The following is a 230,686-nucleotide window of genomic DNA, read 5'->3' as shown; positions in this document are numbered from 1 at the left end:
CGCAAGCTACAAAGGCCGTCCGGTCGGTAGCTTCGGCCGTGTCAGTGCCACCAGTTTTTATCCCACCAAAAACCTGGGAGCGTTGGGTGACGGTGGGGCAGTAGTTACTTCTGATCCTGAGCTGGCAGCCTATGCCCGCATGTACCGCAACTACGGACAGCAACAGAAATACCACAACCAAATCATAGGTGTCAACTCCCGCCTCGACACACTGCAGGCGGCCGTGCTGCGCACCAAGCTGCACCACCTCGATGCACTGAACAGCGAGCGGCAACGACTGGCGCAGGTATACCTGACGGCCTTGCAAGGTATAGGCGACCTGGTGCTGCCTGTCACAGCGCCGGGCTGTACGCACGTTTACCACATCTTCAACATCTGCACCAGGCAGCGCGATGCTTTGCAGCTATACCTGTCTGCGCAAGGTATACAGACGGCCATACATTACCCGGTTCCCGTGCATTTGCAGGAGGCCTATACCTGGCTGGGGTATAGCAAAGGAAGCTTTCCGGTGGCTGAAGAACTGGCCGCAACAAGCCTGAGTCTGCCGCTTTTTCCCGGTATGACGGAGGCGGAGCAGGAAGCAGTTATCACGTCTATACACACTTTCTTTGAGCGCCATGACTGATGCTTCTTCACTGCCGCTGGTATCGGTCATCTGCCTGTGCTACAACCACGAGCGCTTCATTGCCGAGGCGCTGGACTCAGTGCTGGCCCAGACCTACCCCAACCTGGAGATCATCATCATGAACGATTGCAGCACCGACAACAGTGTGGCCATCATCCAGGAATATGTCCGGCAATATCCGCAGCTCACTTTCATGAGCACCGGTACGAATCTGGGCAACACGAGGGCCTTCAACATGGCCTGGCGGGCCTCCAAAGGCGACTACATCATCGACTTTGCCACCGACGATGTGCTACTGCCCGAGCGGGTGGCGCAGCAGGTGGCGGCATTCGAAAAGCTGGACGATAGTTATGGGGTTGTTTACTCGGATGCAGAGTATATTGACGACAATGGCAGGCATGTTAAGTTTCACTGCCAGCGCAACAAGGCTGGTGAGGTAGTTTCCTTCGTACCGTCCGGCGACATCTTTGAGCACCTGCTGAGCCGCTATTTTATCTGTCCGCCTACCATGATGATGAAGCGGCAGGTATTTGAAGACCTGCAGGGCTATGACGAAGCGCTGGCCTACGAGGACTTTGATTTCTGGGTGCGCTCTTCCCGCAGGTATAAGTACTTCTTTCTGGATGCCATCACAACGAGGCGCCGCTTGCACGCCCATTCGCTTTCGAAGCAATTGTATAAGCCGGGTGACAGGCAGCTGAACTCTACCGTGCTTGTCTGCGAGAAAGCGGCTAAACTGGTTCAAAATTCTGAAGAGCGTCAGGCACTGAGCCGCCGCCTGCAGTATGAGGCACGCCATGCTTACCTGACCGGTCACTACCGGCAGGCGGAGCAGTTTTTGGACCTCCTGCGGCAGCATGCCGGACTAGGACCGGTTTATCACACCATTCATTTCCTTAGTAAACTTAAAGTAGACCTTCGCTTCATCAGAGCGCTGTATCAGAAGCTTTTAAATCGCTGAAATTGCACTCTGTCAGGGACTTACTACATATTGGGGGTGAAAATGAAAACCGTTTTGTCTTTCTACGTAAGTATTAATTATCCCAGGCGTGTTTTGTGGTTTGTGCAAATGAAGAGCTGGCAGGTTAGAGTCTAAACACGCTTCCGAGTCCGATTTCCTTTTTTAGCAGTGCATGAACTTAATATGACGCTGCGGATTACTATTTTAGTATAAATGCCTATATTTGAAATTCAATCGCCTAAAACAACACCATGATTACAGCCATTGCCTCCCGTGTAGAAGTCATGAAATGGATGGAAGACTTTGTCCAGGAAAAGATGACAGAGTTTCTCAAGTCTGTTGAAGACAGCTGGCAGCCCGCTGACTTGCTGCCTGACGCCCGTATGGAAAATTTCTTTGAAGAAATTAAAAACCTGCAGGAGCGTGCCCGTGACCTGAGTTATGACCTGCTGGCCGTGCTGGTAGGAGATACCATCACGGAAGAAGCGCTGCCAACTTACGAAAGCTGGCTGATGTCTATCAAGGATGTGCCAAGCAACGAGGATAGCCCCTGGATGAAGTGGAACCGCGCCTGGACTGCTGAGGAAAACCGTCACGGTGACCTGCTGAATAAGTACCTCTACCTGACCGGTCGCATCAACATGCGTGAAATGGAGGCCTCCACGCAGTACCTGATCGCCGATGGTTTTGACCTTCAGACAGACAATGACCCTTACCGTGCTTTTGTCTATACCTCATTCCAGGAAACAGCAACCAACCTGTCGCACCGCCGCGTAGCCCAGATTGCCAAGAAACAGGGCGATGGCATGCTGGCAAAGCTTTGCGGCTATGTTGCTTCTGACGAGGCCCGTCACGCCAAAGCGTACAAGGCTTTTGTAGGCAAAATATTTGAGGCCGATCCGAACGAGATGATGCTGGCCTTTGAAGACATGATGCGCAAGAAGATTGTAATGCCTGCACACTACATGCGTGAACTGGGTGTGGACATGGGCAAGACCTTTGGACACTTTACCGATGCCGCCCAGCGCATCAATGTATACACGGCGCTTGACTATACCGATATTCTGAAAGACCTCGTGAAAGAGTGGAAGCTTGAAACAGTGACTGGTCTGAACGACGCAGGCGAGCGTGCCCGCGATTATCTGATTGCCTTGCCAGATCGTCTGCGCAGAGTAGCTGAGCGTATGAGATCGCCACAACTGGAATATAAGTTCCGCTGGATCGATTAATCCGGTGTGATAAAATTATAAAAAGAGCGGGGCCTGTCAGTTTTTTGACAGGCCCCGCTCTTTTTATTAACTTTCGTTAGTCCTTCAGTTCCACCGCATCAGTAAAGGCAATATAGCTTCTTACTTCTTCTGCCTTCTTCTCGGGGTTCGGGTAAGTCCAGGCTGCATCCAGCTTCACCTCTCCATTTACTTTCACATGGTAGAAGGATGCCTCGCCCATACCTTCCTGCGTAGTGTGCGTTCTGCTTTCTTCCAGATACTGGTGGTTTACTTCATTTGATGGGAAATAATGGTTGCCGCCTACTTTAACAGTTCGTTCGCTTTCCGCTATTACGATATCGTTGAATATTGCTTTCATTGTGATAAAGTTTAGTTAGTTTCTGTATATATGGTACTGCAGCATTGGGCTTATTGTTACCATACCTGTGCTTGTGCGATATTGTACGTATAAGAACCGGTGTGCAAGAACATTCGGCTGCGTAGCGTTGTTAGAGTATAAATCAGGAGAGAGCATATGAGTATAGGGTATAGATTTGCAGAGTATATACCACCGCAGGATGATAAGCAGGGCTTCGAGTCGCTGCTCAAAATCTTTTTGCAGCTGGTGATGATCACTTCCGGCGATGTGGCTGAGGCGCTGTCGTGGCTTAGTTCGTTGGATAAGCAGTACGGCCTGACGGGCGATGATTACGGCATTGGCGACTTTATCGAGGACCTCAAAAAGAAGGGCTACATCGACGAAAACCCACAAGAGGAGGGCGTGTTGAAATTGACGGCCAAGAGTGAGCAGAACATTCGTAAGAGTGCGCTGGAGGAAATTTTTGGCAAGTTGAAGAAAGGTGGCAAAGGCAGCCATGCCACACCGCAGACAGGTATAGGCGACGAAGCCAGCACCGACCGCCGTGAGTATCGCTTTGGCGATGCGCTGGAGCAGATTTCCATGACGGACTCGATCCGAAATGCCCAGATCAACCACGGCCTTTCTGACTTTCGGCTGACTGAGCAGGACCTCGAGATTACCGAGACGGAGCACAAAACACAATCGTCCACAGTGCTGATGATCGACATTTCGCACTCCATGATCCTGTATGGCGAGGACCGCATTACCCCAGCTAAGAAGGTTGCCATGGCGCTTGCCGAACTCGTGAAGCAGAAGTACCCGAAAGACACGCTGGATGTGATCGTGTTCGGCAACGACGCCTGGCAGATCGAGATCAAGGATTTGCCTTACCTGGAAGTGGGGCCGTACCATACCAATACCGTGGCCGGGCTCGAGTTGGCGATGGATATCCTGCGTAAGCGTAAGACGCCGAACAAGCAGATCTTCATGATCACGGACGGCAAACCGACCTGCCTGAAAGAAGGGGTGCATTACTACAAAAACAGTTTCGGCCTGGATCGCAAAGTGGTGAACAAGACGCTGAACCTCGCCGCCCAATGCCGCCGCATCAAAATCCCGATCACTACCTTCATGATCGCATCGGACCCATACCTGCAGCAGTTCGTAGACGAGTTTACGAAAGTAAATAATGGCCAGGCTTACTACAGTTCGCTGAAAGGCTTAGGACACCTGGTGTTCCGGGACTATGGCCGCAACCGAAAGAAGAGTTTTTAGCATATAACGATTCATCTTAGCAGTTAATATTTCAACAGCCATTCAACCAAAAAAGAATGCAATACAAAGACATACCAGCAGAGAACTTACTTAAGATAAAAACGCTCGGGCAGCTACGTGCCGCCGGGTACGAACCGCAAACCGTAAAGAAGGAGCTGCGCCATAACCTGATCCGCAAACTGCAGCGCAAAGAGGAAGTATTTCCAGGTATCTGGGGCTACGAAGAGACTGTTTTGCCGGATTTACAACGGGCTATCCTGTCGATGCACCACATTAACCTGCTGGGCTTGCGTGGGCAGGCCAAGACCCGGATCGCCCGCCTGATGGTAGACTTGCTGGACGAGTACATACCTGTAGTGCAGGGGGCCGAACTAAACGATGATCCGCTGCAACCGCTCTCTCGTTTTGCCAAAGACCTGGTGCACGAGCACGGCGATGACACGCCCATCAGTTGGATGCACCGCTCTGACAGGTATACCGAGAAGCTGGCCACTCCCGACGTATCGGTAGCTGACCTGATCGGTGATGCAGATCCTATCAAAGCTGCTACGCTCAAGTTGCCTTACTCTGATGAGCGGGTGATTCATTTCGGGTTGATTCCACGGTCTCACCGCGGCATCTTTGTCATCAACGAACTGCCCGATCTGCAGGCCCGCATCCAGGTGGCCTTGTTCAACATTCTGCAGGAGGGCGATATTCAGATACGTGGTTTCAAAGTACGTCTGCCGCTCGATATCCAGTTTGTGTTCACGGCCAACCCTGAGGATTACACCAACCGTGGCTCCATTGTGACGCCGCTTAAAGACCGTATCGACTCCCAGATAATCACGCACTATCCGAAGTCCATCGAGATTGGTAAGAAGATCACACGGCAGGAAGCGCATATCAAAGAGGAGCAGGAACAGCTGGTGACCACCAACGACATCATCAGCGACCTGATAGAGCAGGTGGCCTTTGAGGCCCGCGAGAGTGAGTACGTCGATGCCAAGAGTGGCGTGTCGGCTCGTCTGACGATATCGGCTTTTGAAAATTTGCTGAGTGCTGCTGAGCGCCGGGCCTTGCTGAACGGCGAAAGCAAAACCTATGTGCGCTTGTCAGACTTCCTGAACACCATACCTGCCGTAACGGGCAAAGTAGAGCTGGTATACGAAGGCGAGCAGGAAGGCGCAGGGCATGTAGCGCAGGTGCTTATGGGCAAAGCTATCCGCACGCAGTTCCTCCAATACTTTCCCGACCCCGACAAGGCTAAGAAGTCAAAGGAAGGAAATCCGTACAAGAAAATAACCGATTGGTTTGGTGACGGCAACACAGTGGATATCCTGAATGATGCGCCTGCCTCGGAATACAAGAAAGCTTTGCAGGCTATACCTGGCCTGAGCGAACTGGTAGAAAAGCACCGCTCAGAAGCAAAAGGAGAAGAGAAGCTATTCATGATGGAATTTGCCCTGCATGGTTTAGCAGAGCACAGTCAACTCAGCAAAAACCGCCTCAGCACCGGCCTGCAGTTCAAGGACCTGCTTAGTGGCATGTTCACTATGCCGAGCTTCGGTGAGGAAGAAGACGAAGATGACTTTTAAGAAGTTTAGGAGTTAGAGTGTTTTGGAGTTAGATAATAGAAAAAAGGCAGCAGCGGTACTGGTACCGCTGCTGCCTTTTTTCTATTATCTAGTGAATAATCTCGGTCTTAAAGAGAAAAGGAATTTATACCTGAAGCAAGTCGGAGACGATACTTTCCCATTCTTCCTGAAGGGAGGTGTTGGGCCTTTTACGACCAGCCCGGCTATACCAATAGTCTGCATTCCAGGTGTCGCCCTCTTTGCGGTGCAGGTAAGCATGAATCCAGGCAGCAGTTTTGTCTGGCAGGTCCTGGATCAAAACATGCGCCTTGTCCCAATCACCCTTCGCCTCATACCACAGCGCCTGCAGGTATACCGATACCTCCGAAGGTGGGGCGAGAGCGGATAAGCTGGCTTTGAAGGCGTGTAGGTTCATTTCTTAATTTGACACCAAGGTTAATGAAATAGGCTTCTCCCGTTTCCAGGCAACTACAATCCCAAGCACAATAATCAACCTGAGTAAAGTAAAAACCACTTCCCCAGTCAGATCCAGGTTAGTTGGGTAAGCTATGTTTGCCATCAGGTGGAGCAGGATAGCGCCCAGTATACTGCGGTGGGTGTGGTTGTATACCCACGTGAAGACAAAAGAAAGCATGATCAGTTGGAAAGACCAGGACCAGAACTGAAAGCCAAAGCCTTTGGCGTGCTGTGAGGTGCCTTCGATGAAGAAAAGCGGCAGGTGCCAGGCTATCCAAAAGAGGCCTAGTATTAAACTGCCTGCAATAGCACCATACTTTTCCTGCAGTGGGTCCAGTACGTAACCACGCCAGCCCAGTTCTTCTGAAACAGGACCTGCGAACAGTATGATCAGCGCAAAAATAAGTATAGACGAAGGTGAGTCGAGACCGCTGAACAAACTCGCTACCGGCGGCTGTGTGCCACCGAAAAAAGAGTAGATGTAATAACCCAGAAAGTAGATCGCCGGAAAGATAAGCATAATGACCAGGTACCATGCCCAACCAATTCGACTGAAACTGAAAACCCGGCTCCAGAAGTCACGCTTCTCTGCTGCCTGACCATAGCGCTGCACCAGGTAAATCGCTGCGAACGAAGGCCCGAAAGCACCCAGAATAATACAAGGCAGCAGCAGGTCGTCAGGAAGCGGCAGCGCCAGGATAGCGCCCCAGACCAACCACGAAAATGCAAAACTTAAGGCAAAGAATCCCCAAATGCTGGCGACTGCTGGTTTTGAAGCAGGTAGGCGAGTCATCGTAATAAGCTTAAGGTGAGAAAACTTTATACAATATAGCAAAGTTTACATACTAGCCAAACAAGGTATAGCACTCCCAAGCCTAGCTAAATAAAGCCGGCAACTGCTTCACCAGGGTGTAACCACCCATCCAGGCCATCACCAACACAACCAGTACCCCAAAAATGGTCAACCACAGCGGGTGCTTATACCTGCCGATAACCTTCACTTTGTGAGCAGCGATCAAAATAGTGCCAAGCGTAAGGGGTAAGATAAGGCCGTTGAGGGCGCCAGCCAGGATCAGCAGGTGCACCGGACGGCCGATAGTGACGAAGATAGCAGTGGAAATAGCGATAAAGCCGATGATGAACCAGTTCTCGTTCCGCTCGATGCTCCGGTGGAAGGACTTGATGAAAGACACAGAGGTATAGGCCGAGCCGATCACAGAGGTAATAGCCGCCGAGACCATCACTATGCCGAAAAGCTTATAGCCAACATTGCCAGCCGCCAACTGAAACACGGAGGCCGGCGGGTTGCTTTCGTCGAACACAAGGCCTTTGCTTACTACTCCCAATGCTGCCAGAAACAGGAAAATCCGAATGATGGAAGCTACTGTTATACCTGACACAGCACTGGTGTTTACCTCTGGCAGGGCATCTTCGCCTTTCACGCCGGCATCGAGCAGACGGTGACCGCCTGCAAACGTAATGTAGCCGCCTACTGTGCCACCTACCAGCGTGATGATCGAGATAAAATCGATCTGATCAGGTATGAAAGTTTTGGTCACGGCTTCGGCCACAGGTGGGGCAGAGGTGATGGCCACGTACACAATCAGCAGGATCATCAGCAGGCCCATAAACTGGGCAAAGCGGTCCATCATTTTTTTGGCTTCGCGCACCAGGAAGATCCCAATGGCTATACCTGCGGCAATGATGGCACCCAACTCAGGAGAGATGCCGAACAGCACGTTGAAGCCTAGTCCGGCACCGCCTACGTTGCCGATGTTGAAAGCAAAGCCACCAAGTACAATCAGCACCGCCACAAAAAGTCCCAGGCCTGGCAGCACCAGGTTGGCAATGTCCTGCGCCCGCTTCTCCGACACGGCAATTACACGCCATACGTTGAGCTGCACCCCGATATCTAGGATAATGGAGGCCAGGATCACAAAGCCAAAGCTGGCGGCGAGTGATTGCGTGAAAACAGTGGTCTGGGTAAGGAAGCCGGGTCCGACCGCAGAAGTTGCCATCAGGAAAGCGGCACCGAGCAGTACGCTCCAGTTGCGTTTCTGCTTCATGGGCGCTGCACTTTTGGTGTGGCAAGCGCTATACCTTCGCGCTGCAGGGTTTCTTGTATATGGCGGGCAAACTCCAGGGCATGCGGGCCATCGCCGTGTATGCAAATCGTGTCGGCCTGTATATTTATGTCGGTGCCTTGCTGCGACTGTACTTTACCTTCCTGCACCATCAGCAGTACCTGGCTGGCAGCTTTGTCAGGGTCGGTGATGAATGCGTCGGGCTGACGACGGGAGGTAAGGGTGCCGTCCTGCTGGTAGGTACGGTCGGCAAACACTTCGTTAGCAGCAACCAGATTGAGCCGGTTGGCGGCTTTTATCAGCTCACTTCCGGCCAGCCCGTAAAGCAGTGCCTCGGGCTTTACCTTGTAAACGGCTTCGGCAATGGCCTCGGCCAGTTTGACATCGGTTGCGGCCATGTTATAGAGGGCACCGTGCGGTTTCACGTGGTGAAGGGTGCCGCCCTCGGCCTGCACAAAAGCCTGCAACGCGCCAATCTGGTAAATGACCATGTCGTATACCTCCTCTGCCGAAACAGCCATATTGCGCCTTCCAAAGCCCACCAGGTCGGGCAGGCCGGGATGGGCACCGATGGCAACATTGTGCTGCAGACAAAGTTGCACGGTTTTACGCATCACGCCAGGGTCGCCGGCATGAAAGCCACAGGCAATGTTGGCCGAAGTGACATAGGGAAGTATTTGATCGTCATTCCCTATACGGTAGGCGCCAAAACTCTCGCCCAGGTCGCAGTTCAGGTCAACGGAGAGGGGTGTGTTCATTTGCTGTGTTTTAGGTGGATGGCGTGTGCCAGCTGTGTCAGGTTCTGCTCCTGCCGGATGTAAAGCTGCTGGGCTTCTTCCAGCGATACTTCCTCAAACGCAATGGTCTGACCCGGCGCAACCTGGGCTAATATAGGCAAATCGACGCTAATCACCTGCAGGATGCGCGGGTAACCGCCTGTTGTCTGGTGGTCGGCCATCAGCACAATTGGCTTGCCCTCAGGCGGCACCTGTACCGTGCCAAAAGTCACAGCAGTGGAGATAAGCTCCGTCGCTTCGTTCAGGTATAATGATACGCCCTGCAACCGGTAGCCCATCCGATCAGACTGGCTTGATACCTGAAAGCGCTCCACCCAGATCTGCTCCTGGCTGGTGTCAGAGAAGAGCTCAAATTCAGGACCTTTAATAGCCCGAAGGGTCGGGTTAGGCTTGTAGTTGGGGTAGAACTGCGGGTCGGGTGTCCAGGTGGCGGCTAGGTAATCGTGGCCGTCTGTAGTACCTGTTGCCTGTGAAAACAGCGCTATACCTGTAGCGGTGGGGCTGTTGCAAGGTATAAAGTCGCTGGCTTGCAGTGCCCGTCCCTGGTACCCGCCTATACCTGCCTGCAGGTAGGTGGCGTAGCTGCCCATCACTTGTGGTATATCAAAACCACCCGACACGGCCATATAAGCCCTGCAGCCGGATTGGGGTGCTCCAAAAGACAAAATGCTGCCGCTCTTCACAAAATAAGGACGCCACAGACGCAGCTTCTCCCCGTTAAGCTCAGCTGACAGGTCAGCGCCGGTCAGGGCGATCAGTTGGTCCTCGGTAAAGCGTATCGTAGGTCCGATCAGCGTTATTTCCAGCACGGCTTCGTGCTCCGGGTTGCCAGCCAGCATATTGGCTACCCGGGAGGCGAAGGTATCCATGGCACCGCTTGTGATGATGCCCTCTTTCTGGTGTCCATACCTGCCCTTATCCTGCAGTGTGGTGAGCAGGCCTGGCTTTATGATCTCAAGCCCCATGCGATTTCTCCTTTCGCTGCCAGTATTCTTTTTCAGAGATAGCCACAAATTTCACCTGATCACCGGCCTGCAGCAGACTGGGCTGCTCCCGGTCGGGGTCAAAAAGCCGGAGTGGCGTACGGCCGATCAGTTGCCAGCCACCCGGTGTCTCGATGGGGTAGATGCCTGTCTGGCCGCCCGCTATACCTACCGATCCGGCAGGGATGCGCGGTCTGGGGTTTTGCTTGCGGGGAGTAGCCAGCTTTTTCGCCATGCCGCCCAGGTAGGGGAAGCCAGGCGCAAAGCCGATCATGTATACCTGGTACTTGCCGCGTACGTGGCTGGCGATGACTTCCTGAGGGGTAAGTTTGGTATGCCGGGCTACATACTCCAGGTCAGGGCCGAAGGAGCCATTGTAACACACCGGAATCTCCACTACACGGGGCTTAGTACCTTTACCATTTTCGCGGGCCACTTTAAGCATGTGCTGTAGCTGGTCCGTCACGCGGGTGTAGGGGTTGTAAAAACCTCGCTCACTTGCCTGCCAGGGGTCATAGTACACCGTGACAGTGTTAAAAGCAGGCACCTGTTCTCTGAAGCCAGTAAAAGGATGCCGGTCCAGATAGGTACTGAAGGCGCGCACCTTGGTGTGAGTGGCTTCATCAATGCTATCGCCAAACTGCACCGTAATGGCGCTGTCGCCAAGTGGGTATAGCCGGAATAGCTGCATGTCTTTCTGCTTCATGCCTAGGCTGTTTAATGTGCCTTTGTATACCTGTTGGAGTACGGTATAGTTAACCAAGGTACATAAAAAAACACAAGACCGCAGGGGGCAGCCTTGTGTTCCAAAAGGATATTCTGAATTTATTAGTCGTGCAGGCCCACGTCTTCCAGTGAAGGAGGGTGTAACTGACCTTCTGTTTGGGCGATCACCATGGCTACCGTTGCATCGCCGGTTACGTTCACGGTGGTACGGAGCATATCCAGAATACGGTCAGGGGCCAGGATCAGGGCGATACCTTCGATCGGGATGCCTGCCTGCTGCAGCACGATCACAAGCATCACCACACCAGCACCCGGCACGGCGGCGGCACCAATGGAGGCCAGCGTCGCTGTCATCACAATGCCCAGCTGCGTCATCAGGTCGAGGTCCATTCCATAAGCCTGCGCTATAAACACAGCAGCTACAGACTGGTAAAGGCTGGTACCGTCCATGTTGATAGTAGCACCCAGCGGCAGCACAAAGCTGGTGATCTCACGGTTGATGCCCAGTCGCTCCTCGCAGCGCTCCATGGTAACAGGAAGCGTAGCCGCGCTGGAAGAAGTGGAAAGCGCCAGCATCTGCGCCGGGAAAATGCCTTTAAAGAAGTCTGTGTATTTTGTTTTGCCGATGGTCACGACAAGTGTTGGGTATACCAAAAGCATCATGATGGCAAGGCCTGCAATCACGACCAGGCCATAATAGCCCAGCACCAGCAACAGCTCAACGGCAGCCGCCGGATCGTCTCCTGCAAAATCCACTACCAGTCCGGCCAGCAGGGCAAATACGCCATAAGGAGCCGCCATCATGATGATGTCTACCATCTTGAGTATAACCAGGTTGACACCGTCGAAAAAGGCATTGATGGGGGCAGACTTATCTTTGGGAATCATGATAAGTGCGATGCCAAAAAGCAGTGCGAAGAAGATCACCTGCAGCATGCTGCTGTTGTTGGTCATCGCCCCGAAAATATTGTCCGGCACAATATCGACCAGCGCCTGCAAAGGACCCTGTTGCTCTACTGCGGCTGCATCGGATGATCGCTGCTCGGTGGTAGCTGCAAACTGCGATTTAAACTCTTCCCGCTTCTCAGGTGAGAAAGCCTTGCCCGGCTCCACCAGGTTCACAATAATCAAGCCCAGCACTACCGCCACGATAGTGGTCATAATGTACATGCCGATGGTTTTGGTACCAATGCGCGAGAGCTTGCTCACATCACTCAGACTGGCCACCCCTGTTATCAGCGACACGAGTACCAATGGCACCGCGATCAGCTTGAGCAGGTTGATAAAGATGGTGCCAAAGGGTTTGATAAAGTCGGCAGTGAACTCGATAAGGCCGAAGGAGCTGGCAGAGATTCCCCATGCTACCCCGAGGGCCATACCAATAAGAATCTGCCAGTGCAGGGCTAACTTCTTCATAAACAGGATGGTGGCGGGCAATGTAAACGAGCCCACCCATGTTTGGTGTAAGGTTCAGATTAATGCGTGCAGGCAAAATATCAGGTATGGCGCCGCCAAAGAGCCTGTAAAGTATGCCCGCGTCAGGTAAAATTAAGCAAAATCCTTCAGAAAAGGCCGGAATATCTCAATTCCGGAATTTAATGCTCAGTGGGGCCCGATAGAGCGGTTTTATAAAAGAAAAAGACCGCAACTGGTGCGGTCTTTTTGGTTAGATGATCTAGTGTCGATAAGCTTATGCCTCCTCGCTCACCACGATCTTTTCAATTTTGTCATTGGCTTTGATCTGGTCGATCACGTCCAGGCCTTCTACCACTTTGCCGAAGCAGGTATGGTTACGGTCGAGGTGTGCTGTATTCTTACGGCTATGGCAGATGAAGAACTGCGACCCACCGGTGTTGCGGCCGGCATGGGCCATGCTCAGCACGCCACGGTCATGGTACTGGTTTTCGCCAGTCAGTTCGCAATCGATTTTGTAGCCCGGGCCACCTGTGCCTGGTACACCCTTAGCGCCTTCACGTGAGTTAGGGCAACCGCCCTGAATCACGAAGTCAGGAATTACACGGTGGAATGTCAAGCCATCATAAAAGCCTTTCTTGGCCAGGTCTTTAAAATTCTGAACCGTTTTAGGGGCGTCTTTATCGTAAAATTCTACTTTCATGACGCCTTTGGCGGTATGGATTTCTGCAGTGCTCATAATTCTATTCGTTTGAGGTAATGTAATACTATCAACTACAAAAGTACGCAAAATATCCATTGGCAGCCAGTCGACCAACAGGCCGATTTGGCTGAAGAGGCTACTGGCTTGGTATTTGCTAAAACTTGAAGCGCCTTAAAACAGTAATTGTACTATAGCGCGACCCGTGAATTAGACTAAAACCTGAGCCTCCTATGAAAGCAAATTCCTACATATTAACCCTGTTTGGGCTCGCCATGCTGCTGCTTACTGCCTGTGATCAGCCCAAGGATACCCAAACCGGAAACGAAGCCGACCTACAGGAAAGCTCCAATGCCCTGCAGACGAATGGGCCTGTGGAGCCGCAAGCCAGCACTGCACGCCAGATTCCGGGCGGCACCGAGGCTGCCCGTGTATCTGCACGCAGTTTACTCGATAATGTAGCAGCAAACAATGACCTGAGTACTTTCAGCTCGCTTTTGCGCACGGCTAGCGTTGCAAAAAGTCTGAGTGGAACGGGCCCCTATACCGTATTTGCTCCCACCGAGGCAGCCTTTCAGGCCTTGCCTGATAGTTTGCGTGAGAACCTGAATAGCCCAGATCACCGGGAACTGCTACAGCAAGTACTCAACAATCACATTATAGCAGGCAAGCTGACCACAAGCGACTTGCAGGACGGCGCCATCCTGAAAACAGCGGCAGGACGGCAACTGAAAGTCACAAAGCACAAAAGTAACGTGCGCATTGACAGTGCTGTGATTGAGGATCCTGATGGAATGAGTAGCAATGGTGTGCTGCATACGATAGACAAGGTACTCGTGCCAGTGGAAGAAACTATCCTGTAAGCTTAGCTTAGAAAGGATTTGTCGCCCAGACGGCCATCTCAGGTATAAAGCCCCTGTCATCGAGTTCCAGCGCTCCTTTGATCGCCCGCGCAATCTCGCGACCGCGTAGTTTGTTTGGCTGGCTGTCGCGCTCTTCCCGTTCTTCACGCCCAAATGCCGTGGTAACCTCGCTCGGATTCAGCAACATAACCCGCACATTGTAGGGGCGTAGTTCCATCTGCCAGCACTGTGTCATGCCGCGTAAGGCAAATTTAGAAGAAGCGTATACCGTACCGCCCTCATAGCCTTTAGTAGCAGCTGTAGAGCCAATGTTGATGATGTTGCCGTAGTTCTGTTTTTTGAAGATCTCAGCCGCCCGCTTTCCCATCATGGCTGCTCCGAACACGTTCACGCTATAGATTTGCTGAAAGTCTTCCAGCGATACATCCTCTAATCTTTTGGAGTAGCCGATGCCTGCATTGTTGATCAGTGCATCTAACCTGCCGTATTCATTCATGAAGGTTTTAAAAGTCTGCTTCACGTCATCCGGATTCGCCACATCAGCTGTGATCGGCATGGCGCCGAGTTCCCTGGCTGCTTTGTGCGTGCGTTTCTCGTCACGACCTGTAATGGCTACGTTTGCGCCGTGTTCGATGAGTAGTCTGGCCGTGGCATAGCCGATGCCGAGTGTGCCGCCTGTGATCAGGATATTCGCGTTTTCAATTTTCATAACAGTACAGGTATGGTTAGGCTTTCTGTAACGTTATGGAGGGGGGATGGTTAAATAAGTTGGGTGTGATTTACTTTCTGTTATCCTCTCCCTGTAGCATACTCAGGTAACTCTCATACCTGGTCAGGGCAATTTCGTTTTTGCGGACGGCTTCTACGATGGCGCAGCCGGGTTCGTTGAAGTGGGTGCAGTTGTTGAAGCGGCACTGGTTGAGGCGCTCGCGCATTTCGGGGAAGAAGTGGCCGAGCTCTTGTTTGGGGATGTCGACGATGCCGAGCTCTTTAATGCCGGGCGTGTCGATGATGAAGGTTTCGGGGTCTATTTCGAACATCTCGGCGAAAGTAGTCGTGTGCACGCCTTTGTCGGAGAAGCCGGAGATTTCGGAGGTTTTCAGGTCGAGGTCAGGTACGATCAGATTGATAAGTGTGGACTTGCCTACGCCTGAGTGGCCGGAGAAGAGGGAAGTTTTGCCGTGCAGCAGCTCTTTGAGCTCGTCTATACCTTCGTTGGTATGTGCCGATACAGCCATCACCTTATAGCCGATGCGCTCGTACAGGTAGGCGATCTGCCGCTGGTACTCCTGCATGTCCTCGTCGTAGAGGTCGGTTTTGTTGTAGACAATCACGGTAGGTATACCATAGGCCTCAGCCGTGACCAGAAAGCGGTCGATGAAGCCGAAAGAAGTGCGCGGCGACACCAAAGTGGCAATGAGCAGGGCCTGGTCGAGGTTGGCGGCGATGATGTGCGCGTGCTCGGCCTTGTGCGTGGATTTACGGATAATGTAGTTTTCGCGGTCTTCGATTTTGTGGATCACAGCGGTGTCTTCGCCCGTAGTCTCCACATCGAACTCCACACGGTCGCCCACGGCCAGCGGATTGCTCACCTTCATGCCCTTGAGCTTGAACTTGCCGCGCAGACGCGCCCGGTGCAGCTTGCCCTCCTCGTCACGCACCAGATACCATGACCCCGTCGATTTTACTACAACTCCTTTCATTCGTTTTATTTCAACAGCTGACGCACATCGGCCATAATTTTGGCTGTGGCGCCCGCCTGTTCGTGTACGTAAGTTTTTTCTTTGTCGGTTATACCTTGGCGCAGTCCGGGCGTGTTATGCACCCGCTCAAATGCCTGCATCAGCTCCTCTGCATTGTTTATCGGGAAGGCGCAACCCAACTGTACCAGATCCTTCGCTTCCTGAAACTTCTCAAACTTCGGCCCGAAGAACAGCGGCAGCCCAAACACCGCTGCCTCTAATGTGTTGTGCAGCCCCTTGCCGAAAGCCCCGCCAATGTAGGCATATGTGCCGTAGCTGTAGAGCGACGAAAGCATGCCGATGTTGTCAATCACCAGCACGTTATACCTGCCAGCGTCCGCCTCTTTGGCCTGCGAAAAACGCACGGCACTCTCACCGAGCTGTTGCATGAGTTGACTGATGCCGCTTTCGTGAATCTCGTGCGGGGCGATGATGAACTGTATACCTTGCCGGTGCTTTTGAATCAGCGGCAAGAGCACCTCGATATCCGCTGGCCAGCTACTGCCCACCATAAACACCTCCTTGCCCTGCGCAAAAGCCTCCACCTCAGGTATAGTCTTCACGCTGGCCGCCGTTTGCAGCACCCGGTCGAAACGGGTGTCGCCGGCAACGCTGGCTTTGGCTATGCCTATACCTTGCAGGAGTTTCAGTGAGGCCTCGTTTTGGGTATAAATATGCGTGAAGCGCTGCAGCATGCTGCGGTTGAAACCGCCGTAAGGTTTGAAGAACACCTGGTCGGGACGGAAGATAGCTGAAATGGACAGCACAGGTATAGCCCGCTCCTGCATCGTCTGCAAGTAGTAGTGCCAGAACTCGTACTTCACGAACACGGCCAGCTTCGGCTGCACGATGTCCAGAAAACGTTTGGCGTTGCTTTGGCTATCGAGCGGCAGGTAGAAGATGTAGTCGGCGCCCGCGTAGTTTTTGCGCACCTCGTAGCCAGAAGGGGAGAAGAAGGTCAGCACCACCTTATATCCTGGAAACTCCTCCCGAAATGCCTCGATGACTGGCCGCCCTTGCTCAAATTCCCCTAGCGACGCGCAATGAAACCACACCACCGGCACCGTGTTCCCCTGCAGCTTCTGCGCCATCCGCTCAAACTGCTCCGCACGTCCCGTCTGCATCAGCTTTGCCTTTTGGTGAAAAGGGGCTGCCAACGCGATAGCCGCCTGGTAAGCTTTCAGTCCGATGTCGTAGAGTAGTTTCAAATATGTTTTGAGCTATAGCATGACAGCGTCGCGATTTGTACGCTGTCTTCAAGCTGCAAATATAAGGTATTCTGAAGCGATAGTGGTAAGGAGGCTTTAGTTTATAGGAGGGGAGGGAAGAATGATAACTAAGTTACTGATATCTGCTATATTTGGTAGGATAAACGTAGGTAATTGCGTTTATCTACAAGTTGCACGACATTTCAAGAAGAGTAAGATGATACAATTAATTCAAAAAAGTTGGGCTTCTAAAAAAGAAGTTACCATTGAGGATGATGGTTTGCTCATAAAAACAAAGGATATTAGGGAAGACCTTGAGTACAGAATCAGGTTTGAAGAACTTGGTTTTGATATAATCAAAAAGAGGGTTAAATCAGCAAACATTCCTTTTTACATCTTTTTAGTATTCGACTTACTTTACATTGGACTGATAATAAGTTCTATCATCGATAAAGAGCCATTTTCGCAGCAACTGTTTTGGGTTGGAGCTTTGGGATTCTTTTCAATTATGACTGTTATGTCTTTTTATAGTAGAAACAAAGATGTTATCTACTTGACGGGTGGTCAAAAGGCTTTGGAATTATTAGCAGTGAAGCCCGATAAAGAATCAGTATCCTCTTTCATCGAGGCGATTCACAATGCTATGCGACTTCATTATAAAAATAAATACACAAGTTTTGACACAGATACACCTTACGAGGTAAAGCAAGGTCACCTAAGCTGGCTCAAAGAAATCAAAGCTATTAATAGTACTGAGTATGAAGAACTATTAAAAGAATCAAAGACAGAGAATATAATCGGTTATAAAAGGCCTAACTGGGATGAATAAAAGCGACGTGCAACAAAGTTTATACACTATGCTTCGGCTGATGGCCTCTCACAAGGTATACACGAACACCGTTACCTGCTAAAAACACTATTTATAAAAAGATAACAATCTTACTCCACTCAACCCCAACTCCCTTGGAAGGACTCTTCATCACCGCCATCGACCTCACCGGAACTTTCGCCTTTGCCATAAGCGGCATCAGGCTGGCTTCGGGTAAGAACATCGACTGGTTCGGGGCGTACATCATCGGTTTGGTTACAGCCATTGGCGGTGGCACCACCCGTGATTTGCTGCTGGGTGTGACGCCTTTCTGGATGCTGGACGGTATGTATTTCCTCACAACCGGCATCGCCCTTTTGGCGGCTCTGCTGTTTCAAGACAGAATTTTTAGACTGGCAGGAACCCTGTTTCTCTTCGACGCCATCGGACTTGGGTTGTTCACGGTGGTGGGCATCAGCAAAAGCCTGGATGCGCAACTGCCGTTCTGGGTGGCGATCGTAATGGGGACCATCACAGGCTCTGTTGGAGGTTTGATCCGGGATGTGCTGTTAAACGAAGTGCCGCTTCTGTTACGCAGAAATATTTATGCGCTGGCCTGTGTGGCGGGTGGACTTGTTTATTTCCTGTGCACTCAGCTCAACCTTTCCACGAGCGTAACTGAACTGATGGCTGCATCGGTTGTGATACTGGTGCGTGTAGTAGCCGAGAAGTTTAAGATCCATTTGCCGGTGATGAGCCCTGTAAAAGACGAGGACAGAAACGAACCCGATAAACCTTAATACCAAGCATGTCCCTTACTATTCGCCCCATTCAGCCATCCAACAATGCGCTGCTGGCCACTTTGATCCGAAAGGTTTTCCGTGAGTTTAAGATCGACAAGCCCGGCACGGTGTATACTGACCCGACCACCGACGCCTTGTACGAACTGTTTCAGCAACCCGGCAGCGCCTACTTTGTGGCAGAAGAAAATGGCGTCATCATCGGTGGCTGCGGCGTATACCCTACCGAGGGCCTGCCAGCGGGCTGTGCCGAGCTGGTGAAGTTTTACCTCGCCGCCGAAGCCAGAGGGAAGGGCATTGGTAACCGACTCATGCAGCAAAGTATAGCAGCCGCACGGGAGCTTGGCTATACCCAGCTATACCTGGAATCTTTCCCCGAACTGGCCAAAGCCGTATCTATGTATGAGAAAGCAGGCTTCAGGCCCATCGCACATGCCTTGGGTAACTCGGGCCACTACGCCTGCAACATCTGGATGCTGAAAGACCTATGAACGTAGAACAAGCCTACAACAGTTGGGCCGCGCAGTACGACACCAACAAGAACCGAACCCGCGATCTGGAGGCCGTGGGCTTACGGGCTACACTGGCTGATGTGCTCTTTGAGGCATGCCTTGAAATAGGCTGCGGCACAGGCAAAAATACGGAGTGGCTGGTGCGCAAGGCCATGCACGTTACGGCAGTGGATCTATCCTCTGAAATGCTGGAACGGGCCCGAAAGAAAGTGAGCTCCAACAAGGTTGTGTTCCAACAAGCCGATATCACTCAGCCCTGGCAATTCGCCACGCAGGTATACGACCTTGTTACTTTCAGCCTTGTGCTGGAACATATCTTAAAACTGGATTTTATCTTCGAGCAAACGGCAGCTGCCCTTAAGCCTGGAGGCTATGTCTACATCGGCGAACTGCATCCTTTCAAGCAATACACCGGCACCAGGGCCCGCTTCGACACAGATGAAGGGCGGCAGGAGGTGGCATGCTATACCCACCACATATCGGAGTTTACGCAGATCGCAAAAAAGCATGGCTTGAAGCTGATCGATCTGAACGAATATTTTGACGACGGCGACCGCACAGGTATACCACGTATCCTGACTCTCCTTTTGCAGAAGGTATAGAAAACCCTACTTTTATACACTCAGAACCTGTCATCGATACATGAAAATACTTTTAGCCATAGGAGCAGGGAGTTTTATTGGGGGCATACTACGCTACCTGCTCACCCTGTTTGTTCAAACCCGTGCTACCATTGCTTTTCCGTTTGGGACCCTGGCCGTAAACCTGGTTGGCTGCTTTTTGATGGGATTACTCTTTGCGCTGCTTTCCAAAAGCTCGGTGGGTCCTGAGTGGCGCCTTTTCCTGGTGACTGGCGTGTTGGGTGGTTTTACTACTTTCTCCGCTTTTTCACTGGAGTCTGTTCACATGCTGCAGGCAGCGCAGTACGGGCATGCGATAGCATATATTCTGGCAAGTGTGCTACTGGGATTGCTGGCTACCTTTGCAGGTATAGGCCTGGTCAAGTTGTTGTAGCAGACTAACCTAGCAGGCCTTCCATACTTCTGAAGACCGATACCATCGCCGTTCCTCTTTCCGACAGGGTATACTCGATATGCAGTGGCTTTTCCTGTACCACGGTTTTCACCAGAATATCCGCTTCCTCCATTTCTTTCAGTGCCGTAGCCACCGACTGCTTGTTAGAGCCTGGCAGCTGGCGCAGCAGCCTGTTAAAGCGCACCGGCTCATCCAGAGCCAGTCTGAAAATCTGTGGCTTCCACTTACCCGACAACTGCTTTAAAATGTTTTCGGCAGGGCAGCTCGCCTCCTCCTGTGGTAAATTGTTGGTAGTCATGTTTTCTTGACTAATTGACTCTTCTGAATTATAGGCTGACCTTTGTAAAGGTAGTTAAATCAGGACTGGTAGATAAGGCTAACAGGCCTGCATTTACAAAGTTTAACGAAAATGGATAGACCATGGAGACAAAACCGATGCATTGTGATATAGAAACCGGCATTTGTGAAATTCCGGTGACACGAGAAAACTCAGAAGATACAAATATTGCGGCGACCAGGAAACCGATCAAACTGCTGTACTTCACCGACCCGATCTGCTCCTCGTGCTGGGGCATCGATCCGCAACTGAAGAAAATGGCACTGGAATATGGGGCCTACTTTGAAGTAGAGTACCGCATGGGAGGTTTGTTGCAGAGTTGGGAAACCTACGGCGGTCGCGACGTGAACGGACCGAAGAGTGTAGCCAGACACTGGGAAGAAGCCGGTGCTCACTATGAAATGCCTATAGACGGTGACCTGTGGCTGGAAGACCCGCTGCCATCGTCTTATCCACCTTCCATCGCCTTCAAAGCGGCCCAACTGCAAGGTCAAGAAAAAGCCGGCAAGTTTTTAAGAAGAATTAAGGAGATGGTTTTTCTGGAAAAGAAGAACATCGCCCGATGGGAAAACCTGGCGCTTGCAGCTGAGCAAGCTGGTCTGAATGTGGTGCAGTTTAAAGCTGATTCTGAGGGCAAGGCAGTCGCGCTGTTTCAAAAGGATCTGGCGCTGGCGCGTCAGCTGGGGGTGAGAGGCTTTCCAACCATCTTTGTGACTGATGCAGAGGACAACCGCATTCTGGTGTACGGCTCCCGCCCTTACGAGTACTACGAACAGGCGTTGCTTCAGCTACATCCCAAAGCAAAAAAGCAGGAATACGATAAGGTCTATACCTCACTCTTTGGTAAGTATAGCACCCTTACAACCAGGGAGTATGCCGTGGTCGCAGGTATGAAAACTACGGAGGCTGAAGCACATCTGCAGGAGCTACACGCAGCAGGCAAGATCGGGAAGTACGCTTCTAAGAATGGCGCTTTGTGGATGAAACTGTAAGCTGGTTTTGTCCAGGTATGAACCCCACAGCCCTGGCACTTGCCGGGACTTCGTGTTTTACTAGAGTAGGTATACCTTCACTACTTAGGCCGTTCCAGCAAAAGGTATAGCCCTGCCTGTTCGTTTTCCGTAAACCCCATACCTGCCCCGGCAGGTATAAACTCACCTTAGTATGACGGAAAAACAGCAAAACGAGATAAAAGTCGTGGTATTCGACCTGAACGGCACCTTCTATAACAAGAGCTCCAAAGAAGAGTTCTTCAAGTTCATCAGCAAGAAGAAGCCACACAAACTGGCCTATTATTTCCAGATGATCTATTACAAAGTGCTTCTCAAGCTGCACCAGATCCGGATGACGGAGTTCAAAGAAAACTTCTTCAACTACCTCGACAACATCCCTCCCAAACAGGTAGAGCAGTACGCCCGTGAGTTCTGGCAACAAGAGTTTCCCGACGAGTTCAATGAAGAGATAAAAGCCAAACTGGACAGGTACAAGAAGGAAGGTATTCAGGTCATCTGCGCCACCGGAGCATTGGAGGTATACGTGAAGCCATTGTTCGAGCTATACCCGGTTGATCTTTTTTTCGGAACACAAACCAGGTATAACGGAGAAACCTATATAGTGGAGGGGAAAGCCTGCAAGGACGAAGAAAAGATCAAGCGTCTGGATAAGCACTTCAATGGGAAGCCTTACAGAATTGTGGAAGCCTATTCCGATAATAAAGAAAATATACTGGACGAGGCTGATCGGGCCTGGCTTGTGAAAGATGATGGAAAACTTGTGCGCCTTTGACCTGCTCCAAAACAAAAAGCCCCGGCTACTGCCAGGGCTTTTCTATAATCAGGTTATTTAAAGCTTAGTGCTTTGCAAGGTAGTTAGATACGCCTTCTTTTGTAGCGCTCATGGCTTCTTTACCTTCAGACCAGTTGGCTGGGCAAACTTCGCCTTTCTGCTCAAAATACTGCAGGGCATCTACCATACGCAGGGCCTCGTTGATAGAACGGCCAAGCGGAAGGTCGTTTACCACCTGGTGACGAACAACACCTTCTTTGTCGATCAGGAACAGACCGCGGTAAGCAACCGGCTCGCCTACGAAGATAGCTTCGCCTTCTTCGTTGTAGTCGTAGTGACCAGCCAGCACGTCGAAGTTCTGAGCGATCGTCTTAGCAGCGTCAGCTACCAGCGGGTACTCAACACCCTCGATACCACCTTGGTTACGTGGCGTGTTCAACCATGCGAAGTGAGAAAAATGCGTGTCGGTAGAGCAACCCACTACGGCTACGTTCTTACGCTCGAACTCTTCCATTCTGTCCTGGAACGCGATGATCTCGGTAGGGCAAACGAAAGTAAAGTCCATTGGGTAGAAATAGAAAACAACGTGCTTCTTACCGATGTACTGGTCAAGAGAGAAGTCTTCTACGAACTCGCCGTTAACTACTGCTGTAGCTTTGAAAGAAGGTGCTTTTTTACCTACTAATACTGCCATTTTGTTTTGTTTTATTGGGTTTTGAAATAATCTATTTAGGTACTCGTGTAATACTAATCTTTTTGTCGGGCTCCACTTTGCATCCTGTCAACTGCACCGAAAAGCCTTTGATTTCGAAGTTCTCGAGCTTTCGCTCACTGAAGAATTTGAGCAGCAACTGCTCCAACTCTTCGTCCTCAAAATCGACGATCTCCTTGGTCTTGCTACAGTAGATGTGGCTGTGCGTCATCGTATTGGAGTCATAACGCTTGCTGCCCTGTTCTGACACCACCCGTCGCAACATACCTGTCTCGGTAAAGGTATCCAGTGTTTTATAAACCGTGCCCAGCGAAATCGTCGGGTTAGCCGGTCGTAGCCGCTGAAAGATATCCTCTGCCGTCGGGTGCGACCCGTGCAACTCTGTTACCGCTTCGAGCACAACAATGCGCTGGTGCGTGGCCTTTAGGCCGCACTCAATCAGGCTTTGTCGTATTTCGTCTCGGGTCAGGTGTTGCATACTGCAGATAAGAATGATTCTTAACTAGGAATAGTTCCGCAAAGGTATAGCTTCTCTTTAAGAATTAAAAGTGAACAGTTAAAAGTTGTTTGTGAATGGGGGAACTTTGAGAGTTAAAGAAGTTTGGGAGTTGAGGAGTTTAAGAATTGCATGAGTGTTAATTATCAGGTACTTGTAGGCACAGGTCGCGACCTGTCCGAATCGTGTGCTGGCTATACCTGTTGTGCCCTCGCTCGCGTCCCGCGAGTGTGAGCTGTATAGCGGACTCTGCTACTGGTGTTCGTACCACCGGCGCGCCACCAAATCACTCATCCTTCCAGGACGCGAGCGAGGGCAATGAAATTGTCATTTCGAACGCAATGAGAAATCTGAAGTGTGCCGATGCTTTATCAGATTTCTCACTGTGTTCGAAATGACAAGTGGAGTTTAGATCCTAAACTCTCAAACTTATAAACTCCTAAACTTAAATTACCGTCCTTTAAATTCCGGCTTGCGCTTCTCTACAAAGGCGTTCATGCCTTCGGTTTGGTCTTCGGAGGCGAAGCAGAGGTAGAAGTTCTTGCGCTCGAAGTGCAGGCCTTCGTCGAGGTTGGTTTCGAAAGAGCGGTTCACAGATTCCTTCGCAAGCTTGGCAGCTACCGGCGACATCTGGGCAACCTCACCAGCAAGTTTAAAAGCTTCTTCCAGGTATAGCTCCACCGGCACCACACGGTTGATTAAGCCATGCTTCTCAGCTTCGTCGGCACTCATGAACTTGCCGGTTAGTACCATTTCCATAGCTTTGGCTTTGCCGATGGCTTTGGTTAGGCGCTGTGTACCGCCTGCGCCCGGCATTACCCCGATCTTGATCTCTGGTTGTCCAAACTGCGCTGTTTCCGAAGCCACGATCATGTCGCAGGTCATGGCCAGTTCGCAGCCACCACCCAGTGCAAAACCGGATACTGCCGCAATGATGGGCTTCTTGGTTTTGCGAATCTGATCCCAGGTGGAGAACTGGTCGATGTTGAGCATGTCGATCGCCGTTTTACCAGCCATTTGCTTGATGTCAGCGCCGGCGGCAAAAGCACGTTCGTTTCCTGTAATGATGATGGCACGCACGTCGTCGTTATCGTCCAGTTCTTTCAGGGCATCCCGCAGTTCGCCCATCAGTTGCAGGTTCAGGGCATTGAGTTCTTTGGGGCGGTTCAGCTGGATAAGGGCCACGTGCGGACGGGCCTGTGGGGTAACAAGTATAAATTCCATAGTTTAGTCGTATTAGTTTCGGACTAAGTTACGGCTTTTAAGGAAATCGGGAAAAGGGCAGGGAGCAGTTACCTGCACACTACCTGAAACGTCGTACGGGTGCGCTGTTCTAACAGTACCTCCTTGCCTTTGGTAATTTCCTGTATACTATCGTTGTCGTAATTCTTGACCGTAAAGAGCTGCAGCCCTGTATTGTAATGGATCGTGAACTGATCTTTCAAAGTATCCAGTAGCTTCTGGAGACGCTCATCGTTATAATCAGTACAGATTGAAAACGAAATGGCCGAGTTCTGCATCAGGTTGATCTTGAGGCGCAGCTCCGAAAGGGCATTGAAAATAGTGCCCAGGTTTTTCTCGCTGATAAAAGTAAAATCCTTGGCGCTGAACGACACAAGGCACTGGTCGTCTTTCACAATAAATGCCGGAGCCAGTTTCTCGAAACGGCAATCGCAGATCTTGGTACCTTCCGCTGTGGGGTCCAGAAAAGACTTCACGTAAAGCGGGATTGACTTATTGGCCAGTGGCTTGATCGTCTTCGGGTGAATCACGGAAGCACCGTAGTATGCCATTTCGACTGTCTCCTGGTAGTCCAACTCGCGGTAGCGCACGGTATTCGCAAAACGCTTTGGATCAGCGTTGAGTAGACCGGCTACGTCTTTCCAGATATAAAGTCCTGCTGCATCGAGGCAGTAAGCAAAGATAGCACCGCTGAAGTCGGATCCCTCGCGGCCAAGGGTAGTGGTGAGGCCGTTGTTGGTGCCGCCCAGGAAGCCCTGCGTCACGATAATTTGTTGCGCCAGTATACCTGGCAAATCACGCTTGATCACGCGCTCCGTCCAAGGCCAGTCCACGCGGGCTTCACGCCAGGTGTTGTCTGTCTGAATATATTTCCGGCTGTCCACCCAGGTGCTGGCTATACCTTGTTCCTGCAAAAAATAATGTACTATAACAGAAGATATTAGCTCGCCAAAACTCACTACCTGGTCATAGCCTTTGTCGTAATCAGAGGCTGACTGGCCTTTGGCAGACTGCAGTACCTGCTGCAATTGAGCGAACAGATGTTCGAGTCGTTCGTATACAGGGTGTTCCCGGTTCGGAAAAAGCTCATGAACAATAGATAGATGGTATTGGCGGCTCTGGTGCAGCGCGTCATGGAAGTCCTGCCCCGCAGCGGCCAGGCCATATACCTGTTCCAGGGCATTGGTCGTTTTGCCCATAGCGGACACGACCAGAAGCAGTTCTTTTTCGCCGCCCTGCGCAGATACAATGTGAGCCAGATTTTGCAGTGCAACGGCATCTTTTACAGAAGCGCCACCAAACTTAAATACTTTCATCAATTGAGACTATTGCTGCGTAAATGTAAGTATCCTTCGGTTATGTTTCAAAATATCATATTTTTGTAGCTATATATTTAAATTTCACCATAATGAATGACAAACTAGCGCTTCCTGTCGGCACCACGCTTGACAGGTTTATCATGAGAAAGCAGGAGGACTTCCCTTTTGCGACCGGAGAACTTTCGCAGTTGCTACGCGACATCGCCCTGGCAGCCAAGATTGTGAACCGTGAAATTAACCGTGCCGGCCTGATCGATGTGACAGGTGCCTACGGTCAGCAGAATGTGCAGGGAGAAGAACAACAGAAACTCGACGTGATCGCCAACATCCGCTTCATACGCGCCCTTCGTAACGGAGGCGAGGTGTGTGCGATCATTTCAGAAGAAGAGGACGAAATCATTCATACAGGCAACCTCAAAGGCAAGTATATTGTGGCCATCGACCCGTTGGACGGCTCTTCCAACATCGACGTGAACGTGTCTATCGGTACCATCTTCTCGATTTACCGCCGTGTGTCTGAGGTAGGCACAGAAGGTACAATGGAAGACTGCATGCAGAACGGCACACACCAGATCGCAGCTGGCTATGTAGTGTATGGCTCGTCTACGATGCTGGTATACACGACAGGTCATGGCGTGAACGGCTTTACGTATGAGCCATCGTTGGGTGAGTTTTTCCTGTCGCACCCAAACATGTGCACCCCAAAAACAGGCACGATCTACTCTTGCAACGAGGGTGGCTACAACAGCTTTCCGGAAGGCATCAAAAACTACCTGAGCTATTGCAAAGAAAATGGTTATTCAGGCCGCTACATCGGTTCGCTGGTGTCTGACTTCCACCGTAACCTGATCAAGGGCGGAGTATACATTTATCCTTCTACAGCAAAAGCGCCTAATGGCAAGTTACGCCTGCTGTACGAGTGCAACGCCCTGGCTTTCATTGCAGAGCAGGCAGGTGGCAAAGCTTCTAACGGTAAAGGCCGCATCATGGAGATGGAGCCAACTGAGCTGCACCAGCGCTCTCCACTGATCATCGGATCTGCCGAAATGGTGGACAAGGTGGAGGAGTTTATGAAAGCGGAGGTAAAAAAAACTGAAGCGGTAACAGCTAACTAATTCTGACTATAGCGGAAGCGGATCTGCGCTTTAAGCAGCTCCCGCTCCACAATCAAACGGGCTATGTTTTCGGCTACTTCATCTTCGGAGGCCGCGAGCATAGCCTGTTTTACTTTACGCTCCTCCACATCGATGCGGTAAAGTATATGCAGGAGTTGGTTCAGGTTATGCCGGAGCAGGTATAGCACCATGCGGGACACCTCCTGTATTAAGTCGTTTTCCTGGGTAGGCAGCCGGTGCTCTGATTCAAACACCCGTTGCAGCTGTCGTGCGGCACTTGCAAGTAGGGCAGGAGAGTAAGTCATAGCTGTAAGCGTAAGGTATAGTGACCTGTCCTAAAATAGGTTGACAGGTTTTACAATGATTTTAGAGAACCTGTGAGCAGCTGCTCACAGGTTTTTTCATGTACCTGCTGTGGAGTGAGCATTTTCAGGCTCAGGTGAGGCCTTCGGGTATTGTAGCTTTCCACAGCCTGCTTTACGAGCAACTCCAGTTCCTGTCTGGTATTGCAGGGGTAAATCAAGAATTCTTCTTTGAGTATGCCGTTCATGCGCTCGGCCAATGCATTCTGGTAGCAGTCATAGCCATCGGTCATCGAGCAGCTCACCTGATGTTTCCTCAGGATCTGCTGGTAGTGCTCAGAGCAGTACTGCAGCCCGCGATCCGAATGGTGGATGAGTGGCAGGCTCGTTGAGCGCCCCTTGATGGCCATCTTCAGGGCCCTGCCCACACTCTCGGCGCTCAGGTCATCGCTTAGGGCGTAGCCCATGATGCGGCGGCTGAAGGCATCGGTGACCAGCGACAGGTAATGGGTGCGCTGCCGGCTTTTGACATACGTGATGTCGGAGACAAAGACCTGCTCTGAGCGCTCCACGGCCAGCTGCTTTACCAGGTTGGGATACTTTCTAAGCCAGTGTTTGGAGTTGGTGGTCCTGGTGTAGCAGCGGCGGGGGGAGATCAGCAGGTTCTCGGCCCGCAGATAGGCAAACAGGCCATCCCGGCCCAGCTTGATGCCCTGCTCCTGCAACCTGCCCGAGAGCAGGTAGTGCAGCTTGCGGGCACCCACACGGGGCAGCTGCCGGCGCACCTGTTGCACCAGCTCCCGCACAGGAGCCAGCTGGGCTGCCCGCCTCTTCTGCCGCGCTCTTAGCTGGTAGAGCGACTGCCTGCTGCACCCGAACAAAGAAGAGAGACGCGCCAGGCTCACGCCCCTCTCTTGCTGGAAGATCCACATTGTCCGGGTAAGGGCTTTTTTGCCAGCCTGTGGCCTACCTGTTGCTCGATGGTTTGAATGGTCTTCTCCAGCACCTGGTTCTTGAGGCGCTCATCGGAGAGCTCGCGCTCCAGGCGCTTGATCTTCTGGGCTGGGGTTTCGGCTTTCATCATGCGAGTGTGTATACCGGGATAACGCCAATCCAGCCGGCCGTGTTTTCTGAGCCACACCAAAACCGTTGAGCGCCCCTGGATTCCGTAATGGCGCTGGGCCTGCTTGTAAGTCATCTCGCCTTCTTCAACCTGCCTTACAACGGCCAGTTTAAAGCCTAGCGGGTAGTCCCGACTCGTACGCCTGCTGCCCCCTGCTGCTTCTTTTCCTTTCATAAGTCTAAATAGTGTCAACTTATTTCAGGACGAGTCATAGCGATAAAAAAAAGCCCTCCTGTCCGGAGGGCTTTTCTATGGCTAGGATTTTACTTCTTGGTTTTCTTTGCCTTTGATTCAGCCTTTTCTTCTGTTTCAGCTTCTTCGCCGCTTTCGGCTGAGGCAGCTTCTCCGTCTGCTGTAAAACCAATGTGCTGGTTCACAATGCTATACCAGGCCGCGAGCTTTTTCATGTCAGATATATACACGCGGTCTTCGTCATAGTCAGGCAGTACGTCCGACATAAAGCTCTTCAACTCCTCGTCAGAAGGCTTGTCGCCGAAAGGCAGCTCCCCGTTGTATTTCTGGTGGATGCGGTCCATCACATCAGCCAGGGGCACGGTTGCTTCCTCGTCGTTGGTGTAGATCGAGATTTCGTCCAGCAGCGACATGCGGTGACGCGCCTGGGCTACCATGCGGGTAGGCTTGTCAGAAAGGCTCTCTACGATTACGCCATTGCGTGTTGGCTTTACGATGCGGTAAAGTCCGCTCATGCCGGCAATGGCTGCAACTTGTCTTAAATCAATAGGCATAATCAGGTATAAAAACTGTTGGTTATAGTTTAAACATTATGGGCACACTGGCCACCATGCCGAAGCCGGGGCCGGGTGCCTTGAATTTCAGCATCTTGGCAATGCGCATGGCTTCCTCTCCGGTGCCTGCGCCTGCATTTTTCAGCACTCTGAAGCCTGAGGTGGAGCCGTCTTCATTCAGAGTGAAGCCGATGATGCACTCGCCCTGCACCCGATTTTTGCGGGCCAACGCCGGGTACTGTATCTGCTTGTCGATGAACTTGTACATGGCCTCCTGGCCACCTTTGTAGTACTCCGCCACAGGTATAGACTTGGACGGCATCCATACTTCCTTCTCCGTTGCCGTGTCGGCTGATTGAGCAGAAGCGGCAAAGGTCATAAAGGCAAATAAAAGAAACAAAATTGAGATTCTACTTTTCATAAGGGTAAAGAATTTAAGTTTGAGTTGGTGCACACCTGGCAAGTCTTCCCCCAAACCGCATACCCTGTGGCAATTAGTATTGCACCTGTGCGTTTACCTCTTCTATAAATTGAAGGATCTCTTCGCGACCTGTTCTTTTTTCAGCAGAGGTTTTGAACATGCGGGGAAGTTCATCCCAGGTTTCCTGCATCTTACGGGCATACGCGGCTATGGTTGAGTCGGTCTTGGTGGCTGACTGCTTGTCGGTTTTGGTGAACACGATCACAAAAGGAACGCCGAGTTCGCCCAGATGTTGCATAAAGTCGAGGTCAACCTTCATGGGCTCATGACGCGAGTCTATAAGCACAAACACACAGGTAAGGTTTTCCCGCTTCTGCATGTAGTAGTTGATCATCTTTCGCCATTGCTCCCGCGACTCCTTGCTCACTTTGGCATAGCCGTAGCCTGGCAAATCGACCAGGTACCACTGGTCATTGATCAGAAAATGGTTTATGAGCTGTGTTTTGCCCGGAGACTGGGAGGTCTTGGCCAACCCTTTTTGCTCGGTAAGCATGTTGATGAGCGAGGACTTGCCCACATTGGAGCGGCCGATAAAGGCATACTCCGGTTTGTTAGGTTCCGGGCATAAGTCAACCCGGGTATTACTTATTAAAAATTTTGCTTCTTTGATAACCATGCAGTTGCTAGCTTAAGTCACCAAGCCTATAGTTGACTTGCTGATGTGGCAATTATAATTTACGATGTGCGGAGTGCCCGGGATATGAGCACATAGCTTATTTGTCAAAATTACTATTATTTTGGCAAACTTAATTTGAGTCAGCCTGTAGCGCGGGCTTCACAGATGGGGAGAGGGTATCTAAGTTAGATGAAAACTAAAATCGTTTTAATAAATAATCAAGAAAGCTATATAGTTTATATGTATATTTTAATATATTTGCTCTCTGTTCTTGAATTGGGTTACTGTGTCAGTATATAAAAATAGATATTAGTGTATCTATTATAGCGATAGTAGCGTAAGGGGGAAGTTGTTGGGATGTGGGAAGGAAAGAAAATAACACAATAGAATAAAGGAAGTAAACCGCCGGTATTCCAAATCAATTGGGCGGAGAGACCTTTACTACGTTTTTCAAGAAAAGATTAACACATATTTCCATACAATCAATAAGTATAACAAACCCTTTACAGCATGAATAATTTAGCCAAATTATTTTCACGGCTTTCATTAGCGCTGGCGGTTACCTGTGTGAGTGCTTACACAGTAGATGCCCAGAGCAACAGAAAGCTGGTACGGACTGGAAACAAATTTTTTGACCGTGAAAACTACCGCGCTGCCCTGCCATATTATGAGCAAGTGCTGGCCAATGATCCAAACAACGCTGAAGCCCTCTACTTTGCGGGTATCAGCTACATGACTTTCGATAAGGAGAAAGCAGCAGAATACATCAACAAAGCACAGTCTGTAAAGCCTAACGTTGATCGTGATATTGAATACTGGCTGGGCCGTATCAACCACATCAACTACCGTTTCGACGATGCCATCAAGCATTACCAGGCGTATATCCCGAATATTCGTAAGCGTGATGACTGGCGTCGTGAGGAAGTGTCCATGCTGATCCAGCAGAGCCGCAACGCACAGAAAGAGGTTGCTAACCCGAAAGACATCTTTGTGAAGAACCTGGGTGGGGTGGTGAACTCTGAGTTTTCTGAGCACAGCCCGGTGATCTCTTCTGACGACAATTACCTGCTTTTCACTTCACGCAGTGCCGGTAACAACCAGAGTGGCTCCAAAGCTTCTGATGGTGAGTATTTTGAGGATATCTACGAAACACGCCGTATCCAGGGTGACGAGTGGGAGCAACCACGCTCTATCGCTGGTAACCTGAAGAGCTCAGGCCACGACGCATCTATCCAGCTGTTCGACAACGATACCAAAATGCTGCTGTATCGTTCTGTGAACAACGGTGATATCATGTACTCGGAGCGTCAGGCGGATGGTTCATGGGGCGATGCCAAGAGCATTGGTTCTAACATCAACACAGCCGACTTTGAGTCTGATGCTTTCATTACACCAGACAACCAGCGCCTGTATTTCTCAACCAGCCATTACTCTGAAGACGGTGACCTGGACATTTACGTGTCGCAGCGTCAGCGCAACGGTGAGTGGGGCAAGCCACGCAGCGTAGGTGCCGCTATCAACACCAAGTTTGACGACGACAGCCCGTATATGGCTGCTGACGGTTCGTTATACTTCGCTTCACGCGGTCACAACTCAATGGGTGGCTATGACATCTTTGTGGCCCGTTATGACTCAGTTGCGAAGCGTTTTGCCCGTCCTGAGAACCTGGGCTACCCGGTAAACACACCAGACGATGACACATACTATCGCTTGAGCCCAGACGGAAGCTATGCTTACCTGTCTTCTTACCGCATCGGTGGTTACGGTGAAAAGGATATCTACACCATCAACTACATCCGTGCTGCCCGTGTGACGGGTCGTGTGTATGCTTCTAACGACAGCCTGGCTATACCTGGCCTGGAGCTTGTGTTCAACGGTCAGCAGGCTGACAAGCGTCCGATCTCTTACCGTGACGTAACCAAGCAGGAAGATGGTCTGTACGACCTGCGTGTTCTCTCTGGTCGTACGTATCAGGTAGAGATCACTAAAGATGGTGAAGTATTAACGACAGAGTCTTTCGAAATGCCAATGGTGCTGAACGATACGACTACGATCGAGCAGAACTTCTACATCGACTTCGGTGATGACACTACGCGTGTAACTTCAGCACCTACGTTGGCAGATAGAGGCACATCTACAGACAAGGCTGCTAGCATGGAGTTCAAGAACATCTACTACGACACCGACAAGTACGAACTGCGTGCTGAGTCTATTCGTGAGCTGGATGCCGTGGCAGCCTTCATGAAAGCCAACCCTAATGTGAATGTAAGCATCGAAGGTCATACTGACTCACGTGCAAGTGAACAATATAACATGACTCTCGGTGAAAACCGTGCTAACGCTGCCTTCGATTACCTGGTGCAGCAGGGCATCTCTCCACGCAGACTGGTAACAGTAAGCTACGGCGAACGCCGTCCTACAGCGCCAAACAACTCTTCTGCTAACATGCAGCTGAACAGAAGAACTGAGTTCAGAATCATCCAGCGCCAGGATACACAGCAGGAAGTGCCTGTAAACTAAGCTGAGCGAACATGCTGAATAAATAAAAAAACAGGCTGGGCACACGCTCAGCCTGTTTTTTTATAATAATGGAACATATACTGTGCATAATAGTTACAGTTACAGTATTTTTGTTCTTTTATTACATAAGCATAACCCATGGCGGTAGTACCCTACAAAGACCAGAATAACGACAAGAAATCGCAGGTTGCGCAGATGTTTGACAACATTGCGGGCAAATACGATTTTCTGAACCACTTCCTGAGTGCTGGCATCGACATCGTTTGGCGCAAAAAGGCCGTGAGCCTGCTCAAAGCCGAGAAGCCGAAGCAAATGCTGGACATAGCCACTGGCACAGCTGACTTTGCGATCGAAGCGCTGAACCTCAATCCTGATAAAATAACAGGAGTTGACATTTCGGAAGGGATGCTGGCTGTGGGACGTGAAAAGCTGAAGCGCAAGGGGCTGACAAATAAGATCGAGCTACGGTATGGTGACTCTGAGAACCTGCCGTTTGAGGATAACAGTTTCGATGCGATCACGGTAGCGTTTGGGGTGCGTAACTTCGAAAACCTGAAGCAGGGCCTGTCAGAGATGCGACGTGTGCTCAAGCCGGGCGGTACAGCCGTGGTGCTGGAGTTTTCCAAGCCACAGAGCTTCCCGATGAAACAGCTGTATCAATTTTATTTTAAGAATATACTACCGATGGTAGGTAAATTCGTTTCTAAGGACCGTGCCGCCTATACCTACCTGCCCGAGTCGGTGCAGGCTTTCCCGGACGGCAGGGAATTCCTGAGTATCTTTGAAGAAGTTGGCTTTAAACAAACAAAATGGCATTCACTCACATTTGGCATCAGCTCCATCTACACCGGCAAAAAATAAGTTTTGCGGTACTTCTTTTTGTTTTGATGGCAGGTACCACGCAGGTACAGGCTCAGAACCAGAAAGTAATGGGCGAAAACAAACCAGGCTATGACGAAAAGCGCATACATTACGGATTTTACCTGGGTATGTCTTATTCGAAGTATTACATTGAGCACTCGCAGGCTTATGTGGATCAGATTACGAACGGCACGAAAGTAAACACGATGAACAGCCTGGGCTTCTATCCTGGCCTGGTGTTGAACGTGCGCCTGTTTGAGTACCTGGATGCCCGTTTCGTGCCTGGTGTGGGCTTCTATGGCCGCAGCATCGATTTTGAAAGAAACGTGGAAGGCGAAGAAGGCGGAAACTTCGATAACACTACGTTTGCCTCCCCGGTGATCGAGCTGCCCTTGTTGCTCAAATACAGAGCGAAACGTCGTGGCAATTTCAGGATGTACATGGTGGGTGGTGTAAAAGCCAGCCGTATGCTGGGGAATACGACCCATACCCAGAATGGTAACCTGCTGCAGGTTAACCGTAATGACTTATCTATTGAGTATGGCGTGGGGCTGGATATCTTTTATCCATTCTTCAAGTTTGCACCTGAACTGCGCTACTCTCACGGACTCATGGACCAGAAAAGTACTGCTGGTGGAGAGTACAGTCCGCTTATAGACAGAATGACTACCCGAAACGTTTCCTTAATCTTCCACTTCGAATAACATGGCACGTATTGCACTTGTAACAGGAGCTACATCAGGTATAGGCCGCGCTACGGCATTTGCTCTGGCCAAAGCAGGCTACCACATCATCGCGACTGGTCGCAGAACAGAGCGCCTGCAAGAGCTAAAAGAGCAGATCACGGAAGTGCCCGTTTATACCCTAGCTTTTGATGTGCGTGATCGTGAGGCCGTGCAAGAGGCTATCAGTAGTCTGCCTGCCGACTGGAAAGGTATAGACGTGCTGGTAAACAACGCTGGCAATGCCCACGGCCTGGCGCCGGTGCAGAGCGGCAACATAGCCGACTGGGACGCCATGCTTGATATCAATGTGAAAGGACTGCTCTACGTAACACACGCTGTGCTTCCACTGATGCTCAACCGCAAGAAGGGCCACATCATCAACATTGGTTCTATTGCCGGCAAAGAGGTGTATGCCAATGGCAATGTGTACTGCGCCTCCAAGTTTGCGGTAGACGCCATCTCCAAAGGAATGCGCATTGACCTGATACAGGAAGGTATAAAAGTATCGGAAGTGAACCCGGGCCTGGTAGAGACGGAGTTCTCGGAGGTGCGCTTCAAAGGCGACAGAGAACGTGCTGCCGGTGTATACCAGGGCTATGAGCCGCTTCGTGCAGATGATATTGCTGACCTGATCACCTTTATGGTGACGCGCCCTGCCCATGTGAACATCGCTGAAGTGCTGATCTTGCCGGCTGCACAGGCATCTGCTACGGTATTGAACAAGCAGCTGTAGCCCTCTTCTTCGACAACCCACCCTTGCGGCCCACCGTACCTACAAGGGAGACGTCCGTAAGAGTTACGGACCTGAGTTGAAGAAAAATAGAAGAGATATGGCTAATAACAAAGATAACCAGAACAGACAGAAACCTGACAGTAACGCGAACTCGCAGCCAATGCCAGACGAGTTTTCAAATGAGGCAAACCACAAAGGAGCTGTAGACCTGGGCACGGATGGCACAAAGGCCACGGCCAGCCAGCAGCAGGGCCAGGGAGCCTGGGGAGCCAAAGACAAAGATAACCGTACAGGTAGCCGAAGTGGCAGTGGCGGCGGAGGCCAGGGAGCCCAAAACAAAACAGGTAAAGAAGATTAATCTACAAGACACAAAAAAAGGAGCCGGCTAGGTATAGCCGGCTCCTTTTTTTGTGCCCGGTTGTCCGCTAGTCAAGGTAATAGCGCAATAGCCAACCCTCTGCGTCAAACTGATTAGCGGCAGGGCTTTGCTCTGTTTTTTGGCGGGTACCTTTGCTCAGGTCATAAGTATTGCGGTATTCAGTATCTTCTATCCAAATGCGACGGGCCATGGGTTTGCTTCCTTTTACGGTATAGCTGTCCTCGCCTGCACCGCCCCACATTCTGATTTTTATCTTCGGCCGGACGTCACCCTTCACTACAAATTCGTCATCGCCGTTGAGGCCGTACAGGTGTATCTCTTTTGTGTCGTTGGCCTGAAATACCCGGTCAAAGAGCTGCCTTCTTTCTTCGCCATCTTTCTTAATCTTGTATACCTGTACCCGTACCTCGTTTGCAGACAGCACCTCTACTTCAAATCGCTCATGCTTGTCTGAACCTACGACAATTGCCTCCCGCATTAAACTTTTGTAATACTTTTGGACAGATTTACCCAGCTTGTCCCGGCGGGACTTTAGCTGGTTCATGATGGGAGAAGCCGTGAGTTGGTAAATGGTATCGGGCATTTGCCGGAAAGACTTCTCGATCACCTCATTTGTTAGCGCACTACTGACGCTGTCGGCTACTTCTATCCAGTCCTGGTAAGTGAGGCCGGCGAGTATGGTTTCATCCAGGTTGCGCCCGCTTCTGTTCAGGTCATCCAGGTTTGAAAGGTTATTGCTGTAAGTCTGAAAGTGCTTCTTAAGGCCAGTGCGCATAAAGAGCCAGGGAATGATCGCATCATTGAGCTTGTAAAACACATTATCACGATCACGGGGCACGGCCTGATATACCTTTACACCGTCCTGTTTATACTGTGCCCAGCGCCAGTTATCTTCATGTCGGCTCCAGTCACCGATCAGCATGTCGAAGAGGCGGGCCCGCAGGTAGTAACGTGCGTCTATGTCGCTGTTGTTTTCAAAAAAGTGGTCCTTGAGCATGGCCCTGGTGCTCTTGATATTTTCAGAGTTTCCCATACCTGGTTCATCTGACAGGTCATCATCAGGCCTGATCTCAAGCAGGGCGACCATGCCACCGAAGTTTTCCTGGTACTCACCTAGCCTGGGGTCGTGCGGTATGTAGACCAGTTCTGGCTTAGTGTGGTGTATGCCGATTGCCTCGGCCATGGGTGGCAGCACGAGAGCAGCATAAGGATGTGTAGCTGAGGTGGCATCGCGTATGATGTTGGCAGCATAGCTTTGCTGCCACCTTTCGGGCAGGGCAGTGGCGGGGTCTTTGTCAACAGAGCGGAGCACATACTCTTTACCCTCCGGATTTTTGAGACGAAGGTTCAAGGTCTGTCTGCTACCACCTTGCTGCGTCGGTGTCAGGCCACCCTTTTCAGTGCCCAGGTCGAGCACCCGGAAAGAGACAGGAGTAGTCCAGGCGGGGCGGTAATGCTTGCCATAGAAGAACGTGTGCAGTCGGCCGCGACCGTAGTGTTCGCCAACAGCTACTGTCACGGTGCTATCACTGTACTCATGTATACCTGCTGTTGATTGAGCTGGGGGTGGAACCTGCTGCAGGCTATGGGTATACTTGTTGCCGATGCAGCTACTCACAAGCATCACCGGTAATAGGCTGATCAGGAATGGTAATCGGTAGTAGGAGGGGCGCATGGGTGTTGGTAGGTTCGTTGGTTGGTGGTGCGGGTTTACTTATTTGTTCCCTTCCCTGTCAAAAGCGTGCACTCTTACATCGCGGGTGGTTTTGTCTACTGTCTCAGGTCCAAATTCAAATTCGTTGCCACGCTTGGTGTCATATACAATCGTCTTCCGACGCCAACTGTTCACCCGCGATTTGTCCTTTATTTCGTCCTCACCGCGGCCACCCACGATCACTACGCGGATACCCTTACTGACTTCGCCACTCACCTCAAACTCATCATCCTCAGCCAGACCGTACAGGGTGATCTGCTTTGTTTCACTGCGCTTGAATATTCGGTGGTATACCTGCTTGTCATCTGATAAGCGTGTCACTTTTACAGATGTTTCCTCGTCGTTGAGGCGCTCCACTTCGAAGCGTTCCTCCTTATCAGTGCCTATCACAAGCGGATCTTTGGCCAGGTGCATGTAAAACTCCTGCGCAGCCTGAGGTAGCAGATCGCGGCGACTCTTCAGGGTTCGTATGGTTTGCTCTCCGATCTGTGCGTATACCTGAGGCGGGAATTGCCTGATAGCACTTTCGATTACTTCATCCGTTAATGCAGCCTGCAGCTCAGCAGCCAGGTCCTGGTAGTCCTGTAGGGTGAGTTCGTTCAGACCGCGGCTGTCGATGAAGGTGGCATTCATCATCAGGGCATACACATCCTTGTACTTTGGGTCGAAGGATTCGAACTTGCGTATGGCCCACTTGCGGCTAAACAGCCAGGTGATAATACCGTCATCAAACTTAAAGAAGGCATTGTCGCGGTCTTTCGGAATAGCCCGGTAGTGCTTGTTATTGCCATCGTCATATACTGCCCACTCCCACTGCCCTACGTGGCGGTCCCAGTCATTGATGAACAAGTCGAAGAGGCGGGCACGGGCAAACGCTCGCTGATCGATAAAGTGATCATCGTCGCCGAACCGCTTTCTCAGCATCTTTTTGGAGCCGGCAATATCTGTGGCTCCTTCAATCAGGGGCGTAATAGTGCGGTCGCTATCATACTTCTCCTCGATCATAAACACTCCGTCCTGAAACCTGTCGCTGTACTCGCCGAAAGTAGTGTCGTTGGGGAGCACATAAACCAATTCGGGTTTGGAGTGTGGTATACCAGCAGCCTCTGCCATGGTGGGCAGCACGATAGCGGCATAGGGGTTGATGGCTGAGGTCTGGTCGCGGAGCACGTCAGCGACAAAGGTGTTTCGCCAGAACTTGGGCAGTATACCGGCCGGGTCTTTGTCCAGTGAACGCAGGGCGTAGGTAAAGCCACTGTCATCTATCAGGGTGAGGCTGGTGGTCTGCATACCACCCCCTAACTTTTCGATGGAGAGCCCGCCCTTGGCTGTTTTCATATCAAACACCTTGACAGTAACGGGAGTGGCCCATACGTCGCGGTAATGCTTGCCCCAGAAGAAATTGTGAAATCCAGTTCGCTTGTAATGCTGGCCAGCCATCACGGTTACACTGTCTACATCAGTAGGGGAAGCAGTTTTCAGCTGCTGATAGCGATCCTGGTCAACGACGGGTGTTTTAGCGAAGAAATTCTTGCGGGCACAACCCGAAGAAAATAGAATAATGCACGTGAGTGACAAAACGTGCAGGTAGTAGCTTTTCATGCAAAGTATGTTATCAAATTTATCTGCCTATCTAACGTAATTCAGCGTTAATGTTTACAGGCAGAGGATTGATATAGTGCATAAACCAAATTTACAGCACAAAAGCACGCCATTCAGGTGACATTTCTCCGTCGCTTTCTAAGAGCGCTTAGTCCGATCAGCAGCAGGAGCCCGAGCAGGATAAAGGGCCAGATATTGGTGAGAAACACAAGGAACCAGATCAGGTTGTCCCAGCCATTCCGGAAGCTGTCTTTAAACTCTTCTGAAAATTCGGTATGAACAGGAGTGCTCTCATAAAATGTCATGGAGAGGGTGGAGAGGGAAACTTGGTTCTCTAGATACTTTAGCCGTCCTTCTATCGACTCGATGTCGGAGCGCAGGGCGGCTATTTGCTTTTCAATTTCCAATACTTCGGTCACTGTATTAGCCTGTTTCAATAGCTCCAGGAACCTGGCTTCGAGTTCCTTTTTAGTTTTAAGGCGGGCCTGTATGTCCAGAAATTCTTCAGTGACATCTTTCACATTTATTTCCCTGATGTCAAATTTCCTGACGCCTGTAGTGGCTTCCTTTAGCAGGTTATCAAAGTTCTCTGCCGGTACTCTGATCACAAGGGTGTTGCTGGTTCTTCCCGGAGATTTGTGTTCCTCGTCAGAAGAAACATAGCCCCTATATCGCTTTATCGCGGCAAATACTTGCTGGCGTGTAGCGCTGATATCATCAGTTTCATATTCCACCCTTCCCTCTTTTATCAGCTTTCTTTGCAGCTCTATTGTAGGTGCCTCAGGAGGGGGAGGTGCCATCGTCATCTCGACAGATTCGTATTCAGGGCTTTCTTCCTGTGACTGGCAACCGGTGGCAGCCAATAGCAGTGTGAGCAGGATCAGCCTCGTGATGAAAAGCAAGCTGGGTTTAGGACGATTGATTGCACTCCTGTGAAAGGCGCAGGTGATAGAATGCAATTCAGCTATAGAAAAGTGTCTTCGGAGCATGATGAATTTATAAGGTGATAATCATATACCAACTTATAGATTCAGTTGACCCTGAAATTCCACACGGACTTCTATGAAATTTTAATAATTTGATGTTTTGATTCTTGATAGCCGGTAAATGGATGCTGGAGAGCAGGAAAGTATGATGTTAGCTGACACAGACCTTATTCGACCTTCACAATAAACATCTGTTTGCTGTCAATTTTACTTTCTGTAGTCCCTTTAGGGCTTTCTCCCCTCGAAATGGGCGGAATGCTAAGGTATACATCCTTGTTGCCATCTGCTACATTGAATTTATAGGCTATGGTTGATAAGGGGAAGGCAGCCGGTTGACCGGTGCAGCTTACTACCCTACTGACAGGGCTGTACTGGTAAAGACTTAGCTTATAGATTCCCCCTCTGCTTTAAGACTACTCCTGCTTCAAAACTTTGGGTGTTAGCGCACCCATATATCAATCTTAAGGCCGCTGTGGACTCGCCTGATCTGCTCGAAGCCTGGTCTATGTTTCGGTCGGAGGTTATGAATTCACAATGCCCTCCCGGTGGGTATAACAGGGAATAATAAGTGCCTTCAAACGACATATTAAATCCTAAAGATACTGAGTCGGTGAGGATGTCTTGCTTCGTAATGGCGTCATGAAGCCGTTTGTCACTATTCTGATACTTTATCCAGATGGTATCACCTAGCTTGTAGCTCTTTTTCACAGGCAGGATATCCACAGTCTCCTCAAAGTTGTATTTGAATTCTTCCAGCGGGTAGTCATCATCACATTTCAGGGCCATAACCAACAGCGCTAACAGTAAAAAGGTAGTGGTGATCTTTAATTGATTTACCATGGGGAGAACTGCTAGCTGATGTAGTGGTACTTGTTTAGTAGAAGTTATACTCCAGGTGTAGTTTTTAGATTGCTTTACCATGATCAATATGCCTCAACCATAGCACTTTACAAATTATCCAAACAAAAAGCCCCGACTGAACTTAATCAGCCGGGGCTTTATAATTGAGAGCAGACTATACCTACGCTACTTCTTCTTTCTTGCCCATGCGGTTACGCTCGTTCTCGTCGAGGTAGATCTTACGCATACGCAGGCTCTTTGGCGTCACTTCCAGGTACTCATCCTTCTGGATGTATTCCATGGCTTCTTCCAGTGAGAAGTTCTTGGCCGGAGCGATCTTAGTGTTGTCATCAGAACCGGAAGCACGCATGTTTGTCAGCTTCTTGCCCTTCTGGATGTTCACCGTGATATCGTTCTGGCGGTTGTGCTCACCAATTACCTGGCCCATGTATACATCTACACCCGGATCAACGAAGAACACACCACGATCCTGCAGCTTGTCGATAGAGTAAGCTGTACCCGGGCCTGTTTCCATCGAAATGATAGAACCGTTGTTACGGCCAGGTATAGCGCCTTTGTAAGGCTCGTACGCCAGGAAGCGGTGGTTCATGATCGCCTCACCAGCAGTGGCAGTCAGTACGTTGTTACGCAGACCGATCAGACCACGCGCCGGAATATTGAACTCCAGGTGCTGCAGGTCGCCCTTCGGCTCCATGATCGTCAGTTCACCTTTGCGCATCGATACCAGCTCGATTACCTTACCGGCAGTCTCTTCCGGAACGTCTACTACCAGGTGCTCAATTGGCTCGTGGCGCTGGCCGTCAATTTCTTTATAGATAACCTGTGGCTGACCAACCTGCAGTTCGTAACCTTCACGACGCATCGTTTCGATCAGTACTGACAAGTGAAGGATACCGCGACCGAATACCAGGAAGGTATCTTCGCGGTCGGTTTCCTGTACGCGCAGGGCCAGGTTTTTCTCAGTTTCTTTGAACAGGCGGTCACGCAGGTGGCGCGACGTCACGAACTTACCCTCTTTACCAAAGAAAGGAGAGTTGTTGATCGTGAAGAGCATGTTCATGGTTGGCTCGTCAATCGAGATACGGGCCAAAGCCTCAGGGTTCTCAGCATCAGCAATCGTATCGCCAATGTCGAAGCCCTCTATACCTGTAATGGCGCAAATTTCGCCGGCAGTTACTTCCTGTACAGACTTTCTGCCAAGACCTTCAAAAACCTGAAGCTCCTTGATACGACCTTTCTTAATTGAACCGTCGGCTTTCATCAAGCTGATTGGCATACCTTCTTTCAACGTACCACGGTGCACACGACCAATGGCGATACGACCCACGAAAGAAGAGTAGTCAAGCGAAGTGATCTGCATTTGCGGCGTACCTTCACGGTAAGGAGCAGGAGGGATCACATCGATGATGGCATCCAGCAGTGGCGTGATGTTATCAGTTGGCTGTGTCCAGTCAGTACTCATCCAGCCCTGCTTGGAAGAACCGTAAAGCGTTGTGAAGTCCAACTGGTCTTCAGTAGCCTCGAGGTTGAACATCAGGTCGAACACTTGCTCGTGCACTTCATCAGGACGGCAGTTTTCTTTGTCTACTTTGTTTACTACTACGATCGGCTTCAGGCCAAGCTGAATCGCTTTGCCCAGTACGAAACGTGTCTGTGGCATGGCACCTTCGAAGGCATCCACCAAAAGGAGTACACCGTCAGCCATCTTGAGTACACGCTCTACCTCACCGCCGAAGTCGGCGTGACCAGGTGTGTCGATGATGTTGATCTTAACATCCTTGTAACGAACCGATACGTTCTTGGAAACGATCGTGATACCGCGCTCGCGCTCCAGGTCATTGTTGTCCAGAATGAGGTCGTCAAAGTGCTGGTGGTCAGCAAATAGCTTTGAAGCGTGGATGATTTTGTCCACGAGCGTTGTCTTGCCGTGGTCTACGTGTGCGATAATCGCGATATTTCGAATATTTTGCATTGAATTGATTTTTCGAGGTGCAAAGGTATAAAAAAGCCTTCGCATTTACAGTAGTCCGCTCGAAATAAACAGGTTAGGTAATTATTAAATCTTCTCTCTCAGCACGATGACTAAGGTTATGGAGCAAACATTATGTGTGCTGGCTTTGTTCAATTAGGTATAAAATAATCAAAAGAGGCCTGTTTTTTGCTCTTGTACTTCGTAAACAACTGTATGAAAATGTTTTATATCTATACCTTGCTGTTGCTCCTGAGCTTGCCCGCCTGCGGACAGCAGGATCAGCCCATTACCGATTCTGAGGCCATTGTGGCAGGATCGGGGGATGTAAGTGCCACCCAAAACGACAACTCAAAGAAATCAAAGCAAACTTACGAGATCAACAAAACCGAAGCGGAGTGGAAAAAGCAACTTACGCCGGCTCAGTATTATGTGCTGCGGCAAAAAGGAACAGAGCGGGCCTTCAGTGGCAAGTACAATGATCACAAAGAAAAAGGCGTCTATACCTGCGCCGCCTGCGGAAATGAAGTATTCACCTCTGACACGAAGTTCGACTCCGGCACAGGCTGGCCGAGTTTTTTCAGACCGATTTCGTCTAAGAACGTGCGTGAAGTAGCTGACCGTAGCATGGGCATGGTGCGCACCGAAGTAGTCTGCGGTCGCTGCGGCGGACACCTGGGCCACGTATTCGACGACGGACCCAAGCCCACCGGCCTGCGCTACTGCCTCAACTCGGTAGCACTTGGGTTCATAAAAGCGGAGTAGGGTTTTACTCTTGAGTCTTAACTTTCAACTCTTGACTCACATACCCCGTATTTTCTATCCAACACTAACGAGACAACAGACATGAACAAACTACACTCCGAAGCGGATAATATAGAAAATGTGGCGCAGTGCATCATGGGTGCCTTCAGGGAACATAACATAGAGGCTGGCAGCGTGCTGTCGTACCAGGAGCTATACCCATACCTGCAGGAACGCTACCCTAAATACAAAGATGTGCAGAAAGAGGCTGAGCACCACCTGGCCAAACTGGCCTGGGTAACGCCGGCACCCGAGGGGCTAATGCTCACACAGGTTGGTCAGCAGAACCTGAAGGATAATAATTAAGAGTACGTTCTTTTATACTTTTTCATCCGTATACATAGTATAGGGTGTTTTAATCGACATCTTTATTTTACTATTTTAAGATGAAACAAGATGAAAAGGTATAGAAGCTGGATAGGGGGCATCGTGCTGCTGGGGGCCATGAGCTGTACGTCGCTATCGGAAGGAGGGAGAGGTACTTTACCTCCTGATCCTGGTCATACGCAGCGGGTCAGAGTTAGCGAAGGTGATCCGGTACGTAGGCAAATGTATGAGCAGGCAAGCGATATAAATCGCAAGCGCAATATTGAAGAGTACGATCGGAATGCACCAGTTAACCTGCCTCCCGAAGTAAGACCGCTGCAACTGCCCCATGCCCCAGTGGATTCCACACGGCACCGAGTCCTGCGTATACTTCCTACCAGGCCGCCGGTTGGCAATAATAACTAAGGTATAAACAAGAAGCGCTGCCCTTTCAGGCAGCGCTTCTTGTTTATTTTTTCTTTTTGTCTTTATCCTTGTCTTTGCTGCGCAGGTCGCTCACGTCTTCCACTTCATCTTCCTCATCGGCCAGGTGCAATTCGTCTGGCTCCAGGTCTACATAAACTTCATTACCGGGTGGTGTGTTCTCTGACTCACGGTCAGTGCCTTTGGGAGCAAGGTTCTTGCTTACTTTATTTCTGTCCTTGTCCTCGCCCAGATGGCCGCTGTCATTTTTCTTTTCGTGAAAATTATCTTTGTTCTTCATATACTTCAGGTGATTGAGTTCTTGATGATACAGGTATAGCCGGTCTACCGTTTACGTAAAAGTGACGGGCTAGTCAGTTTACACCTGCCATTTTTTTGGAATAGGGACAGTGTAGCCTATCAATCCAACGGGTATTTGTATATTTGCGTTTTTACAAAGACTATGGCTGAAAACTATAAACGATATACTGTAACGGCAGCGTTGCCTTACGCCAATGGTCCGGTGCATATCGGGCACCTGGCGGGCGTATACCTGCCGGCTGACATCTATGTGCGCTACCTGCGTTCGCAGGGCCGAGACGTGAAATTCATCTGCGGCTCCGACGAGCACGGGGTGCCGATCACTATCCGCGCCAAGAAAGAGGGCATCACACCGCAACAGGCCGTGGACAAGTACCACGAACTGATCAAGAAGTCGTTCGAGGATTTTAACGTGTCCTTTGACATCTACTCCCGCACCTCCTCTAAAACGCACCACGAAACGGCTTCTGATTTTTTCCTGAAGCTGTACAATGACGGGAAGTTCATCGAGCAGACCACGCAGCAGTACTACGACGAGAAAGCCCAGCAATTCCTGGCTGACCGCTACATCGTGGGCACTTGCCCGAAATGTGGCAACGAGAACGCCTATGGCGACCAGTGCGAAAGCTGCGGTACTTCCCTTAATGCGACTGACCTGATCAACCCGAAAAGCACGCTGAGCGGCGCTGTGCCGGTAATGCGTGAGACCAAGCACTGGTATCTGCCGCTGAACGAGTACGAGCCCTGGCTGCGCGAGTGGATCGTGGAAGGCCACAAAGGCGACTGGAAGCCCAACGTTTACGGCCAGTGTAAGAGCTGGATCGACCAGGGCTTGCAGCCGCGTGCCGTTACCCGCGACCTTGACTGGGGCGTGCCGGTACCGGTAGAAGGGGCAGAAGGCAAGGTGCTTTATGTGTGGTTCGATGCGCCGATCGGCTATATCTCGGCTACTAAAGACCTCACCCCGGACTGGGAAACCTACTGGAAAGATCCGGAGTCGAAGCTGGTGCACTTCATCGGCAAAGATAACATCGTGTTCCACTGCATCATCTTCCCGAGCATGCTTAAGGCACACGGCGACTATGTGCTGCCAGACAATGTGCCGGCCAATGAGTTCCTGAACCTGGAGGGCGACAAGATCTCCACTTCCCGCAACTGGGCGGTGTGGCTGCACGAGTACCTCGAGGAGTTCCCGGGCAAAGGCGATGTGCTGCGCTATACCTTGTGCGCGAACGCACCGGAGAGCAAAGACAACGATTTCACGTGGAAAGACTACCAGGCCCGCAACAACAACGAGTTATTAGCCATCCTGGGTAACTTTATCAACCGTGCTGTAGTGCTTACCCAAAAGTACTACAACGGCGAGGTACCGGCCCGTGGTGAGCTGCAGGACTATGACAAAGAAGTGCTGGGTGTACTGGAAGGCATGCCGATGGTGATTGCCACCTATATCGAGCGCTACCGCTTCCGCGATGCCCTGAGCGAACTCATGAACCTAGCCCGTCTGGGTAACAAGTACCTGGCCGACACCGAGCCCTGGAAACTGATCAAGACGGACGAGGAGCGCGTGAAAACCATCATGAACATCGCACTGCAGATCTCAGGCAGTCTGAGCATCCTGATGGAGCCTTTCCTCCCAGAGTCTGCTGCTAAACTGCGCTCTATGCTGAGCATGAACCAAGGCAAATGGGCTGATGCCGGTGCCGCTGAGCTGCTGCCAGCCGGCCACGTGATCGGTACGCCGGAGCTGATGTTCGAGAAAATCGAAGACGCCGCCGTAGAAGCGCAGGTACAGAAACTGCTCGACACCAAGAAAGCTAACGAAGCGGCCAATGCCGTTGTCGAGCCAGCCAAGGAGAACATCAACTTTGAGGACTTCACCAAGATGGACATCCGTATCGGTACGATCATAGAAGCGGAGAAAGTGGCCAAGACCAAGAAACTCCTGAAGCTGAAGATCGACACAGGTATAGACCAGCGCACCGTGGTGAGCGGAATAGCCGAGTTCTTCAATCCAGAGGAGATCATCGGGCAGCAGGTGAGCATCCTCGTGAACCTGGCGCCGCGCGAGATCAAAGGCATCACCAGTCAGGGTATGATCCTGATGGCCGAAAATGCAGATGGTTCGCTAGCCTTTGTACAACCAAGCAAAGAGGTCAAGAATGGTGGTACGGTAAGCTAAGCTATACCTGCCCGACACATAAAAAGCCCTTGCCTATTGAAACAGGCAAGGGCTTTTGCTTTATACAAGTACCAGGGTGTTTTATCCTACCATCACACCTGCTTCTCCGGAAGCCACAATTGGTTGTTTGCGAAGCCGCTCCCGCTCCATGTACTGCACAACGAAGTAGAAGCCTACTGCCGTGATAACAGCCAATCCGCCCACATTCCACCAAAGGGTGTCAAAGCCGTACTTCGAGGCAATAGTGGTGCCCAGGTATGGTGCTACCACATGCGCAGCAGCGTACGAGATGGTATACAGCCCCATATAAGATCCCCGATTATTCTCCGTAGAGCGCTCCACCGTGATAGTGGCCATAAATGGCATCGCCAGTATCTCGGACAGGCTCAATAAGAACATAGCCACGTACAGCGTGCTTACTTCCATGTTCATATTCAGCAGTATAAACGAGAAACCCAGCATCAGCATACCAGTCACGATCAGCACTGATTTGCGGACTTTGTCGCCAATCAGGTATACGGCAATCATCTCCAGCATAAATACGATGAAGCCGTTGAACGCCAGCAAACTGCCTATGCCTGTTTCAGATAATTGGTATACCTGCCGGTAGTAAAGGGGCAGGGTAGTAATAAACTGAAAGAAGATGGCGGCGAAGCTACAGCACAAAACTGTGAACAGCAGGAAAGGCACGTCCCGGTAAGGCGAGCGTTCGGCAGGTATAGCCTTTTCGGTTTGTTCAGCCTTTTTCTGCTTCGGCTGCGGACGATGACCCTGCTGGTTCCGGAAGTAGAAAAAGAAGAAGATGCCCGCCGAAATACACGTGATGCCATCCGCTATAAACAGCCACCGATAGGAGATAGCCGCCAGAAAACCTCCCAAGGCCGGACCAATGGAAAAGCCCAGGTTAAGGGCCATCCGGTTGAGCGAGAAAGCTCGTGTTACATTCTCAGGTCGGGCGTAATAGGAGATAGAAACTGAGTTCGCCGGGCGCAGGGTGTCGTTTACCAGACTCAGTATGAACACTCCGGCCGCCATGTACTCAAACTGCCTCAGGTTAAGCAACAGGAAGTATAAGCTGCCCCCAACCGTCAGGCTCAGAAACTGTACCTTGAAGTGACCCACCCGATCTGTGAGCCAGCCGCCCAGGAAGGAACCGCACACTGAGCCAAGCCCATAGATACTCAGTATCATACCGGCCTCTTTGAGCGAATAGTCCAGCACCTCGGTCAGGTATACAGCCAGGAATGGCGTTACCATGGCCCCGCTCCGGTTGATGAACATCACCAGCGACATCATCCAGGCAGGGCGGGAGAGGCCTCCGAAAGCATTGCGGTATAAGAGGAACAGGCGTTTCATAGTTGTGGCCGCTGTGCGCGGGTTGCTAAGTATTTCTGTCAGGTATAGGATGGCCCCGTCAGGAGCCTGTTCTTACTTTGTATTAAACTGGTTCATGGTACGCTCCAGTCCGATGCTGCCAAAAGCGATCACGGACTCAGCTGCTTTTTCAATAATGCCCGGCAGGTCGATCTTTTCGTCTTCGCTGAAGTTGCTGAGCACATAGTCTACCTGCTTGCCTTTGTGGAAGGTATCGCCAACGCCGAAGCGCAGGCGCGGGTAGTTGTTGTGGCCCAGGGTCTGCTCAATGTGCTTCAAGCCATTGTGCCCGCCTGCACTGCCTTTGGCGCGGATGCGCAGCTTCCCAAAGGGCAGGGCAATATCGTCGGTGATCACCATCATCTGATCCGGTGTCAATTTCAGGCTGCTGAGCCAGTGGCTTACGGCTTTGCCGCTCAGGTTCATGTAAGTAGTGGGTTTCACCAGCACATAGGTGCGGCCCTTGCTCTTGATCTCAGTCACGAATGAGTGGCGACCTGTGTCAAACTTTGCATCAAATTTCTGCGCCAGGTAGTCCAGCACCATAAAACCGATATTGTGACGCGTCTCCGCGTATTCCGGGCCGATATTGCCAAGGCCCACGATCAGGTATTTCATACTTGTATCTTCAATGCTCGCTGCCGCCTCTTGTTTAAGGCCCAGCCATTGTTTTAGCTTTGTAATAGGTGAATTGCTCAATGGTTAAATTGTTAAATGCTACAGTTTTAAATTCTGGAAACCCAATTTACGCCTGTGCACCAAGGTGATAGGATATGAACCGTATTTCTGATGTAGCGGGCGACAATTTAGCAATTAAACCATTTAGCCATTTAGGAGAAACAAAAAATCCTGCCCTGCTCGGAGCAGGACAGGATCTTGAATGCTTTTGAAGCAACAGTAATTATTTCTTACCGCCGCGAGCCTCTTCAGCCTGTGCGCTCTTAAGAGCACGTGGAATCGTAACAGTTGCTACCGGAGCAAGTGGGTTGGTCAGGATCTCGTAGTCACCTTTCGCAATCTTGCTTACTTTGATAGACTTGCCAAGCTCCAGGTCAGAGATGTTCACCTCGATATAATCCGGAAGGTTAGCTGGAAGCGCCTTGATTTTCAGCTTACGCAGTTTAGTCACAAGCTTACCACCTACCATTACACCAGGAGAGTTACCAACGAACTTAACAGGAACGTCGATTTTTACTTCTTTGTCTTCTTGCAGTTGCAGGAAGTCAACGTGAAGCAGCATTTCGTTTACTGGGTGGAACTGTACGTCCTGAAGGATCGCTCTGTAGTGCGTGCCTTCGATATTCAGATCAACTTCGTATACTTCTGGAGAATAAACTAAGTCTCTGAACAGGATAGCTGGGGCGTAGAAGTGAACTTGCTCAGTGCCGCCATACAATACACCTGGTACATAAGACTCATTGCGCAGCTCTTTCGTCTGTGCTTTACCGAGATTTGCTCTTTTAAACCCTATAATCTCTAAAGTTTTCATAAAAATGAATTTGTTAAATTTTTGAAGGCACAAAGGTATGGATTTAATTGCTGATTGTTAAATTGTTAATTGTTTTTTTCTTGAATTGTACAATTAACCTAACAAGCAGGCATTCAGTCACCTTTGCAGACTACTTTATTATTATGATCAACGCTGGTCATCAATTGATGAGAAACAATAATTAACAACCAGCAATTAAAAATTCAACTTATATAAACAGCGAGCTGATAGACTCGTGTGTCACTACGTTGTTGATGGCGCGGGCAAACAGCTCAGAGAACGAAAGCACTTTGATCTTGGAGCAATCCTGGCGCAATGGAATGGTATCGGAAACCACAAGTTCTTCCAGTACGGAGTTCTCGATACGCTCGTAAGCCGGTCCTGACAGTACCGGGTGCGTGGCGATAGCACGAACCGTCTTGGCACCTTTGTCTTTCAGGAGTTTAGCTGCCTGTGTGATCGTGCCGGCAGTGTCTACCATGTCATCCACCAGTACCACGTCCATACCTTCCACGTCACCGATCACCTGCATCGAGGCGATCTCGTTAGCGCGTTTGCGGTGTTTGTCGCAGACAACCATTTCAGCACCGAAGTTTTTGGCAAAGGCTCTTGTTCTTACCACACCCCCCACGTCAGGAGAAGCGAAGATTAGGTCGTTGCCCAGGTTGAGGCTGCGCAGGTAAGGCACGAAGATGGCAGAACCATCCAGATGATCTACCGGAATATCGAAGAAGCCCTGGATCTGGCCGGCGTGCAGGTCGCATGTCATCAGGCGGTCAGCACCTACTGACTGGATGGCGTTGGCCAGCACTTTTGAGCCGATAGAAACACGGGGCTTGTCTTTGCGATCCTGGCGGGCATAACCGTAGTAAGGCATCACCACGATCACTTTGTGGGCTGAGGCACGCTTGGCGGCATCTACCATCAGCATAAGCTCCATCAGGTTGTCGGCTGGCGGAAACGTGGACTGCACCAGAAATACTTCTGCACCGCGAACGGATTCATTGAAGTGTGGTGCCATCTCCCCGTCACTAAAACGTAAAAGCTCAAGGTCGCCGAGTTGCGTACCGTAAGCGGCTGCGATTTTTTCAGCTAAGTACTTGGAGGCGGAGCCAGCAAAAATTTTTACCTGTGGCATAATAATGCTAAATGTTTGAAGGGTTTGGTTTAGGTTATTATGCCTGCAAAGCTACGAAATTCCGCAGATATGCTACCTGATATTTCTGATTTTTAATTAGTTAGGCAGGAGGGTGTAAAGCAAAAAAGGCAACCCGCATCGCTGTGGGTTGCCTTTTTAAGTTGTCCGACCAGGTTTCGAACCTGGACTCTTCTGAACCAAAATCAGACGTGTTGCCAGTTACACCATCGGACAAGCTACCTACTAGATTTCAGGGTGGAAGCCCCTTCGTCGTTCAGTGATGCAAAGATAGGCAGGCTATTTTAAACTGCAAACATTTGCCTCAAATTTTTTTGAAAAATATAGTCCAAAATCTGCTTTAGCGCCTTGTCCTAGTACTTTTTGGCTACGCTTTTGCCATCCAAAAGTTCGCTTTGGCAGGAGCGAACAGGAGCTGATTCGGTGCTTAATTGAGTGAAATTCACAGTCTTATTCTGTGGCTCTTTGCCAGATTTGACCAACTTCTTTGCCCGGTCCTGAGCTGTGGGGCAGCGCTGGCGCAAGCTAAAAAAAATTTCAGGAGCTGATGTTTTTTAGTCCCATTGCCGGATTCAGGACTTAAGGTATAGCAGATGCAGGGCGATACAAGCAAAGCAGCGCCCTGAGATGCGGCAGATACTTTATTAAGTTGAAGCACTCCTTGTCATGACAAATAAGGTATAGCTTAAAGCGACGGGTGTCAATGTGGATAAATATAACTGATTTTATGGTCCTTGCGTGTCACCAACTGGCAAGTCCTGCGTAAAGAACCTTGCTAAATCTTCCAATTATGTATTCATCTACCATGACGGTCAATACTGACATCATTACCACTACCTGCGGACGTGAGCTTGACCTTAGCCGTACTGAGCTGATCATTGAGCGTTCCAACAGCCTTTTCAGTTATAATATCCATAAACTGAATTCGGGCGAATATGTGATAGCAGAGAAGTTCTTTGCCAACCCTTTTAACAACCGCTACATCCTGCTCAATGACGAGCAGATCGAGATGCTGAAACATTTGTAGTGCTTTTGACGAATAAGGAGTTTGTCTTTAGAACAATTAAACAAGATTACGCTTACAATTATGTTTAAATTTTTAGCCTTCCGCTTATTCCGGGCCATCTGGGCTCAGATTCTTTAAAATTTAAGAAACACTCTAAAAATACCAGGCCATCTCCGCCATGCACTGTTTGTTAGCAAGCTGCGCATGGCGGAGATGGCTTTTTAGGGGCGTTTGCAACAGGTATACCTCCGTCTGCTAAATAATGACCTTACTTATTGGTAATGATGCGTTTAAGTATTATGTTCACAGTTATTGACAGTGGTTCATTTTAAGTCATTGCTATGAAACAGGTTTATCTTTTACCCATGTTACTATGTGCCGCTATAGGTATGGAAGCCGTACGTGGTGCCGGACCTGCTCCGATTAAGGGAGAGGGTGCTTCTTTTAATGTTTCTGAATTGATGGTCTCCTCTCAGGATACCATTGTGAAAGGGCAAGACTCTACGAAGGTGGCCTATGTGCGGGAGGATGACCCAAAAATGAAAAAAAAAGCCCCGACTGTTAAAAAGACCAGGATCTCTTACAAACGGGATGTACAGCGGGCCTCATTGTCTAAGCAAAGCGCGGAGGGCAATATGATTGATGTCATTGTAATGCAGTCAGGCCGTGTGTTGCGTAACCTCGAAGACGTGCAATTAGCTGGCAGCAGCGGAAATCAATTGGCTTCACAGAATTTTGTAGGTTTCGAAAACATGGTGATTCCCTTCGAAGGCACCGTCCGGTTCAGGGCATCTAATCAAATGGGTACTGCCACCTACGACCGCGAAGTGCGCTTTACTATTATGGAACAGGGGCGCTGGGTGTTGAGGATCGATCTTTAGTCAGGTATAAGGCTGTACCTGTCGCAGGTATAGCTTTATAAAGAAACAGCCGCAGTGAGAATCATCTCGCTGCGGCTGTTCTGTGTTTCAGGGTTTGTGCTCTACTCTTCGTCAGGGGCTGCTAGAAATCCATTTCGTCGCTTGTTGCCCACGTTTTCAATCTCACGGTTAATCTCCTTGATATCTACTGGCTGCGAGAAGTCGCCTAACAGGTGCTTGGTGAAGTAGTCTCCCATCATCCAGAAGAAATACTCGGTCATGTCGCCGAAGCCGTGGCGTTGGCCTGGCAGCAGCACAAAATCGAAGCGCTTGTTGGCTTTGATCAGCGCATTGGCCATACGGATGGTGCCTGCAGGGTGCACATTGTTGTCCACGTCGCCAGTTGCCAGCATCAGGTGTCCCTTCAGGTTTTGAGCCAGGTCCGGGTTTTTCTCGATGGCATACACGAAGGTCGTGTCACCTTTAGGCGAAACCACCTCTTTCACGCCGTGGTGCTTTTCACTCCACCAGCGGTTGTAGATGTTGTTTTCGTGGTTACCTGCTCCCGATACCGCTACTTTAAAGAAGTCAGGGTATACCAGCATAGCCGCCGTAGACATAAAGCCACCACCGGAGTGACCAGTTATACCTACACGGTCGATGTCGATGAAACGGTGGCGGTCGCCCAACTGCTCAATAGCGGCTTTCTTGTCAGCCAGACCGTAGTCACGCAGGTTGCCGTAGCCGAAGGTGTGGTACCACTTAGAGCGGGCCGGATGACCACCGCGGTTACCTACAGTGACTACCACAAAGCCCAGCTGCGCCAGGCGGTCGATGCGGTCCATGCTGCGGCCGAATGACTTGTTCACGGCCTCTGTCTGCGGGCCTGGGTATACGTAAGCGATAATCGGGTAGGTCTTGGTTGAGTCAAAGTCAAATGGCTTGTACATCACACCATAAATGTCGGTAATGCCATCATCTGCCTTCACCATGAACGGCTCCGGGAATTTGTAGCCAGTTGTCATCAGGCGGCTCAGGTCGGCTTTCTCCAGATCCATCACCTTGCGGCCTTTCGTGTCGTACAGCGCTGATACAGGTACGGTATTCACGCGCGAAGCCGTGTTCACAAAATAGGTGTTGTCGTCGTTCAGACTGATGCTGTTGTCAAAGTTGCCTTTGTTGAGAAGTGTCATGCCGCTGCCGTCGAAATTGATGCGGTAGAGGTGCATCAGGTAAGGGTCTTCGCCGTTTTCACGACCATTGGCTGTGAAGTAAAGCACGCGGTTTTTCTCGTCTATACCTACCAGGTCCTCTGCATGGAAAGAACCGCTCGTGATGCGGTTTTTCAGGTTGCCTTTGCCATCATAAAGATAGAAGTGTCCCCAGCCATCACGCTCAGACCAATGGATGATCTCGTTGCCACCCTTTACCAAGCCGATGCGGTTCATGTCGATGTAAGTATTGAAGCGCTCTTCGATAACAGGCGTTACCTTGCCTGAAGCGATGTCCAGCTCACATACGTCGATCTTTTTCAGGTCGCGGCTGGTTCTAGTAAAGTATAGCTTGTCTTTGGTGCCGTGCCACAGGTTGGGGCGGTGCTCATCGTCACGCTGCTTCTGCAGGGCAGGAGCAGGCCACAGCGACAATTCCTGGTCTTTGAAGGCTGCCGTGTTGATGCGTTTCTGCGTTTTGTTGGCAAAGTCGAAGATCAGCAGCTCTCTTTTAGGTGCTTCTTTCTCGCCTGGCATCTGGTACTTGTAGGTTTCCAGTGCAGGGCGACCATTAGCGGTGTGGTGCAGTACCCACAGGTCTTTCACCTTGCGCTCGTCTGTGCGAACCATGGCAAACTGCTTCGAGTCCGGTGACCACAGGATGAAGGCTGGCTTGCGGTTCTTCTTGTTCTTCTCGCGCTCCACGTTCGTTTCGCCACGAGAGTCGCCATAGGTATAGTACTCCACGCCGTCTTTGGTGAGCTGGTGCTCTACAATGGTGGAGTCTTTCTCGTTCTTCAGCGCCTTTTCATAGTTCGCTTTATCCATCCAGTAGAGGTTGTGCTCTTTGGCGTAAACCACTACTTGCTGGTCAGGGGAGATAGAGGCCCAACGTGGCTTAGACTTCGGCTTTTCAAAGTCTTTCAGCTCCACCACCTGCCCGGTAGCCAGGTTATAGCGGAAGTAAAAAGTCTTTTTCTCCAGCGAGTCAGCGGCTTTTTTGTCGAGGCGGTCTTTCTTCACCTGGTCGATCGAACTCTTGATCTCAAACTGTACACTCTTTTCATCTTCAGTGAACTTCAGGTTTTTAATAGGCAGGTGCTGCGCATCAAAAGGGTCCTGCACGATCATGGTCACGGCAGAGGCTACTTTAGCATTGTCGAAAAGCAGTTTTTTAGACTTGGCGGCAGGATCTACGATGTACCAGTTCTTGCCATTGCTGGTTTCGTACTCATACCAGAAGCGGTCGGAGTTCTTGAGCCAGTGCGGGTCGAGGTTAGTGGTGAAAATAAGTTTCTCCAGCTTTTTGGGTGAGAAGCGGGAAGCAAGCTGGTAATTCCCCTTAGTCGGCGTACCAGACGGCTGTGCCTGTACACTGATGCCCGCTATCAGCAGCATAGCGAGAAGGTAAATTTTCTTCATGAAAAGGTTGGTTTGGTTGAATAGATCAGGTGAACAGGTATAAGCCGCTCGGTAGGTATAGACTAAGGCTTAGCCAGGAAGTTTAAAGGCCTGGTATAAAATATTGCGAGGAGGCGGTAGTTCACTGACACGCGGTCAGCTATGTTTTGTACCCAGGCTGCTACCATTTGATTTTGAGTAAGTTAAAACTTTTTGGGGTGTTGTGTGGAATTGTCCCTTTTATACATTAGTTTTGCGCCTTGAAATAACTCCGTTATACAGTTAATCAATATAAAAAGTCAAATGGCGAATATTGGCAGAATTACCCAGGTTATCGGTCCGGTTGTGGACGTTAGCTTTGCGGGTGAAAACGCAAAATTACCAAACATCCTCGATGCGCTTGAGGTAATTAAAGAAAACGGCCAACGTATCGTGCTAGAGGTGCAGCAGCACCTTGGCGAAGATCGTGTACGTACCATTGCGATGGACTCCAGCGAAGGCCTTACCCGTGGTGCACAGGTAACTGACCTGGGTGGCCCAATCACGATGCCTACTGGCGATGCTATCAATGGTCGTCTGTTCAACGTAATTGGCGAGGCGATCGATGGTATTCCTCAGCCTGCTACTACTACCCGTCTGCCAATTCACCGCGCTGCGCCGCGTTTCGAAGAACTGGCAACGTCTTCTGAAATCCTTTATACTGGTATCAAAGTAATTGACCTGCTGGCCCCTTATGTAAAAGGTGGTAAAATTGGTCTGTTTGGTGGTGCCGGTGTAGGTAAAACGGTATTGATCATGGAGCTGGTAAACAACATTGCCAAGGCCTACTCAGGTCTGTCTGTGTTTGCCGGTGTAGGTGAGCGTACCCGCGAAGGAAATGACTTGCTTCGTGAATTCCTGGAGTCAGACATTATCCGTTACGGTGCAGAGTTTAAGCACTCAATGGAAGCTGGCGGATGGGACCTGTCTAAAGTGGACATGGCGGAACTGGAGAAATCGCAGGCGACGCTGGTGTTCGGTCAGATGAACGAGCCTCCTGGGGCGCGTGCACGTGTGGCCCTGTCAGGTCTTACAATCGCTGAAAACTTCCGTGATGGTGATGGCACTGGTGCTGGTCGCGATATCCTTTTCTTCATCGACAACATCTTCCGCTTCACGCAGGCGGGCTCTGAGGTGTCGGCCCTTCTTGGTCGTATGCCATCAGCGGTAGGTTACCAGCCAACGCTGGCAACGGAGATGGGTGCCATGCAGGAGCGTATCACGTCAACTAAGCGTGGTTCCATTACATCTGTACAGGCCGTTTACGTACCTGCGGATGACTTGACTGACCCGGCTCCAGCGACAACGTTCGCTCACCTGGACGCTACAACAGTACTTTCCCGTAAGATCGCCGAGCTTGGTATCTACCCAGCTGTGGATCCATTGGACTCTACTTCACGCATTCTTTCTGCCGACGTATTGGGTGATGACCACTACGGTACAGCACAGCGCGTTAAGGAGATTCTGCAGCGTTACAAAGAACTTCAGGACATCATCGCCATCCTTGGTATGGACGAACTTTCTGAAGAAGATAAGCAGGTGGTACACAGAGCGCGCCGTGTGCAGCGTTTCCTGTCTCAGCCTTTCCACGTAGCCGAGCAGTTCACTGGCCTTGCCGGTGTACTTGTAGACATCAAAGACACCATCCGTGGCTTCAACGAGATCATGGACGGTAAATACGATCACCTGCCTGAGGCAGCCTTCAACCTGGTAGGTACCATTGAAGACGCCGTAGCGAAAGGTGAGAAGATGATGGCCGAAGCTAAGTAATTTATAATTAGTTAAAAGTTAAGAGTTGAAAGTTAAGGGTTGGTTTTCCAGCAGTGACTTTTAACTCTTAACTCTAAACTCTTAACTAATAAAGATGTATTTAGAGATAATCACACCAGATAAGAAGGTTTTTGCCGGTGAGGTAGAGGCTGCTCAGTTTCCAGGCACCAACGGCTCGTTCGAAGTGCTGGACTCGCACGCTCCCCTTATCAGCACCCTCGAAAATGGCAGAATCCGTATCACTACCGCGCAAGGACAAACGTTCTACAACGTGGATGGTGGTGTGGTAGAAGTGCTGAACAACAAGATCATTGTACTGGCTGAGTCAGTAAGCGAATAGTACAGCACCCGCTAAAACATAAAGAAGCCCCTTCTGTTCGACAAGAGCAGAAGGGGCTTTTGGTTTCTTCGGGGCACAGTAGAGATATTGCCCGCTTAATCAAAAAGCTGTACCTATTCCAAGGTATAAGGTTTCAGGATAGCCGGCGCCACACCGGAACAGGAAGCGGCTGGCAGGCTTTTGGAACCTGTAACCCGCTGTGCCAATAGCCCTGATATGGATGTAATTTGATTTTGGTGGCTGCGGCTCGCCAAGGTATTCGTTTATGTCTCTTGCATTGTCATAGGCACTTTCATCGACCATGCGGGCTAGCCCGAAATTGAGCTCAAAATGGCTATTCTTCTTTCCTGTCATGGTACCAAGCATCAGCGACTGGTAGGGTCCTCCCGATGACCAGACACCCCAGCCACCAATTCCAGCTTTTGCCCACAAACCCTGTAGCGAACTCTTCTTGCTTGACAGTAGCATCCGTTCGTAGTGCAGGTTGTAAGCACCCATCAGTCCAACAGTACCAACAGTCGCAAGTATAGCGTTCTTCCGGAAGCTTTCTGGGGCTTCAGTGATAGCCTGCTCTTGTGCATAGGTATGGGAGCAAAGCAGGAAGGCAGCTCCAATGGTCAGGTAAACACTTTTTCCGGTCATGGTGATAGCTGGTATAAGGTATAGCTGCCCCTATTTTTTTACTGGAGCTGCTGAGCTTTGCGGCACAACCTGTACTCTTTTGAAGTCCAGGTCGTGGAAGTCATAGCTGAAGTCGGTGAGCGGAGAGACGGCTTTCATATTAATGCCAGAGAGCTTGCCTTCCTGGTCGGGCACATACACCACAAAGGCATCGGCCTCGAAGCTACGGTCTGTCCATTTCACGACAAAAGTGTTGTCTTTGTAGTAGAGCATTTCACCCTGCAGCCTCGGCGATCGGAGTGATTTGAAGTACAGCTTGTTCTTTTGCTTGTAGATTTCCACATGGCCGAACCACTTGTCTTCGAAAGTGCCTACGTAGCTGTCAAAAGCTACTTTTGATTTCTTCTCTTTCAGCACCTTGTTTACATCTCCCCAGATCTTGTCGGTGTATGCAGTCGCTTCCGCCATGTACTCATCCTCTTCTTGCTTCAGCTCCGCTACCCAATCATGTGCTTCCATACCCAGGTAAGCCTGCTTGATGGTGTTAGTGATGGAGCGGAAAGCCTGCCCGTTTTGCTGGTTGGTGAGTACGATGATGCCCACATTGAGCTCCGGCAGCATGGTTACCTGGCTCACCATACCTGGCAGACCGCCTGTGTGGCTTACCTCTTTGTGTCCTTTAACATCGCTCAGGAACCAGCCCAGGCCGTAAGAGCGGAAGTGGGTGTTAAAAGGGCTTTTGCCATGGTAAGGTATAATGGTTTGCGGCGTCCACTGCTCCCGGATTACCTTTTGTGTGAGCAGTCGCTGCTTGAGGTCGTTACCATACCTGCCATCGTTCATCAGCATGATCAGCCACTTGCTCAGGTCATGCACGCTGGTGTACATACCCCCGGCAGCGGCACCAAAGGGCAGGTTGTAGCGGTCAATTATTTTTAACTTACCTTCCACCACAGCATGGGCTTCGATGGTATTGCTCAGGCCGAGGAGCCTTTCGTAGCTGGCTGCACTGCGGGCCATACCTAGTGGCTGCAATATGCGCTTCTCCGTAAACTCTGACCAGCTGTTGCCTGTCACGCGAGCCACTACCTCTCCGGCTATGATGTAAAGCAGGTTGTCATAGTCATACTTTGACCTGAAATCGGATACCGGTCTCAGGTATTGTATGTTGCGGATCAGGTCGTTCACGGTGAAGTCGTTGCCGTCGGGGAACATCATCAGGTCGCCAGCTCCAAGGCCCAGTCCGCTGCGGTGGGTGAGGAGGTCCCGGATGGTAAACTCCTCTGTCACGTAGTCGTTGTAAAGTCGGAACTCTGGTATATACTTCACCACTTTATCGTCCCATTTGATCTTGCCTTCTTCGACCAGCAAACCCAGTGATGCCGCCGTGAAGGCCTTAGTGTTGGATGCTACACCGAACAAGGTATGCTCGTTTGTTTTTTCGCCGGTGCTGATCGAGTTTACGCCGTAGCCCTTCATGTGCACTACTTTGCCATCCTTTACCACAGCTACGGCTATACCTGGCACCCGAAAGGCGGTCATGGCCCGTTCCACCACCTGATCGATGTCCTGTGAAGAAATAGACTGTGCGCGGAGGGGAAGAACTGAGCTCAGCCAAAGGAGCGCAAAGACAAAAAGTATCGGTGTAGATTTTTTCATGATCATCAAAGTCGGCTAATGTAGTTATGGTTTTCTGACAGGCATCGGGAAGGCTACCGTGGAGTCGGGTTTCAGGGCCAGTATATGAAACTGAATAGTGGAGTCAGGCACCAGAATAGGCATGGTGAACTGTGGGGCACTGTCTTTTGCTGTGGCAGCGCTTTGGGGAGTAGACTTTGGAAACAGGCTATACCTGCTGCCTGGCTTCTCAAGTGAATTGAGCTTGCTCGTGGAGGAGTCTTTACCCAGGTAATCTAACTCAAGTTGGTTATTGAGTGGTTTCAAGCGGAGCTGTGGACGGTTTAAATCCTGTGCCTGTGCTGACAAGGATAAGAGCACCAGGCCGGCAATAGCGGTGATTGTTTTCATTATTTGTGCAGTTGTTTGATGCTGTTTTGAGAATAAACCAGCCTGTGATGCCTATTTGCCAGGTTTTTTTACCTAATGATGTTTCAGGTTCTGAATCGAAAGCAGTATAAGGCAAGCAGACTAAGCCTGTCTAAATATAGTTAAATCTTAATTCGATTTATGAAACAAACTACACTTTTTAGAAGATATTGTAGAATTCAGGAAAGTTTAGCTACATGATTTCCAGCTCTACATCTCCGCCTACCGGAAAGGCTACACAAGTGAGTGTCATTCCTTTTTCGATGTCCCGCTCCGTGAGTACCTCGTTGTACGACATCCATACCTTGCCCTTCAGCACCCTGGCCAGGCAACTACCGCACTTTCCGGTTTCGCAGCTGTAGGGCATGGGAATGCCAGCCTGACGGGCACTCTGGAGGATGTTGTTAGGATAGCGCGAAATGATCTGGTGCGTGCCGCCGCCGATATGCAGGGTGACATTATGGGCAGCCGTGTCAGGTGGCATCAGTTTGGCAGGTTTTCGGATGTCAGTGTTGAAAATCTCTTTGCGGATGTTGCTCTCCGGTATGCCGAACTGACGCAGCGCAAAAGACATCAGGCGCATGTAGTTGTCGGGTCCACAGATGTAGAAAAGCAGCTCACCATGCGGCACCCTGGAAAGTGAGCTTATAAAACGCTGAAGCAGGTCTTTGTGCAATCGTGCCCGGCTCAGGTCTGGGGAATTGCTGAACAGAAACTCCGTATGAAACCTGTCCGGGAAGTCAGTAGTCAACTGCTGGAGAGGCTTCAGGAACATGGCTTTCTCCGGGAAGCTATTGCTGTAAAACAGCACAGCCGAGAGATCCGGGCGGGCGTGCAGCAGCGTCTTGAGCAGTGAATAAATGGGTGTGATGCCGCTGCCGGCTGCCAGGAAGAAAAGCTGCTTATACTCTGTGCTCTCTTCGGGCAAGGTAAACAGACCAGCTGCCCCAGTTGTGATCAACTTATCGCCGACACGGGCATTGTCGATGAGCATACGCGAGAACAGGCCGTTCTCAATGCGCTTGACGCCGATGGTAAGCGGCTCCTGCAGCGCAGGGGAGGAGGTGATGGAGTAGGAGCGACGGACTTCACCGTGCGTGCTGTGGTGCACCAGGGTGAGGTATTGGCCGGCTTTGTAAGGAAGAGGCTTGCCATCCTCAGGCTCCAGCACAAAGGTCTTCACGCCGGGCACCTCCTCCTGTATATGGCGGATGATCAGGCTGCGGTAATGTCTGTTATCGTCAGGTACAGGGTGTGTCATTTTTGTTCTCGAAACTTATTGGCTATACGGGACCGACAGCCTTGGGTGAAAGTAAACACGTTGTCTCACCTCAAAAATAAACAGGTTTGCCGGTCTATTTCCAAAACCTGCCTATCTTTAACGAAGAAATACGCTATACCTGACCATGGCACAGATTCACCCCAAAACCACGCCCATCTACCAGACTTCGGTCTTCACGTTTGAAGACTTGAACGACCTGGAGCTATACTTTGAGCAGCCGGACCAAAAGTATATGTACTCCCGGTACGGGAACCCCAACTCTGATGAACTGGCCGAGGAGGTGAACAAACTGGAAGAAGGGGAGGGCGCAGTAGCTACATCCTCAGGTATGTCAGCTATACTTACGGCAGTACTTACGTATTGTCAGTCAGGCGACCACCTGCTGTGCGCAGAGGAGATCTACGGCGGTTCAGCGGCCCTGCTGTCGCAGGAACTGACCCGCATGGGGATAGCAGTAAGTTATGTGCCGAGCCAGGAGCTCTACACCTTGGATGGGCATGTAAAGGAAAATACAAAGCTGTTGTTAGCTGAGACTATGAGCAATCCGCTTCTACAGGTGGTAGACCTGCAGCGCCTCTCAGCCGAAACCAAACGCACCGGTATCAAGCTGCTAATCGACAATACTTTCGCCACTCCGGTCATCACCAAGCCCCTGCACCTCGGTGCTGACATGGTGATTCATAGCGTGACCAAATACCTGTCAGGACACAGCGACGTGACAGCGGGCACTGTGGTAGCAGCCAAAGCAGAAGACATGGAGCGCAGTAAACAGATCATGCGGGTGTACGGCCTTAACCTAAGCCCTTTTGAGAGCTGGCTGGCTGCACGTGGTCTTAAAACGCTGCAGGTGCGCATGAAACAGCACTGCTTCAATGCGCTGGCAGTAGCCGAGTTTTTGAGCCGCCACCCTAAGGTGAAACAGGTATGGTATCCGGGGCTACCGCAGCACCCGCAACACAAACTGTCCAAGGCGCAGGGGTGCGGTATGTTCGGAGGAATGCTTTCTTTCCGCCTCGAAGATGATCTGGAAACAGTTAACAGTTTCATGAAGGCGCTGCAGCATATTCCGTTTGCCCCATCGCTGGCAGGTGTGAGCAGCTCCATATCCCACCCACTCCGTACCTCACACCGCAGCCTCAACCCAGAGCAACAGCAGAAACTGGGCATCACGCTTGGGGTTATTCGTCTGTCGGTAGGTATAGAGGAAACCGTAGAATTGCTGGCTGACCTGGCGCAGGCGCTGGAGAAAACGAAATGAGTTTGGGAGCTTAAGAGTCAGAAAGTCTGGAAGGAAGTATACCTGAGCCTAAAAGCACAAGTATATCCTGAGACGAGCTCCTTACATGATCAAGACCATATCTATGCTGGATTTTCCGAATGCTAAAATAAACCTGGGCTTGCTGGTCACGGAGAAGCGCCCTGACGGATTTCATAACCTGGAGTCGTGCTTCTACCCTATGGGATGGTGCGATGCACTGGAGATTGTACAGGCAGACGAACTGACGTTCACCATGAGCGGACTGCCTGTGCCTGGCAATCCCGACAGCAATCTGTGTCTGAAGGCCTATAAACTGCTGCAGCAGGGCTTTCAGTTACCACCGGTGCACATGCACCTGCACAAGGTCATTCCGATGGGAGCGGGCCTTGGAGGCGGCTCCTCCGATGCGGCCTTTACCCTGAAGCAGCTCAATTCCCTTTTCGAACTTAACCTGACTCCTGAAAAGCTGGAAGATTACGCTCGCCAACTTGGGAGCGACTGTGCCTTCTTTATCCGGAACGAGCCTGTAGTGGCAGTAGAGAAAGGGGATGTGTTTAAGCCGACATCCGTAAACCTGGATGGCTATACCTGTGTGTTGGTCTACCCTGGTATACACATTACTACTGCCGAGGCTTACGGCAACATCGTCCCGAAAAAGCCGAGCTGCGGCATAGAGATGTTCCTGAAGCAGGATGTGGGGGTATGGAAAGAAGTACTCAAAAATGATTTTGAAGAAGCGCTTTTCCCAAGCTATCCGGAGTTGGCAGGTATAAAGCAACAACTGTACAACGCAGGCGCAGACTATGCTTCCATGACTGGCTCAGGATCGACGATTTATGGTCTTTTCAAGAAGGAGCCAGCCAACCTAGTCTTTCCCGGCCACTACCTTCTCTGGAAAGGCCTGCTTTAACTTTTTGCGGCGCTCGGTATACGTGTCCAGCACAGGGTGGATGAAGACACTGAGCAGGATGATGGTAGCTCCAATGTAAAAGTTGGAGGTCACCTGTTCATTCTCGTTGAAAATGATCCACGCCAGCAGGATGCCGTAAATCGGCTCCATGTTCACAGTAAGGTTTACGGTGTAGGCCGAAATCTTCTGCATCAGCCTAACTGATGCGGTGTAGGCATACACCGTACACACCACTGCCAGCAGCAGGAGGTATACCCAGTCCATGCTGTTCATAGCAAAGTTTAGCGTACCTGTCTCTGTGAACAGATCGGCATAGAATGGAAAGAACAGTGCTGTGCCAATGCAAGCGCCTGCCATTTCGTAAGCCGTGATGGTAGTGGAAGGATGCTTCTTGGCCAAACGGGCATTGATGATGGTAAAAATAGCGCCCAGTAGTGCAGAACCCACTGCCATACCTATCCCCAGCATGTTGTCAAATTCTGTTTCGGCCTGGAAGATGATGTAAAGCCCCATCAGGATGATGAGTCCCAGCAGGATTTCATGCACTTTGAGTTTTTTGCTAGTGAAGGCAGGTTCCAGCAGGGCAGTCCAAAGGCTACAGGTGGCCATACCTACCAGGCAAAGTGAAACGGAGGAGATACGTGCAGAGGCAAAAAACAGGATCCAATGCGCGGAGATCATCAGCCCGACTCCCATGATAATAAATAGGTTATTGCGCCCCAGCCAGAACTGCGTCTTACGACGGTAAATGATAGCGCCCAGTGCCAGTGCTGCAATCAGTGTGCGGAGGAACACCAATTCCACTGCCGGAATGGTGATCAGTTTACCAAGTATGGCCGTGAAGCCCCATAACAATACGATGAAATGGAGCTCAATAAAATCCTTCAGACGCGGCATTAGCGTGGAATATAACGATAGAGTAGAAAGCCTATACCTGTAAAAATAATGCTCGGCACCCAGGCCGCATACATCGGTTCGAGGTCACCGACCTGCGCCAGACTGCGACTCGTGATCACAAAGATGATAAACACGAAGGCCAGGAAGAAACCCAGTGCAATCTGCATACCGACGCCACCGCGTGCCTTGCGGGCACTCACAATCACCCCAATTACCGTCAGGATAATGATAGCGAAAGGATAGCTGTAGCGTTCGTATTTCTCGATCAGGTAAGTCTCGATATCATCAGCTCCCCGGCTGATCTTTTCATCTATAAAGCGGTTCAACTCGGGCAAGGTCATAGTCTGCTCCAGCTTGTAGGTACTCTCAAAGTCTTTGGGCAGCATGTTGAGTGTCGTATCCAGGGCCCCACCGTGGTAGATGCTTTCGTTCTCGCCATCAAAAGTGCGCAAGGTATAGCGGTCCACTCGCCACTTCTGAATCTCCGGATTCCACTGTACGCTGCTGGCTGTTAGCTTTTTACTCAGGTTGGTGCCTTTTATTTCCTCAATGGCGAAGTTATAGCCAACGTGCGCCGTGTTGTTATAGCTTTCCATGTACACATAGGTGTCAGGCGCTATTTTGAGGTGGATATTGCGGCTGTCGTAGGTAAACGGGCTTTTCACATATTTCACCTGAAAGGCCACACTCTCTTTGTTTGAGTTCGGGATAACCCAACCGATCAGACCAAAGATCAAGGCACCAATGATGGTAGCCCCGATCAGGTATGGCACCAGGAAACGCTTGAAGCTCACTCCACCGCTCAGGATTGCTACGATCTCGGTATGCGAGGCCATTTTGGAGGTTACAAACACCGTCGCGATGAAAACCGTGATCGGGCTCAGCATGTTCGCATAGAATGGGATCAGGTGGATGTAATAGTCGAAGATGATCTCTGAAATGGGCACATTGTGCTTGATGAAGTCGTCGTTCTTCTCCGTGAAGTCAATCACCAGAATCACCGCGACCATGATCAGCACCGTGAACACATAGGTGGTCAGGAACTTCTTCAGTATGTATTTGTCAATTAGCTTCAAGCTTATCTAGTTTTTTACAATCTCGTCATTAGTTTTTTCACCATCACGTCTTTCCAATCGCGGAAAGTGCCGTCAATGATGTGCTGGCGTGCCTGTTTCACCAACCAGAGGTAGAACGTCAGGTTATGCACGCTAGCGATCTGTCCGGCCAGGTACTCGCCGCTGTGAACGAGGTGGCGCAGGTAAGCCTTGCTGTAGAACGTGCTTACATAGCCGCCTAGTTCCGCATCGATCGGGCTGTGGTCGGTGGACCACTTCTGGTTGCGTATGTTAATGATGCCCTGCGTCGTGAACAGCATGCCGTTTCGGGCATTGCGGGTCGGCAGTACACAGTCAAACATATCCACACCTAAGGCAATATTCTCCAGTATGTTAGCCGGTGTACCTACTCCCATCAGGTAGCGCGGCTTATCGGCCGGCAGGATGTCACACACGATCTCGGTCATCTCGTACATCATCTCGGCTGGCTCGCCCACTGACAGGCCTCCTATGGCATTGCCTTCGCGGCCAAAGCTGGCGATGGTCTCAGCGGACTGCACACGCAGGTCCTTGTAGGTACTGCCCTGCACGATCGGGAAGAGCGTCTGGTCGTAGCCATACTTCGGCTCCGTGCTGTCGAAACGGTCGACGCAGCGCTGCAGCCAGCGGTGCGTGCGCTCCATCGAATTTTTGGCGTAGGTATAGTCGCAAGGGTAGGGCGTACACTCGTCAAAAGCCATGATGATGTCGGCGCCGATTGTGCGCTGCGTATCCATCACGTTCTCGGGCGTGAAGTCCAGCGCCGAGCCATCGATATGGGATTTGAACTTGACGCCTTCCTCTTTGATCTTGCGCGTACCGGCCAGCGAAAACACCTGATAGCCGCCGCTGTCGGTCAGGATCGGGCGGTCCCAGCCGTTGAACTTGTGCAAGCCACCGGCCTGCTCGAGTATGTTGAGGCCTGGCCTCAGGTATAGGTGGTAAGTATTGCCCAGGATGATCTCGGCCTTAATGTCTTCCTTCAGTTCGCGCTGGTGAACCGCTTTCACGGTGCCTGCCGTACCTACGGGCATGAAAATCGGGGTTTCGATGGCACCATGGGCTGTTTGTACTACGCCGGCACGGGCCTTTGACTGTATATCTTTTGCTACTAATGAAAACTCCATGGTCTGTGATTGTCAGCGCGGTATGCTACAAGAAGCACGCCAACTAGTTCAGCGGCACGGATGCCGCTCGTTATTGCTAAATGGTTATCGGAATAATCTGCAAAGATACAAAGCGTGAGAGCACAAACATAAACAATTATTAAATCGCACAAATGTTCCTAAATGGCTTAATTATACCTATTTTTGATTGGTTAAACCGGTTGTAGCGGTGTGTACGGTCTGGTGTGTTGTGCTGTCAACGATTTAACCATTAACAATTCAACGATTAGCAAGATTTGATTCCACTTATACTCCTGGCAGTGCTGGCTTTTTGCGTGCTGGTGCAGCTATACTATGCTTTGTTCTACTTCCTGCCCCTAAGCAGGTATACCGACCCGGAGCCAGACACCCAGCGGCCTGTGTCAGTGATCGTGGCGGCTCACAATGAGCAGGACAATCTGTTTGAGCTCCTGCCCATGCTGCTCGACCAGCAGTACCCTGAGTTTGAGGTTATCCTGGTAAACGATCGCTCTGACGACGACACCGAGTTTTATGTGTATGAGCTCGAGCGCCAGTTCCCTAACTTCAGGGTAGTCACCATCAAGAAGACCCCGGAATACCTGAATCCGAAGAAATATGCCTTAGCGCTGGGTATACGCGCCGCCAGGTACGAACACATGCTGTTCACGGATGCAGACTGCCGCCCTTGCAGCGAACACTGGATAGAGAAAATGCAAAGTGGCTATCAGGCTGGTGCTGATTTGGTTATAGGTTATTCTCCCTACAAAAAGTTAAGCGGTTTTCTCAATCATCTTATCCGATATGAAACCTTACTGACCGCAATTCAGTATCTGTCTCATGCAAACAAAGGACACGCTTACATGGGCGTTGGCCGAAACTTATCGTATACTAAGTCATGTTTCTTTAGGAACAAGGGGTTTGCATCTCATATCAAGACTACTGGCGGCGACGATGATCTTTTTGTCAGAGATGCCGTCAACAATAGTAAAGCAAGCATTGTTATCAGCAAGGAAGGGCAAACAATCAGTATTCCCAAAAAGACGTTTCGGGAATGGCTGATACAAAAAAGAAGGCACATGGCCGCCGGCAGGCAGTACAATGCGGCAGACAAAGGAAGGATAGGAACTTTTATTTCATCCAATATTCTTTTTTACACGCTAGTAATTATTCTTCTTGTTCTAAATAGCCATTTGACTATATTGGCTGCGCTCATTGGGATTCGCTATCTGATAGTGTTCCCGATCTACGTAAGCGTAGCTCGCAGACTTGACGAAGAGGTATCTTTGCCGTTGTTGCCGCTGCTCGATATTGCCTATTTTTTTAGTTACCTGCTCCTTGGGGTATCCGTAGTATTGAACAAACGAATCAGATGGAAGTAAACAAACAATTCTCCGCAAAAGCGAAACACGATTTCAAACTGATACAGGCGGCTGTTGAAGAAAACGATGAGAAAGCTTATGCTGAGTTGATGAGCATCTATAAGAAGCCGGTATATCACGTGGTACTCAAAATGGTTCGCAACGCCGACGATGCGGAGGACCTGACCATAGAGGCTTTTGCCAAAGCTTTTCGCAACCTGCATAAGTTTAACCCGGAGTATGCCTTCAGTACCTGGCTGTTCCGTATCGCCACCAACAACTGCATCGACTTTATCCGTAAGAACCGCATCAAGACGATGAGCATCGACTCAGCGATCAAGATCGACAACGGCGACGAGATCACGATCGATTTCAAAGATAAGAACCTCAACCCGCAGGAAGAGGCCATTAAGAACCAGAAAATCGAGATCATGCAGTACGTGGTGGCCAAACTGCCCGAAAAGTACCAGCGCCTCGTGACACTGCGTTACTTCAACGAACTGTCATACGAAGAGATCGCCACTGAACTGAACGCTCCACTTGGCACCGTAAAAGCCCAGCTGCACCGCGCCCGCGAGTTGCTTTATGACATGGTGAAGAATAAGAAGCACTTGATTTAATTGTTTATTGTTTTTCAATACAATCGTGTTGTGATCCAACAATTAACAATCATAAAATATTGATTACGTTTTTAGAGCTCCTGTTGCTTTGTGCGGCAGGGGCTTTATTTTTAGGCTGATTCCGTACATATTTCCTATTTTTGCGATGCCTGAGGCGAATGCAGGGCAAAAAAGAATAGAAGCTATACCTTGCCATAACAGACGATGCGTAACCTGAGCGAAGCCATACTGGAACGAATGGGCCGTTTTCATCTATACTTGCGATACAGGGGAAGGGGTGAGCAAGAGCTACATCGCAAATACGAAGGCCAATACCGTAACGCCGGTCTGGTGCTGCTCTTTGATCTCTTTATGGCCCTGGCCGTAGTGGTAGTTGTAGCCGTATTGGCAGGTATAGTATACCTTGTAGCGGGTTAGAAAGCGAATGAGCTGTATGATTAACTCTCAGCTTTTGAACTCTTAAACTCTCAAATTCCTAAACTCTTAAACTCAACCATGTCTATTTCCATCCGCATCCTTTTGTCAGGTTATTTTCCGGAGCTTACCGAAGATCAGCTCGAAAAATATGAGCGCATGGCCGAGCTGTACCGGGAGTGGAATGAGAAGATCAATGTGATCTCGCGCAAAGACATGGAGCACATCGGGGAGCACCATATCCTGCACTCGTTAGGTATAGCCAAGGTGATACAGTTTCCGGCGCAGGCGCATGTGCTGGACGTAGGCACCGGCGGCGGACTGCCCGGACTGCCGTTGGCGGTCATGTTTCCGGAAGTGAAGTTCCACCTTGTAGATTCGATTGGTAAGAAGATACACGTGGTACAGGAGATAGCCCGCGAACTGCATTTGCAAAACGTAACCGCTACCCATACCCGCGCCGAGCAGGTACGCGAGAAATTCGATTTTGTGGTGAGTCGCGCCGTCACCCGTCTGGCCAACTTCTACCCTTGGGTGATGAACAGCTTCAAGAAAGAGGCTATACCTCATAAAGGCATTTATTACCTCAAAGGCGGCGACCTGGAGGAAGAAATAGCTGAATCAGGCCTGATCACAAAGGTATACGACCTGAAAGACTACTTCACAGAAGAGTTTTTTGAGACGAAGAAAGTTGTGGTTGTGCCAATGCCGTAGCGGCTACTCTCCCTCTAGCAGGAATTTCACAGCTCTTGCCTCTGAGTAGTAAACATCATTCCTGAAATCTTCCGCAAAACCTACATGGCCGCCTCCTTCAGGTGTCTCCAGGTACAAGTATGGGTTTTCGTCTGCCTCTTCAAATGGGAAGCAGGACTTTGTGAGGAACGGATCGTTCTGAGCATTTACCAGTAGCGTTGGTACCTGTATATTTCTCAGAAACTGCTTGCTGCTGGAGCGTTTGTAGTAATCCTCAGCATTTTTGAATCCATGGAGTGGTGCCGTATACTTGTCGTCAAACTCGGGGAAGGACCAGAACAAACTGTAGTTGCTGAGATCAAGGGCATCCGGGTACATTTCCTTTTTCTGTTCCAGTTTCTGCCCCAGAGACTTTAAGAAACGTTGGGTATAGATCTTGGAGATGCGCTTTGCAGAGCTCTTGAGATCGATAGGCACCGAAAAGACGGATGCCCGCTTTACTTCAGATGGCACTTGTGCCGGATCTTCGCCCAGGTACTTGAGACTGATGTTGCCTCCAGCACTAAAACCGATCAGGTATACGGTTTCGTAATTGCCCATATTTAAGGCATGCCGCACCACAAAGTCAAGATCGTCGGAAGCACCTAAATGATAGGAGCGGAGCAGCTTATTAGGCTCGCCACTACAGCTGCGGTAGTTCCAGGCGAGCGCATCCACTCCGCATTCATTCAGCGCCTTTACCATGCCCATAATGTAAGGCCGGTGTGAGTCGCCTTCCAGGCCATGTGAGAGCACAGCCAGTGACCGGGACTTAACCCGTGACCAATCCGCATCTATAAAGTCATCATCAGGGGTGATAAGTCGTTCGCGGAGGTAAGTCACTCCTTCCACTTGCCTGAACAAGCTGGGCACAATGGTTTGGATGTGCCCGTTGAAGAGGTAGAATGGGGGTTTATGCTGTGACGGTAAGATTGGCATTAAGTATATGGGTATTTTGTAATCTGTACGAAAACGCTAAAATTACAGCCTTTCTATATGTAGCGCCATATAAGCGATCCGTTTTTACGTATTCTTTACTATAAAACCAACAGAACATAAGACGATGAAGTTTAATAAAAATATAAAAACATGGCTACTGGTCTGCCTGCTGGCAGGCTTTGTGATGGCTTGTTCCTCCGAAACGCGGCACAGTGCCAATCGGGATGTAGAAGAGTTTTCGGCCTGGGTAGATGAAAACAGTACACGCGCTGAAACAGCCACCGAAGAAGAGTGGAATGAAATGGAAGCAGAGTATAACCGCAGAGCTACCGAAATAGAAAAGCGTAGCGCCGACTGGGATGATCAAACCAAAGCGGAATGGGAAAAAGTACAAACCCAATGGCAGGAAACGGTCGGACGATCCGAGACACGCTTCAGAGCATCAGAGGTAGAGCCAGAGTTTGATACAGAGCGGGGAGACACTATACAATAGACTCCTATATATAGAAACGATATACATTTATATGCATTGCTTTGAATATTTATATTCTTTGTGTTGCGCAGCTCGTATAAGGCTCTATAAACAACGATAATTATAAAATGAATATAAAATTGAATCTCAAAACACTAGGTATGGCGCTAACAGTTAGTGCATTTACCTTTGCTTGCAACTCTGAAACACGCACTGAAACGAACAGTGAAATTGATGAAGCACAGGTGGAAATGAATGAAACCGGTGTGGAAACTGAGCGTGAGTACAACGACATGGCCGTGTGGGTAGATGAAAACTCAACACGTGCAGAAAATGCCTCTGAGGAGGAATGGCGTGAAATGAGAGCTGAGTATAGCAGACGCGAAGCTGAGCTTGACGCCAGGAGCGAAACTTGGGACGATGAAGCCAAGAGAGAGTGGGAAGAAGTGAAAGCCAGTTGGAAGCGTACCGAAGACAAAGTGCAGAAGCGCCTTGGCGATGTGGACGTTGATGTAGACGTGGATAGAAATAATAACTAAGCTGAGTTTAGTTAAAGAGCAAGCCTGGGGCTGCAGCGTATAGCTGTGGACTCAGGCTTTTTTATTTATTGGGGGCCACGGGTTGCCTTCCTGTAGTGAACTAAAGCGACTGTCGTGCATATAGGATGCTGTGAGCGCCATGCCTTCTATGATCACTGGGTTATGGAGGTGTAACAAAGTTTCTTGCTAGCGTAGCAGGTATAGCCAGTTCTTCAGGATTGGGTTTGCCTGGTGTTGGCGCGGTCTGTTCGTCTTCTTTGTTACAGGAGCAAGAGAAAAAAAGAGATCAGCAGAAAGAAACGCAGGGATGCCATGGTTTTCAGGCGAATAAAGTGTAATTTTGAAGCATCTTACTTTAGGTAATTGAGCTGAATTATTCCCGGTACAGGGATAAATACCCTACCAGACTTTTTTTATAGCGAGGAGGTTTTGGAATTTAATTTCTAAGATTATATCTTTGCAAACTCATTTAGGATACGCAACGAAATTTTAATTAGTATAAAATAACATGGCTAATCACAAGTCGGCATTAAAGAGAATCAGATCTAACGACGCGAAACGTCTTCGTAACAGATATCAGGCGAAAACTACTCGTACTTTCATCAAAAGGCTGAAAGGCACTACTGACCAGGCCGAGGCGCAAGAACTGTACAAGACAGTTTCGTCTATGCTTGACCGTCTGGCAAAGAAAAACATCATCCACAAAAACAAAGCTGCTAACAACAAGTCAAAACTAGCTAAGTTCGTTAACGGCCTGGCTGCAGCCTAAGTTTTTGCTGGAATACCAGTCTTTAAGCCTTACACATCCGTGTAAGGCTTTTTGTGTTTTCTAAGAACGCTGTTTGGAGGTTAGTTTTTACCTTCAGGCAGCGTTTTTTAATGAATGTATTTTCGTCTTAGTGAGTTGAGTAATGGGGTCGGGTAGGGGGTACTGTAGCTTTCGCCAGGGTATTGCTGCTATTATCATATCTAAGATATAAGCCCTGCAGTGACGTAATACTGGTGCGCATCAAAAACTAGCTCGCGCGCTGGCTATGAAATAAATCAGTTTGCTATACCTCAACTGCCGACGCTATACATAGGCCAGAGGCCCACAATACCCGTCACGAGCGAGGACGCTCGCGCCATGCCAACTAGCCCTGCCGGTTAGGCGAAAACTGTTCCAGGTAAACCTACCCTGCCAAACACCACTCCCTAAAAACAAAAAAATCCTGAAGTTGATGCCAACCTCAGGATTCTGAAAATGAAATCTTACTCCCACTAAGCGATACTCAACTTGATCATGTTAGTACGCTTCTGCTCGTATATCGGCATACTCGCCGTGTTGATGAATACGTCTCCCTTGTTGAGGTAACCAGCCTTCAGGAGCATCTGCTTGATATCCTCAATGGTGGCGTCAGTCGACTCGAACTTGTCGTAGTAGAAGCCACGAACCCCCCACACCAGGTTTAGCGTGTTCAGCAGGCGCTCATTCTCTGTGAAGATGAAAATATCAGCTCTGGTGCGGTACTTAGCCAGTTGGAAAGCTGTGTAACCAGACTTGGTCATGCCGATGACGGCACGTGCGTTCGTGTCGCGGGCAAGGTTACAGGCATTGGCTACAAGGCTGTCGTTGTAAAAAGTCTCGGAGTGCGGGTTCAATATGTAGGTCTTGTTGAAGATCTCAGCCTGGCGCTCCACCTCACTGATCGTTAAGTTCATAGAGCGAATCGTCTCAACCGGATAAGCACCAACTGCTGTCTCAGCACTCAGCATCAGCGTGTCGGCTCCGTCGATCACGGCGTTGGCTACGTCGTTCGTCTCGGCGCGGGTCGGCTTCGGGTTTACGATCATACTTTCCATCATCTGGGTGGCAATGATCACGGGCTTGGCTGACTTGTTGCACTTCTCCACAATCATCTTCTGCAGCATCGGAACACGCTCCATACCTGTTTCCACACCCAGGTCACCGCGGGCTACCATCAGGGCGTCAGATTCGGCAATGATCGCATCAATATTTTTAATCGCCTCAGGCTTCTCAATTTTAGCAATTACGCGGGTATCCTTTCCTCGCTCCTGAATAATGCGCTTGATCTCAAGCACATCTTCTACGCGTCGCACAAACGAGAGGGCAACCCACTCTACATCGTGGTCGAGGCCGAAATGCAGGTCGCGCAGGTCTTTTTCGGTCAGCGAAGGGGCTGAAACAGAAGAGTCCGGCAGGTTGATGCCTTTGCGAGGTTTTACTACGCCACCATATTTCACATCCGCTTCCACCAGGCAGTCTTTGTCAGTGGTGATTACTTTCAACTCGAGTTTGCCATCGTCGAGCAGGATGGTATCGCCAGGGTTTACGTCTTTGGCCAGAGCGGTGTAGCTGGTGCCAAGATGCTCATGGTTGCTGATGGAGCCATCGCAGCGAAGCACTATGCGTTGGCCTTCCTTTATTTCTACGCCGCCGTTCTCTACTTCACCGATGCGGATCTTAGGGCCCTGTAGGTCCTGTACGATGCAGATATTGGTGTTGAAGCGGCGGTTGATTTCGCGAATGTGCTGTATTACCTGTAAATGTTCTTCATGCTCACCGTGCGAAAAGTTAAGGCGGAAAGCATCTACGCCCTCCTGCACGAGTGCCAACAGGCGCTCAAAGGTATTGCTGGCAGGGCCAACAGTGGCCAGTACTTTTGTCTTGTTGAAGAGTATCTTCATAAATCAGAATAATAAGTGTTCCTTGTACTTAAGTGTAAGTGGATCAAATTGTTTCGTGTACTGAATAATGGGGAGGTTGTGAAGCCTCCGTAGCAGCTCCTGGGGATGAAGGTAGTGCTGCAGCGCACCTGATATTTGTAGAATATAGTCATACTCTTTCACATCAGGCAGCATAAAAGGCTTTTTAGTGGTAAGGGTGCCCAGCGCTTTGTTACGGAAAAGGCGCACAGTGCTATGGGTATCATTGTGCTCAAAATGAGAGATGTACATTTTGTGCCTGTCTGTCATTTCGTAGCATAAGTCCGGCTGTCGGGTGAGATTAAGACCCAAAAGGCGATTAAGCGACCAGGCCATCTTGTAATCGCGGCACGAGGCAACCACGCCGAAAAGGGCGAAGCTAAAATCATACTCAATGTCCAGGTGCAATGTTTTCATGGGCTAACAATCAGCGTAATTGCAAATTTATAAACATGAAAGTCTAAAACGACCTTTAAGGCAAAAACTTTTATCACTTACCGAATACCACAATTTTTTTTGACATTGTCTGCCTAATTACATTTCTTTGCACAGTGTTTTAATAAACTATAAGAAAAAATGTCAGAAATCGCAGAAAAAGTAAAGGCTATCATCATCGATAAGCTTGGTGTTGAAGAGTCAGAAGTTACTCCAGAGGCTAGCTTCACAAACGACCTTGGCGCTGATTCATTGGATACAGTAGAGCTTATCATGGAATTCGAGAAAGAATTCAACGTTTCTATTCCAGATGACCAGGCTGAAAACATCGCCACTGTAGGTCAGGCTATCAGCTACCTGGAAGAGCACGCAAAGTAATATAACCCCGATTACCTTATTGTATTAAGTAATTTTTACTATCTATCCTCTACTAACAGCTTATGGAGCTTAAGAGAGTTGTAGTTACAGGGCTTGGCGCACTCACCCCACTTGGAAACAACGTTGCAGAATACTGGAACGGACTGGCCAATGGTGTGAGTGGAGCTGCGCCTATTACACGCTTTGATGCGAGTAAGTTTAAGACCCAGTTTGCCTGTGAAGTAAAAGGATATGTTCCTGAAAATTACTTCGACCGTAAGGAAGCGCGTAAGATGGACCTGTTCTCTCAGTTCGCCATGGTGGTGGCTGACGAGGCGGTTCAGGACGCGAACCTGGTGGAAGGGAACTATAACCCCGACCGCGTAGGTGTGATCTGGGGATCTGGTATTGGCGGTCTGCGCACCTTCCAGGAGGAGTGCGTAAACTTCGCCAACGGTGACGGTACCCCGCGATTCAACCCATTCTTCATCCCGAAGATGATCGCCGACATCAGTGCCGGCCACATTTCAATTAAGTACGGCTTCCGAGGACCAAACTTCGTAACGGTTTCTGCCTGTGCATCTGCTACCAATGCTATCATTGACTCTTTCAACTATATCCGTTTAGGTATGGCTGACGTGGTGGTAACAGGTGGTTCAGAGGCTGCTGTAACCGAAGCAGGTATAGGAGGTTTCAACGCCCTCAAGGCCCTTTCAGAGCGTAACGACTCTCCGGAAACAGCCTCCCGTCCATTCGACAAAGACCGCGATGGTTTTGTGTTGGGTGAAGGTGCGGGGGCTCTTATACTGGAAGAGTACGAACATGCCAAAGCCCGTGGCGCCAAAATCTATGCCGAGGTGATCGGTGGCGGTATGTCTGCAGACGCGTATCACATTACAGCTCCGCATCCGGATGGATTGGGCGCGCTGAACGTGATGAAGAACGTGCTGCGCGATGCCAACATCAAGCCAGAGGAGGTAGACTACATCAACGTACATGGTACATCCACACCGCTTGGAGACATCAGCGAAGTGAAAGCCATTGAAACTGTGTTTGGTGACCACGCCTATAAGCTCAATATCAGCTCTACCAAATCCATGACAGGTCACCTGTTGGGCGCGGCTGGTGCTATTGAGGCGATCGCGGCTATCATGTCTATCAAGAACAGCCTGGTGCCACCTACCATCAACCACTTTACGGATGATGAAAGCTTCGACAACCGTCTGAACTTTACCTTTAACAAAGCGCAGGAGCGTGAAGTGAGGGTAGCGCTCAGCAACACGTTCGGCTTCGGTGGACACAATACTTCCGTTTTATTCCGTCAATTTATCGACTAAGTGTTTGGTCCTATAAAACCGGTACGGCGCTTCTATCACAGCCTATTTACCAAGGATAGAGAGTTAGTGCGCGCCATCTCCGGGATTATTGGCAGCACGCCGGATAACATACGCCTGTACAAACTGGCGCTCACACACACGTCCTTTGCGCGGCAGAACCTGGCTAGCAAGCACGATACGAATGAGCGACTGGAGTTTTTGGGCGATGCGGTACTCGGAACGGTAGTGGCAGAACTGCTATTCAAGAAATTTCCTTACGAAGACGAAGGCTTTATGACAGAGATGCGCTCACGGATTGTCAACCGTGAGTCACTCAATCATATTGCCATCAAAATTGGGTTGAACCTGCTCGTGAAAGTAGACACTTCAGGTGGGCAGACTTCACGTCATAAATCAGTACACGGCAATGCGCTGGAGGCACTGGTAGGCGCCATATACCTGGACAAGGGCTATAGTACGACCCGTCAGTTTATATTGGGGAAACTCATTAAACCACATGTAGACCTGCACAAACTGGTCAACACTACCTCCAACTTCAAGAGTAAGCTCATCGAGTGGGCGCAAAGCCAGAATGCTGATATCCGGTTTGAGATCGTCAACCGCAAAAACCAGGGCAATACGACTGAGTTTACATGCGAGATCTTCCTTAATGACAAACCGGTAGCCGTGGGCGTAGGGCTCTCCAAAAAGAAAGCTGACCAGGCTGCTGCCGAAAAGGCGTTGGAAGTCCTCAATATCAGCTGAGGCTGGTTTCTATCAGTGAAAATATCGGGGCAGCCAATTAATGCGATCATTTTAGCCCCTCCTTCTCTAACCCGGCTTTCACTTTAACTCTGTTGCTCAAACAGAAACTGCCCATCTTCGCATCATTCCCAGTTCTGGGCTTCTGATATTTGTTCCAGCACTGTGCCATACCTATACCTGAACTGGCTCTACAGGCCACAGGCTATACCTGTTCAGAGTATAACGGTTCTTTATTTGGCTGCCAAAGCTTAACTTGCTTCCGTATTGTTGCGTTAGAGAACACACTATGGAAGAAACTAGACTGATACTGGCTGGGGCTGCCCTTAATCAGACCCCACTCGACTGGGAAGCCAACCTCCTTAATATACGATCAGCTATTATCGAAGCAAGCACCCGAAACGTGGATATCCTGCTGCTGCCCGAGCTTTGCATTACTGGTTACGGCTGTGAGGATATGTTCCTGCACCCCTGGTTTGCTGAAGAAACATTCGAAAAGCTGCTCCAGGTAAAAGAGTGGTGCGATAACATGACCGTTTGCCTGGGTGTGCATGTGATCATCGGGCAGGATGTTTTCAACACAGCCTGCGTTATCAAAAACAAAGAGATCCTAGGCTTTACGGCTAAGCAGTTTTTGGCCCGCGATGGCATACACTACGAGCCGCGGTGGTTTACGCCATGGCCGGCAAACGTGGTAGAAGAATTTGAAGTGAAAGGAAAGCGCTACCCGATTGGCGATATCGTGTACGAAGAGAAAGGCGTGAAATATGCCTTTGAAATATGCGAGGACGCCTGGCGAACTAACCGCCCAGCCGAGCGCCACATGCCGAAGGGTGTGCAACTGATTCTGAACCCAAGCGCGAGTCATTTTGCCCTGAGCAAGACTGACCTGCGTCACCGCCTTGTAGTAGAAGCCTCTCAAAAATATCAATGTGCCTACCTGTACGCTAACCTGCTCGGGAACGAGTCAGGCCGTGTGATTTTTGATGGGGAGGTGCTCATAGCCCAAAACGGTAAGTTGATTCGACGCAACGAGCTGCTATGCTTCAAAGACGTGGACCTGGAATGCGCAGAGGTATGCTTCGGGCCTAACCCGGAAATAACTGAAACGATCGAGTACCTGCCACCCATTGATGAGAATGCCGAACTGATTGCTGCATTGAGCCTAGCGCTGTTTGACTACATGCGCAAGAGTCGCAGTCGGGGCTTTGTGCTGTCGCTGAGCGGCGGTGCTGACTCGTCGTGCTGTGCGGTGGCCGTGGCCGAAATGGTGCGCCGGGGTGTTGACAGTCTGGGAGTGACTGGTTTTGTTACCAAAGCCCGCATGTTCTCGCTGCAGGATGCCGAGTATTTTGAATCACTGCCACAGGAGCATGTAGTAAAAGAGCTGGTAGGACGTATGCTTACCTGTGCGTATCAGGGCACCGTCAATTCCTCTGATGCCACCTATACCAGTGCCAAGGAACTGGCGGAGTCGGTCGGGGCAGTGTTTTACGACTGGACCATCGATGATGAAGTGCGCGGCTATACCTCAAAAATAGAAGGTGCCCTGAAGCGGGAGCTGACCTGGGAGCAGGATGATGTGACCTTGCAGAACATACAGGCACGGGTGCGTGCCCCTGCCATCTGGATGCTGGCGAATATTAAAAACGCCTTGCTACTGGCAACCTCCAACCGAAGCGAAGCCGCGGTAGGCTACGCTACCATGGATGGCGACACGGCCGGTAGTATCTCCCCAATCGCAGGTATAGACAAAGCTTTTATCCGTCAGTTCCTGATCTGGATGCAGGAGGAACTCGGCTACCTCGGACTGGACTATGTGAATAACCTGCAGCCTACGGCCGAACTGCGCCCTTCGTCTGAGAATCAGACGGATGAAAAGGACCTGATGCCATACGAAATCCTGAACATGATCGAGCGCCTGGCCTGGTACGACCGTCTGTCACCACAGCAGGTAATCGATCAACTGGAGAAAGAGAAGGTAGCGCCAGTAAAATCAATCAAGGGATATGTGCACAAGTTCTATACCTTGTGGTCACGCAATCAGTGGAAACGTGAGCGCTACGCCCCAGGCTTCCACCTTGACGACTACAACCTGGACCCTCGCAGCTGGCTGCGCTATCCGATCCTGAGCGGCGGCTTTAGGGAGGAGCTTGGCAAATTGAAATAGGTCGAACATTAACATCAATACAAGGCATCATCTTATACCTGAAAGACCGGGGTGGGATGATGCCTTTTCCTTTTGTGGCTATACCTGTGGATAAATATCCCTGTACCTGTCTGGTGCCGGTTTTTTAGCATTGCGAATTATTGTAACTTTGGCAGAACCATACCTTTGTATATGAGCATTCTGAACTATATCACATGGGATGTAAGTCCTTCCATCTTTTCTATCGGCTCCTTTGAAGTGCGCTGGTACGGACTCCTGTTCGCACTGGCTTTTGTGTTCGGACAACGCATCCTGACCAAAATCTATGTAGCCGAGGGCCGCACAGAAGGCGATGTGGACGTGATCACCCTTTACATGATCATTGGCACCGTAGTCGGTGCACGCCTGGGCCATACCCTGTTTTACCAGCCTGAGTATTACCTGAGCAACCCGATCGAGATCCTGAAGATATGGGAAGGCGGATTGGCCAGTCATGGCGCAACCATCGGTATTTTGCTGGCCTTGTGGCTATTCAGCCGCAAGCACAATTTCGATTACATGTGGGTTTTGGATCGGATCGTGATCGTAGTGGCGCTAGGTGGCGCACTTATCCGACTGGGTAACCTGATGAACTCTGAGATTTTTGGTCGTCCAACGGATCTGCCGTGGGGCTTTATTTTTGTGCGTCAGAGCGAATACTCGCATGTACCACGCCACCCTACGCAGCTTTACGAGTCGTTCAGCGTATTCCTGCTGTTTGTGCTTCTCTACTGGCTCTGGAAGAAATACAAAGAGGCCCTTCCGAAAGGTTTGCTATTCGGTATTTTCGTAACTGCCCTTTTCACTTTCCGCTTCCTGGTAGAGTTTCTGAAAGAAGTACAGGTAGAAAAAGAGGCGACGATGGTGCTGAACATCGGGCAGCAGTTGAGCATCCCGCTGATCATTATCGGTCTGTTCATACTTTTCAGAGTATGGCGTAACCCGAAACCTGCCTTACCTGGCGGGAAGCCAGCAAGAGAAGCAGTTCGCAAATAAGTTTTATTCAAGATACCGAAACGGCCAGCATCACTGCTGGCCGTTTTGTTTTACAAGTATATAGCGGCTTAGTTAAGGCTATACCTGAACAAGCCCCCGTCTTCACTGGTAATAACCAGCGTGCTTTCGTTTTCAAATGCCACAGCCTCAGTTTGCCCGGCTTCCTTGATGCTCACTTTCTGATAATCTCCTTCATAAAAGGCACCTGGATTGCTGACGTTGCGGAAGATGTGCAGTCCTCCTTCGCTTACGAGTGCCACGGTACTGCCATCAGCGCTGCTGGCTGCGCCGGTCACAGGCACACCAAGCTTGTGACTGCCCAGCAGTCTGGCTTTGTACTGTCCGCCGCTGTCAGGAAGCTCGTATACCTTAGCTGTTTGTTTTCTACCTCTGTCCTTTGATACCAGGTATAGCCTGCCGCCTTGCCAGAAAATAGCTTCCACATCGTAGTTCATGTCTTTCTTAGATGGCGGGAAATCCTTCTGGTCCTCGTAGGTGAAGCGAATGGCCTCAATCTGATCAGGCTTGTCGAGCTGTAGCTTGTAGATGGCCAGTTCCTTTCGCTTGTTATTGTTGTTGCCTGTGTCGGCTATGTAGATATTCCCTTCGCTGTCACGTGCCAGGTCTTCCCAATCCACATTGGGGAGCTTCAGTTTGATGGTCTCTACTAATTTGCCTTGCTGATCTACCACATAGAGGTGGGGTTTGTTGCCTGCATCATTGTGTGTGATGTAAGCTTTCCGCTCAGGTATAAATTCGACGCCAGAGCTTTCATTAATAGGGGAAGGGAGTTTGGCCAGCCTGACCAGTTTGCCGGAAGTAGCTGTGGAATTAGTGTCTGTGTCGGAAGGCTGACCTAAAAAGTAAAAAAGGGCGACCATGACAGGTATAAAAAAGGCGAGTATTTTCAACATAAGCTTCATAGGCTTCTTTTAGAGAGTAGGCGCGTTATGGTATAACGGAAAGCAAAAGCACTGTGGTTGCGTACAAACTGTAAATACCCGTTTTTTAACCGGATTATTGTTTTTAAAGCCAACCGATGAAAATTAAGAAGATAAAAGAAACCTGCCTGTATGTAGCTGATCTGGAGAGCAGTCGCCAGTTTTATACTGAAAAGCTGGGGCTGGCTGTGATCGGAGAGGTGAAAGACCGTCATATATTTTTCAGAGCAGGAGAGTCGGTATTACTCTGCTTTCTGCCAGAGGCATCAAAGCTCGGTGGTACATTGCCTCCACACTTCGGATCTGGTCAGTTGCACCTGGCTTTCGAGGTAAGCCGGGGAGAATATGAAAGCTGGAAAAGCAAAATTAAGGATGCAGGTATAGCAATAGAGCAAGAGTATGACTGGGGGCGTGGTTACCTTTCGTTCTACTTCCGAGATCCCGACCAGCACCTGCTCGAAGTGGTGATGGAAGGGATGTGGGAAAAGGATTAACAGTAGGATGCTCATTCGTGATAACACACATTTAATTGCTTACGAGTTGCTCTTTCTCTTTGATTTTCTCCGCATGCAAGCCTGCAGGATATTGTGTTTCTCTTTGGATTGTCTTCATGCCAAACGGTAGTCGGAGCCAATTTAAAGGCATGATCAGATACTTGATTAGCAGAAAGCAAATGATAAAAGTGCTTAAGCTGATAACTGAAAACTTGAGACCGATGCTCCAGTCTGCTTGCAGCAGGTAATATCCCAATGCCACAATGACGGTCTGGTGCAGTATATAGAACGGGTATACCATCTCATTAGCTTGTGCCAGAAACTTATGTTTCAAGTTAAGGTGCTGCATCGCAAAACCCAGTATGACCATCAGCCAGAACCAACGGTTACTTTGCTTCAGGGCATAGTATAGCGATAATTCTATACCATTCAGATCAATATCTTTAAACCAGTAGAAAGTATACAGGATTGTAAGGGTTGAGGCCGCGAGGCCCAGGCTGAACCAGCGCAGTTTTCTTACTTTTTCCTGCAATTGAGGAAACTTCATCAATATAAAACCAATTAAGAAAACCGTGATGTAGAGAAAGTGGTTGGCCCAGTCATCTATAAGGGCATTCGTAGCCGGAAATCGTTCGTTGAGCAGAATGCCACCTGTACTCAACCACAGCGCGGGTACAGCCAGTAATACCCAGTTAGGTATACCGACTGCCTGTATGCTGACACGGCGCAGGTATACGAGTAGCGGCAAAAGCAGCAGGCTGTAGCAGAAAATATAAGTCAGGTACCAGAGATGGTGCCAGCTAAAGTTGCCTTCCGGGTATGGCTCAAACTCGAACACAGAGGGATAGAAGCTCAAATAATCTGTGGCCGTTCCCTGTACTACCCGCTCAAAGTATATCTGTGGTGGCACTACCAGCAGCATAGCTATGACCAATGGGAGCAGAATGCGCTTAAGTCTGTCTTTGGCGAAAGTGCCGGCACTCCGGAATCCCAGAGCAAAGTACACGCCTACACCAGACACCAGAAAAATAAGCGACATGCGCCACTGACTCATAAAGATCATCGGCACTTCCAGTGTTTGGCTGAGTACCGGGTTTTTAACGTGCCAGTCCCAACTGACAAAGTACATGCCGGTGTGGTAAAAGATGAGTAGCGAGAAGGCCAGTACCCGCAGCCAGTCGAACTCGTAACGTCTGATTTTAATCTGGTTTTCCATAGCGTTTCGTTTTGATGCAAACATCGCTAAAGAAGGTTAAATCAGAAGAATCTGCCGATAAGTGCGAGGTGCTAACTTATAGGGAAGTACTTAAACTGAACCGGAAACGGCATTTTTTCGGTATTGCCCGGGTGTCAGGCCCGTATGCTTTTTGAAGACACTGCTAAAAGCCGATTTTGATAAATAGCCTACCTGCTCGGCCACTTCTTCCACCTTGAGATGCTGCTGAGTTGGGTCTGCCAGTATGGCTCTGGCCTCTTGTATGCGGAGCTCAGCCAGATACTCAAAAAAACTCTTGCCCAGGCGCTCGTTCAGGCTTTGCGAAAGGTAGTGGGGAGAAGTATGCAGTTGTTTGGCCAGCGTCGGGAGGGAGGCCGATGGTTGAATGTAAAATTTTTCCTCTTCAGCCGCTTTCAATTTCCGGATCAGGTCCTGCTTGGCCTCCTCGCTTAAGGCAGACTTCTCATACTTCAGTTGCACTACGGGCTGGAAGAAAGCAGAATCTGTGATGATCTTATAGCTGGCAAAGAAGAGCTGTACTACTAGAAACATGGCCAGGAAGTGGTCACCCAGATCACGCTCATAGCTTAGCTTCACGATCACGATCAGTACCAGTGTAGCGACGAAAAAGAACAGCAGAAACTTTGCCCAGGTATAGAAATAGGGGTTAGGAGACTCGGTTGAGCGCTGTTTTCTTAAAAGTAAAAAGCAAAGCACGATGTAGAGGAGGATGTGGAGCATCGTCAGCTCGTTTACATACCTTGTCCAGCGCAGCGGGTCCCAGAAAAGCTCAATGGTGACTGGCAAACGCTCCATCTCCGGGAAATAGGCTCCAATATAAGCGTTGTATTTAACCTCCTCTGGCTGTATGTAAAAAAGAATGTGGTAGAGAAAATACACCACGAAGGGGAGGAAATGCAGCCATTGCTTTCGGGTCCAATTGTTGCCGTTCAGACTCCGGAAAAGCAGGTAGGTAAGCGGACCAACTGCAAAATTTGCCGGCTCCGAGAAGTCAACCAGGTCGAGAACACGGAACATCAGGCCGCTGTAGCACAGAAATACTTCCAGGACCATGCTGGCAAAAGTGAAGACCAGTGCCGCCAGTAGCAGGTGATGATAGGGCTGCCGGTGTGGGCGCTTAGCCAGAAACAGCAGGCTCATGAAGTAGCCCTGCACCACGCCCACCAGGAGGATGGCCGCGAACCAATCGAATCGGAAGAAGGGCTCTATTTGTGGCATCGGCAAGTATGATTGTCTACTGACGGTTCATAAACTAAAGCTAAAACTAAATTTTAACTTACGTTTAAGTACACCTGAAAATTCTATGCTCATACTTTAGAGAGGTCTTTTTAATAACAAAGCCCCAACCTATTGGCCGGGGCTTTATCTTATCTCAATATTTGGAAATGCTTACTGCAGTCGCGCCTGGATCTCTTCGATCAGACCATCATAGCGCTTCAGCAGACGGCCCCAGTCTTTGAAGTCCTCATCGTCTTTCACACTGATGTTGCGCGATGTGTTGTTTTCGCGCTCGTGACGCTGGCTTACGATCTTCACCACGTAAGTCAGGTCGTTGGAGTTACCGCCGCTGCTCACGATCACACGTGTGCGGATCATGTTGGCACCGTTGAAGTTCTGCACCTGCCAGGCACTTGTCAGATAGCCTGTGTTGTAGTCTACTGTTTCGAGCACATCAAAGCGCTTGGTTATAATTGAGCTCAGGATTCTCCAGGCATCAGCAGGGTCTACGGTTTTGTTTACAGGTATGGTAATGCGCACATTGGCCATGTCTGAGGAAATAGATGAGGAATAAGCCTCGTCCACGGCAAGCTCCACAAACTCAGTTGGCTCCGGAGCCTGCATGTTTTCCTGGTTGCAGTAGTTCTTGATATAGCGCAGGAAACCGTCTTTGGTCACGCGCACTTCTACGCAGCCGTTCTTTGGAACTTTCAGGTCGTATTTGCCTACGCCTACTACTTTGCCAGCCACCTCAATGTTGGCATCGGCAGGGGAGGATGTGATTTTCACTAAGCGATCTTCAAGCATGGCACGGCTGCGAAGCGGAGGAAGCGGGTCAGTAGATGGCTTATTGCAGAACACCTGTACTACTTCGGCAAATCCGTCCTTTGTTACAGTCACTGTTACGCAAGTACCAAATGGTACGCTTACGTCTGTATTGCCACGACCGCTTACCACACCATTCAGTGATACAGAGGCGTCAGCCGGAATCACTTCCAGGCGCACCTGGCGGTCTTTCAATTCAAAAAAGTCTTTAACAGGAGGAGCTTCACGGTCTTTCTGGTTGTAGTATACCTTGGTTTGTGGTGCAAAGCCTGGTTTCTTCACCTCAACGTTCAGGAACTTGTCTTTCTCCACAATCAGGTTGATACGCTTTGTACCAGCCAGGCGACCGTCAATGTAGATCTCCGCATCATAAGGCTCCACACTGATGTCAACAAGGCGGTTTACGAGATCCACCTTCTGGACTTTGTCCCACTTCATGGTGCGTGGAAACTCACGAATCACAGGTTCATAACCTTCTTTTACAATGGCAATGCGATTGCGGGAGTCTTTATTCAGCTTCAACTCAATGCTTCCGACACCCAGTTCAGTCACTCGGGTATTGTCAGCATCGTTTAGCAAAAAGAATTTTGCGTCCGGAAAATTAGAGGCAACATTGATTTTGCTTTGTGCGAAAGCAGAGAATGCCAGAAAGCAGAAAAAGAAGGATAAGTAGAAAATTCTCCTCATAGGACTAAAATAAAGTAAGTAAAAAATATAAAGTGAGTTGGTTGATTGCAGTTCTATCCCCACAAATTTAAATCAAATTTCTGTAAATTTATATATAACAATTTGTGCATCAATAAAAATACCCAAAAGTGGGTACCAGATAATTGCTATAAAATAAAATGTAGCAGATGTTATGAGCCGATTCAGCCGCGCAAAAACAGATAAATTTTTGTACAGATTAGCGTAAAATTGTAGTTGCTGCTCTAATGTTTTAACCTGTCCAGTATTTCCGGAGCAATCGTATGGCCGCCTTCGAAGGTATGGACTTGTGGTGAAATGCCGAGGCGTTGCATAATTTCCAGCTGATGCTGCAGTTTTTCGGACGTGATAAACTCGTCATGTGTGCCGTACACCAGATCTACCGGTATACCTACAAAAGCCGCTTTGCCCGATTCAAAATCGATATCCTCCGGAAAAGAGGCGGCCCAAAGTACGAGGTGCTGGCAAGGCACTCGTTCAGTTGCCAGCCAGCGGCAAACTGTAGCACCGCCCTGTGAGAAGCCCAGCACGTGCACCCGTACATCAGAAGGTACTTGTTGCAAAAGTTGTTGCAACAGCAGGTTGAGGTAAGCGGACTGATCCTCTATCTCAGAAAGACGATCTTCTTTTGTCATCCAGGTGGCGCCCACGCGACCCGAAAAACCATCCAGGTAAAAGCGGGAGAGTCCCTCCGGAGCCACTACCACAGTAGTCCCATCATCCAGCACAGCGAAGTGTCGCAAAAAATAACGGGCCAGCTGACCATAGCCATGGCATACTACCCACAGGTCGCGCGTCTGTTCTGAAGGCGTTCCCAAGGTATAGTAGCGTGCCGTTCGCGGCACTGTCAGCTGGTGTGTGTGCATAACTTACAAATGTTCTTTGTTGAACTGGAAAGGCAGCAGGTCGCTTACGCTGCGGAGGCGGTAGAATTTGCCTTCTGGTCCCTGCAGGAGCACAGGTATAGGCTCTCCTTGCTTGTGTTCGTACTCAGCCATTACCTGGCGACAGGCGCCACAGGGCATAGCCGGAAGATAATGTTGTTCGCTTCGTCGGCGTGCAGTCACAGCGATCATCCTGATTTTGGTGTTTGGGTGATGGGCACTCATGGCAAACAGGGCAGTACGCTCTGCACAGAGGCCGGAAGGGTAGGCGGCGTTTTCCTGATTGCTGCCTTTGAACATGGTGCCGTCTTCAAGTACCAGGGCGGCGCCTACCAAAAAGTTGGAATAAGGAGCATAGGCGTCGTTAGCAGCTTGTTGGGCCAGCTCCATCGCTTCGCGTTCCTGTGGTGTTAATTCTTCTGCCGAGTCCAGTACGTCGATGCAGATATTTATATTCAGCTCACTTGCCATTTAAGACCTTGTAGGTATAAAAATTAGAAAAGGGCTATAAATTTAACGGAATATTCTGATAAAACAATGCGAAAGGTTGGCCTTGCAGGTGGTTATTGCTAAATTCATGCGCAACGACACAATCGCTATGAAAAAAATACTCCTCCTCGGGGCTGGCCGCTCCGCCTCCTCGCTTATTCAATACCTGTTACAGCACGCGACTTCCGAAAACTGGCACATCACCATCGGCGACATCAACGTGGACCATCTGCAGGACAAAATCGTGCAGCTGGACTTTGCCGAAGCCATCGTATTCAATGTGCACGATGACGCACAGCGGGCTGCAGAGGTAAGCAAGGCCGATCTGGTGATCTCGCTTTTACCAGCGATCTTTCACATAGAGGTGGCACGGGAGTGTATGAAGCAGGGGAAGCACCTGATCACCGCATCGTACGTTTCGCCCGAGTTCAGAGAGCTGCACGAAGAGGCCAAGCAGAAAAACCTGACCATAATTATGGAGTCAGGCCTTGACCCGGGTATAGACCACATGTCAGCCATGGCGGTCATTCAGCGTGTGCAGGGTATGGGCGGTCGTATCACGTTATTCAAGTCCTATACGGGCGGACTGGTAGCACCGGAGTCGGATAATAACCCCTGGAATTACAAGTTTAGCTGGAACCCACGCAACGTGGTGCTGGCAGGACAGGGGACGGCCAAGTATATTAAGAACGGCGAGTACAAGTATATACCTTACCACCAATTATTTAAGCGCACCGACGAACTGTTTGTAGAGGGCTACGGTCATTTCGACGGTTACGCAAACCGCGATTCGCTCAGCTATCGGGAGCATTACGGTCTAAAGGATATCCCTACCATGCTACGTGGTACACTGCGTCGCATTGGTTACTGCGCCGCCTGGGACGTTTTTGTGCAACTGGGTCTCACCGACGACAGCTATGATCTGGAAGGTGTGGGCGGCATGACGCATCACAGTTACCTGGAAGCCTTCCTGCCACCAGCCGCCTCCACCGGCGAATCGCTGCAGCAACGCCTGTGCCGCTACCTGGATATCGCGCCCGAAGGTGAGATCATGGAAAAGCTGGAGTGGCTTGGGCTGTTTAAAGATATACCACTCGACATGCAGGTTGCCACACCGGCACAGGTGCTCGAAAAGATACTGGTAGGCAGATGGAAGCTGGAGCCCGGCGACAAAGACATGATCGTGATGCAGCACCTGTTTGAGTACGAGCTGAACGGCGAGCAGCACGAGCTCACCTCCTCACTGGTAGTGTTGGGCGATGATGCCGTGCAGACAGCTATGGCTAAGACTGTGGGATTACCGGTTGGTATACTGGCAAAGCTTCTGCTGCAAGGTAAGATCGACCGCCGTGGAGTAGTTATACCTATCTACCCGGACCTGTATGAACCTGTGCTGGAAGAACTCAAAGGGTATGGAATTGACTTTGTGGAAGACGAAAAAGTGAAGGTTGTTCACTAGCAGGTATGGCCTTTGGGCAATCTTTAGAAGATCAGGTAGTAATCGCGCAGCAATTCTGAAAAGTCAGGAGTATAGGTCGTGCCGTCTTCTTTGCGGATGTATAAGGTCTTAGTAAGAGTATTCGTTTTCGGATTGCAGGTATAGGTTTGCACATGGCGAATGCACTTGCCTCCGATGCGGGTAAAAATCTCCATGGTTTCGGTCAGGTATAAGGCATGCGTTTGGGCAAGTTCTGCAAAGTGGTTTGCCTCAGCTGGCGGCAGGAGCAAGTATAGTTTACCATCCTGAGTAAGGTGCTTCTGTGCAAAAGTCAGGATGTCTTCAAAAAGCAGATCGCCTGTATGCTTAGCTGTATTTTTAGCGGCATTGTCAGACTTGAGTGATGCCAGAAAAAATGGCGGGTTAGAGAGAATGACGTCGTACTGCTGCGTACAGGTTTCCGCAAATTCCTGCAAGGGCATCGGGTGTAGTTTCAGTCGGTCTGCCCACGGGCTTTCGACAAAGTTCTGCAAAGCCTGCACCTGCGCCTCCGGATTGATTTCTACTGCTTCCACTTCCGCCTCCGAGCGTTGCGCCACCATCAGGGCCAGCAAACCTGTTCCAGTTCCGATATCCAGTACCCGCTTCGCTTGACGCACCTCCAGATAGGCTCCGAATACACAGGAGTCTGTGCATACCTTCATAGCACATTGGTCCTGGTTGATGCGGAACTGCTTGAATTGGAAGTATGTGTTAGGCAAGAGAATTAAGAATTAGGAATGTTGGCTAAGTTATGGAGAGTGAGGATGGGTAAGTTTGAATTATTCATTATTCATCACTTCGAATTAAACTGCCCCGACTCAAAGCCCTCGTCAATTAACAGATTCGGTGACAGTGCACTGGCAACCGCCAATTCATCGCAGCGTTCATTCTCCGGGTGGCCTGCATGACCTCTGATCCAGACGAATTTTACGTTATGTTTGGCATATACCCTTAGGAAACGGGCCCAAAGGTCACCGTTGGCTTTGCCGGCGAAGCCTTTCTTCTGCCAACCAAATACCCAGCGCTTTTCTACTGCATCTACCACATACTTGGAGTCCGAGTAGACCGTGACAGGTATACCAGGCTTGGTGATCGCCTCGAGCCCCACGATCACGGCGAGCAACTCCATGCGGTTATTGGTGGTCTTGCGGTAACCGGCAGTCAGTTCTTTTTCGTGGTTTTTCCAGCGCAATATAGTGCCATACCCTCCCGGACCCGGATTTCCTCGTGATGCACCATCTGTAAAAAGCTCGATCATATTGTAATTGAGTGAATGAGTGATTTAGCGATTGAGTGAGTTTTTGATTTAGCGCATGTGTGAATGAGTGAGTTATTGGTCGTGAAAAAAATAATAAACCACTCCGTCACTCAATCGCTAACTCACTCAATTTAAATAGGTAGATTCGTTTTGAACAGCTTAATGGCAATGGCCAGCAGGATAACGCCAAAAACTTTGCGGAGCACGTTGGCGCCAGCTTTGCCGAGTTTACGCTCCAGCCAGGCCGAAGCCTTGAGAACGATGTAAACGAACATCAGGTTCAGGACTATACCGACCAGCACGTTTGGCAGAGAGTAAGCAGCACGCAGCGAGAGCAGGGTTGTCATGGTACCGGCTCCAACGATAAGCGGGAAGGCCAGCGGCACAATGGAACCACTTTTTACTTCCGGGTCGGAGTGGAAAAGGTCTTTGCCCAAGATCATCTCCAAACCAATCAGGAAAATGATAATGGCACCCGCCATGGCAAAAGACTCGAAATCGATGCCGAACAGTTTCAGGATACCATCCCCCACGAACAGAAACACGATCATTAGGATACCTGAAATAATGGTCGCTTTTTCTGATTCGATCTTGCCCTCCCGTTTGCGCAGGTCAATGATGATGGGAATAGAACCCAGAATGTCAATCACCGCAAACAGGATAAGTGTGACAGACGCGATTTCCTTAAAACTGAACAGCTCCTGAAGCATGGGTTGAGTGGTTGTTAAAATGTTAAAGCCAGCAAATAGGGTATAGCTATACCTGCAAGCGCTGACGCAATTTAATAACAAGCCGCAAAGGTAGGATTCTTAGGCGTAATAATGCAGGAAAAAGCGCTTTAGCTCTTCGTACTCTTCGTTGGCAATGGCCGGGAAGTTGGCCACCCGAAACGTGTTGCGCTGCCATGGTCCGTAGCCGTTGCCCAGCCGGATATTGTGGTGCAGCGCCCGTTTCTTGATGTCCTCCACCAACCGCTCGTTCGCCTCCAATACCAGTACTGTTTTAGAGCGCACTTCTTCGTTTTCAATCAGCAGTTTAAAGTCGGTGAACTGTCCGAAGAACTCGTACAGCTCGTTGGCCCGATCCGTCAGGTCGATGTCGAGTTGTTTGATAAAAGGCCGGTCTTCGAGCATACGCTTGAGCAGGTAGATGTTGAGCGTGTTCGGCGTGTGCACGGTCTGGTAGTTGAGCATCTTCTCGTAGAGCGACACTAGGCTGTTGTAGTGGCTGCGCTCGTTCATTTGCTTGGCCCGGAAGATGGCACGCGGCGAGCAAACAAGTATACCCAGACCCGGCGGCAGACCGAAGCACTTCTGCACGGAGGCAAACCAGATATCAGCTTTAATGTGTTTCAGGTTGAGGCCGGCCATCGAGGAAGTTGCATCCACGGCTGTGAGCGTGTCCCGGAAGCGGTTGTGCAGGTTCAGGATGGTACTGGCTGTGACCTGTGTTCCGTTGGAGGTTTCATTTTGAGTGAAGCAGATCAGCTCAGTATCGACACTGATGTCGAGTTCCTCCACCGGCATGGCCTCGTTGATGTCGAAGCGAATACCCTCGGCATTGGGGCGTAGCTTTTTGGCATACTCGTACCATTTCTCCCCAAAAGAACCATTGTAAATGTGGAAGCTCTTCTTTTTGGTGAGGCTTTGGGTCAGGATCTCCCAGCACTCGGTGGCGGAGGAGGTAAAAAAAATAGAGTAATCCTGCGGAATGTTGAGGCGCCGCTTGAGCGAGCCCACCACCGTGCGTGATAGCTGTACAAACTGTTCTCCGCGGTGCGGAGCTCCCAATATACCTTCGTCATACGCATCCATAAGATAGTTGCGCACTTCCGGATATATTTTAGACGGTCCTGGATAGAAATTCAACATGGAGGGTAATATAAAAAAATATAGTATTGCTACTATAGTAAAAAGCAAATATTTAGTGAACGGAATCCCAGTGTTACCACGCTATTTTTTGGATCCAAAACCGATCTGCTTCGGCTTCATGCGCTCGAAGTACTGCAGTGCCAGCCGGTAGCTCTCCATCCCGAAACCTGTGATTACTCCTTTGCAGAAAGGAGCCAGCATGCTTTTGTGACGGAAGGCGTCGCGGGCATAAACATTGGAGATGTGCACCTCGATTACAGGCGTTTCGATGGCCTTGATAGCGTCAGAGAGGGCCACGGAGGTATGGGTATAGGCGCCACCGTTGAACACGATGCCTTTGTAGCTGAAACCCACCTCGTGCAGCTTGTCGATCAGTACCCCTTCGGTGTTTGACTGAAAATAGGATAACTCCATGGCTGGAAACGCTTCCTTCAGCTCTTCAAAATATGATTCGAATGACTCGGAGCCGTAGACAGACTTCTCGCGAATACCGAGCAGGTTAAGATTTGGGCCGTTCAGGATGAGGATTTTCATAGTTTAGGGGTGTTTTGTGATTTCAGCTCAATTAAGCGGATGCAATTTAAGTATTAACTATCTTTGCTTTGATTTTTTTGACAAAAGAAAGTTTTGTCAGCTCCTCTTTTGCCCAAATTCTACCTTATGAAGTGGTCCATCTGCATTACCCAGTTCGAGCAATACCTGCGTCTCGAAAAGTCCCTTTCCGGTAACTCCGTGGAGGCATACCTGCGCGATATCCGCAAGCTGACCGATTTTCTGGAGATCAAAGGTATAAACGTGCAGCCAGAGCAGATGACCCCGCCTATACTACGGGAATTTCTGGAGTGGGTAGCTGAGTTAGGTATGACGCCGCATTCGCAGGCACGCACACTGTCAGGTATACGGGCTTTCTACAAGTTCCTGATTATGGAAGACATGCTCACCGCGGACCCGACTGAGACCATCGAAGCCCCGAAGCTGAGCCGCAAGCTGCCGGATACGCTGCACTTCCATGAAATAGAGCAGTTGCTGGCCGCCATCGACCTTTCTACGCCAGAAGGGACCCGTAACAGGGCTATGCTGGAGACGCTTTACAGCTCCGGACTGCGTGTGTCGGAGTTACTGGAGCTGAAGCTGAGTAACCTTTACGAGGATATGGGCTTCCTGAAAGTGGCCGGTAAAGGCGACAAAGAGCGACTGGTGCCGATCGGACGCGACGCACTCAAGCACATCCAACTATACCGCGAAGGGGTGCGCTGCCATCTGACTATCAAAAAAGGCCACGAAGACTTTGTGTTTCTGAACCGTCGTGGCGCTAAACTCACACGGGTGATGGTGTTCACGATCATCAAAGACCTGGCCGCCAAAGCAGGTATACAGAAAACGGTAAGCCCCCATACCTTCCGCCACTCCTTCGCCACGCACCTGATCGAGGGCGGCGCCGATCTGCGTGCCGTGCAGGAAATGCTGGGCCATGAGTCCATCACTACCACCGAGATCTATACCCACCTCGACAGGGATTACCTGAAGCAGGTGATCAAGGATTATCACCCGAGAAGCTGATTTAAGTTTAGGAGTTTGGGATTTTGGGAGAGTAGGAGGTATAGCCTGTAGGGACAGGATGCGACCTGTCCGGATCCTGCACTGGATTCATATACCAGACATCAACACTTGACGGGCGGTACTCTTAGAAAATGTGAAATTTACAGTGCCATGCCATTTGTAGAAGGCATCCTGGCAATCCCGTTAAACCAATCGTTTTTCCAGAAGTCAATAAGCAACACAATTTCAAAATACCCGCATGCGATCTACTTTCATCCGAATATTCACCACTGCCCTGCTTTCTTTAGCTATACCTTTTCTCACCACCGCTCAGTCTGTGGATGACATTACACCGCGACCTGTGGAGGTGATCAAGGAGGCCAGAGGGCATGTAACCATCGACGGAAAAGCCCACATCGTGTTTGACAAGCAGTTCGGAGCGCAAGCTGATTTTCTGAAAGAAATGCTGTCCGCTCAAACCGGACTGAACCTGCCGGCATACCCAAACACACCTGATAAGCCCAAAGCCAGTCATCACATCCGACTGGTTTTCGACAACAAGACCATCGACAAAGCCGAGATGTATACCTTGACCGTGTCAGGTAAGGACGTGACCATACGCGCCAAGGACACAGGCGGTATGGTATATGGCATTCAGACATTGCTGCAACTGTTCCCGCTGAAGCAGGTAAGGGAAGTGAAGATCCCGGATGTGCATATCAAAGACTATCCTCGCTTTTCTTACCGCGGCATGCACCTGGACGTGGTGCGGCACATGTTCCCCGTGGAGTTCATCAAGAAGTACATCGACTACCTGGCTTTCCATAAGTTCAACACCTTTCACTGGCACCTGACCGACGATCAGGGCTGGCGCATCGAGATCGAGTCTTACCCGAAACTGAACACGATCAGCTCTTGGCGAAAGGAAACCCTGATCGGGCACTTCAAAGACGAACCGGCCAGGTATGACGGCACCCGTTACGGCGGCTATTATACCAAAGACGAAATACTGGAAGTAATTAACTATGCTTCGGTGCGCGGCATCAACATTATACCTGAAATCGATATACCTGGCCACAGCCGCGCTACCATTGCGGCTTACCCCGAACTGAGCACCCGCCCTGACACTACCTGGAATGTAGCTACTACCTGGGGCATGTATAACCGCCAGAACAATGTGTTGCAGCCGAATCCGGCAACGTTCCAATTTCTGGAGACGGTGTTTAAGGAAGTAGCCGACCTGTTCCCATATGAATACTTCCATCTGGGCGGCGACGAGACCAGTAAAAAATGGTGGAAAGCTGATCCGGTTTCGCAGCAATTCATCAAAGACCACAACCTGAAAGACGAGAAAGGACTGCAGACTTATTTTGTAGAGCAGGTGGCAGGTTATCTGGCTGCCAAAGGCAAGAAAGTGATCGGGTGGCACGAGATTCTGGAAGGTGACCTGAGCACATCGACACTGATCATGAACTGGGGAGGAGAGAAAGAGGGGATAACTGCCGCTACCCGTGGCCACCAGGTGATCATGGCGCCAGGCAAGCCGCTATACTTCGACCACTACCAGTCCAAAGACCCTAACGACAGCTTGGCCATACACGGCTACAACCCGCTCGATGCTGTGTATAATTTTGAACCTATACCTGCGGCATTGCGCGAGCGCAAACTGGACCACTATATTATCGGGGCGCAGGCCAACTTATGGACGGAGTACATCGGCAGCGAAGCCAAAGTAGAGTACATGGTTTTCCCGCGCATGACCGCCTTGAGCGAGGTGCTGTGGTCACCAGCCGAAAAGAAGAACTTCACCGATTTCAAACGCCGACTTAACACGGCCATCATTCCGCGCTATACCTTCTGGAAGGCCAAATACTTCCCCAACTTTGAGCAGTGGACGGCGGATAAATAATTTTTCAGCTTTCTGTTTCTAAGAGGCAGACCTCACAGATGTCAGAAACACTGTGAGGTCTGCCTCTTAGTATTTATCTTTGCGGGCAGCTAACCAAACCCAAAAACCGCTGCCGTGTATAAGAGCCTCCTTCGTCCGCTACTTTTCAAATTAGATCCCGAGAAAGTTCACTACCTTACTACCGATGCCTTACGCACGGCATTTGGCCTTCCTTTTACTAAAAGCATCAGCCGCAGCATGTTCCGGGTGGAGGACAAGCGACTGGAGCGGGAACTCTTCGGATTGAAATTCCCCAATCCGGTTGGATTAGCCGCTGGCTTTGATAAAGATGCTAAGTTAGTGGATGAGCTTGGGGAGCTTGGATTTGGCTTCATTGAGATCGGGACACTCACCCCAAAACCACAGGAGGGTAACCCGAAGCCGCGCCTTTTCCGTCTTCCGGAAGATCAGGCCATCATCAACCGCATGGGCTTTAACAACGAAGGCGTGGAAGCAGCCGTGGAGCGATTACGAAAGCGCAAAAGCAACATCATTGTGGGTGGCAACATCGGCAAAAACAAAATAACACCAAACGAGGAGGCGCTCAACGACTACCTGTACTGTTTCAAAGCACTTTATGATGTCGTCGATTATTTTGTCGTAAACGTAAGCTCTCCCAACACCCCCGACCTGCGTGCCTTGCAGGAAAAAGAGCCGCTGCAGCAACTGCTGATGGCCCTGCAAGAGCTAAACAATTCCATGCCAAAGGCCAAACCCCTGCTTTTGAAGATTGCCCCAGACCTGAACGAGGCTCAGTTAAATGATATAATCGAGATTGCCGTGGCTGCCAAGCTGAGTGGTATTATTGCCACCAACACCACCATCAGCCGCGAAGACTTGCACACCCCTGGAAGCCGCGTAACCGAAATCGGAGCAGGAGGCCTCAGTGGCAAACCGCTTACAAAACATGCTACCGAGATCATTCGTTACCTGCGTCAACACTTGCCTGCGGAAATCAAAATTATCGGCGTGGGCGGTATTATGACGGCAGAGGATGCTGTGGAGAAGTTAGAGGCCGGTGCTGACCTGGTGCAGCTATATACCGGTTTTATTTATGAAGGACCGGCGCTGGTTGCTAATATTAATAAGAGGTTGTTGAAATAAATCGTCCTACCGAGGGAGTAGAGGAGCCTTTGCTGGTGTAGCAGTGGCTGTAGGTATAGCAAATTGGATTGTTTTATAGCTTCGCCTGTGCGGCGGGCACTTACTTTTTTCCTTGATGAAAAAATCGAGGGGCCCTACTCCCAGTAAGCAAAAAAATCAAGACGATTTTGAACTCGCTGACCACTCAAACAAAAAATCGTCATTGGTGCACCTGGCTCAGGTGAGCCTGTTTCATAGCTTAAGTGGTAAGTTACCTTTTCAATGCGTGCCAGTGGACTGTAAGAGGTGTAACAAAGCTTATACCTGTGGAGGGGCAGTGGCAGAAAGCTCCCACACCTTTGCCAAGGAGGAACTAGAGGTGATTTGCCCCGACACCTGTGAAAATCCTGTTTATCCTTAAATCCTGTGAATCCTTGGGGGTAGGGCCCCTATGTGAAGATTCAGACAGTTGAGAAAGTCGAAGCCAAGTCTATTTCAATTTTTTAGCACATTTCCTGAAAAGCCTTCGGATTTGCTGAGCGGCGTGTGCCGAAAAAATGTAAATTTGAAATCTTAATTAGTCGAAGGGTATGGCAAAGAACACTTACAGAAACGATGCAGTGAGCACGGGAAGGGCGAGAAATGAGGTGCGTGGACGTAATGAACCACGCGGCAGCGCCTCTACCAGTGAAAAGCCCAAGCAGAAGAAAGCTAAAAAACCATTTTTTAAGATGCCGTCTTTCAGGCTGAACCTGAAAGCGCCCGCTTTTTTGTCTGATCGCCGCTTCAAGCTGTTCATTGGCTTCTCATTACTGCTGATCTCCTTTTTTATGACCATCGCGTTTGTGTCTTACCTGTTCACAGGGGCCGCCGACCAGAGTGTGGTGCAGTCTGTACAAGGCACGGGGCTGAAAGAGTCAGGGCAGGAGGCTGAGAACTGGCTGGGCCTGTTCGGTGCCTGGGTTTCCCACTATTTTATTTATGACTTATTAGGTATAGGAGCCTTTTTCCTGATACCGATCTCCTTCTTCGCTGGCAGCCGCATTGTGTTCCGCTGGAAAACTGTTTCTATGTCGTATGTGCTCGGGCTTTGTACGTTCAGTATGCTATGGCTGAGCCTGACTTTGGGGTATATCGTGCTCACAACGGGTACGGTAAGTGAATACGGCTTCATGGGCGGAGGTATAGGTATAGAAACGGCCATTTGGCTGAGTAGCCTGATCGGCTGGGGTAGTGGTTTGCTGCTCGGCTTCCTGTTATTGATTTTCCTGGTCTTCTTCTTCAATATCACGAGCATCAACTGGAGCAAACCAGCAACTGAGGACGAAGAGGGTGAAGTGGCAATTGACAGAGGAAGTGCTTCGTCGCTGCGCGATGTGGTGCACGGTTATGCCCGTAACATCAACCACAACGCCGACCCGACTGCTTCTTTGGATGCCGAGGAAGAAGAGGAGATTGAATTCGATGAAGATGAGGAAGAAGCGATCAACCGTGCCTTGGAGATGGAGCTGAGTTCGCTCAAGCCAGAGCCCCCAAAGCCTGCTGCACCTGCACCAACGCCTACGCTGGAGCTCGATATTGAAACTGAATTTGAAGAAGAATTAGCAGAGGCTGAGTTTGATACGGCCGAGGGTGAAGAAGATGACCTAGATCTGCAAATCGAAAAGACACCGGAAGAAGAAGCAGCCGACGTGCTGGCCACCGAAAACTACGACCCGACACTGGATCTGGCCCGCTACCAGTACCCGACTGTCGACCTGCTCAATGACTATGGCAGCAGCAAGATTCAGGTAACCAAGGAGGAACTTGAAGCTAACAAAGACAAGATCGTGGCCACACTTGGCCACTATAATATAGGTATAGCCAGCATCAAAGCGACCATCGGCCCGACGGTGACACTTTATGAAATCGTGCCGGATGCCGGGGTGCGTATCTCTAAGATCAAGAACCTGGAAGATGATATCGCCCTGAGCTTAGCGGCTTTGGGTATACGAATTATCGCGCCTATACCTGGCAAAGGTACCATCGGTATAGAGGTGCCGAATACGAAGAAGGAGATGGTGTCGATCAAGTCGATTCTGTCGACGGAGAAGTTTATGAAGAGCGAGATGGACCTGCCAATCGCCTTTGGTAAGACCATTACCAACGAAGTGTTCATCACCGACCTGGCCAAAATGCCGCACTTGCTGATGGCAGGTGCTACTGGTCAGGGTAAGTCAGTTGGTCTGAACGCTATTCTGACCTCGCTCCTGTACAAGCGCCACCCTTCGCAGCTCAAGTTCGTGCTGGTCGATCCGAAAAAGGTGGAACTCTCGCTGTTCAATAAGATAGAGCGTCACTTCCTGGCCAAGCTGCCGGACACAGAGGAGGCGATCATCACCGACACCAAAAAGGTGGTGAACACGCTCAACTCGCTCTGTATGGAGATGGACATGCGCTATGACTTGCTGAAAGATGCTGGCTGCCGTAACCTGAAAGAGTATAACAAGAAGTTTGTGGAGCGTAAGCTAAACCCGAAAAAGGGACACAAGTTTATGCCCTATATTGTGCTGGTAATAGACGAGTTGGCAGACTTGATGATGACAGCCGGCAAAGAGGTGGAAACGCCAATTGCCCGTCTGGCGCAGCTGGCCCGAGCCATTGGTATACACCTGGTAGTAGCCACACAGCGACCGTCGGTGAACGTTATCACGGGTATCATCAAAGCAAACTTCCCGGCGCGTATCTCTTTTAAAGTAACCTCCAAAATCGACTCCCGCACCATTCTGGATGCAGGTGGCGCTGACCAATTGATCGGTCAGGGTGACATGCTCTTCTCGATTGGTTCAGATATGATTCGTATTCAGTGCGCCTTTGTAGACACGCCGGAAGTGGATCGTATTTGCGACTTCATTGGCGAGCAACAGGGGTATAACGATGCCTACCTGTTGCCGGAGTTTGTGGGTGACGAGAGCGGCTCCGAAAAAGCAGACTTCGACTCAAGCTCCAAGGATCCAATGTTTGAGGAAGCCGCCCGCATTATCGTACAGCACCAGCAGGGCAGCACTTCGCTTTTACAGCGTCGCCTTAAGTTGGGTTATAACCGTGCCGGCCGCCTGATCGATCAGTTAGAGGCTGCAGGTATAGTGGGGCCCTTTGAAGGAAGTAAGGCCCGTGAAGTTTTAATTCCGGACGAGTACAGTTTGGAACAGTTATTGAATACGCTGTAGGAAAGAATAAAACACGACACTCAAATAACATCATGAAAAGAGTATTATCCCTTTTGCTGGCAGTATTTATGTTTGTGAACCTGGCGAATGCGCAGCAGGACCCGAAGGCAGGCAAGATACTGGACCAGATGAGCCAGAAGTACAGAAGTATGAAAGCTTTCAAAGCTACTTTTGCACAGACACTGGAGAACCCTTCTGCCAAGGTAAAAGAAACGATGGAAGGAGATATTTTGGTAAGCGGTCCGAAATACAGACTAGCCGTGAGCGGACAGGAGATTATCAGCGATGGTAAACTGATGTGGACTTACCTGAAAGAGGTAAACGAAGTGACCATCACAGAAACCGACGCGGAAGCAGAGGCCATGGCGCCGAGCAAGATTTTCGACATGTATAAGAAAGGCTACAAGTATGCCTATGCTGGTACCGAAAAGCAGGGTGCTGACACTTATGACGTGATTGAGCTGGCTCCTGAGGACCGTAGCAATCCGATCTTTAAGGTGCGCCTGCACATCAACCAGAAAGACAAGTCGCTGAAGAGCTGGCAGATGTTCCGTAATAACGGCAATCGCTATACCTATACCATCAAAAACTTCCAGGCAAACCCTGAGCTGGCTTCTGACGCCTTCAGCTTTAACAAGGCCAAATACAAAGGCGTGCAGGTGGTAGACTTACGATAACCCAACCGATTTATGATAAAAGAAAAGAGTTGCTCTATTAGGGCAGCTCTTTTTTTGTATCATAAATTTAAAAGTCCCCGACGTCTATCGTTGCAACAATAAACCCCACTTGAGGAGTGGAACGGAATTTCAAGGTATAGATGCCTGCCTCTGTCGGTCGGAAGGTATAGGGAGCCGTACGGATCGGCAGATCATCGGTGCAAACGTTCCCTTGATACTTCGCCACCACCCTTATGACCGTCTCCTTGCCAGAAGAGCTGACATTAAACGAGCCGAACTGACCACAACCTCCGCTAACCTGAAAGTGAACATCCACTGTCACGGTTTCACCTACTTGTGCAGTTGCAGGGGCTTCTACGCGAACAATGGGAGCAGGGCGCTCTTGTGCCGGAGGTTCGGAATCTTCTTTGGAGCATCCGGTGGCAATCAGAAGAATAAAGGCGAGGGTGCACAGGTGTCGTATCATAGTTTTTTGGTTTAAGGTGCTACTTACTATTTCGATTCCTTTTGTGCGGATAAGGTTGCAAGACCTAACAGATCTAGCGTAACAGTATCAATTAGTGGCCTGTGCAGGTATAAAAAATTTGTAGCTGCCCTTAAATAAACTAGCTTTGCTATACCTGAACTTTAGCTCCTATACCTATCATGACCAGAGAAAAGCTGTTTGAGCAGATCCTCCAGAAAAAATCATACCTGTGCATTGGTCTCGACACCGATCCCAAACGTTTGCCCGAGCACCTGCTCGACCACGAAGACCCGGTATTTGAGTTTAACCGCCAGATCGTGGAAGCCACTGCTGACCTGTGTGTAGCCTATAAGCCGAATATCGCCTTTTATGAAGCGCAGGGTCCGAAGGGTTGGGTAAGCCTGGAGAAAACGCTGGAAGTGATACCGGAAGAGATCTTCACGATAGCGGACGCCAAGCGTGGCGACATTGGCAATACCTCGGAGCTTTACGCCAGGGCCTTTTTTGAGACGATGAACTTCAATGCTGTGACCGTGGCACCTTACATGGGCTCCGATTCTGTGAAGCCATTTCTGGTGCAGCCGGGCCGCTGGGTGATTTTGCTGGCACTCACGTCTAACCCGGGCAGTAAGGATTTTCAGATGCTCAAATTGTCGGATGGTAACGAAGAGTACCTCTTTGAGCAGGTCCTGCGTGAAAGTGCCAACTGGGCCAGCGTAGGACAAATGATGTACGTCGTGGGTGCCACGCAAGGCGAGTATATTGAACGGGTGCGTGCCATCGTACCAAATCACTTTTTGCTGGTGCCGGGAGTTGGCGCACAAGGCGGTAGCCTCGAAGAAATCTCCCGACTTGGCATGAACCAGCAGTGCGGCCTTTTGGTAAACTCGTCCCGCGCCATCATCTACGCTTCCTCCGGTCGCGATTTTGCTGACCGTGCCCGAGAAGCAGCTTTGGAAGTGCAGAAGGAGATGGAGCAGTACTTAGATCAGTATGTAACGCATTTGTAGAGATACAGAATTAAGTTCTTTTGAAATAACATAAACGCCATACCAAAGCTAAGCATCCAGGTATGGCGTTTATGTTTTATATTGTGGTAGGTATAGATAAGAAGACAATAGCATGAGCAATCAGTTTTCAGAGATCATCAGTACGGTAGAAGATTTACAGGCTTTGCTGGGTACACCGAGCGATTTGGTCAACAACAAGTCGATAGACTACTTAGATTCACATTGCCGTGACTTTATATCGAAGGCATCTATGCTGTTTGTAAGTACAAGTGACGCAGCAGGTAACTGCGATGTGTCTCCTAGGGGTGATGCGGCTGGCTTTGTGCTGGCCTTGGACGAGAAGCGACTGGTTATACCTGAGCGGCCCGGCAACAAACGATGCGACACGCTTCGGAATATTCTGGAGAACCCAAAGGTTGGCCTGATCTTCATTATTCCGGGTCTGGAAGAAACGCTTCGTGTAAATGGCAAGGCTTGTATCATTAAAGACGAAATCATCCTGACGCAACTTGCGGCGCAAGGCAAAGTGCCCGTTGTAGGTATAGGGGTGGAGGTAGAGGAATGCTACATCCATTGCGCAAAAGCATTTAAGCGGTCAAGTCTTTGGCAGCCCGAGCAGTGGCCTGCGCAGGAAACCCTGCCCCGTCCTGCCGCTATCCTGGCAGATCATATTAAAAAGCCTGACTATAGCGAAGAGCACATCAAAACGGTACTTAAAGAAAGCTACGAGAAGCGCCTGTACTAGACCTTACATCCAGGCTGCTGTTACAAGATAGCAATCCATGTCTTTCTGAGCTGTATCTTTAAATGCTTCAGGTATAGCTACTAATAAAAAAGGCCCCATCACAGGGGCCTTTTGTTATTTTGCTACGGTGCGTTCTATCTCCCGCAAGTTCTCCATTTTCTTATTTCTTAGGAAGCCATTGATGTCTTCGAAGTGCTCACGCACACGCTTGTTGCCAAACTCAAATACTTTATCTGCCAATCCGTCGAGGAAGTCACGGTCGTGCGATACCAGAATGATGGTACCTTCGAAAGCCTTGAGCGCGTCTTTCAGAATGTCTTTGGTCTTGATGTCGAGGTGGTTGGTCGGTTCGTCAAGGATGAGCAGATTTACCGGCTGTAACAACAGCTTGATCATTGCTAATCGCGTTTTCTCGCCACCTGACAGCACTTTCACCTTCTTCTCGATGGTGTCGCCGCTGAACATGAAGGCACCCAAGAGGTCCTTCACACGGGTACGGGCATCGCCTACGGCAATCTCGTCGATGGTTTGGAAAATGGTCAGTTCGCCATCGAGCAGGGCAGCCTGATTTTGGGCAAAGTAACCGATCATGCAGTTATGACCTAGTTGCAGCTTGCCTTCAAAATCGATCTCACCCATAATGGCTTTCACCATCGTCGACTTACCCTCACCGTTCTTGCCCACAAATGCCACTTTCTCACCACGGTTGATGGTCATGGAAGCGTCTTTGAATACGGTATGGTCACCGTACTTTTTGGTCAGTTCCTCCACAATAACAGGGTAATTTCCAGAGCGCGGTGCCGGCGGGAATTTAACATTCAAAGCAGAGGTGTCCACTTCGTCTACTTCCACAATCTCCATCTTCTCGAGCATCTTCACGCGCGACTGTACCTGCAGTGTCTTAGAATAAGTACCCTTGAAGCGATCAATGAAAGTTTGGATATCGGCAATCTCTTTCTGCTGGTCGTCGAATTGCTTCTGTTGTTGCTCGCGGCGCTCTTTGCGCAGTTGTAGGTATTGGCTGTAGGTAACTTTATAATCGTAGATGCGGCCCATCGTCACTTCGATGGTGCGGTTGGTGATGTTGTCCACGAAGGTCTTGTCGTGTGAGATCACGATTACAGCCTTGGCATTGTTTACCAGGAAATCCTCGAGCCACTGGATGGACTCAATGTCGAGGTGGTTGGTCGGTTCGTCCAGCAGGATCAGGTCTGGCTTTTGAAGCAGGATCTTGGCCAGCTCGATACGCATGCGCCAGCCGCCGCTGAACTCGTTGGTAGAACGCGTGAAGTCTTCGCGGGAGAAGCCCAAGCCTTTTAGTGTTTGCTCTACCTCGGCGTCGAAGTTAATCTCCTCGATGGAATAGTACTTTTCACCTAGCTCCGATACCTGCTCGATGATCTTGTAATACTCATCGGAGTCGTAGTCGGTGCGGGTTTCCAGTTGTGCGTTGAGCTCGTCCATCTGCTTTTTCATGTCGAGCACTTTGGCGAATGCCTTAGACGCTTCTTCGAACACGGTACAGTTGTCATCGGTGAGCAGGTGCTGCGGCAAGTAGGCGATTACGGCATCCTTCGGCGCCGACACCTTGCCACGGGTGGGCTTGCTGGCGCCCGCTATAATTTTGAGCAGCGTAGATTTGCCTGCACCGTTTTTTCCCATCAGGGCGATGCGGTCGTTTTCGTTGATGTTGAAAGAAACATTGCTGAAAAGGGCCGCACCATTGAACTCCACGCTCACCGCGTCAACTGAAATCATAATCGTTTAATTTTAAGGGGGCAAAGATAGGAAAGTTTAGGAGTTAACTCCCAAACTCTTCACTCGTAAACTATTCCCAACTCACAACCAAGACACATGAAAGAAGAGTTCCTGCACTACATCTGGCAACATCAGTATTTCGGAAAAACGGATTTATACACGGTGGAGGGGGAGCCAGTGCAGGTGCTGCGGGTGGGAATGTACAACACGGATGCAGGGCCGGATTTCAAAGAGGCCATCATTAGAGTAGGAGAGGTGGAGTGGTCGGGGAGTGTGGAGATTCACCTGCGTGGCTCCGACTGGCGACGGCACCAGCACCAACTCGACTTCAAGTATAACCAGGTGGTGCTGCATGTGGTATGGGAAGCTGACGAGGCGGTAAAACGTACTGATGGCACTTTTATACCTACGCTCGAACTGAAAGACCGCGTAAATACTGCCCTGCTGCAAACCTATGAGCAACTGCGGCGGGCACCCTTTGCTATACCTTGCGCCGGCTTTTGGCCACAGGTGCCTGACATCACCAAAACCATGATGCTGGGGCGTGCCCTTACAGAGCGACTGGAGCTAAAAGGGGAGGAGGTGCTGCAGGTATACCATCAGCTTGGCAATGACTGGGAAGCCACCGCTTTTCAGGTGCTGTGCAAGGCCTTTGGCTTTAAGATCAATCAGGATCCTTTTGAGCGGCTGGCCCGGGCACTGCCGATGCAGGTGGTGCGCAAGCATCAGCACGACTTGTTCCAACTGGAGGCACTGCTGTTCGGGCAAGCTGGTTTTTTGGAGGAACCAACATACGAATACAGCACCAAACTTGCCAAAGAACATACCTACCTGAGCCGTAAGTATAACCTGCATGAGCAGGCGATGCAGCGGCACCACTGGAACTTCCTGCGCATGCGGCCTGCCAATTTCCCGACCGTGCGATTGGCGCAACTCGCTGCACTGCTTCATAAATACAAAAGTCTGTTTTCCACGATCATCCGAACCGAGGGCGTCAGGAACTACGATGCACTGTGGCAGGCGCCGGTATCAGCTTATTGGCAAAAACATTATACCTTTGGGGCAGAGTCGAAGGCGGTGCAGGTGCAGCTGGGCAAATCGAGTGCGCAGAATTTGACCATCAATGTGGCAGCACCCTTGTTAGCAGCCTATGCCATGTATACCGACCAGTTGGAGCACCTCGACAAGGCCGTGGACTTACTTGAAAAGGTGAAAGAAGCCAGCAACCGTATCACACGGCAGTATGAGGAGCTGGGCTGGAAAGCTGCTTCCGCCGCTGATAACCAGGCTGCCCTCGGACTCTACAAACGCTACTGCCAGCCAGTCAACTGCCTGCGCTGCGCCATTGGCAACAAGATTATGAAGCAAAATCTACCAACTACGTGAGTATACTGATTTACGGCCTGAACCTGCTGGTGCTGGCTGGGCTAGTTTGGTGGCTCTGGAAACAGAACTGGAACACCGGATTGCGTCCATACTTTTTCCCGACGCTGCTACTCAAGCTTGCCTGCGGACTGCTGATTGGGGTATTGAGTTTTTATGTATTCGACAAAGGCGATACGCAGCTCTATTACAAGCGTGCCCTTATGATGACTGACCTGGCGCATGAGCAAGGGGTAGGCAGTTATCTGCATTATCTCTTCTTTAATGACCCAAGTGGCACACCGCTACAGGGGCTGCAAAAGCCGTTCTATGAAAGCGCCTGGAACATGCCCCGGCTGCTTAGCGTGCCCATGCTGCTGACCAATGACAATTACTATCTCAGTTCGATCTACCTGTCTCTGTTCAGTTTTGCCGGGTTGTGGTTTTTTGTAAATGCGCTGGCCCGGTATTTTTCAACAACAGCTATACCTGCCGTAGTGGCTTTTCTGGTTTTCCCTTCGGTCGTGTACTGGTCGTCAGGGGTGCTGAAAGAAAGCGTGTTGATGGGTGGGATGGGGCTGCTGCTGGGCAGCACGCTATACCTGCTGTTCGGGAAGCTGGAGCGCAAGCCCGTGCTATACCTGTTGCTGGCGGCGCTGGGCTTATACCTGATCTGGCTTGTGAAATACTTTGTGGCGGTGGCCCTTGCGTTGACGGTGGCTTTAGCTTTACTCTTAAAGCTGATTTTTTATAGCCCAAAACTGGCGCATATCCACTGGCTGCTGAAAGGTCTTGCGTTGCTGGTGCTATTCTCAGGTATAGCCTGGCTGGGTACGCAGCTGAATCCGAATCTGAACCTGGAAGGCCTGCCGGATGTGGTTTATGGAAATTACCAGGTCAGTTTGCTGGCCTCGCAGGGCAAACCCCGCATCGACTTTCCTTTCCTGGAGCCGACCTACCTGAGTTTTGCGCTGCACTCACAATTGGCATTTATCGGGATGCTGTTCCGACCTTTTATCTGGGAGGTGTACAATGTGCGCACCTTTGCAGCGGCTCTGGAAAATACCCTGTTGCTAGTGCTGGCCTTCGGCTTCCTGCGCGACCTGTTTGAGTCGGGACGTGTAAAGTGGCGCTATGGCTACCTGCTCACGGCGGTGCTCGTTTATGTATTTGTGATGGGCGTATTGCTGGCGTACAGTATGCCGAATCTGGGCACACTCAACAGGTATAGAGTAGTCGTGCTGCCCTTTGTTGTATACCTGCTGCTGCTCTGTAAAACCAATAGCGAGCTGCTCCGCTACCTGCTGCCTGTTCGTCAGCCGCAGCATGAAGAAGACGAGCCTGCACAAATCGCTGCAGATTAGCACTAATCTTCGTACCTTTGCACCTTATTTGAAATAGGCTATGCAAAATCCGGTAATTATACTTGGTGCCCAAAAACTGGGTACGGCAGCTCTCGATATATTCAACAGCAACAATGTGGTCGTGTATTGCTTCCTCGACGACAGCAAGGACCTGCAGCAGCAGGAACTCAATAACGTGTCGGTGATGAGCAGCACAGAAGACAGCGAGTTCCTGAAACTGATCGGCAAAAAATGCGACGTGTTTGTGGCCGTAGAGGATTCCGCCGCCCGCAAAGGTCTCATCAAAATGCTCAAAGATGAGTACAAGGTAGTACCTGTCAACGCCATCCATAAATTCAGCGCAGTATCAGAATTTGCCTGGCTGGGCCATGGCAACATGATCGGGGCTGGAGCCATCGTGAATAACAATGCCAAAGTAGGCAACTACAATGTGATCGAGTCGCGTGCGCTGGTTGATACCAAAGCCGAGATCGGTGACAATGTGCAAATCGGTGCAGGTGCAGTGATTAACTCTGAAGTAATAATAGAAGACGGTGCCTTCATTGGTACAGGCGCGGTGATCGTGTCAGGTGTGAAAATCGGCAAGAATGCCCGTGTAGGTGCGGGTTCTGTAGTAGTAGCCAACGTGCCTGCCAAAGCCACCGTGTTCGGCAACCCAGCTGCGCCGGTTAAGTAAACTTTTTTGCCGGCATCTGCTGTTGCAAAACTGACATAGGTCATTTTTAGGTATAGCAGCAGGTTTTACCTTTGCTTTTAAATCTTTGAATGAGTGAATTCGTGATGGAGTAATTGGGAAGTATAATCCTGTTAATCTTTCCTGAAAATCCTTGGGGTAGGGGTCCTATATAAAGATTCAGACAATAAATAATCAATTTTAACACTTAGCTGAAACTAAGCAGTTATGAACAAGCCATACAGCATACTACTGTACTACTGCTACACACCGATAGCAGATCCTGAGGGGTTCCGGGAGGAGCACCATTTACTTTGCCTGGAGCTGAATCTGCTCGGCCGTATCATCATTTCCAAAGAGGGCCTCAACGGCACCGTGTCTGGTCTGAAAGAAGACTGCGACAAGTATATGGAGATCGTGAAAGCCGACCCACGCTTCGCTAAGGTGGACTTTAAGGTAGACGAGTCAGACAAGCACGCATTTGCCAAGTTGCACGTGCGCACCAAAGCTGAGATCGTGCACTCTGGTCTGTTACACATCGACCCGAACGTGCGCACAGGTATACACTTGGAGCCAAAAGAGTTCAAGGAGATGAAAGACCGCGACGACGTGGTAGTGATGGACATGCGCTCGGATTACGAGTACAGCGTGGGCCGTTTCAAAAACGCCGTTACCCTGGATATCGAGAACTTCCGTGAGTTTCCGGAGAAGATCGATGCCTTGAAAGAAGAGTTGAAAGGCAAGAAAATCCTGACCTACTGCACAGGCGGCATCAAGTGCGAAAAAGCCAGTGCCTTCTTACTGGAGCAAGGTTTTGAAGATGTATACCAACTGCATGGCGGTATCATCAAGTACGGCAAAGAGGCCGGCGGTGAAGATTTTGAGGGCAAATGCTATGTGTTCGACAACCGTGTAGCGGTGGATGTGAACTCTGTGAACCCTACGGTGATCTCCAAATGCCACGTATGTGGTACTGTAGAAGACCGCATGGTGAACTGCGCTAACCCAGTGTGCAACCTGCACGTGCCGATCTGCGAAAAGTGTGGCTGGGAACTGGAAGGCGCCTGCTCCACGGAGTGCAGAGAGCACCCGGAAAAGCGTCCGTACGACGGCACAGGCTACTACCAGAAGAACCTGAATGGCTACAATCCATTAAAAGGATTCAACCGTCGCAAGACTTCTATCGTATCTAAATAAGTATTCTCTAAAGCTCAGAAAAGCGTGCGCCCTACAGCCACGCTTTTCTTTGTTTCTAACGTAACCAATCCTATGGCAATTCCAGAATCAGAACTGATCATCAATAAGAACGGCACTATTTATCACCTAAACCTGCAGCCAGAACATATTTCAGATACCATCATTACGGTTGGTGACCCTGATCGTGTGTCTATGGTGAGTAAGTATTTTGACGAGATAGAGGTGCAGATTACCAAACGGGAGTTTGTAACGCATACTGGTTACTATAAGGGTAAGCGTATTACGGTCATCTCGACAGGTATGGGAACGGATAACATCGATATTCTGATGAATGAACTGGATGCACTGGTGAACATCGATTTTCAGTCACGTGAGCCGAATGAGGAGAAGATCTCGTTGAAGATCGTTCGCATCGGCACTTCTGGTTCGTTGCAGTCTGATATCCCGCTGGGTAGTCACCTGGCGTCTCATCATGGTATTGGCCTGGACTCGCTGATGGAATTCTACCCGCTGGAGCAGGACGAAAATGAGCAAAGCATTACCAAAGCGCTGCAGGAGCAATTAGGTGTGGGTTTCCGTCCATACTGCGTAAATGGCTCCAAAAGCCTGATCGAGAAAATTGCATTTGATATGATTCCTGGAAACACGCTAACTTGCCCGGGCTTCTACGCCCCGCAGGGACGCGTGCTGCGTGGCGGATTGCGCAATCCTGACCTGCTGAAGGTCTACCAGGATTTCAAGGTATGCGACTTCCGTATCACCAACTTCGAAATGGAGACGGCCGGCTATTATGCCATGGGCCGTCTGTTGGGCCACGAAATGTTATCGCTCAACGCCATCGTGGCTAACCGCATTTCGCAGGAGTTCGCTACGAATGCCGAAGAAGTGATTGACAGCCTGATTGTGAAGGTGCTAGAAAGGATTTAAGATAACTAAAAAGCAGTACAATTAAACAGCCCGCAACGGAGTATTAACTTCGTGTGCGGGCTGTCATGCTTTTGCTGGACTAGGGTTACAGGTATAACAGTAAGTCAGGTGAGTAAGTTTTTGTACCATTAGCTGTTCTCAATCTTAAGGATGGATTTTAGCGGCAGAAACGTTCCTGATTTCAAAAGCACAAACTTATCGTCGTAGCACCAAACGGTGGTTTCTACTTTCTTTACATCGCCATCCTCGGTGCAGAACGTAATAATGGCTTTGTTGCGATAGGCATTGCCCAAAATAGTGGCGCGGTTGGCCTCGTAGTTGCGTATGCTACGGGCATCGGGGTCTTTCAGCACATCCTCAGTGCTAAAGTGGAGCATCGGGATTCGCTCCTTCTCAATCAGACTGGCTCTCTTCTCGGTCCTCTTCATAGTCGTAAAATTTTAGTGTTGGCAGGTGTATAACCACAAAACATGCCACACTAATATTTTGGTTCTAGGAAGGAGGCGATTTTAATAGCTTAATGCTATACCTACAGCTTCTGTAAAAACGCCATCGTATCAACACCATCAGCATAATCCCACGGCATCGGGCACTGGGCATCACCGAACGGTATAGAACCCTCTAACCAGCCGTGGGCAGATACCACGCATTGGGTTTTATCCTTTACGGCAGCCAGTTTGTGGCGCAGGTCAGGCAGGGACGTGAAAGTCTCGTAAAACAGCACCGAGATAGGCGATACCAAGTTCTCGCTAGGCTGAATCAATAGGAAACCGTTGTCGAAGTGCGGTACGCGGTTAACCAACAAAATCGACTTGTTATAGTCGTAGTTGTTCTGGTACTTGTGGTGGTCCAGAATGGTTTTATGGTGCTCATTAGCTTCGTACAGTTTGTCGAAGGTATAGCCTACCGGTACGTATACCTTGGAGACGTTGCGGCAGCCCAGCCCATAGTACTGGAAAATATCGTTGCCCAGGGCATGTAGCTCTTCGGTCTCTTCGTAGCCTGTCAGCACGCCGATGCTGGTGCGGTTCTTCCGGATGATGTGCGGGCGCTTGGCAAAATAGTATTCAAAGTAGCGGGCCGTATTATCGGAGCCAGTCGCAATAATAGCATCAGCTTCCTTGAGCATGTCCACGAACTCGAACTGGTTGGCAAAAGCAGGTTCTATACCTACCAGCATGCTGGCGAGGCGGCGCATTAGCACATCGTCATCCGAACTCAGCTTAGCCAGCAGGAAGTGCCCGCTCAGCAGCACCGACATAAAATCGTGGAAACCGACCATCGGAATATTGCCGGCCATGACGACGCCAACCTTTTTCGGTGTAACCTGTTTGAGGTGGTAAGGGTAAAGCCATTCACGGAGGTATTGCTCATTGAGCAGGGTGATTACACCCTGAAGAGCGGCAGAAACGCTGGCCTCGTCGAACCAAGGGTTTTTAGCTTGTGCAACAAAAGACAGGGCCTTGCGCTCATCAGGCGTCATATCCTGCAGTTGCTTCCCCAACTTCACGAAAGCTTCGATTCTGTTCTCTAATGTCATGGCAAACCGCTGTGTTAAAATTTATTTGATACGGATACTTAATGTTCCTAATTTTGTTCGGTAAATAAAGCGATACAAAAGTACTAAAAATATACAGGAGATACGATTATGGCGATAATGATCACTGATGAATGTATAAACTGTGGCGCCTGCGAACCAGAATGTCCGAACACTGCCATATACGAAGGCGGAGCGGAATGGACCTGGGGCGGTGGCACGGAGCTCAAAGAAGTAGAGATCGATGGTGGTGAAATCATCCCCGGCGATGCGGCACAGCCTCCTATTTCGGACGAGTTCTATTACATTGTATCAGATAAGTGTACAGAGTGCATGGGCTTCCACGAGGAACCTCAGTGTGCCGCTGTCTGCCCGGTGGACTGCTGCGTCGACGACCCAGACTACCGCGAGACAGAAGAAGAGCTATTGGCGAAAAAAGACTGGCTGCACCAGGCCAGCTAGGTATAGCCAACACCAACAGCACAAAAAACCTGTCTTTCACGGCAGGTTTTTTTATTTCATCTTTACAAGCTATACCTATGGAAGAGCAACTACATCAGGATAAAACGTTCGAAAAAATCACATACCCAGGCAAAGCCATCAAAGGGCGTGAGTTCGAGGACTGTGTGTTCAAAAACTGCGATTTCTCTAACAGTGATTTCTCCAACAATCGCTTTACTGACTGCCAGTTTATAGGCTGTAACCTGGCCATGCTGAAGCTGAGCAACTCAACGCTGAACAACGTCACGTTCAAAGAGTGCAAGCTCACAGGCATCAACTTCAACGAGTGCGAGGAGTTTCTGTTTACGGTTGGTTTTGAGAGTTGCCTGATGGACTATACCTCTTTTCTGCGCCGAAAAATGCCCAAGACCCACTTTATCGATTGCTCTCTCAAAAATGCGGTATTCGAGCAAGCCAATTTAACCAAGGCCAGGTTTGATAACGCAGATTTAGCGGGTGCCATGTTTGAGCGAACTAACCTTAACGAAGCTGATCTGGTCACAGCCTACAACTACACGATCGATCCCGAAGTCAATAACATCAAGAAGGCAAAGTTCTCACAAAGTGGTCTGATTGGTTTACTGACAAGGTATGATATCCGGGTTGAGTAGGGTGTGGAGAAAGCCTCATATGTTGTTATATAAGAATTAAAGTATATCACTGTCATTGCGAACTTTCGTGAGGAACCTGGATTCTTGAAGTGGTAGGAATCTTTTAGATTTATCCCGATGGCCGAAAAGTCATAAAAGGTTTAAATCGGCAAAATCAGGTATAGCACACAACAATCCACAATTAGCAATCAACAATTAACGTAAAATCGCTAATTTTGCCTTTTAGCGCTAATAGCAGAAAAAACTAGTTTACGATGTCGATTTCAACAAAATATAATCCCAGAGAAGTAGAAGAGAAGTGGTACAGCAGCTGGATGCAGCGCGGCTTCTTCCGTTCTACACCTAACCCGAAAAAGGAACCTTACACCATCGTGATTCCGCCGCCAAACGTAACGGGCGTATTACATATGGGCCACATGCTCAATAACACGATTCAGGATGTGCTGATTCGTCGTGCGCGCATGAAGGGCAAGGAGGCTTGCTGGGTACCGGGCACTGACCACGCATCTATCGCCACTGAGGCTAAAGTGGTGGCTATGCTCAAGGAAAAAGGCATTAATAAAGCAGACCTGACCCGCGAGGAGTTTCTGAAGTATGCTTGGGAGTGGAAAGAGAAATACGGCGGCATCATTCTGGAGCAGCTGAAAAAACTGGGCGCCTCCTGCGACTGGGACCGTACCCGCTTCACAATGGAAGACGACATGAGCGCGGCCGTAATCGAAGTGTTTGTGGACCTGTACCGCAAAGGCCAGATCTACCGCGGTGTGCGCATGGTAAATTGGGACCCACAGGGTAAAACCGCTCTTTCTGACGAAGAGGTGGTTCCGAAAGACACCATGGCCAAGATGTACCACCTGAACTATGAAGTAGTAGGTGCTGCAGAGCCAACCTATATCACCGTGGCGACTTCACGTCCTGAAACGATCATGGCAGACGTGGCCGTGGCTGTGAACCCAAATGACGAGCGCTATACCCACCTGCACGGCAAGTCTGTGCATATTCCTTTGCTGGGAAAAGAGATTCCGGTGATTCTGGATGAGTACGTGTCGATTGAGTTCGGTACGGGTGCCTTGAAGGTAACTCCTGCGCATGATCTGAACGACTACGAACTGGGCCAGAAGCACCAGCTGCCGACCATCGACATCCTGAATGATGACGGTACGCTGAACGAAAAGGCGCAGCTATACGTGGGGCAGGACCGTTTCGCGGCCCGTCGCAACATCGTAAAGGACCTGCAGGAAGCTGGTTTGCTGGTGAAGATAGAAGAGTATGCGAGCGTACTGCAGACTTCTGAGCGTACAGGTGCTGTAATTGAGCCGCGCTTGTCGATGCAGTGGTGGTGCAAAATGGACAAAATGGCCAAGCCGGCCCTCGATGCTGTGATGAATGATGAGATTCGTCTGCACCCGCCGAAGTTCAAGAACATGTACCGCTCCTGGATGGAGAACGTACACGACTGGTGTATTTCACGTCAACTGTGGTGGGGACAGCAGATCCCTGCTTACTACCTGCCGGATGGCTCGTTTGTAGTGGCAACTTCAGCTGAAGAGGCGCTTGAACTGGCACGCAAGCAGAGCGGCAACGACAACCTGCAAGCTGAAGACCTGCGTCAGGACGAGGACGTGCTGGATACCTGGTTCTCTTCCTGGCTGTGGCCAATCTCGGTGTTCGACGGATTTAAAGATCCGGATAACAAGGACATCCTCTACTACTATCCGACCAACGATCTGGTAACAGCTCCGGAGATTCTCTTCTTCTGGGTAGCCCGTATGATCATGGCCGGATTTGAGTTCCGCAATGAGCCGCCGTTCCGCAATGTATACCTGACCGGTATCGTGCGTGATACGCAGGGTCGTAAGATGTCGAAGCAGTTAGGCAACTCGCCAGATCCGCTCGACCTGATCGACCAGTACGGCGCTGATGGTGTACGTGCCGGTATGTTGTTCAGCTCACCAGCTGGCAATGACCTGCTGTTCGATGAGAAACTAGTGGAGCAGGGACGTAACTTCAGCAACAAAATCTGGAACGCATACCGTTTGATCAAAGGGTGGGAAGTAGACGAGAGCCTGCCATGCCCGAACGAAACGGCCATGGCTTGGTTCGACTCCCGCTTCAACGAGGCATTCGTACAGATCGAGGATCACTTCACGAAGTTCCGTATTTCGGACGCCCTGCTGGCGGTTTACAAACTGGTATGGGACGACTTCTGCTCGAGCTACCTCGAAATGATCAAGCCTGCCTACCAGCAGCCGATCGACAAGCAGACGCTGGATACAACCATTGTATACCTGGAGAAGGTGCTGAAAGTGCTGCATCCGTTTATGCCGTTTATTACAGAGGAGATCTGGCACGACCTGAAAGAGCGTAAAGAGAAGGAATACCTGATCGTTTCTGCCTGGCCGAAGCAGGACAAGTTTGATAAACAGCTCAACGAGAAAATGGAGAGCGTGCTTAAAATCGTGGCTGCTATCCGCAACATCCGCAACTCGAAGAACATATCGCCTAACAAGTCGCTTGATCTGGCCATTAAAGTGATGAACCAGGATGGCTACGAGGACTTCATCAGCATCATCCGCAAGCTGGCGAACATAAACGAAATTTCGCTCGTGCAGGAGAACGTAGAAGGCGCCATCAGCTTCGTAGAGGCTGGCGACGAGTTCTTCATCCCAATGGAGGGCAATATTGACGTGGAAGCTGAGCGGGAACGTCTGCAGAAGGAGCTGGAGTACACCAGAGGCTTCCTCAACTCAGTTGTGAAGAAGTTGAGCAACGAGCGTTTCGTAAGCGGTGCCCCGGAAGCGGTAATCGCCAACGAGCGCAAGAAGCAAGCCGATGCCGAAGCCAAGATTCACGCCATTGAGCAGAGCCTGGCCTCACTTTAAGGTATAAGCTTTGATAAATATGGCAGCGGCCGTTCTCGTGAGGGAACGGCCGCTGTTGTTTACTCCTTACTCAACCCTACCACTAACTGATCCAATTCATCCTTTACTTTCGGCATGATATCACTCAGTCCCAGTTTTTTCTTCGGGTACATAAGTTCCACGTGGCGGTCATCGATTTTATATTCGAGTAAGCCTTGCTCATCCTCCGTGAGATAGTAGAGTTTGATCAGTGCATCTGCGGTAGAAACAGCGTAGGTACGAAACTTGAAATTGTTTTGGATGCGCTGTTGGGTAGGGGCTCTGTCTTCCAGATAGCGTTGCGTTACGACTGTGTCAAGTGCTATGGTGGTTTCGATCTGGTGTATGGCTTTGATGTTACCCTCGCTGAAACGCCAGGTCTGCACATGGTGCTTACCTTGCTGCCGGGCGCTGTATTTGCTTTGCGAAAGGTTGATACTTGCCATGACATAGAACAGTTCCAGGTCGCTTTCGACGGTCCGCATGGAGGGGCTCAGCGTAGCATTGTCGCTGATGAAGACGGAGGTGTTGGCAAGAATCCTGGCATCTTTGCTAAGGTCCTGGCTCAACTGCAAATTGCTGTCCTGACTGAAGATCAAAGAAAAGAGTATAGGAAACAGGAGCGTAAGTGGCGTCATAGTGCTTTGGGTTTATACCTGTTTTCCTATACTCAAATATCGTGCAGAAGGCTACAATGCCGAGCTATCCACTACACGCCACGTGATATTTCCGTTGTTTACTTCGTAGCGTAAGATCATGTAACCGCCAATGTGCCCGTCTTCATAATAAGCCATGGCATAGCGGTCGTTCAGGATGCGGCTGTCGCGAATGGTCATCGTGCCGCCTACTACGCCTTCTTTAGGTATAAGCTGACCTTGCTTGCGGCTCAGGTCGTTCATCAGGTCTACTTCGGGGTTGCGCAGGCCTTTTTTACGCAGCTTCTGGATGTCGCTTTCACTCAGGCTGCCCATTTCGTCCACAAACTCCACACCGCTCGGAGGAACTACACTCATGGTATCAGGCGGCAGCATCATGTCTTCCAGCGAATCCGCTTCAGCTTCTTCCTGCTCCAGTTGCTGACCGGTTTCAGCTAATTTGTTGTCGGCTATGCGCAAGCGGCTTTCCGCGTCATTTTTCTTCCAGTAGAAATAAACAGCTGCAAAAAGAAAAATGGCAGCCAGAATCCAGGCAATGGCAACTCTCATAGTTTTGGAAATGGTTTATACTTCCACATAAACGGAAGCGGGATAAAACAGATGTATCAATATTAGTAAAAAGGTATGTTTAATGCTATACCCACAAAAAAGCCCGCCCCAATTTCTGAGGCAGGCTTTCTGTTTATATCGGAAGTCTTCTGTCCTTTGTCAAAGAAGCTCCTTTGTCGTGATACGTATTAGATCGTCTGGTTCACATCGAAGTTCTCGAGGTAATCAGCCACACGGCGCACGAACATGCCACCCAGTGAACCGTCTACTACGCGGTGGTCGTAGGAGTGCGACAGGAACATGAAGTGACGGATGCCGATCAGGTCGCCCTCTGGCGTCTCGATTACGGCAGGCTTCTTCTTGATAGCGCCTACGGCCATAATGGCCACTTGCGGCTGCATGATGATTGGGGTGCCCATCACGTTGCCAAAAGAGCCTACATTTGACACGGTATAAGTGCCGCCTGCCAGGTCGTCTGGCGTCAGCTTGTTCATACGGCCACGGTTGGCGAGGTCGTTTACTTTCTTCGTCAGGCCGTTCAGGTTGAGTTGGTCGGCGTTCTTTATGTTCGGCACGATCAGGTTACCGCTTGGCAGAGCCACAGCCATACCGATGTTGATGTCTTTGTGGCGGATAATGTTGCCACCGTCCACAGACACGTTGATCATCGGGAAGTCTTTAATCGCTTTGGCAATCGCGTCGATGAAGATCGGGGTGAAGGTCAGGTTCTCGCCTTCGCGCTTCTTATAGTCGTTCTTCCACTTGTTTCTCCAGTTCACGATGTTGGTCACGTCGGCCTCTACGAAAGAAGTCACGTGTGGCGATACGCGCTTGCTGTCCAACATGCGGTCGGCAATCATTTTGCGCATACGGTCCATTTCGATGATCTCCACGTTGCCGCTGTAAGAAGCAGCTGGCTTGGAGGCGGCAGGAGCGGCTTGAGCCTGTGGCTGAGCAGCCGGTGCCGAAGCGGCCTGCTGTTGTGGAGCTGCGGCAGGAGCTTGTGCTTGGGGCTGGGCTTGTGGAGCGGCAGCTTGCTGCGGTGCGTTTTTGCGGCTCTCTACGTATGTCAGGATGTCTTTTTTAGACACACGGCCTTCTTTGCCGGTACCTGGAACGTACTCCAGTTCCTGCATCGAGATGCCTTCTTCGCGGGCAATATTAAGCACAAGCGGAGAGTAGAAACGGCCAGAAGCTGGCTGGTCGAGTTTGGCTACAGCAGCGTCAGAAGAAGCGGCTGCAGGCTGCGCAATTGCCTGAGCAGCTGGTGCAGCAACTGGTGCTTCAGCAGCGGCCGGAGCAGCAGGAGCGGCAGTATCTTCGCCGTTGGTAGAAATGATGGCAATTGGGGCGCCTACGGCTACCACATCACCTTCCTGTACCAGTATCTCCTTCAGCACGCCGCCCTGGATGGCAGGTACTTCCGTATCCACTTTGTCTGTAGCTACTTCCAGCACCGATTCGTCTTGCTCGATGGAGTCACCCACGTTTTTGAGCCATTTCAGAACGGTACCTTCCATGATACTCTCGCCCATTTTGGGCATAACCATTTCTACAAGTGCCATATTTTATTTATTCGTTGTTCTATTAAGGGACAGTTTTTTGGGCCGAAAGACACAGAACAGCAAAGCCACGCTATACCTGGCGACCCGAATTTGCAAACAAAGTTAATGATTTTAGCCTATTCCTCAACCGCTATATTCAAACTTTGGCGTACGAGGTTGAGCACAGCCAAGGCAGTATACTCAATATTGAGCTGACGGTTTTTGTTGTATTGCAAAAGTTTTGCTTTGGCGCCGTGCTGGTCGGCATAGGCAATCCAGATCGTGCCGACGGGCTTTTCGGCTGTGCCGCCGTCGGGCCCGGCTATACCACTGGTGGCTACTCCAATGTCGGTATTGAGCTTCTGGCGCACGTTTTGGGCCATCTCCAGTACAGTGGCTTCGCTCACAGCACCATGCTGTTGCAGGGTTTCGGACTTCACACCGAGCAGCTGCATTTTCACGCTGTTGTCGTAAGCCACCACACTGCCCATAAAATAAGCAGAACTGCCAGGCACACTCGTGATGCGGTGCGCCAGATAACCGCCGGTGCAGCTTTCGGCGGCGGCGATAGTCAGACCCCGTTCTTTCAGCAAAGAGCCTAAAGCTTCTTCAAGAGGCACTTCACCATAGGCAAAAATGTGTTTGGGTACAAGAGCCGATAGTTTGCTTACTTCCGTTTCCAGCTCAGTTTCCAGTAGTTCAGCATTGTCGCCAGTGCCAGTCAGGCGCAGACGCACGCCGCCGAGGTGGGGCAGATAGGCCAGCCGGATATGCGGGGATAAGCTTGTTTCCCAGTCTTCCAACTTCTCAGCCAGCATTGACTCGGGTATACCTACTGTCTGGATGACCTTATGGATGATGTGCGGGGTTTTGAAATAAGCCTTGAATTGTGGCAGCACCGTGTCCTCCATCATGCGCTTCATCTCAAACGGCACCCCAGGCATCGACACAAACACTTTGCCTTTGTCCTCGAACCACATACCTGGTGCGGTGCCCAGCACATTACGCACCGGAGTGCATGAAGCCGGCAAAAAAGCCTGCTGCCTGTTCAGCTCCGTGAGAGCATAACCCCGGCTTTTGAACAGCTCTGTCACATCAGCCAGCGATTGCTCGTCCAGTTTGAGTTCGGTGTGGAAGTAGTCGGCCAGCACGTTTTTAGTGATGTCGTCCTTGGTGGGACCGAGGCCACCGGTGATCAGGATGATCTCAGCGCGGCTGCGGGCATCGTCCAGTGCCTGCACGATGTGGCTTGCTTCGTCTGAAACAGAGGTAATCTGCTTCACCCGTATCCCTATTTTGGTGAGCTCCGTTCCCATCCAAGCAGAGTTGGTGTCCACTATCTGCCCGTACAGGATCTCGTCACCTACCGTAATAATTTCTGCATATACCGCTTTCATAAAATTAATTTTGGTCTGATTTGTGCGTTGCCAAGTAAAACTCATTCAAGTTAAAGATGTTCGGGCGATTTGGCGCAGGACAAGCATTATTTTCCGTAATTTTAGCCAATGCGCAGGTATAGCCTGACAAACAAAAAGCACAATCCATGAAAAAATTACTCTACACCTCACTCGTAGCCCTCACCCTGGGTGCCTCAGCCTGTACAGTGGCCGACATTCAACGAACCGTAGATGGCGTAATGGCCGGAACCGGTGGTGCCGTTACCCGCGAAGAAGTGGCTTCCGGCTTGAAGCAGGCGCTGGAAGTAGGCATTACCAAAGGCTCGAACCAAGCCTCACAAATAGACGGTTATTACAAGAACTCCCTGATTCGTATACCTTTTCCACCGGATGTGCAAAAGGTTGAGAACACGCTTCGTCAGGTGGGACTGGGCAAAGAGGTGGATCGCTTCGTGATGACCCTGAACCGGGGAGCTGAAGACGCGGCAAAGAGTGCTGTGCCGATCTTCGTGAACGCCATCAAACAGATGTCCATTGCCGATGCATGGGGCATCCTGAAAGGCGACAAAGACGCAGCCACACAGTATCTCAAGCGCACGACTTCTAGCCAGTTGCAGGCTGCCTTCATGCCTGTGATTCAGCAATCACTGGAAAAGACCAATGCTACCCGCTACTATACCGACCTTGTTACCCAGTATAACCAGATTCCATTGGTGCAGAAGGTAAACCCGAACCTGGACGAGTACGCCACACAGAAAGCTATGGACGGACTGTTCCTGCTGATTGCACAGGAAGAAGCGAACATACGCGAGAACCCGATCGCCCGCACGACTGAGTTGCTGCGCAGGGTGTTTGCCAAAGAAAATCAGTCCTAAGCTATACCTGTTATACCGCTTCAGAAAGCCCGCTGTATCGTTTGGTACGGCGGGCTTTCTTTTTTGCAAAACATTAAAACCAGATTGAAAGTACAATACACAAAATTTTAAGTATGAGTTAGCTACGCTTATAATAGCCCCCTGATACCTATGGAAAACAAACGCTTCAAATACAGCCCTATCACCAAAGAGAAGGACCTTGACGAGCTTATAGAAGAAATTGGTGGCGCCAGGGTAGTGATGCTGGGAGAGGCATCGCACGGTACTTCTGAATACTATACCTGGCGTACGGCTATTTCAAAGCGGCTTATCGAAGACAAGGGCTTTACTTTCATAGCCGTGGAGGGTGATTGGCCGGAGTGCTATACCGTGAACCGCTTTGTGAAGGGCTACCAGAACTCGGGCCGCAAGATAGCGGATGTGCTGGGCGTATACCGACGCTGGCCTACCTGGATGTGGGCGAACTGGGAAGTGGCCGCATTGGTCGAGTGGATCCGGGACTTCAACCACATCCGCAATGCACAGCATAAAATAGGGTTCTATGGGCTGGATGTGTACAGTTTATGGGAATCTCTGGATCAGGTGCTTAAATATATGGAGCAACATGATGGCAAAGCCGCAGAGGCTGCGCGAGTCGCCGTACAATGCTTCGAACCCTTTCACCGCGATCCGCAGACCTATGCACAGGCAACAGCCTTTGTGCCTACCGACTGTGAAAATGAAGTGATTCAGATGTTGGAGCAAGTAGCAAAGCGCGTCGTATACCCGGACGATCCGGAACACGAGTTCAATACTACTCAAAATGCGTTGGTGGCGGTGAATGCCGAAAAATATTACCGAGCGATGATCCGGGGAGGAGTTGGCTCCTGGAACGTGCGCGACTCACACATGATGGAGACGCTGGACCGTTTGCTGGAATTTCACGGGCCAAATGCCAAAGCCATCGTTTGGGAGCATAACACGCACATCGGCGATGCCCAATACACCGATATGGCGGATGACGGCATGTTTAACATCGGGCAGCTGGCCCGCGAAAGGTATGGCCGTGATCGGGTGAAACTAGTAGGCTTCGGAACATACCAGGGTAACGTGATTGCCAGCCGATCCTGGGGAGCGCCGATGCAAAAAATGGACGTGCCGCCTGCGAAAGAGGGAAGCTGGGAACACATGCTGCACGAAATGAGCACCGATGATAAAATCATTCTTTCGAAGGATCTAAAAGAAGTGCCGGAGCTGCAGCGCCGCATCCCGCACCGTGCCATCGGCGTGGTCTATGACCCTAAAGTGGAACACCTCGGCAACTATGTGCCTACTCTTATACCTGATCGCTACGATGCTTTCCTTTACTTCGATGAGACGGAAGGTGTGCACCCGCTCCATATGAAAACCCGTGGCGCCAAGGAACCGGAACTATACCCTTGGAACTACTAGGAGTTTGAGAAGTAAGAGTTGGATAGTTTGGAAGTTACTCTTTAACTCCCTTACCCCCTCTGTATCAGAAACACAATGTAGGCAACGTAGATAGCTAAAAAGAAAATACCGTTCCACCGGTCGATCGTGTTCTTTTTGCCAATAGGTATAACCACCACCAGCAGCGTACTGGCAAAGATCATCACCATGATATCGGAGTTACTTACTACATTGAAAGGAAGCGGGTTGATAACGGCGCTTATACCTAGGATCCAGAGTAGGTTGAAGATGTTGGAGCCAATCACGTTACCGATCGCGATGTCGATGTTTCTGCGGAAGGCGGCCATGGCGGAAGTAACGAGCTCAGGAAGGGACGTGCCTATCGCTACGATAGTCAAGCCAATAAAGGATTCGCTCAGGCCAAATGACTGTGCAATGGAAACGGCACCGTCCACTACCCACTTCCCTCCTAAGAATAAACCCACGCCACCAAGCACCATGTACAGCACCGACTTCGGTATACTCATCATCGGCTCATCGTCTTCCTCAATCACTTCATCCTTGTTGGTTTTGGCAATGTTGTAGATATAAGCCATAAAGAGCACAAAGAAGAAGAGCAGGATGCCGCCATCGACTCTGCTTATGAAGAGGGAGGTTTTGTCTCCAAACAGCACCGCATTGGCCAGAAAACCTACCAGTAAAGTGGCAATGAGGGAAAAAGGAATTTCAGTGAGGATGGTATTGCGCTGAATGGGCAGTGGGCAAATGATGGCCGTGACCCCGATGATCAACAGCAGATTAGCCACATTACTACCAAACACATTGCCTATCGCCAGCTCTGACTGCCCCTGCATACTAGACATGATGTTAATGATCAGTTCCGGGAGAGAGGTGCCAAACGAAACAATCGTCAAGCCGACAACCATGTCCGAAATATTAAAGCGCTTGGCTACAGACGAGGCACCTGACACCAGCATGTCAGCCCCTTTAATCAAAAACACGAAACCAAGTGCGAATAGTATGTATAATAGCATAGGCAGGTAGCAGTATCACAAAAAGAAAGGCTGTCTATACAACGACAGACAGCCTTCCACTATACTTTAAAGCGCAGCGAGGGGTTATGCCATGTTGTGGTAAACCGCCTGCACGTCGTCATCCTCTTCAATCTTCTCCACCAGGTTTTCAATCTCCTCGGCTTGCTCGTCGGTCAGTTCCATGCGGGTATTCGGTACGCGTTGCAGTTCAGCACTGATCACATTCAAGCCTTTCTCTTCCAATGCTTTCTGCATGGCGCCAAAATCCGTGAAGGCTGTCTCCACAATGATCTCGCCTTCGTGCTCGTAAATATCTTCTGCACCGGCGTCGATCAGTTCCAGCTCCAGTTCCTCGATATCAAGGCCCTCAGCGGCAATCTTAAAAATACCTTTGCGGGTGAAGATAAAGTCCAGGGAACCCGTTTTGCCCACAGCACCACCTGCACGTGAGAAGTATACACGCATGTTGGCAATGGTACGATTGAGGTTATCAGTTGCCGTTTCTACCAGAATGGCGATACCGTGCGGACCGTAGCCCTCGTATACTACTTCTTCGTAATCTTTTTCTTCTTTGGATGAGGCACGCTTAATGGCCGCTTCTACACGGTCTTTCGGCATGTTCACACCTTTGGCGTTATTGATGGCCGTGCGCAGGCGGGAGTTGGTTTCCGGGTTAGGACCAGCTTCCTTCACTGCCATTACGATCTCTTTGCCGAGGCGTGTAAAGGCCTTCGACATCTTGTCCCAACGCTTGAACTTACGGGCTTTTCTAAATTCAAATGCTCTTCCCATGGTATCTGGCTAAGTATTATGTCTTACAAATTTAGGGAGCTTAACTGTAAATTGGTAGAGCTACCTGAAAAACCTTGCACTATTTACCAGCTTGGCTATACCTATACCTTCAGCGGTGCTACTGCCTCGCTGGTTTCGGCTGCCTGGCTGGAGCATGATAGTCTGTTATATAAAGGTGCTGGTCGCAGAAACTGTACTCGTGCACAATGTTGGAGCCCACGATGATCAGCCTTCCTTCCTTGTTCGCTGCCACGTGCTCCTGGTACCAGCTCACGCCTTCCTGATCAAGATTGGTGGTAGGCTCGTCGAGTACTAAAAGCTTGGTGTCAGAGTAAATGGCCAGTCCCAGTTTCAGGCGCTGCTTCATACCTGATGAGAAGTCCTTCACATACTTGTTGCGTGATTTCTGCAGACCCATACGCTCTACCAGTTCTTCGTGCGAAAGGTTGTTGCGCAGCGGCTTAAAGCGGGTATGGAAGGCAATCATTTCAAGAAGCGTCAACTCTTCTACCAACTCCAGGTAAGGAGCTGTAAGTGAGAGCTCACGATAAGCTTTGTCCGGGGCTACCGCCTTCCCATCCAGCAGGTAGGTGATCTCGCCTTCGGAGTGCAGGTTGTGACCGGCTATAACAGTAAGAAGAGTGGATTTACCGGACCCGTTATGCCCTAGTATGGCATAAGAGGTGCCTGACTCCAGGGTATAGGTCAGGTTCCGGAAAATCCACTCGTAATTGTAGCGTTTACCTAAGTTGCTTAGGTTAATTTGCATCTTTAGAGAAATAACTCTTAATAATACCGCGACCGGAGTTACGAACAAAATTGATGATTTCGTCGCGTTCACGGCTAGGGGCCATCTCCAGTTCAATCTTGTCCAGTGCCTCTGTGGTATTGTTGCCGCTCATGAACAGGATGCGGTAGATTTGCTGCACCTCGTTAATCTGTTCGCTGTTAAAGCCTCTGCGACGCAGGCCGATAGAGTTGATACCGGCATAGGTTAGCGGCTCACGTGCTGCCTTTACAAAAGGAGGCACGTCTTTGCGAACCAGTGAACCGCCCGAAACCATGGCATGCGCTCCGATCTTTACGAACTGGTGCACAGCGCTCGAGCCACCGATGATAGCGTAATCGCCCATCTCCACGTGACCAGCCATCTGCACGGCGTTCACCACAATGCAATTGTTGCCCACGATGCAGTCGTGTGCAATATGCGCGTAGGACATGATCAGGCAGTTGCTGCCAATCACGGTCTTCATCTTATCGATGGTGCCACGGCTCACCGTCACGCACTCTCTGATAACCGTGTTGTCACCGATGATGGCAATGGTATCTTCGCCGGCGAACTTCAGGTCCTGGGGCACCGAAGAAATAACGGCACCAGGGTATATTTTGCAATTCTTGCCAATGCGGGCGCCTTCCATGATGGTCACATTGGGACCAATCCAGGTGCCTTCTCCGATCTCTACGTTTTTGTAAATAGTGGAAAAAGGCTCTACGACCACATTCTGGGCAATTTTAGCCTCTGGGTGGATGTATGCTAACGGCTGATTCATGCGTCTTTCTTTACTATACTTGCCGACATCTCTGCCTCCATTACCAGTTGGCCGCCCACGAAGGCCTGACCAGACATCTTGGCAATACCCCGCTTTACAGGGGCAAGCAATTCACATTTAAATATTATGGTATCGCCCGGAATCACCTTGCGCTTAAAGCGGCAACGGTCTATACCCAGGAAATAAGTCCAGTAGTCTTCCGGATTCTCCACGGTGTTTAGCACCAGGATGCCGCCTGTCTGAGCCATTGCCTCTATCTGGATCACACCTGGCAGCACGGGGTTGCCGGGGAAGTGGCCCTGGAAGAATGGCTCGTTCATGGTCACGTTCTTAACGCCCGTTACCGTAGTTTCGTCTAGGTGGATGATCTTATCGATAAGCAGGAAGGGGTAACGGTGCGGCAAGGTGGCCGAGATCTGGTTGATATCCATTACCGGTGGCTTCTTCGGGTCGTAGGTTGGTACGGTTTTGATAGAAGCTTCCTGTATCAGTTTCTTTACACGGCGTGCAAAAGCAATGTTGGCGGCGTGTCCCGGTCTTGCGGCCAGGATCTGTCCCTTTATTGGACGACCGATCAGGGCAAGGTCACCCATCAGGTCCAACAGCTTGTGGCGGGCCATCTCGTTCTTGAAGCGGAGTTCTGTGTTGTTCAGAATGCCCTCCTCTTCCACGGTTACTTTTTTCTTGCCCAGCAAGTCTGCCAGGTAGGACAGCTCACCGTCTTCTACCACGCGATCCACGATCACAATGGCATTATCCAGGTCGCCGCCTTTGATCAGGTTTTGCTTGTAAAGCGCCTCCAGTTCGTGCAGGAAACAGAAGGTGCGGCAAGGCGCAATCTCTTCTTCAAATTGGCTCATGTCCGTAATAGAGGCGTGCTGGCTGCCCAGTACAGGCGAATTATAGTCCACCATTACGGTCAGGCGGTAATCGTCAAGCGGCAGGGCGGCGATCTCTACACCACGGCTGTCGTCTTTGTAGCTTACCCCTTCAGTTATTTCGAAGTAGTTGCGCAGGGCATTCTGCTCCTGAACACCCACTGAAAGAAGCGCCTTTACGAATTCAATGGAAGAGCCGTCCATGATCGGAGGTTCCGGGCCATCAAGTTCTATCAGCACATTGTCAATCTGCAGGCCTACCAGCGCTGCCAGCGTATGCTCCACTGTGTTCACACGAGCGCCATTTTGCTCGATGGTAGTGCCACGTGAAAGGTCCACCACATTGTCCACGTCTACGTTCACAGTCGGCTGACCTTCGAGGTCAATGCGCTGAAACTTGTAGCCATGGTTTGCAGGGGCGGGCTTAAAGGTCATATTCGATACAACGCCCGTATGCAATCCAATGCCCGATACAGTTACCGGAGCCTTGATAGTGTGCTGTTTATAATTCATTTAATGTTTCGTTGTTAACTTATTGCGATACTTTCGCTGCTGTAGCGCACAGAGTATGAGCGGGCTTACAGCGGAGGGAGCATTGCGACTGCAAACTTAAGATTTTATATACTGCCTGCCAATTTTAATTGATAGCACAGGGCAGCAGAGGCATAAAACCTTAATTCTTCTCTTTTAATTCGTCTAATACGCGCTGTAATTCCGGCAATTTGCGGAATACGGTAATGGCCTTGAGGTTTTGCTTGTAGTCGAAGGCAGGGGAGCCCTGGATGATGGTGCCTGACTCTTTTACGGACTTAGACACGCCTGACTGCGCACCGATAGTGGTTTTGTCGGCTATGCTGATATGGCCCACGATGCCCACCTGCCCGGCAATCACACAGTTATTTCCGACTTTGGTAGATCCGGATATGCCTGTTTGTGAGGCAATAACAGTATGTTGCCCGATCTCCACATTATGAGCCACCTGCACGAGGTTGTCTATTTTAGTGCCCTTACGGACGATGGTAGAACCCATGGTGGCGCAGTCGATGGTAGTATTGGCACCGATGTTCACGTCATCCTCTAACACCACATTGCCGATCTGCGGCACATTTTTGTAAGTGCCGTCAGGCTGAGGGGCAAAGCCGAAGCCGTCGCTGCCCAGCACCACACCAGCATGCAGGGTGCAATTGGCGCCCACTACTGTGTTGGCGTATAGTTTCACTCCTGCGAAAAGGGTGGTATTGTCACCAATGGTTACATTGTCGCCGATGTATACCTGCGGGTAGATGCGCACATTCTGGCCGATCTTGCAGTTGTTGCCGATATAGGAGAAAGCGCCACGGTAATGGCCTTCGCCTATTTCGCTGCCAACGCCGATGAAGCAAGGCTCCTCTACACCCACCTTGGAGGCGAGCACGGCCTGCTGGTAATAAGCTAGTAGAGTAGAAAAACTGGAGTAAGGATCGGATACACGAATTAGAGAAGCGGAAACGGGCTTTTTAAGCTCCAGTTTGTCCGACACGATCACCGCGCTTGCTCCGGTAGTATAAAGATATGGTTCATATTTTAGATTAGACAAAAAAGCAAGCGCTCCGGTCTGGGCCTCTTCAATTTTGGCTAATGTGCTGACCTTTACTGTACTGTCTCCTTCAACTTCTCCCTTCAAAAGGTCCGCAATCTGTTGAATAGTGAATTCCATCTTGTAAAATTAGAGCAAAAAATAAAATGTGCTACCCATTGGGGGGGCAAACTTAATAAAAACTTTACGCTGCACCGCCACATTCTGCAGCAGATTATGGACAGGTCAAGCAAATCCCGTGCAAATCCTATAGCCGGTTTTATAAGGTTGCGACTTCCTTCGGGTAGCAGACAAAGTATTTCTCTACCTTATTGCTCAGTGCCTGTATGTTGGGCAGGTCCGAAGCATTAGCCACGTTCACCACATAGCCAGTTTTGGTGAGCACGTCTATTGACTGCCCCTCGGCCATGTAAGCACTGTTGCTGATGCGGCCCGAGATCATGAGATATTTTACCTCGTCAGGATGCACCTGGAAGCGTTCCTGCACCAGTTCGCTTATACCCAGCATCATCTCTTCGTCTATCGGTTTGCTTGAGATGTATACCTTAAACAGCTTGCGGTTAAGGATGCTTTTGGAAAGATAGGAGATAACAGGGTCAGGGTGCATTGCCCATTCTTTAATGCCGCTCCATACGTCATGGTCGTCCAGCGAAACAAAGCGCTCTAAAATAGAATTATCTCTCTGGAAGTCCTCCATGGTGAGGTTGGAGGAAAGGAAGAACTTGAGGCAAGGGCTGGCCGGTACGTCTATACCCTGCTGAATCAGCTCGCGGGCACGCTGAACGGTACGCAACACCATGTGCTCGGCGCTGATCACAGTTTTGTGCAGGTATACCTGCCAGTACATCAGGCGGCGGCTCACCAGAAAGTTCTCGATGCTGTAAATCGCCTTTTCCTCCACTACCAATTTGTCGTTGGCCACGTCTAACATCTTAATCAGACGGTCGGCACCGATCTTTCCCTCGTATACACCAGTATAGAAACTGTCGCGGTTGAGGTAGTCGAGGCGGTCTACGTCCAGCTGGCTTGACACCAGTTGGTGAAAAAAGCGACGCTCGTAGGTATCAGTGAAGATTTGGATGGCGAGGCTCAATCTGCCTCCGAACTCTTCGTTGAGCAAGTGCATGATGTGCAACGAAAGGTGCTCGTGGTGCACTTCCTGGAAAATGGCCGTTTCCAGCGCGTGTGAGAAAGGTCCATGACCGACATCGTGCAGGAGAATGGCAATGAGGGAAGCCTCAAACTCAGCATCCGAGATCTCGTTATTCTTACCGCGCAGCGTGTTCAGGGCCAGGTTCATGAGGTGCATGGCTCCCAAAGCGTGGTGAAAGCGGGTATGCAGGGCACCCGGGTATACCATCTCGGTCAGTCCCAATTGCTTAATCCGGCGCAGTCGCTGAAAGTAAGGATGGTCGATGATATCGAACAGCAACTCAGACGGCACCGTGATAAAACCGTATACAGGGTCGTTTAATATTTTTTTCTTATTCACAAAAACCGAGGTTTTTAATTGTTAAATTGCTAATCGTTAATCATTTGCTCTGCAAGGAAGCAAATTAGCCCGCAGAGGTAACCGCAATCTGCAAGCCAATGTTTGCGTTGAGGTATAGTAATTGATTAACAATGAAGCCATTTAGAACAGCGCGCAACAAATAAAACTATGCAAAGATATACGATTTTATGGGCCGATGACGAAATCGACCTGCTCAAGCCACACATTCTTTTCCTCGAAGAGAGAGGCTACGACATTACCCCGGTAAACAGTGGGGCCGACGCCATTGAGAAGGTGCAGGAACAGGCATTTGATGTCGTGTTCCTCGACGAAAATATGCCCGGTATCAGCGGATTGGAGGCTCTTAATGAGATCAAAACCATCCGTCCGGCCATGCCCGTGATCATGATCACCAAGAGTGAGGAGGAGCATATCATGGAGGAGGCCATTGGATCCAAAATATCCGATTACCTGATCAAGCCACTCAATCCAAGCCAGATACTGCTTTCTGTGAAAAAGACGCTGGAGAACAAGCGTCTGGTTTCGGAAAAGACCAACATGAGTTACCAGCGCGACTTCCGCCAGCTGGGTATGGCCTTTGGAGAACGCCTGAGCCCGGGAGAGTGGGCTGATATCTATAAGAAGCTTGTCTACTGGGAGCTCGAGATCGACGAAACGGAGAACAAGAGCATGGCTGACGTAATCAACATGCAGAAAGACGAGGCCAACTCCAACTTCGCCAAGTTCATCATGGACAACTACGAAGACTGGATAAACAAGGAGTCGGATGATGCACCGCTGATGTCGCACCAACTTTTCAGGGAGCGGGTAATTCCGATGATGAAGGAGTCTGACAAGCCCGTGTACTTTGTGCTGATCGACAACCTGCGCTACGACCAGTGGAAGGTGCTTGAGCCGCTTATTTCTGAATACTTCACTGTAGATACAGAGGAGATGTTCTATTCCATCCTGCCTACTACCACTGCCTATGCCCGTAATGCGATCTTCTCAGGTATGATGCCAACCGAGATTATCAAAAAATATCCGAATTTGTGGGTGAGCGACGATGAAGAAGAGGGCAAGAACCTGCACGAACAGGATTTCCTGGAAATTCAGCTGCAGCAAAACCGCATTACGGATAAGCACAGCTATCATAAGATCACCAACCCGGCTGCCGGCAAAGACCTGAACGGTAAGTTCAACAACCTCGACAACAACAAGCTGAACGTGATCGTGTACAACTTCGTGGATATGCTCTCGCATGCCCGCACGGACAGCAACATGGTACGCGAACTGGCCCCAGATGAATCGGCTTACCGTTCTATCACACGTTCCTGGTTCATCCACTCGCCGCTGTTCGAGATGCTGAAGCTGATCGCCGACCGCAAAGCCCGCCTGATCATCACAACCGACCACGGCACGATCCGGGTGAAGCGTCCGTTCAAGATTATCGGCGACCGCCAGACGAACACCAACCTCAGGTATAAGCACGGTAAGAACCTCGGTTACACCGACAAAGATGTATTCACGGTGCGCAAGCCCGAACGATTTTTCTTGCCAAAGGCCAACGTTTCCACTACGTTTGTATTCGCGATTGAAGACTACTTCTTCGCATACCCGAACAACTATAACTACTATGTGAACTACTACAAGGACACCTTCCAGCACGGAGGCGTGTCGCTGGAGGAGTGCATTATACCGTTTGTGACACTGACGCCTAAGAATGTATAATACAGGAGTTGAGAAGAGAAGTATAAAGATGTCGTCGTTGGCTGACCTGCCGGCGGCGGCTTCTGTGCTTTTGGAGGAGGCCCGTGAGGAGCCTATTATCTTGTTTGAAGGCCCGATGGGGGCCGGAAAGACAACGCTTATAAAGGAGCTCTGCCACCAGATGGGGGTGAAGGAGAATGTCAGCAGCCCTACTTTTGCCCTCGTAAATGAGTATGAAGCGGCCGACGGGAACCTAATTTATCATTTTGACTTTTATAGGATAAATGATGAGCGTGAGGCGCTCGGCATTGGAGCACTGGAGTATTTCGACTCCGGCCGTACCTGCCTGATCGAGTGGCCGTCCATGATCCCGAACCTGTTGCCGGAGCATTACCTGTTGGTAAAGCTGCAGCCCGCCGCTGAAGGCGAGGAGCGCACCATGACTATAAACCGTGTATGAGCATGACGGAGAGATTCGCCGTTGAATTAGGAAAGCTGGCGGCCAGTCAGGCCCTTTACCCAAAGGAGTCCATGCTGGCTGTGGAGGAGCGTTACAAAAGCCTGTTTATCGGGCTTCCTAAAGAGTCATCGTTTCAGGAAAACCGCATTGGCCTCACCCCGGATGCCGTGAAGCAACTCACCGATCAAGGCCATGAAATATGGGTCGAGACCGGAGCTGGCGGCCCGTCCAAGTATTCTGACAACGACTATTCTGAGGCAGGAGCCCGTATTGTATACTCTACCAAAGAGGTATACGAAGCGGGGATCATCCTTAAAATCGCACCACCCACCTATGACGAAATTGAGTATCTGCGCCCCGGCCAGACGCTGATCTCCGCTCTGCACTTTGGCAACCTGACTTCCGACTACGTCAATGCCCTTCAGCGCAAAAAAATCAACGCTATTTCCTTCGAGCTGATTCGCGACAAGTCGGAGTCCAAGCCAGTAGTGCGTGCCATGAGCGAGATTGCCGGCAGTTCCGTAATGCTGATCGCGGCGGAGTACCTGAGCAGCAGCAACGATGGCAAAGGCGTCATATTAGGAGGTATAACTGGAGTAGCACCATCTAAAGTAGTGATCATGGGAGCTGGTACTGTGGCAGAGTTTGCAGCCCGTGCCGCCTTAGGGCTTGGGGCTGAGGTGAAGGTATTCGATAACCACATATACAAACTGCGTCGCCTGAAGCATAACATCGGGCAACAGATTTTTACCTCTACGCTGGACAAAACCATTCTGTACAACGAGCTCAAAAATGCCGATGTCGTGATTGGTGCTTTAGTGGCTGAGGAAGGGCGCATGGCCTGCATGGTAGAGGAGGGCGTTGTCGGGCAGATGAACCCTGGCTCCATTATCATCGACGTGTGTATCGACCAGGGAGGTTGTTTTGAAACGTCAGAACTCACTTCGCACAGTCGTCCGATCTACCGCAAATACGACATCATCCATTACTGTGTGCCAAACATCGCCTCACGTGTACCCCGCACGGCTTCTACGGCGCTCAGCAATATCTTTACACCCATCTTCACGGAAATCTCCAAGTTCGGAGGCATCAATGAGGTGCTGTTTATGAACGAGCACTACCGCAGCGGCGTGTACATCTACAAAGGCAGCCTGACGAATTCGCAGATAGCGAAGAAGTTCGGGATGCGGTATAAAGAGTTGGGGTTGATGATTGCAGTGAGGAATTAAGAAATGTAGCTTAATAAGGTATAAAGCAAAGGCCCCGCTTAAATTTAAGCAGGGCCTTTGCTTTATCTACGTTTTAAGGACTGACTTGTTTACCTCACCAACGCTTTATCAACCCGCATTGGGGTATCCTCACCCGTTACAACCCCCTGCGCGGCAAGTGCAATCGCTCGGATCATGCTGGTAAAGTGTGGCATGTCGAGTAGCTCAAACTCGTCTTTCACGGTGTGGTAGGTCTTATCCTGATCGATTTGCACCGACGAAATGGTATGTGCCGGTACACCCAGACGGGCCAGCGTAGCATTGTCAGAGCGGTAAAAGAGGTTTTGCTCCGGGTATGGGTCGGGGTGGATGCTGTAGGTGGTGCCCTCGAGGCGCTTCTGCATCATTTTGCCCAGATCAGACTTCTCGTAACCAGTGAGGTAGGCGCTGTTCGGGCCGAACTTAGAGGGCTTGCCCACCATCTCGATGTTGAACATGGCCACGATCTGGTCGGGGTTAAGTTGCTCGGAGAAGTAGCGGGAGCCGTGGCCGCCAATCTCTTCGGCTGTGAAAGCAGCGAAGATCAGGGTGCGCTCCGGTTGAGGCTGCTCCTTGTAGTAGCGGGCCAGCATCATCATGGCGGTAGTGCCGGAGGCATCGTCGTCGGCGCCATTGGCGATGCTGTCGCCGTCAATGGTTTTATGGAAGCCAATGTGGTCGTAGTGGCCGGAGAATACCACAAACTCGTTTTTGCGCTTGCCCTCGATCATGCCAACTACATTGGAGAGCGACAACTTTTCAACCTGATTGGTGAACTTCACTTCATACTTCTTTGGCGCAGCCTGTTCGGTGAGCACGTATACCTTGCTTGGACCGGTGCCTACCTCTTTCTTTACGCCGCCTCTTGAGAAATAGCCTCTGTAAGAGTTGAAGGCTTCGGCATGGTTTGGATGAATCAGCACGATCGCGTCCTGTTCAAGCGAGTTGGCTTTCATAAAGGCATTCCGAAAGTTCTCGCCTTCAGGTATAGTGATAATATTGATCTTGTTTTTGTGTTTCCACTCAAGTTTCTCCTGTGCTGTGTTGACGAACAGGTGCTCCGAAGCTATTTTCTTTTTGCCCAGCGTTACCTCCGTTTGGCTGGGAGTGAGACGGTGCACATAGAAGGTCTGTCGGTAAGAAGGAGCCTGGCTCGAGCTGTTGCCGTTGAGTGGCACAAGGCCTGCAGCATGAAATTCTGCTTCAATAAAGTCAGCGGCTTTCTCTATACCTGCCGAGAAGGCGGCGCGTCCCTGCATGTCGTCGTGGCTCAGGGTCTGCAGGAGGCGGGTGGCTTCCTGCTGGTTGATCACTGAAAGGTCCTGTGCTGAGAGCGAAGCGCCGAAAAGGAGAGAAAAGGCAGTAGCAAATAGCTTATGGCGTGTCATAGGTATAGCGGTGTATACGATTAGGAAATTGATGTAATATTTGGGAATATTGTTGAGGTAATTGCTGCCCTGAAGTGCATCAGCACGAACGGCAACCCAATATAGTGAAATATGGAAAAGAGCTCCAAAGTTAACTGGTTAAAGTTACTGCAATACATCTTGCTGGTGGCGGCTTTGCTATACTTTGGGCGTACGCTTTTCATTCCGCTCAGCTTCTCGCTTCTGATCAGTTTTGTGCTATACCCTGTGGTAAAGTGGATGGAAGATCGGGATTGGAGCCGCTGGAGTGCCATTTTACTTTGCCTCTTAACACTTGTTCTGCTGGTAGGGGCGCTGAGCTGGCTGCTGGTACGGCAAATGATCAGTTTTGGGCAGGAATGGCCCGTGCTGCAGGAAAAGCTGCTGCAGGCATGGTACCAGTTCGGGCTATACCTGGAGCAGCAGTTTGGCGTGAACGATGTGCAACGCAGCAGTTGGATGGAAGGGCTTGTAAAGGACGCTGCCTCCACTGTGCTGAACGTGGTGCAAGGCGTGCTATATGCCTCGGTAACGACGGTGGTACTCGTTCTGTTGATTCCCCTTTACGCTGCCCTCATTCTTTACAACCGGGAGCAACTGGCGGCAGCGCTTTTCTCCATGTTCCCAAAAGCAGAACACAGCAAGATCCGCAGCATTCTGCACGAAACCATTACGACCTACTACAACTTCATCAAGGGAATGATCATCGTGTATGCGGTAGTGGGCTTGCTCAACAGTGTCGGGCTTTTGCTACTAGGTATACCGCATGCTATTTTCTTTGGCATTGTGGCCTCTATTCTCACATTTATACCTTATGTAGGCATCACGATTGGGGCGATTTTGCCGATGGCCGTGGCCTGGATCACTTACGACTCTGTGTGGTACCCTGTCGGAGTGATCATTGTATTTTCGGTAGTGCAGTACCTGGAGGCCAACCTGATCTTCCCACTGGCCGTGAGCTTCCGTTTGCAAGTTAATATGCTCTTTACACTGCTGGCCATTGTGGCGGGAGGCATACTTTGGGGAGCATCCGGCATGATACTGTTCGTGCCTTTTGTGGCTATTCTGAAACTGATCGCCGATAAGCACGAAGAGCTGCGGCCTGTATCGCTCCTGCTGGGTACAGGTATGGCGTCAACTAAGTCTACACCTAAGCCTGGCATCAGGATCGGTCGCTTCCGCCGGAAGCAAAGCTAACAGGGTTCTCCTGCCATTCCCGCTTCAGTAAACTGTATACCTCCAGGTCGATAAACCGGCCGCGCAGCCACTCTCCATCCCGCTCTATACCTTCCAGCTTAAAGCCTAGCTTTTGCGGAATGCGACTACTCTTACTGTTACCTACGCCCACTTTTATCTGGATGCGGTTCATGCGCATCTGCTCAAAGGCGTTTGCAACCAAAGCAGCGCAGCTACGGATCATGATGCCTTTGCCCTGGAATTCCTCTCCCAGCCAATAGCCGATCTCCAGCTTGCTGTTTACCCTGTCAATGGCTTTGTAACCAATAATACCCGCTTCTTTTTCCTGAAACCGGATCGTGTATACCTGCTCCTGCAGATTGCCAGGCGCCGTGACAGTTTGCAGGAACAACCTTGTGTCGCTTGCAGAGAAGCTGCTGTCTATAAAAGGGAGCCACTCACGCAGATATAGCCGACCATGGTCTATTAGCTGATAGAGGGCTGGAGCGTCATTCACCTGAGCTTCATGCAGGTTAATGTCAGGCGTTACGATCAGGGGTTGTAATGTTGATACAGATCTCATTGAATTGGGTTGGGAGACGTTAATGCGGAGTCCTAAAAAGCTGCATACTAAACATACGGGTCAAAAACACAGTTAAATAGATAAGAGTATGGTAATGTTACTCTAGTATGAACGCATATATTGTACACAAGACTATGAAAATTAAACTACTACTCCTGATTTTTTTAAGCGCTGTTTTTACAGCCACTGCACAAGACTCTAATATTGATCTTGGTGCCAGGTTCGGTTTCAATGTGTCCAACATCAGCAGTGATCCTACTTTAGTAGAAGAGTCGGCCGGGGTGGGAACTGAGTTCGGTGCCTTTGCCCGTATCGGTAACCGCTTTTATGTACAGCCTGGGGTTGATTTTGTGAATAACAAAGTGACCATACAGCGTACAGTCCAGCCACGGTCCGGTGAGCGTGATGAAGTGCGCTTCCGCTACTTCCGGGCACCGGTGCTGCTGGGCTTTGAAAGTTCCTATGTCAAACGCAGAGGCGGCTCCATCCCTTTTCGGATCATGGCAGGCCCTTCCTTTGCCTACAACATCGGCGTAAGCGACAACAACCTGGACGTGCGCCGTCGAAATGTGCGCAATGCTCAATTTGCTCTGCACGGCGGTGTGGGAATCAAACTGCTCCGCTTTGTAGAACTGGACCTCATGTATAACCACGGACTAACCAGCGTGTTTAATGACAATAGCGCAGACGGAAAGTTCAGGAATTTTTCGTTGACAGTGGGCTTTAGTATATAAGGTATAGACCTGCACAAAAAAGTACAGCCTTCTACTGCACGTGCAGTAGAAGGCTGTACTTTTTGTGTCCTGAAGGTGTTTAGTTGCTGCTCTGTTCTTCTTTGGCAGCAGGTCTTGCTGCTTTCTCTTTTTCTTTCGCAGGTTTGCGCCGCTTCGGACTGCTACGACGCTTCACGTATACTGCGGAAGAGCCCTTGTCGTCTTCTTTGCGAATGGTGAACAGGTCTTTGTGCGCCTTGATCAGCTGAATCAACTGGCCGTATCCAAAAGTTCGCGGGTCAAAAGCAGGGTCGAGCAGACGCAGGCTTGTACCGATGGCTCCAAGGTGTGCCCAACCATCTTCGCCTACCGCCATTTCAAAGGCTTCTTTCAGCATAGGTACCGGGTTAGGCCGCGGATTGTCTTTGCCATTTGGTGTGGTTCTGTCAGCCTCGGCTATTTGCTTCTCGTCAATGTCGTCGGTCAGGTTTTCGGTATAAATGAAGATGTTACAGGCATTTACAAAAGGCTTGGGCGTTTTGCGTTGCCCGATGCCCATCACAAAAATGCCTGCCTCCCGGATGCGGGTCGCCAGTCGGGTATAGTCGCTGTCCGACGACACAATGCAGAAGCCATCCACCAGGTGGCTGTGCAGAAGGTCCATCGCGTCGATAATCATGGCGCTATCGGTAGCGTTTTTGCCCACGGTATAGCGAAACTGCTGGATGGGTTGTATGGCGTGGTTGTTCAGGCACTCTTTCCAGCCGTTCATCTGTGGAGTGGTCCAGTCGCCGTAAATGCGACGGATAGTAGTTTGACCGTATTTGCCAGCCTCGGCCAGTATTTTGACGATAAGGGTCGGTTGCGCATTGTCGCCATCTATCAGCATGGCCATGCGCTGTTGTTTTTTCTCGTTGAAGGGTTTGCTCATAAAAGGATTTGCGCCGGGTTTTGTTGCCCTTAAACGCTGAATTTGTTCTGTTATACTTCTGAAATGAAGATGGGTTGTTAGAAGGTAGGGAATTCCCTATATAAGAGGAGATTGAGTATATTGTGATGTAATTTAAGGATTTTAAATTCAAAAGGATAGTGGAAGGGCAATTACTATGGGTTTCATGTCTTTAATAAGAAAAACGCTATCCGAATATGCATTTTTCACAACAATGGTTTAAATCGTTTCCTGTAAGCTATATGCTATTAATCGATGTCAAATAAATTTGAATTGGAGAAAAGTGTAACTGATGCTTTTCTAAGAAGTAAGGGGGTAACACGATATAAGCTGATCAGACCTGAGAGCGACCCTCCAGATATTATTGTTCAAATTGGTGATAAGTTAATTGGTATAGAAGTAACACTAATTCATAATAGTCAGTCACAAATTAGATTAGAAAACAGCTACATTAAAGTCTTCTCAAGAGTTAGAGAACTATTAATTAAATCGGGTATAGATAACTTAGTTATAAGAGTTGAATCGGAGAAGATTAAAGGATTACAAATGGAAAAATGTGCTGAAGTTATTGTCAATACATGTTTGGAAAATCTAAATCGGATTGGTTATCGCAGAACGGAATTAATAAAGAACCCAATTCCTGGTATAAAGAAGATAGTGGCTTTTAGAATGGATGAAGCAGGAATTATTATAACCTTTGATTCAAGGAGCAACACATTCGGCCCATTAAGAAGCGATAGAATCGAATCTGTTATCGAGGATAAAATCAGGAAACTTAATAAAGCGAAACAAGAAGCTCCTAAGCAACATAGCTGTTTAGAGGAAAACTGGCTTTTAATGACAATTGCAGGTACATTTTATTCGAACTACGCTGGTGTAGCCGACGATAGGCTCTCAATAAGTTTAGAAAACTGTTATGATAGAATCTTTGTCTACCATGAAAAGAAGAATTGGATAAAGGAAATCAGCGCAGGGTTAAAAGTTGTATAAAATTACCAATGCCTAGCTAGAGTAGTAATTAAACAAAACAAAGACCAGTAGAAACCCAATCCACTTAATCGCTGTACTCACCATGAAAAAACTATTCTCCATCATAATTCTCCTTCTCACCGTGATACATTTTTCCGCACAGGCGCAGGTGTTTAAAAGTGAAGAGCCCCTGGCCCATACCTATTCGATTGTAGCCCGCGACGCGAAAACCGGCGAAATGGCCGTTGGCGTACAAAGCCACTGGTTTTCGGTGGGCACGGCCGTGCCTTGGGTTGAGGCGGGCGTGGGCGTGGTTGCCACCCAGTCTTTCACCAACAAATCGTTTGGCTTGCGCGGGCTTGCTCTGCTGAAAGAGGGCAAGTCGCCACAGGAGGCGCTGGATATCTTGCTGGCCGATGATGAAGGCCGCGAAGTGCGGCAGGTATCCATACTGGATGCACAGGGCCGGGTGGCGACGCATACTGGCAAGCAGTGCATTCGCTATGCGGGGCACACCATCGGCACGAACTTTTCGGTGCAGGCCAACATGATGCTGAGTGATAAGGTATGGCCAGCCATGGCAAAAGCTTTTGAAACGAGCGCCGGCAAGCCACTGGCTGAGCGGGTACTGTTGGCTATGCAGGCAGCCGAGCGGGAGGGAGGCGACATCCGTGGCAAACAGTCAGCAGCGCTGGTATTGGTGCGAGGCGAGGCTACAGGGCAGCCTTGGGATGACAAAACCATCGACCTGCGGGTGGATGATCACGAAAAGCCCCTCGAAGAATTGGAGCGACTCCTCAAGGTATACCGTGCCTACGAGCACATGAACAACGGCGACCTAGCCGTCGAGAAAGGTCAAATGGCTGAAGCCATGGAAGAGTATGGCAAGGCCGAAGCCATGTTTCCCGACAACCTCGAAATGAAATACTGGCATGCCATCACGCTAGCCAACAACGGCGACATCAACGGGGCGACCAAACTCCTGAAAGAGGTATACAAGAAAGACAAAAACTGGAAAGAATTGACCGAGCGTCTGCCCGAGGTGGGCTTGCTTACCTTGAGTCCGCAGAATCTGCAGAAAGTGTTGCAGGTGAAATAGGTATAGCGGGAAATGTGGGAACTGTTGTCTATACTTCAAATAGATTGCTTATCTTAAAGCCACAAACTAATCTATCACGCATTATTCACCTAATGATGTTAATAAAGCACAAATTCCGCGCTTTTGTGGCCGGAGCTGCCATGCTGGCTGCTATACCTGCCATGGCGCAGCAAAACACCTACAAGTCTGACTCGACCGTTATCCGCAAGTTTTACGACGATGCCCTCACCAGCTACGAGAGTTACGAAAACCTGCGCTACCTCACCAAGAATATTGGCGCCCGTCTGAGCGGTTCTCCGCAGGCCGCGGCCGCTGTGGAGTGGAGCCGACAGGTGATGGAAGACATGGGACTCGACCGCGTATACCTGCAGGAGGTGATGGTGCCTTACTGGGTGCGTGGCGATAAAGAAATCGGTCGTATTCTGAGTGGCCGCAACGGCAGTCAGGAGGTAAATATTCTGGCGCTGGGCAGCACTGTGGGCACCGGCACACAAGGCCTGAGTGCGCAGGTGGTAGAAGTGCAGAACTTCGAAGAACTCGAGAAACTGGGTAAGAAGAAAGTAAAAGGCAAGATTGTCTTCTTCAACCGCCCGTTTGACAACAAGCATATACAGACAGGCAGTGCCTATGGTGGTGCCGTGGATCAGCGAGGAGGTGGTGCAGTGGCAGCCGCTAAGCTTGGTGCAGTAGGCGTATTGGTTCGCTCCATGACCAACGATGTCCAGGATGTGGCCCATACCGGTAACATGCGCTACGAAGAAGGTGTGGACAAAATACCGGCAGCAGCCATTAGCACGAAAGGAGCCGATGAACTAAGCGCTATGTTGAAAAACGATTCGGAGCTGAAGTTCTACATGCGTATGACCAGCGAAACCCGCCCGGATGTGCTTTCCTATAATGTGATTGGTGAGATCAAAGGTTCTGAGAAGCCTGAAGAAATCATTGTGGTAGGCGGTCACCTGGACTCCTGGGATGTAGGCGAAGGCGCCCATGACGACGGTACCGGCTGTGTGCAGTCTATTGAGGTGCTGCGTCTGTTCAAAGAGCAAGGTATACGCCCGAAGCGTACCATCCGTGTAGTAATGTTTATGAACGAAGAGAATGGACTGCGCGGCGGACGCAAATACGCTGAAGAGGCCAAAGCAAAAGGGGAGAAGCACGTAGCGGCATTGGAGTCTGATTCAGGTGGCTTTACACCACGTGGCTTCGGTATAGACGGCAACGACCAGCAATACGCCAAGATACTTTCCTGGAAGCAACTGCTGGCTCCTTATGGTCTGCACGAGCTGAATCGTGGCGGCGGTGGTGCCGACATTGGGCCGCTGAAGGGGCAAAACAACGTGGTACTGATCGGCCTGCGCCCTGATTCGCAGCGCTACTTCGACTATCACCACACCCACATCGACACTTTCGAAACGGTGAACCGTCGCGAAATGCAGCTGGGTGCCGCAGGTATGGCGGCGCTGGTATACCTGATTTCGGAGCATGGTCTGAATGGCGGTGATGCCAAGGCTGGGAAGTAGCCGACTTTAAATCATCAAAAAAAGCCAGTTCTATACCTGAGATAGAACTGGCTTTTTTGTTTGAGTTGCTAGGAGGGGTACTCAAAAGACCCCGCAGGCCTGTTGGGCACTGTGAGGTCATCGCGCGACTTTATGGTAGCAGCAGCGAACTGTCGCCGTAGCTCAGGAAGCGGTAGTCGTTGTCCAGGGCGTGCTGGTATACCTGTTTCCAGTCGCCACCGATAAGGGCAGATACGAGTAGCAGGAGTGTGCTCTCCGGTTGGTGGAAATTAGTAACTAGTCCGCTGCAGATGCGGAAGGTATAGCCCGGCGCGATGATGATCTGGGTGCTGGCATGCAAATGTTCGACCTGGTACAGCTCCATGTATCCGAGCAAAGTCTGCAGTGCTTCGGTTGTGGCAGGAGGTGTGCTAATATCGTAAGGTAGCCATTGGGTTACATGCAGCTCTTCTGGTTTTAAGCCAGGCTGCTGCTGAAGCAAAGTGCCCAGCCAGTATAGACTCTCGAGGCTGCGCATCGAAGTTGTCCCGACAGGTATAATGGGCTGACCCAGGTGTTGCAACAGTTGCTTCACCACCTGCTTCGAGACCATCAGCTGCTCAGCGTGCATTTCGTGGTCTTCCATGGTGTCGGCCTTCACAGGCTTGAAAGTACCGGCGCCCACGTGCAGGGTTAGGTAGGTGCTCTCTATACCTTTGGCTTGCAAAGATGCCATTACTTGGTCTGTAAAATGAAGTCCGGCAGTAGGGGCAGCTACGGCACCTTCGTTGCGGGCATAGATGGTCTGGTAGCGGGTGCGATCTTCAGGTGTAAGTTCGCGGTTGAGGTAGGGAGGCAGCGGCAAGCGTCCGCAACGCTCCAGCACTTCGGCAAAAGTAAGCTCTGCGGGAGTCCACGTGAAACGGATCAGGAAATGACCTTCTTGCTGTGCATCGCGCTCGGCTGTGACCACGCCACCTTCAAAGAATAGTTTCAGTACACCTTCTTTCCAGCGCTTGTTGTTGCCCACCAGGCATTTCCACGTGCAACTGCGTGTATGCTGCATAGCCAGCTGTACTTCACGGTGGGGCTTAACCGGCTCCAGGCAGAAAATCTCCACTGCGCCACCAGTTGGTTTATGAAAGATCAGGCGAGCCTGCACCACCTTCGTATTGTTGAACACCAGCAAACTGCCGGCTGGCAACAGGTCGGGCAAGCTGGTGAAGGTATGGTCCGCTATGGTGTGGTTGTGGTAGAGGAGAAGCTTCGACTGGTCACGCTCCGGCAGCGGGTATTTGGCAATTCGCTCATCTGGCAGCTCGTACACAAAATCCTTGATGGCCAGATGCTTTGGATTGGTATTCATTTATGACAGTTAAGAGTTATGAGTTAAAAGTTAATCTGCAGTAAGTAGTAGCTTTTTTAAGGCTTAACTTTTAACTCTAAACTAAATATGTGCAAAGGTACGCAATGATGGGTAATTTATACCTGCATGCTGTGCCTGAAGCTTTTTGGAGACGGGTCAGTTATGGAAATACAGGTATAGCGGCCTCTTTTGGAAAAGCCTGAAAGGTTATGGAGCAGAGGTCTCCTCCAAATCATCCAGTTCGAGCTCCAGCGCCTTTACTGAGATCTGGATCTCGCGAAGGGCCAAGGCAAGTGAAATCATCAGCAGCAAAAGACTCAGGCCAAAGGTGTATTTGCCTATTGTGGTATAGCCTGCAAATAGAATAAACATGCAGAATACGCAACCAAACATACTGGCAATGCCAAAACCCTGCATACTCCGGATCAGCACCAGCCGAATACGCAGGTTTTCGATCTGGCCATATACCAGCTGACTATGCGTAGAGGCATAACGGCTCTTCAGGCTCCTGATCAGGTTGGCGAGTGCCATAAAGCGATTGGTATAGGCAAGCAGCAACAGCGAGATGGCCGGAAACAGCAGGGCAGGGGTTGTCAGCGTGATCTCCATATACCTGTAGCAGGCTAAATATTACTGTATGCTTTTCAGGAAGTCATCGTCGAGTGGCTCATTGTCATCGTCGTCGTGCTGGATGTTATCGAAGTCGATTTCCTGTAGTGCTTCCAGTCCCTCCAGGATCAGTTCATCGATTTCCTCTTTCGAGGCGGCATCAAGCGTTTGCTCAAACAACGCCAGCAGGTGCTCACGCTGCTCATTCACAAAGATCTCGTGGTAGAGGTTGTCAAACAGGCCTATCTTTTTCTGGATGATTTTGTCAATCTCGCGGGTGTTTTTGGCCTTCACTGCTTCCTGTAAGAGTTGGAGGACATCTTTCGCGCCTTCGTTGTCAGCCAGTCGGGCATAGGCCTTGATCAAGGCAATAGCCACTCCAAGTCGCAGGCGTTCGAACCGAAACCCAACTTCGTCTCCAACTTGCCCTCCCTTGAAGCGTGCATTCTTAAGTGCTTGCTCCAGTTGTTGGTATACAACAGCAGCCGGCTCCTCAAAAACTTGCGGTGTTTCAGGGGCGAAGGCGGTATCAAGTAACAGCTCAAAGCTTTTGGCGCTCATATCAGAATCTTTCTTAAGTGAGAGATGCTGCAAAGGTAATGTTTTTTAGCATCAGCCCCATAAGTTTAACTCCCGCTGTAACAGGTGGTACAGTTGGAGGATAACTAAGTGTATGCAGTGTTATAATTTTGTTTTTTATTTGTTTAGTTCAATTATTGTGGCTGTCAGTTTATATATTTTATAAAATATATTTTGTATTGTTCAGAATCAAAAATAATGTTTAATTTACCTTCGATTAGACTGTTAATTGGTGATAACATATTGAAAATAAGCTCTTAGGAAGGTTTTTGACCAAAAACGCAGTCTTGTAATACTGACATTTTCATCACTGTTTTTAATAGTTAACAACAAAGGCAGGAAGAGTGGTTTAACTTTTTCTTGTTGTCTTGTATTTATTTAATACAATTTTATATATAGTAAATCATTTTTATGTTTCAGATTAAAACCTTTTTTGTGGCATGCGGAACATGCAAATAAAACCTACTAACATGAAAACAACTTCGTTCACCCTAACCCCACCCGTATGGAAATAACCTCTACTCGGAAAATTTACCACCTTCTTGCGATTTTACTTTTAGGGATGTTACAGCTAGTAGCCTCCCCTGATGTGTTTGCGCAAAGAACCACACCTATTATCGATGTAGACTTATCTGGAGATCCTAATGCTACATGGGATTCTAGAGAAGATACTCAAGATGTGGACAGATTTGGACGGCTTTGCGGAGCGAAGCAACAGGAAAACTGCGTTCAGTTTAGGGTGAAACTTCATCCTCGATCTGGAGGGTTATCGCTTCTAGTTGTATCAGGTCCAAAGCCTGATGGTTCCATGACGTATCGCTTGAACAATGGGAGCGATGAATGTAACGGACGCACAGCTACCATCGGTGAGCCTATCTGTGCGGAAGGTGTTGGCCCACATATTATCACGCTATGTATGCCAGGTCAGGCAGGGCATGAATATAAGATAATATCTACAGCAGCATTCATTCCGGTTGAGGACGTCTCTGTAACAATGGGCTGTTCTGCTGTGCTTAATGCACCAGATTCATTTCTAGACGGCACCGTTATCTGGAGAGATAAATCAGGTCAGAATTACGAAAGATTTTTGAGTAATCCTAGATCTAAAAACCCAATAGTAACGCCAGATGCTACTGCACCAGCTTACGTTGATTATATAGTAAGTGGTGAGTCTAACGACTCAGAGTGCGAGGACATCCCCTATTTTGATGAAGTTAGAGTATTCTTCTACCCAGAGCCCGTCGTCTCAGTAGGACCTGAGCCAGCCATTATTTGTCCCGGGGGGAGCGGGGTTCAACTTACCGGAACTGTCACCGGTGGCGATCAGGCTACCGGTTTCGACTATTTCTGGTATGGGCCAGACGGTAGTGAGGTAGGACGTGGTATCAGCCATAATGCTACCACAACTGGCACCTATAAGTTTGCCGTGGTGCCAAAAAAATCTCAAGATTGTAAAGAATTCTCGGCTTCTGTAAATGTCGTAACCAACCTGACAGCCAACGCCGGAGAAGATCAACTGGCCTGTGCCTCTGGTACAGTACAGCTATCAGGTGAGGTGACAGCAGCTTTAGGTGGCCACTGGACTACAAGTGGTTCCGGTACTTTCTCTAATGCAGATGATCTCAATGCAGTCTATACGCCCTCCGTTGCTGATGTAAACGCCGGATCCGTACGACTCAGGCTGACATCGACCGGCAATGGCAACTGTTCACCGGTAAGCGACGAGGTGCTGATCACCTTTTATAATATGGAGGTGGAGTTGGAAGGTACGCCTGTTATCTGTAACGGTACCTTAGGTACCATCACGGCAAACGTCACAGGCGCTCAAGGCACTGTACGCTACCAGTGGAGCAATGGTGCCACTACGGCAACTATTAATAATCTAAGTGCAGGCACCTATACGGTAACTGTAACCGATGAGAAAGGCTGTGGTATTACACAGAGTTTCACCGTAACCCAGGTAACCGGCCCAACAGATTTTGCGGCCGACACAGCAAACGAAACCTGCGGCAGAAGCGATGGGTCGATAACTGTAAAAACTCCAGCAGGTGGTACGCCAAATTACACCTATAGTATAGACGGACAAAACTTTCAGGTAAGCAACATATTTGCCGGTTTGGCTGCCAACGATTATGTGGTAACCATCAAGGATGCCAACGGCTGTACCTTCAGCAAGTCCTTTACGCTAACTGACATACCTGGGCCAACAGCAGTAACGGCAAGCTCGGCCCCAGCCAGCTGCCATAACAACGACGGCTCGATCACAGCTGGCGAGGTATCAGGCGGCACCGGTACGATGGAGTACTCCATCAACGGCCGAGACTTCCAGACCAGTACTACCTTTACTGGCCTTGCAACTGGTGACTATACCTTGACAGCTCGCGATATCAACGGCTGTACGATTAGTACTTCAGTTACCGTTGAGCAGCAGACCCTAACTGCTTTCACCGCCACGCCGGTGGCCTCTACCTGCGGCAACCCGAACGGCACTGTCACTATTTCTAATGTGGTAGGTGGTGTAGGTGAACTGCAGTACAGCAAGGACGGCAGCAACTATCAGGATTCTCCTACGCTCACCGGCTTTACAGCCGATACCCACACGGTGTGGGTGAGAGACGAAAGAGGCTGCGCCATCAGCAGAGAGGTGACCATCACCAACACGCCGGGCCCTACTGACTTTGCGGTTGACCTCGAAGCTACTACCTGCGGTGATAGCAACGGCGAGATTCGTGTAACCGGCGTAACCTCTTCCGGTAACCGAACTTTCATGTATTCCATAAACGGAGTTGATTTCCAGACAGGTAACATCTTCACTGGTCTGGCTGCCGGAATTGCTTATACGATCACGGTGAAGGACGCCAACGGCTGTACCTTCAGCAAGTCCTTTACACTAACCAATGTAGCTGGTCCAACGGCCGTTACTGCCTCTGCATTACCAGCCAGTTGTCACAACAATGACGGTACTATTACAGCCGGTGAAGTGACAGGCGGAACGGGCACCAAGCAGTACTCCATCAACGGCCGGGATTTCCAGAACGAACTTGCCTTTACAGGCCTCGCCTCCGGGAACTATACCTTGACGGCAAGAGATGTGAATGGCTGTATAGTGACTACTTCAGTGACAGTGGTGCAGCAGTCGTTGACGAACTTCACAGCTACACCGGCTGCCTCTACCTGCGGCAACTCGAACGGTACTGTGACGATCTCTGGCGTTGTCGGTGGCGTGGGTACGCCGGAGTACAGCAAAGATGGCCAGACTTACCAGTCTTCCCCTACTCTTACCGGCTTTGCTGCCGGCACGCATACGGTGTGGGTGAGAGACGAAAAGGGCTGCGCCATCAGCAGAGAAGTGACCATCACCAACACGCCGGGTCCTACTGACTTTGCAGTAGAGCTAAAAGCCACTACCTGCGGCAGCAGCAATGGTGAAATCCGGGTAACAGGTGTGACCACAGAGGGAAATCGCAGTTTTACTTACTCATTGAACGGAAGCACCTTCGGGACAGGAAGCACTTTTACTGGTCTGACCGCCGGAACAGCTTATGCCGTCCGGGTGCGGGATGCTAATGGTTGTATCATCACCAAGTCATTTACTCTGACGAATGTACCCGGTCCTACTGCAGTAACTGCAAGCTCGGCCCCAGCCAGTTGTCACAACAATGACGGTACCATCACAGCAGGCGCTGTATCAGGTGGAACCGGTGCGATGCAGTATTCTATTAATGGCCGGGATTTCCAGAACGAACTTGCCTTTACAGGCCTCGCCTCCGGAAACTATACTTTAACAGCCCGTGATATCAATGGCTGTACGATCACTACCCCAGTTACTGTGGAGCAGCGAACGCTGACTAACTTTACCGCGACGCCGGTGGCCTCTACCTGCGGCAACCCGAACGGTACTGTGACGATCTCTGGCGTTGTAGGTGGCGTGGGTACGCCAGAGTACAGCAAAGATGGCCAGACTTACCAGTCTTCCCCTACACTTACCGGCTTTGCTGCCGGCACGCATACGGTGTGGGTGAGAGACGAAAAGGGCTGTACCTTCAGCAAGCAGGTGACCATCACCAACACGCCGGGTCCTACTGATTTCAATGTCGAGCTCAAAGCCACTACCTGTGGCAACGCCAACGGTGAGATCCAGGTGACGGGCGTGACTACTGAAGGTAACCGTACTTACGAATACGCTATAAACGGAGGGGCTTTCCAGACTGGCAACACGTTCACAGGACTTGCTGCCGGAGTAGCTTACACCATCACAGTGAAAGACGCTAACGACTGTACCTTCAGCAAATCGTTCACCCTGACCAACGTAGAAGGACCTTCAGCTGTAACGGCTACCGCTGCAGCAGCCAGTTGCCACAACAACGACGGTACTATTACAGTGGGAGGTGTAACAGGAGGTACTGGCACGATCAGGTACTCACTCAATAATGGCACCTACCAAACCGGTACTATTTTTACAGGACTGGCGGCTGGTACCTATACCTTGACGGCACGTGATGACAAATTCTGTACTGTGAGCACATCTGTAACAGTGGTGCAAACCGTTCCAACCAACTTTACAGCTACGCCAACTGCAGCTACTTGCGGCAATGCCAACGGAACCGTGGTTGTGAGTGGCATTGAGGGAGGAATCGGTACCTATACCTACAGCAAAGACGGGCAGAACTTCCAGGAGTCTGCTACGCTGACTGGGCTGGCAGAAGGCCCGCACACTATTACTATAAAAGATGCCCGTGGCTGTACCTTCTCTAAAGAAGTAATAATCGAAAATATACCTGGTCCTTCTGATTTTGCCTTCACGGCCAATGCCTCCAGCTGCGGTCGCAGCAATGGCAGCATCGAAGTAGGTGAAGTAACAGGCGGTAGCGGGACTTACGCTTATAGCATCAACGGCGGCGCTTTCCAGGCTTCCAATACATTTGCAAACCTGCGGGCTAACACTTACCGCATCACAGTGAAAGACGGTAAGAACTGTGAGTTCACCAAGGAAGTAACGGTGACAGACGTTGCCGGTCCTACCAACTTTGCCGCTACGGTAAGCAACACAACCTGCGGAGCCGCAAACGGTGAGATCAGCGTGACCGGCGTAACAGGTACTGCCGGTGGTTACAGGTATAGTCGCGATGGCGTGAACTTTCAGGATTCCCCTGATTTCACTGGCCTGGCCGTGGGAGAGCATGTGATCACGGTGAGAGACGCCAATGGCTGTACTTTCTCCAGAACCTTTACCATCATCAACGTACCTGGTCCAGCAACAATGACAGTTGCCCAGCTGGCAGCCAGTTGTAACAACAACGACGGCCGCATTACGGTGAGCAATGTGTCCGGCGGAACTGGTACCTATACCTACTCGATCAACGGAAGGGACTTCCAGACGAGCAATGTGTTCAACGGTTTGGCCGCTGGTCCTTATACCGTGACGGTGATGGACGAGAACGACTGTACCATCACCCGCTCCATCACAGTTGGTACGAACGTGCCAACTACCTTTGCCTTCACCACGAAGTCATCTACCTGCGGTAACAGCAACGGTACGATTACGGTGGGCACGGTGACAGGTGGTACAGGTCCATACAAGTACAGCAAGGACGGCCAGAACTTTAGTGACGACAACACCCTCACAGGCTTCTCCGCTGCTACCCACACCATCTGGGTAAGAGACAGCAAAGGCTGCGTGGTTTCCCGCCAGATTGCAGTAAGTAACATCGCTGGTCCTACTGATATCGAGGCGACTGCTACAGCCTCCAGCTGCGGCAGCCCGAATGGTAGCCTGACGGTGACAGGGGTAACCGGCAACACAGAAACCTATACCTACTCTATTGACGGCGTGAACTTCCAGGAGTCAGCTACTTTCTCGAATCTTTTGGCGGATGACTACACCATCACGGTAAAAGACGAAAACGGCTGTACGTTTGCCAAAGACTTTACGGTAACGGATGTGGCAGGCCCAAGCTTTGTGGCAGAGGCTGAATCCAGCACTTGCGGCGACAGCAACGGACAGATCGTGGTGAGCAATGTGACAGGCGGAACGGGTACTTACCAGTACAGCCTGAACAATGGCAGCTTCCAGAACAGTAATTCTTTCGCGAACCTGGCCGCCGGAGAGTACATTGTTTCAGTGCGAGATGGAAAAGGCTGCGTAGCTACTCAGACAATTGAAGTAACCAACATCCCTGGCCCAACTGATATCACGCTGGCTGCAGTATCATCTACCTGCGGTAACAGCAACGGTTCGATCACAGTGAGTGCAGTAACCGGCGGTACATCTGACTATACCTATAGCCTGAATGGCGGCGCCTTCCAGGAGTCGGCTACCTTCGCAGGCTTAACGGCACGCACCTACGCCATCACAGTGAAAGACGCCAGAGGTTGTACCTTCACCAAAGAAGTAGCGGTGGATAACATTGCCGGTCCGGATGGATTGACTGCAGAAATGACAGCCTCTACTTGCGGTGCCGCTAACGGTGAGTTGCGTATAACCCGTGTTTCTGGTGGAACTGAGGGCTATACCTACAGCCGTAATGGCGTGAATTTCCAGGAAAGCGATCTCTTCACAGGATTGGCTGCCGGTGAGTATACCATTACGGTAAAAGATGCCAGAGGCTGTACATTCGCGCAGAAGTTCAATGTAACCAACACCGGCGGACCTACAGCAGTAACGGCCACCACCCAGGCAGCCAGCTGCCAAAACAACGACGGCTCGGTTACGGTTGGTACGGCAACAGGTGGTACAGGAACTTATACCTACTCAATTGACGGTACCAACTTCCAGGAGTCGAAAAACTTTACAGGATTAGCCTCCGGGGACTATATCGTAACAGCTAAAGACGGAAATGACTGTACCGTCACCACCACAGTAAAAGTAAACACCAACGTACCAACCAACTTTGCCAGCACATCGGTATCCTCTACCTGCGGCGACAGCAATGGCAGCATTACGGTGGGCACTGTAACAGGTGGTACTGGTACTTACGAGTATAGCAAAGACGGAGAGAACTTCAGCACCAACGCTACACTGACGGGTTTTGCAGCAGGCTCGCATACCATCTGGGTGCGCGACAGCAAAGGCTGCGTGTTCTCCAAGTCAGTGTCTGTAAGCAACATTGCTGGCCCTGAGTTCACGGCTACACCTGCTGCGACAACTTGCGGCGCCGCGAACGGCCGCATCACGATAAGTGGTGTAACTGGCGGTGTTGGTCCGTATACCTACAGCATCGATGGCCCTAACTTCCAGAATGGCCTTGTATTCGAAAATGTGCTGGCTGGTACTTACGAAGTGCTGGTGAAAGACCAGAACGGCTGTGTGGGTTCAGTAACAGTTGAAGTAGAAGACATCGCAGGACCGAGCGACTTTGAGCTGACTGCTGCTGCATCAACTTGCGGCGACAGCAACGCCAGCATCACGGTAGGTGAGGTGACAGGCGGAACGGCTCCATTTGCATACAGCATCGACGGACGTAATTTCCAAACAGGAACTTCATTTGCAGCACTGGCTGCCGGTGAGTATACCATCACGGTACGCGACGATAACGATTGCGAGTTTGCTAAGACGATCACGATAGAGAACATCCCCGGTCCAACGGATATCACGCTTGCAACCGAATCCTCTACCTGCGGCAGCGCTAACGGTACGATCAGTGTGACAGGTGTGACAGGCGGAACCTCTTCCTATACCTATGCACTGAATGGCGGCGACTTCCAGGAGGGAACTACTTTCGGGAACGTACTGGCAGGAAGGTATACTGTAACCGTGAAAGATGATAACGGCTGTACCTTTAGTAAGGAGATTGTGGTCGATAACATTGCCGGACCTACAAACCTGACAGCCGAGGCTACTGCTTCTACCTGCGGCGCTGCCAATGGCGAGATCAGAGTAACAGGCGTGACAGGCGGCACTTCAGATTATACCTACAGCCGCGATGGCGTGAACTTCCAGGAGTCGAACCTGTTTGCCGGTCTGGCTGCGGGCAACTACAATATCCGCGTGAAAGATGCCAATGGCTGTATCGTATCGAAGCAGATAACTGTAACGAACATCGGAGGCCCGACTGCAGTGGCAGCTACTTTTGCCCCTGCCAGCTGCAACGACAACGACGGCAGCATTACGGCAGGTACTGTAACAGGCGGTGTAGCTCCTTACCAGTACAGCATCAACGGCAGCGACTTCCAATCAGAGACTACTTTTGGAGCACTTGCCTCAGGAGAATATACCCTGACTGTGAAGGACGCCAACGGCTGTACCGTGACGACAAGGGTGACGGTGACGAATGACGTTCCGGCTACTTTTGCCAGCACGACCACTTCAACTACCTGCGGAAGCAACAACGGCACCATCACAGTGGGTGAAGTAACAGGTGGATTCGCGCCTTATACCTACAGCAAGGACGGTATGAACTTCCAGGAATCAGCTACCCTGACTGGCTTTGTGGCCGGCACGCATGCCATCACGGTGAAAGATGCCAAGGGTTGTACGGTTACACGCCAGGTGCAGGTGAGCGATATTGCTGGTCCTTCCGAACTGGCTATAACTGTAACAGCTTCTACCTGCGGCGACAGCAACGGACAGTTTACTATCGGTGAGGTAACAGGTGGAACTTCCCCTTATACCTACAGCATCGACGGCACCAACTTCCAGAGCGGAACTACTTTCGCAGGCCTGGCGGCCCGCACCTACGAGGTAACCGTGAAAGACAAAAACGGCTGTACCTATACCCAGTCTGTTACAATCGAGAACATCCCGGGTCCGTCTGACTTTGTGGTAACGCTGAAAAGCTCTAGCTGTGGTCGTGCAAACGGCACGGTGACAGTGGGTGAGGTAACAGAGGGCACAGCGCCTTATACCTACAGCAAAGACGGCGTGAACTTCCAGGAATCAGCTTCCCTGACCGGACTGCTGGCAGGCGAGCACACGATCACTGTCAAAGATGACAATGGCTGTATAGTCGCCAAAGTCGTGACGATAGAAGATGTACCTGGTCCAAGCGACATGATCCTGGCGAGCACGTCCTCTACCTGCGGCAGCGCCAACGGCACGATCAGCGTGACAGGTGTAACCGGTGAAGCTGGTGGCTATACCTACAGCATCGACGGCAGCAACTTCCAGGAGGGTACTACTTTCGAGAATGTGCTGGCTGGAAACTACACGGTAACTGTGAAAGATGCTAATGGTTGTATTTACAGCGAGGAGATCGTAGTCGATAACATTGCCGGACCTACTAACCTGACCGTATCTATGACAGCTTCTACCTGTGGCGCTGCCAACGGTGAACTGACGGTAACGAATGTTTCAGGTGGAACGGAGTCTTATTCTTACGCCATCGACGGTAGAAACTTCCAGGCTTCTCCAACCTTCAGAGGTCTGTTAGCCGGAGAATACACCATCACCGTGAAAGACGACAACGGCTGTACCTTCAGCAAGGCCTTCACAGTGTCTGATATCGCCGGACCTTCTACAGTAGTGGCAAGTGCACAAGCAGCTACCTGCGCCGACAACGACGGCCGCATCACGGCAGGCACGGTAACAGGCGGTACGGCTCCTTACGAGTATAGCCTGAACGGCGGTAGCTTCCAGTCCGGAAACAGCTTTACAGGTCTGGCCTCCGGAGAGTATACCCTGACAGTAAGAGATGCCAAAGGTTGCGAGACAACTACCACTGTTAAAGTTGATAAAGACGGTCCGGGCAGTTTTGTTGCCTCAACCAACAGCTCAACCTGCGGTAGCGACAATGGCAGTATCCGAATCACTTCTGTGGACGGTGGCGCCGCTCCTTATACCTATAGCCTGAACGGCGGCGCTTTCCAGAGCGGAAGCAGCTTCTCAGGTTTGGTAGCAGGTGAATACACTGTAACCGTGAAAGACGCCAATGACTGCACGCACACTGAGACCATCACAATCAACGATGTGACGGGGCCAACCGACCTCACTGCTTCAGCCCAGAACACAACCTGCGGCAACAGCAACGGACAGATCAGCGTGAGCAACGTAGACGGCGGAACAGCGCCTTATACCTACAGCATCAACGGTACCAACTTCCAGACATCAGATCGCTTTACAGCGCTTGCTGCCGGAGAGTACCTGGTGACAGTGAAAGACGCCAACGGCTGTATCTTCGCGAAAGCGGTGACGGTAACCAACACCGATGGTCCGGAAGGATTCGCTACAACGGTGAAAGCATCTACCTGCGGTGCCAGCAACGGCAGCGTAACAATCGGTGCAGTGACCGGAGGCCGTGCTCCTTATACCTACAGCAAGGATGGAACAAACTTCCAGCCTTCTGCTGAGCTGACAGGTATGGCGGCAGGCAACCACACAGTATACATCAAAGACGCTAACGGCTGTACCTTCAGCAAAGCGGTGGTGATCGAGAACATTGCCGGTCCGTCTGGCTTTGAGCTTGCATCTACCACAGCTACCTGCGGCGAAGCCAATGGCAGCATCACGGCAAGTGGTGTAACGGGTGGCAAAGCCCCTTATACCTACAGCCTGAACGACGGTGATTTCCAAAGCGAATCAGTCTTTGCCTCAGTGGCAGCTGGCGAGCACACCATCACCGTGAAAGACGCCAACGGCTGTACCATCGAGAAGAAAGTGGAGGTGGGCAACGTAGCTGGTCCTTCGGCTCTGACTGCAAGCACCATAGCGGCATCTTGCGATGCCAACGACGGTGCCATCACAGTTAGCAAGGTAACTGGCGGTGTAGCTCCTTATACCTACTCCATCAACGGCTCAGCTTTCCAGGGGGCTGCTGCCTTCGCAGGACTGGCGCCAGGTGAGTACGAAGTGACGGTGCAGGATGCCAACGGTTGCAGTGCGGTAACAACTGTAACAGTAGCGCAGAAAGGTCCGAAAGAAGCGACGCTTACAGCAAACAAAGCTGCTTGCGGCGAGACCAACGGCTCTATCACAGTAACGGCAGTAGATGGTGGCACAGCTCCTTATACCTACAGCCTGAACGGGGGTAGCTTCCAAGCCTCTGCTACTTTCGGCAACCTGACGGCAGGTACTTATACCATCACGATCAAAGACGCAGAAGGCTGTGCTATCACAGTAGAGCAGGCAGTGCAGAGTAGCGGTGGAATAGAAAGCTTCACGGCGACCGGCACTGATGCCAGTTGCGGTGAGCGCAACGGCCGCATCGCGATCAGTGAGATCGTAGGCGGTACGGCTCCTTATACCTACAGCATCGACGGAAACAACTTCGTAGCAGAGCCAAACTTTACTGGCTTGGCTGAAGGGGAGTACCAGATAATGGTGAAAGATGCCAGCGGCTGTACACAAGTTCAAACCGTGACCTTGCAAAACAGTCCAATGCTGACAGATGTGAAGTTCAGCGTATCGGCTGCTGCTTGTGGCAATGCCGCCGGCGAAGTGAAAGTAACGGAAGTGCTAGGCGGCACAGCGCCCTATACCTACTCACTTGACGGCACTAAATTCTCTGCCTCTACTACCCTGGCGAACATAGCGGCGGGTAGCTATACCCTCACCGTGAAAGATGCCAAAGGTTGTACCTTCTCTGTTCCGGTAACAGTGGCGGGTCTGTCCAGCAAAGTAGCGAATGTGAGTCACATCAGTTGCTTCGGCGATAAGAACGGTACTATCCTGATCGAGGCCACTGGAAGCGAAGCCAACACCGAGTACAGCGTCGACAATGGCAAGACCTTCCAGAAAAACCCGGAGTTTACAGGACTGGCGAAGGGTACTTACCAAGTGATCACCCGCTTCTCTTCTACATGTACCATCACATTGGGTGCAGTGGAGATCAAGGAGCCAGCCGCACTGCAAGTGGAAATGGCTGTAACGGATGGAATGCCAGGTAAACCTAACTCAGGCAGTGCTAAAGTGAGCGCAATCAGCGGAGGTACGGCACCATATGTCTACTCACTTAACGGTGGAGAATTTGTAAACGAGTCAGAGTTCCTAAACCTGCGCGGTGGCAAACACTACCTGAAAGTGCGTGATGCCAGCGGTTGTTTTACAGAGGTTGAGTTTGACGTGACTATCCTTGGTGAACTCGACATTCCGAACGGTTTCACACCAAACGGCGACGGCATCAACGACACCTGGGTGATTCGCAACCTGCCGGAGGCTTTCCCTAACTGCAGAGTGACGATCTACAACCGCTGGGGTAGCCCGGTATTCGAGTCGAGAGGATATGGCAAAGAATGGGACGGTACGAACAACGGCAAGCGACTGCCAGATGGTACCTACTACGCCATCATCGAGTTCGGTGACGATACGCCGGCAGTTAAGACATCAGTGACCATCATGCGTTAAGTTTCGTCATTTTAGAAAGAGACCGTTATGAAAAATAATATATTAATTCTCTGCTTTTTGTTGATTGCCTTCACCGCATCGGCCCAGCAGAAAGCCCTTTACTCACAGTACATGACCAATTACTTCATTCTCAACCCGGCGGTAGCTGGGTTTGAGAAGGATGTAAACGTTAAGATGGGCTACCGCAATCAATGGGTCGGCTTTGAGGGCGCACCTAAAACCTTCTACCTGAGTGGAGAGGGCGCCCTGTTTAACCGACACCTGAAGCGCAGCCGCAAGACGCAGGGCTTCCATGGGGCAGGCGGTATGGTGTACACTGACCAGACAGGCCCAACGACTCGCACCGGTGCCCTGGCTTCCTATGCGTACCACGTGCCGCTGAACCGAAGCATCTATCTGTCGTCGGGCTTTTCTGCAGGTTTCCAGCAGTTTCGATTCGATCCAGCCAAAGTGCGCCTGGCAGACGGCTCCAACGAGCGTGACCCAGTGACGAACCATGGCCGCGTAGACGCCTTTATGCCGGACCTGACGCTCGGTACATTCATGCACTCAGAAGACTTTTACTTCGGTGTTTCCCTGTTTCAGGTGCTTGGCAACAAGATACACGAAGTGGATGGGGGAGAAGAGGTTAGCCGCCTTTCGCGCCACTTGTTTGTGTCAGGCGGGTATAACTTCGATGTGCACGACAAAATTCGGCTGATGCCTTCTGCTTTGCTGAAGTACGTGCAGGGCGCCCCGGTTCAGGCTGACTTCAATATGAAAGCGGCCTACCACATGAGCAAGCGTCGCCAGAAGACTGTGTATGATGACCAGGTATGGGCAGGCGTCTCTTACCGTACACAGGATGCGATCGTGGGTTTGGTAGGCGTGCAGTTTCAGGAGCAGTTTCAACTGAGCTATACCTACGACATCACCGTGTCGCGCATGCGCCACCAGAGTGCCGGTTCACACGAGATCGTGCTAGGCTACCGCTTCAAATAAGGTACAAGTCCATCGTTCACAAAAACAGAAAGGCCAGCGCATTTGCGCTGGCCTTTCTGTTAAAAGATGGTTTATAATCGCTTGTTAATGCGCTGCTTCCTCTGCTCGGGCGGAACCTCCGCTGATGATCTGGCCGAAGAAAATGCTGTTGAGGAACAGCTTATTAGTGCCGAACCAGAAGGCACGGAAATTCGGATTGTCTGTCATACCAATGACTTTACCTCCACCCAAAGCCGACACCGAGATTGCAGCCGTATTGCCAAGCTGCTTCAGGTTCGGTTTGGAAATGTAGCCGCTCAGCAGTGGATTGGCTGTGTATACCGCCGGGTTGGCATAAGGGCTCTTGGAAGGCTCCATGAACAAGCGATTGTCGCGGAACACAGGCAGTTTGCTATTGTAGTAGCCATATCCCAGCGGATGCGTCAGGTCGAGGTTGGTTTCAAAAATGGCACCACCAATCACCTGTGCACCAGTCGTGTTGCTCATAGTAGCGTATGGCAGTCGCTCGGTGTTGTTACTTTCGCCCTGCTTGAAGGTGAAATTACCAATCTTGTTATCGGCAAGCCAACGCGTGGCATTGCCCATACCTATCAGCGTACCGCCCTGCTGCACCCAGGTGCGGAGTCTCGCCTTACCGATCTCCGAAATACTACCGTAAGAGCCATCGGCCATGATCATCACATTGTAACGGCTCAAGTCAGCGCGGTTCACAGACTCGGCATTGATCAGGCTAGTGACGATATCGAAGCGATGGTCGAGCAGGTGCCAGGCTTCACCGGCGTCGTTGCTGTTCACACCGTCGCCGATCAGCATGGCTACTTTAGGTTGCTGCAAGGTATAGATGCCCGGGCTCCCCAGGTTGATGCCTTCTGTGAATCCGGTGCTGATAGCATGTACCATGATGCCATTGTCCTTAGCGATTTGAGTCATCAGCTCGTGTATGCGCTCCGCACTGACTGGCTGACCTGTCACAGGTATCAGGATGGTGCCGTAGTCAAACTGCTTACCATTCGCACCTGTAAATCGATCCGTGGCCACTCTGGCCTGCAAACCATGGTTGAAGAGGGTATTGAGAGCTCTTGGAGCATAGTAGCCATGCCACTCAAACGCATAGACATAAGCGCTGTTTCCCCCTACTACCTGGCCCGCAGGGAAGTCAACGGAGGCAAGTTTCTGGCCAAGCATGTTACGTTTGAACTGGCGTGATGTCAGGTTAGCGTGCTCCAGGTTGAAAGCTAGCGGCAGCGTCCAGGCCGATACGTCGTAGAACAGGCTGTCCTGGAACGAAGTACGGCGCTCAAACATACCTTCGATCAGCCTGTACTGCGGCTGGTTGGTAGGCACGATGTAGCTGTTCTCAGGGGTATAGGTCACATTGTTGATCGTGAATTTCTCCTGCGGACGGTAGATGTCGATCTGGTGCTGGTGGATGATCTCAGCCAGGTGATAAGCACGGGCCGGATCTTTCTCGGCGTGGAACACATAAGCTCCAACCGGAGCTTTAGCAGACTCTTTCAGGGCATCGCGGTAAAAGTCACGCTGATGGTTTAGCAACTCTTCGCGCATGTTCTGCACCGCCTCCAAAGTAGAAAGAGTAGTGGTGAACTGGTTGCGGATGGTGAAAGGGAAAGTCAGTACACCGTTTACGCTCTCCTGCGCATGACCTCTGGAGCTCGCCTGCTCAAACAGGATGCCGATGGCACCATTCACATCCGGGTAAGTAGAGCCTTTGCCATAGTAAAAGTCATCAAAGCTCTCTTCTGTATAGTAGAACGAACCGATCTTGTCGAGTGCTTTGGCATGGAAGCCGGCAATCTTTTTGGTCAGGTCATAATTGCGAGCCGGGGTGAGCGGGTGGTTGCGGCTCGGTATACCTGGCTGGAAGAAGAAAGTAGAGTTAGTGCCCATCTCGTGGTGGTCAGTGAGCACATTTGGCTTCCACTCGTGGAACTTGGCCAGTCTGCCTTTCGACTCCGGGTGCTGGAGCGGCAACCAGTCGCGGTTCAGGTCAAACCAGTAGTGGTTGGTACGGCCACGTGGCCAGGCCTCAGAAAACTCTTCGCTGTTTGGGTCTGTCACCAGGTTTTTGCTGCGGTGCGTGTTTACCCAACTGGCAAAGCGGTTCAGTCCGTCCGGGTTGATCGAAGGGTCGATCAGGATAACAGTCTCATTCAGCAGCTTCTCAATCTCAGGCCCCTGAGCCGCGGCCAGGTGGTATACGGCTAGCAAAGAGGCATTGCTGCCGCTCGGTTCGTTGCCGTGCACGCTGTAGCCCATCCACACCACGCCCGGCATGTTCCTGATATCGAGCTTGCCGGATGCATTCGGATCAGTCAGCTGACGGTGCTGCTCCTTTATGCGCTGGATGTTCTTGTGGTTTTCGGGGGAAGTGATGGTGAGCAGGTATAGCGGGCGGTTTTCGTGCGTGCGGGCATACTCCTCAATCGTGATGCGGTCGGAGAGCTGCGCCATTTGCCGCATGTACATGGCCAGCTGGTCATGGCTCACATGCCATTCGCCCACGTTGTAGCCCAGAATGTCTTTGGGTGTCAGAAACTCTTTGTTGTAGGTTACATCCTGCGGGAGGTAGTAGGAGAGGTCTGCCTGCGCCATCGTCCACTGACTTAGAAAGACCAGTGCCGCCGTGGCGAGTGCATAAATTTTTCTCATGGGTACGGTTGTTTTAAGGGTGATCGTGAAATAAGGTTAGTTATGCAATTTCCCCTTTTGCTTCGCCTTTTCCAAAAATAAAAGCCCCGCCGGTAGTGGCAGGGCTTGAATAGCAGTGTGTCGTAAGCTCGTGTAAGTTAGCTGATAACGGGCCGTCTCCGATCTTGTGGTCTGGCGGTGTTTTTCCGACGTGAACCACTGCTCACAAAGTAAAGGGCAAAGCCTGAAAGTATAGTCACAATACCTGCAATCGAAAACACGCGCAGCAGGATGTTGCCAAAGTTATCGCGTCCCTGGTAATCCATGGTATGCATCATCCAGAGGAAGTCAAACACCCGCCACTTGTCGTTCCGGAACTTGGTGACCACGCCCTGCTCAGCGGCTACATATACTGTAGTCTTGGTGGGGTGCTCCATGGTGATAGCCCAGGCTGGTAGGGCGCTGCCGCGGTACTCATGGTGCCCGTTTATATTTTCCTTGGTAAGATACTCCACACTGGCCACAGCGGTTGAATCTATAAAACTATGGCGGGCGAGTTCAATTGCCTCCTGCTCGTTCAGTGCCGGGCGCAACTCACCGGTTTCAGCAAGAGCCAGTATGGTTTGGGCTGGCATTTGGCCATGATCATGCCCGGCTCCACCCGAATGATGACCGTCAGCTATTTGGATCTGGTAATGCGGTGTGCCCAGGATGTCAATCAACCTCAACGATGTGACCGTTGCAGGGCCAGGCAACTGCGTCATCACCTCAGCAGGAGAGACCAATTCCATGTTGCTTTCGAAAGCCATGCCACCAGGCTTGCGCTGGTGGTCACCATGTATCTCGTCCATATCGCTGAAGCTGAAATATATGCCTCCAATGGTCCACATAACAAACTGTATACCTGTGATCAGGCCCAGGTAACGATGCGTTTTGCGAACACGGAGGTGCGTCTTTCTTTTCATGGCTCTCATATAAACAAGCAATCAATATACACTATAACAGAGCTTGTTGCAAATCTTGAGAAAGACAACTTTGTGTCATACCCGCGCATAAACTCCGTCAATTTCAGTGGATCTAGAAAAGATTTTTAAGGTGAAGATGGAAAAATCTTTAAAAATATAGCAAGAAAAATAGTGCAATTATAATAAGACTGAAATATATATAAGTATTCATATTTGTTTGTATTCAGAACGTTTAGGCAGGATATGTTTTTCAAGCCTAAGTTTTAAGTTATAACATTAGATAAATAACGGTGCAATAAATTTAAATTTTATTGTTAATAACTGGATTATAAGAATTTAAATTAGTAATTTTTATATCTTAATCATGAAACCTTTATAATTAATAAAGGTAATAAGCTGTTAAGAACCCTACTCTAACCCTATTAGCCAGTGAGTGTATTTATTGATTATCTGTCGAAATCAGTCTGTGACATCATAGCCGCTATGGTTATAGCCGCTATGCCGGACATTTCTTTGTCCCTTATAAGCCCACCAAAATGACGTTGCCTGGCTTTCTGTGCCTGCTGGGCCAGTAAAAGCCTTTGCTAACCAGGTAACTCTTTCAAAGAGTCCTGCACCTCCCTCCGAAGCTCCTGTAGAGCCTTCGCATGATCCCTATTGCCTTTTGTAACCGAAAACAAGCACCAAAACCCTAATAGCGTGCTCGCAACTCACCTTAAATTTTGAGTATATGAGAAAGAATTTTACACAATTGATTAGTCGTGTTACCAAAACCAAAAGCTTTGTAATCGCCCTCACCAGCCTGATGATTCTGGCTGGGTCTGTGTATTTGATGGCGGCAATACAGCCTATTACAGCAGTTAACTTAGGTGCCACAGTAGATCAAGCAGCAGATGCAGCTTCTCCATCCTTTGTCCCAATAGGAAATGTGGTCATCAGAGAACAAGATGGGAAAGATTTTACAGGAGCAGGAGGAAGCGGCGCAAGTTATAGCTTGATAATTAAAGCAACGGGTAACTGGCAGTTTAACCCAAATAGTCAGACGAGTGTTGCACTTGTAGCAAACTCAGGGGGAAATATTCCTACGTCAACTTTTCGTCCTGTTCTCTCAGCCGATAGAAAAACATTAACCTTTTCGTTAAGTGGGATTTCTGCTGGCAGTAGTCCAGATGTTGTTACAATAAGTGGGATAGAAGTACAGCCTATTTCAGGTATTGTTGCTTTGCCATCAGCAGGAAGTGTTTATATTGAAGGCAATTCAAATATTGTTGGGTTAAGTTCAAATACTACGGTTGCTAATCTTACCATGACACATGGTGTTGCTAATTCAATATCCTTCACCCAACAACCCTCAACTACTGCTGTAAGTGCTATTATGGCTCCTTTTCCAAGTGTATCTGTGCGTGACCAGTTCAACAATATTGTAACTGATGCTACTGGTAGCATTAATTTAAGCTTATCTGGTACGCCTTCTTCTGCGCTTATCACATCTGGAGGAACGGCTTCTCTCTCAAACGGAGTAGCAACATTTAATGACCTTAAAATAGATGAAGGTGGAAACTTTCAGTTGCAAGCGAGTTATGAAAACCTGCAGGTATCCAGCAATAGCTTTGTCGTAAATAACAATACTCCTACTGTAACTGCTGTGTCCCATTGTTTAACAGCGGGAGGAAGTAGTAATACTATAACATTAACAGGTATTAACTTTGTCAGAGGCTCAGTAGTGAGGATTAATGCGGCAGATAGAGCTACCTCCTTTATAAGCACTACCTCATTAACCACTACATTGACCGCTGCAGACCTAGGTACGGCCAGAACGCTAGCTCTAACTGTTTTTAATCCAACCCCATCTGGAGGTTCCTCCAACACTTTCGACTTAGTAGTGCATCCTGTATATAATGTAGGTGCAATAACAGGTGACAATACAGTTTGTGAGAATACACAAGGTGTTACTTACACGGTAGCAGATATCGGTGCGGCAAAGTATAACTGGAGTGTAGGTCCTGGGGCGACAATTGTTTCAGGTGAAACAAGCAATTCTATTACTGTAAATTTCAGTAATACAGCTTCTAATGTTGCTATATCTGTACAGGCAGAGAACGCATGTGGTCAGCTAGGAAGCACTCAAACTCTAAACGTTGCAGTATCGGCATTCCCTACAAACATCAGCGCTGGTGCTAATAGAACAGTTTGTTCTGGCTCAGAGACGACTTTAGGCGCTGGAACTGCTGCACTATCTGGCTATGTATACACTTGGTCTGCTTTAAATGAAGCACCTATTAGCGCCCTGTCAGCTACAGATGTAGCTAATCCAACACTGAATTTACCTGAAAATGCAGGTTCTCAAATCCAGAGTTATACTTACAGACTAAGAGTGAGCAACGGTAGTAATACTGATTGCTATAGGGAGGCAGATGTAACGGTGGGTGTTTATCCCAAGATGGTGATCAGTGTTAGTCCGGTAGCAGACGTATGCCCAGGCGATGAAATCCGTCTAGTGTCAAACGGTACGGAGAATGATACCTATGCCTGGACAGGACCTAACGGTTTCACTTCTACACAGCGTTACCCTATTATAACTAATGCTGCGGAAGCTAATGAAGGGGAGTATACAGTAGAGGTTACCAACTCAAATGGTTGCAAAGGTACTGCCAGCACTAGCGTTACAGTAAAGCCAAAGCCTGTTGTTGCTTTGTCTGCAAGCAAAACCGCAATCTGTGAAGGAGAGTCAGTCGAGTTGAGCGCTTCCGGTGCCGATACTTATGCATGGTCAGGTACAGGAGTACCGTCAGGAAATACCAGCAGTAGGGTCATCGTTACCCCAAGCACTACTACAACATATAGAGTGGTTGGCACAACCAATGGCTGCGAGTCTATCGAGCAAACTATTACAATTAATGTAACACCATCACTTGAGCCGGGTACAATTACCGGCACGACAACCTACTGCCATAATGAAACAGCAACAAAATTAACTGCTACGGCTACAGGAGGTGGCACTGCCACAAAATCCTATACTTGGGAGCGAAGTGCTACTGGATCAAGCCCTTGGACCGTAGTTGGAGAAGAGGAAGACTATACCCCCCCTACGACTACAGTAGGTAGGACCTACTACAGAAGAACAGTGAAAGCGGGTGAATGTACTAGAACAACTGAACAACCTATAGCCGTTATAGTAAGTGCAATACCCGAGGTACCAACTGTAACAGGTGGAGAAGTTTGTGACAGTGGACCTGTTACACTTAAGGCAGATTTTGGAAGTAATGGAACAATTGTAAGATGGTATTCCAGCGCTACAGGTGGCGAACCGTTAGAAGAAGGTAGCTCATACACCACACCAAGCCTGACAACAACCACTACTTATTATGCATCTAGTTACAATATTGCAACTAGTTGTGAAAGTGCACGAGTTGCTGTTACAGCTACTGTTAACGAGCTTCCTACTGTCAGTATCACTACAGATTTGGCCACAGAATATTGTACATCTCAGACGGCAATCACTTTAGCTGGCTCACCATCAGGTCAGGGCGGTTCATTCCGCATTTTGAAGAACGGAACAGAAGTAGCCACAGGTGCTAGCTTTAATCCAAGTACTTTAGGAGCCGGAACGTATATTATAGAATATAGCTTTACAGACGGCAATACTTGTACCAATACAACCACTAAAACTGTTACGGTAAAGCAGCAGCCAACTGTAACTGTAACTGCGGATCAAGAGATATGCCTAGGGAATTCTGTATCCTTGACGGCGAGCGGAGCCTCTACTTATCGCTGGGAGCCAGCTACAGGCCTTAGCGCCACCACAGGAGCTACTGTTTCTGCCAGACCTACTCAAACCACTACCTACACCGTGTATGGTACAACAAATGGTTGTGAGTCTGTGGCTAAAACTGTAACAGTAACAGTTAATCCATTGCCTGATGCTTCTATCACTGTATTGGGGCCACCGCAGTTTTGCGCCGGTTCATCTGTTACATTAAGAGCTCCTGATGGCAATTACAGTTATGAGTGGTACAAGGTAGGTAGTACCGGTATACAAAGTGAATTGCAGGAATTTGAAGTGAACACATCGGGCACTTATAGCGTCAAAGTAATAGACAAAATAACTGGTTGTGAGAGCACTTCTCCTGGTACAGAAGTAAGGGAAGGAACACTGCAGTTTGCAATATTTTCATATTCAGGAGCAACAACATTCTGTGAAGGAGGCGAACTAGTTCTTAGTGCTATATCACCTCCTACAGGCCAGACGTATGCTTATCGTTGGATAAAGGATAAGGGGACAGCTAATGAAACGGTTGTCTCTACTTCTAGAGTGTATACTGCAAAGGCTACAGGAGCCTATCAAGTAGAAATTACTGAAACGAGTATTCAGCCGGTTTGTATACAACTTTCTGATCCGTTGGAAATTACTGTACTGCCTCAGCCAACTGCTAACATAACTACAGAAGGCTCAACAATCTGTCAGAACACGGAGGGACCAACTACCTTTACCGTAACCGGAACTTACTCCGGTGGCACAGGTATCTGGGCTGTAACCAATGGCTTTAGCTTTACTGAAACATCTAAGAGCGTTGATGCTGCTGGCCTTACGACATCTATCATAACTGTAACAGCACCATCTTCTGTAAGCAGAATCACTAGCTCAGTAGTTAGCCTGACTACAACAAACCCTGCATCAAAATGTGCTACGCAATCAAAAAGCATAACAGTTACGGTGCAGCCAGCCATAGCAGGAAATGCGATAACAGGGACTACAGAATATTGCCAGGGAGCTTCTGCATCAGCTTTAAGAACAGACGGTACTATAACAGGTGGTACAGGTTCCTATACTTATCAGTGGCAGAGCAGAGCATCAGCCAACGGAACATGGACAACAATTACAAACGCAGCAAGTGCAGACTATATACCTTCAACTGCCGATGGCGGTACTACTTATTACAGACGTTTGGTTAGCTCCGGCCAATGCTTAAATGTTGAGAGCAATGTTATGGCAGTAACAGTTACGCCGACTATTATAAACAACATCAGCACCACTACAACTACTTATTGCCAAAGTGTAGCAGCAGGTGCTATTGGAGGTGCTGTAACGGGTGGTAATGGTACAGGTTCTTATACTTATACTTGGCAGAGCAGTGCATCAGCTAACGGGACATGGACTACAATTACAGGTGCAGCAGGTGCAGATTACACACCTGTAACAACTGTAGCGGGAACTACTTACTACAAGCGTATTGTAACATCAGGAAACTGTGCGAACAAAGAGAGTAACGTAGTTGCAATCACGGTTAATCCATCCATTGTAAATAACATCTCGGGTACTTCAAACTACTGCCAGAATGCTACTGCTTCTGCAATTGGTGGAGCTGTTAGCGGAGGAGATGGGGAGTTTAGCTACTCATGGCGTGTAAAATCAGGTGCAAATGGTAGTTGGGGACCGATTGATGAGGAGGAAGCAAGTTTAACTCCATCGACGGCACAAGCTGGAGAGTTCTATTACAAGCGTATTGTCTCTTCTGGAGCTTGTAAAGATCACGAGAGCAATGAGTTTAAGGTGACAGTTACTCCAACAATTACTCAAAATACCATTGCGGGCAAGCTGGATTATTGTAAAGGCGACCTAGGTCAGGCTCTGAGTGGTGCTGTGACTGGAGGCGATGGCTCAGCAAGTTATACTTACACATGGCAGACAAGCTCTACAGGTGCGGACAACAGCTGGACAAACATCAATAACTCTAACTCGGCAACATATACACCACAGACTTCTACAGCAAATACCACCTACTACAGACGTGGAGTAACTTCAGGCAATTGTACAACTTACAGCACAGCTGTGAAGGTAACAGTTACTGAAACAATTAGTAACAATACCATCACCACCACTGCGCCAGTTACAGGCATTTGCACGGGCACCTCCCCGGGCACGCTGAACGGTACTGCGCCCACAGGGGGCAACGGCACCTACACGTTCGTGTGGCAGAGAAGCACTACGTCAGCTACGACCGGCTTCAGCGACATTGCAAGCACGAACGTGAAGGACTATGAACCTGGAAATCTAACAGAAACAACTTGGTTTAGAAGGTTAGTGAAATCCGAAAACTGCGAAATTGTATCACCTGCTGTTCAAGTTGTAGTGAACCCTGTCATTGCTAACAATAACTTAGCTACCGCAGATCTAACGGTTTGCACGGGCACCTCCCCGGGCACGCTGAACGGTACTGCGCCCACAGGGGGCAACGGCACCTACACGTTCGTGTGGCAGAGAAGCACTACGTCAGCTACGACCGGCTTCAGCGACATTGCAAGCACGAACGTGAAGGACTATGAACCTGGAAATCTAACAGAAACAACTTGGTTTAAGAGAAAGGTTATTTCAGGCGGGTGCGAAAGTATAACAACCGCAGCAATCAAGGTGACTGTTACTCCACAAATTACAGGCAACTCAATTGCAGGTTTACAAACGGTCTGCTCTGGTGCGACTATTGCTCCACTTGGACAGAAGCCAAATACAACACTTTCTGGAGGATTCAACAATAGTTTTCAGTGGGAACGGCGGGTTGGTACAACTGGAAACTGGACTGCAATCGCAAACGCTACTAATGCCTCTTATACTCCTCCTGTACAAACAGTAACCTCAACTACTACGACGTACTATAGAAGAGTAGTTAGCGGTGGAGGCTGCTCCAACACTAGTGTGGATGAGGTTTACGTGAGGGTTAACCCGCTGCCAGCAAAACCGACTATTACAAACCTGGCATCTTCTTATTACACAGGTGATGCGCCAGTGGCCATGGCAGCTTCTCCATCTAATTCAAGTGGAGAGTTCAAAGTGGTTAACTCTTCTGGGGAGACAGTTTCAACAACTTCAACCTTCGCTCCTTGTTCTCTGGGAGCAGGAACTTATACTGTTACTTATACCTATAAAGCCGGTGGCTGCAGTAATACTTCTGATCCTGTAACTGTACGAGTGATTCAGTCTATTTACAAAGCAGTTGTTACTTCATCTATGAAGCCTTTCTGTAGAGGGGATAATGTAACACATACAGTTAGGGTTTGGAGGGATGCAGAAGTAATTTACCCTTATCTGACCAATGCTGCCGGTGAACCGATAGGTGCAGACGGCTCTCTTGTTGGACCTCAGGAACAACCTGTAGCAAACCCGAACTATGAGTTTCCAGCTAATACACCGGATATAGTTAAACGGTATGCCTGGAGGTATTTTGATCCAATTGTTAGAGGTGGCACTGAAGTAACCAGTGGAATTACATATCAATGGACGAAGAACCAGCTACCAGAAATCGGCTCTAACGGGCAAACATTCTCAAATGCAGGTTTGTCCTCTTTAGATTATTATGCAGTGTATGTTACAGTGGGCGGAGGCGTGTGCGGGCCTAACTTTGACAGGCATTTATCCAGTAGAGCCTATACCGCTGAGCAGGCTAATTATAACATTACACTCAATGCAACGCCAAACCCTGTTTGTCAGGGCCAGCCAGTGACCTTTACTGCAACGCTGCAAGGAGATTTTCCTTGGGTTTCATCAAATTTGAAGCTAAACTGGATGGTTAATGGGGTAGTTGTGAATACTATAGCTTATACTGGTAATAACGCGCAACTACAGTGGACTACAGCAAATCTGAAAAACGGGGATGAGGTGTCAATCGACTTCAACACAGACATTGAAGAATTTGACAAAACCAGTAAATGTCGGGACCGTTCGAATTCCAATACGATTACCATGACTGTGAATGACATCGTGACAGCCACAGCTACTCCAAAGACACCAAGTGTTTGTTTGAATGGTTCAGAAACTTTCTCTGTCAATGTAACATCGACAGGTGTGAATGCAGTGTCTTATGCTTGGACAGTAGGTACGGCTCCTAATGCTCGAACATATAATACTACTATACCAAGCCTGACGATAGGTACTGATGTTACAGCCACCCCAGGTACTTATCCTATAAGTGTAGTAGTCTCTAACACCTGTGAATCTATACCACTTAATCTAGGGTCGCTTACAGTAAAACCAGCTATAACACCGTTCGCGGTCGCGGGTGGTGGCAGTTACTGTACTGGTTCACCAGTTGGTTATCCAATCACTCTGTCAGATTCTGAACCAGGGGTTAGGTATACCTTGCTAAGAGGTACAACTGTGGTTCAGACTTTAGCGGGTACCGGAGAACAACTGAATTTTACTCCAACGAGCGTAACCGGTACTTATACAGTAAGTGCATCTTATGCTACAGCACCTGCTTGTACCATAATGATGACAGGTAACGCTATAATTGGCACTAATCCGCTGCCTAATGTCTACAGTGTAACGGGTGGTGGAGCTTACTGCGCTGGTGCTGCCGGTGTAACAATCAACCTCTCAGGTTCTCAGACAGGAGTGCTCTACAGCCTCAAGAAAGATAATGTTGAGGTAAGGCTTCTTAATGGTACCGGGGGAGCACTAAGTTTTACAGGAATTACCGAGGCAGGTACCTATACTATTGAAGCCACTACAGCTGCACCGGCCAGTTGCCCAAGAGCAATGACTGGCGAAGCTACAGTATATGTTACTACGTTACCTACCAGATTCAATTTGACCGGCGGTGGCAGCTACTGTTCTGGAGGAGCTGGTGTGCCAATTGGGCTGGTGGATTCTGAAATAGGTGTGCGGTATGAACTATATTTTGAAGGTTCAGCCACGGCAGTAGCCTCAGCAAACGGTACGGGTGAAGCAATCGGCTTTGGAAACCAAACTGCAGTAGGTACTTACACGGTAAGAGCGACCAGTATATCGAGTGCAACCGTAGCAGCCTGCCCTCAGGAAATGGGAAGCCTTGCCGTAACCATGGATGAGCTGCCTGAAGCAATCACAGCGCAGAGTGGAAGCTACTGTGAAACAGCAGCTGGTGTAGACATTATCCTGCCATCATCACAGCCTGGAGTGTTGTACCAATTGGTAAGCCTACCTAGTAATACTGACTTGGGCGATGCCAGAACTAGTAGCACGGGAAGTGCCATTAACTTCGGTACTTATAAAGCTGGATCTTACAAAATTGTTGCTTCGAACATAAACACCCGTTGTACTCGCGATATCCCAGTACCTACTATTGTTGAAAACCCAATAATATATGCTACTGGCAATATTATAATCTCTGATGAAAATGGGGTGAAATTAGCAAGTCCAGCAGATATGGAAATGGGTAAAAAGTACACATTTACAGTAGAGTCTAACATTTTGGATGCAAATGATACAGATGAGGCTTCTATTAAGTGGTATATGGGAGATGGCGTAGATGATAATAAATGGAAGTTAATGCAAGAAGGTGGTACTACATTTACGATGACAGAGCCAATGGGTGCGTTGCAGGTGTCAATTCGATGCGATATCCCTACAAACCCTGGTACTTGCTACGATATACGGGCTATGTTGACTGTTGACACTACTCCAATCATCCCACTCCCTGTAGAGCTCCTCTACTTCAACGCCACCAAACGCGGAGCTGATGTAGTGCTGGATTGGGCGACGGCTTCGGAGCAGGACAACAAGGGCTTCGAGGTGCAGGTGTCGAGTGATGCGAAGACTTTCAGAGTGCTGGGCTTCGTGGAGTCGAAAGTGAATACGACCAGCCTGAAGCAGACCTACAGCTTCGTGGACAAAGAGAATGGCAAGCAGGGCGTGCGTTACTACCGACTGAAGCAGGTGGACCTGGATGGCAAGGTTGAGTTCTTCAACATCAAGGCGGTGCACTTCGATGAAGTGTCGGTGAACAAAGTGAAGGCTTATCCGAATCCATTCCATTCGGAGGTGGAACTGAGCATCGATGCGGAGCTGGACGGAGAACTGCAGATCACGGTTACTACGGCCACTGGCCAGCAACTGCTGCAGCGAAGCGTGCAGGTGGCGAAGGGTACCAACATCGAGAAGCTCACGCTTGATCCAAACCTGCCACGTGGGGTCTACATCATCTCAACCCGCATGGGAGATTTCAACAATCATTTCAAATTACTCAAACAATAGACTATTAGGGTTTAATAAGAAAACCCCGGGTATTTTACCCGGGGCTTTTATTTTTTATACCTATAGCATTTGCTTAGAGCACCTTCACCTTCAGACTGGTTGGCTGCTGTGGTGAGTGGTATACCTTGTGGGTGGCCTTGATGAAGTCTTCCTCATCGGCCTCAAAAATATTGTCTACATATTTCTGCGGGTTACGGTCCACCAGCGGGAACCAAGTACTCTGGATCTGCACCATGATGCGGTGGCCTTTTTTGAAGGTATAGAGCACATCCTGCAATTCCACATTGACAGCTGCCACTTGGTTAGGTACAAAAGGCTCCGGTTTTTCAAAGCTGTTGCGGAAGCGGCCGCGAAACACTTCGCTGCGCACCATCTGCTGATAACCACCCATCGGTTTGTTCTGCTGGTGTGTGTAGGCCTGGTGGTCGTCTGGGTATACGTCGATCAGCTTCACCACCCAATCGGCGTCAGTGCCGGTAGTGGCTACTTTCAGCTGCGCTAGTATCTCGCCTGCCAGTGTGATGTCCTCCGTCAGCACATCGGTCTGGAAAGTCAGCACATCGGGGCGACGGCTGGCGAAACGCTGATCATCGGTCATGTATTCGCGGGTCATACCAGTGGCAACGGCTTCGGTAAATGGTACCGGCTTGGCCGGGTCGCTGATGTACTCGCTGGCTTCGACTGTACCTGCTTCGGGCGCTTCGAAGCTCATCTTGCCATTGGCGTGCAGATATAGCGTTTTCTCCTGAACAGCCTTCGGTGGCCAGGTCTCAAACTCGCGCCATTGGTTGGTGCCGCCTTCAAACATGATGGCCTCCGGCAGTTTTACCGGGTTATTTGCATCATTCTTCAGGTAATGAGTAAAGAACTTAGCCTCTACGTCCTGCTGATACCAGGGCGAGTGCGCCTGCCCAAAATGTACGTTGCCGATGCTGCTGCCGTCACCGCGGGCCCAGCCACCGTGCACCCATGGCCCCATTACCAGCATGTTGGTTAGTTTTGGGTTGTTCTTTTCGATGTGCTGGTAGATTTTGAGCGGACCGTACAGGTCTTCGGCATCGTACCAGCCGCCAACGGTCATTACGGCAGTGCCTTTCAGGTTTTTGAGGTGTGGCAGAATGTTGCGGTCCTGCCAGAACTTGTCGTAGTTGGGGTGTGCGGCCATCTCGTTCCAGAAAGCCACTTTGTCTTTATAGTATACCTCGTTTGCATTCTTCAGCGAACCCATGCGCATGAAAAACTCATAACCATCCGGAGTGCCGTGGTCGAAACGGGGATTGCGGTTTGGGGTAGGTTCCGGACGGGGCAGACCGAAGCTGGCCAGGAAATTAAAGGCATGCGGAAGAAAGAAAGCGCCGTTGTGATGGAAGTCATCCCAGAACCAGTCTGCAATCGGGGCCTGTGGTGACACGGCCTTGAGCGCCGGGTGATTGCTCATCAGACCAGCAGCCGCGTAAAAGCCGGGATAGGAGATACCCCACTGTCCGACACGTTTGTTGCTGTTCTTGAGGTTCTTCGTGAGCCACTCCACAGTGTCGTAGGTGTCGGTGCTTTCGTCTATGGCCTTCTTGCCTTTCTTATTAGGCACATGCGGGGTCATGTTCACAAAAGTGCCTTCCGACATATAAGCGCCGCGTACATCCTGGTACACAAAGATATACCCGTCGCGCATCATAGTTGTGCTGGGGCCAAGGGAGGTCTTGTAACCTTCTTTGTATGGGCCAGCCGAATAAGGGGTGCGGTTGAGCATGATCGGGTACTTTTTGCTCTGATCTTTTGGGGAGTAAACCACGGTGTAAAGCTTTTTGCCATCGCGCATCGGTACCTGGTACTCCTGCTTGGTGTAGTTTTCCAGGATAAAGAGGGAGTCCTGGTTGACCCGCTGGGCAAGTGCCTCACCCGCATACAGCCACACGGCCAGCAGCAGGAAAAACGCTCTTAAGTAAAGGGTGTTTTGTCGCATTGGAAGAGGTTTATGTTTAATGAAGATTGTTTTTCTGCCTGAATATAGCCATTCCGGCGTATAAGTAATAAAGCGTGCTTTTAGATTTTGACCAGGGCAGGATTATAGGAGAAGCTATTTTATAAAATCACATCAACTTTAAGGAATGAGCATATGGAAAACCGTTTACATCCCACCGATTACGAAGAGGGACGACCACCAAAGCGACCTTACCATGAAAACAGGTTGGTTACGCAACTGAAGAAGCCTGCCGTGTTTATTCCTTTACTACTGACACTTGCTTTTCTGGTCATTCTTCTGTTCATCAACTCCTCTAAAAATACACAGCTCAGCGAAGCCCGGGAACAGGCAGCGCAGGAAAGGGAGGCAATTGTCACGCAAGCCAATCAGCGGGTATCCGAAAATACTACTTATTTCCTACGAACGCTGATGATCCCTTTTTCGTGGTCTGTGAGGTCGGCAATGTTGTCGAGGAACATGGAGCAGGTGGACCAGTACCTGTATGCGTTTGTGCAGGAGCCTAGATTTGAGTTGGTGCTATTGGCTGACAACAGTGGAAAGATCATCAGTACCACAAACCAGAAGTATAAAGGGGAATTGTTTGCAGATCATTTTCAATCCTCACTACTACAGGCAGAATCTATCACATTGGATACGAGTGACTCTACAAGCATCAAAGTAGCTGCGCCCATCATGGGGCTCAACTCAAAATTAGGGACGCTCTATACAGTCTACACGCCAGATAAACCCATCACAGCGGACGGAGAATAGGCAATAATATATGCGATGTTAAGATTATATATATTCGTTAAAAACAATATATTTGAGGATAAACATCAAGCTACTACATATGAAAACGCCTAACATTACGAAAAGAGATATCAAATGCTTTCTGCTAGGTTTATTAACTGTCTACGCTGTTGACATTGCTGTAAACTGGGAAAGTCACAAAACAGCTTTTATACAGGGTGTTGAAGATGGTTCTGCTGATGCCGCCAAATCGACAGAAAGACTAAGATTAGAAGAGACTAAGTAGAATCTACTCCCGCACCTGCCGCATCACCACAAATGAAAAAGGAGCCCATAGAGCGGCCCTGTGGCCCATGGCTTTGAGTCCGCCGTTTACCCAGCTGTTGCAGGTCTTGAAGAGGTGAAACTTGCCGTTTGCTTCGTAAAAGTTGTCGCATGAATGGTAGCCTCCGCCTTCGATCAGCAAAAACTCGCCATTGGCCTGCTTCTGAAAACTGTCCAGGATATACTGCACCAGCGCCTGGTACTGCTCCTGACTTATGATCACGGGCTGCTGGTATCTGTTTTGCCGGAGCGGTTTGGCGATGTACTCCACGTGCATGGCTGTGCGGGTGGGCCAGAAGAGGGAGGTGATGGCGGTGGTAAGGGTGAGGTCTTTCCATTCGGGTGTTTCCATGTAAAACTGCCGGTCGCCCCAGCCGAAGCCCACGTGGGTAAAGGAGCTGTCGGCGCCGGAGAAGTCCTGCACGTACAGCTTATCGCGCCAGTCTATGATGTCGGTTTTGACGGGCAGCACTAGGTCCGTGTGCACACCATTGTCGGTCACGAAGATCTCTATACCTTCGGTGGTTTGGGCATAGCTGCTGTTGACAGGTATACTACCAAGCGTAAGCCCGGCCAGTACGTATAGTACAGTCATCAGGGCCAGTCCTGCCAGAAATGCCAGGAAACCTTTGCCGGTCTTTCGCCAAAACAGATACATAGCTATAGGTACGCACATAAAGAGTTTGATGTCAGGTATAGAAAATAAACCGAAGCCCGCCTGCTAAAATTCCCCCTTAAATAGTCTACTCTTCTCCGGATCATTGTATAGACAGGCTTTGTAGGTATAAAATTGTCAAATTCAGCTTTTTTGCGCAGATTGTACCTTTATTTCCTTTACCATCAACATACCTTCTTTTAAGCAATTGATCATGCAAAACACAATGAAGCGATTGTTCGCTTTTGCCCTCGTGTTGCTGAGTTTGCAGACGGTCCTGGCACAGCAGCAGGCCTTACAGACACCGGCGCAATTCCTGGGCTATACCCTGGGCGAAGAATTTACAATGCATGCCCGCATCACAGACTATGTAAATTACCTGGCACAGCAGGCTCCGAACCGCATTCGGGTACAGGAGTACGGCAAAACCTATGAAGGAAGACCATTGCTGCTGGCTTATGTGGCCAGCGACGAAAACCTGCCGCGCCTCGAGCAAATACGGGAGAATAACCTGCGTCAGGCAGGTATAGCCAACGGACAGGTGCAGGGCAAGCAGCCGGCTATACTTTGGATGAGTTACAACATCCACGGCAACGAGTCGGTGAGCAGCGAGGCGGTGCTGCAGGTACTTTACGACCTGGTGGATCCTAACAATCAGCAGACGAAAAAGTGGCTGGAGAATACCGTAGTGATCCTGGACCCATGCGTGAATCCGGATGGGCGTGAGCGCTATGTGCAGTGGTACAAGCAGACGCAGAACCGGGGTGGCAACGCCTCGCCATACGCCTGGGAGCACTACGAGCCCTGGCCGGGCGGCAGACCGAATCACTACTACTTTGACCTGAACCGCGACTGGGCCTGGCAGACACAGATTGAGTCGAAGCAGCGCATGGCACAGTACAATCAGTGGCTGCCGCAGGTACATGCCGACTTCCACGAGATGGGGCCGGAGCAGCCTTACTATTTCTCGCCGGCCGCCAAGCCTTTGCACGAGAGCATCACGCCATGGCAGCGCGATTTTCAGTACACCATAGGCGACTACAACCGCCAGTACTTTGACCAGAACAACTGGCTCTACTTCACCCGCGAAAACTTCGACCTCTTCTACCCAAGCTACGGCGATACCTGGCCTACCTTTAACGGCGCCATAGGGATGACCTACGAGCAGGGCGGCTCCGGTCGTGCCGGTCTGGCTTACAAGAAACAGGACGGCGACACGCTCACCTTGACTGATCGTATCGCGCACCACCACATCGCCAGTCTGGCTACTTTGCAGGCCACAGCCGAAAAGGCTGACCAACTCACGCAGGAGTTCCGCAAGTATTATGATAATAACCTGAAGAAGCCGGGCGGTGACTACAAGACCTTTGTGTTCCGGGCTGACGACCGTAGCGCCGGCAACATGAAAGCCCTGACCGACTACCTTGACCAGCAGCAGATCCGGTATGGCTATGCGGGCAAGAGCAGCTCCGCCAAAGCCTTTAACTACGCCAACGGTAAAGAGGAAAGCGTACGGGTGAATCAGAATGACCTGGTGGTGAGCATGTACCAGCCGAAATCTACGCTGGTGAAGGTGCTGTTCGAGCCAAATTCAAATCTGGAGGATTCGCTGACCTATGATATCACTTCCTGGGCCATGCCTTACGCCTTTGGTTTGCAGGCCTATGCATTGAAGAGCCGTCTGGAGCCAAGTAACCAGAAGCCAGCCAAAGCAGCCAATGCTATTTCGGTCGAGCGACCATTTGCCTACCTGGCCCGCTGGAACAGTCTGCAGGACGTGAAATTCCTGACTGAGCTGATGGCACAGAAGGTAAAGGTGCGCATGTCTGAGAAGCCGTTCGAGATGGATAACCGCCAGTACGATGCGGGTACCCTGATCATCACCCGCACCGGCAACGAAGGTATGGGCGACAAGCTGGATGCTGTGGTGCGGGCAACTGCCGAGAAACATGGCATCACCCTACAAGCTTCCACGACAGGCTTTGTGAGCAGCGGTGCTGACTTCGGTTCGGGCAGCGTGCGTTTCCTCAAGATGCCAAAGGTAGCACTTATGTCAGGTGAGGGGGTGTCACCTTACGCTTTTGGTGAGATCTGGCACTACTTTGAGCAGCAGATCGGCTACCCGGTGACGGTGCTCGGCACCAGTTATTTCGGCAACGTGCCGCTGCACGAGTTTGATGTGCTGATCTTACCTGCCGGATCTTACGGCCGTGTGCTGAACGAGCAGGCGCTGGAGCAGGTGAAAAACTGGGTGCGCGGCGGTGGCAAACTGATTGCCCTGGAAAGTGCTGCTGGCTTCCTGGCCGGTAAGAAGGATTTCAATCTGCAAAAGAAAAATGGTGGCGAAGCTGCTGAGAAAGATAAGGCTAAAGAAACGAAAGAAGATCCTTACCGTCTGCTGCGTGCCTACGGCGACCGTGAACGCGATGCCATTTCAGAAGATGTGCAGGGCAGCGTGTTCCGTGTGAACCTCGACAAAACCCATCCACTGGCTTTCGGCTACGGCGATACCTACTATGCCCTGGTTCGCACTTCCGACACCTTCAGCTTCATGAAAGACGGCTGGAACGTAGGGGTGCTCAAGAAGGACAACTATGCTACCGGTTTCGTAGGTGCCAAAGCGAAAGAGCGCCTGAAAGATGCCCTGATCTTGGGTACGCAGCCGATGGGCAGAGGGCAGGTAGTATACCTGGCTGACAACCCGCTGTTCCGTGGTTTCTGGCACAACGGCAAGTTGCTCTTCGGCAATGCCGTGTTCCTGGTGGGGCAGTAATCATTGCGCTGACTTACCAATTAGTAATAAAGGAGTTATACTTTTACAAAAGCAGCGGCCTGACTTCAGTGAGTCAGGCCGCTGCTTTTTATTTGCAACGCATATTAGGATACGCGTATAATTTGTACCTTCACGTATACCTATAATCCTATTACCAAAACCCAAAACTATGGATAAGATGATCAGTGCGCCTAATCCAGCTGAATACGACGAGTTCTTCAATAGCTATATTGGCAATGCCAATACTGATGACCTGCTGTCTGCCCTGGCCGCTAGCGAAGAGTACATTGTCAACTTCATGCTTTCGCTTAAAGAGCAGCAGTTAAACCACCGCTACCAGCCCGGCAAGTGGTCGATCAAGGAGATGCTGGTGCACATGGCTGATACCGAACGCATATTTGCTTACCGTGCCCTCTGCTTCGCCCGCAATGATAAGAAGGAGCTGCCCGGATTTGACGAAAATGCCTATGCAGAAAATAGTAAGGCAGATACAAGACAAATAACGTCCATTTTGGCTGAGTATGCCGCTGTCCGCCAGGCCACTATCGAACTGTTCAAAGGCTTTGATGACGAAATGCTGAATCACACAGGTATAGCCAGTGGCCGTAGGGTATCGGTAAGAGCACTGGGCTTTGCTATTCTGGGGCATGAAATCCACCACCTCAACATTATCAAGCAGCGTTACCTGGTCTAGCCCAAACTATTGAAGAACAGGCAGGTATAGCTTCATTCTTTTTGCCCAATCCTATTGCGTAGATCTGCTGCTTCTGCAGGTTTATCGCTATATTTATAACCATGACTTTAAGCAGAAGAAACATAGGTTTGCTGCTGGCGCCTCTGCTGGCTGTTATCATGTGGTGGCTGACCGGTGGACTGGAGCCCCAGGCCCGGAAGGTGGCGACTATCATGGTGTTCTGCCTGGCTTTCTGGATGACTGAGGTGATTCCGCTCTCGATGACTGCCTTCCTGGGAGTGGTTATGGCCATCCTGACAGGTATAGCCGATATCAATACGGCTTTCCAAAACCTCGGGCACCCTATCATCCTGCTCTTTATCGGTAGCTTTCTGCTGGCCCGCTCCATGACCCGCCACGGCCTCGACAAACGGATTGCCCTCTTTATTCTGTCCCGAAAAGTTTTCCAGAAAAGCCTGTTCAGCATGTTTCTGGGCTTCTCGCTGGTGTCGTACGTGCTGTCGATGTGGGTGAGCAACTCCGTGACGGTGGCCATGCTGCTGCCGCTCATGATTGGGGTGTTACAACTCATTCAGGAGCCTGAGTCACGTAAGAGCCCTGCGCCTTTCTTTCTGTTAGGTATTGCCTACAGCGCCTCTATCGGGGGCGTCAGCACGATAATCGGTTCGCCTCCCAACCTGATTGGAGTGAACTACCTGGCCAAAGAAGGCATCAGCATTGATTTTCTGCAGTGGATGATGATGGCGTTGCCCATCTCGCTGAGTATGTATGCCTTTATGCTGCTCTACGTACGCTGGTTCCTCAAAAAGTTCAGGTTCAGTGCGGAAGGTATAAGAGCTTACGTGGAAGAACACACGCATACCCAACCTCCCATTTCAAAAGGCGAGCAGATCACAATGGGTGTATTTACACTGGCGGTGGTATTGTGGTTGAGTCCGGGCGTGTTTAATCTGCTAGGCATGGAGGCGGCCTATACCTTCATGAGCACCTATTTTGCGGAGAGTACGGTGGCAGTGTTGGCTGCGCTACTGCTGTTCCTGATCCCGCCGGGGCAGGAGAATGGGGGAGAGGGTACGCTGACAGCTGGTGACCTGGTGAAGATAGACTGGGACACGATCCTGCTGTTTGGGGGAGGTATGGCACTAGGGCAACTGGTAGTTACTTCAGGACTCGCCGATGTGATCGGAGCAGGTATAACCTCTTTTATTGATCCGGGGCAGCTGATCATACTGGTGTTTGTGCTGGTGGGCGGCGTGCTCATGCTGACCGAAGTGAGTTCTAATACAGCCATTGCCATTACCTTTGTACCGATTATCATTGGTATACTCAATCAGCTACAGTTGCCGGAGCTATACCCTGTACTGGGCGTAGTAGTGGCCTGCTCCATGGCCTTTATGCTACCTGTAGCAACACCTCCCAATGCCATTGTGTACGGAAGTAAGCAAGTACCTATCAGCACAATGGTGAAAACAGGCCTGGTTCTCAATCTGGTAGGCACGGTCGTCATTACAGCCTGGGTTGTTTTCTATTTATCTCTCTGATTTTATACCTTGTAATTCACCCAATAATAAGCTTATGCCTAATCAACGAATATTCAGAATTTTGCTTGCCATCGCCTGCTTTGTGTTTGCAGGTGTAAAAGGCTGGCAGATCATACAGGGAGAGTACGAATGGATGGACATCTTTTTCCTGATCGCTTTTCTGGGCTTTGGGATCATGTATGTGGTGCTGCTGAACAAGAACAAACCGCAGCAATAGGGGGGTAAAAAAGAGAAAAACCTGAAAGTTAAAAAATGTCTTGGTAGGCATTCCCAACTTTCAGGCTTTCAACTTTTAGCCAAAGGTACTCTTTATACGCCCCTGATTTTAGCAGGGTTACAGATGCTTTCAAAAAAGTAAAATATTTTTTTGAGTAGTTCGTTAGATCATTATTTTGTGATTCTGGGACATCTCAGCGTACAATTTTGTCGAGAATCGCTGTCTTCAGATGTAGGTTAGTAGGGTATGATTTCGTGGCTGCTGTTGTTCATAAAGCCAGCTGGTTGTACATTTTCATGGTCCCTTCTTTGTCGAGGACCCCAACCTCCAAGGGGAATCTCTGCTACTGTCAATCTCACAGGTATAGCTCTGTAGCTTCTGCAGTTTAGTTTGCCAACTCACTCTACACACCCCTGTCCCTCTCAAGAGGGGAATTAGCCGTTACCAGTGCCAAGGATAAGCGCTGTAAGTTTTACCCTATCCCAGCCTTCCCCTAAAAATAAGGGAAGGAGCTGTGCACGATTGTCATCCCCCTGCCCCCTTCAAAGGGGGACCTTTCTGCCACTGCCAGTTCATAGTTATAAGCCTTATTGCTACAGTCACACACCACTGACACGCATTGAAAGACTAACTTGCCCCTTGAGCAATGAAACAAACAGCTTTAGCCAGGTGCACCTTTGGCGCTCCACTGTTCGAGCGTTCAGCGAGTGGGGGTAGGGGCCCTCGATTTGGAGCGTCTTGATTTTTTTGCCTACTTTTTTCATCAAGGAAAAAAGTAGGTGCCCGCCGCACAGGCGAAAAGCCAACTATGCAATAGTTCAACTTGTAACAAGCAACATCTTAGCTACACCATCAGCCCGCTGCACAGGCGAAGCTATGAAACAACTCGGGTTGCTATACCTGCAAAAGTAGATAATATTAGATTAAGCCGGATCCACATCCGCAACCACCCTCACCCCCTTAAAATCAGGCAAGAGATACAGCTGCTGTATCACCTTGGCAATCGCCTGTTTGGCAGCTCTTAGGTTAACATTCTCCCGCGGCAGCTTCACATGGATCTCATTCAGGAAAAGATTCCGGATCTTAAAGATATACGGCACTTCAGGCCCCAGCACCAGCTGCGCACCCAACTGATCGGTCAGGTCCTTAGCTAGCACAATAGCAGCATTTTCGGAGATCTTCTCATCAGCATGCTTTACCGTGATGCGGATCATGCGGGTAAAAGGAGGATAACCAAATCGCATGCGCTCCTCTATTTCGTGCTCGTACAGTGAAGTATAGTCGTTGCTGTGCACCTTGCGGAAGATCGGTTGTAGCGGGTCGCGGGTCTGGATCAGCACCGTACCCGGCTTGCCTTTACGGCCGGCACGGCCGCTCACCTGCACAAAAAGCTGATAGGCCCGCTCGTGCGCCCGGAAATCAGGGAAGTGGATGATGCTGTCAGCGTTGAGTATACCTACCAGACTCACGTTCTCAAAGTCCAGGCCTTTGGTCACCATTTGGGTACCGATCAGCACATTGGTTTTGCCGCTCTCGAAGTCGGCGATGATCTGCTGGTAGCTGTTTTTCTTCTTGGTCGTGTCCAGGTCCATGCGCTGTACCTCGGCGTTTGGCAGCATCAGCTTCAGGTCATCCTCCACCTTCTCAGTACCGAAGCCCATGCTTTTGAGCGTGGTAGCGCCGCAAGCCGGACAGTCGTGCGGCATGCGCTCGTGGTAGCCGCAGTAGTGGCAGCGCAGTTCGTTGTTATACTTGTGGTAGGAGAGACTCACAGCACAGTTCCGGCACTTGGGAATCCAGGAGCACTCGTCGCAGCTGATAAAAGGGGCATAGCCACGGCGGTTCTGGAACAGGATCACCTGCTCGTGTCGCGCCAATCGTTCCTCAATGGCGGTGACCAATTTACCCGAGAAGTGATTGTGCATGTTCTTGCGGTGCTGCTCCTCCCGCACGTTGATCAGCTCAATAGCAGGCAGCTGCGCCTCCCCGAAACGTTTGCTCATCGTCACCAGTCCCCAGCGGTTGGTCTTGCAGTTATAATAGGTCTCGATGGAAGGCGTTGCAGAGCCGAGCAGCGTCTTTGCCCCCTGCAGGTGCGCCATCATCAGGGCCGTTTCGCGGGCGTTGTAGCGGGGAGCCGGATCATACTGCTTATAGCTAGGCTCGTGCTCCTCGTCGACAATGATAAGCGACAGGTTATGGAAAGGCAGGAATACGGCCGAGCGCACGCCTACTACCATCTGGAAACGACCAGACAGCACACCCTGCCATACCTCCGCCCGCTCATTGTCAGAGAACTTGGAGTGGTAAATACCCAGCTTATCGCCAAACACCTTCATCAGACGCGTTACAATCTGAGCGGTCAGTGCAATTTCGGGCAACAGGTATAGCACCTGTCCGCCTGCCTCCAGGGCATGCTTGATCAGGTCGATGTATACCTCGGTTTTACCACTGCCTGTTACGCCGTGTAGCAGTACGGTGTCTTTCTCTTTGAAGAGGCCCAGTATCTCATCCTTGGCCTGCTCCTGGTGCTCCGACAGCTTCATGGGCTGCAGCGGCACCGTATTATCTACAGGGAAGCGGGAAATAATCTGGTCAAACTGTTCCAGCACGCCTTTTTTGATCAGCGAGTCGATGGATGACTTGGAAAGGTGCGGGTTGTTTGCCAACGCACTTTTCTCTATACCTGCCGCATTGAGGTGGATGTTCTGATGCACCGGCACCTTCTGCAGGTAGTTGAGCAGGATGTCAAGCTGCTTGGGCTTAGTAGCGAGTTGATTGAATAACTCCTCCAGCATCCCTTCCTCCTGCACAAAATGCTCTGTCAGGCGGATCTTCTTCACCACTTTAGGAGAAAAACGGTCACTTACCTGCTCAAATATAATGATCGCCTCTTTCTGGATCAGCGACTTGATGTACTTATGGTAGCTCTTCACCTGTAGCAGGTTGCCTATTTCGGTAAAGGTAAGCGCCGGGTTTTGCTGCAGGGCGTAAATTATCTTAACCTCCTGCGAGGCCAGAGGTATGTCGTCTTCTTCAGGGTTAAAGTGCGGGTGCAGCTGTATGCGCGACTCGCTGCTGAGCTTGAGTGCCGAGGGTAGGGCCGCATTGATCACCTCACCAATGGTGCACATGTAGTAGTCCGCGATCCAGCGGAAGAGCTTAAGCTGCGGAGCTGTCACGATCGGTTTGTCGTCCAGTACATCCAGAATATACTTTGCCTGATAGTCGGCAGGGGCATTTTCATGGATGTCGGCGACGATGCAGCTGAGTACCCGTTTGGCTCCGAACTGCACAATCACCCGGGCACCCACCAGCACCTCGTCGTTCATTTCGAAGGGAATGCGGTAGGTATAGAGCTTGGGCAGCGGCAATGGCAGAATCACGTCAGCAAAGAGGGTGACGCGGTCCACGGCCGGCTCCGGCGGGTAATTGAAATTGAGTAACTCAGACAAGGGCGCAGGTATAGGTTGTACATGCAAATGTCGCAAAAAAGCATGTAAATCCCGAAGGCTTTGTAGGAGAGAGGTTATGCCTCATTATGGCTATACCTGAATAGCTTGCGTATTCAGGACTTCAATGCTATCTGTTCAAGATTTAACGAATTTTGTTGTCATTTCGACCAGAGAGAGAAATCTGGGATAACATTATTCATCATTCAGATTTCTCCCTCTGGTCGAAATGACATGATAATGCTTGAGTTAACCCTGATGTCAATAGTCCTCTACTTACAGCGTCGGAAACTTGGGCTCCTGCCCTGAACTCTTCTGTAACTGCTCCAGAGCCTCTGCCGCCGTGTGTACCGGCAGCTGACAGGTTTTGTTATAGCACACATACACTGTCGTTTTTCCATTGATAGCGCTGCGATCCTTCAGTAGGGGTAGCTCACTCTGGCTTTCAGTACCGGCCAGCAGCATGTTCGGGATGTAGAACGAACTGAGTTCAGAGCGCATCTCCGGAGCCAGATGTCCTACGATGGCCACTTCGGCGGTTGGTTGCAGTTTGTGGAAGCAGAGGCTGGCCCAATTGCCCATGTGGCCGGGTTCTTTTACAACCAGCTCTTTTACCTGCGATAGCATGGTGTCGGAGAGTTGCTGGTAGCGCTCCTCGTCAAAATACAACCCCAGCAGGTATAGGTTGGTGGCCATCACGGAGTTGGAGGAAGGAATCACATTGTCGAGCAGTTCTTTTTTGCGGGCCACCAGTTTCTCTGCGTTCTGGTCGGTGAAAAAGAACAGCTGCTCCTGCTCATCGAAGAAGTTGGCTAAGGTATAGTCCGTCAGCTGCCTGGCCTCCTGCAGGTATTTCTCGTCAAAGGTGATTTCGTATACCCGGATCAGTGCCCGGATCAGCAAAGCGTAGTCTTCCAGGAAAGCGTCAATAGAAGCCGTTCCTTTCTTATAGTTGCGGTATAGCTTGTCGCCCTGCTTCAGGTGCTGCAGTAAGAAATCAGCATTACGGACAGCCAGATGCAGGAAGTGCTTGTTTCCGAAGGTATAGTAAGCATCAGCCAGGCCCTTGAGCATGATGGCGTTCCAGGAGCAGAGGATCTTGTCGTCCAAACCCGGCCGGATGCGCTGTGATCTTACTTCCATCAGCTTCTCTTTCCAGGTCTTGACCATTTCCTCCAGCACCTCCAGCTCCAGTTCGTTTTCCTTAGCAAAGTGCTCATCACTGATGCGGCGGTGCAGGATATTCTGCCCATGCTCAAAATTGCCGGTAGTAGTCACATGGTAGTATTTCGCCAGGATGGGCTCCTCTTCTTTGAACAGGTCCTGCAGCTCTTTGCGCGTAAACACATAGAACTTGCCTTCCACGCCCTCACTGTCAGCATCAAGCGATGAATAAAACCCGCCCTCTTCGCTCATCAGTTCACGTTCTGCAAAGGCAATCGTTTCATACACAACATCTTTGTAGAGCGGTTCCTTGGTCAGCTGATAAGCTTCTGAATAAAGACTGATCAGTTGGCCGTTGTCGTACAGCATTTTCTCGAAGTGCGGTACCAGCCATTTCTCGTCAACCGAGTAACGGGCAAATCCCCCACCGATCTGGTCATAAATACCGCCGTAGGCCATTTCATGCAATGTGAGATTCAGGTGCTTCAGTGCTGCATCGTCTTGGGTGTGATAGTAGTAGCGGAGCAGAAACAGGTAATTGGCCGGCATCGGAAACTTCGGTGCTTTGCCTAGTCCCCCGTACTTTTTGTCGAACTGCCTGGCCAGGTTGCGATACATTTCCTCAAACTCCTCCTCACTTGGTGCTGACTGGCTTTGGGATAAGCCAAACCTTTGCAATTCACTCAGGTTGAGGTGCTGCACAAACTGCTCAGCCGATTTGTCGAGCTCCTGTCGGTTTTTCTTGTAGGCCTCAGAGATATTGAGCAACAGGTTTACCCATTGCTGCGGCGTAAAATAGGTGCCGCCATAAAACGGCTTGGCTTCTGAGTTCAGGAAGACATTAAGTGGCCAGCCTCCCTGCAATCCCATTGCCTGCAATGCATCCATGTGCACGGCATCCAAATCAGGGCGTTCTTCCCGGTCTACTTTGATGCACACGAAGTGCTTGTTCATCACTTCGGCAATTTTTTCATCTTCGAAGGACTGATGCTCCATCACATGGCACCAGTGGCAGGCGGCGTAGCCGATACTCACCAGGATGGGTTTATCTTCCTGCTTTGCTTTCAGGAGTGCTTCTTCGCCCCATGGATACCAATCCACCGGGTTATAGGCATGCTGTAGCAGGTAAGGGCTACTCTCGTTAATCAGTCTGTTCGGATTTCTGTCTTTGGCCATCGTCATTTCTTTTGCAGGCTGTTAGCACTCTATACCTACGGTCAGGGCTTGCAAAAGTATGCTTGGGGCATCTGGATTATCTCTGGAGAAGGGCAGGAGTGAGGGTATAGTGATCCTGTTGGACTACTGCTGATTTGTGAGCTGCTGTATAAGGCTTTGTTCTTCTTCTGCCGTATCAATGCCATACCTGCTATTGAGCTGTCTAAGCTGGGCAATGGTGTTTTTCAGGAATTTCTGGTGCGCCTCGGAGGCTGGGTGAAATGGCCGGTGGGACAGGGCCCGTCTTATCTTTTCCCATTCCTGCAGAAAATCTCTGAACTCCTGATTCAGGTATGCCTGCGCAAATTTTTCCCAGATGTAATCTTCCGCTACCTCAGTCGGGTGCACCATGTCGCGCCCATAGAAGCGGTAGTCGCGCAGGTCGTCAAGCATGATCTCGTAGGCGGGAAAGTATCGCACCTGCTCCTGATTTGCTGACAGCTGGTGGCATAGCACCCGCAAAATGGATTTGCTCACGCTGTTAACCTCGATTGTTTCTTTGATATGCCGCACCGGGCTAACCGTCAGCAGTACCTGCAGACTTGGGTTGAACTGTTGCAGCTGCTCAAGCGTGCTCTCCATATCCTGCTGCAGTGTATCGAGTGGCAGCAACTCCCTGTTAAAGTTGTGCGCCGGTATTTTGTGGCAGTTAGCCACCACCTCACCTGAACTCAGTAGCCGATAACCTACGGACGTACCCAGCGTGATGATCAGGAGCTTAGCCTGCTGCAGTGCCTTGCGGGTGGTGTCCAGGAGGCCTGTGATGGTAGTAATTAGCTCGTCCCTGTTAGGAGAGGAGAGAGATGAGTGCAAATCATAAGCATACCAGATTCCATTGTGCTGCACCAGGTTCTTATCAAAATCACGTTGCTGGCTTATAGCACCACGGAGCAGCTTGCTAACTGAAAGCGGATTAAAGATAGTCCCAAACGGATTAACCATTACCTGCACCTTGCTATCATGCAGCCGCCTGCCTATTACCTCAGCAAAGCAGGAACCAATAGTCATGATACCATCCTGTAATGAAAGATCAAGGCCGCTGGCGGGTACATGTACTTCAGTCCGGAACATAGGTATAGGTATAGGTATAGCGCAAATTAACCGGAAAGGTGAAATAAAAAAAGCGCCCTGCTTTGAGGGCAGGGCGCTTTAAGTATGGTGGTTGCTAAGACTACTCAGCTACTACATTGAAGCGGATCTGGTGCTTCACTTCTTTGTGCAGGTTCAGTGTAGCGGTGTACTCGCCGGCAGTTTTCACTTCCTGATCGAAAGAAATGCGCTTGCGGTCTACATCGTGACCTTTAGCTTTAAGAGCATCAGCAAGCTGAGTTGTAGTAACAGAGCCGAAGATCTTACCAGTTTCACCTACTTTAGTAGGGATTTCCAGCGTGATGTCTCCGATATTGTTAGCAAGCTCCTGTGCATCGTTCTTAATCTTCTCAACTTTGTGAGCAGCCTGACGCATGTTTTCTTCAAGAACTTTTCTGTTCGTTTTGTCAGCCAAAACTGCAAGACCCTGAGGGATCAGGTAGTTACGGCCATATCCTGGCTTTACTGAAACGATATCGTTCTTGTAACCAAGGTGCTTAACGTCATCTTTAAGTATTACTTCCATGTTCGTCCCTCCTTATTTTAAAGAATCAGTTACATAAGGTAAAATAGCCAGGTGGCGTGCACGGGCAACAGCCTGAGACACTTTACGCTGGAATTTCAGGCTAGTGCCTGTCAGTCTTCTTGGAAGAATCTTGCCCTGCTCGTTCACGAACTTAAGCAGGAAGTTACCGTCTTTGTAGTCAATATACTTGATACCGCTTTTCTTGAAGCGGCAGTATTTCTGACGGTTTTCTTGTTTGTGTACTCTTTCGTTAACTAGGCTCATTATGCTTTAACCTCCTCTTTTTTAGCCTGTGATTTAAACTCGCCTTTTCTTCTGCGCTCGTTGTAAGCAATTGCGTGCTTATCAAGTGCAGTAGTTAAGAAGCGAACAACTTTTTCGTCGCGGCGATAAGCCAGCTCAAGCACATCAATTACAGTAGATGGAGCCTTAAACTCGATGAGGTGGTAGAAACCAGTAGATTTCTTCTGGATTGGGTAAGCAAGCTTACGTAGACCCCAGTTCTCTTCGTGGATAATTTCGGCGCTATTTTCCTTAAGCACCTGTCTGAACTTCTCGACCGTTTCCTGCATCTGCGTCTCGTTCAACAGAGGCGTCAAGATGAAGACCGTTTCGTAATTTTTTAATTCCATTTGGTTATGAGAATTTTTTTGTTTTAGGGTGCAAATATACAGCAATGATTCTGTAATACAAAAACTTGCACCAAAATAAATGTATGATCAAAAGCACTTTCGCCACCAGGTATTGCAATCAGCTCACTCAAGAGTATTGTAATAACATCAGACGACAGTAGGACTTAACAATAATGAATAACCTATATATAATAAGGTGTACTTGAAACTGAGAAAAAGGGCGAGAGAGGTGAGAGAAAATGAGATGAAAATTAAATAAGTGGTAACGACAACAAAATCAGTGGTTTATGAGTTCAAAGGTGGATGCTGAAAAGAATGCGGATTAAGCAAGAGAGAATAGGATAATTTGGTACAAAATGGCTGAAGGAAAACTTGTGTTATTTAGAATTATTTTAAATAAAAAAGGTGATTCTGATAAAATAATGCAGAAAATGCGCTACGAATGATTGTACTGAATGGGTTATTGTGTATAGGGGTAAAAATAAGCATATAATATTTGATTAATGGGTTTCAGGTAGTAGATTTGTGCCCGTAAAGTAAATTCACCATTATACTAAACACAAGCGTCCTGGCTATGATTAGCTGTATACAAAGAGCAAAAACCAAATTCTTGATTGCCTTCTTGTTTGCCTTGGCGGCCTCTTTTGGAGTGTCGACTACAGGTTATGCACAAGGCGCAAGTCTGCCTGTAGATGATGCAGGTATTGTAAGTGCAGGCGAGTCCCTGTATAAGAACAACTGCGTTGTTTGTCACTCTGTGGGAAGCGATGTAGTAGTTGGTCCTGGTTTGAAAGGCGTCAATGAGCGCAGAACGCAACCTTGGTTGATCAGCTGGATTAAGAACTCGCAGGCTTTGATTGCCTCTGGTGATAAAGACGCAATCGCGGTTTACAACCAGTTTAATAAGCAGGCGATGCCTTCCTTTAATTTCTCTGATGAGGAAATTGTATCGATGCTGGCCTATATCAAGGCATCTGAAACTGCCGCAGCTGAGACCACTGGTCCTGCAGGAGGTACAGAGGCTGCTCCAGGTGAAAACGTTGGTACTGATGCAGTTGGTGCGATTGGTGGTTACCTGGATATTGTATTGGTAGTGCTGATCATTGTGTTGATCGTGCTGGTTGTGACCCTTCTTTTGATCACTTCAGTACTAAAGAACTACCTGAACAAGAACAAACAACTTGACGAGTACGATGCTGAAATTGTAAATCAGCGTTTCGACTTCTCTAAGATATATAAGTCTAAAGCCGTACGTACGCTGGTAGTGCTGATCTTTGTGATCGTGCTGCTGGACCTGGCTCTTGACAAAGCAATGGGTGTCGGTATACAGCAGGGCTACGCCCCTACACAGCCGATCGCCTTCTCGCACAAGCTGCACGCAGGCGAGCATCAGATCGACTGTAACTACTGCCACACTACTGTTTATGAAAGCAAGAGTGCCAGTATCCCTTCTGCTAATATCTGTATGAACTGCCATAGCCAGATCAAGACAGAATCACCTGAAATTCAGAAGATATACAGAGCTATTGAGCGTAATAAGCCTATCGAATGGGTGCGTATTCACAACTTGCCTGACCTGGCTTACTTCAACCACGCCCAGCACACACAGGTGGGTGGCGTAGAGTGCCAGACCTGCCACGGTCCTATTCAGGAGATGGAAGTGGTGTATCAGTACTCACCGCTGACCATGGGCTGGTGTATTGACTGTCACCGTGAAACTCCTCTTAACACCGAAGGAAATGCATATTATGACAACCTGGTGAAATTGCACGAGTCAACAACGAAGAGTGCTTTCACTGTGTCATCAAACGGTGGTGCAGAGTGTTCTAAGTGCCACTACTAATTATTAAAAATTAAGGATTCGAGTTTTCTAGATATAATATGCAAGACAGAATAAAATACTGGAAAGGAATAGAGGAGCTTGAAAATACTCCTGAATTCGCGAAAAACGCTCATAACGAGTTTCCAGAATTCCTGCCGATAAACGAAGCCAAAGGCGAGAGCGAGTCAACTGGTATGACTGCTCCACGAAGGGACTTCCTAAAACTGCTAGGTTTTGGTCTGGCTGCCGCTACACTGGCTTCATGTGAAGCTCCTGTAAGAAAGGCAATTCCATACCTGAACAAGCCGGTTGATGTTGAGCCAGGAGTGGCAAACTGGTATGCTACTACTTATTATAACAGCGGTGACTATAATAGCGTGTTGGTTAAGACACGTGAAGGCCGTCCAATTAAAGTAGAGCCAAACCCAAGCTCAACATTAACCCCAATGGGTACTAGCCCTAAAGCTCAGGGATCTGTGCTTAGCCTGTACGACAACAACAGACTGCGTACACCGCTTATCAAAGGCAAAGAGGCTAAATGGGAGCAGGTAGACAGCGAGATACGTGCCGCTCTTTCAAATGTGAATGGCAAAGTAGCTTTCGTTTCCTCTACAGTGATCAGCCCTTCAACCAAGCAGCTTATCAATGAGTTTGGTTCAAGACTGAGTAATTTTGAGCATGTAGTGTATGATGCCAATTCTGCTTCTGCACTGATTGGCGCAAACGGTGGCACTGTTCCGGGATACGACTTCAGCCGAGCTAATATTATTGTAAGTATCAGCGCTGACTTCCTGGGAACCTGGATTGCTCCGACTCCTTTCGCTAAGCAATACATCCAAAACAGAAAAGTATCTGCTGACAAGCCAAATATGTCACGTCACTACCAGTTTGAGACAATTATGTCGTTGACTGGCGCCAATGCTGACGTGCGTGTTCCGATCAAGCCTTCTGAAGAACTGGCGATCGTAACAGCGATCTATAACGGATTGTCTGGCCAAGGCGTAAATGCTCCGGCTAACGTTGATAAGAAAGCGCTTGAGAATGCGATCAGAGACCTGCGTGCAAATAATGGACGTGCTCTGGTAGTATCAGGATCAAATGACCCGGCTGTTCAGACGCTGGTTACAGCTATCAACAAAACAATTGGTGCAGAAGGTACTACCATCGATACAGCTTCTCCATATTTCCTGAAGCAGGGTAACGATGCGCAGATGCTGCGTCTGATTGAAGAAATGAACAATGGCAGTGTAGGAGCAGTGTTTTTCTACAATGCAAACCCAGTATACGATCACCCACTTGCTGAGCAAGTAAAAACTGGACTGGCTAAAGTTGGACTGAAAGTTTCCTTCGCAGAAAGAGTGGAAGAGACTGCTGCGCTTGTAGACTACGTAGCACCAGACAGCCATTACCTGGAGTCCTGGAACGACTACGAGCCGAAGAGAGGCTTCCTGAGTCTGGCACAACCAGTAATCAGCCCAATCTTTATGACACGCCAGGTACAGGACAGCTTACTGGCCTGGAGCGGAAACAACACATCTTATTACGATTACATCCGCAACAACTGGAGAAAAGGCGCTGCAAACACAGACGAGCAGTGGGAGAAAGCTGTGCACGATGGCGTAATGGAGAACGGCACAAGTATGCTGGCTCTTAACACAGGTAATGCAAGCACGATGACAGTCTCTGATGCAGCTGGCAGAGCTCCAAGAGCAGTTGCAGGTGGCAGAATTGAGGCTGTTGTTTACGAAAAAGTTGCAATCGGTACAGGTTCTGAGGCTAACAACCCTTGGCTGCAGGAAATGGCTGATCCGATCTCAAAAGCTACCTGGGATAACTACATAACGATGCCTCGCCGCATGGCAGAGGAAATGGGTGTAGTACAAGGTAACGTGCTGAAGGTAACATATGCGAATGGTAAAACACTTGAGCTTCCTGCGCTGATCCAGCCAGGACAAGCACAAGGTACAGTGGGTATAGCCATGGGCTACGGCCGTGAGCTAGACTCTATGCCAACAGCCAAAGGTCGTGGTGCTAATGCCTTCCCTATCGCTACGGTAGCTGATAACGCTATCCTATTTGCAGGCGCTGTACAGCTGGAGAAAACAGGCTCTACTGTAGAGATAGCCCAGATGCAGACGCACCATACAATTATGGATCGTCTGGTAGTTCAGGAAAATACACTGGCGAACTATCAGAAAAATCCGAAAGAGGTAACGGAATATGTACGCATTGCTACGCACGAAGGTCCGGCAAAGCCTGCTGCTATCTCTCTTTGGGAAGATTACGAGTACAAAAACCACCACTGGGGCATGGTGATCGACCTGAACTCATGTATTGGCTGTGGAGCCTGTACAGTGAGCTGCCAGGCAGAAAACAATATTCCGGTAGTAGGTAAGCAGGAGGTACTAAACCGTCGCGAAATGCACTGGATGCGTATCGACCGCTACTATAGCGCAGTGGAGCACGAAGAGAAAGATTACAAGACTATGGAGGATCCGGCGGAGAATCCAAGTGTTATCTTCCAGCCGATGCTTTGCCAGCACTGTAACCACGCTCCTTGTGAGACTGTGTGTCCGGTAGCTGCTACAATGCACAGCTCTGAGGGTATTAACCAGATGGCTTACAACCGCTGCGTAGGTACACGTTACTGCGCAAACAACTGCCCTTACAAAGTTCGTCGATTCAACTGGTTTGCTTACGCTAACAACGATAAGTTCGACTTTAACATGAACAACGACCTTGGTAAGATGGTGTTGAATCCTGACGTAACAGTTCGTTCGCGCGGTGTTATGGAGAAATGCTCGTTCTGCGTGCAGCGTGTTCAGCTAGGAAAACTGGAAGCCAAGCGTGAGAACAGAAGACCAGTGGACGGTGAGATCGTGACGGCTTGTGCCCAGTCTTGCCCTACAGATGCGATTGTCTTCGGTGACATGCTGGATCCAAAGAGCCGTGTATCTCAGTTGCTATCCCGTGAGAAAGGCGAGCGTGCCTTCCACGTACTGGAAGAACTGAACGTACAGCCGAACGTGACTTACCTGACAAAAATTAGAAACTTAGCTTAATTTATAAATTAGATAGCGCTATGCAGCACGTATCTCCGATAAGAGAGCCTCTGGTAACGGGGGGTAAAACATACCACGATATCACCGAAGATGTCTGCAGACAGGTGGAGGCCAAGCCCAACGCACGTTGGGCCGCTGCCCTTGCTGTAGCTCTTGTAGGTCTGGCTATTTTCATCTACTCCACTTACCGTACACTTTGGTACGGTATAGGGGAGTGGGGACTTAACAAAACTGTAGGTTGGGCATGGGATATCACCAACTTCGTATGGTGGGTAGGTATCGGTCACGCCGGTACGCTGATCTCAGCTATCCTTCTCCTGTTCCGTCAGAAATGGAGAACTTCTATTAACCGAGCAGCAGAAGCGATGACGATCTTCGCTGTAATCTGTGCCGCGATGTTCCCGGTGCTACACATGGGCCGTCCCTGGTTGGCCTACTGGGTACTTCCACTGCCAAACACATTTGGTTCACTTTGGGTTAACTTTAACTCGCCGCTCCTTTGGGACGTTTTTGCGATTTCCACTTACTTCTCTGTATCGCTTGTATTCTGGTACATCGGTCTGATTCCTGACTTTGCTACCATCCGCGACAGAGCAACCGGACCAATCGCCCGCAGAGCATATGCATTCCTTTCTTTCGGCTGGACTGGTTCCGCCAAAGCCTGGTCTCGTTATGAGACTGTATCCCTGATTCTTGCAGGCCTTGCTACTCCACTGGTACTTTCTGTACACACGATCGTATCGATGGACTTTGCAACCTCAGTAATCCCAGGCTGGCACACGACTATCTTCCCTCCATATTTCGTGGCAGGTGCGATCTTCTCAGGTTTCGCGATGGTACTTACGTTGATGATCATCACACGTAAAGTATTCAAACTGGAGGATTACATCACACTGGAGCACGTAGAGTCAATGAACAAGGTAATCATCCTGACAGGCTCTATCGTAGGTGTGGCTTATATCACAGAATTCTTCATCGCCTGGTACTCAGGTGTGGAATACGAGCAATACGCCTTCATCAACCGTGCTACTGGTCCTTACTGGTGGGCATATTGGGCAATGATGACTTGTAACGTAATTACACCGCAGCTATTCTGGTTCAGAACTATCAGAAGAAGTCTGACCGCTACTTTCATCATCACGATCTTCGTGAACATTGGTATGTGGTTCGAGCGATTTGTAATTATCGTTACATCACTTCACAGAGACTTCCTTCCATCTTCATGGGCAATGTTCTCTCCAACCATCATCGACATTGGTATCTATGTAGGAACAATCGGTCTATTCTTTACACTGTTCCTTCTGTTTGCCAAGTTTTTCCCTGTAGTGAACATGGCGGAGGTAAAATCAATTCTGAAGTCTTCTTCAGAAGTGAAACACCACCCACATGGTACAATGCACGGTACTGATAAGGATTCGCACACTAATACACATCCATAGCAATGACTAAAAAATTCGTTCTAGGTATCTACGATGATGAGGATGTCCTGCTGCAGGCCATCGAGAACGTCCGGGCTGCCGGTACTAAAATTTACGAAGTTTTTTCGCCATACCCAATCCATGGTATCGATGATGTATTAGGTATCAAGCGTTCAAGACTTCCAATCGTAGCATTCTTCTGCGGTTTGTTCGGAACTTCCTTCGCCCTCTGGATGCAGATCTGGATGCTGGGTTTCGACTGGCCAATGATCATTGGTGGTAAACCGCACATCGCTTTACCAGCATTTATTCCTGTAACTTTTGAACTTACCGTTCTTTGCGCTGCATTCGGTATGGTGATCACCTTCTTCATCGTCACAAAGCTGAAGCCTTCTTTTAAGGTGAATGTTTTTGACAAACGCTCTACAGACGACAAGTTTGTAATGGCGATTGAGGTTACAGAAGGTGTGACTGATATGAATGCATTGAACGATCTACTTCGTTCTAACGGCGCAATTGAAGTTAACGAGAAGGAGGTAATCAAATAATGAAAGGTCTATTAAATTTAGGTATTAAAGCCTCTGCCGTACTATTCACAGGCGCTATGCTGGTAGCCTGTAGCAATGAAAAAGATCCAGGTCTTGAGTTTGCTCCAGACATGTATCACTCTATACCGCTGGATCCATACTCTCAGGTAAAAGAGAACCTTTACAACCCGGGCGGAATGAACATGCGTGAGCCTGTTCAAGGTACAGTTGCCCGTGGCAAAATGGGTTATAACATGTACCTGTCGAAAGACGAGGCTGAAGTAGCTGGTGTTGAGCTGAAAAATCCACTCGAATACAATGACCAGCACTTAGCAGAAGGCCAGGTATTGTACACTCGCTTTTGTGCTTCATGCCATGGTGACCAGGGTGATGGCCAAGGTTTGGTTGGACAGAAATTCAAAGGTGTACCATCCTATTCAGCAGGACGTGTTGCCGAACTTCCAGCAGGTCATATTTACCATGTTATTACAAACGGACGTGGTCGTATGATGCCGCATGGTTCACAGGTTAACCCGACTGAACGTTGGAAAATTGTAATGTATGTGCAGCAGTTACAGGGCGGTGAAGCACCGGCACCTGCAGCTGATGAAACAGAAACTACAGAAGAATCAGGTACTACACCTAATAACTAAGTCTAAGGCATAATATCACAAGGATAATGACAGAAGAAAGACTCATCATTTCCAGAAAAACGAATAACAAGTTTTTCTTAATGATAGCTATAGGTGTTGTACTACTTATAGCTGGAATCATCATTGCTGCCATGGGCGGAGGCGATGCGCATCATGCTGAAGGGCATGGGGAAGCAGCAGCAGCTGGCCATGAAGCAGCCTCCTGGCTCAAAAGGCTCTATGTAAATCTCTGGTTAAATAACGTATACTTCACAGGTATAGCACTTGTAGGTGTATTTTTCATTGCGGTACAGTATGTGGCCTATGCCGGATGGTCTGTACTGATTAAGCGTATACCTGAAGCATTGGGCTACTATCTGCCAATAGGTGGTGCTGTAATGCTGATCGTGTTCCTGCTAGGTGGTCATGATATTTTCCACTGGACGCATGACTACCTTTACGATCTGAACGACGAGCGATATGACCCAATCATCGCTGGTAAAGCCCCTTATTTGAATTTCTGGTTCTTCCTGATCAGAATGATTGCTTACTTCGTTCTTTGGATACTCTTCTTCAACTGGTTGAGAAGAAACTCACTGAATGAAGACCTGAATGGTGGTACTTCTTACTATCACAAAAGCATTCGTATTTCTGCGATGTTCCTGGTAGTATTCGGCGTTACTTCTTCTACATCAGCATGGGACTGGGTACTTTCAATCGACACACACTGGTTCTCTACTATGTTTGGCTGGTATGTGTTTGCAAGCTGGTGGGTATCTGGTCTGGCAGCAATCACATTGACAGTAATAATCCTGAAGCAGAATGGTTACCTGAAAATGGTTAATGCAAACCACCTGCACGATTTAGGCAAGTTTGTATTTGCATTCTCTATCTTCTGGACGTACATCTGGTTCTCTCAGTTCATGCTGATCTGGTATGCAAACATTCCTGAGGAATCAATCTACTTCATTGAGCGATTAGGTGGTAATGGCGGACACTTCAAGTGGATTTTCTTTACTAATCTTATTGTAAACTTTGCATTCCCGTTCCTTGTTTTGATGACAAGAGATGCGAAGCGTCAGATGATCATGCTCAAAATCGTTACGATTGCAATTCTGATTGGTCACTGGTTAGACTTCTATCTGATGATGATGCCAGGTACAATGCGTACTGATGCAACTATTGGATTTATTGAGATCGGAACTACTCTTATTTTCCTGGGTGTATTCTTACTTACCTTTACAAAAGGTTTGGCTAAAGCTTCGCTGGTGCCGGTAAATCATCCATTCCTGGAAGAGAGTGTTCACCATCATGTTTAGAGATCATACTAAAAGCGTTATATAATGATTACGTTCGCCATAGGTTTATCCATAGTCCTGTTATTAGTTATCCTGTTCCTTTTATTCAGGATCGGGACGCTAGCCTCCATCTTTAGAGGATCGACACAGCGTGCTGTCGGAACCACCAAAACAAGTAACAAAGTAAACAGCCTGTTGCTGCTCCTCTTCCTGATTGGTGGAGGTGCGGCTTTTGCCTGGTCTTTTGCCGATTCATGGGAGAACATGAACCAGCCGCTTGCCTCTGTGCATGGGGCCTGGACTGATAGTCTTTTCTGGACTACCATGATCGTAATCGGTATCGTGTTTGTGATCACGCAAATCCTACTTTTCTGGTATTCTTATAAATACCAGCATAAAGATGATAAGCGTGCTTACTACTACCCACACAATAACAAGTTAGAGATTGTTTGGACAATGATTCCTGCTGTTGTGATGGCGCTGTTAGTATTTGCCGGTTGGAAAACATGGGCAAACATCACGAGTGCTGCCCCGGCTGATGCTGTTGTAGTAGAGGTAATGGGTAAACAGTTTAGCTGGCTTGTTCGCTACCCGGGTGCAGATGGTAAACTGGGTGAAGCTAGTGTTAACTTCATCGATGCTACAAATGAAATGGGTGTAAACTTCAGCGATCCTAATGCAATGGATGACTTTATGCCACGTGAGATTCACGTGCCTAAAGGCAAGCCAGTGCTGTTGAAGATTCGCTCAAGAGATGTAATCCACAGTGTATTCCTGCCGCATTTCCGTGTTAAAATGGATGCTGTTCCAGGTATGCCAACCAAGTTTTGGTTTGTGCCTAGCAAAACAACAGCTGAAATGCGCACTGAGACTGGTAACCCTGAATTCAACTATGAAGTGGCTTGTACTGAGATATGTGGACGTGGCCACTTTGCGATGCGCTTTATCCTGGTTGTTGACGAACCTGAGGAGTACGAGGAGTGGTTAGCTTCACAAACACCATTTATCGAGCAAAATCCACAGCTTCTAACAAAGTTCATCCACGATTCGAAAGATCAGGTGGTGCTTGAGAAGAGTGCTGAAGAAGTAAAAACAGAGTTGTAGCATTAAATAAAATCAACAATGTCGAGTACAGATATCTCTCTAAATAAGGATGTGCATCACGCTCACGACGAGCATGATCATCATCATGACCAAAACTTCTTTGAGAAGTACATCTTCAGCCAGGACCACAAAGTAATTGCAAAGCAGTTTCTTTTTGCAGGTATCTTCTGGGGCTTTGTAGGTGGCTTCCTGTCTATTATTTTCCGTCTACAACTTGGCTGGCCTGAAGCAACATTCACTTTCCTGGAGCCTATCCTGGGAAACTGGATCGTAAATGGTAAGCTAGACCCGGAATTCTATCTGGCGCTGGTAACAATGCACGGTACCATCATGGTATTCTTCGTACTAACGGCTGGTCTGAGTGGTACATTCAGTAACTTCCTGATCCCGTTGCAGATTGGTGCCCGTGACATGGCATCTGGATTCATGAACATGCTGTCCTTCTGGATTTTCTTCCTGGCAAGCGTGATCATGTTTACTTCCCTTTTCATTGAGACAGGTCCTGCTGGGGGTGGTTGGACAGTTTACCCTCCTTTGAGCGCACTTCCACAGGCGATATCAGGCTCAGCAATGGGTATGACCCTTTGGTTGGTAAGTATGGCTTTGTTCATTGTATCTCAGTTGCTAGGTGGTGTAAACTATATCACAACTGTGATTAACCTGAGAACAAAGGGTATGTCAATGACCAAACTTCCATTAACAATCTGGTCATTCTTCTTGACAGCTATCCTGGGTCTTCTTTCATTCCCGGTTCTGTTCTCTGCAGCACTACTATTGATCTTTGACCGTAGCTTCGGTACAAGCTTCTACCTTTCTGATATCTATATCGCAGGAGAGGCTCTTGCACATACCGGTGGTAGCGCGATTCTGTTCCAGCACTTGTTCTGGTTCCTTGGACACCCTGAGGTATACATCGTAATTCTACCAACTTTCGGCATCGTTTCAGAAGTAATTGCAACAAACTCTCGCAAGCCTATCTTCGGTTACCGAGCGATGATCGGTTCCATGCTGGGTATCTCTCTGCTTTCATTCGTAGTATGGGCACACCACATGTTCGTGACAGGTATGAACCCATTTTTGGGGTCAGTCTTCATGTTCCTGACACTTATTATTGCGGTACCATCTGCGGTAAAAGTGTTTAACTGGATTGCCACCCTGTGGAGAGGTAATATTCGTTTCACAACAGCTATGATGTTTGCGATCGCCTTCGTTTCGCTTTTCATCTCTGGTGGTTTGACAGGTATTATCTTGGGTAACTCAGCTCTGGACATTCAGCTGCACGATACTTATTTTGTAATTGCGCACTTCCACCTTGTAATGGGTGCTGCAGCCTTCTTTGGTATGTTCTGTGGTATCTACCACTGGTTCCCTAAGATGTTTGGCCGTATGATGGACGAGAAGCTTGGCTTCATCCACTTCTGGTTGACATTCCTGTCTGCTTACCTGGTGTTCATGCCTATGCACTACATCGGTATAGCTGGCTTCCCAAGAAGATATTATTCATGGACTGGTTTTGATGCTTTCAATACCTTCACTGACCTGAACAGCTTTATCAGTATAGCTGCTATTTTAGGCTTTACTGCGCAGTTGATCTTCTTATTCAACTTTATCTATAGCATCTTCAAAGGCCGTCGTGCTACAGCTAACCCATGGCACTCTAATACCCTTGAGTGGACAACACCGGTTAACCCAGGACACGGTAACTGGCCAGGCGAGATACCAACTGTTTACAGATGGCCTTACGATTATAGTAAACCAGGTGCTGCAGAGGACTACATCCCTCAAAACGTACCATTCTCTCAGACGCAGTCTTCAAACCTGCCGTACGAGAGAGATTTAGAATAGCTTAAATGATAGATAAATCTTTTCCATACAAAAGGTTTAGAAATATTGGAGTACTTACAGTATTAGCTGTATACTTTCTAATATTGGTTGGAGGAATCGTGCGGAGCACGGGCTCAGGAATGGGATGTCCGGACTGGCCCAAGTGTTTTGGCAGTTGGATTCCTCCAACTGATGTTAGCCAATTACCAGATGATTATCTGGAAGTCTACAAGGAACAACGTGTAGAGAAGAACAAGAGACTAGCAGGGGTTCTTGATAACATAGGTTTTGACAAAGCGGCAGGAGAACTGAGAGATCATCCACTTCAACACATTGAAACAGATTTCAATGTGACAAAAACTTGGATAGAATACATCAATCGTTTGGTAGGGGCTGTGATTGGGATATTAATTTTCCTGACAGTACTGTATGCTATACCTTACCTTAAAACGGATAAGACTGTATTCTTCCTCTCATTCTTAAGTTTTGTACTAGTTGGTGTCCAGGGGTGGTTAGGTTCGATAGTCGTATCTACCAACTTGCTACCAGTAACTATTACAATCCATATGGCGCTAGCGCTTGTGCTTGTAGCCTTACTGCAGTATGCGGTAATTCGTTCGCAATCTGCTTTTATCGTACCTCGATTTGATGCTTCAAAACAAATGTTCTTTGTTATCGGACTGGTAGCTGCTGCTACTTTTGTTCAGATACTAATTGGAACGCAAGTGCGTGAAGAAGTGGATATTGTTGCCTCCGAAATGAATGGTAGCAACAGAGATCTTTGGGTAGACCAACTTGGGTCAAGTTTTTATATTCACCGATCTTTTTCTATCCTGTTACTGGTACTTCATCTCTATATGGCTTATTTAATCTATAAGCTAAGAGATCGCCAGTTGAGTATGATGACGAACTGGATGCTAGTGTTGCTGGTTGCTGAAATAGCTTTTGGGGTGATTATGGCTTATTTTGCTATACCCGCTTTCCTGCAACCGTTGCACTTGACAATAGCTACCTTACTATTCGGCGTTCAGTTTTTGATATTAATTTTTTATTACTACGCCTCAAAAAAGGCGGTTGAAAAACCGGTAGTGGTTCTTAGCTAATGATTACAGATAGATCAGAATCGGTACTGTCTCTAGCCAATATGGCACAAAAGGCATCAGCATATTTTAAGCTCCTGAAGTTTAGATTAAGTTTTACAGTAGCTTTCTCAAGTGCTATAGGTTATATACTAGGACATCCGGGTGGAAGTTGGTTACAGATAGCATTAGTCATGCTGGGTGGGTTGATGGTCACTGGCGCTGCCAACATTGTGAACCAGATACTGGAAAAAGACCTGGACAAGTTAATGAAGCGCACCGCTAACAGGCCGCTTCCAACCAATACACTGAGTGTAACTGAAGCAGCTATTTTTGGCGCGCTGATTGGAGTTGGCGGTTTGTTTATTTTGGCTAGCTTTTTTAACACATTGACAGCAGCTATAGCCTTGTTGTCACTCGTTCTTTATGGTTTTATATATACGCCGCTTAAGCGTATCAGCCCTATCAACGTTTTTGTTGGTGCTATACCTGGGGCTTTACCGCCATTGATCGGCTGGGTAGCCGCAACAGGTGTAGTGAGTGTAGAGGCCTGGATTCTTTTCGGCATACAGTTTATATGGCAGTTTCCACATTTCTGGGCAATTGCCTGGGTACTGGATGAAGATTATAAGAAAGCAGGTTTTAAAATGCTTCCAATGGAAGGGGGGAAGAACCTGAAAACTGCTTTTCAGATCATGATCTATACCCTTGTGCTGATTCCACTGAGCTTACTACCTCTGCAGTTTGGGATGACCGGTTCCACGTCAGCGCTGATCGCTGTTATTTGTGGGGTATTGTTTCTGGCTCAGACGTTTCATCTTATGCGCACTTGTACAAACAAGGCGGCGATGAACATTATGTTTGGGTCCTTTTTGTATTTGCCTATTGTGCAGATAGCTTTCGTTTTAGATAAATTATAGGATATGGATATGGTTGCCAAATCATTGGGAGAGGAGAACAACACAGGAGGAGTACATCCATTAAAATTTACGCTGTGGTTGCTTATTATTAGTATAATTATGATGTTTGCAGCCTTTACGAGCGCTTATTTGGTGCGTCGTGCAGAAGGCAACTGGCTCGAATATGACCTGCCAAACATCATGCTGATTAACACGGTAATTATTGCTTTAAGCAGTATTACGATGCAGCTTGCCCATAATGCCGCAGCTCAGGATAATATAGCAAAACTGCGCCTGATGCTGTATCTGACTTTCGGATTAGGAGTCGCTTTTCTGATCGGACAGTGGAATGGATGGGCTGAATTGGTTAATAACAATGTGTTCTTTGGGGGAGAGTCTAGTAACCCTTCCGGTTCATTTATGTATGTATTAACAGGTGTGCATGGTTTTCACCTGATCACTGGTCTCATTTATGTGGCAGTGGTAATTATATCAAGTCTACGTTACAAAGTTCACTCGAAGAGCATGCTGCGTATTCAGCTATGCACCATTTATTGGCACTTCCTGGGTGGCCTTTGGCTATACTTGTATCTATTTTTGAGATTAAATCACTAAACACGTTTTTTTCAATACTAAACTATGTCTACATCAACTACGCTGGAAGCACCTAAAACAGGTACATGGGATGGTGGTAATGAACCACTAAAAGCGAGCTATGGGAAACTCATGATGTGGTTTTTCCTACTTTCTGACGCCTTTACTTTTGGTGCACTCCTGATTGTTTATGGCCTGTCTCGTCACAGTCATCTTCCTTATACTGGAAGTCCGGATGACTTTACATTCTCAACTGAATGGTGGCCAATTCCGGAGAAAGTTTTTAACGCTTTCCCTGGATTCCATGGAGTAGATCTTCCATTGGCGTTTGTGGCCCTGATGACCATGATTCTTATTTTGAGCTCTGTTACCATGGTATTGGCAGTAGAAGCTGGGCATCGTATGGATAAGAATGATGTACAGAAATGGTTAATGTGGACTATTCTGTTCGGTAGCATTTTCCTTGGTTGCCAGGCTTGGGAGTGGGCTCACTTCATCTCTGGTACTGACGAGGGTATGCTGTTGGCTGATGGTACACGCATCTTTGGTGCCAACCTGACCATGAACCAATATGGTCCGCCTTTGTTCGCCGACCTGTTCTTCTTCATCACTGGTTTCCACGGTACACACGTATTCTCTGGTGTTGTACTGTTGATCATGGTGTTCATCAACACTGTGAATGGTGTGTACCACAAACGTGGCCACTACGAAATGGTAGAGAAAGTTGGTCTTTACTGGCACTTTGTTGACTTGGTTTGGGTGTTCGTATTTACCTTCTTCTACCTGATCTAATTTATAAATCATAAACTATCACAGCTGCAGTTCCCGCCTGGTGCGGGGCTGCCTCTCTAAAACATAAAGTATACTATGGCAGCTCATTCGGATCACTCCAACGATCTTCACCAGACAGGTGAGATACCTAAAGCGCAGACAAAAGTTATTTGGAAAACATTCTTTATCCTGGTAGCCCTAACTGCAGTAGAGTTCCTTTTCGCCTTTACAATGGACGCAGGCACACTTCGTAATGCGATCTTTATAATTTTGACCATCTTTAAGGCGTTCTACATTGTAGCGGAGTTCATGCACTTAAAGCATGAGTCCAAAGCCTTGATCTGGTCTATCCTTATACCGATGGCACTTGTTATCTGGCTAATGGTAGCTTTGATTTCAGAAGGTAGCTATTACTTCGATTCAATTAGAAATTACTTCAATTAAGTACACATATTATGAGTAACTCAAAGGCACTAATATTAGGTATCCTACTATTAGTGCCTCTTCTTATTTTTATATTTATCGGAAGCTTTGGTGAACACCACTACACGCTCCCTAAATATTTTCCTCAGGTTACTGCTACAGGTGAGGTACAGCGTGATGCCAAAGGGGATACACTCTTCAATCAAGTGCCTGCTTTCCAACTCACTTCACAGCAAGGCCAGGCAATCTCTCAAAAAGACCTGGATGGTCATATCTACGTAGCTGACTTCTTTTTCGCGACATGTCCCGACATTTGCAAGGCGATGTCTTCGCAAATGGTGCGTGTGCAGGAAGCTTTTCAGGATGAGGAACAAGTAAAACTGGTGTCCTTTACTGTTAATCCTGAATATGACACCCCAGAGGTTTTGCGCGAATACGGTGAACGGTACGGTGCTGACCCTGGTAAGTGGTATTTTTTAACAGGAGACCGTGACAAAATCTATACCTTAGCTCAGAAAGGCTTTTATTTGCCTGTTATGAAGGTAGAAGGCCAGCAGGATTTTATTCACAGCGAGAAGTTTATGCTGGTGGATAAAGACAGGTATGTGCGGGGGATATATGATGGCACTGATAAGGAGGATGTGGATCGCCTGATAATAGAAATTAAAGTTCTTTTAGATGAATACAGCAAATCAAAATAGTCCAGCTGCTGGTAATGACAAGAAGTTCTTAATACTGATTGCCATTCTATCGATTGCTATACCTGTAGTGGTGGCTATGCTTTTCTTTATGCCGAAGGAAGGCTCAAGCAGTGTTGATGTGTCTTTTCTGCCAACGCTGCATGCGATATTGAATTCTTTAACAGCCTTTGCTCTGGTTATAGGCTACTACAACATTCGTAAAGGGAATATCAGAGTGCACCGTAATGCCATGGCAACTGCCTTTGGCCTGTCAGCAATATTCCTGGTATCATATGTTACTTACCATTTCCTGGGGGAGCGTACGATCTATGGTGGAGACGGCTTTCTAAAGTTATTTTACTACTTTATCCTGCTGACACATATTGTTCTGGCCGTGGTGATTGTACCGTTGGTACTGCTTTCCATGTATTTTGCATTGTCAGAGCAGTTTATTCGCCATCGTCGTATATCAAAATGGACATTTCCAATCTGGCTTTATGTAGCCATAACGGGTGTACTCGTTTATATTTTGATTTCTCCGTACTATAGTTAGAACCAGGAACATTTAACACTTGTTTTATGATCATGAAGCGCCAATTATCTAAGATATTTATCCTCGGCCTGATGATGCTTACGCTAAGTCTGGTATCTACGGAGGCCTATAGCCAATGTGCCATGTGCCGTGCGACAGTAGAATCAAATGTTGGTACCGGTAGTACTGATTCAGACTCTCAGGTAGGAGCAGGGTTGAATACTGGAATTCTATATCTGATGCTAATACCCTATGTACTGGTAGGTACAGTAGGATTTCTCTGGTACAAAAGCAGTCAAAAAAAGAAAGCCGCTAGAACCGCATAAGCACTGAATATCAAATTAGCATACTTTGCTAATCTTTCTTCGCGGCTGCGGCTATTTTCAATTCATATCATAAACCACATGCAGGCAGCAGGTCCTGCATGTGGTTTTATTTTATCATCAAATTTTTTGGTGTGAATTTTGATCCGGTTTTGGTCTGGATTACACACTTCTTCCGGAATTAAACTTGCTTTGAGGCTGTTAGTTACATTTTAGCTGCCTAAAGGTCATGCTCTTATAACACGAAATGCTTAAATTCGTGAGTAATTCATGCTGCTTTGAACCGTAATTTTGCGCCAATACTCTTATTTGCTCTTGCTGTGCTGTGCTTTATGGCGACAGCTTTTTTGCATTATAAGGTACCGGCTTCCTGGCTCCAAGCCGATAGAGAGCAGGCGCAGCAACGTATAACACAGCGGGTTCAGGCCCTTTTAATGGATGCTCACCAAGAGTCTGTGCAGCTTGGTGAACAGCTGCAAACAGGCCGAATAAGCTTCTCAAAACTTCTATCCAAGACACACTACCCTACTTTTGTCTACAAGAATGGTCGTTTGCTGTTCTGGTCTGACCATACTGTTATACCAGACCTTGACATGCCCCCAACAGTTCGCCATACATCCACTATTCGTAATAGTTATGGCACCTTTGTGGTTATGCCCCACCGGGTAGATGATTATGACATCTTCACTTACATTCCGCTTCAGATAGACTATGGTATAACAAATGATTACTTGTCGTCGGGCTTGCAGAAAAGTATTTTTGGGAAAGCAGACGTTCGGCTTGTGCTTGATAACCCGGGGCAGTTGCCACAGGTAAAGACCAGTGAAGGTGAATTCCTGTTTGCACTCGATCATGGGTCTGATCGGATCGATTCTGGATTTGATGACCTTCAACTTATTCTGCTCACCTTAGGGGCTGTTCTTTTTGTTTGGTTCAGCATTTCGTTAAGTAAAATCTTCCTGGAACGTCAGCGCTATACCCAAGGTATAGTGCTTTTACTAATCCTGCTGGTTGGATTCAGGCTAGCGCTCCTGTTGCTCAATCTGCCTTTTCTGATAGTAGAAACCGAGCTATTTGATCCGCGACTTTATGCTGCGTCATTTTGGTCCCCTTCGGTAGGTGATCTGGCACTGAATGTACTACTACTTGTTACGGTCGCCTGGACTGCTTATTACTTGTTTCACAAAAATGAAGTATTAAACACCGTTAAAGCGTATTCGGCTGACAAGAGCAAAGTAATACTTGGGGCTTCTATGGCGGGGTTTTTTGTGTTGCTAGCTATTTTATTCCGCTTTTACTATGGCATATACCACAACTCTCCGCTAGCACTCGACATTAACCAATCTCTAGCGCTGGAACGGTATAAATTGGTAATGTACAGCCTGATGTTCCTGCACACGGTGGCACTGAGCCTGTTTGGCTATATGTTGGCTTCTGTAGCCAATGTGCTGTTGCGCAAGTCAGATGGTTGGTGGTCCTATAAGATTCTGCTGGGAGTTACCGCTATACTTACCTTGCTGGCTCTGGTATTGGATATGCGCTGGCTGCCCGTGCTCCTGATAGGCTTCGTTTTCTGGATTGTGATTCTGTTGGCGGCACAGCACCGGCAGGCAATCAGTTTACCATACCGCACCTATCTGTTTTTCTTTCTCATCATCGCAGTAAGTAGTTTGACAGGTGCAGCATCGCTTTACACACACTTCCAGAGCGAGCTGCTAGCCTACAAGCAAAAGTTCGCTTTTGACCTGATGCAGGGCAATGATGTGCTGGCTGAGTATCTGCTGGAAGAAGACGTAGCGGTGCGGGTATCTGAAGACGCTCTCATACAATCCAAGATGAAGGGGCCTTATGTTGATGCCTACTTCATTAAGCGCAAGATATCCCGCCAGTTTCTTCCGGACTATTTCGATAAGTATGAAGCGAATATCCTATTATTTGATAGTCAGGGGCGCACACTCGAAAGTGCTGATACCACAGCTGCTACATTGGAGGAGCTAAGGCAAAAATATGCTGTACCACAGAACAGAACTGAGTATGATAATCTATACCTGGTTAATGATCCTGCCCGTCCGCATACCCGCTTTTACCTAAAGTTGATTGAAGTGCCCCTGGGTACACAGCTGTACGGAACGATTGTGCTGCAATTGAGCCTCAAAGAGCTTCTTCCAAATAGCCTGGTGCCTGAGCTGTTAGCAGGGCAACAGCACCAGCAGCCTTTCAGAGCCGATATCCTGAGTTATGGAATTTATGAAAAGGGCAGGCTGACATACAGCGAAGGTGAATTTGATTATGCCACCAACTTCGATAGGAGCGAATTGGAACGAAGTGAGCTGTACCGGCAGGGAGCAACTGAGGAGGGCTTTCACCACTTAGGTGTTAAAACCGATTACGGCCCGACCGTGATTATCACGACAAGTAAGTATGGAGCCCGTGAAGTACTCTCCAATTTTTCTTTTCTGTTCCTGTACTTTACCGGCTGCCTCATTGTGTTGGCGGTGCTTTACATACTCCTGAACCGGGAGCGACTGCGTGATTTTCAGCCTAACTTCAGTACCAAGATTCAGCTTTTCCTGAACTTCGGTATCCTGCTGCCCCTCATGCTGGTGAGTATCGTAACGGCTAGCCTGGTGACAGGCTCTTACAAGAAAGACCTGCTTTCGTCTTACGAGAAAAAAGGCGAGGCTATACAGGACCATCTTAGCAGACCGACTACGCTGGAAGTGCTGCCCGACCGCAATCGCTTGCTGCGCCGTGTAGCCTCTATTGCAGCTTTGTCAGAGGCTGATGTGAGTCTTTATGATCGTAACGGACGCCTGTTGGTAACAAGTCAGCCGCTAATTTTTGAGTCAGGGCTGCTATCCAAACTAGTCAACCCACATGCTTTTGCGGCTATATCGGAGCGACAGGCTTTGCGTGTTCTCCTCGATGAGCAGGCTGGTAACCTAAGCTTCAATGCGCTATACCTGCCGCTCCGTCCTGACAATGATCCGGAGAAGTTGATTGGCTTTATAGGTATTCCTTTCTTTGACTCAGAGCGACAGCTGGACCTGAAGCTGATCGAGCTGATTACGACAACGATGAACATTTTCACTGTCATGTTCATCGTGTTTATCATCCTGACCTTCTTTGCTTCCAGAGCCCTGACGGTGCCGCTTCGTATGCTGGCCGAGAAGTTGAAACATACCTCCCTGACCGGCAAAAACGAAATGCTGGCCTATGAAGGGGCTGATGAGATCGGGATGCTGGTGAATGAGTACAACCGCATGCTGCTGACACTGGAGCAGAACAAAGTAGAACTGGCGATGCGCGAGAAAGAAGCGGCCTGGCGGGAAATGGCCCGGCAAGTGGCGCACGAGATCAAAAATCCGCTCACACCGATGAAGCTTTCGCTGCAGTACCTCCAGAAGGCCATTGCAGAGAAGAACCCGAACACGGAGCAGATGATCAATAAGATCTCGCATACCCTGATCACGCAGATCAACATTCTCAGCGATATCGCCACTTCGTTTTCTAACTTCACTTCCATGCCCGAGCCGAAAGCTGAGTTGATGGACCTGGGGGCTGCCCTGCACAAAGCCGCCGACCTGCACACGAATCCGGCATCTGTGAGAACAAAGCTGCGTACGCCTGAAGAGCCGGTGATGGTGATGGCCGACGAGGCACTGATGGTACGTACATTCAACAATTTGCTGCTGAACGCTATACAAGCAGTGCCAGCCGACCGGAAGCCTGTGATCAAAATAGACCTGAAGGTGGATGGGAATAACATGGCGCTGGTGTCTATAGCTGATAACGGCAGCGGTATACCTGCCGAGATTCGGCACAAAGTATTTATACCTAACTTCAGTACTAAGTACACGGGCTCAGGTATAGGCCTGGCTGTTGCCAAAAAAGGAATTGAAAACGCAGGTGGTCGCATTTGGTTTGTGACAGAAGAGGGAGAGGGGACGACGTTTTACATTTCTTTACCGCTGGCCACCGCATGATTCGAAGCTTGATCACCGGCATCCTGCTGTTGCTGTTGAACCTGCCTGCGCTGGCCCAGGCTCCTGTGAACAACCGGCACTGCAAGTGGCTATACCTCACCGATTATCCCCAACAACTCGATACCCTGACAATTGATGTTAGCTCCATTACGTTCGTAGGCCCCCGAAAAGACCAGTTCAAATTTGACTATAACTACTATACCCACGAGTTTAAACTGACCGAGTTTCCGGCGCCTGTTTACCAGATCATGGATACGCTTGGAACGGTGGTGCCTATACCTGACTCGGTGTTGGTATGCTATAGAACCTTGCCACTGAGTCTAGCCAAGCCTGCTTATCGCCGCGACATCATGAAGCTGGACCGGAGTCCGTCGCCACGGGAATTCTACAAAGAGGACTTTGCCCAACGGGAAGAAATCTTCAAGACGCCCGGCCTGAACAAAACAGGCAGTATTTCACGAGGGATCTCTTTTGGTAACACACAGAACGTATTTGTCAATTCTGCGCTGAACCTGCAACTTGATGGTAAGCTGACTGATGACATCAGCATCACAGCCGCTATTACGGATCAGAATATTCCGTTTCAGCCGGAGGGGAATACGCAGCAGTTGAATGAGTTTGACCGAGTGTATATCACGCTCAAGCATAAGCAATGGCAGCTGTCAGCAGGGGATGTGGTGCTCCGTAGTAAGCCGTCTTACTTCATGCAGTTTTACAAAAACGTGCAGGGCGGTGCATTCGAGACTACTTTTGGCAAATCACCGGATAAACTGGGTACTACCACTGTAGCCGCCTCTGTGTCGAAAGGCAAGTTTGCTTCACAGGCTGTGGAGGCATTGGAAGGCGTGCAGGGGCCCTACAGGTTGCGCGGTCCCAATAACGAGCGTTTCATCATTGTACTGGCTAACTCGGAGCGTGTATTTCTGGACGGCCGCCTGCTGACCCGTGGTTTCGACTTCGATTATGTGATCGACTACAACCAGGCTGAGATTACCTTCACAACACGCCACGTCATTACCAAAAACTCCCGTATACGGGTAGACTTTGAGTATTCTGACCTCAATTATAGCCGCAGCATCTACCACGCCAGTCACTACCAGCAACTGGGCAAAGTGCAGGTATACGCCAACTACTACAACGAATCCGATAACCCAAACAACCTGCTGCACCTCGATCTGCAGGATGACGAGAAACGCCTGCTCGCAGGTATAGGCGATAGCCTGAATATGGCCGTTACTTCAGGTGCGACACAGGTGCCTTTTGATCCGGCACAGGTGCTCTACGCTCAGCGAGATACATTGATAGACGGTATACCTGAGCAAGTATATGTGTTCTCCAGCAATCCGGATTCGGCAATATACAATGTGCGGTTTTCGGAAGTGGGGGCGAACCGAGGCAATTACGTGGCAGCTAACAATGCAGTGAATGGCAGGGTATACCGATGGGTAGCACCGGTCAATGGTGTGCCGCAGGGCAACTATGCACCTGTGCGTATTCTACCCACGCCTCGTAAGAAACAGCTGATCACACTGGGTGGTAACTACGAACTGGAGAAAGGCGTGAACTTCTTCCTGGAAGGTGCCGCTTCGCAGAATGACCTCAACCGCTTCTCCCGTCTCGATGCCATGGATGATAATGGGGCGGCCATGCGGGTGGGTTATGCGATACAGGATCGACAGCTTTCTTTCCTGGGCAAATACCGTCTCAACAGTACGCTCAACTACGAGTACACCGATGTGAATTTTGAACCCATCGACCGCTACCGCCCCATTGAATTCGACCGCGACTGGAGTCTGGACAATCCGAATCAGAAAGCCGAAGACCATATCTTTAACTTCTCAGTAGGAGCAGTGCAGGACCCGCAGAACTTGGTGAACTACCGCATCAGCCGTCGCTACCGTCACCAGCAGGTAGACGGTACGCAGCACCAACTGGACCTGAACCGTGAGTTTGGCAAGCTGGAGCTGCGTAATAGTTTCTTTATGCTGCACAGCGACCAAGCCACCCGGGAATCAGAGTGGTATAGGGGCGATGTAGGGGCCAGGTATAGGCTCGGTAAAGTTGAGCCTGGCTATATGTACCGCTTCGATAAGAACAAACTTACCGCTATCGGCAGCGACTCTGTAACGGGCTCCGCCATGTACTTTGATGAGCATGTGCTTTTTGTGGAGAGTCCTGATACCGCCAAAACCCGCTTCCGGGTAGATTATAGCTACCGCACCGACCTCCGCCCAACGGCAATAGGGGAGATGGGAGCGCCTGAGGTAGGGCAGACCTACAATGCCATGCTCCAACGCAGGTATGGTCGCGACAGTGATATTGCCCTGCAGGCTACTTACCGTAACCTGAAGCTTGAACACGGGCAGGATGAGGAAACCGTACAGTCGCGCATAGACTGGAACACCTCTTTTCTGGATGGCAGCTTCCGTTCTGAAATGAGTTACTCGGTGGGTACAGGCCGTGAACTGAAGCGTATCTTCGTGTTCCGGGAAACCATGCCGGGGCAGGGCACACACTACCTTCGTGAAGGCGGCAACCCCAACGACCTCAACGATTACCTGGAAGCACAGACAGTGGACCAGCGCCGTTTCATCAAAGTCTTCCTGCCGACGGATGAGTATATAAACGCCTATACCAACCGTTTCACTTATCGCCTGAACAGCAACGTACCACGCAGTTGGCGCAGCGCCGAAGGCTTCAAAGGGTTTATGGCTAAGTTCTCAGCCCTCAGCTTTGTAAGCATCGACAAGAAGACGACGGATGATGAGGTGATGAACCGTTTTAATCCGTTCAGCGAAGATTTCGAAGATGAGTTCCTGATCTCATTGGTGAAGTCGCTTCGCAATACGCTCTATTTCAATCGGAGCAACCCAAAGTACGGCTTGGAATACACGGTGCAGCAGAATCAGCAGAAATCGCTGCTGGCAAACGGTACCGAAACCCGTAGTGTGGGTAATCACCAATTGATTGCCCGTCTGAACCTGAATGAAGTGCTGAGCTCCAAGATCAGCCTGGCTCAGAACGTGCGTGACAACCGCTCTAACTTTCTTAACTCGAAAAACTTCAGTATCGTGTCGCAGGAGCTTACGCCGGAGCTGGCTTACCAACCTAACGCGAAGCTACGCTTCACAGGCACCTATCAACTGGCTCTACGTGAAGATAAGCTCTCACCAGCCGATGCAGAGCAGCAGGCCACTTTCCATGAACTGGGCTTGGAAACAAAGTTGAGTCAGGTGAGCAAGCGTACCGTTTCAGGACTTGTTCGTTGGGTGAATATTGAGTTTGATGGCGATATGAATTCCTATGTGGGATACGAAATACTCAACGCGCTGCGTCCCGGCAATAACCTGACCTGGTCTTTCAACGTGCAGCAGCGCCTGAGTAATGGGCTCAACATTTCGCTTAACTACGATGGGCGTAAGGCCAACAGTGTGGGTGCTGTGCATACCGGTCGTACACAGGTATCGGTATTGTTTTAATTCACCCGCTTGCTTTTCAGTAGTTTTGCATTGATCATGTCCAGCAAAGCTGTCCTGTAACTTGATCCCATCGGCACCACATTGCCAGTACTCAGCACGATCTGGTTGCCTTCTACAGTCTTGACTTTGGGCAGGTGCACAATGAAGGATTTGTGTACCCGGGCAAAATCGGTAGCGGGCAGGTGCTCCTCTACTTCTTTCATGCTCAGGTAGGTAGTCAGCTTTTCAGTGGCAGTCTGGATACGCACGTAGTTTTGCATCGCTTCTACATAGCTTATCTCCTCGAAGTTCACCCGCACAAACTTGCCCTTCACATCCGTTTTGATAAAGAAATAACCATCATTCTGCTCTACAGCAGGTATAGCTTGCCTTGGCTGCAGACTCTCCTTTACTTTGGTTATACCCTTTAGGAAACGCTCGTAGGAGATGGGCTTCAGTAGAAAATCAACAGCATTCTTCTCGAAAGCCTGGTAGGCATAGTCCGGGTAGGCAGTTGTGAAGACCACGGTAGTGCGGCTGTTGATGAGCCCGGCCAGGTCGACGCCCGAAAGCTGTGGCATGTCTACATCCAGAAATGTGATATCAGCTGTCAGCTGCCCTGAAGCAATTGCATCGAGGGCTTGCAATGGGTTTTCTTCGGCCCCGATCAGTAGCAGGCCAGGTGTGTTCTGTATATACCTGGACAGTACCTCTAGCGCATGGCGCTCATCATCTACTACATAGCATGTGATCATGTTAGCTTTATTTTAAGGTGCACGGCGTGTCGTTGCTCGTCTTCGTCTATGGTGAGGGTATAGTCCTGTTCATCGTAAAATTCACTGAGGCGGGTTTTAGCATTCTGTATACCGATGCCATACCCGCGACCACCATGGTGCTTGCGCTTTTTGTTGGAGGTACTGAAGTGAAGCGTGTCCTGTTGATTCGCGACTGAAATGCAGGCAGTTTGTGTCGGGTCGGTGAGGTCACCATGCTTAAAGGTGTTCTCTACAAAAGTGAGTAGGAGCAGCGGCGGAATTTTGCCCTGTAGCCTGCCGCTGCACTTCATTTGTAAATGGAGTGGATAGCTAAAGCGAAGCTAGTTAAGGGCTATGTACTTTTCGATGTGCTCCACTTCATGTTGCAGGTCGGTTTTTCCGTCATCGTGTACCCGCTGCAAGACATAATGCATTACTTCTGACAGCAGCAATACACCTTCTGAAGCCTTTGGTGAAACATCCTGTACTGAGTTGTAGATAAAGTTAAGCGTGTTGAAGAGCAGGTGCGGACTGATCTGTGCCTGTAGCAGGGCATTCTGAGAGCGTACCAACCCTTTTTCGAGCTCGGCTTTTTCACGCTCAGCCTGCAAGCGCTCCAATTCCATCTGATTGATATGTTTCTGGTTCTTGATGGTCTGGCGTAAAAACCAGTAAGCTGTGCTGAAACTCAGGAAATAAAAGCAACGCCATGTAGCACGAAGATACCATATCTTGTCAGGATTAAATTGCCTGGGAGTATCTCGAAATGGATTGACCAGCTTTTCTATGCCAAATTGCATGAGGAGATAGGCACCTATAATGGCAGGGACTAAAGCCAGCAGTAGCAGTAACTTGTTATAGTTAAGCGTATTGTGCAATACAACGTGTGCAAAAAAGTAAAAGAGGCCAATATTGAGAGTATACCAAATCATCCACTCCCACAGAGCAGTAATGTTAGGGTTAATGAGGGTGACAAGCGATACTTCATAGAAAATGAAGACAGCCCAGCCCAGAACATGGTATAAAAAGTGGCGGTATTTTATGCTTTTAAGCATCCCTAAAACAACGCATTACTTTGTTAACACGCAACACCATTCATCTACAGCAAAAGTCTGTTCGTGTAATATTCTTTCCTCTTTATATAGTTATTTCTATCTTTAGTATAGGTTGGTTGATAAAGAATAGTGTAGGCTTGCCAGGTATAACCTGTGAGCCTACCTATACTTCCTCTGACCTTCAGCAATTACTATCACGAAGTATACCCTCTACTACCAATGAAACAGCTTATACCCAATAAGTACCTCTTGCCTTTACTCTGCCTGTCCTTACTGTTCTCTTCCTGTAAAAAAGAGCTCGATGAAATTGAGATAGATCCCGTTGTTGCCTGGGAAGCACACAATAAGTTCTTGTACAACCAGCGGTTTATTGTAAACCTGTATGCTGCTGAGGCTGAAGACAGACTGCAGGTTTTAGGAATGTACTTATTCTCTAAGATATCCCATGCCAGGAAAGGGGCAAAGGTGAGTAACTATGTGCACCCTTTCAGAGACCTGTCACACTACAATTACCCTATGAACTCCAATATATTTACAGGAGCTGAAGATGGCAGTTTGTATTTCAGATCAGTGAGCGATCCGGTGACTAGCGGAGCAAACCTTAGAATATATGCAAAGGAAATTGACCCTAGTTTTCTTGAGTTTGAACTAGTAATGTCTAACGCACTGGAAAGCATGGCTATCTCAGAGAACAATGTTGCTCTGGTGCCATACAGGTATGCGAATGAGAAAACCGGAAGATCTGGGCTGCGGTATTTTCTGGTAAAACTAGGGGTCGACAAATCCAATCAGAGTTTTAGTAAGATCGTGTTGGAAGAGGTTAAAATACTTACACCCGCGCAAGAAGGTGGCTTTGTCCGGTATATGCGTTCACACCAGAATAACTTTTATGTTGCCACCGACTGGGGATTCTATAAGATTTCGGAAGAAGGTGAAATTGATTTCCAGATGCCGGACCAGGTAGCTTATGCGACATTTGAGCACAAAGGCGAACTCTATACTTTGGCCAGGCACGGAAGACAACAGACACACGCCTTGTTCCGGGCTGTGTCCGGGCAATCCTGGTCTTTGGATGCACACGCAGGAAATGCAGCGGAGTGGTTCAACTATATTGCAATTAGCGATGATGTAATACTGGCCTTTCGCCATAGCCAGATATTTGAGGTGGAGGTAGGTATAGATAAGCTGCAGTTAAGAGAACTTGACAATACCGGGCTTGTAGGCCACACGATCACTTCTATCGCTAAAGTGAAGAACAAAGTATATATTGGCACCCAATCTGGCCTCTTCAGCAAAGCGACAGAACATTTGCTGACTTATAAGGAAGTGGAGAACTAACATTTATATCTTAAACCCAAGTGAATCGATAGAGCCCATGTAGACGGGGAGGGTTCTTAGATATTTAACTCCACGATCGCATTATTTTATCCGAGTCTCTGAAACAGATTATTAGTTATAGCGACAATACTTTTTACTTCTATGAAGCATCTTATAGCAAGCAGGTATTTGATGCCCTTGCTTTGTTTAACCTTATTGCTTTTTTCCTGCAAAAAAGATATTGAAGAGATCGAGGCAGATCCTGTGGTTGCTTGGAAGGTGCATGATCAGTTTCTGCATTACAATCGGTACATCGCTAACCTCTATAGTGCGACTGACAAACTTCAGGTACTGGGGATGGACTTCTTATCAACCATTTCGATGGAAGGGGGCCGTGAGAAAGTAATACATTACCCGCATTATTTCAAAAATGTGTCGCACCACAAGCACCCAATAAGCTCCAGGATTTTTGGCGGTACAGATGGAAATTACCTGCATCTCAGAAGCGTAAATAATCCTTTGCATAGCGGGACATACCTTGCCTTAGATGTAGCCAAACTTGATCCGCAGTTTAGGGGGTTTAGTCTGGCGGCGATGAAGTTGAACGAAAGCTTTGCCATTTCAGAGAATCATGTAGCATTGGTTCCTTATACCCACCTCAATGAAGATACTGGAAGACACGGCCTGCGGTATCTTTTAGTGAAATTAGCAGTTGAGACGAATCATTTCGGTGATGACAGAATTGTGCTTGAAAAGACGCTCGTTCTGACGCCAGCCGAAGTAGGAGGAAAAGTGCTGCATATGCGATCGCACGGCAACAACTTTTATGTGGGAACGGATTGGGGCTTCTATAAAATCACAGAAGACGGTGAGATTAATTATCAAATGCCAAAAGAAGTAGGGGTCACCTCTTTTGAGCATAAGGGCAATATCTATAGCATAGTTAGTAATTGGGAAAAGCAAACAGTTAGTTTAATGCGATCTATATCTGAACAGACTTGGTCATTGGATGCGCAGCTAACTGATGCACCGGGCAGGCTTTCATACTATGCCATCAGCGATGACATCTTGTTAGCCAGTTACTACAGCCAGATCTTCACAATTGAGTTAGGAATAGACAAACTGCTTATAAGAGAGCTAGATAATACCGGTCTGGAAGGCCACCTTATCACATCTATCGCTAAAGTAGGTAGCAAAGTATACATCGGCACACAGTCTGGTTTGTTCAGTAAAGAAGCAGAACATTTGCTGACTTATAAAGAGGAAGAGAAGAAATAACAGCTAGAATCAGGCTAAAAGCAAGGCCCCGCCTATGAAACCATAAGTGGGGCCTTGCTATACCTGTTAGGTCGTAAATTACTCAGTAAGCAGTATTAGTAATACTTTCCCTCCATCAGGTAGTTCTGCACATAATCCTTCACACCTTCTTCTAAAGTATAGAACTCTCGATCATAGCCAATAGAGCGGAGCTTGCTCATATTAGCTTCTGTAAAATACTGATAGTTGTCGCGTAAGTTCTCCGGCGTGTCCATAAAGTCGATGTTAGGCTCTATGCCCATGGCATCGAATGTGTTGAGGGCTAGTGCCATAAAAGTGCGGGCCTTACCGGAGCCGAGGTTGTAGATGCCCGAGTTTTTGCGGTGCTGCATCAAAAACATGCATACCTCCACTACATCCTTTACATACACGAAGTCGCGCATCTGCTCACCATCGGCAAAGTCTGGGTGGTGGGAGCGGAAAAGCTTCATGCTGCCTTTTTCCTTGATCTGGTTATAGGCATGAAAAATAACGGATGCCATCTTTCCTTTGTGGTACTCATTCGGGCCGTACACGTTGAAGAACTTCAGGCCTGCCCAGAAGAAAGGCTTTGCCGTCTGCTCGAGTGCCCACTTATCGAAGTCATTCTTGGAGTCGCCGTAGGGGTTAAGCGGCTGCAGCAATGGGATAGTCGCTTCTTCATCGTCGTAGCCAAGCGTACCTGAGCCGTAGGTAGCCGCTGACGAAGCGTATACCAGCGGAATCTGGTACTCGCAGCAGGCGTTCCATACCTGCTTAGAGTAGTTCAGGTTGAGTAGGTCAAATACATCTTTGTTAAACTCGGTGGTATCGGTGCGGGCACCCAGATGGAAGATAAACTCAACTTCTTCGTAGTTATCATCCAGCCATTCAAAGAAACCGTCGCGGTCTACATACTCTTTTATCTTTTTCCCTTTCAGGTTTCCTTCTTTTTTGGCGACAGAAAAATTGTCTACCACCACGATATCATTAAAGTTAGCTGCATTGAGCCTGCTCACAAGGCAACTCGCAATAAAGCCGGCAGCACCAGTTACAACGATCATAATTCAGTTTTATAGGCTGTAAAGTAATATTGCGTTAAATTTACGAAAATAAACGGAGCCGAAGCGCACGTCGCCTTGTCACTCCATTAATCAGAAACCAATCTATACCTTGCATCCATACCTGAACAAGTTTTTGGCAGTGTGCCTGCTGATTTTTTGCTGTGCCTGCAGCTCCGGAAAAGAAGAACAGGCGGGGGAGGAGCTGGTGCTGCAGGACGACCTGGGACGTGAGATAAAATTAGAGAGACAGCCGGAACGCGTGATGGCCTTTGCTTCCTCCATGACGGAGATGCTCTTTGCCGTTTGCGATACCGCCTCTATAGTCGGACGCACACCCCAGTGTGACTACCCGTCGGAGGTATACAGCAAGCCCGTGGTGAACAATTACCCGGTTGATCTGGAGCAGGTGATGGCCCTGAAACCCGACCTGATCTTTACAGTGGAAGGTATAACCCCGCTGGATGTGGCCGCCCGATTGGAAGAGCTAGGTATACCTATTTATTATCAGAAATACCGCAGTGTGGAGGATATCCTGAAAGGTATAGAGGACATCGGCCGCATCATGGGCCGAGAGCAGCAGGCAAACCATCTGGCAGATTCGCTGCGACAGCAGGTGCGGGAGATCGAGCGCAGGTATAGCGGACAGGCGCAGCTGCAGCGGGTGCTAACCATTACCTGGAGCGACCCGATCTACGTGTATGGGCAAAACACCATCCTGACTGACCAGTTGCGTATACTGGGAGCCCTGAATGCTGTACAGGAGGTTTTCGACCAGCCTTATCCGGCACTCACCCGCGAGTATATTCTTAAACTGAACCCGGATGTGCTGTTGGGCGGAAGTATAGAGCGGCTGGAGCGGGAGTTTTTCAGCCTATACCCGGAGCTGCGCAAAATTGCCGCCTACCAGAACAAACGTATCTACCAGCCTACTGGCAACCTGATCGAGCGGCCAAGCCCACGGGTAGTAGAGTCGATACGTGAACTTGAAAGCTTCCTATACCCATGAGAAGCGCCTTATACTTTGCTGGAGCTTTTCTATTGATCTTGGTAGCGTTGGTGCTCGGGCTGCAGGTCGGTACTTTCGAGGTGGATCTGGCTACAATCTGGCAGGCTGTTTTTCACTACGACCCGGATAATACCACCCATTTTGCCATCGCACACCTGCGCCTGCCCAGGCTGCTATTGGCCTTAGTCGTAGGTGCTTCGCTGGCTTTCTGCGGTTACCTGATGCAAGCCATGGTCAACAACGGGCTGGCTGATCCATACCTGTTGGGCACTGCCTCTGGCGCGTCGTTGGGTGCTGTGATTGTGTTCTTCGGTTTTATTGAAGTGTCTATCGGAGGTTTTTACATGCCGCCGGTGTTCGCACTTGTGGGAGCTTTTGTGGTAACGCTGGTGGTGGTGGTGCTCGGTTACCGGAAGCGGCAGCTTATACCTGCGCAACTGCTATTGGCAGGTATAGCCATCAGCTCGTTAGTGACAGCTATAGTAGGTCTACTCACTTTTCTGTCTGATTCAGAAGGAAAACTTAAGTCTGTGATATTCTGGTCAATGGGCAGTTTTGAGCGGGCAAGCTGGTCGCTGCTGCCATACCCGGCTACAGCTTTGTTAGTGGCGCTTTTGCTCTTTGCTTTCCTGCAGAAGCAGCTCAACATCCTATTGCTCGGTGCCGACCGGGCACAGGCTTTGGGGGTGAACGTGGCGCAAACCCGTTGGGCGATTTTGGCTACTGTTTCTATCGTAACAGGCTTCGCGGTGGCTACCTCCGGACCTATCGGCTTTGTGGGACTGATCATTCCGCACGTAACCCGCGGACTGATGGGGGCAACTGGCAGGAGCAACCTGCTTTTCTGTGCTTTTGTGGGTGGTTTGTTCATGCTGCTCTGCGATCTTTTGTCCCGTATTTTATATCCGCCAGCTGGCCTGCCAATTGGAATCATTACATCGTTCTTTGGTGTTCCTTTCTTCGTATATTTGCTGTCCCAAAAGAATTATAAGTTTAGCAGTTAAATGATTTACGTAAGCAGATTAGAGCATTTCAATGCAGCCCACAAGCTGCACAACCCGAACTGGTCGTTGGCGAAGAATAAGGAGGTTTTCGGGCCATGTGCGAATACCAATTGGCATGGGCACAATTATGAGCTGATCGTGACCGTAAAAGGAAAGCCGGATCCTGACACCGGCTTTGTGATTGACCTCAAAAAGCTGAGCACGCTTATCCGCAAGCACATCATCGAGAAGGTAGACCATAAAAACCTCAACCTGGATGTGGCTTTCATGGAAGACAAGCTGGCCAGCACAGAGAACCTGGTAGTAGAGTTCTGGAAAATTCTGGAACCTAAAATCGCCGAAATTTCCCAAGCCAGGCTACATAGCCTCAAATTATATGAAACTCCACGCAACTACGTGGAGTATTTTGGCGAATAAGCAATCATAGCCTTTTGGCTATACCTGTTCCGTTGCTTTCTTCGTTTCTGCCACATCAGGCAGCCCAAACGCATACACATTAGATGAAATATTACATTATAGCCGGCGAACGCTCAGGCGATCTGCATGCTTCTAACCTCATCAAACAGCTCCGGAAACAAGATCCCGAGGCTGACATAAGAGGGTGGGGAGGCGATATGATGCAGGAAGCCGGCATGCACCTGGTGAAGCATTACCAGGAAATGGCCTTTATGGGCTTTGCGGAGGCTGCCGCCAATTTTTTTAAGATATTGGGCTTCCTGCGCGAGTGCAAAGAGGATATCACAGCCTTTAAACCGGATGTGATCATCCTAGTGGATTATGCCGGCTTCAACATGCGGATCGCCAAGTTTGCAAAAGAGCACGGCCTCAAAGTTTTCTATTACATCTCTCCCAAGATCTGGGCCTGGAACCAGGGCCGGGTGCACAAGATCAAGCGCCTCGTAGACCGCATGTTCGTGATCATGCCCTTTGAGGAGGAGTTCTATGGTCGCTTTGATTACAAAGTAGACTACATCGGCAATCCGGTCGCAGACTCAGTGAACGATCACGTCGTGGCGCCTGATTTCAGAGTGCGAAACCATATCCAGAACAACAAGCCTATCATTGCATTGCTGCCGGGTTCTCGTAAGCAGGAGATTGAAAATATGCTGGAGGTCATGTTGAGTGTGCTCCCTTCGTTCCGCGATTATCAGTTTATCGTGGCTGGTGTATCGAACTTCTCGAAAGAGTATTACGAGCAGTACAACAAGGATCCGAATATCAAGATCGTATACGACCAGACCTACGACTTGCTAGCGCATGCTAAAGCTGCCCTGGTAACCTCAGGTACAGCCACACTCGAAACGGCCTTGTTTGATGTGCCGCAGGTCGTGTGTTACAAAACCAGCGCCATCTCTTATGCCATTGGCAAACGTGTAATCAAGGTTCCTTACATTTCGCTCGTTAACCTGATTGCCGATAAGCCAATTGTAACGGAGCTGATTCAGGAAGACTTTACGGCCAAGAAGATCGTAGCCGAGCTTAAGAGTATCCTGTTTGATAAGTATGCTATGCAGAAGCAGAAAGAAGGCTATGCGCTTGTGAAGAAAAGAATAGGGGAGTACCGTACAGCTGAGCGTGCCGCAGAGCTGATGGTGGGATACATGAAGGAGAATGTATAAACTACAATTTCACACAAAGGTGTGCTATACCTAAAAGAGAAGGCCTCAGCTGTATGCAGCTGAGGCCTTCTCTTTTATCTTGCTATACCTTAGGCAACACGTAGCTGCTTCAGAGGTGATTTATCAAACTTGTCGCGGGCATATTCGCCGGTGATCACCAGTTCTTTAGCACCTTCTTCAGACGGTAGCTCAAACATGGCGTCTGTCATAATACCTTCGCAAATAGAACGCAAGCCTCGGGCGCCAAGCTTGTACTCGGCAGCTTTTTCTACAATGTAATCCAACGCATCGTCATCAAAGCTGAGGCTGATGTTTTCCATCTCAAACAGACGCTTGTACTGCTTCACGATAGAGTTCTTCGGCTCCAGCAGGATCAGACGAAGCGTATCCTTATCTAGTGGGTTCAGGTGCGTCAGCACTGGCAGACGACCGATCAGCTCAGGTATAAGTCCGAAGTTCTTCAGATCCTGGGCAGTCAGGTAACGGAGGAAGTTCTCCTTCTCTTCTGATTCATCCTGCTTCGACTTAGAGAAGCCAATCGGACGCGTATTGAGGCGGTTCTTGATCAGGCGGTCTATACCTACAAAAGCACCACCGCAAATGAACAGAATGTTCTCGGTGTTCACCGTGATCATCTTCTGCTCCGGGTGCTTACGGCCACCCTGTGGCGGTACGTTCACTACCGTGCCTTCGAGCAGTTTCAGCAATGCCTGCTGCACACCTTCGCCACTCACGTCGCGGGTAATAGAAGGGTTATCGCTCTTGCGGGCAATTTTATCGATCTCGTCAATGTATACAATACCGCGCTCAGCTGCTTCTACGTTATAGTCGGCAGCCTGCAGCAGGCGTGTCAGGATGCTCTCTACGTCTTCACCTACATAGCCAGCCTCTGTCAGTACAGTTGCATCAGCTATACAGAAAGGCACCTGCAGAATACCAGCCATCATACGGGCCAGGTAGGTCTTGCCTGTACCGGTTTCACCTACCATAATGATGTTAGACTTCTCGATCACGACATCATCGTCGTTGGTACGCTGCATCAAACGCTTGTAATGGTTGTACACCGCTACTGACATTACCTTCTTCGCCTCATCCTGGCCAACCACAAACTGATCAAGGTACTCCTTCATCTGTTTCGGCTTCATCAGGTTGAACTTAGGCGTGCGGCTGTTGGCGCGTATCTTATTCTCCTCGTTCAGGATTTGCTGTGCCTGCCCGATACAACGGTCGCAAATGTGCGCGTTGATACCGGATATCATCACAGATACGTCTTTTTTGTTCTTGCCACAAAATGAGCAGGTAATTTCAGCCATAAAAAAGTTTGTTCAGAAGATTTTTTGGCCCTCGCGGGTGTAATTCAAAAGCAAAGGTACAAAATTGAAACCTTACTAAGGTAGTATTTTAATCTCTAAAATGTTGATATGGTTATAAAAAGTAACCATAAATTAAAAAATTGCTATTACTGTATCTTGGTTTAAAGTGCTGTTTTACAGTTGTTTAAAGACTTAAGCTGTCCACAAACCCATGTTGATAAATTTTTGAGCAGAGTTTGACCTGCAGGAACATGTATGATTACGGTACAATTCTTTCTTGCTAAATAAAACAGCAAAGCCCATACCTGGGTACAGGATGGGCTTTGCTGTCAAATGTTGTTTTGAGGATACTTACTCTTTCTTGCGGTGCAATACCTCGTCAATCAGACCGTATTCTTTCGCTTCCTCTGCTTTCATCCAATAATCACGATCGGAGTTGTCGTATACCTCCTGGTATGACTTGCCGGAGTGCTCAGCCAGAATTTCGTATAGCTCCTTTTTCAGCTTCAGGATCTCACGCGCTGTGATCTCGATATCTGAAGCCTGGCCCTGCGCACCGCCCATTGGCTGGTGAATCATAATGCGGGAGTGCGGTAGGGCAGAGCGCTTGTTCTTGGCCCCACCTGCCAGCAGTACGGCACCCATCGAGGCAGCCAGGCCTGTACAGATCGTCGCTACATCAGGGTTTACATACTGCATGGTGTCATAGATGCCAAGGCCGGCGTATACGGACCCACCCGGGCTGTTGATATAAAGCAGGATATCCTTCTTCGCGTCAGCCGACTCGAGGAACAGCAACTGGGCTGTAATGATGTTGGCAATGAAGTCATCCACCTGTGTACCCAGGAAAATGATACGGTCCATGATCAGGCGCGAGAACACGTCGATCTCACGGAAGTTCGTGGGACGTTCCTCAATGACAGAACGCGTCATGCTCTCGATGGTATGCATCGCTCTGCCTTCTACATGGCTAATATATTGATCTACGCCCAGGCCGCTCATGCCCTGGCCCTTTACGGCAAATTTCCGGAACTCGTCTTTGTTAAACATCATCTTGTTTAGATTTACGGTTTGGTCAAAAATAAAAAAGTCCTTTAAATAATAAAGGACTTTTTAAGTTAAATATTATAAATCGTTCTTATTACGACAGGTTTTTGAAGTCCTCTGTAGAGATTGTCTTCTCTACAACAGTCATCGTCTCTTTTAGTTTAGCGAGCACCTTCTCGGCCAGCAGTTGCTCGTACTCATTAATGTAGTTACGGCCATTGTCCTGCTGCAGATACTGGTTAGCATAGTTATTCATGCTCTCTACCAGTTCCTCTGGAACTTCTGGCATATTGAACTGGGCCAACATCTTCTCTTTCGTGCTGTTCACCACCTCTTCGTTGGTTACTTTCAGCTCGTTCTCCTCTACCACCTTGTTCTTGATCATGGACCACTTCAGCTCCTTCAGATACTTATCGAAGTTCTCCTCAATCTGCTCCGTCGTCAGGCGACCTTCGTTAGTCACTTGCAGCCAACGCTTGAAGAACTCGTTTGGAAGTTCTACCTCTACGTTGTCAACCAAAGTATCAATAATATTGCGGTACAGCAGGTTGTCAGCTTCACGGTCGTAGTTCTCCTTGATCGTTTCGCGGATCTTAGCGTCGAACTCTTCTTCCGTCTTCACTTCGTCCTTACCGAACAGTTTGTCAAACAGCTCCTGGTTCAATTCAGCAGCCTCAGTGCGGTTGATTTTCTCTACAGTGAATTCGAATTCACCGTTCAGGTCAGCTACCACATCTTTGCTCATGCCAGTTACATGGGCCAGCGCGCTGTTGTCGTCACCAAATGCCTTGCGGATATCGAAGCGGATCACGTCACCGGCTTTAACACCCATGAACTGATCTTTACCTTCTACTACACGGTTTGTAGGGATAAGCGTCTTAGACTCAAATTCGCCTTCTACTTGCTTCAGGTCACCGTAGATAAAGTCACCCTCTTCAGAAGTCTCCGGGTTGGTGGTCTTGCCAAATTGGCGTTTCAGGTTTTCGTAAGCCTCATCTACCGTTGTCTGGTCCAGCTCTACAGTGTAACCCTCTACGCTTTTATCAAGCGGAAGGTTGAAGTCTGGCAGCAGGCCAACAGCATACGTGAATTCGAACTCTTTCTGGTTATCCCAGTCAATGTTTTCCTGGCTTGGCTCCGGAAGTGGCTCGCCCAGCAGTTTTACATCGTTATCCTTGATATACTTAGAGATCTCCTCCTGAAGAAGTTTGTTGATAGACTCAACCAGTATGCTCTTGCCATACATCTTCTTGATAAGGCCGGCAGGCACTTTACCAGGTCTGAAGCCTTTGATCTGGGCTTTCTTGCTGAATTCTTTTACTTGCTGCTCAACCTGTGGAGCATAGTCTGCCTCTTCAAGGACTACCTTCAGTTGCGCGTTAGTGCCGTCGGTTTGATTTAATGTAATATTCAAGGCTTACAAAAATTTATTGATGATACATCTAGTAAAAACAAACCCCCAACATGGGCTGTTGAGGGTTTCGTTTGTGTGCGGATGGAGGGACTCGAACCCCCATGCCTCGCAGCGCTAGATCCTAAGTCTAGTGCGTCTACCAATTTCGCCACATCCGCATGTGTGCTTGTTTGTAATGATGGTGCAAATTTACGAACGCTAATTTTAAATGCAAGAGGCCGGCTTAAAAAAAGCGAATATTTTTTCTTCTTTTTCTCAGCCAGTACAGCGTGTAAGCGCTTAGTGGTTCAGCATCAGTAAATTGCACGATTCGCATGGCGCAGTGTGTATGAAAGCGGATATTCATGTATATTTGAAACTTAAAACGCCACTGCCTCACTTATACTTATAAACAGTAGCATAAGTATGGCGGCAAGCCCAACTGGCTTGCACACCCAATACTTTCTAGCTTTAGCATGAACATGATCGATCCAGAAGCAGAACGCAAAGAGATCCTTAGACACTACCGCAGATTACTTCGGCACGCCAAGCCTTTCCTGAAGGACAACGACGCCAAGATCATCAAGAAGGCATTCAATACATCCGTTGAGGCGCACAAAGACATGCGCCGTAAATCCGGTGAACCTTACATTCTGCATCCATTGGCTGTGGCACAGATTGCGGTCGAGGAAATCGGGCTCGGTACTACTTCTATTGTGGCGGCTCTGCTGCACGATGTAGTAGAGGATACCGATATGGAGGTAGAGGAAGTTGAGCGTGAGTTTGGGACCAGCGTGGCTCGGATCATCGAAGGTCTGACCAAAATATCCGGTGTTTTCGACTATGGCACCTCGCAGCAAGCCGAAAACTTCCGGAAGATGCTGCTCACATTGTCGGATGACGTACGGGTGATCCTGATCAAGCTGGCCGACCGCTTGCACAACATGCGTACGCTCGACAGCATGCCGCGTCATAAGCAGCTCAAGATCGCTTCAGAAACCATGTACCTGTATGCGCCCCTGGCACACCGCCTGGGACTTTATGCCATCAAGTCTGAACTGGAAGACCTATACCTGAAGTATACCGATACTGAAACCTATAAGGACATTTCAACCAAGATACGACAGACCCGCAGTGCCCGGGGTAAGTTTATCAAGGATTTCATTGCGCCTATAGAGGAAGAGCTGCGCCGGCATGGGTTTAAATTTAACATCAAGGGCAGGCCTAAGTCGATCTACTCTATATTAAAGAAGATCAAAAAGCAGAACATCACCTTTGAGGAGATTTACGACCTGTTTGCCATCCGCATCACGCTGGATGTACCGCTGGAACATGAGAAGGCAGCCTGCTGGCAGGTATACTCAATTATAACAGACTTCTATCAGCCCAACCCCGATCGTCTGCGTGACTGGGTGAACACCCCAAAGGCTAACGGTTACGAGTCGCTGCACACTACTGTTATGAGTAAGTCCGGGCAGTGGGTGGAGGTGCAGATACGCACCAAGCGTATGGACGAGATTGCCGAGCGTGGTTATGCGGCACACTGGAAGTATAAGAGCGATGGCAGCGGGGGCGAATCAGGCCTGGAACTGTGGATAAACAAAGTGCGGGACATGCTGGAGAACAACACGGCCAACGCACTGGAATTTATGGACGAGTTCCGCAAAAACCTTTTTGTAGAGGAGGTGTTTGTCTTTACGCCCAAAGGGGAACTGCTTATACTGCCAGACCGGGCTACCGCACTCGACTTCGCATTTGAAATACATTCTCAGATCGGCCTGCACTGCCTTGGAGCGAAAGTAAACCAGAAACTGGTGCCGCTCAGCTTCAGGCTGCGCAACGGTGACCAGGTAGAGATCCTAACCTCACAGAAGCAAAAGCCGAATGAAGAGTGGCTGGACTATGTGGTAACGTCCAAAGCCCGATCGCGCATCAAGGAGTACCTGCGTGAAGAGCGTAAAAACAAGTCAGAGCAGGGCAAGATGATGCTGGAGCGTCGCCTTGCCTACCTGAAGGTGCCCGAAACGCAAGGCAACCTGAACAAATTGCTGGCTTTCTTTAACATTCCATCGGTACAGGATCTGCATTACCGCATTGCGACAGGACATATAGATATTAAGAATATCAAAGAGGTTATCTTTACAGCACAGGCAGAACGGGGAGCCTCTATGCTCGAACCCAAGTCTTTTGACCGGGAGGTGCAGAAGATACGGGGTGTTACGTCCGATATGCTTGTGATTGGGGAGAACACTTCCAACATGAATTATAAGGTGGCAGCATGCTGTAACCCTATACCTGGCGACGAGGTGTTTGGCTTTGAGTCAGAAGAAGACGGTATCGAGATCCACCGCACCAACTGTAAGAAAGGCATAGAGCTGATGTCTAACTACGGCAACCGTATTATCAAAGCCAAATGGACCGATCAGAAAGAGCTGGCCTTCTTGGCAGGTATACGGATTAAGGGTACAGACCGCGTGGGCCTGGTCAATGACCTGACCCGTATCATCTCGAACAGTCTTCGGGTAAACATGCGCTCGATCACAATCGATTCGCATGATGGAATCTTTGAGGGGAATATTATGGTTTTTGTAAATGACACCGGCCACCTGGACAAACTGATTCAGCGCATGGGTAAGGTAACAGGTGTGCTAACGGTCGAGCGATTCGACTGAGCCACTACACCTATTATATATAAGAGAGAAAAATCATGGCAGTAGACCAGCAGAATAGAATAGAAGAAGTAAAGAAAATTTTTACGGCATACCTGGAGAGCAAGGGGCTTCGCAAAACACCGGAGCGCTATGCCATCCTGGAAGAGATTTACTCCCGCTCAGGGCACTTTGATGTGGAATCACTCTACATCAGCATGAAAAATAAGAACTACCGTGTAAGCCGGGCCACCGTGTATAACACCCTCGACCTATTAGTAGAGAATGACCTGGTAAGCAAGCACCAGTTTGGCCGCAACCTGGCACAGTACGAAAAATCGTACGGCTACCGACAGCACGACCACGTAATCTGCACCGAGTGTCACAAAGTGGTGGAGTTTTGCGATCCTCGCATCCATAATATACAGACCATGGTGGGGGACCTTCTAAATTTTCATATCTTGCACCATTCCCTTAATCTTTATGGGGTATGCGGCGATTGCCGCGCCAAAAAAGCAACTGAACAACAGCATGAAGTATCAGACAGAACTAAAGGATGATGTCCTGTTCATCAGACTGGAAGGTGACCTCGTGGCAGGGCCTGACACCCAGAGGCTGATGGCCGTTGCTGAGGAGCAAGTGGAAAATAAAGTATTGTTGTGCGCTGTAGACCTCTCCAATGTTCGTTTCATGGACAGTAGCGGGATGGGGGTGCTGGTTTCACTTCTTACAAAGTTTCGCAATAGAGGGGGAGAGCTTGTTTTGATCAAGCCGTCCGACCACATTCGCAAACTTTTGATCGTTACGAAGCTCAATGCCATTTTTACCATCGCAGAAAATGATAACTTCGCAGCGCAATTCTTAAAGGAATCAATTTACTAACTCATAAATGGCAGTTGACATACTTATAGGTCTGCAGTGGGGCGACGAAGGCAAAGGCAAAATCGTCGACGTACTGGCTCCTACCTATGACATTGTGGCCCGTTTCCAGGGAGGCCCTAATGCTGGACACACACTCGAATTCGAAGGCACCAAGCACGTGCTTCACCAGATCCCTTCTGGTATTTTTCACTCGCATATTCAGAATATCATTGGCAATGGTGTTGTGCTGGATCCGATCGTTTTCCGCACCGAAATGCAGAAACTACAGGACCGCGGCGTAGATGCAGCCCAGAATCTGTTCATTTCTAAAAAAGCGTCGCTCATCCTGCCATCACATAAAGTGCTTGACAGAGTTTCGGAAGAAGCACTTGGTTCAGGTAAGATCGGTTCTACACTAAAAGGTATAGGACCTACTTACCAGGATAAGATTGGCAGAGTAGGTTTACGCATAGGCGATATACTGGCTGAGGATTTTCAGGATCGTTATAACAAGCTGGTGGATCGTCACCGTAAGACAGTGGAGTTCTATGGACAGACCTTAGAACTTGGAGAGCAGGAGCAGGCATTCTTTGAAGCAGTTGACTATCTCCGTACACTTAAGCTGGTTGATAGTGAGTACATGATTAACGAAGCCTTGAAAAACGGCAAGCGTGTACTGGCAGAAGGAGCTCAGGGTTCACTGCTGGATGTTGACTTTGGCACATATCCATTTGTTACATCATCTACTACCTTGGTGGCTGGCGCCTGTACAGGACTAGGTGTAGCCCCACGATATATAGGAGAGGTATACGGTATCTTTAAAGCATACTGCACCCGGGTAGGTAGTGGACCATTCCCTACAGAGTTGCTGGATGAAGTAGGTGATCAAATCAGAAAAGCAGGGAATGAATTTGGTTCTACAACCGGACGTCCGCGTCGCTGCGGTTGGGTAGATTTGCCAAGTTTGAAGTATTCAATCATGCTGAATGGGGTTACCCAACTGAACATGATGAAAGCTGATGTGCTGACAGAGTTCGATACCATAAAGGTGTGTACGCATTATAAATTGGCATCAGGAGAGATAACCGACCAATTACCACACTCACTGGATACCGAAAGCATAGAGCCGATCTATGAAGAACTGCCAGGCTGGAAAGTAGACCTGAATCAAATTGATACAGTGGAAGCACTTCCAGAAGCATTCAACAATTATATGACTTTCCTGGAGAAGCACTTGGAAGTACCTATCACAATCGCATCAGTGGGGCCAGATAGAAAGAGCACTCTGAGAAGAGAAAAGACCAGCGTATAATATAGCAGACAAGTATAAAACGAGAGAAGGCTTCATTCTAAATAGAATGAAGCCTTCTCTCGTTTTAGGGTAATAAAAAAGCATAGAGATATGGAAAACTGCAAATGGATAAAATCAAATATCTGATATAGAAGTCAGCAAAAGAAAGATTAATAAAAACTGAATAGTCAAGGAACTTGTGAAGCATTGATATATGTTAATCAAAAGCCGCTAGTTGAAAAGCTAGGAAAGAGTGAGGATTACCAAGGGCAAATGCACACGTAGCACCATCACTTGATAGGTATAAAAGAGCATTCACGGGTTGAGTACAAAAACCCGAAAGTTTTTTTGAAATTATTCGCCGTGCGCCTCAGGCACTTAGGCGGAACCTGCGGGGGAGAGGGCACAAAGGTAGATCTGCCCCCTTGCGGATTCGGAAACTATTGCGACCTTTGCACTCCCAACACGGTACAACGGGTCGGGAAAGAGGGCAGCCGGCAGGGCGGCCACCGGTGTCAAAGTTGAGAGGCGACGCACTGGAAATAAAGACTGAAAAAAAACTTTGCCTTGGGGCTTGCAGGTTGAAAAGATCTGCTTACCTTTGCAGCCCGCTTCGAAATGAAACGGATTCCGGAAGGCTCCTAACAGGGGCCGCAGGAAAAAGGAAAAAAAGTTTTGCCAGGTTATTGCGGATTTAAAAAATCTTCTTACCTTTGCAACCCGCTCCGAGGCGAAGGGTTCGAAAGCCGGAAAAAAAAGAGTGCTGATCGGTTAAACGAACCGAAAAGAAGAGAAAAAAAAGATTGAGATTTTGCTTGGGATTCGGAAAGTTTTTCCGACCTTTGCACACCGAAAAACAACAACAGGTTGTTACGGAAACACAAGCAACACACGCTTTAAACAGTAAAGCGTCTAACGGAAGAAAAAGTCTTCCGAAAAGTTCTTTGAGAGATTGTTGAGACAGAAAAAGAAAAACAAGATAGGTACATCCGCGCGGGCGAATCTTCGGATTCCCACCGCGTCAATTCGAGAGAATTATTAAAGGAAAGGGCCGCGGGTCGAACGGACACATTGGCTGCCTTGGGCAGTCTGAAAAGTAAAACACTACAATGGAGAGTTTGATCCTGGCTCAGGATGAACGCTAGCGGCAGGCCTAATACATGCAAGTCGAACGGATCTGATTCCTTCGGGAAT

At 49.4% G+C, this 230,686-nt stretch carries 195 protein-coding genes, 2 tRNA genes and 1 rRNA gene (1 of these 198 cut by a window edge); 105 read left to right on the top strand and 93 right to left on the bottom strand.

The window, feature by feature from the left end; translation table 11 throughout:
* From BW972_RS01015 to BW972_RS01005, 3 genes are all read left to right on the top strand, one after another.
* On the top strand, positions 1 to 625 hold the 3' portion of the coding sequence (locus BW972_RS01015; protein WP_076420483.1) for a DegT/DnrJ/EryC1/StrS family aminotransferase. Its footprint begins 497 nt before the window's first position; 625 of the gene's 1,122 nt are visible here — the last part of the coding sequence; its start codon lies beyond the left edge, outside the window; the stop codon is at positions 623 to 625.
* Positions 618 to 1,586, top strand: coding sequence for a glycosyltransferase (locus BW972_RS01010; protein ID WP_076420481.1), 969 nt, complete (start codon positions 618 to 620; stop codon positions 1,584 to 1,586). Before BW972_RS01015 ends, BW972_RS01010 begins: the two co-directional genes overlap by 8 nt.
* Positions 1,587 to 1,837: 251 nt before the next feature.
* Positions 1,838 to 2,815 (top strand): acyl-ACP desaturase, encoded by a 978-nt coding sequence (locus tag BW972_RS01005; RefSeq protein ID WP_007656986.1) that lies wholly within the window; start codon positions 1,838 to 1,840, stop codon positions 2,813 to 2,815.
* 76 nt (positions 2,816 to 2,891) lie between these two features.
* On the opposite strand, the gene BW972_RS01000 is transcribed toward BW972_RS01005, so the two are convergent.
* Positions 2,892 to 3,173 (bottom strand): DUF427 domain-containing protein, encoded by a 282-nt coding sequence (locus BW972_RS01000; RefSeq protein WP_007656983.1) that lies wholly within the window; start codon positions 3,171 to 3,173, stop codon positions 2,892 to 2,894.
* Between the two features lie 156 nt (positions 3,174 to 3,329).
* Here BW972_RS01000 and BW972_RS00995 point away from each other — a divergent pair, with 156 nt between their 5' ends.
* Positions 3,330 to 4,430 (top strand): vWA domain-containing protein, encoded by a 1,101-nt coding sequence (locus BW972_RS00995; RefSeq protein ID WP_076420479.1) that lies wholly within the window; start codon positions 3,330 to 3,332, stop codon positions 4,428 to 4,430.
* A 56-nt stretch (positions 4,431 to 4,486) separates the two neighbouring features.
* A complete protein-coding gene (locus BW972_RS00990) occupies positions 4,487 to 6,007 on the top strand; it encodes a sigma 54-interacting transcriptional regulator (RefSeq protein WP_076420477.1) in 1,521 nt (506 codons plus the stop codon).
* 124 nt (positions 6,008 to 6,131) lie between these two features.
* Here the strand turns inward: BW972_RS00990 and BW972_RS00985 are convergent, their stop codons facing one another.
* The 8 genes from BW972_RS00985 to BW972_RS00950 all read right to left on the bottom strand — a co-directional run bounded on the left by BW972_RS00985 (position 6,132) and on the right by BW972_RS00950 (position 13,205).
* Entirely contained in the window at positions 6,132 to 6,422 is a 291-nt protein-coding gene (locus BW972_RS00985; protein ID WP_076420475.1) for a hypothetical protein, read from the bottom strand.
* Positions 6,423 to 6,425: 3 nt separating this feature from the next.
* Entirely contained in the window at positions 6,426 to 7,256 is an 831-nt protein-coding gene (locus tag BW972_RS00980) for a CPBP family intramembrane glutamic endopeptidase (protein WP_076420474.1), read from the bottom strand.
* An 82-nt stretch (positions 7,257 to 7,338) separates the two neighbouring features.
* Positions 7,339 to 8,529, bottom strand: a complete 1,191-nt coding sequence (locus BW972_RS00975; protein ID WP_076420472.1) for an NRAMP family divalent metal transporter — start codon at positions 8,527 to 8,529, stop codon at positions 7,339 to 7,341.
* Entirely contained in the window at positions 8,526 to 9,305 is a 780-nt protein-coding gene (pxpA, locus tag BW972_RS00970; RefSeq protein ID WP_076420470.1) for a 5-oxoprolinase subunit PxpA, read from the bottom strand. The genes BW972_RS00975 and pxpA overlap by 4 nt, the downstream gene beginning before the upstream one ends.
* Positions 9,302 to 10,309, bottom strand: a complete 1,008-nt coding sequence (locus BW972_RS00965; protein WP_076420467.1) for a 5-oxoprolinase subunit C family protein — start codon at positions 10,307 to 10,309, stop codon at positions 9,302 to 9,304. Before BW972_RS00965 ends, pxpA begins: the two co-directional genes overlap by 4 nt.
* On the bottom strand, positions 10,299 to 11,033 hold the full coding sequence (gene pxpB, locus BW972_RS00960) for a 5-oxoprolinase subunit PxpB (RefSeq protein WP_076420465.1): 735 nt from the start codon (positions 11,031 to 11,033) through the stop codon (positions 10,299 to 10,301). The genes BW972_RS00965 and pxpB overlap by 11 nt, the downstream gene beginning before the upstream one ends.
* Positions 11,034 to 11,155: 122 nt before the next feature.
* Positions 11,156 to 12,469 (bottom strand): dicarboxylate/amino acid:cation symporter, encoded by a 1,314-nt coding sequence (locus BW972_RS00955; protein ID WP_076421452.1) that lies wholly within the window; start codon positions 12,467 to 12,469, stop codon positions 11,156 to 11,158.
* Positions 12,470 to 12,743: 274 nt separating this feature from the next.
* Complete coding sequence (locus BW972_RS00950; RefSeq protein ID WP_007657328.1) at positions 12,744 to 13,205, bottom strand: peptidylprolyl isomerase; 462 nt, start codon at positions 13,203 to 13,205, stop codon at positions 12,744 to 12,746.
* A 194-nt stretch (positions 13,206 to 13,399) separates the two neighbouring features.
* Between BW972_RS00950 and BW972_RS00945 the strand changes: the two genes are divergently transcribed.
* Positions 13,400 to 14,029: a fasciclin domain-containing protein gene (locus tag BW972_RS00945; RefSeq protein WP_076420462.1), complete on the top strand. Its 630-nt coding sequence runs from the start codon at positions 13,400 to 13,402 to the stop codon at positions 14,027 to 14,029.
* Between the two features lie 7 nt (positions 14,030 to 14,036).
* Here BW972_RS00945 and BW972_RS00940 read toward each other — a convergent pair whose 3' ends face one another.
* The 3 genes from BW972_RS00940 to BW972_RS00930 all read right to left on the bottom strand — a co-directional run bounded on the left by BW972_RS00940 (position 14,037) and on the right by BW972_RS00930 (position 16,979).
* A complete protein-coding gene (locus BW972_RS00940) occupies positions 14,037 to 14,738 on the bottom strand; it encodes an SDR family oxidoreductase (protein WP_007657325.1) in 702 nt (233 codons plus the stop codon).
* Between the two features lie 70 nt (positions 14,739 to 14,808).
* Positions 14,809 to 15,732: a ribosome small subunit-dependent GTPase A gene (gene rsgA / locus BW972_RS00935; protein WP_076420460.1), complete on the bottom strand. Its 924-nt coding sequence runs from the start codon at positions 15,730 to 15,732 to the stop codon at positions 14,809 to 14,811.
* 5 nt (positions 15,733 to 15,737) lie between these two features.
* Positions 15,738 to 16,979, bottom strand: a complete 1,242-nt coding sequence (locus BW972_RS00930; RefSeq protein ID WP_076420458.1) for a 3-deoxy-D-manno-octulosonic acid transferase — start codon at positions 16,977 to 16,979, stop codon at positions 15,738 to 15,740.
* Between the two features lie 217 nt (positions 16,980 to 17,196).
* Here BW972_RS00930 and BW972_RS00925 point away from each other — a divergent pair, with 217 nt between their 5' ends.
* The 5 genes from BW972_RS00925 (at position 17,197) to crcB (ending at position 20,113) form a co-directional block, all read left to right on the top strand.
* A complete protein-coding gene (locus BW972_RS00925) occupies positions 17,197 to 17,808 on the top strand; it encodes a hypothetical protein (protein WP_007655075.1) in 612 nt (203 codons plus the stop codon).
* A gap of 134 nt (positions 17,809 to 17,942) precedes the next feature.
* Positions 17,943 to 18,587, top strand: coding sequence for a trimeric intracellular cation channel family protein (locus tag BW972_RS00920; protein WP_007655077.1), 645 nt, complete (start codon positions 17,943 to 17,945; stop codon positions 18,585 to 18,587).
* Between the two features lie 8 nt (positions 18,588 to 18,595).
* Positions 18,596 to 19,078: a GNAT family N-acetyltransferase gene (locus BW972_RS00915; RefSeq protein ID WP_076420454.1), complete on the top strand. Its 483-nt coding sequence runs from the start codon at positions 18,596 to 18,598 to the stop codon at positions 19,076 to 19,078.
* The gene (locus tag BW972_RS00910) at positions 19,075 to 19,701 is read left to right on the top strand and encodes a class I SAM-dependent methyltransferase (RefSeq protein WP_076420452.1); all 627 of its coding nucleotides are present in this window, start codon (positions 19,075 to 19,077) and stop codon (positions 19,699 to 19,701) included. The genes BW972_RS00915 and BW972_RS00910 overlap by 4 nt, the downstream gene beginning before the upstream one ends.
* A gap of 40 nt (positions 19,702 to 19,741) precedes the next feature.
* On the top strand, positions 19,742 to 20,113 hold the full coding sequence (gene crcB, locus BW972_RS00905; RefSeq protein WP_007655081.1) for a fluoride efflux transporter CrcB: 372 nt from the start codon (positions 19,742 to 19,744) through the stop codon (positions 20,111 to 20,113).
* 4 nt (positions 20,114 to 20,117) lie between these two features.
* Here the strand turns inward: crcB and BW972_RS00900 are convergent, their stop codons facing one another.
* Positions 20,118 to 20,432, bottom strand: coding sequence for a winged helix-turn-helix transcriptional regulator (locus tag BW972_RS00900; protein WP_007655082.1), 315 nt, complete (start codon positions 20,430 to 20,432; stop codon positions 20,118 to 20,120).
* 122 nt (positions 20,433 to 20,554) lie between these two features.
* On the opposite strand from BW972_RS00900, the gene BW972_RS00895 reads away from it, so the two are divergent.
* Together BW972_RS00895 and BW972_RS00890 are read left to right on the top strand one after the other, a co-directional pair.
* Positions 20,555 to 21,463, top strand: coding sequence for a ClpXP adapter SpxH family protein (locus BW972_RS00895; RefSeq protein WP_076420450.1), 909 nt, complete (start codon positions 20,555 to 20,557; stop codon positions 21,461 to 21,463).
* 172 nt (positions 21,464 to 21,635) lie between these two features.
* Positions 21,636 to 22,256 (top strand): HAD family hydrolase, encoded by a 621-nt coding sequence (locus tag BW972_RS00890; RefSeq protein WP_076420448.1) that lies wholly within the window; start codon positions 21,636 to 21,638, stop codon positions 22,254 to 22,256.
* Positions 22,257 to 22,320: 64 nt separating this feature from the next.
* Here BW972_RS00890 and BW972_RS00885 read toward each other — a convergent pair whose 3' ends face one another.
* The 4 genes from BW972_RS00885 to BW972_RS00870 form a co-directional block, all read right to left on the bottom strand.
* Complete coding sequence (locus BW972_RS00885) at positions 22,321 to 22,950, bottom strand: peroxiredoxin (protein ID WP_076420446.1); 630 nt, start codon at positions 22,948 to 22,950, stop codon at positions 22,321 to 22,323.
* A gap of 31 nt (positions 22,951 to 22,981) precedes the next feature.
* The gene (locus tag BW972_RS00880; protein WP_007655092.1) at positions 22,982 to 23,446 is read right to left on the bottom strand and encodes a Fur family transcriptional regulator; all 465 of its coding nucleotides are present in this window, start codon (positions 23,444 to 23,446) and stop codon (positions 22,982 to 22,984) included.
* Between the two features lie 468 nt (positions 23,447 to 23,914).
* Positions 23,915 to 24,688: an enoyl-CoA hydratase-related protein gene (locus BW972_RS00875; RefSeq protein WP_007655094.1), complete on the bottom strand. Its 774-nt coding sequence runs from the start codon at positions 24,686 to 24,688 to the stop codon at positions 23,915 to 23,917.
* Between the two features lie 68 nt (positions 24,689 to 24,756).
* Positions 24,757 to 26,022 carry an aspartate kinase gene (locus BW972_RS00870; protein WP_076420444.1) on the bottom strand — a complete coding sequence of 422 codons (1,266 nt, stop codon included), beginning with the start codon at positions 26,020 to 26,022 and terminating at the stop codon, positions 24,757 to 24,759.
* A 92-nt stretch (positions 26,023 to 26,114) separates the two neighbouring features.
* Here BW972_RS00870 and fbp point away from each other — a divergent pair, with 92 nt between their 5' ends.
* The gene (gene fbp / locus BW972_RS00865; RefSeq protein WP_007655100.1) at positions 26,115 to 27,140 is read left to right on the top strand and encodes a class 1 fructose-bisphosphatase; all 1,026 of its coding nucleotides are present in this window, start codon (positions 26,115 to 26,117) and stop codon (positions 27,138 to 27,140) included.
* Here fbp and BW972_RS00860 read toward each other — a convergent pair.
* From BW972_RS00860 to yihA, 5 genes are all read right to left on the bottom strand, one after another.
* Positions 27,137 to 27,445, bottom strand: coding sequence for a hypothetical protein (locus tag BW972_RS00860; RefSeq protein WP_076420441.1), 309 nt, complete (start codon positions 27,443 to 27,445; stop codon positions 27,137 to 27,139). The two genes, fbp and BW972_RS00860, sit on opposite strands and share 4 nt — an antisense overlap.
* Before the next feature lie 50 nt (positions 27,446 to 27,495).
* A protein-coding gene (locus BW972_RS00855; protein ID WP_234986259.1) for an IS3 family transposase occupies positions 27,496 to 28,739 on the bottom strand; the annotation gives its coding sequence in 2 pieces (ribosomal slippage) (positions 27,496 to 28,397 and positions 28,397 to 28,739; 1,245 coding nt in all).
* 89 nt (positions 28,740 to 28,828) lie between these two features.
* Entirely contained in the window at positions 28,829 to 29,311 is a 483-nt protein-coding gene (locus BW972_RS00845; protein ID WP_076420439.1) for a DUF5606 family protein, read from the bottom strand.
* Between the two features lie 22 nt (positions 29,312 to 29,333).
* Positions 29,334 to 29,732, bottom strand: coding sequence for an energy transducer TonB (locus tag BW972_RS00840; RefSeq protein ID WP_076420437.1), 399 nt, complete (start codon positions 29,730 to 29,732; stop codon positions 29,334 to 29,336).
* Between the two features lie 73 nt (positions 29,733 to 29,805).
* Positions 29,806 to 30,408 carry a ribosome biogenesis GTP-binding protein YihA/YsxC gene (yihA, locus tag BW972_RS00835; RefSeq protein WP_007658261.1) on the bottom strand — a complete coding sequence of 201 codons (603 nt, stop codon included), beginning with the start codon at positions 30,406 to 30,408 and terminating at the stop codon, positions 29,806 to 29,808.
* 510 nt (positions 30,409 to 30,918) lie between these two features.
* On the opposite strand from yihA, the gene BW972_RS00830 reads away from it, so the two are divergent.
* The 5 genes from BW972_RS00830 to BW972_RS00810 all read left to right on the top strand — a co-directional run bounded on the left by BW972_RS00830 (position 30,919) and on the right by BW972_RS00810 (position 35,605).
* Positions 30,919 to 32,928 carry an OmpA family protein gene (locus BW972_RS00830; RefSeq protein WP_076420435.1) on the top strand — a complete coding sequence of 670 codons (2,010 nt, stop codon included), beginning with the start codon at positions 30,919 to 30,921 and terminating at the stop codon, positions 32,926 to 32,928.
* Positions 32,929 to 33,066: 138 nt separating this feature from the next.
* Positions 33,067 to 33,789, top strand: coding sequence for a bifunctional demethylmenaquinone methyltransferase/2-methoxy-6-polyprenyl-1,4-benzoquinol methylase UbiE (ubiE, locus tag BW972_RS00825; protein WP_076420433.1), 723 nt, complete (start codon positions 33,067 to 33,069; stop codon positions 33,787 to 33,789).
* Positions 33,738 to 34,493 carry a type IX secretion/gliding motility protein PorT/SprT gene (gene porT / locus BW972_RS00820; RefSeq protein ID WP_071530885.1) on the top strand — a complete coding sequence of 252 codons (756 nt, stop codon included), beginning with the start codon at positions 33,738 to 33,740 and terminating at the stop codon, positions 34,491 to 34,493. Before ubiE ends, porT begins: the two co-directional genes overlap by 52 nt.
* A 1-nt stretch (position 34,494) precedes the next feature.
* Positions 34,495 to 35,247 carry an SDR family NAD(P)-dependent oxidoreductase gene (locus tag BW972_RS00815; protein WP_076420431.1) on the top strand — a complete coding sequence of 251 codons (753 nt, stop codon included), beginning with the start codon at positions 34,495 to 34,497 and terminating at the stop codon, positions 35,245 to 35,247.
* Between the two features lie 97 nt (positions 35,248 to 35,344).
* Positions 35,345 to 35,605 (top strand): hypothetical protein, encoded by a 261-nt coding sequence (locus BW972_RS00810; RefSeq protein ID WP_007658254.1) that lies wholly within the window; start codon positions 35,345 to 35,347, stop codon positions 35,603 to 35,605.
* A 67-nt stretch (positions 35,606 to 35,672) separates the two neighbouring features.
* Here the strand turns inward: BW972_RS00810 and BW972_RS00805 are convergent, their stop codons facing one another.
* From BW972_RS00805 to typA, 4 genes are all read right to left on the bottom strand, one after another.
* Complete coding sequence (locus tag BW972_RS00805; RefSeq protein WP_076420429.1) at positions 35,673 to 37,301, bottom strand: hypothetical protein; 1,629 nt, start codon at positions 37,299 to 37,301, stop codon at positions 35,673 to 35,675.
* Positions 37,302 to 37,340: 39 nt separating this feature from the next.
* Entirely contained in the window at positions 37,341 to 38,942 is a 1,602-nt protein-coding gene (locus BW972_RS00800; protein ID WP_076420427.1) for a hypothetical protein, read from the bottom strand.
* A 113-nt stretch (positions 38,943 to 39,055) separates the two neighbouring features.
* On the bottom strand, positions 39,056 to 39,844 hold the full coding sequence (locus BW972_RS00795; protein WP_159439831.1) for a DUF4349 domain-containing protein: 789 nt from the start codon (positions 39,842 to 39,844) through the stop codon (positions 39,056 to 39,058).
* Between the two features lie 1,105 nt (positions 39,845 to 40,949).
* Positions 40,950 to 42,761 carry a translational GTPase TypA gene (gene typA, locus BW972_RS00785; RefSeq protein ID WP_076420422.1) on the bottom strand — a complete coding sequence of 604 codons (1,812 nt, stop codon included), beginning with the start codon at positions 42,759 to 42,761 and terminating at the stop codon, positions 40,950 to 40,952.
* Positions 42,762 to 42,974: 213 nt separating this feature from the next.
* On the opposite strand from typA, the gene msrB reads away from it, so the two are divergent.
* From msrB to BW972_RS19685, 3 genes are all read left to right on the top strand, one after another.
* The gene (gene msrB, locus BW972_RS00780; RefSeq protein WP_007657520.1) at positions 42,975 to 43,523 is read left to right on the top strand and encodes a peptide-methionine (R)-S-oxide reductase MsrB; all 549 of its coding nucleotides are present in this window, start codon (positions 42,975 to 42,977) and stop codon (positions 43,521 to 43,523) included.
* 81 nt (positions 43,524 to 43,604) lie between these two features.
* Positions 43,605 to 43,868: a hypothetical protein gene (locus tag BW972_RS00775; RefSeq protein WP_230391930.1), complete on the top strand. Its 264-nt coding sequence runs from the start codon at positions 43,605 to 43,607 to the stop codon at positions 43,866 to 43,868.
* Between the two features lie 90 nt (positions 43,869 to 43,958).
* Positions 43,959 to 44,294: a hypothetical protein gene (locus BW972_RS19685; protein ID WP_143731781.1), complete on the top strand. Its 336-nt coding sequence runs from the start codon at positions 43,959 to 43,961 to the stop codon at positions 44,292 to 44,294.
* A 43-nt stretch (positions 44,295 to 44,337) separates the two neighbouring features.
* Here BW972_RS19685 and BW972_RS00770 read toward each other — a convergent pair whose 3' ends face one another.
* Positions 44,338 to 44,592, bottom strand: coding sequence for a hypothetical protein (locus BW972_RS00770; protein WP_007657516.1), 255 nt, complete (start codon positions 44,590 to 44,592; stop codon positions 44,338 to 44,340).
* A 162-nt stretch (positions 44,593 to 44,754) separates the two neighbouring features.
* Between BW972_RS00770 and metG the strand changes: the two genes are divergently transcribed.
* Positions 44,755 to 46,794 (top strand): methionine--tRNA ligase, encoded by a 2,040-nt coding sequence (gene metG, locus BW972_RS00765; RefSeq protein ID WP_076420419.1) that lies wholly within the window; start codon positions 44,755 to 44,757, stop codon positions 46,792 to 46,794.
* 81 nt (positions 46,795 to 46,875) lie between these two features.
* Here metG and BW972_RS00760 read toward each other — a convergent pair whose 3' ends face one another.
* The 5 genes from BW972_RS00760 to BW972_RS00740 all read right to left on the bottom strand — a co-directional run bounded on the left by BW972_RS00760 (position 46,876) and on the right by BW972_RS00740 (position 51,029).
* Positions 46,876 to 48,150: an MFS transporter gene (locus BW972_RS00760; protein ID WP_076420417.1), complete on the bottom strand. Its 1,275-nt coding sequence runs from the start codon at positions 48,148 to 48,150 to the stop codon at positions 46,876 to 46,878.
* Between the two features lie 72 nt (positions 48,151 to 48,222).
* Positions 48,223 to 48,786: an aminoacyl-tRNA hydrolase gene (gene pth / locus BW972_RS00755; RefSeq protein WP_040574263.1), complete on the bottom strand. Its 564-nt coding sequence runs from the start codon at positions 48,784 to 48,786 to the stop codon at positions 48,223 to 48,225.
* A gap of 283 nt (positions 48,787 to 49,069) precedes the next feature.
* The gene (locus BW972_RS00750) at positions 49,070 to 49,657 is read right to left on the bottom strand and encodes a 50S ribosomal protein L25/general stress protein Ctc (RefSeq protein WP_007657508.1); all 588 of its coding nucleotides are present in this window, start codon (positions 49,655 to 49,657) and stop codon (positions 49,070 to 49,072) included.
* 208 nt (positions 49,658 to 49,865) lie between these two features.
* Complete coding sequence (locus BW972_RS00745) at positions 49,866 to 50,795, bottom strand: ribose-phosphate pyrophosphokinase (RefSeq protein ID WP_007657501.1); 930 nt, start codon at positions 50,793 to 50,795, stop codon at positions 49,866 to 49,868.
* Positions 50,796 to 50,956: 161 nt separating this feature from the next.
* Positions 50,957 to 51,029: transfer RNA gene (locus BW972_RS00740), tRNA-Gln, on the bottom strand.
* Between the two features lie 574 nt (positions 51,030 to 51,603).
* Here BW972_RS00740 and BW972_RS00735 point away from each other — a divergent pair.
* Both BW972_RS00735 and BW972_RS00730 read left to right on the top strand, forming a co-directional pair.
* Positions 51,604 to 51,840, top strand: a complete 237-nt coding sequence (locus BW972_RS00735; RefSeq protein ID WP_076420415.1) for a hypothetical protein — start codon at positions 51,604 to 51,606, stop codon at positions 51,838 to 51,840.
* A 344-nt stretch (positions 51,841 to 52,184) separates the two neighbouring features.
* Positions 52,185 to 52,700: a hypothetical protein gene (locus tag BW972_RS00730; RefSeq protein ID WP_143731777.1), complete on the top strand. Its 516-nt coding sequence runs from the start codon at positions 52,185 to 52,187 to the stop codon at positions 52,698 to 52,700.
* Between the two features lie 101 nt (positions 52,701 to 52,801).
* On the opposite strand, the gene BW972_RS00725 is transcribed toward BW972_RS00730, so the two are convergent.
* Positions 52,802 to 55,312: a S9 family peptidase gene (locus BW972_RS00725; protein WP_076420411.1), complete on the bottom strand. Its 2,511-nt coding sequence runs from the start codon at positions 55,310 to 55,312 to the stop codon at positions 52,802 to 52,804.
* A 282-nt stretch (positions 55,313 to 55,594) separates the two neighbouring features.
* On the opposite strand from BW972_RS00725, the gene atpD reads away from it, so the two are divergent.
* Both atpD and atpC read left to right on the top strand, forming a co-directional pair.
* Positions 55,595 to 57,100, top strand: coding sequence for a F0F1 ATP synthase subunit beta (gene atpD, locus BW972_RS00720; protein WP_076420409.1), 1,506 nt, complete (start codon positions 55,595 to 55,597; stop codon positions 57,098 to 57,100).
* Between the two features lie 94 nt (positions 57,101 to 57,194).
* The gene (atpC, locus tag BW972_RS00715) at positions 57,195 to 57,440 is read left to right on the top strand and encodes an ATP synthase F1 subunit epsilon (RefSeq protein ID WP_007657491.1); all 246 of its coding nucleotides are present in this window, start codon (positions 57,195 to 57,197) and stop codon (positions 57,438 to 57,440) included.
* A 99-nt stretch (positions 57,441 to 57,539) separates the two neighbouring features.
* Here atpC and BW972_RS00710 read toward each other — a convergent pair whose 3' ends face one another.
* From BW972_RS00710 to BW972_RS00695, 4 genes are all read right to left on the bottom strand, one after another.
* A complete protein-coding gene (locus BW972_RS00710; RefSeq protein ID WP_007657489.1) occupies positions 57,540 to 58,082 on the bottom strand; it encodes a hypothetical protein in 543 nt (180 codons plus the stop codon).
* Positions 58,083 to 58,112: 30 nt separating this feature from the next.
* Complete coding sequence (locus BW972_RS00705) at positions 58,113 to 59,720, bottom strand: serine hydrolase (protein ID WP_076421448.1); 1,608 nt, start codon at positions 59,718 to 59,720, stop codon at positions 58,113 to 58,115.
* A gap of 24 nt (positions 59,721 to 59,744) precedes the next feature.
* Entirely contained in the window at positions 59,745 to 60,089 is a 345-nt protein-coding gene (locus tag BW972_RS00700) for a hypothetical protein (RefSeq protein ID WP_007657486.1), read from the bottom strand.
* A 211-nt stretch (positions 60,090 to 60,300) separates the two neighbouring features.
* Complete coding sequence (locus BW972_RS00695) at positions 60,301 to 61,368, bottom strand: flavin reductase family protein (protein ID WP_076420407.1); 1,068 nt, start codon at positions 61,366 to 61,368, stop codon at positions 60,301 to 60,303.
* 145 nt (positions 61,369 to 61,513) lie between these two features.
* Here BW972_RS00695 and BW972_RS00690 point away from each other — a divergent pair, with 145 nt between their 5' ends.
* Positions 61,514 to 62,647, top strand: a complete 1,134-nt coding sequence (locus BW972_RS00690; protein ID WP_076420404.1) for a trans-sulfuration enzyme family protein — start codon at positions 61,514 to 61,516, stop codon at positions 62,645 to 62,647.
* 85 nt (positions 62,648 to 62,732) lie between these two features.
* Positions 62,733 to 63,557, top strand: a complete 825-nt coding sequence (gene ispE / locus BW972_RS00685) for a 4-(cytidine 5'-diphospho)-2-C-methyl-D-erythritol kinase (protein ID WP_083674039.1) — start codon at positions 62,733 to 62,735, stop codon at positions 63,555 to 63,557.
* Here ispE and BW972_RS00680 read toward each other — a convergent pair.
* The 3 genes from BW972_RS00680 to tgt are packed head-to-tail and all read right to left on the bottom strand — an operon-like array spanning position 63,513 to position 66,675.
* Positions 63,513 to 64,454: a DMT family transporter gene (locus BW972_RS00680; RefSeq protein ID WP_076420402.1), complete on the bottom strand. Its 942-nt coding sequence runs from the start codon at positions 64,452 to 64,454 to the stop codon at positions 63,513 to 63,515. The genes ispE and BW972_RS00680 overlap by 45 nt on opposite strands.
* Complete coding sequence (locus BW972_RS00675) at positions 64,454 to 65,530, bottom strand: LptF/LptG family permease (RefSeq protein ID WP_076420400.1); 1,077 nt, start codon at positions 65,528 to 65,530, stop codon at positions 64,454 to 64,456. The genes BW972_RS00680 and BW972_RS00675 overlap by 1 nt, the downstream gene beginning before the upstream one ends.
* Positions 65,531 to 65,544: 14 nt before the next feature.
* Positions 65,545 to 66,675: a tRNA guanosine(34) transglycosylase Tgt gene (tgt, locus tag BW972_RS00670; RefSeq protein ID WP_076420398.1), complete on the bottom strand. Its 1,131-nt coding sequence runs from the start codon at positions 66,673 to 66,675 to the stop codon at positions 65,545 to 65,547.
* Positions 66,676 to 66,950: 275 nt separating this feature from the next.
* Here tgt and BW972_RS00665 point away from each other — a divergent pair, with 275 nt between their 5' ends.
* The 4 genes from BW972_RS00665 (at position 66,951) to rsmG (ending at position 69,781) form a co-directional block, all read left to right on the top strand.
* Entirely contained in the window at positions 66,951 to 68,054 is a 1,104-nt protein-coding gene (locus tag BW972_RS00665) for a glycosyltransferase (protein ID WP_076420396.1), read from the top strand.
* The gene (locus BW972_RS00660; RefSeq protein WP_007659731.1) at positions 68,045 to 68,653 is read left to right on the top strand and encodes an RNA polymerase sigma factor; all 609 of its coding nucleotides are present in this window, start codon (positions 68,045 to 68,047) and stop codon (positions 68,651 to 68,653) included. Before BW972_RS00665 ends, BW972_RS00660 begins: the two co-directional genes overlap by 10 nt.
* A 204-nt stretch (positions 68,654 to 68,857) precedes the next feature.
* Complete coding sequence (locus BW972_RS00655; RefSeq protein WP_007659733.1) at positions 68,858 to 69,070, top strand: hypothetical protein; 213 nt, start codon at positions 68,858 to 68,860, stop codon at positions 69,068 to 69,070.
* A gap of 78 nt (positions 69,071 to 69,148) precedes the next feature.
* Positions 69,149 to 69,781, top strand: a complete 633-nt coding sequence (rsmG, locus tag BW972_RS00650) for a 16S rRNA (guanine(527)-N(7))-methyltransferase RsmG (RefSeq protein ID WP_007659735.1) — start codon at positions 69,149 to 69,151, stop codon at positions 69,779 to 69,781.
* Between the two features lie 3 nt (positions 69,782 to 69,784).
* On the opposite strand, the gene BW972_RS00645 is transcribed toward rsmG, so the two are convergent.
* Positions 69,785 to 70,738, bottom strand: a complete 954-nt coding sequence (locus tag BW972_RS00645; protein WP_076420394.1) for a YheT family hydrolase — start codon at positions 70,736 to 70,738, stop codon at positions 69,785 to 69,787.
* A gap of 124 nt (positions 70,739 to 70,862) precedes the next feature.
* On the opposite strand from BW972_RS00645, the gene BW972_RS00640 reads away from it, so the two are divergent.
* From BW972_RS00640 to rpsT, 3 genes are all read left to right on the top strand, one after another.
* Positions 70,863 to 71,231, top strand: coding sequence for a hypothetical protein (locus BW972_RS00640; RefSeq protein WP_076420393.1), 369 nt, complete (start codon positions 70,863 to 70,865; stop codon positions 71,229 to 71,231).
* 140 nt (positions 71,232 to 71,371) lie between these two features.
* Entirely contained in the window at positions 71,372 to 71,749 is a 378-nt protein-coding gene (locus BW972_RS00635; protein WP_234986257.1) for a hypothetical protein, read from the top strand.
* 508 nt (positions 71,750 to 72,257) lie between these two features.
* Entirely contained in the window at positions 72,258 to 72,518 is a 261-nt protein-coding gene (gene rpsT, locus BW972_RS00630; RefSeq protein ID WP_007659742.1) for a 30S ribosomal protein S20, read from the top strand.
* A gap of 491 nt (positions 72,519 to 73,009) precedes the next feature.
* Here rpsT and pyk read toward each other — a convergent pair whose 3' ends face one another.
* Both pyk and BW972_RS00620 read right to left on the bottom strand, forming a co-directional pair.
* The gene (gene pyk, locus BW972_RS00625; protein ID WP_076420389.1) at positions 73,010 to 74,437 is read right to left on the bottom strand and encodes a pyruvate kinase; all 1,428 of its coding nucleotides are present in this window, start codon (positions 74,435 to 74,437) and stop codon (positions 73,010 to 73,012) included.
* Between the two features lie 3 nt (positions 74,438 to 74,440).
* On the bottom strand, positions 74,441 to 74,872 hold the full coding sequence (locus BW972_RS00620) for an IPExxxVDY family protein (RefSeq protein WP_007659743.1): 432 nt from the start codon (positions 74,870 to 74,872) through the stop codon (positions 74,441 to 74,443).
* Between the two features lie 159 nt (positions 74,873 to 75,031).
* Here BW972_RS00620 and BW972_RS00615 point away from each other — a divergent pair, with 159 nt between their 5' ends.
* The 5 genes from BW972_RS00615 to lgt all read left to right on the top strand — a co-directional run bounded on the left by BW972_RS00615 (position 75,032) and on the right by lgt (position 80,509).
* Positions 75,032 to 75,268, top strand: a complete 237-nt coding sequence (locus BW972_RS00615) for an acyl carrier protein (RefSeq protein WP_007659745.1) — start codon at positions 75,032 to 75,034, stop codon at positions 75,266 to 75,268.
* Positions 75,269 to 75,330: 62 nt separating this feature from the next.
* The gene (gene fabF, locus BW972_RS00610) at positions 75,331 to 76,584 is read left to right on the top strand and encodes a beta-ketoacyl-ACP synthase II (protein WP_076420387.1); all 1,254 of its coding nucleotides are present in this window, start codon (positions 75,331 to 75,333) and stop codon (positions 76,582 to 76,584) included.
* 66 nt (positions 76,585 to 76,650) lie between these two features.
* Positions 76,651 to 77,328 carry a ribonuclease III gene (rnc, locus tag BW972_RS00605; protein WP_234986256.1) on the top strand — a complete coding sequence of 226 codons (678 nt, stop codon included), beginning with the start codon at positions 76,651 to 76,653 and terminating at the stop codon, positions 77,326 to 77,328.
* A 286-nt stretch (positions 77,329 to 77,614) separates the two neighbouring features.
* Positions 77,615 to 79,495 carry an NAD(+) synthase gene (nadE, locus tag BW972_RS00600; RefSeq protein ID WP_076420383.1) on the top strand — a complete coding sequence of 627 codons (1,881 nt, stop codon included), beginning with the start codon at positions 77,615 to 77,617 and terminating at the stop codon, positions 79,493 to 79,495.
* A gap of 171 nt (positions 79,496 to 79,666) precedes the next feature.
* Positions 79,667 to 80,509, top strand: a complete 843-nt coding sequence (lgt, locus tag BW972_RS00595) for a prolipoprotein diacylglyceryl transferase (RefSeq protein ID WP_007659751.1) — start codon at positions 79,667 to 79,669, stop codon at positions 80,507 to 80,509.
* Positions 80,510 to 80,577: 68 nt separating this feature from the next.
* Here the strand turns inward: lgt and BW972_RS00590 are convergent, their stop codons facing one another.
* A complete protein-coding gene (locus BW972_RS00590; RefSeq protein ID WP_234986255.1) occupies positions 80,578 to 81,423 on the bottom strand; it encodes an NHL repeat-containing protein in 846 nt (281 codons plus the stop codon).
* A 125-nt stretch (positions 81,424 to 81,548) separates the two neighbouring features.
* Between BW972_RS00590 and BW972_RS00585 the strand changes: the two genes are divergently transcribed.
* Positions 81,549 to 81,944, top strand: a complete 396-nt coding sequence (locus BW972_RS00585) for a VOC family protein (RefSeq protein ID WP_076420379.1) — start codon at positions 81,549 to 81,551, stop codon at positions 81,942 to 81,944.
* A 31-nt stretch (positions 81,945 to 81,975) separates the two neighbouring features.
* On the opposite strand, the gene BW972_RS00580 is transcribed toward BW972_RS00585, so the two are convergent.
* From BW972_RS00580 to cdd, 5 genes are all read right to left on the bottom strand, one after another.
* Positions 81,976 to 83,160 carry an acyltransferase family protein gene (locus BW972_RS00580; RefSeq protein WP_076420377.1) on the bottom strand — a complete coding sequence of 395 codons (1,185 nt, stop codon included), beginning with the start codon at positions 83,158 to 83,160 and terminating at the stop codon, positions 81,976 to 81,978.
* Between the two features lie 90 nt (positions 83,161 to 83,250).
* Positions 83,251 to 84,399 carry a helix-turn-helix domain-containing protein gene (locus tag BW972_RS00575; RefSeq protein ID WP_076420376.1) on the bottom strand — a complete coding sequence of 383 codons (1,149 nt, stop codon included), beginning with the start codon at positions 84,397 to 84,399 and terminating at the stop codon, positions 83,251 to 83,253.
* 171 nt (positions 84,400 to 84,570) lie between these two features.
* Positions 84,571 to 85,911, bottom strand: a complete 1,341-nt coding sequence (locus BW972_RS00570) for a hypothetical protein (RefSeq protein WP_007658082.1) — start codon at positions 85,909 to 85,911, stop codon at positions 84,571 to 84,573.
* A gap of 242 nt (positions 85,912 to 86,153) precedes the next feature.
* Positions 86,154 to 86,795 (bottom strand): alpha/beta hydrolase, encoded by a 642-nt coding sequence (locus BW972_RS00565; protein ID WP_076420375.1) that lies wholly within the window; start codon positions 86,793 to 86,795, stop codon positions 86,154 to 86,156.
* 3 nt (positions 86,796 to 86,798) lie between these two features.
* Positions 86,799 to 87,284: a cytidine deaminase gene (gene cdd, locus BW972_RS00560; protein ID WP_007658084.1), complete on the bottom strand. Its 486-nt coding sequence runs from the start codon at positions 87,282 to 87,284 to the stop codon at positions 86,799 to 86,801.
* A gap of 127 nt (positions 87,285 to 87,411) precedes the next feature.
* Here cdd and BW972_RS00555 point away from each other — a divergent pair, with 127 nt between their 5' ends.
* Positions 87,412 to 88,761: a saccharopine dehydrogenase family protein gene (locus BW972_RS00555; protein ID WP_076421446.1), complete on the top strand. Its 1,350-nt coding sequence runs from the start codon at positions 87,412 to 87,414 to the stop codon at positions 88,759 to 88,761.
* 23 nt (positions 88,762 to 88,784) lie between these two features.
* Here BW972_RS00555 and BW972_RS00550 read toward each other — a convergent pair whose 3' ends face one another.
* The 5 genes from BW972_RS00550 to aroQ all read right to left on the bottom strand — a co-directional run bounded on the left by BW972_RS00550 (position 88,785) and on the right by aroQ (position 92,445).
* A complete protein-coding gene (locus BW972_RS00550) occupies positions 88,785 to 89,501 on the bottom strand; it encodes a tRNA1(Val) (adenine(37)-N6)-methyltransferase (protein ID WP_076420373.1) in 717 nt (238 codons plus the stop codon).
* Positions 89,502 to 89,575: 74 nt separating this feature from the next.
* Complete coding sequence (rnhA, locus tag BW972_RS00545; protein ID WP_007658099.1) at positions 89,576 to 90,040, bottom strand: ribonuclease HI; 465 nt, start codon at positions 90,038 to 90,040, stop codon at positions 89,576 to 89,578.
* Between the two features lie 131 nt (positions 90,041 to 90,171).
* Positions 90,172 to 90,738, bottom strand: a complete 567-nt coding sequence (locus BW972_RS00540) for a MarC family protein (protein WP_040574344.1) — start codon at positions 90,736 to 90,738, stop codon at positions 90,172 to 90,174.
* A gap of 111 nt (positions 90,739 to 90,849) precedes the next feature.
* Positions 90,850 to 91,911: an aminotransferase class V-fold PLP-dependent enzyme gene (locus BW972_RS00535; RefSeq protein WP_076420372.1), complete on the bottom strand. Its 1,062-nt coding sequence runs from the start codon at positions 91,909 to 91,911 to the stop codon at positions 90,850 to 90,852.
* 81 nt (positions 91,912 to 91,992) lie between these two features.
* On the bottom strand, positions 91,993 to 92,445 hold the full coding sequence (aroQ, locus tag BW972_RS00530) for a type II 3-dehydroquinate dehydratase (protein WP_007658113.1): 453 nt from the start codon (positions 92,443 to 92,445) through the stop codon (positions 91,993 to 91,995).
* A 126-nt stretch (positions 92,446 to 92,571) separates the two neighbouring features.
* Between aroQ and xerD the strand changes: the two genes are divergently transcribed.
* The 5 genes from xerD to BW972_RS00500 all read left to right on the top strand — a co-directional run bounded on the left by xerD (position 92,572) and on the right by BW972_RS00500 (position 100,367).
* Positions 92,572 to 93,471, top strand: a complete 900-nt coding sequence (gene xerD, locus BW972_RS00525) for a site-specific tyrosine recombinase XerD (RefSeq protein WP_076420370.1) — start codon at positions 92,572 to 92,574, stop codon at positions 93,469 to 93,471.
* A gap of 238 nt (positions 93,472 to 93,709) precedes the next feature.
* Positions 93,710 to 95,359, top strand: a complete 1,650-nt coding sequence (locus BW972_RS00520) for a beta-N-acetylhexosaminidase (RefSeq protein WP_076420369.1) — start codon at positions 93,710 to 93,712, stop codon at positions 95,357 to 95,359.
* A 114-nt stretch (positions 95,360 to 95,473) separates the two neighbouring features.
* Positions 95,474 to 96,502: a quinone-dependent dihydroorotate dehydrogenase gene (locus BW972_RS00515; protein WP_076420367.1), complete on the top strand. Its 1,029-nt coding sequence runs from the start codon at positions 95,474 to 95,476 to the stop codon at positions 96,500 to 96,502.
* A 569-nt stretch (positions 96,503 to 97,071) separates the two neighbouring features.
* Positions 97,072 to 99,690, top strand: coding sequence for an FtsK/SpoIIIE family DNA translocase (locus tag BW972_RS00505; protein WP_076420363.1), 2,619 nt, complete (start codon positions 97,072 to 97,074; stop codon positions 99,688 to 99,690).
* 32 nt (positions 99,691 to 99,722) lie between these two features.
* On the top strand, positions 99,723 to 100,367 hold the full coding sequence (locus BW972_RS00500; protein WP_007658122.1) for an outer membrane lipoprotein periplasmic chaperone LolA1: 645 nt from the start codon (positions 99,723 to 99,725) through the stop codon (positions 100,365 to 100,367).
* A gap of 67 nt (positions 100,368 to 100,434) precedes the next feature.
* Here BW972_RS00500 and BW972_RS00495 read toward each other — a convergent pair whose 3' ends face one another.
* The gene (locus BW972_RS00495; protein WP_076420361.1) at positions 100,435 to 100,833 is read right to left on the bottom strand and encodes a hypothetical protein; all 399 of its coding nucleotides are present in this window, start codon (positions 100,831 to 100,833) and stop codon (positions 100,435 to 100,437) included.
* Positions 100,834 to 101,012: 179 nt separating this feature from the next.
* Between BW972_RS00495 and pyrF the strand changes: the two genes are divergently transcribed.
* Complete coding sequence (gene pyrF, locus BW972_RS00490; RefSeq protein WP_007658126.1) at positions 101,013 to 101,843, top strand: orotidine-5'-phosphate decarboxylase; 831 nt, start codon at positions 101,013 to 101,015, stop codon at positions 101,841 to 101,843.
* 112 nt (positions 101,844 to 101,955) lie between these two features.
* Positions 101,956 to 102,588 (top strand): pyridoxamine 5'-phosphate oxidase family protein, encoded by a 633-nt coding sequence (locus BW972_RS00485; protein WP_007658128.1) that lies wholly within the window; start codon positions 101,956 to 101,958, stop codon positions 102,586 to 102,588.
* A gap of 114 nt (positions 102,589 to 102,702) precedes the next feature.
* Here the strand turns inward: BW972_RS00485 and BW972_RS00480 are convergent, their stop codons facing one another.
* Positions 102,703 to 104,346: an ABC-F family ATP-binding cassette domain-containing protein gene (locus BW972_RS00480; RefSeq protein ID WP_076420359.1), complete on the bottom strand. Its 1,644-nt coding sequence runs from the start codon at positions 104,344 to 104,346 to the stop codon at positions 102,703 to 102,705.
* Between the two features lie 96 nt (positions 104,347 to 104,442).
* Here BW972_RS00480 and BW972_RS00475 point away from each other — a divergent pair, with 96 nt between their 5' ends.
* The 5 genes from BW972_RS00475 to BW972_RS00455 all read left to right on the top strand — a co-directional run bounded on the left by BW972_RS00475 (position 104,443) and on the right by BW972_RS00455 (position 109,869).
* Positions 104,443 to 105,732: a DUF2851 family protein gene (locus BW972_RS00475; protein ID WP_076420356.1), complete on the top strand. Its 1,290-nt coding sequence runs from the start codon at positions 104,443 to 104,445 to the stop codon at positions 105,730 to 105,732.
* A complete protein-coding gene (locus BW972_RS00470) occupies positions 105,729 to 107,072 on the top strand; it encodes a hypothetical protein (RefSeq protein WP_076420354.1) in 1,344 nt (447 codons plus the stop codon). The genes BW972_RS00475 and BW972_RS00470 overlap by 4 nt, the downstream gene beginning before the upstream one ends.
* 40 nt (positions 107,073 to 107,112) lie before the next feature.
* A complete protein-coding gene (locus tag BW972_RS00465) occupies positions 107,113 to 107,748 on the top strand; it encodes a NeuD/PglB/VioB family sugar acetyltransferase (RefSeq protein WP_007652573.1) in 636 nt (211 codons plus the stop codon).
* A gap of 225 nt (positions 107,749 to 107,973) precedes the next feature.
* Positions 107,974 to 108,942, top strand: coding sequence for an oxygen-dependent tRNA uridine(34) hydroxylase TrhO (gene trhO, locus BW972_RS00460; protein WP_076420352.1), 969 nt, complete (start codon positions 107,974 to 107,976; stop codon positions 108,940 to 108,942).
* Between the two features lie 72 nt (positions 108,943 to 109,014).
* A complete protein-coding gene (locus BW972_RS00455) occupies positions 109,015 to 109,869 on the top strand; it encodes a nucleoside phosphorylase (RefSeq protein ID WP_076421445.1) in 855 nt (284 codons plus the stop codon).
* A 128-nt stretch (positions 109,870 to 109,997) separates the two neighbouring features.
* Here BW972_RS00455 and BW972_RS00450 read toward each other — a convergent pair whose 3' ends face one another.
* Positions 109,998 to 110,297, bottom strand: a complete 300-nt coding sequence (locus BW972_RS00450; RefSeq protein WP_076420349.1) for a hypothetical protein — start codon at positions 110,295 to 110,297, stop codon at positions 109,998 to 110,000.
* Between the two features lie 101 nt (positions 110,298 to 110,398).
* The gene (locus tag BW972_RS00445) at positions 110,399 to 111,409 is read right to left on the bottom strand and encodes an acyl-CoA reductase (RefSeq protein ID WP_076420346.1); all 1,011 of its coding nucleotides are present in this window, start codon (positions 111,407 to 111,409) and stop codon (positions 110,399 to 110,401) included.
* A gap of 108 nt (positions 111,410 to 111,517) precedes the next feature.
* Between BW972_RS00445 and BW972_RS00440 the strand changes: the two genes are divergently transcribed.
* The 3 genes from BW972_RS00440 to BW972_RS00430 all read left to right on the top strand — a co-directional run bounded on the left by BW972_RS00440 (position 111,518) and on the right by BW972_RS00430 (position 115,400).
* Positions 111,518 to 111,868, top strand: a complete 351-nt coding sequence (locus BW972_RS00440; RefSeq protein ID WP_007652581.1) for a 4Fe-4S dicluster domain-containing protein — start codon at positions 111,518 to 111,520, stop codon at positions 111,866 to 111,868.
* A gap of 77 nt (positions 111,869 to 111,945) precedes the next feature.
* The gene (locus BW972_RS00435) at positions 111,946 to 112,518 is read left to right on the top strand and encodes a pentapeptide repeat-containing protein (RefSeq protein ID WP_076420344.1); all 573 of its coding nucleotides are present in this window, start codon (positions 111,946 to 111,948) and stop codon (positions 112,516 to 112,518) included.
* A 254-nt stretch (positions 112,519 to 112,772) separates the two neighbouring features.
* The gene (locus tag BW972_RS00430) at positions 112,773 to 115,400 is read left to right on the top strand and encodes a valine--tRNA ligase (protein WP_076420342.1); all 2,628 of its coding nucleotides are present in this window, start codon (positions 112,773 to 112,775) and stop codon (positions 115,398 to 115,400) included.
* Positions 115,401 to 115,459: 59 nt separating this feature from the next.
* On the opposite strand, the gene BW972_RS00425 is transcribed toward BW972_RS00430, so the two are convergent.
* From BW972_RS00425 to BW972_RS00410, 4 genes are all read right to left on the bottom strand, one after another.
* Positions 115,460 to 116,056 (bottom strand): hypothetical protein, encoded by a 597-nt coding sequence (locus BW972_RS00425; protein ID WP_007652587.1) that lies wholly within the window; start codon positions 116,054 to 116,056, stop codon positions 115,460 to 115,462.
* A 51-nt stretch (positions 116,057 to 116,107) separates the two neighbouring features.
* Positions 116,108 to 116,623, bottom strand: coding sequence for a hypothetical protein (locus BW972_RS00420; RefSeq protein WP_007652589.1), 516 nt, complete (start codon positions 116,621 to 116,623; stop codon positions 116,108 to 116,110).
* Between the two features lie 188 nt (positions 116,624 to 116,811).
* On the bottom strand, positions 116,812 to 118,188 hold the full coding sequence (locus BW972_RS00415) for a dihydrolipoamide acetyltransferase family protein (RefSeq protein ID WP_076420341.1): 1,377 nt from the start codon (positions 118,186 to 118,188) through the stop codon (positions 116,812 to 116,814).
* Between the two features lie 116 nt (positions 118,189 to 118,304).
* A complete protein-coding gene (locus BW972_RS00410) occupies positions 118,305 to 119,564 on the bottom strand; it encodes a competence/damage-inducible protein A (RefSeq protein ID WP_076421444.1) in 1,260 nt (419 codons plus the stop codon).
* Between the two features lie 146 nt (positions 119,565 to 119,710).
* On the opposite strand from BW972_RS00410, the gene BW972_RS00405 reads away from it, so the two are divergent.
* Both BW972_RS00405 and BW972_RS00400 read left to right on the top strand, forming a co-directional pair.
* A complete protein-coding gene (locus BW972_RS00405; RefSeq protein ID WP_007655901.1) occupies positions 119,711 to 120,439 on the top strand; it encodes a DUF4197 domain-containing protein in 729 nt (242 codons plus the stop codon).
* Between the two features lie 150 nt (positions 120,440 to 120,589).
* Positions 120,590 to 121,870: an erythromycin esterase family protein gene (locus BW972_RS00400; RefSeq protein ID WP_076420339.1), complete on the top strand. Its 1,281-nt coding sequence runs from the start codon at positions 120,590 to 120,592 to the stop codon at positions 121,868 to 121,870.
* A gap of 50 nt (positions 121,871 to 121,920) precedes the next feature.
* Here BW972_RS00400 and BW972_RS00395 read toward each other — a convergent pair whose 3' ends face one another.
* The 7 genes from BW972_RS00395 to BW972_RS00365 form a co-directional block, all read right to left on the bottom strand.
* Complete coding sequence (locus tag BW972_RS00395) at positions 121,921 to 122,883, bottom strand: calcium/sodium antiporter (protein WP_040574074.1); 963 nt, start codon at positions 122,881 to 122,883, stop codon at positions 121,921 to 121,923.
* Positions 122,884 to 122,967: 84 nt separating this feature from the next.
* The gene (locus tag BW972_RS00390; protein WP_007655898.1) at positions 122,968 to 123,675 is read right to left on the bottom strand and encodes a YebC/PmpR family DNA-binding transcriptional regulator; all 708 of its coding nucleotides are present in this window, start codon (positions 123,673 to 123,675) and stop codon (positions 122,968 to 122,970) included.
* Between the two features lie 118 nt (positions 123,676 to 123,793).
* Positions 123,794 to 124,444 carry an ABC transporter ATP-binding protein gene (locus tag BW972_RS00385; protein ID WP_007655897.1) on the bottom strand — a complete coding sequence of 217 codons (651 nt, stop codon included), beginning with the start codon at positions 124,442 to 124,444 and terminating at the stop codon, positions 123,794 to 123,796.
* Positions 124,434 to 125,225: an acyl-ACP--UDP-N-acetylglucosamine O-acyltransferase gene (lpxA, locus tag BW972_RS00380; RefSeq protein ID WP_076420337.1), complete on the bottom strand. Its 792-nt coding sequence runs from the start codon at positions 125,223 to 125,225 to the stop codon at positions 124,434 to 124,436. Before lpxA ends, BW972_RS00385 begins: the two co-directional genes overlap by 11 nt.
* Positions 125,222 to 126,616, bottom strand: coding sequence for a bifunctional UDP-3-O-[3-hydroxymyristoyl] N-acetylglucosamine deacetylase/3-hydroxyacyl-ACP dehydratase (locus BW972_RS00375; protein ID WP_076420335.1), 1,395 nt, complete (start codon positions 126,614 to 126,616; stop codon positions 125,222 to 125,224). The genes lpxA and BW972_RS00375 overlap by 4 nt, the downstream gene beginning before the upstream one ends.
* A gap of 160 nt (positions 126,617 to 126,776) precedes the next feature.
* Complete coding sequence (lpxD, locus tag BW972_RS00370; RefSeq protein ID WP_076420333.1) at positions 126,777 to 127,799, bottom strand: UDP-3-O-(3-hydroxymyristoyl)glucosamine N-acyltransferase; 1,023 nt, start codon at positions 127,797 to 127,799, stop codon at positions 126,777 to 126,779.
* Positions 127,800 to 127,938: 139 nt separating this feature from the next.
* The gene (locus tag BW972_RS00365; protein ID WP_076420331.1) at positions 127,939 to 129,171 is read right to left on the bottom strand and encodes an HD domain-containing protein; all 1,233 of its coding nucleotides are present in this window, start codon (positions 129,169 to 129,171) and stop codon (positions 127,939 to 127,941) included.
* A 168-nt stretch (positions 129,172 to 129,339) separates the two neighbouring features.
* Here BW972_RS00365 and porX point away from each other — a divergent pair, with 168 nt between their 5' ends.
* The 3 genes from porX to BW972_RS00350 are packed head-to-tail and all read left to right on the top strand — an operon-like array spanning position 129,340 to position 132,570.
* Positions 129,340 to 130,902, top strand: a complete 1,563-nt coding sequence (gene porX, locus BW972_RS00360) for a T9SS response regulator signal transducer PorX (RefSeq protein WP_007655889.1) — start codon at positions 129,340 to 129,342, stop codon at positions 130,900 to 130,902.
* Entirely contained in the window at positions 130,895 to 131,341 is a 447-nt protein-coding gene (gene tsaE / locus BW972_RS00355) for a tRNA (adenosine(37)-N6)-threonylcarbamoyltransferase complex ATPase subunit type 1 TsaE (protein WP_234986254.1), read from the top strand. The genes porX and tsaE overlap by 8 nt, the downstream gene beginning before the upstream one ends.
* A gap of 2 nt (positions 131,342 to 131,343) precedes the next feature.
* Complete coding sequence (locus tag BW972_RS00350; RefSeq protein ID WP_040574078.1) at positions 131,344 to 132,570, top strand: alanine dehydrogenase; 1,227 nt, start codon at positions 131,344 to 131,346, stop codon at positions 132,568 to 132,570.
* Positions 132,571 to 132,659: 89 nt separating this feature from the next.
* Here the strand turns inward: BW972_RS00350 and BW972_RS00345 are convergent, their stop codons facing one another.
* Entirely contained in the window at positions 132,660 to 133,976 is a 1,317-nt protein-coding gene (locus BW972_RS00345) for a M20/M25/M40 family metallo-hydrolase (RefSeq protein WP_076420329.1), read from the bottom strand.
* A gap of 111 nt (positions 133,977 to 134,087) precedes the next feature.
* On the opposite strand from BW972_RS00345, the gene BW972_RS00340 reads away from it, so the two are divergent.
* A complete protein-coding gene (locus tag BW972_RS00340; protein WP_076420327.1) occupies positions 134,088 to 135,191 on the top strand; it encodes an AI-2E family transporter in 1,104 nt (367 codons plus the stop codon).
* Here the strand turns inward: BW972_RS00340 and BW972_RS00335 are convergent.
* Positions 135,157 to 135,753, bottom strand: a complete 597-nt coding sequence (locus BW972_RS00335; RefSeq protein WP_007655878.1) for a GNAT family N-acetyltransferase — start codon at positions 135,751 to 135,753, stop codon at positions 135,157 to 135,159. The two genes, BW972_RS00340 and BW972_RS00335, sit on opposite strands and share 35 nt — an antisense overlap.
* A gap of 134 nt (positions 135,754 to 135,887) precedes the next feature.
* Here BW972_RS00335 and BW972_RS00330 point away from each other — a divergent pair, with 134 nt between their 5' ends.
* On the top strand, positions 135,888 to 136,487 hold the full coding sequence (locus BW972_RS00330) for a porin family protein (protein WP_159439830.1): 600 nt from the start codon (positions 135,888 to 135,890) through the stop codon (positions 136,485 to 136,487).
* 79 nt (positions 136,488 to 136,566) lie between these two features.
* Here BW972_RS00330 and BW972_RS00325 read toward each other — a convergent pair whose 3' ends face one another.
* A complete protein-coding gene (locus BW972_RS00325) occupies positions 136,567 to 137,397 on the bottom strand; it encodes an NYN domain-containing protein (protein WP_076420325.1) in 831 nt (276 codons plus the stop codon).
* A gap of 273 nt (positions 137,398 to 137,670) precedes the next feature.
* On the opposite strand from BW972_RS00325, the gene BW972_RS00320 reads away from it, so the two are divergent.
* From BW972_RS00320 to BW972_RS00310, 3 genes are all read left to right on the top strand, one after another.
* The gene (locus BW972_RS00320; protein WP_076420323.1) at positions 137,671 to 138,405 is read left to right on the top strand and encodes a hypothetical protein; all 735 of its coding nucleotides are present in this window, start codon (positions 137,671 to 137,673) and stop codon (positions 138,403 to 138,405) included.
* Between the two features lie 82 nt (positions 138,406 to 138,487).
* Positions 138,488 to 139,483 carry a DUF1028 domain-containing protein gene (locus BW972_RS00315; RefSeq protein ID WP_076420321.1) on the top strand — a complete coding sequence of 332 codons (996 nt, stop codon included), beginning with the start codon at positions 138,488 to 138,490 and terminating at the stop codon, positions 139,481 to 139,483.
* Between the two features lie 95 nt (positions 139,484 to 139,578).
* The gene (locus tag BW972_RS00310; RefSeq protein ID WP_076421442.1) at positions 139,579 to 141,006 is read left to right on the top strand and encodes a M20/M25/M40 family metallo-hydrolase; all 1,428 of its coding nucleotides are present in this window, start codon (positions 139,579 to 139,581) and stop codon (positions 141,004 to 141,006) included.
* Positions 141,007 to 141,136: 130 nt separating this feature from the next.
* Here BW972_RS00310 and BW972_RS00305 read toward each other — a convergent pair whose 3' ends face one another.
* From BW972_RS00305 to BW972_RS00295, 3 genes are all read right to left on the bottom strand, one after another.
* Positions 141,137 to 142,351 (bottom strand): S-adenosylmethionine:tRNA ribosyltransferase-isomerase, encoded by a 1,215-nt coding sequence (locus tag BW972_RS00305; RefSeq protein WP_076420318.1) that lies wholly within the window; start codon positions 142,349 to 142,351, stop codon positions 141,137 to 141,139.
* Between the two features lie 207 nt (positions 142,352 to 142,558).
* Positions 142,559 to 142,960 (bottom strand): DUF2721 domain-containing protein, encoded by a 402-nt coding sequence (locus BW972_RS00300; protein WP_076420315.1) that lies wholly within the window; start codon positions 142,958 to 142,960, stop codon positions 142,559 to 142,561.
* Between the two features lie 21 nt (positions 142,961 to 142,981).
* Complete coding sequence (locus BW972_RS00295; RefSeq protein WP_076420313.1) at positions 142,982 to 143,521, bottom strand: hypothetical protein; 540 nt, start codon at positions 143,519 to 143,521, stop codon at positions 142,982 to 142,984.
* 1,105 nt (positions 143,522 to 144,626) lie between these two features.
* Between BW972_RS00295 and BW972_RS19680 the strand changes: the two genes are divergently transcribed.
* Entirely contained in the window at positions 144,627 to 155,816 is an 11,190-nt protein-coding gene (locus tag BW972_RS19680; RefSeq protein WP_159439829.1) for a T9SS type B sorting domain-containing protein, read from the top strand.
* A 27-nt stretch (positions 155,817 to 155,843) separates the two neighbouring features.
* Positions 155,844 to 156,797, top strand: a complete 954-nt coding sequence (locus BW972_RS00285) for a PorP/SprF family type IX secretion system membrane protein (RefSeq protein ID WP_076420309.1) — start codon at positions 155,844 to 155,846, stop codon at positions 156,795 to 156,797.
* Positions 156,798 to 156,881: 84 nt separating this feature from the next.
* On the opposite strand, the gene BW972_RS00280 is transcribed toward BW972_RS00285, so the two are convergent.
* Together BW972_RS00280 and BW972_RS00275 are read right to left on the bottom strand one after the other, a co-directional pair.
* The gene (locus tag BW972_RS00280; RefSeq protein ID WP_076420307.1) at positions 156,882 to 159,467 is read right to left on the bottom strand and encodes a M14 metallopeptidase family protein; all 2,586 of its coding nucleotides are present in this window, start codon (positions 159,465 to 159,467) and stop codon (positions 156,882 to 156,884) included.
* 137 nt (positions 159,468 to 159,604) lie between these two features.
* A complete protein-coding gene (locus BW972_RS00275) occupies positions 159,605 to 160,411 on the bottom strand; it encodes a PepSY domain-containing protein (protein ID WP_076421441.1) in 807 nt (268 codons plus the stop codon).
* 730 nt (positions 160,412 to 161,141) lie between these two features.
* Between BW972_RS00275 and BW972_RS19535 the strand changes: the two genes are divergently transcribed.
* Positions 161,142 to 170,417 carry an Ig-like domain-containing protein gene (locus BW972_RS19535; RefSeq protein ID WP_083674036.1) on the top strand — a complete coding sequence of 3,092 codons (9,276 nt, stop codon included), beginning with the start codon at positions 161,142 to 161,144 and terminating at the stop codon, positions 170,415 to 170,417.
* 73 nt (positions 170,418 to 170,490) lie between these two features.
* Here the strand turns inward: BW972_RS19535 and BW972_RS00255 are convergent, their stop codons facing one another.
* Positions 170,491 to 172,380, bottom strand: a complete 1,890-nt coding sequence (locus BW972_RS00255) for a CocE/NonD family hydrolase (RefSeq protein WP_076420302.1) — start codon at positions 172,378 to 172,380, stop codon at positions 170,491 to 170,493.
* A gap of 153 nt (positions 172,381 to 172,533) precedes the next feature.
* On the opposite strand from BW972_RS00255, the gene BW972_RS00250 reads away from it, so the two are divergent.
* Together BW972_RS00250 and BW972_RS00245 are read left to right on the top strand one after the other, a co-directional pair.
* The gene (locus BW972_RS00250; RefSeq protein WP_076420301.1) at positions 172,534 to 173,151 is read left to right on the top strand and encodes a hypothetical protein; all 618 of its coding nucleotides are present in this window, start codon (positions 172,534 to 172,536) and stop codon (positions 173,149 to 173,151) included.
* 79 nt (positions 173,152 to 173,230) lie between these two features.
* On the top strand, positions 173,231 to 173,416 hold the full coding sequence (locus BW972_RS00245; protein WP_076420296.1) for a hypothetical protein: 186 nt from the start codon (positions 173,231 to 173,233) through the stop codon (positions 173,414 to 173,416).
* Between the two features lie 3 nt (positions 173,417 to 173,419).
* Here the strand turns inward: BW972_RS00245 and BW972_RS00240 are convergent, their stop codons facing one another.
* Positions 173,420 to 174,112: a TIGR02117 family protein gene (locus BW972_RS00240; protein WP_076420290.1), complete on the bottom strand. Its 693-nt coding sequence runs from the start codon at positions 174,110 to 174,112 to the stop codon at positions 173,420 to 173,422.
* A gap of 211 nt (positions 174,113 to 174,323) precedes the next feature.
* On the opposite strand from BW972_RS00240, the gene BW972_RS00235 reads away from it, so the two are divergent.
* The 4 genes from BW972_RS00235 to BW972_RS00220 all read left to right on the top strand — a co-directional run bounded on the left by BW972_RS00235 (position 174,324) and on the right by BW972_RS00220 (position 179,334).
* Positions 174,324 to 176,882 carry a M14 family zinc carboxypeptidase gene (locus BW972_RS00235; protein ID WP_234986253.1) on the top strand — a complete coding sequence of 853 codons (2,559 nt, stop codon included), beginning with the start codon at positions 174,324 to 174,326 and terminating at the stop codon, positions 176,880 to 176,882.
* Positions 176,883 to 177,051: 169 nt separating this feature from the next.
* The gene (locus BW972_RS00230) at positions 177,052 to 177,576 is read left to right on the top strand and encodes a DinB family protein (RefSeq protein WP_076420286.1); all 525 of its coding nucleotides are present in this window, start codon (positions 177,052 to 177,054) and stop codon (positions 177,574 to 177,576) included.
* Positions 177,577 to 177,677: 101 nt separating this feature from the next.
* Complete coding sequence (locus BW972_RS00225; RefSeq protein ID WP_040573553.1) at positions 177,678 to 179,117, top strand: SLC13 family permease; 1,440 nt, start codon at positions 177,678 to 177,680, stop codon at positions 179,115 to 179,117.
* Positions 179,118 to 179,151: 34 nt separating this feature from the next.
* Positions 179,152 to 179,334: a hypothetical protein gene (locus BW972_RS00220; protein ID WP_076420285.1), complete on the top strand. Its 183-nt coding sequence runs from the start codon at positions 179,152 to 179,154 to the stop codon at positions 179,332 to 179,334.
* Positions 179,335 to 180,257: 923 nt separating this feature from the next.
* Here BW972_RS00220 and priA read toward each other — a convergent pair.
* From priA to rpsF, 6 genes are all read right to left on the bottom strand, one after another.
* Positions 180,258 to 182,789 carry a replication restart helicase PriA gene (gene priA / locus BW972_RS00215; RefSeq protein ID WP_076420282.1) on the bottom strand — a complete coding sequence of 844 codons (2,532 nt, stop codon included), beginning with the start codon at positions 182,787 to 182,789 and terminating at the stop codon, positions 180,258 to 180,260.
* 273 nt (positions 182,790 to 183,062) lie between these two features.
* A complete protein-coding gene (locus BW972_RS00210) occupies positions 183,063 to 185,126 on the bottom strand; it encodes a thioredoxin domain-containing protein (RefSeq protein ID WP_076420280.1) in 2,064 nt (687 codons plus the stop codon).
* 123 nt (positions 185,127 to 185,249) lie between these two features.
* The gene (locus BW972_RS00205) at positions 185,250 to 186,236 is read right to left on the bottom strand and encodes a GSCFA domain-containing protein (RefSeq protein ID WP_076420277.1); all 987 of its coding nucleotides are present in this window, start codon (positions 186,234 to 186,236) and stop codon (positions 185,250 to 185,252) included.
* A gap of 100 nt (positions 186,237 to 186,336) precedes the next feature.
* Positions 186,337 to 186,780: a 50S ribosomal protein L9 gene (gene rplI / locus BW972_RS00200; RefSeq protein WP_007652660.1), complete on the bottom strand. Its 444-nt coding sequence runs from the start codon at positions 186,778 to 186,780 to the stop codon at positions 186,337 to 186,339.
* A gap of 12 nt (positions 186,781 to 186,792) precedes the next feature.
* The gene (gene rpsR / locus BW972_RS00195) at positions 186,793 to 187,044 is read right to left on the bottom strand and encodes a 30S ribosomal protein S18 (protein WP_007652662.1); all 252 of its coding nucleotides are present in this window, start codon (positions 187,042 to 187,044) and stop codon (positions 186,793 to 186,795) included.
* Positions 187,044 to 187,412 carry a 30S ribosomal protein S6 gene (gene rpsF / locus BW972_RS00190; RefSeq protein ID WP_007652664.1) on the bottom strand — a complete coding sequence of 123 codons (369 nt, stop codon included), beginning with the start codon at positions 187,410 to 187,412 and terminating at the stop codon, positions 187,044 to 187,046. The genes rpsR and rpsF overlap by 1 nt, the downstream gene beginning before the upstream one ends.
* Positions 187,413 to 188,022: 610 nt before the next feature.
* Here rpsF and BW972_RS00185 point away from each other — a divergent pair.
* The 17 genes from BW972_RS00185 (at position 188,023) to BW972_RS00100 (ending at position 211,865) form a co-directional block, all read left to right on the top strand.
* Positions 188,023 to 189,255 carry a c-type cytochrome gene (locus tag BW972_RS00185; protein ID WP_007652666.1) on the top strand — a complete coding sequence of 411 codons (1,233 nt, stop codon included), beginning with the start codon at positions 188,023 to 188,025 and terminating at the stop codon, positions 189,253 to 189,255.
* A 38-nt stretch (positions 189,256 to 189,293) separates the two neighbouring features.
* The gene (locus BW972_RS00180; protein ID WP_076420274.1) at positions 189,294 to 192,296 is read left to right on the top strand and encodes a TAT-variant-translocated molybdopterin oxidoreductase; all 3,003 of its coding nucleotides are present in this window, start codon (positions 189,294 to 189,296) and stop codon (positions 192,294 to 192,296) included.
* Between the two features lie 20 nt (positions 192,297 to 192,316).
* Positions 192,317 to 193,735, top strand: a complete 1,419-nt coding sequence (gene nrfD / locus BW972_RS00175) for an NrfD/PsrC family molybdoenzyme membrane anchor subunit (protein WP_007652670.1) — start codon at positions 192,317 to 192,319, stop codon at positions 193,733 to 193,735.
* 2 nt (positions 193,736 to 193,737) lie between these two features.
* Positions 193,738 to 194,262: a DUF3341 domain-containing protein gene (locus tag BW972_RS00170; protein WP_076420272.1), complete on the top strand. Its 525-nt coding sequence runs from the start codon at positions 193,738 to 193,740 to the stop codon at positions 194,260 to 194,262.
* On the top strand, positions 194,262 to 194,894 hold the full coding sequence (locus BW972_RS00165; RefSeq protein ID WP_007652674.1) for a c-type cytochrome: 633 nt from the start codon (positions 194,262 to 194,264) through the stop codon (positions 194,892 to 194,894). The genes BW972_RS00170 and BW972_RS00165 overlap by 1 nt, the downstream gene beginning before the upstream one ends.
* A 26-nt stretch (positions 194,895 to 194,920) precedes the next feature.
* Entirely contained in the window at positions 194,921 to 196,192 is a 1,272-nt protein-coding gene (locus BW972_RS00160; RefSeq protein WP_007652676.1) for a hypothetical protein, read from the top strand.
* A 24-nt stretch (positions 196,193 to 196,216) separates the two neighbouring features.
* Positions 196,217 to 197,275 carry a cytochrome c oxidase subunit II gene (locus tag BW972_RS00155; RefSeq protein WP_076420270.1) on the top strand — a complete coding sequence of 353 codons (1,059 nt, stop codon included), beginning with the start codon at positions 196,217 to 196,219 and terminating at the stop codon, positions 197,273 to 197,275.
* A gap of 18 nt (positions 197,276 to 197,293) precedes the next feature.
* Positions 197,294 to 199,120, top strand: coding sequence for a cytochrome c oxidase subunit I (locus BW972_RS00150; protein WP_007659384.1), 1,827 nt, complete (start codon positions 197,294 to 197,296; stop codon positions 199,118 to 199,120).
* Positions 199,121 to 199,125: 5 nt separating this feature from the next.
* Positions 199,126 to 200,202 carry a COX15/CtaA family protein gene (locus BW972_RS00145; RefSeq protein ID WP_007659385.1) on the top strand — a complete coding sequence of 359 codons (1,077 nt, stop codon included), beginning with the start codon at positions 199,126 to 199,128 and terminating at the stop codon, positions 200,200 to 200,202.
* A complete protein-coding gene (gene cyoE, locus BW972_RS00140; protein ID WP_076420268.1) occupies positions 200,202 to 201,098 on the top strand; it encodes a heme o synthase in 897 nt (298 codons plus the stop codon). The genes BW972_RS00145 and cyoE overlap by 1 nt, the downstream gene beginning before the upstream one ends.
* 3 nt (positions 201,099 to 201,101) lie before the next feature.
* Positions 201,102 to 201,692 (top strand): cytochrome c oxidase subunit 3, encoded by a 591-nt coding sequence (locus tag BW972_RS00135; RefSeq protein ID WP_007659387.1) that lies wholly within the window; start codon positions 201,102 to 201,104, stop codon positions 201,690 to 201,692.
* A 24-nt stretch (positions 201,693 to 201,716) separates the two neighbouring features.
* The gene (locus BW972_RS00130) at positions 201,717 to 202,463 is read left to right on the top strand and encodes a cytochrome c oxidase subunit 3 (protein WP_076420266.1); all 747 of its coding nucleotides are present in this window, start codon (positions 201,717 to 201,719) and stop codon (positions 202,461 to 202,463) included.
* Between the two features lie 75 nt (positions 202,464 to 202,538).
* On the top strand, positions 202,539 to 202,886 hold the full coding sequence (locus tag BW972_RS00125) for a cytochrome C oxidase subunit IV family protein (protein ID WP_007659388.1): 348 nt from the start codon (positions 202,539 to 202,541) through the stop codon (positions 202,884 to 202,886).
* Between the two features lie 11 nt (positions 202,887 to 202,897).
* Entirely contained in the window at positions 202,898 to 203,566 is a 669-nt protein-coding gene (locus tag BW972_RS00120) for an SCO family protein (protein WP_007659389.1), read from the top strand.
* Positions 203,544 to 204,098, top strand: coding sequence for a DUF420 domain-containing protein (locus BW972_RS00115; RefSeq protein WP_007659390.1), 555 nt, complete (start codon positions 203,544 to 203,546; stop codon positions 204,096 to 204,098). The genes BW972_RS00120 and BW972_RS00115 overlap by 23 nt, the downstream gene beginning before the upstream one ends.
* A gap of 895 nt (positions 204,099 to 204,993) precedes the next feature.
* On the top strand, positions 204,994 to 208,386 hold the full coding sequence (locus BW972_RS00105) for a sensor histidine kinase (RefSeq protein ID WP_234986252.1): 3,393 nt from the start codon (positions 204,994 to 204,996) through the stop codon (positions 208,384 to 208,386).
* On the top strand, positions 208,383 to 211,865 hold the full coding sequence (locus tag BW972_RS00100; RefSeq protein ID WP_083674034.1) for a hypothetical protein: 3,483 nt from the start codon (positions 208,383 to 208,385) through the stop codon (positions 211,863 to 211,865). The genes BW972_RS00105 and BW972_RS00100 overlap by 4 nt, the downstream gene beginning before the upstream one ends.
* Here BW972_RS00100 and BW972_RS00095 read toward each other — a convergent pair.
* The 3 genes from BW972_RS00095 to BW972_RS19775 are packed head-to-tail and all read right to left on the bottom strand — an operon-like array spanning position 211,862 to position 213,399.
* Positions 211,862 to 212,599 carry a LytR/AlgR family response regulator transcription factor gene (locus tag BW972_RS00095; RefSeq protein ID WP_076420261.1) on the bottom strand — a complete coding sequence of 246 codons (738 nt, stop codon included), beginning with the start codon at positions 212,597 to 212,599 and terminating at the stop codon, positions 211,862 to 211,864. The genes BW972_RS00100 and BW972_RS00095 overlap by 4 nt on opposite strands.
* Positions 212,596 to 212,910 carry a LytS family sensor histidine kinase gene (locus tag BW972_RS00090; protein ID WP_076420259.1) on the bottom strand — a complete coding sequence of 105 codons (315 nt, stop codon included), beginning with the start codon at positions 212,908 to 212,910 and terminating at the stop codon, positions 212,596 to 212,598. Before BW972_RS00090 ends, BW972_RS00095 begins: the two co-directional genes overlap by 4 nt.
* Positions 212,911 to 212,940: 30 nt before the next feature.
* Entirely contained in the window at positions 212,941 to 213,399 is a 459-nt protein-coding gene (locus tag BW972_RS19775; RefSeq protein ID WP_159439828.1) for a histidine kinase, read from the bottom strand.
* A 474-nt stretch (positions 213,400 to 213,873) separates the two neighbouring features.
* On the opposite strand from BW972_RS19775, the gene BW972_RS00080 reads away from it, so the two are divergent.
* Positions 213,874 to 214,992, top strand: coding sequence for a hypothetical protein (locus BW972_RS00080; protein WP_076420254.1), 1,119 nt, complete (start codon positions 213,874 to 213,876; stop codon positions 214,990 to 214,992).
* A 141-nt stretch (positions 214,993 to 215,133) separates the two neighbouring features.
* Positions 215,134 to 216,249, top strand: a complete 1,116-nt coding sequence (locus tag BW972_RS00075; RefSeq protein WP_076420252.1) for a hypothetical protein — start codon at positions 215,134 to 215,136, stop codon at positions 216,247 to 216,249.
* Between the two features lie 95 nt (positions 216,250 to 216,344).
* Here BW972_RS00075 and rfaD read toward each other — a convergent pair whose 3' ends face one another.
* Complete coding sequence (rfaD, locus tag BW972_RS00070) at positions 216,345 to 217,310, bottom strand: ADP-glyceromanno-heptose 6-epimerase (RefSeq protein WP_076420250.1); 966 nt, start codon at positions 217,308 to 217,310, stop codon at positions 216,345 to 216,347.
* A 109-nt stretch (positions 217,311 to 217,419) separates the two neighbouring features.
* Here rfaD and BW972_RS00065 point away from each other — a divergent pair, with 109 nt between their 5' ends.
* The 4 genes from BW972_RS00065 (at position 217,420) to lpxB (ending at position 220,939) form a co-directional block, all read left to right on the top strand.
* The gene (locus BW972_RS00065; protein ID WP_076420248.1) at positions 217,420 to 218,316 is read left to right on the top strand and encodes an ABC transporter substrate-binding protein; all 897 of its coding nucleotides are present in this window, start codon (positions 217,420 to 217,422) and stop codon (positions 218,314 to 218,316) included.
* A complete protein-coding gene (locus tag BW972_RS00060) occupies positions 218,313 to 219,320 on the top strand; it encodes a FecCD family ABC transporter permease (protein WP_076420245.1) in 1,008 nt (335 codons plus the stop codon). The genes BW972_RS00065 and BW972_RS00060 overlap by 4 nt, the downstream gene beginning before the upstream one ends.
* Positions 219,321 to 219,737, top strand: a complete 417-nt coding sequence (locus tag BW972_RS00055) for a 6-pyruvoyl trahydropterin synthase family protein (RefSeq protein ID WP_007659404.1) — start codon at positions 219,321 to 219,323, stop codon at positions 219,735 to 219,737.
* Between the two features lie 83 nt (positions 219,738 to 219,820).
* Positions 219,821 to 220,939, top strand: coding sequence for a lipid-A-disaccharide synthase (gene lpxB / locus BW972_RS00050; RefSeq protein ID WP_007659406.1), 1,119 nt, complete (start codon positions 219,821 to 219,823; stop codon positions 220,937 to 220,939).
* Between the two features lie 89 nt (positions 220,940 to 221,028).
* Here lpxB and clpX read toward each other — a convergent pair whose 3' ends face one another.
* The 4 genes from clpX to BW972_RS00030 form a co-directional block, all read right to left on the bottom strand.
* Entirely contained in the window at positions 221,029 to 222,252 is a 1,224-nt protein-coding gene (gene clpX, locus BW972_RS00045; RefSeq protein ID WP_007659408.1) for an ATP-dependent Clp protease ATP-binding subunit ClpX, read from the bottom strand.
* 351 nt (positions 222,253 to 222,603) lie between these two features.
* Entirely contained in the window at positions 222,604 to 223,302 is a 699-nt protein-coding gene (locus tag BW972_RS00040) for a ClpP family protease (RefSeq protein WP_299991818.1), read from the bottom strand.
* A gap of 91 nt (positions 223,303 to 223,393) precedes the next feature.
* The gene (tig, locus tag BW972_RS00035; RefSeq protein WP_007659417.1) at positions 223,394 to 224,713 is read right to left on the bottom strand and encodes a trigger factor; all 1,320 of its coding nucleotides are present in this window, start codon (positions 224,711 to 224,713) and stop codon (positions 223,394 to 223,396) included.
* 76 nt (positions 224,714 to 224,789) lie between these two features.
* A tRNA-Leu gene (locus tag BW972_RS00030) sits at positions 224,790 to 224,871 on the bottom strand.
* A gap of 297 nt (positions 224,872 to 225,168) precedes the next feature.
* Between BW972_RS00030 and BW972_RS00025 the strand changes: the two genes are divergently transcribed.
* The 5 genes from BW972_RS00025 to BW972_RS00005 all read left to right on the top strand — a co-directional run.
* On the top strand, positions 225,169 to 227,364 hold the full coding sequence (locus BW972_RS00025; RefSeq protein ID WP_076420243.1) for a RelA/SpoT family protein: 2,196 nt from the start codon (positions 225,169 to 225,171) through the stop codon (positions 227,362 to 227,364).
* 35 nt (positions 227,365 to 227,399) lie between these two features.
* A complete protein-coding gene (locus BW972_RS00020; protein WP_007659421.1) occupies positions 227,400 to 227,900 on the top strand; it encodes a Fur family transcriptional regulator in 501 nt (166 codons plus the stop codon).
* Complete coding sequence (locus tag BW972_RS00015) at positions 227,872 to 228,222, top strand: STAS domain-containing protein (RefSeq protein ID WP_007659423.1); 351 nt, start codon at positions 227,872 to 227,874, stop codon at positions 228,220 to 228,222. Before BW972_RS00020 ends, BW972_RS00015 begins: the two co-directional genes overlap by 29 nt.
* 7 nt (positions 228,223 to 228,229) lie before the next feature.
* Complete coding sequence (locus BW972_RS00010) at positions 228,230 to 229,513, top strand: adenylosuccinate synthase (RefSeq protein ID WP_076420240.1); 1,284 nt, start codon at positions 228,230 to 228,232, stop codon at positions 229,511 to 229,513.
* A 1,085-nt stretch (positions 229,514 to 230,598) separates the two neighbouring features.
* Positions 230,599 to 230,686: ribosomal RNA gene (locus BW972_RS00005) — 16S ribosomal RNA — on the top strand; the annotation flags it as partial.

The sequence above is a fragment of the Pontibacter lucknowensis genome (assembly GCF_900156415.1).
GTDB lineage: Bacteria > Bacteroidota > Bacteroidia > Cytophagales > Hymenobacteraceae > Pontibacter > Pontibacter lucknowensis.
The sequence above is the reverse complement of the archived record's forward strand: the minus strand, read 5'-3'. Positions and strand labels throughout refer to the sequence as shown.

What these genes read in the sequence shown, in the direction of transcription:
- tsaE (WP_234986254.1), top strand. Translation starts at nt 130,895, where the DNA reads ATGTATAATACAGGAGTTGAGAAGAGAAGTATAAAGATGTCGTCGTTG.
- rpsR (WP_007652662.1), bottom strand. Translation starts at nt 187,044, where the DNA reads ATGAGCCTAGTTAACGAAAGAGTACACAAACAAGAAAACCGTCAGAAA.
- BW972_RS00655 (WP_007659733.1), top strand. Translation starts at nt 68,858, where the DNA reads ATGCGTAACCTGAGCGAAGCCATACTGGAACGAATGGGCCGTTTTCAT.
- BW972_RS00450 (WP_076420349.1), bottom strand. Translation starts at nt 110,297, where the DNA reads ATGAAGAGGACCGAGAAGAGAGCCAGTCTGATTGAGAAGGAGCGAATC.
- BW972_RS00500 (WP_007658122.1), top strand. Translation starts at nt 99,723, where the DNA reads ATGAAAAGAGTATTATCCCTTTTGCTGGCAGTATTTATGTTTGTGAAC.
- BW972_RS00440 (WP_007652581.1), top strand. Translation starts at nt 111,518, where the DNA reads ATGGCGATAATGATCACTGATGAATGTATAAACTGTGGCGCCTGCGAA.
- BW972_RS00320 (WP_076420323.1), top strand. Translation starts at nt 137,671, where the DNA reads ATGTCAAATAAATTTGAATTGGAGAAAAGTGTAACTGATGCTTTTCTA.
- porX (WP_007655889.1), top strand. Translation starts at nt 129,340, where the DNA reads ATGCAAAGATATACGATTTTATGGGCCGATGACGAAATCGACCTGCTC.
- BW972_RS00180 (WP_076420274.1), top strand. Translation starts at nt 189,294, where the DNA reads ATGCAAGACAGAATAAAATACTGGAAAGGAATAGAGGAGCTTGAAAAT.
- BW972_RS19685 (WP_143731781.1), top strand. Translation starts at nt 43,959, where the DNA reads ATGAAAAGGTATAGAAGCTGGATAGGGGGCATCGTGCTGCTGGGGGCC.
- BW972_RS00520 (WP_076420369.1), top strand. Translation starts at nt 93,710, where the DNA reads ATGCGATCTACTTTCATCCGAATATTCACCACTGCCCTGCTTTCTTTA.
- BW972_RS00395 (WP_040574074.1), bottom strand. Translation starts at nt 122,883, where the DNA reads ATGCTATTATACATACTATTCGCACTTGGTTTCGTGTTTTTGATTAAA.
- rsmG (WP_007659735.1), top strand. Translation starts at nt 69,149, where the DNA reads ATGTCTATTTCCATCCGCATCCTTTTGTCAGGTTATTTTCCGGAGCTT.
- BW972_RS00120 (WP_007659389.1), top strand. Translation starts at nt 202,898, where the DNA reads ATGAGTAACTCAAAGGCACTAATATTAGGTATCCTACTATTAGTGCCT.
- BW972_RS00830 (WP_076420435.1), top strand. Translation starts at nt 30,919, where the DNA reads ATGAATAATTTAGCCAAATTATTTTCACGGCTTTCATTAGCGCTGGCG.
- BW972_RS00580 (WP_076420377.1), bottom strand. Translation starts at nt 83,160, where the DNA reads ATGGAAAACCAGATTAAAATCAGACGTTACGAGTTCGACTGGCTGCGG.
- BW972_RS00020 (WP_007659421.1), top strand. Translation starts at nt 227,400, where the DNA reads ATGGCAGTAGACCAGCAGAATAGAATAGAAGAAGTAAAGAAAATTTTT.
- BW972_RS00425 (WP_007652587.1), bottom strand. Translation starts at nt 116,056, where the DNA reads ATGACGCCACTTACGCTCCTGTTTCCTATACTCTTTTCTTTGATCTTC.
- BW972_RS00205 (WP_076420277.1), bottom strand. Translation starts at nt 186,236, where the DNA reads ATGTTCCGGACTGAAGTACATGTACCCGCCAGCGGCCTTGATCTTTCA.
- lgt (WP_007659751.1), top strand. Translation starts at nt 79,667, where the DNA reads ATGAGCATTCTGAACTATATCACATGGGATGTAAGTCCTTCCATCTTT.
- BW972_RS00405 (WP_007655901.1), top strand. Translation starts at nt 119,711, where the DNA reads ATGAAAAAATTACTCTACACCTCACTCGTAGCCCTCACCCTGGGTGCC.
- BW972_RS00090 (WP_076420259.1), bottom strand. Translation starts at nt 212,910, where the DNA reads ATGAAGTGCAGCGGCAGGCTACAGGGCAAAATTCCGCCGCTGCTCCTA.
- BW972_RS00985 (WP_076420475.1), bottom strand. Translation starts at nt 6,422, where the DNA reads ATGAACCTACACGCCTTCAAAGCCAGCTTATCCGCTCTCGCCCCACCT.
- BW972_RS00220 (WP_076420285.1), top strand. Translation starts at nt 179,152, where the DNA reads ATGCCTAATCAACGAATATTCAGAATTTTGCTTGCCATCGCCTGCTTT.
- BW972_RS00105 (WP_234986252.1), top strand. Translation starts at nt 204,994, where the DNA reads ATGCCCCCAACAGTTCGCCATACATCCACTATTCGTAATAGTTATGGC.
- BW972_RS00010 (WP_076420240.1), top strand. Translation starts at nt 228,230, where the DNA reads ATGGCAGTTGACATACTTATAGGTCTGCAGTGGGGCGACGAAGGCAAA.
- BW972_RS00415 (WP_076420341.1), bottom strand. Translation starts at nt 118,188, where the DNA reads ATGGCACTTGTAGAAATGGTTATGCCCAAAATGGGCGAGAGTATCATG.
- BW972_RS00805 (WP_076420429.1), bottom strand. Translation starts at nt 37,301, where the DNA reads ATGCGCCCCTCCTACTACCGATTACCATTCCTGATCAGCCTATTACCG.
- BW972_RS00465 (WP_007652573.1), top strand. Translation starts at nt 107,113, where the DNA reads ATGCAAAATCCGGTAATTATACTTGGTGCCCAAAAACTGGGTACGGCA.
- BW972_RS00125 (WP_007659388.1), top strand. Translation starts at nt 202,539, where the DNA reads ATGGCAGCTCATTCGGATCACTCCAACGATCTTCACCAGACAGGTGAG.
- BW972_RS00705 (WP_076421448.1), bottom strand. Translation starts at nt 59,720, where the DNA reads ATGAAAAAATCTACACCGATACTTTTTGTCTTTGCGCTCCTTTGGCTG.
- BW972_RS00400 (WP_076420339.1), top strand. Translation starts at nt 120,590, where the DNA reads ATGGAAAACAAACGCTTCAAATACAGCCCTATCACCAAAGAGAAGGAC.
- BW972_RS00375 (WP_076420335.1), bottom strand. Translation starts at nt 126,616, where the DNA reads ATGAATTATAAACAGCACACTATCAAGGCTCCGGTAACTGTATCGGGC.
- BW972_RS00890 (WP_076420448.1), top strand. Translation starts at nt 21,636, where the DNA reads ATGACGGAAAAACAGCAAAACGAGATAAAAGTCGTGGTATTCGACCTG.
- BW972_RS00055 (WP_007659404.1), top strand. Translation starts at nt 219,321, where the DNA reads ATGATTTACGTAAGCAGATTAGAGCATTTCAATGCAGCCCACAAGCTG.
- BW972_RS00295 (WP_076420313.1), bottom strand. Translation starts at nt 143,521, where the DNA reads ATGAGCGCCAAAAGCTTTGAGCTGTTACTTGATACCGCCTTCGCCCCT.
- BW972_RS00335 (WP_007655878.1), bottom strand. Translation starts at nt 135,753, where the DNA reads ATGAGATCTGTATCAACATTACAACCCCTGATCGTAACGCCTGACATT.
- BW972_RS00535 (WP_076420372.1), bottom strand. Translation starts at nt 91,911, where the DNA reads ATGTTGAATTTCTATCCAGGACCGTCTAAAATATATCCGGAAGTGCGC.
- lpxA (WP_076420337.1), bottom strand. Translation starts at nt 125,225, where the DNA reads ATGAATCAGCCGTTAGCATACATCCACCCAGAGGCTAAAATTGCCCAG.
- BW972_RS00310 (WP_076421442.1), top strand. Translation starts at nt 139,579, where the DNA reads ATGTTAATAAAGCACAAATTCCGCGCTTTTGTGGCCGGAGCTGCCATG.
- BW972_RS00420 (WP_007652589.1), bottom strand. Translation starts at nt 116,623, where the DNA reads ATGAGAGTTGCCATTGCCTGGATTCTGGCTGCCATTTTTCTTTTTGCA.
- BW972_RS00900 (WP_007655082.1), bottom strand. Translation starts at nt 20,432, where the DNA reads ATGACTACCAACAATTTACCACAGGAGGAGGCGAGCTGCCCTGCCGAA.
- BW972_RS00025 (WP_076420243.1), top strand. Translation starts at nt 225,169, where the DNA reads ATGAACATGATCGATCCAGAAGCAGAACGCAAAGAGATCCTTAGACAC.
- BW972_RS00230 (WP_076420286.1), top strand. Translation starts at nt 177,052, where the DNA reads ATGGATAAGATGATCAGTGCGCCTAATCCAGCTGAATACGACGAGTTC.
- rplI (WP_007652660.1), bottom strand. Translation starts at nt 186,780, where the DNA reads ATGGAAGTAATACTTAAAGATGACGTTAAGCACCTTGGTTACAAGAAC.
- BW972_RS00660 (WP_007659731.1), top strand. Translation starts at nt 68,045, where the DNA reads ATGGAAGTAAACAAACAATTCTCCGCAAAAGCGAAACACGATTTCAAA.
- BW972_RS00495 (WP_076420361.1), bottom strand. Translation starts at nt 100,833, where the DNA reads ATGATACGACACCTGTGCACCCTCGCCTTTATTCTTCTGATTGCCACC.
- BW972_RS00385 (WP_007655897.1), bottom strand. Translation starts at nt 124,444, where the DNA reads ATGCAAATTAACCTAAGCAACTTAGGTAAACGCTACAATTACGAGTGG.
- ispE (WP_083674039.1), top strand. Translation starts at nt 62,733, where the DNA reads ATGATCAAGACCATATCTATGCTGGATTTTCCGAATGCTAAAATAAAC.
- rnhA (WP_007658099.1), bottom strand. Translation starts at nt 90,040, where the DNA reads ATGATCGAGCTTTTTACAGATGGTGCATCACGAGGAAATCCGGGTCCG.
- BW972_RS00840 (WP_076420437.1), bottom strand. Translation starts at nt 29,732, where the DNA reads ATGAAAAGTAGAATCTCAATTTTGTTTCTTTTATTTGCCTTTATGACC.
- BW972_RS00895 (WP_076420450.1), top strand. Translation starts at nt 20,555, where the DNA reads ATGGAGACAAAACCGATGCATTGTGATATAGAAACCGGCATTTGTGAA.
- BW972_RS00640 (WP_076420393.1), top strand. Translation starts at nt 70,863, where the DNA reads ATGAAGTTTAATAAAAATATAAAAACATGGCTACTGGTCTGCCTGCTG.
- porT (WP_071530885.1), top strand. Translation starts at nt 33,738, where the DNA reads ATGGCATTCACTCACATTTGGCATCAGCTCCATCTACACCGGCAAAAA.
- BW972_RS00330 (WP_159439830.1), top strand. Translation starts at nt 135,888, where the DNA reads ATGAAAATTAAACTACTACTCCTGATTTTTTTAAGCGCTGTTTTTACA.
- BW972_RS00135 (WP_007659387.1), top strand. Translation starts at nt 201,102, where the DNA reads ATGGATATGGTTGCCAAATCATTGGGAGAGGAGAACAACACAGGAGGA.
- BW972_RS00165 (WP_007652674.1), top strand. Translation starts at nt 194,262, where the DNA reads ATGAAAGGTCTATTAAATTTAGGTATTAAAGCCTCTGCCGTACTATTC.
- pxpA (WP_076420470.1), bottom strand. Translation starts at nt 9,305, where the DNA reads ATGAACACACCCCTCTCCGTTGACCTGAACTGCGACCTGGGCGAGAGT.
- BW972_RS00445 (WP_076420346.1), bottom strand. Translation starts at nt 111,409, where the DNA reads ATGACATTAGAGAACAGAATCGAAGCTTTCGTGAAGTTGGGGAAGCAA.
- BW972_RS00950 (WP_007657328.1), bottom strand. Translation starts at nt 13,205, where the DNA reads ATGAGCACTGCAGAAATCCATACCGCCAAAGGCGTCATGAAAGTAGAA.
- BW972_RS00620 (WP_007659743.1), bottom strand. Translation starts at nt 74,872, where the DNA reads ATGAAAACATTGCACCTGGACATTGAGTATGATTTTAGCTTCGCCCTT.
- BW972_RS00870 (WP_076420444.1), bottom strand. Translation starts at nt 26,022, where the DNA reads ATGAAAGTATTTAAGTTTGGTGGCGCTTCTGTAAAAGATGCCGTTGCA.
- BW972_RS00570 (WP_007658082.1), bottom strand. Translation starts at nt 85,911, where the DNA reads ATGAGGAGAATTTTCTACTTATCCTTCTTTTTCTGCTTTCTGGCATTC.
- lpxB (WP_007659406.1), top strand. Translation starts at nt 219,821, where the DNA reads ATGAAATATTACATTATAGCCGGCGAACGCTCAGGCGATCTGCATGCT.
- nadE (WP_076420383.1), top strand. Translation starts at nt 77,615, where the DNA reads ATGGAAGAAACTAGACTGATACTGGCTGGGGCTGCCCTTAATCAGACC.
- BW972_RS00210 (WP_076420280.1), bottom strand. Translation starts at nt 185,126, where the DNA reads ATGGCCAAAGACAGAAATCCGAACAGACTGATTAACGAGAGTAGCCCT.
- trhO (WP_076420352.1), top strand. Translation starts at nt 107,974, where the DNA reads ATGAACAAGCCATACAGCATACTACTGTACTACTGCTACACACCGATA.
- BW972_RS00145 (WP_007659385.1), top strand. Translation starts at nt 199,126, where the DNA reads ATGATAGATAAATCTTTTCCATACAAAAGGTTTAGAAATATTGGAGTA.
- BW972_RS00235 (WP_234986253.1), top strand. Translation starts at nt 174,324, where the DNA reads ATGCAAAACACAATGAAGCGATTGTTCGCTTTTGCCCTCGTGTTGCTG.
- BW972_RS00815 (WP_076420431.1), top strand. Translation starts at nt 34,495, where the DNA reads ATGGCACGTATTGCACTTGTAACAGGAGCTACATCAGGTATAGGCCGC.
- BW972_RS00700 (WP_007657486.1), bottom strand. Translation starts at nt 60,089, where the DNA reads ATGAAAACAATCACCGCTATTGCCGGCCTGGTGCTCTTATCCTTGTCA.
- crcB (WP_007655081.1), top strand. Translation starts at nt 19,742, where the DNA reads ATGAAAATACTTTTAGCCATAGGAGCAGGGAGTTTTATTGGGGGCATA.
- BW972_RS19775 (WP_159439828.1), bottom strand. Translation starts at nt 213,399, where the DNA reads ATGCAATTTGGCATAGAAAAGCTGGTCAATCCATTTCGAGATACTCCC.
- rfaD (WP_076420250.1), bottom strand. Translation starts at nt 217,310, where the DNA reads ATGATCGTTGTAACTGGTGCTGCCGGCTTTATTGCGAGTTGCCTTGTG.
- BW972_RS00475 (WP_076420356.1), top strand. Translation starts at nt 104,443, where the DNA reads ATGAAAGAAGAGTTCCTGCACTACATCTGGCAACATCAGTATTTCGGA.
- BW972_RS19535 (WP_083674036.1), top strand. Translation starts at nt 161,142, where the DNA reads ATGAGAAAGAATTTTACACAATTGATTAGTCGTGTTACCAAAACCAAA.
- BW972_RS00485 (WP_007658128.1), top strand. Translation starts at nt 101,956, where the DNA reads ATGAGCAATCAGTTTTCAGAGATCATCAGTACGGTAGAAGATTTACAG.
- BW972_RS00735 (WP_076420415.1), top strand. Translation starts at nt 51,604, where the DNA reads ATGTATTCATCTACCATGACGGTCAATACTGACATCATTACCACTACC.
- BW972_RS00115 (WP_007659390.1), top strand. Translation starts at nt 203,544, where the DNA reads ATGAATACAGCAAATCAAAATAGTCCAGCTGCTGGTAATGACAAGAAG.
- fbp (WP_007655100.1), top strand. Translation starts at nt 26,115, where the DNA reads ATGAATGACAAACTAGCGCTTCCTGTCGGCACCACGCTTGACAGGTTT.
- BW972_RS00590 (WP_234986255.1), bottom strand. Translation starts at nt 81,423, where the DNA reads ATGTTGAAAATACTCGCCTTTTTTATACCTGTCATGGTCGCCCTTTTT.
- BW972_RS00060 (WP_076420245.1), top strand. Translation starts at nt 218,313, where the DNA reads ATGAGAAGCGCCTTATACTTTGCTGGAGCTTTTCTATTGATCTTGGTA.
- BW972_RS00250 (WP_076420301.1), top strand. Translation starts at nt 172,534, where the DNA reads ATGGAAAACCGTTTACATCCCACCGATTACGAAGAGGGACGACCACCA.
- BW972_RS00585 (WP_076420379.1), top strand. Translation starts at nt 81,549, where the DNA reads ATGAAAATTAAGAAGATAAAAGAAACCTGCCTGTATGTAGCTGATCTG.
- rpsT (WP_007659742.1), top strand. Translation starts at nt 72,258, where the DNA reads ATGGCTAATCACAAGTCGGCATTAAAGAGAATCAGATCTAACGACGCG.
- rsgA (WP_076420460.1), bottom strand. Translation starts at nt 15,732, where the DNA reads ATGAAAGGAGTTGTAGTAAAATCGACGGGGTCATGGTATCTGGTGCGT.
- BW972_RS00315 (WP_076420321.1), top strand. Translation starts at nt 138,488, where the DNA reads ATGAAAAAACTATTCTCCATCATAATTCTCCTTCTCACCGTGATACAT.
- BW972_RS00015 (WP_007659423.1), top strand. Translation starts at nt 227,872, where the DNA reads ATGAAGTATCAGACAGAACTAAAGGATGATGTCCTGTTCATCAGACTG.
- BW972_RS00885 (WP_076420446.1), bottom strand. Translation starts at nt 22,950, where the DNA reads ATGGCAGTATTAGTAGGTAAAAAAGCACCTTCTTTCAAAGCTACAGCA.
- BW972_RS00435 (WP_076420344.1), top strand. Translation starts at nt 111,946, where the DNA reads ATGGAAGAGCAACTACATCAGGATAAAACGTTCGAAAAAATCACATAC.
- BW972_RS00160 (WP_007652676.1), top strand. Translation starts at nt 194,921, where the DNA reads ATGACAGAAGAAAGACTCATCATTTCCAGAAAAACGAATAACAAGTTT.
- pxpB (WP_076420465.1), bottom strand. Translation starts at nt 11,033, where the DNA reads ATGAAGCAGAAAGACATGCAGCTATTCCGGCTATACCCACTTGGCGAC.
- BW972_RS00615 (WP_007659745.1), top strand. Translation starts at nt 75,032, where the DNA reads ATGTCAGAAATCGCAGAAAAAGTAAAGGCTATCATCATCGATAAGCTT.
- BW972_RS00080 (WP_076420254.1), top strand. Translation starts at nt 213,874, where the DNA reads ATGAAACAGCTTATACCCAATAAGTACCTCTTGCCTTTACTCTGCCTG.
- BW972_RS01010 (WP_076420481.1), top strand. Translation starts at nt 618, where the DNA reads ATGACTGATGCTTCTTCACTGCCGCTGGTATCGGTCATCTGCCTGTGC.
- BW972_RS00245 (WP_076420296.1), top strand. Translation starts at nt 173,231, where the DNA reads ATGAAAACGCCTAACATTACGAAAAGAGATATCAAATGCTTTCTGCTA.
- atpC (WP_007657491.1), top strand. Translation starts at nt 57,195, where the DNA reads ATGTATTTAGAGATAATCACACCAGATAAGAAGGTTTTTGCCGGTGAG.
- xerD (WP_076420370.1), top strand. Translation starts at nt 92,572, where the DNA reads ATGAAGTGGTCCATCTGCATTACCCAGTTCGAGCAATACCTGCGTCTC.
- BW972_RS00575 (WP_076420376.1), bottom strand. Translation starts at nt 84,399, where the DNA reads ATGCCACAAATAGAGCCCTTCTTCCGATTCGATTGGTTCGCGGCCATC.
- BW972_RS00430 (WP_076420342.1), top strand. Translation starts at nt 112,773, where the DNA reads ATGTCGATTTCAACAAAATATAATCCCAGAGAAGTAGAAGAGAAGTGG.
- BW972_RS00240 (WP_076420290.1), bottom strand. Translation starts at nt 174,112, where the DNA reads ATGTATCTGTTTTGGCGAAAGACCGGCAAAGGTTTCCTGGCATTTCTG.
- BW972_RS00945 (WP_076420462.1), top strand. Translation starts at nt 13,400, where the DNA reads ATGAAAGCAAATTCCTACATATTAACCCTGTTTGGGCTCGCCATGCTG.
- BW972_RS00345 (WP_076420329.1), bottom strand. Translation starts at nt 133,976, where the DNA reads ATGACACGCCATAAGCTATTTGCTACTGCCTTTTCTCTCCTTTTCGGC.
- BW972_RS00800 (WP_076420427.1), bottom strand. Translation starts at nt 38,942, where the DNA reads ATGAAAAGCTACTACCTGCACGTTTTGTCACTCACGTGCATTATTCTA.
- BW972_RS00810 (WP_007658254.1), top strand. Translation starts at nt 35,345, where the DNA reads ATGGCTAATAACAAAGATAACCAGAACAGACAGAAACCTGACAGTAAC.
- BW972_RS00040 (WP_299991818.1), bottom strand. Translation starts at nt 223,302, where the DNA reads ATGTTTAACAAAGACGAGTTCCGGAAATTTGCCGTAAAGGGCCAGGGC.
- BW972_RS00225 (WP_040573553.1), top strand. Translation starts at nt 177,678, where the DNA reads ATGACTTTAAGCAGAAGAAACATAGGTTTGCTGCTGGCGCCTCTGCTG.
- BW972_RS00940 (WP_007657325.1), bottom strand. Translation starts at nt 14,738, where the DNA reads ATGAAAATTGAAAACGCGAATATCCTGATCACAGGCGGCACACTCGGC.
- BW972_RS00255 (WP_076420302.1), bottom strand. Translation starts at nt 172,380, where the DNA reads ATGCGACAAAACACCCTTTACTTAAGAGCGTTTTTCCTGCTGCTGGCC.
- pyrF (WP_007658126.1), top strand. Translation starts at nt 101,013, where the DNA reads ATGACCAGAGAAAAGCTGTTTGAGCAGATCCTCCAGAAAAAATCATAC.
- BW972_RS00915 (WP_076420454.1), top strand. Translation starts at nt 18,596, where the DNA reads ATGTCCCTTACTATTCGCCCCATTCAGCCATCCAACAATGCGCTGCTG.
- BW972_RS00130 (WP_076420266.1), top strand. Translation starts at nt 201,717, where the DNA reads ATGTCTACATCAACTACGCTGGAAGCACCTAAAACAGGTACATGGGAT.
- BW972_RS00480 (WP_076420359.1), bottom strand. Translation starts at nt 104,346, where the DNA reads ATGATTTCAGTTGACGCGGTGAGCGTGGAGTTCAATGGTGCGGCCCTT.
- BW972_RS00280 (WP_076420307.1), bottom strand. Translation starts at nt 159,467, where the DNA reads ATGAGAAAAATTTATGCACTCGCCACGGCGGCACTGGTCTTTCTAAGT.
- atpD (WP_076420409.1), top strand. Translation starts at nt 55,595, where the DNA reads ATGGCGAATATTGGCAGAATTACCCAGGTTATCGGTCCGGTTGTGGAC.
- BW972_RS00555 (WP_076421446.1), top strand. Translation starts at nt 87,412, where the DNA reads ATGAAAAAAATACTCCTCCTCGGGGCTGGCCGCTCCGCCTCCTCGCTT.
- BW972_RS00285 (WP_076420309.1), top strand. Translation starts at nt 155,844, where the DNA reads ATGAAAAATAATATATTAATTCTCTGCTTTTTGTTGATTGCCTTCACC.
- BW972_RS01005 (WP_007656986.1), top strand. Translation starts at nt 1,838, where the DNA reads ATGATTACAGCCATTGCCTCCCGTGTAGAAGTCATGAAATGGATGGAA.
- BW972_RS00710 (WP_007657489.1), bottom strand. Translation starts at nt 58,082, where the DNA reads ATGACCGGAAAAAGTGTTTACCTGACCATTGGAGCTGCCTTCCTGCTT.
- BW972_RS00645 (WP_076420394.1), bottom strand. Translation starts at nt 70,738, where the DNA reads ATGCCAATCTTACCGTCACAGCATAAACCCCCATTCTACCTCTTCAAC.
- BW972_RS00300 (WP_076420315.1), bottom strand. Translation starts at nt 142,960, where the DNA reads ATGGAGATCACGCTGACAACCCCTGCCCTGCTGTTTCCGGCCATCTCG.
- clpX (WP_007659408.1), bottom strand. Translation starts at nt 222,252, where the DNA reads ATGGCTGAAATTACCTGCTCATTTTGTGGCAAGAACAAAAAAGACGTA.
- BW972_RS00680 (WP_076420402.1), bottom strand. Translation starts at nt 64,454, where the DNA reads ATGCCGCGTCTGAAGGATTTTATTGAGCTCCATTTCATCGTATTGTTA.
- BW972_RS00880 (WP_007655092.1), bottom strand. Translation starts at nt 23,446, where the DNA reads ATGCAACACCTGACCCGAGACGAAATACGACAAAGCCTGATTGAGTGC.
- BW972_RS00990 (WP_076420477.1), top strand. Translation starts at nt 4,487, where the DNA reads ATGCAATACAAAGACATACCAGCAGAGAACTTACTTAAGATAAAAACG.
- msrB (WP_007657520.1), top strand. Translation starts at nt 42,975, where the DNA reads ATGAAAATGTTTTATATCTATACCTTGCTGTTGCTCCTGAGCTTGCCC.
- BW972_RS00505 (WP_076420363.1), top strand. Translation starts at nt 97,072, where the DNA reads ATGGCAAAGAACACTTACAGAAACGATGCAGTGAGCACGGGAAGGGCG.
- BW972_RS00690 (WP_076420404.1), top strand. Translation starts at nt 61,514, where the DNA reads ATGGCACAGATTCACCCCAAAACCACGCCCATCTACCAGACTTCGGTC.
- BW972_RS00910 (WP_076420452.1), top strand. Translation starts at nt 19,075, where the DNA reads ATGAACGTAGAACAAGCCTACAACAGTTGGGCCGCGCAGTACGACACC.
- BW972_RS00340 (WP_076420327.1), top strand. Translation starts at nt 134,088, where the DNA reads ATGGAAAAGAGCTCCAAAGTTAACTGGTTAAAGTTACTGCAATACATC.
- BW972_RS00845 (WP_076420439.1), bottom strand. Translation starts at nt 29,311, where the DNA reads ATGCCTATTGATTTAAGACAAGTTGCAGCCATTGCCGGCATGAGCGGA.
- BW972_RS00075 (WP_076420252.1), top strand. Translation starts at nt 215,134, where the DNA reads ATGAAGCATCTTATAGCAAGCAGGTATTTGATGCCCTTGCTTTGTTTA.
- BW972_RS00975 (WP_076420472.1), bottom strand. Translation starts at nt 8,529, where the DNA reads ATGAAGCAGAAACGCAACTGGAGCGTACTGCTCGGTGCCGCTTTCCTG.
- BW972_RS00150 (WP_007659384.1), top strand. Translation starts at nt 197,294, where the DNA reads ATGTCGAGTACAGATATCTCTCTAAATAAGGATGTGCATCACGCTCAC.
- yihA (WP_007658261.1), bottom strand. Translation starts at nt 30,408, where the DNA reads ATGGTTATCAAAGAAGCAAAATTTTTAATAAGTAATACCCGGGTTGAC.
- BW972_RS00155 (WP_076420270.1), top strand. Translation starts at nt 196,217, where the DNA reads ATGATTACGTTCGCCATAGGTTTATCCATAGTCCTGTTATTAGTTATC.
- BW972_RS00775 (WP_230391930.1), top strand. Translation starts at nt 43,605, where the DNA reads ATGAACAAACTACACTCCGAAGCGGATAATATAGAAAATGTGGCGCAG.
- aroQ (WP_007658113.1), bottom strand. Translation starts at nt 92,445, where the DNA reads ATGAAAATCCTCATCCTGAACGGCCCAAATCTTAACCTGCTCGGTATT.
- BW972_RS00980 (WP_076420474.1), bottom strand. Translation starts at nt 7,256, where the DNA reads ATGACTCGCCTACCTGCTTCAAAACCAGCAGTCGCCAGCATTTGGGGA.
- BW972_RS00995 (WP_076420479.1), top strand. Translation starts at nt 3,330, where the DNA reads ATGAGTATAGGGTATAGATTTGCAGAGTATATACCACCGCAGGATGAT.
- pyk (WP_076420389.1), bottom strand. Translation starts at nt 74,437, where the DNA reads ATGAAGATACTCTTCAACAAGACAAAAGTACTGGCCACTGTTGGCCCT.
- tgt (WP_076420398.1), bottom strand. Translation starts at nt 66,675, where the DNA reads ATGGAGTTTTCATTAGTAGCAAAAGATATACAGTCAAAGGCCCGTGCC.
- cyoE (WP_076420268.1), top strand. Translation starts at nt 200,202, where the DNA reads ATGATTACAGATAGATCAGAATCGGTACTGTCTCTAGCCAATATGGCA.
- BW972_RS00745 (WP_007657501.1), bottom strand. Translation starts at nt 50,795, where the DNA reads ATGCCACAGGTAAAAATTTTTGCTGGCTCCGCCTCCAAGTACTTAGCT.
- pth (WP_040574263.1), bottom strand. Translation starts at nt 48,786, where the DNA reads ATGAAATACCTGATCGTGGGCCTTGGCAATATCGGCCCGGAATACGCG.
- BW972_RS00170 (WP_076420272.1), top strand. Translation starts at nt 193,738, where the DNA reads ATGACTAAAAAATTCGTTCTAGGTATCTACGATGATGAGGATGTCCTG.
- ubiE (WP_076420433.1), top strand. Translation starts at nt 33,067, where the DNA reads ATGGCGGTAGTACCCTACAAAGACCAGAATAACGACAAGAAATCGCAG.
- BW972_RS00925 (WP_007655075.1), top strand. Translation starts at nt 17,197, where the DNA reads ATGATACAATTAATTCAAAAAAGTTGGGCTTCTAAAAAAGAAGTTACC.
- BW972_RS00275 (WP_076421441.1), bottom strand. Translation starts at nt 160,411, where the DNA reads ATGAAAAGAAAGACGCACCTCCGTGTTCGCAAAACGCATCGTTACCTG.
- fabF (WP_076420387.1), top strand. Translation starts at nt 75,331, where the DNA reads ATGGAGCTTAAGAGAGTTGTAGTTACAGGGCTTGGCGCACTCACCCCA.
- typA (WP_076420422.1), bottom strand. Translation starts at nt 42,761, where the DNA reads ATGCAAAATATTCGAAATATCGCGATTATCGCACACGTAGACCACGGC.
- BW972_RS00760 (WP_076420417.1), bottom strand. Translation starts at nt 48,150, where the DNA reads ATGAAACGCCTGTTCCTCTTATACCGCAATGCTTTCGGAGGCCTCTCC.
- BW972_RS00635 (WP_234986257.1), top strand. Translation starts at nt 71,372, where the DNA reads ATGGCGCTAACAGTTAGTGCATTTACCTTTGCTTGCAACTCTGAAACA.
- BW972_RS01000 (WP_007656983.1), bottom strand. Translation starts at nt 3,173, where the DNA reads ATGAAAGCAATATTCAACGATATCGTAATAGCGGAAAGCGAACGAACT.
- BW972_RS00325 (WP_076420325.1), bottom strand. Translation starts at nt 137,397, where the DNA reads ATGAGCAAACCCTTCAACGAGAAAAAACAACAGCGCATGGCCATGCTG.
- BW972_RS00730 (WP_143731777.1), top strand. Translation starts at nt 52,185, where the DNA reads ATGTTACTATGTGCCGCTATAGGTATGGAAGCCGTACGTGGTGCCGGA.
- BW972_RS00100 (WP_083674034.1), top strand. Translation starts at nt 208,383, where the DNA reads ATGATTCGAAGCTTGATCACCGGCATCCTGCTGTTGCTGTTGAACCTG.
- BW972_RS00350 (WP_040574078.1), top strand. Translation starts at nt 131,344, where the DNA reads ATGACGGAGAGATTCGCCGTTGAATTAGGAAAGCTGGCGGCCAGTCAG.
- metG (WP_076420419.1), top strand. Translation starts at nt 44,755, where the DNA reads ATGGCTGAAAACTATAAACGATATACTGTAACGGCAGCGTTGCCTTAC.
- BW972_RS00095 (WP_076420261.1), bottom strand. Translation starts at nt 212,599, where the DNA reads ATGATCACATGCTATGTAGTAGATGATGAGCGCCATGCGCTAGAGGTA.
- BW972_RS00390 (WP_007655898.1), bottom strand. Translation starts at nt 123,675, where the DNA reads ATGGGAAGAGCATTTGAATTTAGAAAAGCCCGTAAGTTCAAGCGTTGG.
- lpxD (WP_076420333.1), bottom strand. Translation starts at nt 127,799, where the DNA reads ATGGAATTCACTATTCAACAGATTGCGGACCTTTTGAAGGGAGAAGTT.
- BW972_RS00410 (WP_076421444.1), bottom strand. Translation starts at nt 119,564, where the DNA reads ATGAAAGCGGTATATGCAGAAATTATTACGGTAGGTGACGAGATCCTG.
- BW972_RS00860 (WP_076420441.1), bottom strand. Translation starts at nt 27,445, where the DNA reads ATGACTTACTCTCCTGCCCTACTTGCAAGTGCCGCACGACAGCTGCAA.
- rpsF (WP_007652664.1), bottom strand. Translation starts at nt 187,412, where the DNA reads ATGGAATTAAAAAATTACGAAACGGTCTTCATCTTGACGCCTCTGTTG.
- BW972_RS00750 (WP_007657508.1), bottom strand. Translation starts at nt 49,657, where the DNA reads ATGAAAACTTTAGAGATTATAGGGTTTAAAAGAGCAAATCTCGGTAAA.
- BW972_RS00305 (WP_076420318.1), bottom strand. Translation starts at nt 142,351, where the DNA reads ATGAATACCAATCCAAAGCATCTGGCCATCAAGGATTTTGTGTACGAG.
- BW972_RS00565 (WP_076420375.1), bottom strand. Translation starts at nt 86,795, where the DNA reads ATGCACACACACCAGCTGACAGTGCCGCGAACGGCACGCTACTATACC.
- BW972_RS00955 (WP_076421452.1), bottom strand. Translation starts at nt 12,469, where the DNA reads ATGAAGAAGTTAGCCCTGCACTGGCAGATTCTTATTGGTATGGCCCTC.
- BW972_RS00725 (WP_076420411.1), bottom strand. Translation starts at nt 55,312, where the DNA reads ATGAAGAAAATTTACCTTCTCGCTATGCTGCTGATAGCGGGCATCAGT.
- BW972_RS00965 (WP_076420467.1), bottom strand. Translation starts at nt 10,309, where the DNA reads ATGGGGCTTGAGATCATAAAGCCAGGCCTGCTCACCACACTGCAGGAT.
- BW972_RS00875 (WP_007655094.1), bottom strand. Translation starts at nt 24,688, where the DNA reads ATGGAATTTATACTTGTTACCCCACAGGCCCGTCCGCACGTGGCCCTT.
- cdd (WP_007658084.1), bottom strand. Translation starts at nt 87,284, where the DNA reads ATGGCAAGTGAGCTGAATATAAATATCTGCATCGACGTACTGGACTCG.
- nrfD (WP_007652670.1), top strand. Translation starts at nt 192,317, where the DNA reads ATGCAGCACGTATCTCCGATAAGAGAGCCTCTGGTAACGGGGGGTAAA.
- BW972_RS00770 (WP_007657516.1), bottom strand. Translation starts at nt 44,592, where the DNA reads ATGAAGAACAAAGATAATTTTCACGAAAAGAAAAATGACAGCGGCCAT.
- BW972_RS00455 (WP_076421445.1), top strand. Translation starts at nt 109,015, where the DNA reads ATGGCAATTCCAGAATCAGAACTGATCATCAATAAGAACGGCACTATT.
- BW972_RS00695 (WP_076420407.1), bottom strand. Translation starts at nt 61,368, where the DNA reads ATGACACACCCTGTACCTGACGATAACAGACATTACCGCAGCCTGATC.